General features: G+C 68.4%; 198 protein-coding genes and 5 tRNA genes (2 of these 203 running past the window's edge). 82 read left to right on the top strand and 121 right to left on the bottom strand.

What is annotated here, in order from left to right:
- The 4 genes from AB0P11_RS03205 to AB0P11_RS03190 form a co-directional block, all read right to left on the bottom strand.
- Positions 1-214 carry the 5' portion of a hypothetical protein gene (locus tag AB0P11_RS03205; RefSeq protein WP_056276892.1) on the bottom strand. The gene continues 380 nt to the left of window position 1, outside the view, so only the first 214 of its 594 coding nucleotides appear in the window; the start codon lies at positions 212-214; its stop codon lies beyond the left edge, outside the window.
- A complete protein-coding gene (locus AB0P11_RS03200; protein ID WP_056276889.1) occupies positions 211-1,173 on the bottom strand; it encodes a class C sortase in 963 nt (320 codons plus the stop codon). Before AB0P11_RS03200 ends, AB0P11_RS03205 begins: the two co-directional genes overlap by 4 nt.
- 102 nt (positions 1,174-1,275) lie before the next feature.
- Entirely contained in the window at positions 1,276-2,757 is a 1,482-nt protein-coding gene (locus AB0P11_RS03195; protein ID WP_363519676.1) for a SpaH/EbpB family LPXTG-anchored major pilin, read from the bottom strand.
- 67 nt (positions 2,758-2,824) lie between these two features.
- Positions 2,825-5,350: a prealbumin-like fold domain-containing protein gene (locus tag AB0P11_RS03190; protein WP_363519673.1), complete on the bottom strand. Its 2,526-nt coding sequence runs from the start codon at positions 5,348-5,350 to the stop codon at positions 2,825-2,827.
- 210 nt (positions 5,351-5,560) lie between these two features.
- Here AB0P11_RS03190 and AB0P11_RS03185 point away from each other — a divergent pair, with 210 nt between their 5' ends.
- Entirely contained in the window at positions 5,561-6,208 is a 648-nt protein-coding gene (locus tag AB0P11_RS03185) for a LysE family translocator (protein WP_072590739.1), read from the top strand.
- Between the two features lie 9 nt (positions 6,209-6,217).
- Here the strand turns inward: AB0P11_RS03185 and AB0P11_RS03180 are convergent, their stop codons facing one another.
- The 4 genes from AB0P11_RS03180 to AB0P11_RS03165 form a co-directional block, all read right to left on the bottom strand.
- Positions 6,218-7,015 (bottom strand): DUF1206 domain-containing protein, encoded by a 798-nt coding sequence (locus tag AB0P11_RS03180; RefSeq protein ID WP_363519670.1) that lies wholly within the window; start codon positions 7,013-7,015, stop codon positions 6,218-6,220.
- A 67-nt stretch (positions 7,016-7,082) separates the two neighbouring features.
- Complete coding sequence (locus AB0P11_RS03175) at positions 7,083-7,715, bottom strand: GyrI-like domain-containing protein (RefSeq protein WP_363519667.1); 633 nt, start codon at positions 7,713-7,715, stop codon at positions 7,083-7,085.
- Positions 7,716-7,823: 108 nt separating this feature from the next.
- On the bottom strand, positions 7,824-8,687 hold the full coding sequence (locus tag AB0P11_RS03170; RefSeq protein WP_072590736.1) for an AraC family transcriptional regulator: 864 nt from the start codon (positions 8,685-8,687) through the stop codon (positions 7,824-7,826).
- 89 nt (positions 8,688-8,776) lie between these two features.
- Complete coding sequence (locus AB0P11_RS03165; RefSeq protein ID WP_363519664.1) at positions 8,777-9,946, bottom strand: ROK family transcriptional regulator; 1,170 nt, start codon at positions 9,944-9,946, stop codon at positions 8,777-8,779.
- A gap of 86 nt (positions 9,947-10,032) precedes the next feature.
- On the opposite strand from AB0P11_RS03165, the gene xylA reads away from it, so the two are divergent.
- Entirely contained in the window at positions 10,033-11,220 is a 1,188-nt protein-coding gene (gene xylA / locus AB0P11_RS03160) for a xylose isomerase (RefSeq protein ID WP_056276871.1), read from the top strand.
- A 5-nt stretch (positions 11,221-11,225) separates the two neighbouring features.
- Complete coding sequence (gene xylB / locus AB0P11_RS03155) at positions 11,226-12,512, top strand: xylulokinase (protein WP_056276869.1); 1,287 nt, start codon at positions 11,226-11,228, stop codon at positions 12,510-12,512.
- A 136-nt stretch (positions 12,513-12,648) separates the two neighbouring features.
- Here xylB and AB0P11_RS03150 read toward each other — a convergent pair whose 3' ends face one another.
- From AB0P11_RS03150 to AB0P11_RS03140, 3 genes are read right to left on the bottom strand one after another with little or no spacing between them, the layout of a single operon-like run.
- Positions 12,649-13,710 (bottom strand): Gfo/Idh/MocA family oxidoreductase, encoded by a 1,062-nt coding sequence (locus AB0P11_RS03150; protein ID WP_363519660.1) that lies wholly within the window; start codon positions 13,708-13,710, stop codon positions 12,649-12,651.
- Positions 13,707-14,438 carry a cupin domain-containing protein gene (locus AB0P11_RS03145; protein WP_157538080.1) on the bottom strand — a complete coding sequence of 244 codons (732 nt, stop codon included), beginning with the start codon at positions 14,436-14,438 and terminating at the stop codon, positions 13,707-13,709. The genes AB0P11_RS03150 and AB0P11_RS03145 overlap by 4 nt, the downstream gene beginning before the upstream one ends.
- Positions 14,435-15,565, bottom strand: coding sequence for a Gfo/Idh/MocA family oxidoreductase (locus tag AB0P11_RS03140; RefSeq protein WP_363519655.1), 1,131 nt, complete (start codon positions 15,563-15,565; stop codon positions 14,435-14,437). The genes AB0P11_RS03145 and AB0P11_RS03140 overlap by 4 nt, the downstream gene beginning before the upstream one ends.
- A 99-nt stretch (positions 15,566-15,664) precedes the next feature.
- Between AB0P11_RS03140 and AB0P11_RS03135 the strand changes: the two genes are divergently transcribed.
- From AB0P11_RS03135 to AB0P11_RS03125, 3 genes are read left to right on the top strand one after another with little or no spacing between them, the layout of a single operon-like run.
- A complete protein-coding gene (locus AB0P11_RS03135; protein WP_363519653.1) occupies positions 15,665-16,648 on the top strand; it encodes a LacI family DNA-binding transcriptional regulator in 984 nt (327 codons plus the stop codon).
- Between the two features lie 22 nt (positions 16,649-16,670).
- Positions 16,671-17,606, top strand: a complete 936-nt coding sequence (locus AB0P11_RS03130; protein ID WP_056276856.1) for an NAD(P)-dependent oxidoreductase — start codon at positions 16,671-16,673, stop codon at positions 17,604-17,606.
- Between the two features lie 39 nt (positions 17,607-17,645).
- Positions 17,646-18,041 (top strand): VOC family protein, encoded by a 396-nt coding sequence (locus tag AB0P11_RS03125; protein WP_053098770.1) that lies wholly within the window; start codon positions 17,646-17,648, stop codon positions 18,039-18,041.
- 9 nt (positions 18,042-18,050) lie between these two features.
- On the opposite strand, the gene AB0P11_RS03120 is transcribed toward AB0P11_RS03125, so the two are convergent.
- The 3 genes from AB0P11_RS03120 to AB0P11_RS03110 all read right to left on the bottom strand — a co-directional run bounded on the left by AB0P11_RS03120 (position 18,051) and on the right by AB0P11_RS03110 (position 20,859).
- A complete protein-coding gene (locus AB0P11_RS03120; protein WP_363519649.1) occupies positions 18,051-19,025 on the bottom strand; it encodes an NAD-dependent epimerase/dehydratase family protein in 975 nt (324 codons plus the stop codon).
- 38 nt (positions 19,026-19,063) lie between these two features.
- Positions 19,064-19,720 carry a GntR family transcriptional regulator gene (locus AB0P11_RS03115; RefSeq protein WP_363519646.1) on the bottom strand — a complete coding sequence of 219 codons (657 nt, stop codon included), beginning with the start codon at positions 19,718-19,720 and terminating at the stop codon, positions 19,064-19,066.
- A 98-nt stretch (positions 19,721-19,818) separates the two neighbouring features.
- The gene (locus tag AB0P11_RS03110; protein WP_363519643.1) at positions 19,819-20,859 is read right to left on the bottom strand and encodes an aldo/keto reductase; all 1,041 of its coding nucleotides are present in this window, start codon (positions 20,857-20,859) and stop codon (positions 19,819-19,821) included.
- Between the two features lie 228 nt (positions 20,860-21,087).
- Here AB0P11_RS03110 and AB0P11_RS03105 point away from each other — a divergent pair, with 228 nt between their 5' ends.
- Complete coding sequence (locus AB0P11_RS03105) at positions 21,088-23,712, top strand: excinuclease ABC subunit UvrA (protein WP_200955154.1); 2,625 nt, start codon at positions 21,088-21,090, stop codon at positions 23,710-23,712.
- A 37-nt stretch (positions 23,713-23,749) separates the two neighbouring features.
- On the opposite strand, the gene AB0P11_RS03100 is transcribed toward AB0P11_RS03105, so the two are convergent.
- From AB0P11_RS03100 to AB0P11_RS03060, 9 genes are all read right to left on the bottom strand, one after another.
- A tRNA-Ser gene (locus tag AB0P11_RS03100) sits at positions 23,750-23,838 on the bottom strand.
- 203 nt (positions 23,839-24,041) lie between these two features.
- Complete coding sequence (locus AB0P11_RS03095) at positions 24,042-25,043, bottom strand: LacI family DNA-binding transcriptional regulator (RefSeq protein WP_056276845.1); 1,002 nt, start codon at positions 25,041-25,043, stop codon at positions 24,042-24,044.
- 42 nt (positions 25,044-25,085) lie between these two features.
- Positions 25,086-25,763, bottom strand: coding sequence for a hypothetical protein (locus tag AB0P11_RS03090; RefSeq protein WP_056276843.1), 678 nt, complete (start codon positions 25,761-25,763; stop codon positions 25,086-25,088).
- Between the two features lie 2 nt (positions 25,764-25,765).
- Complete coding sequence (locus AB0P11_RS03085) at positions 25,766-26,707, bottom strand: carbohydrate ABC transporter permease (protein ID WP_053098764.1); 942 nt, start codon at positions 26,705-26,707, stop codon at positions 25,766-25,768.
- Positions 26,704-27,705, bottom strand: coding sequence for a sugar ABC transporter permease (locus tag AB0P11_RS03080; RefSeq protein WP_053098763.1), 1,002 nt, complete (start codon positions 27,703-27,705; stop codon positions 26,704-26,706). Before AB0P11_RS03080 ends, AB0P11_RS03085 begins: the two co-directional genes overlap by 4 nt.
- A 67-nt stretch (positions 27,706-27,772) precedes the next feature.
- Positions 27,773-29,068: an extracellular solute-binding protein gene (locus AB0P11_RS03075; protein WP_363519637.1), complete on the bottom strand. Its 1,296-nt coding sequence runs from the start codon at positions 29,066-29,068 to the stop codon at positions 27,773-27,775.
- A 163-nt stretch (positions 29,069-29,231) separates the two neighbouring features.
- Positions 29,232-30,161 (bottom strand): hypothetical protein, encoded by a 930-nt coding sequence (locus AB0P11_RS03070; RefSeq protein ID WP_363519634.1) that lies wholly within the window; start codon positions 30,159-30,161, stop codon positions 29,232-29,234.
- Positions 30,158-31,249: a Gfo/Idh/MocA family oxidoreductase gene (locus AB0P11_RS03065; RefSeq protein ID WP_363519631.1), complete on the bottom strand. Its 1,092-nt coding sequence runs from the start codon at positions 31,247-31,249 to the stop codon at positions 30,158-30,160. The genes AB0P11_RS03070 and AB0P11_RS03065 overlap by 4 nt, the downstream gene beginning before the upstream one ends.
- 28 nt (positions 31,250-31,277) lie before the next feature.
- A complete protein-coding gene (locus AB0P11_RS03060) occupies positions 31,278-33,053 on the bottom strand; it encodes an ABC transporter ATP-binding protein (protein WP_056276833.1) in 1,776 nt (591 codons plus the stop codon).
- A 65-nt stretch (positions 33,054-33,118) separates the two neighbouring features.
- Here AB0P11_RS03060 and AB0P11_RS03055 point away from each other — a divergent pair, with 65 nt between their 5' ends.
- The 6 genes from AB0P11_RS03055 to AB0P11_RS03030 all read left to right on the top strand — a co-directional run bounded on the left by AB0P11_RS03055 (position 33,119) and on the right by AB0P11_RS03030 (position 40,092).
- A complete protein-coding gene (locus tag AB0P11_RS03055) occupies positions 33,119-34,084 on the top strand; it encodes a serine hydrolase domain-containing protein (protein WP_363519628.1) in 966 nt (321 codons plus the stop codon).
- A 95-nt stretch (positions 34,085-34,179) separates the two neighbouring features.
- Positions 34,180-34,572 carry an L-rhamnose mutarotase gene (locus AB0P11_RS03050; protein WP_053098757.1) on the top strand — a complete coding sequence of 131 codons (393 nt, stop codon included), beginning with the start codon at positions 34,180-34,182 and terminating at the stop codon, positions 34,570-34,572.
- Positions 34,569-35,735: an L-rhamnose isomerase gene (gene rhaI, locus AB0P11_RS03045; RefSeq protein ID WP_363519625.1), complete on the top strand. Its 1,167-nt coding sequence runs from the start codon at positions 34,569-34,571 to the stop codon at positions 35,733-35,735. The genes AB0P11_RS03050 and rhaI overlap by 4 nt, the downstream gene beginning before the upstream one ends.
- Before the next feature lie 75 nt (positions 35,736-35,810).
- Positions 35,811-36,665: an alpha/beta hydrolase gene (locus AB0P11_RS03040; protein WP_363519622.1), complete on the top strand. Its 855-nt coding sequence runs from the start codon at positions 35,811-35,813 to the stop codon at positions 36,663-36,665.
- The gene (locus tag AB0P11_RS03035) at positions 36,662-38,698 is read left to right on the top strand and encodes a bifunctional aldolase/short-chain dehydrogenase (protein WP_187249929.1); all 2,037 of its coding nucleotides are present in this window, start codon (positions 36,662-36,664) and stop codon (positions 38,696-38,698) included. Before AB0P11_RS03040 ends, AB0P11_RS03035 begins: the two co-directional genes overlap by 4 nt.
- Complete coding sequence (locus tag AB0P11_RS03030; RefSeq protein ID WP_363519619.1) at positions 38,695-40,092, top strand: rhamnulokinase family protein; 1,398 nt, start codon at positions 38,695-38,697, stop codon at positions 40,090-40,092. Before AB0P11_RS03035 ends, AB0P11_RS03030 begins: the two co-directional genes overlap by 4 nt.
- Positions 40,093-40,267: 175 nt before the next feature.
- Here the strand turns inward: AB0P11_RS03030 and rhaS are convergent, their stop codons facing one another.
- Genes rhaS through AB0P11_RS03010 form a run of 4 tightly spaced genes read right to left on the bottom strand, consistent with a single transcriptional unit; the run spans position 40,268 to position 44,973 of the window.
- Positions 40,268-41,311 (bottom strand): rhamnose ABC transporter substrate-binding protein, encoded by a 1,044-nt coding sequence (rhaS, locus tag AB0P11_RS03025; protein ID WP_056276817.1) that lies wholly within the window; start codon positions 41,309-41,311, stop codon positions 40,268-40,270.
- Positions 41,312-41,366: 55 nt separating this feature from the next.
- Positions 41,367-42,419: an ABC transporter permease gene (locus AB0P11_RS03020; protein WP_053098751.1), complete on the bottom strand. Its 1,053-nt coding sequence runs from the start codon at positions 42,417-42,419 to the stop codon at positions 41,367-41,369.
- Positions 42,416-43,447, bottom strand: coding sequence for an ABC transporter permease (locus tag AB0P11_RS03015; RefSeq protein WP_053098750.1), 1,032 nt, complete (start codon positions 43,445-43,447; stop codon positions 42,416-42,418). The genes AB0P11_RS03020 and AB0P11_RS03015 overlap by 4 nt, the downstream gene beginning before the upstream one ends.
- Positions 43,444-44,973 (bottom strand): sugar ABC transporter ATP-binding protein, encoded by a 1,530-nt coding sequence (locus tag AB0P11_RS03010; RefSeq protein ID WP_363519614.1) that lies wholly within the window; start codon positions 44,971-44,973, stop codon positions 43,444-43,446. The genes AB0P11_RS03015 and AB0P11_RS03010 overlap by 4 nt, the downstream gene beginning before the upstream one ends.
- A 150-nt stretch (positions 44,974-45,123) precedes the next feature.
- Between AB0P11_RS03010 and AB0P11_RS03005 the strand changes: the two genes are divergently transcribed.
- Positions 45,124-46,131, top strand: a complete 1,008-nt coding sequence (locus tag AB0P11_RS03005) for a LacI family DNA-binding transcriptional regulator (RefSeq protein WP_053098748.1) — start codon at positions 45,124-45,126, stop codon at positions 46,129-46,131.
- A 92-nt stretch (positions 46,132-46,223) separates the two neighbouring features.
- Here AB0P11_RS03005 and AB0P11_RS03000 read toward each other — a convergent pair whose 3' ends face one another.
- The gene (locus AB0P11_RS03000) at positions 46,224-47,267 is read right to left on the bottom strand and encodes a peptidase M24 (protein WP_363519611.1); all 1,044 of its coding nucleotides are present in this window, start codon (positions 47,265-47,267) and stop codon (positions 46,224-46,226) included.
- A 74-nt stretch (positions 47,268-47,341) separates the two neighbouring features.
- Between AB0P11_RS03000 and AB0P11_RS02995 the strand changes: the two genes are divergently transcribed.
- The 4 genes from AB0P11_RS02995 (at position 47,342) to AB0P11_RS02980 (ending at position 51,753) form a co-directional block, all read left to right on the top strand.
- Positions 47,342-48,346 (top strand): LacI family DNA-binding transcriptional regulator, encoded by a 1,005-nt coding sequence (locus AB0P11_RS02995; RefSeq protein ID WP_363519608.1) that lies wholly within the window; start codon positions 47,342-47,344, stop codon positions 48,344-48,346.
- 85 nt (positions 48,347-48,431) lie between these two features.
- Entirely contained in the window at positions 48,432-49,760 is a 1,329-nt protein-coding gene (locus AB0P11_RS02990) for a Gfo/Idh/MocA family oxidoreductase (RefSeq protein ID WP_363519605.1), read from the top strand.
- Positions 49,757-50,653 (top strand): NAD(P)-dependent oxidoreductase, encoded by an 897-nt coding sequence (locus AB0P11_RS02985; protein ID WP_056276808.1) that lies wholly within the window; start codon positions 49,757-49,759, stop codon positions 50,651-50,653. The genes AB0P11_RS02990 and AB0P11_RS02985 overlap by 4 nt, the downstream gene beginning before the upstream one ends.
- Positions 50,650-51,753: a mandelate racemase/muconate lactonizing enzyme family protein gene (locus AB0P11_RS02980; protein ID WP_363519602.1), complete on the top strand. Its 1,104-nt coding sequence runs from the start codon at positions 50,650-50,652 to the stop codon at positions 51,751-51,753. Before AB0P11_RS02985 ends, AB0P11_RS02980 begins: the two co-directional genes overlap by 4 nt.
- Positions 51,754-51,776: 23 nt before the next feature.
- On the opposite strand, the gene AB0P11_RS02975 is transcribed toward AB0P11_RS02980, so the two are convergent.
- A complete protein-coding gene (locus tag AB0P11_RS02975) occupies positions 51,777-54,065 on the bottom strand; it encodes a glycoside hydrolase family 3 C-terminal domain-containing protein (RefSeq protein WP_363519599.1) in 2,289 nt (762 codons plus the stop codon).
- Between the two features lie 93 nt (positions 54,066-54,158).
- Between AB0P11_RS02975 and AB0P11_RS02970 the strand changes: the two genes are divergently transcribed.
- A complete protein-coding gene (locus tag AB0P11_RS02970) occupies positions 54,159-54,755 on the top strand; it encodes a TetR/AcrR family transcriptional regulator (protein WP_056276797.1) in 597 nt (198 codons plus the stop codon).
- 69 nt (positions 54,756-54,824) lie between these two features.
- On the opposite strand, the gene AB0P11_RS02965 is transcribed toward AB0P11_RS02970, so the two are convergent.
- The 4 genes from AB0P11_RS02965 to serS form a co-directional block, all read right to left on the bottom strand.
- On the bottom strand, positions 54,825-56,078 hold the full coding sequence (locus AB0P11_RS02965; RefSeq protein ID WP_053098742.1) for an LCP family protein: 1,254 nt from the start codon (positions 56,076-56,078) through the stop codon (positions 54,825-54,827).
- A gap of 50 nt (positions 56,079-56,128) precedes the next feature.
- Positions 56,129-56,213, bottom strand: a tRNA-Ser gene (locus AB0P11_RS02960).
- Positions 56,214-56,255: 42 nt separating this feature from the next.
- Positions 56,256-57,077, bottom strand: a complete 822-nt coding sequence (locus AB0P11_RS02955) for an HAD family hydrolase (RefSeq protein ID WP_053098741.1) — start codon at positions 57,075-57,077, stop codon at positions 56,256-56,258.
- Positions 57,074-58,357: a serine--tRNA ligase gene (serS, locus tag AB0P11_RS02950; protein WP_053098740.1), complete on the bottom strand. Its 1,284-nt coding sequence runs from the start codon at positions 58,355-58,357 to the stop codon at positions 57,074-57,076. The genes AB0P11_RS02955 and serS overlap by 4 nt, the downstream gene beginning before the upstream one ends.
- A 74-nt stretch (positions 58,358-58,431) precedes the next feature.
- On the opposite strand from serS, the gene AB0P11_RS02945 reads away from it, so the two are divergent.
- On the top strand, positions 58,432-59,430 hold the full coding sequence (locus AB0P11_RS02945) for a diacylglycerol kinase family protein (protein ID WP_363519593.1): 999 nt from the start codon (positions 58,432-58,434) through the stop codon (positions 59,428-59,430).
- 28 nt (positions 59,431-59,458) lie between these two features.
- On the opposite strand, the gene AB0P11_RS02940 is transcribed toward AB0P11_RS02945, so the two are convergent.
- From AB0P11_RS02940 to AB0P11_RS02930, 3 genes are all read right to left on the bottom strand, one after another.
- Positions 59,459-60,199 carry a hypothetical protein gene (locus AB0P11_RS02940; RefSeq protein WP_053098738.1) on the bottom strand — a complete coding sequence of 247 codons (741 nt, stop codon included), beginning with the start codon at positions 60,197-60,199 and terminating at the stop codon, positions 59,459-59,461.
- Positions 60,200-60,251: 52 nt separating this feature from the next.
- Complete coding sequence (gene cls / locus AB0P11_RS02935) at positions 60,252-61,712, bottom strand: cardiolipin synthase (RefSeq protein ID WP_053098737.1); 1,461 nt, start codon at positions 61,710-61,712, stop codon at positions 60,252-60,254.
- Positions 61,713-61,812: 100 nt separating this feature from the next.
- Positions 61,813-61,986, bottom strand: a complete 174-nt coding sequence (locus tag AB0P11_RS02930; protein WP_171821981.1) for a hypothetical protein — start codon at positions 61,984-61,986, stop codon at positions 61,813-61,815.
- A gap of 120 nt (positions 61,987-62,106) precedes the next feature.
- Between AB0P11_RS02930 and AB0P11_RS02925 the strand changes: the two genes are divergently transcribed.
- Positions 62,107-63,225 carry a DUF4192 family protein gene (locus AB0P11_RS02925; RefSeq protein ID WP_363519588.1) on the top strand — a complete coding sequence of 373 codons (1,119 nt, stop codon included), beginning with the start codon at positions 62,107-62,109 and terminating at the stop codon, positions 63,223-63,225.
- Here the strand turns inward: AB0P11_RS02925 and lysS are convergent.
- On the bottom strand, positions 63,218-64,744 hold the full coding sequence (lysS, locus tag AB0P11_RS02920; protein ID WP_053098735.1) for a lysine--tRNA ligase: 1,527 nt from the start codon (positions 64,742-64,744) through the stop codon (positions 63,218-63,220). The genes AB0P11_RS02925 and lysS overlap by 8 nt on opposite strands.
- Positions 64,745-64,824: 80 nt before the next feature.
- Here lysS and AB0P11_RS02915 point away from each other — a divergent pair, with 80 nt between their 5' ends.
- Positions 64,825-66,666 (top strand): DUF2207 domain-containing protein, encoded by a 1,842-nt coding sequence (locus tag AB0P11_RS02915; RefSeq protein WP_363519585.1) that lies wholly within the window; start codon positions 64,825-64,827, stop codon positions 66,664-66,666.
- Positions 66,667-66,668: 2 nt separating this feature from the next.
- Here AB0P11_RS02915 and AB0P11_RS02910 read toward each other — a convergent pair whose 3' ends face one another.
- The 10 genes from AB0P11_RS02910 to hpt form a co-directional block, all read right to left on the bottom strand.
- Positions 66,669-67,373, bottom strand: coding sequence for a DUF2520 domain-containing protein (locus AB0P11_RS02910; protein ID WP_363519582.1), 705 nt, complete (start codon positions 67,371-67,373; stop codon positions 66,669-66,671).
- The gene (locus AB0P11_RS02905) at positions 67,366-69,270 is read right to left on the bottom strand and encodes a PH domain-containing protein (protein ID WP_363519579.1); all 1,905 of its coding nucleotides are present in this window, start codon (positions 69,268-69,270) and stop codon (positions 67,366-67,368) included. The genes AB0P11_RS02910 and AB0P11_RS02905 overlap by 8 nt, the downstream gene beginning before the upstream one ends.
- A complete protein-coding gene (locus AB0P11_RS02900; protein WP_363519576.1) occupies positions 69,267-69,863 on the bottom strand; it encodes a PH domain-containing protein in 597 nt (198 codons plus the stop codon). Before AB0P11_RS02900 ends, AB0P11_RS02905 begins: the two co-directional genes overlap by 4 nt.
- Positions 69,799-70,296 (bottom strand): DUF3180 domain-containing protein, encoded by a 498-nt coding sequence (locus AB0P11_RS02895; RefSeq protein WP_230100982.1) that lies wholly within the window; start codon positions 70,294-70,296, stop codon positions 69,799-69,801. The genes AB0P11_RS02900 and AB0P11_RS02895 overlap by 65 nt, the downstream gene beginning before the upstream one ends.
- Entirely contained in the window at positions 70,293-70,832 is a 540-nt protein-coding gene (gene folK / locus AB0P11_RS02890; RefSeq protein WP_053098730.1) for a 2-amino-4-hydroxy-6-hydroxymethyldihydropteridine diphosphokinase, read from the bottom strand. Before folK ends, AB0P11_RS02895 begins: the two co-directional genes overlap by 4 nt.
- Positions 70,829-71,221 (bottom strand): dihydroneopterin aldolase, encoded by a 393-nt coding sequence (gene folB, locus AB0P11_RS02885; protein ID WP_363519571.1) that lies wholly within the window; start codon positions 71,219-71,221, stop codon positions 70,829-70,831. Before folB ends, folK begins: the two co-directional genes overlap by 4 nt.
- Positions 71,222-71,224: 3 nt before the next feature.
- Positions 71,225-72,025, bottom strand: a complete 801-nt coding sequence (gene folP / locus AB0P11_RS02880; protein ID WP_285365292.1) for a dihydropteroate synthase — start codon at positions 72,023-72,025, stop codon at positions 71,225-71,227.
- Positions 72,022-72,621 (bottom strand): GTP cyclohydrolase I, encoded by a 600-nt coding sequence (gene folE, locus AB0P11_RS02875; RefSeq protein WP_053098727.1) that lies wholly within the window; start codon positions 72,619-72,621, stop codon positions 72,022-72,024. The genes folP and folE overlap by 4 nt, the downstream gene beginning before the upstream one ends.
- 3 nt (positions 72,622-72,624) lie before the next feature.
- Entirely contained in the window at positions 72,625-74,625 is a 2,001-nt protein-coding gene (ftsH, locus tag AB0P11_RS02870) for an ATP-dependent zinc metalloprotease FtsH (protein WP_056276765.1), read from the bottom strand.
- 81 nt (positions 74,626-74,706) lie between these two features.
- Positions 74,707-75,258, bottom strand: a complete 552-nt coding sequence (gene hpt, locus AB0P11_RS02865) for a hypoxanthine phosphoribosyltransferase (protein WP_053098725.1) — start codon at positions 75,256-75,258, stop codon at positions 74,707-74,709.
- 137 nt (positions 75,259-75,395) lie between these two features.
- On the opposite strand from hpt, the gene AB0P11_RS02860 reads away from it, so the two are divergent.
- A complete protein-coding gene (locus AB0P11_RS02860; protein ID WP_230100979.1) occupies positions 75,396-75,986 on the top strand; it encodes a DUF937 domain-containing protein in 591 nt (196 codons plus the stop codon).
- Between the two features lie 93 nt (positions 75,987-76,079).
- On the opposite strand, the gene tilS is transcribed toward AB0P11_RS02860, so the two are convergent.
- Entirely contained in the window at positions 76,080-77,066 is a 987-nt protein-coding gene (tilS, locus tag AB0P11_RS02855; RefSeq protein WP_363519565.1) for a tRNA lysidine(34) synthetase TilS, read from the bottom strand.
- 77 nt (positions 77,067-77,143) lie between these two features.
- Here tilS and AB0P11_RS02850 point away from each other — a divergent pair, with 77 nt between their 5' ends.
- The gene (locus AB0P11_RS02850) at positions 77,144-77,800 is read left to right on the top strand and encodes a TMEM175 family protein (protein WP_295100484.1); all 657 of its coding nucleotides are present in this window, start codon (positions 77,144-77,146) and stop codon (positions 77,798-77,800) included.
- Here AB0P11_RS02850 and AB0P11_RS02845 read toward each other — a convergent pair.
- Both AB0P11_RS02845 and AB0P11_RS02840 read right to left on the bottom strand, forming a co-directional pair.
- Positions 77,767-78,564 (bottom strand): 3-hydroxybutyrate dehydrogenase, encoded by a 798-nt coding sequence (locus tag AB0P11_RS02845; protein WP_363519561.1) that lies wholly within the window; start codon positions 78,562-78,564, stop codon positions 77,767-77,769. The two genes, AB0P11_RS02850 and AB0P11_RS02845, sit on opposite strands and share 34 nt — an antisense overlap.
- Entirely contained in the window at positions 78,561-79,940 is a 1,380-nt protein-coding gene (locus tag AB0P11_RS02840) for an MFS transporter (protein WP_056276751.1), read from the bottom strand. Before AB0P11_RS02840 ends, AB0P11_RS02845 begins: the two co-directional genes overlap by 4 nt.
- Before the next feature lie 111 nt (positions 79,941-80,051).
- On the opposite strand from AB0P11_RS02840, the gene AB0P11_RS02835 reads away from it, so the two are divergent.
- Both AB0P11_RS02835 and AB0P11_RS02830 read left to right on the top strand, forming a co-directional pair.
- Positions 80,052-81,023, top strand: a complete 972-nt coding sequence (locus tag AB0P11_RS02835; RefSeq protein WP_363519557.1) for a LysR family transcriptional regulator — start codon at positions 80,052-80,054, stop codon at positions 81,021-81,023.
- Between the two features lie 68 nt (positions 81,024-81,091).
- Positions 81,092-81,583 carry an inorganic diphosphatase gene (locus tag AB0P11_RS02830; RefSeq protein WP_053098719.1) on the top strand — a complete coding sequence of 164 codons (492 nt, stop codon included), beginning with the start codon at positions 81,092-81,094 and terminating at the stop codon, positions 81,581-81,583.
- 68 nt (positions 81,584-81,651) lie between these two features.
- On the opposite strand, the gene AB0P11_RS02825 is transcribed toward AB0P11_RS02830, so the two are convergent.
- On the bottom strand, positions 81,652-83,019 hold the full coding sequence (locus AB0P11_RS02825) for a M23 family metallopeptidase (protein WP_053098718.1): 1,368 nt from the start codon (positions 83,017-83,019) through the stop codon (positions 81,652-81,654).
- A 211-nt stretch (positions 83,020-83,230) separates the two neighbouring features.
- Here AB0P11_RS02825 and AB0P11_RS02820 point away from each other — a divergent pair.
- From AB0P11_RS02820 to AB0P11_RS02800, 5 genes are all read left to right on the top strand, one after another.
- A tRNA-Glu gene (locus tag AB0P11_RS02820) sits at positions 83,231-83,303 on the top strand.
- Between the two features lie 29 nt (positions 83,304-83,332).
- Positions 83,333-83,406, top strand: a tRNA-Asp gene (locus AB0P11_RS02815).
- A gap of 70 nt (positions 83,407-83,476) precedes the next feature.
- A tRNA-Phe gene (locus tag AB0P11_RS02810) sits at positions 83,477-83,549 on the top strand.
- Positions 83,550-83,810: 261 nt separating this feature from the next.
- Positions 83,811-84,434 (top strand): GntR family transcriptional regulator, encoded by a 624-nt coding sequence (locus tag AB0P11_RS02805; RefSeq protein ID WP_082586498.1) that lies wholly within the window; start codon positions 83,811-83,813, stop codon positions 84,432-84,434.
- A gap of 318 nt (positions 84,435-84,752) precedes the next feature.
- The gene (locus AB0P11_RS02800) at positions 84,753-85,673 is read left to right on the top strand and encodes an AEC family transporter (protein ID WP_056276741.1); all 921 of its coding nucleotides are present in this window, start codon (positions 84,753-84,755) and stop codon (positions 85,671-85,673) included.
- Here AB0P11_RS02800 and AB0P11_RS02795 read toward each other — a convergent pair.
- Entirely contained in the window at positions 85,654-86,388 is a 735-nt protein-coding gene (locus AB0P11_RS02795; protein ID WP_363519552.1) for a DUF2071 domain-containing protein, read from the bottom strand. The genes AB0P11_RS02800 and AB0P11_RS02795 overlap by 20 nt on opposite strands.
- Positions 86,389-86,457: 69 nt before the next feature.
- On the opposite strand from AB0P11_RS02795, the gene AB0P11_RS02790 reads away from it, so the two are divergent.
- The 4 genes from AB0P11_RS02790 (at position 86,458) to AB0P11_RS02775 (ending at position 90,399) form a co-directional block, all read left to right on the top strand.
- Positions 86,458-86,961 carry a hypothetical protein gene (locus tag AB0P11_RS02790; RefSeq protein WP_056276735.1) on the top strand — a complete coding sequence of 168 codons (504 nt, stop codon included), beginning with the start codon at positions 86,458-86,460 and terminating at the stop codon, positions 86,959-86,961.
- A gap of 163 nt (positions 86,962-87,124) precedes the next feature.
- Positions 87,125-88,555 carry a cell division initiation protein gene (locus AB0P11_RS02785; protein ID WP_363519549.1) on the top strand — a complete coding sequence of 477 codons (1,431 nt, stop codon included), beginning with the start codon at positions 87,125-87,127 and terminating at the stop codon, positions 88,553-88,555.
- 111 nt (positions 88,556-88,666) lie between these two features.
- The gene (locus AB0P11_RS02780; RefSeq protein ID WP_056276729.1) at positions 88,667-89,572 is read left to right on the top strand and encodes an ABC transporter ATP-binding protein; all 906 of its coding nucleotides are present in this window, start codon (positions 88,667-88,669) and stop codon (positions 89,570-89,572) included.
- Entirely contained in the window at positions 89,569-90,399 is an 831-nt protein-coding gene (locus AB0P11_RS02775; RefSeq protein ID WP_053098711.1) for an ABC transporter permease, read from the top strand. Before AB0P11_RS02780 ends, AB0P11_RS02775 begins: the two co-directional genes overlap by 4 nt.
- Positions 90,400-90,478: 79 nt before the next feature.
- Here AB0P11_RS02775 and AB0P11_RS02770 read toward each other — a convergent pair whose 3' ends face one another.
- From AB0P11_RS02770 to AB0P11_RS02740, 7 genes are all read right to left on the bottom strand, one after another.
- Positions 90,479-91,597: an acyl-CoA desaturase gene (locus AB0P11_RS02770; RefSeq protein ID WP_053098710.1), complete on the bottom strand. Its 1,119-nt coding sequence runs from the start codon at positions 91,595-91,597 to the stop codon at positions 90,479-90,481.
- A 148-nt stretch (positions 91,598-91,745) separates the two neighbouring features.
- Positions 91,746-92,030: a hypothetical protein gene (locus AB0P11_RS02765; RefSeq protein WP_363519545.1), complete on the bottom strand. Its 285-nt coding sequence runs from the start codon at positions 92,028-92,030 to the stop codon at positions 91,746-91,748.
- Positions 92,031-92,188: 158 nt separating this feature from the next.
- Positions 92,189-92,596, bottom strand: coding sequence for a twin-arginine translocase TatA/TatE family subunit (locus AB0P11_RS02760; RefSeq protein WP_187249905.1), 408 nt, complete (start codon positions 92,594-92,596; stop codon positions 92,189-92,191).
- Positions 92,593-93,387, bottom strand: coding sequence for a twin-arginine translocase subunit TatC (tatC, locus tag AB0P11_RS02755; protein ID WP_363519542.1), 795 nt, complete (start codon positions 93,385-93,387; stop codon positions 92,593-92,595). The genes AB0P11_RS02760 and tatC overlap by 4 nt, the downstream gene beginning before the upstream one ends.
- 3 nt (positions 93,388-93,390) lie before the next feature.
- Positions 93,391-93,633, bottom strand: coding sequence for a twin-arginine translocase TatA/TatE family subunit (locus AB0P11_RS02750; RefSeq protein WP_285365319.1), 243 nt, complete (start codon positions 93,631-93,633; stop codon positions 93,391-93,393).
- A gap of 42 nt (positions 93,634-93,675) precedes the next feature.
- Positions 93,676-94,650 (bottom strand): intradiol ring-cleavage dioxygenase, encoded by a 975-nt coding sequence (locus AB0P11_RS02745; protein ID WP_363519539.1) that lies wholly within the window; start codon positions 94,648-94,650, stop codon positions 93,676-93,678.
- Between the two features lie 89 nt (positions 94,651-94,739).
- Entirely contained in the window at positions 94,740-95,870 is a 1,131-nt protein-coding gene (locus AB0P11_RS02740; RefSeq protein ID WP_363519951.1) for a low temperature requirement protein A, read from the bottom strand.
- A 349-nt stretch (positions 95,871-96,219) separates the two neighbouring features.
- Between AB0P11_RS02740 and AB0P11_RS02735 the strand changes: the two genes are divergently transcribed.
- From AB0P11_RS02735 to AB0P11_RS02725, 3 genes are read left to right on the top strand one after another with little or no spacing between them, the layout of a single operon-like run.
- On the top strand, positions 96,220-97,752 hold the full coding sequence (locus AB0P11_RS02735; RefSeq protein ID WP_363519536.1) for a sugar transferase: 1,533 nt from the start codon (positions 96,220-96,222) through the stop codon (positions 97,750-97,752).
- Between the two features lie 4 nt (positions 97,753-97,756).
- Positions 97,757-98,923, top strand: a complete 1,167-nt coding sequence (locus AB0P11_RS02730) for a DUF1972 domain-containing protein (protein ID WP_363519533.1) — start codon at positions 97,757-97,759, stop codon at positions 98,921-98,923.
- A complete protein-coding gene (locus tag AB0P11_RS02725; protein ID WP_363519530.1) occupies positions 98,920-100,077 on the top strand; it encodes a glycosyltransferase family 4 protein in 1,158 nt (385 codons plus the stop codon). Before AB0P11_RS02730 ends, AB0P11_RS02725 begins: the two co-directional genes overlap by 4 nt.
- Here AB0P11_RS02725 and AB0P11_RS02720 read toward each other — a convergent pair.
- Genes AB0P11_RS02720 through AB0P11_RS02710 form a run of 3 tightly spaced genes read right to left on the bottom strand, consistent with a single transcriptional unit; the run spans position 100,064 to position 103,464 of the window.
- A complete protein-coding gene (locus tag AB0P11_RS02720) occupies positions 100,064-100,708 on the bottom strand; it encodes a hypothetical protein (protein WP_363519527.1) in 645 nt (214 codons plus the stop codon). The genes AB0P11_RS02725 and AB0P11_RS02720 overlap by 14 nt on opposite strands.
- Positions 100,709-100,765: 57 nt before the next feature.
- Positions 100,766-102,085, bottom strand: a complete 1,320-nt coding sequence (locus AB0P11_RS02715; protein ID WP_363519524.1) for a polysaccharide biosynthesis tyrosine autokinase — start codon at positions 102,083-102,085, stop codon at positions 100,766-100,768.
- A 35-nt stretch (positions 102,086-102,120) separates the two neighbouring features.
- A complete protein-coding gene (locus tag AB0P11_RS02710; protein ID WP_363519521.1) occupies positions 102,121-103,464 on the bottom strand; it encodes a hypothetical protein in 1,344 nt (447 codons plus the stop codon).
- 7 nt (positions 103,465-103,471) lie between these two features.
- On the opposite strand from AB0P11_RS02710, the gene AB0P11_RS02705 reads away from it, so the two are divergent.
- From AB0P11_RS02705 to AB0P11_RS02690, 4 genes are all read left to right on the top strand, one after another.
- Positions 103,472-104,440, top strand: a complete 969-nt coding sequence (locus AB0P11_RS02705; RefSeq protein WP_363519518.1) for an acyltransferase family protein — start codon at positions 103,472-103,474, stop codon at positions 104,438-104,440.
- Between the two features lie 66 nt (positions 104,441-104,506).
- Positions 104,507-105,586 carry a polysaccharide pyruvyl transferase family protein gene (locus AB0P11_RS02700; RefSeq protein WP_140038591.1) on the top strand — a complete coding sequence of 360 codons (1,080 nt, stop codon included), beginning with the start codon at positions 104,507-104,509 and terminating at the stop codon, positions 105,584-105,586.
- A complete protein-coding gene (locus AB0P11_RS02695; RefSeq protein WP_363519514.1) occupies positions 105,583-106,785 on the top strand; it encodes a Coenzyme F420 hydrogenase/dehydrogenase, beta subunit C-terminal domain in 1,203 nt (400 codons plus the stop codon). Before AB0P11_RS02700 ends, AB0P11_RS02695 begins: the two co-directional genes overlap by 4 nt.
- Positions 106,782-108,227 (top strand): lipopolysaccharide biosynthesis protein, encoded by a 1,446-nt coding sequence (locus AB0P11_RS02690; RefSeq protein ID WP_363519511.1) that lies wholly within the window; start codon positions 106,782-106,784, stop codon positions 108,225-108,227. The genes AB0P11_RS02695 and AB0P11_RS02690 overlap by 4 nt, the downstream gene beginning before the upstream one ends.
- Positions 108,228-108,289: 62 nt before the next feature.
- Here the strand turns inward: AB0P11_RS02690 and AB0P11_RS02685 are convergent, their stop codons facing one another.
- The 6 genes from AB0P11_RS02685 to AB0P11_RS02660 form a co-directional block, all read right to left on the bottom strand.
- Positions 108,290-112,813, bottom strand: coding sequence for a PKD domain-containing protein (locus AB0P11_RS02685; RefSeq protein WP_363519508.1), 4,524 nt, complete (start codon positions 112,811-112,813; stop codon positions 108,290-108,292).
- 155 nt (positions 112,814-112,968) lie between these two features.
- Positions 112,969-113,310 (bottom strand): DUF4352 domain-containing protein, encoded by a 342-nt coding sequence (locus AB0P11_RS02680; RefSeq protein ID WP_363519505.1) that lies wholly within the window; start codon positions 113,308-113,310, stop codon positions 112,969-112,971.
- A gap of 457 nt (positions 113,311-113,767) precedes the next feature.
- Positions 113,768-114,727, bottom strand: a complete 960-nt coding sequence (locus AB0P11_RS02675; protein WP_363519502.1) for a DUF6492 family protein — start codon at positions 114,725-114,727, stop codon at positions 113,768-113,770.
- Positions 114,724-115,587 (bottom strand): hypothetical protein, encoded by an 864-nt coding sequence (locus AB0P11_RS02670; RefSeq protein ID WP_140036041.1) that lies wholly within the window; start codon positions 115,585-115,587, stop codon positions 114,724-114,726. Before AB0P11_RS02670 ends, AB0P11_RS02675 begins: the two co-directional genes overlap by 4 nt.
- Complete coding sequence (locus AB0P11_RS02665; protein ID WP_363519499.1) at positions 115,580-116,482, bottom strand: glycosyltransferase; 903 nt, start codon at positions 116,480-116,482, stop codon at positions 115,580-115,582. Before AB0P11_RS02665 ends, AB0P11_RS02670 begins: the two co-directional genes overlap by 8 nt.
- Entirely contained in the window at positions 116,479-117,246 is a 768-nt protein-coding gene (locus tag AB0P11_RS02660; RefSeq protein WP_363519496.1) for a CDP-alcohol phosphatidyltransferase family protein, read from the bottom strand. The genes AB0P11_RS02665 and AB0P11_RS02660 overlap by 4 nt, the downstream gene beginning before the upstream one ends.
- 90 nt (positions 117,247-117,336) lie before the next feature.
- On the opposite strand from AB0P11_RS02660, the gene AB0P11_RS02655 reads away from it, so the two are divergent.
- Complete coding sequence (locus AB0P11_RS02655; protein WP_363519493.1) at positions 117,337-118,338, top strand: glycosyltransferase; 1,002 nt, start codon at positions 117,337-117,339, stop codon at positions 118,336-118,338.
- A complete protein-coding gene (locus AB0P11_RS02650) occupies positions 118,335-119,267 on the top strand; it encodes a glycosyltransferase (RefSeq protein WP_363519490.1) in 933 nt (310 codons plus the stop codon). The genes AB0P11_RS02655 and AB0P11_RS02650 overlap by 4 nt, the downstream gene beginning before the upstream one ends.
- A 141-nt stretch (positions 119,268-119,408) precedes the next feature.
- On the opposite strand, the gene AB0P11_RS02645 is transcribed toward AB0P11_RS02650, so the two are convergent.
- Both AB0P11_RS02645 and AB0P11_RS02640 read right to left on the bottom strand, forming a co-directional pair.
- Positions 119,409-120,926, bottom strand: a complete 1,518-nt coding sequence (locus AB0P11_RS02645; protein ID WP_363519487.1) for a hypothetical protein — start codon at positions 120,924-120,926, stop codon at positions 119,409-119,411.
- Positions 120,927-121,164: 238 nt separating this feature from the next.
- Entirely contained in the window at positions 121,165-122,343 is a 1,179-nt protein-coding gene (locus tag AB0P11_RS02640; protein WP_363519484.1) for a glycosyltransferase, read from the bottom strand.
- Between the two features lie 163 nt (positions 122,344-122,506).
- On the opposite strand from AB0P11_RS02640, the gene AB0P11_RS02635 reads away from it, so the two are divergent.
- Positions 122,507-122,968, top strand: a complete 462-nt coding sequence (locus AB0P11_RS02635; RefSeq protein ID WP_053098689.1) for an adenylyltransferase/cytidyltransferase family protein — start codon at positions 122,507-122,509, stop codon at positions 122,966-122,968.
- Between the two features lie 48 nt (positions 122,969-123,016).
- Here the strand turns inward: AB0P11_RS02635 and AB0P11_RS02630 are convergent, their stop codons facing one another.
- Positions 123,017-123,409, bottom strand: a complete 393-nt coding sequence (locus tag AB0P11_RS02630) for an SIP domain-containing protein (protein ID WP_056276678.1) — start codon at positions 123,407-123,409, stop codon at positions 123,017-123,019.
- A gap of 108 nt (positions 123,410-123,517) precedes the next feature.
- On the opposite strand from AB0P11_RS02630, the gene AB0P11_RS02625 reads away from it, so the two are divergent.
- The 3 genes from AB0P11_RS02625 to AB0P11_RS02615 are packed head-to-tail and all read left to right on the top strand — an operon-like array spanning position 123,518 to position 127,000.
- The gene (locus AB0P11_RS02625) at positions 123,518-123,781 is read left to right on the top strand and encodes a glutaredoxin domain-containing protein (protein WP_053098687.1); all 264 of its coding nucleotides are present in this window, start codon (positions 123,518-123,520) and stop codon (positions 123,779-123,781) included.
- A gap of 38 nt (positions 123,782-123,819) precedes the next feature.
- Positions 123,820-125,217, top strand: coding sequence for an MFS transporter (locus AB0P11_RS02620; protein WP_363519480.1), 1,398 nt, complete (start codon positions 123,820-123,822; stop codon positions 125,215-125,217).
- Between the two features lie 28 nt (positions 125,218-125,245).
- A complete protein-coding gene (locus AB0P11_RS02615; protein ID WP_230100961.1) occupies positions 125,246-127,000 on the top strand; it encodes an aldehyde dehydrogenase family protein in 1,755 nt (584 codons plus the stop codon).
- 24 nt (positions 127,001-127,024) lie between these two features.
- On the opposite strand, the gene pip is transcribed toward AB0P11_RS02615, so the two are convergent.
- A complete protein-coding gene (gene pip / locus AB0P11_RS02610; RefSeq protein WP_171821979.1) occupies positions 127,025-127,987 on the bottom strand; it encodes a prolyl aminopeptidase in 963 nt (320 codons plus the stop codon).
- 9 nt (positions 127,988-127,996) lie between these two features.
- Positions 127,997-128,878, bottom strand: coding sequence for a neutral zinc metallopeptidase (locus tag AB0P11_RS02605; protein ID WP_056276671.1), 882 nt, complete (start codon positions 128,876-128,878; stop codon positions 127,997-127,999).
- Positions 128,879-128,928: 50 nt separating this feature from the next.
- On the opposite strand from AB0P11_RS02605, the gene AB0P11_RS02600 reads away from it, so the two are divergent.
- Together AB0P11_RS02600 and AB0P11_RS02595 are read left to right on the top strand one after the other, a co-directional pair.
- On the top strand, positions 128,929-129,918 hold the full coding sequence (locus AB0P11_RS02600; protein WP_072590671.1) for a malate dehydrogenase: 990 nt from the start codon (positions 128,929-128,931) through the stop codon (positions 129,916-129,918).
- A 52-nt stretch (positions 129,919-129,970) separates the two neighbouring features.
- On the top strand, positions 129,971-130,441 hold the full coding sequence (locus AB0P11_RS02595; RefSeq protein WP_363519476.1) for a recombinase family protein: 471 nt from the start codon (positions 129,971-129,973) through the stop codon (positions 130,439-130,441).
- A 25-nt stretch (positions 130,442-130,466) separates the two neighbouring features.
- Here the strand turns inward: AB0P11_RS02595 and AB0P11_RS02590 are convergent, their stop codons facing one another.
- The 12 genes from AB0P11_RS02590 to AB0P11_RS02535 form a co-directional block, all read right to left on the bottom strand.
- The gene (locus AB0P11_RS02590; protein ID WP_363519473.1) at positions 130,467-131,219 is read right to left on the bottom strand and encodes a hypothetical protein; all 753 of its coding nucleotides are present in this window, start codon (positions 131,217-131,219) and stop codon (positions 130,467-130,469) included.
- Positions 131,219-132,430, bottom strand: coding sequence for a hypothetical protein (locus AB0P11_RS02585; protein ID WP_056276658.1), 1,212 nt, complete (start codon positions 132,428-132,430; stop codon positions 131,219-131,221). Before AB0P11_RS02585 ends, AB0P11_RS02590 begins: the two co-directional genes overlap by 1 nt.
- On the bottom strand, positions 132,430-132,726 hold the full coding sequence (locus tag AB0P11_RS02580; protein ID WP_053098679.1) for a hypothetical protein: 297 nt from the start codon (positions 132,724-132,726) through the stop codon (positions 132,430-132,432). Before AB0P11_RS02580 ends, AB0P11_RS02585 begins: the two co-directional genes overlap by 1 nt.
- A complete protein-coding gene (locus AB0P11_RS02575) occupies positions 132,723-133,025 on the bottom strand; it encodes an SAV_915 family protein (RefSeq protein ID WP_053098678.1) in 303 nt (100 codons plus the stop codon). The genes AB0P11_RS02580 and AB0P11_RS02575 overlap by 4 nt, the downstream gene beginning before the upstream one ends.
- 19 nt (positions 133,026-133,044) lie before the next feature.
- A complete protein-coding gene (eccCa, locus tag AB0P11_RS02570) occupies positions 133,045-137,019 on the bottom strand; it encodes a type VII secretion protein EccCa (RefSeq protein WP_230100959.1) in 3,975 nt (1,324 codons plus the stop codon).
- Positions 137,016-138,260 carry an FHA domain-containing protein gene (locus AB0P11_RS02565; protein ID WP_053098676.1) on the bottom strand — a complete coding sequence of 415 codons (1,245 nt, stop codon included), beginning with the start codon at positions 138,258-138,260 and terminating at the stop codon, positions 137,016-137,018. The genes eccCa and AB0P11_RS02565 overlap by 4 nt, the downstream gene beginning before the upstream one ends.
- Positions 138,257-139,621: a hypothetical protein gene (locus AB0P11_RS02560; RefSeq protein ID WP_053098675.1), complete on the bottom strand. Its 1,365-nt coding sequence runs from the start codon at positions 139,619-139,621 to the stop codon at positions 138,257-138,259. Before AB0P11_RS02560 ends, AB0P11_RS02565 begins: the two co-directional genes overlap by 4 nt.
- Before the next feature lie 118 nt (positions 139,622-139,739).
- Positions 139,740-141,176: a hypothetical protein gene (locus AB0P11_RS02555; RefSeq protein WP_363519466.1), complete on the bottom strand. Its 1,437-nt coding sequence runs from the start codon at positions 141,174-141,176 to the stop codon at positions 139,740-139,742.
- Entirely contained in the window at positions 141,166-142,503 is a 1,338-nt protein-coding gene (locus tag AB0P11_RS02550) for a S8 family serine peptidase (RefSeq protein WP_082586491.1), read from the bottom strand. Before AB0P11_RS02550 ends, AB0P11_RS02555 begins: the two co-directional genes overlap by 11 nt.
- Complete coding sequence (locus tag AB0P11_RS02545) at positions 142,503-142,940, bottom strand: hypothetical protein (protein ID WP_053098672.1); 438 nt, start codon at positions 142,938-142,940, stop codon at positions 142,503-142,505. Before AB0P11_RS02545 ends, AB0P11_RS02550 begins: the two co-directional genes overlap by 1 nt.
- Positions 142,941-143,067: 127 nt before the next feature.
- The gene (locus AB0P11_RS02540; RefSeq protein WP_082298072.1) at positions 143,068-143,349 is read right to left on the bottom strand and encodes a WXG100 family type VII secretion target; all 282 of its coding nucleotides are present in this window, start codon (positions 143,347-143,349) and stop codon (positions 143,068-143,070) included.
- A gap of 41 nt (positions 143,350-143,390) precedes the next feature.
- The gene (locus AB0P11_RS02535; protein WP_053098670.1) at positions 143,391-143,705 is read right to left on the bottom strand and encodes a WXG100 family type VII secretion target; all 315 of its coding nucleotides are present in this window, start codon (positions 143,703-143,705) and stop codon (positions 143,391-143,393) included.
- A 289-nt stretch (positions 143,706-143,994) separates the two neighbouring features.
- Here AB0P11_RS02535 and eccD point away from each other — a divergent pair, with 289 nt between their 5' ends.
- The 3 genes from eccD to AB0P11_RS02520 are packed head-to-tail and all read left to right on the top strand — an operon-like array spanning position 143,995 to position 148,025.
- Positions 143,995-145,329 (top strand): type VII secretion integral membrane protein EccD, encoded by a 1,335-nt coding sequence (gene eccD / locus AB0P11_RS02530; RefSeq protein ID WP_056276643.1) that lies wholly within the window; start codon positions 143,995-143,997, stop codon positions 145,327-145,329.
- A 3-nt stretch (positions 145,330-145,332) separates the two neighbouring features.
- Positions 145,333-146,685 (top strand): type VII secretion protein EccB, encoded by a 1,353-nt coding sequence (gene eccB / locus AB0P11_RS02525; RefSeq protein WP_072590665.1) that lies wholly within the window; start codon positions 145,333-145,335, stop codon positions 146,683-146,685.
- A complete protein-coding gene (locus tag AB0P11_RS02520) occupies positions 146,685-148,025 on the top strand; it encodes a S8 family serine peptidase (RefSeq protein WP_187248884.1) in 1,341 nt (446 codons plus the stop codon). Before eccB ends, AB0P11_RS02520 begins: the two co-directional genes overlap by 1 nt.
- A gap of 116 nt (positions 148,026-148,141) precedes the next feature.
- Here the strand turns inward: AB0P11_RS02520 and AB0P11_RS02515 are convergent, their stop codons facing one another.
- From AB0P11_RS02515 to AB0P11_RS02470, 10 genes are all read right to left on the bottom strand, one after another.
- Positions 148,142-148,792 (bottom strand): hypothetical protein, encoded by a 651-nt coding sequence (locus tag AB0P11_RS02515; protein WP_363519459.1) that lies wholly within the window; start codon positions 148,790-148,792, stop codon positions 148,142-148,144.
- Entirely contained in the window at positions 148,789-149,619 is an 831-nt protein-coding gene (locus tag AB0P11_RS02510) for a protein phosphatase 2C domain-containing protein (protein WP_056276631.1), read from the bottom strand. Before AB0P11_RS02510 ends, AB0P11_RS02515 begins: the two co-directional genes overlap by 4 nt.
- Positions 149,616-151,388 (bottom strand): DUF5684 domain-containing protein, encoded by a 1,773-nt coding sequence (locus AB0P11_RS02505; RefSeq protein ID WP_363519456.1) that lies wholly within the window; start codon positions 151,386-151,388, stop codon positions 149,616-149,618. The genes AB0P11_RS02510 and AB0P11_RS02505 overlap by 4 nt, the downstream gene beginning before the upstream one ends.
- On the bottom strand, positions 151,385-153,937 hold the full coding sequence (locus AB0P11_RS02500; RefSeq protein WP_363519453.1) for a transglutaminase domain-containing protein: 2,553 nt from the start codon (positions 153,935-153,937) through the stop codon (positions 151,385-151,387). Before AB0P11_RS02500 ends, AB0P11_RS02505 begins: the two co-directional genes overlap by 4 nt.
- The gene (locus AB0P11_RS02495) at positions 153,934-155,304 is read right to left on the bottom strand and encodes a DUF58 domain-containing protein (protein WP_053098662.1); all 1,371 of its coding nucleotides are present in this window, start codon (positions 155,302-155,304) and stop codon (positions 153,934-153,936) included. The genes AB0P11_RS02500 and AB0P11_RS02495 overlap by 4 nt, the downstream gene beginning before the upstream one ends.
- A complete protein-coding gene (locus AB0P11_RS02490) occupies positions 155,301-156,290 on the bottom strand; it encodes a MoxR family ATPase (protein ID WP_222839064.1) in 990 nt (329 codons plus the stop codon). Before AB0P11_RS02490 ends, AB0P11_RS02495 begins: the two co-directional genes overlap by 4 nt.
- A 75-nt stretch (positions 156,291-156,365) precedes the next feature.
- Positions 156,366-162,356, bottom strand: coding sequence for an Ig-like domain-containing protein (locus AB0P11_RS02485; protein WP_363519449.1), 5,991 nt, complete (start codon positions 162,354-162,356; stop codon positions 156,366-156,368).
- Entirely contained in the window at positions 162,356-163,486 is a 1,131-nt protein-coding gene (locus tag AB0P11_RS02480; RefSeq protein WP_230100873.1) for a serine/threonine-protein kinase, read from the bottom strand. Before AB0P11_RS02480 ends, AB0P11_RS02485 begins: the two co-directional genes overlap by 1 nt.
- Before the next feature lie 169 nt (positions 163,487-163,655).
- On the bottom strand, positions 163,656-164,222 hold the full coding sequence (locus tag AB0P11_RS02475) for a DNA-3-methyladenine glycosylase I (protein ID WP_056276617.1): 567 nt from the start codon (positions 164,220-164,222) through the stop codon (positions 163,656-163,658).
- 58 nt (positions 164,223-164,280) lie between these two features.
- Positions 164,281-164,937, bottom strand: coding sequence for a GntR family transcriptional regulator (locus AB0P11_RS02470; RefSeq protein WP_198032370.1), 657 nt, complete (start codon positions 164,935-164,937; stop codon positions 164,281-164,283).
- Between the two features lie 201 nt (positions 164,938-165,138).
- Here AB0P11_RS02470 and AB0P11_RS02465 point away from each other — a divergent pair, with 201 nt between their 5' ends.
- Entirely contained in the window at positions 165,139-165,858 is a 720-nt protein-coding gene (locus AB0P11_RS02465) for a GntR family transcriptional regulator (protein ID WP_187248890.1), read from the top strand.
- The gene (locus tag AB0P11_RS02460) at positions 165,858-166,532 is read left to right on the top strand and encodes a GntR family transcriptional regulator (RefSeq protein ID WP_363519443.1); all 675 of its coding nucleotides are present in this window, start codon (positions 165,858-165,860) and stop codon (positions 166,530-166,532) included. The genes AB0P11_RS02465 and AB0P11_RS02460 overlap by 1 nt, the downstream gene beginning before the upstream one ends.
- A gap of 149 nt (positions 166,533-166,681) precedes the next feature.
- Here AB0P11_RS02460 and AB0P11_RS02455 read toward each other — a convergent pair whose 3' ends face one another.
- The 7 genes from AB0P11_RS02455 to AB0P11_RS02425 form a co-directional block, all read right to left on the bottom strand.
- Positions 166,682-167,728, bottom strand: coding sequence for an NAD(P)-dependent alcohol dehydrogenase (locus AB0P11_RS02455; RefSeq protein WP_053098655.1), 1,047 nt, complete (start codon positions 167,726-167,728; stop codon positions 166,682-166,684).
- Positions 167,729-167,860: 132 nt separating this feature from the next.
- Positions 167,861-169,930: an acyl-CoA dehydrogenase gene (locus tag AB0P11_RS02450; RefSeq protein WP_363519440.1), complete on the bottom strand. Its 2,070-nt coding sequence runs from the start codon at positions 169,928-169,930 to the stop codon at positions 167,861-167,863.
- 150 nt (positions 169,931-170,080) lie between these two features.
- Positions 170,081-171,325: an HTTM domain-containing protein gene (locus AB0P11_RS02445; RefSeq protein ID WP_363519438.1), complete on the bottom strand. Its 1,245-nt coding sequence runs from the start codon at positions 171,323-171,325 to the stop codon at positions 170,081-170,083.
- On the bottom strand, positions 171,322-172,128 hold the full coding sequence (locus tag AB0P11_RS02440) for a DUF5819 family protein (protein WP_230100871.1): 807 nt from the start codon (positions 172,126-172,128) through the stop codon (positions 171,322-171,324). The genes AB0P11_RS02445 and AB0P11_RS02440 overlap by 4 nt, the downstream gene beginning before the upstream one ends.
- 83 nt (positions 172,129-172,211) lie before the next feature.
- Positions 172,212-177,437 (bottom strand): choice-of-anchor G family protein, encoded by a 5,226-nt coding sequence (locus AB0P11_RS02435; protein ID WP_363519434.1) that lies wholly within the window; start codon positions 177,435-177,437, stop codon positions 172,212-172,214.
- 331 nt (positions 177,438-177,768) lie between these two features.
- Positions 177,769-179,529 carry a glycoside hydrolase family 3 N-terminal domain-containing protein gene (locus AB0P11_RS02430; protein WP_363519431.1) on the bottom strand — a complete coding sequence of 587 codons (1,761 nt, stop codon included), beginning with the start codon at positions 179,527-179,529 and terminating at the stop codon, positions 177,769-177,771.
- Positions 179,530-179,531: 2 nt separating this feature from the next.
- The gene (locus AB0P11_RS02425) at positions 179,532-180,830 is read right to left on the bottom strand and encodes an MFS transporter (protein ID WP_056276597.1); all 1,299 of its coding nucleotides are present in this window, start codon (positions 180,828-180,830) and stop codon (positions 179,532-179,534) included.
- Between the two features lie 137 nt (positions 180,831-180,967).
- Between AB0P11_RS02425 and AB0P11_RS02420 the strand changes: the two genes are divergently transcribed.
- The gene (locus AB0P11_RS02420) at positions 180,968-182,239 is read left to right on the top strand and encodes a TetR/AcrR family transcriptional regulator (protein ID WP_320489722.1); all 1,272 of its coding nucleotides are present in this window, start codon (positions 180,968-180,970) and stop codon (positions 182,237-182,239) included.
- A 13-nt stretch (positions 182,240-182,252) separates the two neighbouring features.
- Here the strand turns inward: AB0P11_RS02420 and recQ are convergent, their stop codons facing one another.
- Positions 182,253-184,313: a DNA helicase RecQ gene (gene recQ / locus AB0P11_RS02415; RefSeq protein WP_363519427.1), complete on the bottom strand. Its 2,061-nt coding sequence runs from the start codon at positions 184,311-184,313 to the stop codon at positions 182,253-182,255.
- A gap of 90 nt (positions 184,314-184,403) precedes the next feature.
- Here recQ and AB0P11_RS02410 point away from each other — a divergent pair, with 90 nt between their 5' ends.
- Both AB0P11_RS02410 and AB0P11_RS02405 read left to right on the top strand, forming a co-directional pair.
- Positions 184,404-184,721 (top strand): GNAT family N-acetyltransferase, encoded by a 318-nt coding sequence (locus tag AB0P11_RS02410; RefSeq protein ID WP_056276588.1) that lies wholly within the window; start codon positions 184,404-184,406, stop codon positions 184,719-184,721.
- Complete coding sequence (locus AB0P11_RS02405; RefSeq protein ID WP_072590653.1) at positions 184,721-185,638, top strand: pirin family protein; 918 nt, start codon at positions 184,721-184,723, stop codon at positions 185,636-185,638. The genes AB0P11_RS02410 and AB0P11_RS02405 overlap by 1 nt, the downstream gene beginning before the upstream one ends.
- Before the next feature lie 126 nt (positions 185,639-185,764).
- On the opposite strand, the gene AB0P11_RS02400 is transcribed toward AB0P11_RS02405, so the two are convergent.
- Positions 185,765-188,821 (bottom strand): S8 family peptidase, encoded by a 3,057-nt coding sequence (locus AB0P11_RS02400; protein ID WP_363519422.1) that lies wholly within the window; start codon positions 188,819-188,821, stop codon positions 185,765-185,767.
- A gap of 145 nt (positions 188,822-188,966) precedes the next feature.
- Here AB0P11_RS02400 and AB0P11_RS02395 point away from each other — a divergent pair, with 145 nt between their 5' ends.
- The 5 genes from AB0P11_RS02395 to AB0P11_RS02375 all read left to right on the top strand — a co-directional run bounded on the left by AB0P11_RS02395 (position 188,967) and on the right by AB0P11_RS02375 (position 193,698).
- Positions 188,967-189,509, top strand: a complete 543-nt coding sequence (locus AB0P11_RS02395; RefSeq protein WP_056276581.1) for an ECF transporter S component — start codon at positions 188,967-188,969, stop codon at positions 189,507-189,509.
- Positions 189,510-189,608: 99 nt separating this feature from the next.
- On the top strand, positions 189,609-191,360 hold the full coding sequence (locus tag AB0P11_RS02390) for an ABC transporter ATP-binding protein (protein ID WP_363519419.1): 1,752 nt from the start codon (positions 189,609-189,611) through the stop codon (positions 191,358-191,360).
- Complete coding sequence (locus tag AB0P11_RS02385; protein ID WP_295103053.1) at positions 191,357-192,175, top strand: energy-coupling factor transporter transmembrane component T; 819 nt, start codon at positions 191,357-191,359, stop codon at positions 192,173-192,175. Before AB0P11_RS02390 ends, AB0P11_RS02385 begins: the two co-directional genes overlap by 4 nt.
- A gap of 12 nt (positions 192,176-192,187) precedes the next feature.
- Positions 192,188-193,063 carry a siderophore-interacting protein gene (locus tag AB0P11_RS02380; protein ID WP_363519415.1) on the top strand — a complete coding sequence of 292 codons (876 nt, stop codon included), beginning with the start codon at positions 192,188-192,190 and terminating at the stop codon, positions 193,061-193,063.
- On the top strand, positions 193,060-193,698 hold the full coding sequence (locus AB0P11_RS02375; RefSeq protein WP_083569260.1) for an ECF transporter S component: 639 nt from the start codon (positions 193,060-193,062) through the stop codon (positions 193,696-193,698). Before AB0P11_RS02380 ends, AB0P11_RS02375 begins: the two co-directional genes overlap by 4 nt.
- Positions 193,699-193,816: 118 nt before the next feature.
- Here AB0P11_RS02375 and AB0P11_RS02370 read toward each other — a convergent pair whose 3' ends face one another.
- Together AB0P11_RS02370 and AB0P11_RS02365 are read right to left on the bottom strand one after the other, a co-directional pair.
- Positions 193,817-194,980: an acyl-CoA dehydrogenase family protein gene (locus AB0P11_RS02370; RefSeq protein WP_053098639.1), complete on the bottom strand. Its 1,164-nt coding sequence runs from the start codon at positions 194,978-194,980 to the stop codon at positions 193,817-193,819.
- A 163-nt stretch (positions 194,981-195,143) separates the two neighbouring features.
- On the bottom strand, positions 195,144-196,076 hold the full coding sequence (locus AB0P11_RS02365) for a M15 family metallopeptidase (protein WP_363519410.1): 933 nt from the start codon (positions 196,074-196,076) through the stop codon (positions 195,144-195,146).
- Between the two features lie 83 nt (positions 196,077-196,159).
- Here AB0P11_RS02365 and AB0P11_RS02360 point away from each other — a divergent pair, with 83 nt between their 5' ends.
- Both AB0P11_RS02360 and AB0P11_RS02355 read left to right on the top strand, forming a co-directional pair.
- Positions 196,160-197,221 (top strand): Rv2578c family radical SAM protein, encoded by a 1,062-nt coding sequence (locus AB0P11_RS02360; RefSeq protein WP_072592194.1) that lies wholly within the window; start codon positions 196,160-196,162, stop codon positions 197,219-197,221.
- Positions 197,222-197,285: 64 nt separating this feature from the next.
- The gene (locus tag AB0P11_RS02355) at positions 197,286-197,825 is read left to right on the top strand and encodes a YaeQ family protein (RefSeq protein WP_363519407.1); all 540 of its coding nucleotides are present in this window, start codon (positions 197,286-197,288) and stop codon (positions 197,823-197,825) included.
- Between the two features lie 190 nt (positions 197,826-198,015).
- Here the strand turns inward: AB0P11_RS02355 and AB0P11_RS02350 are convergent, their stop codons facing one another.
- Positions 198,016-200,361, bottom strand: a complete 2,346-nt coding sequence (locus AB0P11_RS02350; RefSeq protein WP_363519404.1) for a DEAD/DEAH box helicase — start codon at positions 200,359-200,361, stop codon at positions 198,016-198,018.
- Between the two features lie 292 nt (positions 200,362-200,653).
- Between AB0P11_RS02350 and AB0P11_RS02345 the strand changes: the two genes are divergently transcribed.
- Entirely contained in the window at positions 200,654-201,550 is an 897-nt protein-coding gene (locus AB0P11_RS02345) for an aldose 1-epimerase family protein (RefSeq protein ID WP_285363844.1), read from the top strand.
- Positions 201,551-201,662: 112 nt separating this feature from the next.
- Here the strand turns inward: AB0P11_RS02345 and AB0P11_RS02340 are convergent, their stop codons facing one another.
- The 4 genes from AB0P11_RS02340 to AB0P11_RS02325 all read right to left on the bottom strand — a co-directional run bounded on the left by AB0P11_RS02340 (position 201,663) and on the right by AB0P11_RS02325 (position 206,350).
- A complete protein-coding gene (locus tag AB0P11_RS02340) occupies positions 201,663-204,893 on the bottom strand; it encodes an efflux RND transporter permease subunit (protein ID WP_320489699.1) in 3,231 nt (1,076 codons plus the stop codon).
- Positions 204,894-204,914: 21 nt separating this feature from the next.
- The gene (locus AB0P11_RS02335; RefSeq protein WP_285363842.1) at positions 204,915-205,505 is read right to left on the bottom strand and encodes a TetR family transcriptional regulator; all 591 of its coding nucleotides are present in this window, start codon (positions 205,503-205,505) and stop codon (positions 204,915-204,917) included.
- A 99-nt stretch (positions 205,506-205,604) separates the two neighbouring features.
- Positions 205,605-205,964, bottom strand: a complete 360-nt coding sequence (locus tag AB0P11_RS02330; RefSeq protein WP_056276557.1) for a CrcB family protein — start codon at positions 205,962-205,964, stop codon at positions 205,605-205,607.
- The gene (locus AB0P11_RS02325; protein ID WP_072590646.1) at positions 205,961-206,350 is read right to left on the bottom strand and encodes a CrcB family protein; all 390 of its coding nucleotides are present in this window, start codon (positions 206,348-206,350) and stop codon (positions 205,961-205,963) included. Before AB0P11_RS02325 ends, AB0P11_RS02330 begins: the two co-directional genes overlap by 4 nt.
- 86 nt (positions 206,351-206,436) lie before the next feature.
- On the opposite strand from AB0P11_RS02325, the gene AB0P11_RS02320 reads away from it, so the two are divergent.
- On the top strand, positions 206,437-207,966 hold the full coding sequence (locus AB0P11_RS02320; RefSeq protein ID WP_363519397.1) for an FAD-dependent oxidoreductase: 1,530 nt from the start codon (positions 206,437-206,439) through the stop codon (positions 207,964-207,966).
- A 3-nt stretch (positions 207,967-207,969) separates the two neighbouring features.
- Here the strand turns inward: AB0P11_RS02320 and AB0P11_RS02315 are convergent, their stop codons facing one another.
- The 3 genes from AB0P11_RS02315 to AB0P11_RS02305 all read right to left on the bottom strand — a co-directional run bounded on the left by AB0P11_RS02315 (position 207,970) and on the right by AB0P11_RS02305 (position 210,124).
- Entirely contained in the window at positions 207,970-208,794 is an 825-nt protein-coding gene (locus AB0P11_RS02315) for a nitroreductase family protein (protein WP_053098629.1), read from the bottom strand.
- 4 nt (positions 208,795-208,798) lie between these two features.
- A complete protein-coding gene (locus tag AB0P11_RS02310) occupies positions 208,799-209,173 on the bottom strand; it encodes a hypothetical protein (protein WP_053098628.1) in 375 nt (124 codons plus the stop codon).
- 162 nt (positions 209,174-209,335) lie between these two features.
- On the bottom strand, positions 209,336-210,124 hold the full coding sequence (locus AB0P11_RS02305) for a MerR family transcriptional regulator (protein ID WP_056276545.1): 789 nt from the start codon (positions 210,122-210,124) through the stop codon (positions 209,336-209,338).
- Between the two features lie 196 nt (positions 210,125-210,320).
- Between AB0P11_RS02305 and AB0P11_RS02300 the strand changes: the two genes are divergently transcribed.
- The 8 genes from AB0P11_RS02300 to AB0P11_RS02265 all read left to right on the top strand — a co-directional run bounded on the left by AB0P11_RS02300 (position 210,321) and on the right by AB0P11_RS02265 (position 217,841).
- A complete protein-coding gene (locus tag AB0P11_RS02300; protein ID WP_198032368.1) occupies positions 210,321-210,530 on the top strand; it encodes a hypothetical protein in 210 nt (69 codons plus the stop codon).
- Positions 210,521-211,315 (top strand): ABC transporter ATP-binding protein, encoded by a 795-nt coding sequence (locus AB0P11_RS02295; protein ID WP_363519391.1) that lies wholly within the window; start codon positions 210,521-210,523, stop codon positions 211,313-211,315. The genes AB0P11_RS02300 and AB0P11_RS02295 overlap by 10 nt, the downstream gene beginning before the upstream one ends.
- The gene (locus tag AB0P11_RS02290) at positions 211,312-212,733 is read left to right on the top strand and encodes a hypothetical protein (RefSeq protein ID WP_363519388.1); all 1,422 of its coding nucleotides are present in this window, start codon (positions 211,312-211,314) and stop codon (positions 212,731-212,733) included. The genes AB0P11_RS02295 and AB0P11_RS02290 overlap by 4 nt, the downstream gene beginning before the upstream one ends.
- Complete coding sequence (locus tag AB0P11_RS02285) at positions 212,717-213,031, top strand: hypothetical protein (protein WP_285363833.1); 315 nt, start codon at positions 212,717-212,719, stop codon at positions 213,029-213,031. The genes AB0P11_RS02290 and AB0P11_RS02285 overlap by 17 nt, the downstream gene beginning before the upstream one ends.
- A 1-nt stretch (position 213,032) precedes the next feature.
- Positions 213,033-213,554, top strand: a complete 522-nt coding sequence (locus AB0P11_RS02280; protein ID WP_285363831.1) for a hypothetical protein — start codon at positions 213,033-213,035, stop codon at positions 213,552-213,554.
- Between the two features lie 85 nt (positions 213,555-213,639).
- Positions 213,640-216,105 carry a glycogen/starch/alpha-glucan phosphorylase gene (locus AB0P11_RS02275; RefSeq protein WP_363519948.1) on the top strand — a complete coding sequence of 822 codons (2,466 nt, stop codon included), beginning with the start codon at positions 213,640-213,642 and terminating at the stop codon, positions 216,103-216,105.
- Positions 216,106-216,378: 273 nt separating this feature from the next.
- A complete protein-coding gene (locus AB0P11_RS02270) occupies positions 216,379-217,218 on the top strand; it encodes a DUF4097 family beta strand repeat-containing protein (RefSeq protein WP_053098620.1) in 840 nt (279 codons plus the stop codon).
- Positions 217,215-217,841 (top strand): PadR family transcriptional regulator, encoded by a 627-nt coding sequence (locus AB0P11_RS02265; protein ID WP_053098619.1) that lies wholly within the window; start codon positions 217,215-217,217, stop codon positions 217,839-217,841. Before AB0P11_RS02270 ends, AB0P11_RS02265 begins: the two co-directional genes overlap by 4 nt.
- A 106-nt stretch (positions 217,842-217,947) precedes the next feature.
- Here the strand turns inward: AB0P11_RS02265 and AB0P11_RS02260 are convergent, their stop codons facing one another.
- Positions 217,948-218,490, bottom strand: a complete 543-nt coding sequence (locus tag AB0P11_RS02260) for a universal stress protein (RefSeq protein WP_053098618.1) — start codon at positions 218,488-218,490, stop codon at positions 217,948-217,950.
- A gap of 149 nt (positions 218,491-218,639) precedes the next feature.
- Here AB0P11_RS02260 and AB0P11_RS02255 point away from each other — a divergent pair, with 149 nt between their 5' ends.
- Together AB0P11_RS02255 and AB0P11_RS02250 are read left to right on the top strand one after the other, a co-directional pair.
- Positions 218,640-218,828 (top strand): DUF3073 domain-containing protein, encoded by a 189-nt coding sequence (locus AB0P11_RS02255; RefSeq protein WP_042537993.1) that lies wholly within the window; start codon positions 218,640-218,642, stop codon positions 218,826-218,828.
- A 132-nt stretch (positions 218,829-218,960) separates the two neighbouring features.
- Positions 218,961-219,782 carry an MOSC N-terminal beta barrel domain-containing protein gene (locus AB0P11_RS02250; protein WP_363519382.1) on the top strand — a complete coding sequence of 274 codons (822 nt, stop codon included), beginning with the start codon at positions 218,961-218,963 and terminating at the stop codon, positions 219,780-219,782.
- 49 nt (positions 219,783-219,831) lie between these two features.
- Here AB0P11_RS02250 and AB0P11_RS02245 read toward each other — a convergent pair whose 3' ends face one another.
- From AB0P11_RS02245 to purM, 3 genes are read right to left on the bottom strand one after another with little or no spacing between them, the layout of a single operon-like run.
- The gene (locus AB0P11_RS02245) at positions 219,832-221,139 is read right to left on the bottom strand and encodes an MFS transporter (RefSeq protein ID WP_363519379.1); all 1,308 of its coding nucleotides are present in this window, start codon (positions 221,137-221,139) and stop codon (positions 219,832-219,834) included.
- Complete coding sequence (gene purF / locus AB0P11_RS02240; RefSeq protein WP_053098615.1) at positions 221,136-222,608, bottom strand: amidophosphoribosyltransferase; 1,473 nt, start codon at positions 222,606-222,608, stop codon at positions 221,136-221,138. Before purF ends, AB0P11_RS02245 begins: the two co-directional genes overlap by 4 nt.
- Positions 222,609-222,614: 6 nt before the next feature.
- Positions 222,615-223,745 carry a phosphoribosylformylglycinamidine cyclo-ligase gene (gene purM, locus AB0P11_RS02235; protein ID WP_053098614.1) on the bottom strand — a complete coding sequence of 377 codons (1,131 nt, stop codon included), beginning with the start codon at positions 223,743-223,745 and terminating at the stop codon, positions 222,615-222,617.
- Positions 223,746-223,807: 62 nt separating this feature from the next.
- Between purM and AB0P11_RS02230 the strand changes: the two genes are divergently transcribed.
- Positions 223,808-224,440, top strand: coding sequence for a hypothetical protein (locus tag AB0P11_RS02230; protein ID WP_053098613.1), 633 nt, complete (start codon positions 223,808-223,810; stop codon positions 224,438-224,440).
- Positions 224,441-224,455: 15 nt separating this feature from the next.
- Here the strand turns inward: AB0P11_RS02230 and AB0P11_RS02225 are convergent, their stop codons facing one another.
- Both AB0P11_RS02225 and AB0P11_RS02220 read right to left on the bottom strand, forming a co-directional pair.
- Positions 224,456-224,770 carry a hypothetical protein gene (locus tag AB0P11_RS02225; protein ID WP_053098612.1) on the bottom strand — a complete coding sequence of 105 codons (315 nt, stop codon included), beginning with the start codon at positions 224,768-224,770 and terminating at the stop codon, positions 224,456-224,458.
- Positions 224,771-224,834: 64 nt separating this feature from the next.
- Positions 224,835-225,206 (bottom strand): sterol carrier family protein, encoded by a 372-nt coding sequence (locus AB0P11_RS02220; RefSeq protein ID WP_056276513.1) that lies wholly within the window; start codon positions 225,204-225,206, stop codon positions 224,835-224,837.
- A 197-nt stretch (positions 225,207-225,403) separates the two neighbouring features.
- Here AB0P11_RS02220 and AB0P11_RS02215 point away from each other — a divergent pair, with 197 nt between their 5' ends.
- From AB0P11_RS02215 to AB0P11_RS02200, 4 genes are all read left to right on the top strand, one after another.
- Positions 225,404-226,084: a CoA pyrophosphatase gene (locus AB0P11_RS02215; RefSeq protein ID WP_363519373.1), complete on the top strand. Its 681-nt coding sequence runs from the start codon at positions 225,404-225,406 to the stop codon at positions 226,082-226,084.
- 47 nt (positions 226,085-226,131) lie between these two features.
- A complete protein-coding gene (purD, locus tag AB0P11_RS02210; protein WP_363519370.1) occupies positions 226,132-227,409 on the top strand; it encodes a phosphoribosylamine--glycine ligase in 1,278 nt (425 codons plus the stop codon).
- 98 nt (positions 227,410-227,507) lie between these two features.
- A complete protein-coding gene (locus AB0P11_RS02205) occupies positions 227,508-227,972 on the top strand; it encodes a helix-turn-helix domain-containing protein (RefSeq protein WP_363519367.1) in 465 nt (154 codons plus the stop codon).
- Entirely contained in the window at positions 227,969-229,288 is a 1,320-nt protein-coding gene (locus AB0P11_RS02200; RefSeq protein ID WP_072590634.1) for an MFS transporter, read from the top strand. The genes AB0P11_RS02205 and AB0P11_RS02200 overlap by 4 nt, the downstream gene beginning before the upstream one ends.
- A 61-nt stretch (positions 229,289-229,349) precedes the next feature.
- Here the strand turns inward: AB0P11_RS02200 and AB0P11_RS02195 are convergent, their stop codons facing one another.
- On the bottom strand, positions 229,350-229,546 hold the final stretch of the coding sequence (locus tag AB0P11_RS02195) for an amino acid ABC transporter ATP-binding protein (RefSeq protein WP_056276496.1). It continues 532 nt past the right edge of the window; the window shows 197 of its 729 coding nt (coding positions 533-729); its start codon lies off the right edge, out of view; the stop codon is at positions 229,350-229,352.

Below are 229,546 nucleotides of genomic sequence, written 5' to 3'. Positions count from 1 at the left end.
ATGTCTTCAGCACCGAGACTTTGACGTCACCGGTCACTTTGTCGACCGCATCGGGGGCGAGCACGGATGCGGAGAGGAAGGATGCTCCCAGTCCGACGAGCAGGATGCTGGTCGACAGCAGACCGATACGTCGCCGCGGGCGGCGGCGTGTCACGGGCTCGCCGGGTTCGTCGCCGTTCGCGGCGGTGCGGTCCACTGCGACGTCGACCGTCATGAGTCGGAGCCAGCGGACACGTGCGTCGCTCGTCGGCCGCTGCGGTTCTTCCGGGCACGGCGAGGCTTGACGACGATGAACGTGAGTGCCGGCACCCCGACGACGAGCAGTGCCCACCACGGGAAGCCGGCGGGGTCGGTGGTGTCCGCGATGGTCGTCACCGCGGAGTCCTCGGTCGGAGCATCGATGCGCTCTGCGCGCACGAGCAGGCGGTGCGTGTTGACGCCGGTGGGCGTGCACGTGACGAGCGTGAGGTAGTCCTTGCCGGCGACCTGACGCAGGTCTTCCGCGTCGTCGGGAAGAACGGTCTTGGTCTGATCGACCTCGTAGTAGAGGTCTTCGCCCAGTGCGCTGACGATGATGACGTCGCCCTCGACGAGTTCATCGATGTCATCGAAGAGGGTGGCCTGCACGAAGCCGTTGTGGCCGGTGAGCACCGAATGCGTCCCCGGTCCACCGACAGGAAGCGATGAGCCGTAGAGGTGCCCGATACCGCGAGACAGTGTGTCTTCATCGGTGCCGTGGAAGACCGGCAGATCGACGTGGATGCTCGGAATGCGAATCCGCGCCATCGTGTCGGTTCCCTCGGTGGTCAGAGTGTCGAAGTACGCCGAGGCCCCCTCGCCGATCGCCGTCTGCTGTCCGTCTGCTCCGAGGGCATACGGGTCGCGCAGCGGCCCGGTCGGAAGATTCTCGTTGTACTCCTCAGCGGCGGCGAGCATCTCGTCGACCGCCTCATCGGGGATCTGCTCGACGGACTGGATGTACCCGTCGACGTCGGTGTCGTGAGACCAGGCCGAGAACCAGGAGGCCGCGGTCGGGTAGACGAGGACCACGATGCCGATGGTCGCGATGAGCATGACGATCGACTGGCTCCATCCCCACCGCGCCTTCTGGGCGGTGGCACCCGTAGCGGGTCGCGCTGGGGCGTCCGGTGCGGACGCGTCGATGAGGGTCATGCTGCGCTTTCTGATCGGAGCTGGAGAAGAAGTAGGTGGAAACGAATGGGCCGTGCGGGGGAAGGGATCTCTTCACCTCCCCCGCACGGCCGGTCTTTCGGGTTACGCCTGTGCTGCGGCCTTGCGACGGCTGCGGATGGCGAGCAGGACCGCTCCACCGAGCAGCATGACGCCGCCGGCGAGGAACAGGGTCGTGCCGGTGCCACCGGTCAGCGGCAGGGTGAAGCCGGCGTTCGAGGGAACGTTGACGACCTCGAGGTCGACGCCCACAGCCGAGGTGGCGGCGGTGACGGTGAACTCGATCGGAGCTGCGAGCAGCTCGAATCCGTCGGGTGCGACGATCTCAGCGAGCCAGTACGACTGGTAGCCCTCTTCGCCCACGGCGACGGTGGCGTTGTCAGCCCAGTCGGAGTAGCGCAGACCCGAGATGGTCACGGTGCCGTCAGCGGCGACCGCGAACTCGGTCGAACCGGCGAGAGCGATGGCGTTGGTGCCGTCGATCGCGTCCTGCTGGGTCGGGTACACCGAGAACACTGCACCGGTGAGCGGTGCGCCGGCCTTGTCGGTCTTCTCGACCGTGATGTCGCCCCACTTGGTGATGACCTCGGGGGTGACGGTGGGTCCGCCGGGCTCGCCCGGTGCGACCGTGTACGAACCGGCGTTCGGGTAGAGCACTGCCGTGTTGGCGATCTCGCCGACCGTGTTGACCTCGGCGGTGATGACGACCTGAACCTCGGTGGCGGGGTGAGCCGCGAGAACTGCGCGACCCGCGGCGGTGAACTCGACCGTGACCGCGTTGGTGGCGGCGTCGTGGACGACCGTGTAGTCACCCGCAGCGAGCGGGGTTCCGTCAACGAGCGTCACAGCGGCGCTCACGTAGTCGAGCTTGGCGTCGAGCGTGTCGACGATCTTGTAGCCGTCGATGACTGCGACGTTGGGGATGCCTGCCGTGATCGTGAAGTCGATCTCGTCGCCGAGCTTGATGTCGGCCGAGTCCTCGACGGTCTTGGTCGCCTCGGTGAGGGCGTTCTTCGGGTAGACGTGCACGTCGTACAGCCACGTGCTGTCATCGGCCGGGTCCGTCAGCGGGACCGTCACGAGGAACGGGGCCACGCCGGTGGAGCCAGCGAGCGGAGCGGTCTCCACCACGAAGTAGAGGCCGAGGTCGAGGTTCGCCAGGGCGATCTCACCGTTCGCGTCGGTCAGGGTCTGACCGCCGATCGCGCTGGCCGTGTATCCGGCAGCCGTGATGTCAGCGACGCTGTCGGGGTTCAGGTCGGCGAGATCGTTCGCGTCGACCCAGCCCTGGTTGCTCGTCAGGTCGATCGTGTCGACCTTGTAGACCGTGAAGCCCACGCCCGGCAGCGGTGCCAGTGCGACGTTCTGCTCGGTGCCGTCGTTCGGCAGGCCGGTGGGCGTCTCGGGTGCCTCGAACTTGTGGATCGTCAGCGAACCGACGGCGTCCGGGTCGACGAGGTTGGGCGTCGCGGCGCTTGCAGGCGCTGCGAGGGTCAGCGCGGCGACGCCTGCGACGAGCAGACCTGCCGCGACGCGGGATCCGCGTCCGTTGTTGGGAGTGTTCACTGTGTCTCTCTCTAGGTGGCCAGGTCGCCCTGGTGGGTTGCAGATGGTGGATTGTGAGAAGTGCAGATCAGATCTGCGGGTCTGTGGTGTCGGCACGTGTGTTGCGTCGGCGGACCCAGAGGGCCAGCCCGCCCGCGCCGAGCACGGTCAGGGAACCGGCGAGGATGTAGGGCAGTGCGCCCGTCCCTCCGGTGGTCGGAAGGGTCAGCGCCGGCACGTCGCGCACCGTGATGATCTGACCGGTGGAGGTCACCGCCTGATCGCCGCCTGCGGTGATGCTCACCGTGCGGTCCGGGTTGATGACGAACTTCACGGGAGCGGCGAGCAGGCTGAACCCGTCGGGTGCCGTCAGCTCGCTCAACCAGTACGTACCGGCCGGGATGCTGTCGATCTGGAACAGACCGGTCTCGACCCCGTTGATGGTGAAGGGAAGCGCCGTGCCCGGCTGCCCGTTCGCGTCTGCGAGCACCGCGAACGAGGAGCCGTCCATGCGCACCCAGGTGTTCGCTGCGGCTTCGCCGACCTTCTCGATCTTCAGCGGGATGCGGAACGGCTCGACGGGGGTCTCGGTGCTGTCGTTGTTCGAGCGCACCGGACCGCCCTTGGGGTCGGTTCCCGTGGAGTAGGCCGTGTTGATGACCTTCTTCGCGTCGACGTCTGCCTGGCCTATGACGTACGGCGCATTCGCGGCGCACGTCGAGATCTGGGTCGGCGCGATCGTCGTGGGCGTGCAGGTGACGGTGATGTTGCGCTGCGTCAGGCGGTCATCGACCACGGTGATGTTCGCGACCGTGATGTTTCCGGTGTTGGTGACGGTGAACGCGTACATGATGTGGTCGCCGAGCCCGGTCACGCCGTCCTGATCGATGTCGACGACCGAGGCGGTCTTGTCGAGCACGAGAGCGGGCGTCCAGGTGGCGGGGATGATCTCGTCATCGGTGTCCGTGACGTTCGGTCCGACCGCCGGCGTTCCGGTGGCCCGTGCGACGTTCGTCAGCGGAGCGCTGTCGAGGTCCGGCTGCTGCACCACGTAGGTGGCCGTGCAGGTCATCTTGGCGCCACTGGCGAGTGTGGATCCCTGAATCGGTGTGCAGGACAGCGTCGTCATGTCGCCCGCACCCGAGAACGTGTCCTCGGTGATCCGCACGTTCGTGAGGTTCGTGTTGAGCGTCGTGTTCGTCGCGGCCTTGGGAGTCGTGTTGGTCGCCACGAAGCTGTAGGTGATGACGTCGCCGACCTTCGAGTACACCTTGTCGGGATCGGTGTCGCTCGTCACGGCGACGCCGTTCACGGCGGTGATGCTCTTGACGATGTCGATCGACGGCTGGATGACCTCCAGCGACGCGTTGGCCGGCGGGTTCAGGTTCGTCGTGATGTTGGCGGGACCGTTGATGTAGGTGCCGTTCACCGTCGAGGTGACATCGACCGTGATCGTGCACGATGCCTGTCCGAGGGCGAGGTCGCCGCCGGTGACCGACACCGAGGTTCCGCCGGCCGGCGCCGTGACCACGTAAGCCGCACCGGTGCGCTGCGTGCAGGTGCCGCCCACGTTCGGCGCCGCCGCGATCTTGAGGTTCGTCGGCAGCGCGTCGGTGATGGTCCAGTCGCTCTTGGCCATCAGGTCGGTCGTGTTCGTGACGGTCAGCGTCATCTTCGAGGTCGAGCCGTTGGTGATCACGGTCGGGCTGAACGCCTTGTCGAGCTGCGGGGTCACATCGACGATCTGCGGCAGATCGAAGGCGACGTCGTTGCCCGCGCCGGTGGCCGTCGCGTTGTAGAGCATCAGACCGAGGTTCGCCGTGGTTCCGACCGGCACCTGGTACGCCGCGGACTGCAGCTTCGCGATCTGCGTCTCCCAGACCGTGTTGTTCGTGCAGGGGTTGAGTCCCGTGCTGAGCACGATCGGGGTGCCGTTCACGAGGAGGCTGAAGGTCTCCTTGGGCTGGTTCGCTCCGCCGGCTGCGGGACAGTTGACCGCAGCGAAGTATGCGGAGACCGCGTAGTAGTGACCGCCGATGGCCGGGATGGTGTTGACCGTACGGAACTGCGTGCCCGCGGCGATCGCTCCGTTCGTCGCATTCGTGTACGACGTCAGCACCTGGTTGGTCGCGGCCTGCGTCGTCGTCTGGCCCTGCGCGACTCCGAGCGCACGAGCCATCTGCTGCAGCGTCGTCCACGTCGTGCTGACGTTGTTCAGGCAGCCCAGGTCAGTGACGGGCGCCGTCGGAGTCGCACCGCTCATGATCCAGCCGTTGCACTGGTTGCCGGCCGGGGTGTACTGCGTCGAAGCCGTGTACGTCGAGTTCGCGGCTGCCGCACCGCCGACGTAGGTGGTGATCGACCGTGCGGCGAGTGCTGCGCTCTGGTTCGAGAAGTCCTCGGTGTACACCGGAGTACCCGGCTGAGGGGTTCCCGGTGTGCCGGGCACCGTCGCCGCGGCTGTGATTCCACTGTTGGGGGCGAGCGTCGCTCCGGCGACGAGCACGCCGGCGATGGCGAGCACGCCGAGCAGCCGCGTGATCGCCCGTCGGCGAGGCGCGACTGCGGAGCGTAATGGCCGCTCCGTCGTGCGGTGGTGCGAGCGAATGCTCATGAATGTCCCAATCCCGGCATGCCCTCGACCCGCCGGATACGGCGGAGCGCGAGAGGCGGATGCCTGTCCCCGAAAGTCGTGTGTGTCCCCAGTGCGAGACAGGAAGCAGAAGCCGCCCGTCACATACCCAGACCCCGGCGCGGACTTTTTATGACGGGCGCGGGAGAAAACTTTTCGGGGGGCCTCTTCGGGCTGCCCTAAGCTCGCACCATGTTCAGCGCCGAGACCCTCGCGACCTTCGTCGTGGCCGCGTTCGTCATGGTCGTGATCCCCGGACCGACAGTGCTGTTCACGATCGGCCGGGCGATGGCCCTGGGGAGACTGGGCGGGTTCCTCAGCATCCTGGGCACGGCGCTCGGGTCGATCCTGCTCGTCGTCGCCGTCGCCTTGGGCGTCGGCACCGTCGTGGCGCAGTCGATCGTGCTGTTCACGATCGTGAAGGTGCTGGGCGCCGGCTACCTCGTCTTCCTCGGCGTCCAGGCCATCCGGCATCGAAAAGATGCCGCGGCCACGGTGACAGGACCTGTGGCGCGGCGATCAGGCGTGCGTCTGCTCGGTGAGGGGTTCGTCGTCGGGGTCACCAACCCCAAGTCGATCGCCTTCTTCCTGGCGATCCTTCCTCAGTTCGTCGACCTGCACGCAGGGTCGGTGCCGATGCAGCTCTTCGTGCTCGGCACGATCGTCGTCGCGATCGGAGTGGCCTGCGATGCGATCTGGGTGCTGCTGGCGAGCGCCGCGCGCGAATGGTTCGGACGCTCTCCGCGACGCATCGAGGCGATGGGCGCCACCGGCGGCGTGCTCATGATCGGGCTCGGCGCGTTCCTCCTGCTGTGGAACGACAAGCCTGCGAACGCCTGAGGCCGAGACTCACATACGCGCGAAGCGGGCGCGGACCATCGAGAAGACGCCGTAGATCGCGAGTCCGACCCCGACGAGCCAGAGGATCGCTCGGCCCAGCGGCAGGTCGACGAGGCTCCGCAGAGCCGCGTCGAGACCAGCGGCCTTCTGCGGATCCTGCGTCCACGCGGCAACCACGAAGAGCGCTCCGGTGACCGCGATCGCGATTCCCTTGGCGATGTAGCCGGCGACTCCGAGGGCGATGATCCCGGGCCGCGACGGGCCCGTCGGGACATCCATCGTCTTCTCGAAGCCCCGAGTGAATCCGATGACGATGAATCCGATGCCGACACCCGCGACGGTCAGGCCGAGAAGGATGAGCGCCACGATGCCACCCGGCGCCGAGAGCACGACGGCGCTGAGCGCCCGAGAGGTGTCTTCGGATTCGACGTGCCCGCCGAAGGCGAAGATCAGGGCCAAGCCGGCGATCACGAGGTACGCGCCCGCGATGCCGATCAGCTTGATCCTCATCCCCCACTTCCTGGTCTCCTTGCCGCCGGTGAGGAGACCGCTGGCCACCTGCCAGACCGCGAGCGCGATCAGGGCCACCGCGATCACGCCGAGGACCAGCCCGCCGACGGGCGTCGAGCGGATCTGCTCCATCGCGCCGTCCTGATCGGCGTCTCCACCGCCACCGCTGGAGATCGACACGGCGACCGCCCCGATGATGATGTGCACGAGGCCGATCACCACGAATCCCGCCCGCGCCACGCGCCGGAAGGCATCGGAACGCTGCGCCGTGCGCGCGGCACCCTTCGCTGAGGTCATCCGAGCAGGATATCTGTCGGCGCGAAGACGTCGGAGGGGGTTGCGTCGGTGCCGAGAGCCGCCCTCGTCAGGTCGCTCTCTCGACGGGTTGGCGCAGGATCGTCCGGAGCTTCGCCGGTTCGACCCGTCGGACATCGCTGAGGTAGATCTCGTGGTGCAGGCCCGTCATCGACAGGCCGTTCTCGGGGATGAATCGATGGTGCAGCTCGTCGAGCACCGGGGCCTCGTCGTCGTAGGAGCCGATATGGAGCGTCTGCACGCTGAGCCCTTCGTCGAGGGTCTCGAGACGCACGGAGCGGAGGGCGGGTGCAGGCTGCTTCTTCTTCGCCAGCTTCGCCTCGACCGCGTCGACCGCGTGGTCGAACATCTCCGGAGTGACGTGGTCGGGCACCATGATCAGGAGAGTCCACCGCCACGCCGATTTGTCGCGGCGCGATGTGAACGACTCCATGTCGGGCGCGTGCCACTGCCCCTCGAGCGGCATCACAACCGTGTCGATCCCGAGCTGCTCCCTGCTCGCGAACTTGAGCGCGTAGGCGATCGGGAAGAGTGCGGACACTGCGTCCTGGTATGCCTGGGCGGCGTTGGGATCGCCCGCCCCGTCGACCATCAGATACTGCATCGAGGGAACATCGAGGATGCGGAACTCCCCGTGCTTCGCCTGATAGGCGTCGAGGGTCTTCTTCGGGTCGAGCGCCATCGCGGGTCCTCTCACGGCGGAACCGGCATCCGACCGTCGGCACAGTGTCGCACGGGCGACGGACGTCAGGGTGGTCGGCGCGCATCCGCGCCGACCACCCTGACGCGCTCAGGCGGGCTCGACCGCGAGCCACAGCTCGCAGGACGCGTGCGTCCCGGTGAACTCGAGATACCGGACGATCGAGGGCGCGGGCCGCAGCCGCCACGGATTCGACGGGAACCACTCCGTCGCCGTCGCCGCCCACAGTGTCTGCAGGGTCTCAGGGAACGGCCCCGTGGCGGCGAAGACCGCCCAGGCGCCCGCCTCGACCCTCACGACATCGAGATCGTCGGGCACCGAGGTGGTCGGCCGCACGGAGACTCCGTGCAGGTAGGTGAGCTCGGTGCCCTCCGGCGCATCCTGAGCGATGTCCCCCGTGATGGCCAGGATCCCCTCGGGCTGCGCATCGCTCAGCGCCTTGAGGCGAGCATGCTCCTCCGGGGCGATCGAGGAGATGTGCGCCTGGATGTGCGGATTGGTGCCCTCGTGGATGAGCGGCACTCGTGCGGCATGGCCGACGAGGACGAGCTCGGGGGTGGTGGTGATGGTGACGTGCATCGGGGTGCTCCCTTCGACGCTCAGGCGGAACCGAAGCGTGGGTTGTGTGCGGAGAGGACCCCCGTCTCGGCGCGCATCGACCGGGCTGATCCCGTGCACGGCGCGGAACGCGCGGCCGAACGCCTCGATCGAGCCGTACCCGTGTCGCACGGCGACGTCGAGCACGTTCGGGGCGCCGGCGGCGAGTTCTGCGCCGGCCAGCGTCATCCGCCGACGGCGGACGTATTCCGACAGCGGCATCCCCGCCAGAGCCGAGAACATCCGGCGCAGGTGGTACTCCGTCGTGCCGTGCACGCGAGCGAACCCGGCGACGTCGATCTCGTCGCCGGTGCCTGCCTCGACGAGATCGACCAGTGCGTTGAGCGTTCCGATCATGAGGTCCTCCTTTCCCCACCATCGTGCGGCCCGAGGGCGATCTGCGACCCGACTTTCCGTGTCGGATCCGATCGATCGCCTCTCGGAGGTCAGCTCCGCTCGCCCGGATCGGCGAGCAGGTCGGCGAATGCCAGCTCGGCCGCGCCGATCAGCAGCCTGTCAGCGCCGAGAGCGGCCGGGCGGATCTCGAGCGCCTCAGCGCTCTCCGACATCGCGAGCGCCGTCACATCGTCGACGATCTGATCCGCCCGCAGATCGGCGAGGGTGGCGAGGAATCCGCCCAGCACCACGAGAGCAGGATTGAGCACGTTCACGGCATTGGCCAGCGCGCTCGCGAGCACATGCGCCTGACGCGTGATCTCGGCGGCCACCACCGGCGAGTCGGATTCGGAGAGCTCGGCGGCGAGCGTCTCATCGTCGGCGGAGTCGAGGCCGACCGCATCGAGAAGCAGCCGGCGGCTCACCTCGGCCTCGAGCACGCCGTCGCGAGTGCGGCGGTCGGCGTCTGCCGAGATCCGGGGTCTGTTCTGACCGAACTCCCCCGCGTAGCCGCCCGCCCCGGCGACCGGCTTCCCGTGGATGATCAGTCCGCCGCCGATACCCGACGCACCTCCGTTCAGGTAGACCACGTCGTCGATCCCCCGGCCGGCGCCGTAGCGGTGCTCGGCGATGGCTCCGAGCGTGGCGTCGTTGTCGACGAAGGCCGCAGACGCCGTCGCCGAACGGACGAGATCGGCGAGCGGCACATCGGTCCAACCGAGATGAGGCGCATTGCGCACGACACCGTCGGATGTTCGCACGAGGCCGGGGACCGCGACACCGATCGCCGCGATCCGTGCCGCGGCGAGCGCCCCTTCGCGCCAGGCGACGATGCGCTCGGCGATCGTCGACACCACCGCATCCGGCGTCGGAACGGTCTCGTTCGGCAGTCGCTCGCGCAGGACGATGCTGCGGTCGAGGCCGATCGCAGCGATCTCGATCGCGTCGACCTCAGGGTTCACCGCGATGGCGACGACGCGAGCCGACGCCGTCACGACCGGTGAGGGGCGCCCCACACGGCCGGGTACGTCGGGTATGCGCTCGTCGACGAGACCGCGTCTGACGAGCTCTGCGACGAGGTCGGCGATCGTCGAGCGGTTGAGCCCGGTCTGCTCGGTCAGCGCGGCTCTCGACTGCGCGCCGTTCTCGTGCACGAGCCGCAGGAGGAGGGCGAGGTTGTGCGGGCGGGTGCCCAGCGCGGGGCTCGGCTGCGTCGGCATCCCTTCACTGTAGGGGGTGGACGCACCTTCTGTCATGAGATATGTTGTGAATCACAACTTATTCGATGACCTGCACAGGAGCAGCCATGACCACCCCCACCCGTGACGACAAGTTCTCCTTCGGCCTGTGGACCGTCGGCTACAACGGCGCCGACCCGTTCGGCGGCCCCACGCGCCCGGCGCTCGACGTGGTGCACGCCGTCGAGAAGCTCGCCGAGCTCGGCGCGTACGGCCTGACCTTCCACGACGACGACCTGTTCGCCTTCGGCTCGACCGATGCCGAGCGCCAGACTCAGATCGACCGCCTGAAGGGTGCGCTCTCCGACACCGGCCTCGTCGTGCCGATGGTCACCACCAACCTCTTCAGCGCGCCGATCTTCAAGGACGGCGGTTTCACCTCGAACGACCGCGACGTGCGCCGCTATGCACTCCGCAAGGTGTTCCGTCAGCTCGATCTCGGTGCCGAGCTCGGGGCCAAGACCTTCGTCATGTGGGGTGGCCGCGAGGGTGCCGAGTACGACTCCGCCAAGGACATCCGCCAGGCGCTCGAGCGCTACCGCGAGGCCGTCAACCTGCTCGGCGACTACGTCACCGACAAGGGCTACGACATCCGCTTCGCGATCGAGCCGAAGCCCAACGAGCCGCGCGGCGACATCCTGCTGCCGACGCTGGGCCACGCCATCGCCTTCATCGACTCGCTCGAGCGCCCTGAGCTCGTCGGCGTGAACCCCGAGGTCGGGCACGAGCAGATGGCAGGACTCAACTTCACCGCGGGCATCGCTCAGGCGCTGTTCCACGGCAAGCTCTTCCACATCGATCTCAACGGCCAGCGCGGCATCAAGTACGACCAGGACCTCGTCTTCGGACACGGCGACCTGCACAACGCCTTCTCGCTCGTCGATCTGCTCGAGAACGGCGGCCCCGGTGGAGTGCCCGCCTACGACGGCCCCCGTCACTTCGACTACAAGCCGAGCCGCACCGAAGACGAGAAGGGCGTGTGGGAGTCGGCCGCCGCGAACATGCGCACGTACCTGCTGCTCAAGGAGCGGGCGGCCGCATTCCGCGCCGACCCCGAGGTGCAGGAGGCGCTCGCCGCCGCCCGCGTCGACGAGCTCTCGACGCCGACCCTCAACCCCGGAGAGAGCTACGACGACTTCCTCGCCGATCGCTCGGCATACGAGGACTTCGACGCGAACTCGTACTTCGGCGGCAAGGGCTTCGGGTTCGTCCGGCTGCAGCAGCTCGCGACCGAGCACCTGCTCGGCGCTCGCTGATCGTCATGCCACTGGTTCTCGGGGTCGACTCGTCGACCCAGTCGTGCAAGGTCGTCGTCGTCGACACGTCGACCGGGGCGGTCGTCCGCTCCGGTCGCGCGTCGCACCCGGAGGGGACGTCGGTCGACCCCGAAGCCTGGTGGCAGGCGCTGAACGCCGCGATCGCGGAGGCGGGGTCGCTCGGCGACATCGCCGCGTGGTCGATCGGCGGGCAGCAGCACGGCCTCGTCGCGCTCGACGAGTCGGGCGCGGTGATCCGCGACGCGCTGCTGTGGAACGACACACGTTCCGCCGGTGCGGCGCAGGATCTGATCGGCGAGTTCGGTGCGTCGGAACTCGCCGACCGCACCGGCCTCGTGCCCGTCGCCTCGTTCACGATCACCAAGCTGCGCTGGCTGCGCGACCACGAACCGGACAACGCGGCACGGGTCGCCGCCGTCGCTCTGCCGCACGACTGGCTGACGTGGCGTCTACGCGGGTTCGGACCCGACAACCCCGTGCTCGACGAGCTGGTGACCGATCGGTCCGACGCCTCCGGCACCGGATACTGGAACCCGTCGACGGGCGACTATGACCGCGAGCTGCTGGTGGCGGCGCTCGGCCATGACGCGACCCTCCCCCGGGTGCTCGCCCACGACGAGTGGGTGACGGATGCCGACGACCGGCGCGTCGGTGCGGGAGCGGGTGACAACGCGGCCGCCGCGCTCGGACTCGGCGCCGTGCCGGGTGATGTGGTCGTGTCGATCGGCACCTCGGGCACGGTCTGCGCCATCAGCACCACTCCTCTGAGTGACCCGACCGGGACCGTCGCGGGCTTCGCCGATGCCTCGGGCAACTTCCTGCCTCTCGTCGCCACGCTCAACGCCGCGCGGGTGGTCGATGTGACCGCTGCGCTGCTCGGGGTCACGCACAGCGAGTTCAGCGACCTCGCGCTGCGGGCCGCCCCCGGCGCGGGCGGCCTCACTCTGCTCCCCTACTTCGAGGGCGAGCGCACCCCGAATCTGCCGGATGCCACGGCCTCCCTCTCGGGGATGACACTCGCCTCGACGACGAGGGAGAACCTCGCCCGCGCCGCCGTCGAGGGGATGCTCCGAGGACTCGGCGCCGGGCTCGATGCACTGCGCGATCTCGGCATCCCGCTCGAACGCGCCCTGCTGATCGGCGGCGGAGCGCAGTCGGAGGCCGTGCGTCGCATCGCGCCGGAGATCCTCGGCCTGCCGGTCGAGGTGCCCGAGCCCGGCGAGTACGTCGCGCTCGGCGCCGCCCGGCAGGCATCACAGCTCGTCGGCTGATCCCGCCGGAACGCACCCCGCCGGGAGGAGATCTCCTTGTCGGGAGGACGAATTCGCCGCATCCGTCCTCCCGAAGCGCAGTTCTCCTCCCGAGCGGGCGACCGAACGACCGAGCACACGAGCGAGGCGGATGCCGTCAGCCGGCCAGCACCCTGGCGTCCCGCTGGGCGATGATGCTCAGCTCCGCCGCCGTGAAGGCGTGCGCCTGTGTCATCGCGTGCTCGGTGCGGTCGATGCAGTCGCGGATCAGCTGGCCGAAGAAGGGGAACCCCGTCTTCCCTGTCGCGTCGAAGCGGAACTGTCCGTCCTGATCGACGAGCAGCACCTGTCCGCCGCCGTTGTCGGTCGTGATGTCGGTGTACTTGCGCAATTCGATGTATCCGTCGGTGCCGAGCAGCACGGTGCGACCGTCGCCGAAGACGTCGAGCCCCGCCGGGGTGAACCAGTCGACGCGCACGTAGCCGGTGGTGCCGTTGTCGAGCACGACGTGGGCGTCTCCGAAGTCCTGCAGGCCCGGAGTGTCGGGGTGCGCGTAGTTGGCGACGGTCGAGCTCACGATCTCGCCGGTCGTCGCGCCCGTGTAGTACAGCATCTGCTCGAAGTTGTGACTGCCGATGTCGCAGATGATGCCGCCGTACTGCTCGGGGTCGTAGAACCAGTCGGGCCGCCCCGTGCCGATGCGATGGGGGCCGAATGACGCGACCTGCAGCACGGTGCCGATCGCGCCCCGATCGATCAGCTGGCCGGCGAGGATCGCCGCCTCGGAATGCACGCGCTCGCCGTAGTACACGGCGAACTTCCGCCCGGTGCGCTCGACGGCCTCTCGAGCGGCATCGAGGTCGTGCATCGTCGTGATGGCGGGTTTGTCGGCGAAGAAGTCCTTGCCCGCGTCGAGCACGCGCACGCCGAGTGGAGCCCGCCGATTCGCGATCGATGCACTGGCGACGAGCCGCACCTCCGAGTCGTCGAGCACCTCCTGCTCGCTCGCGGCGGCACGCGCCTGCGGGAAGCGTTCGAGGAAGTCGGCGATCTTCACCGGGTCCTCATCGAAGACCAGCGAAAGGGTCGCGCCGGCCTCGATCAGCTGCTCGACCATGCCGACGATGTGACCGTGATCCAGTCCGATCGCGGCGAAGACGAACTCGCCGGGTGCGACGACAGGTTCGGGGAGCGGATCGAAGGTGTAGGTGCGGGTCATCGCCGGGTCTCCTCGTGGTTCATGTCATAGGTGCGCAGGCGTCCGCACATGCCGAATCCGCGGTCTCCCCCCGAGGGTACGGCTTCGTGCACGCGAGCATCGGCCAGGTGCGCCACCGAACCGGATGCCACGGCATCGGCGAGCGCCACCGAGCGCTCGGCCTGAGCCAGCGGACCCTGGCGCACGAGGTCGCCCCACGCCTCGGCGCGGTGGCGTACGAGCACACCGGCGGCGGCATGGAACGCGCGGAGCGCGCCGTGATCACCACCCGAGACGGCATCCCGCAGCGTCTCGAATCCCGTCACGGCGAGATCGCGTCGTCGGGCCGCTCGCTCGGCGCGTTCATCTGCATCGTCTCCGAGCGAGGCCGCCGCCGCATACGCGTCGGGGTCGCCCACGATCTCGGCGGGGAACGTCATCACCGCATCACCCGCCTCGGGGAGTCCGGCGTCGCTCATCAGCACGACGACCCGCAGGTCGCCGCCGTTCACGGCACGGTGGATGGTGCCAGGGGTGAACCAGACGACGGACCCCGACCTCAGCGGGGTCTCATGGAACCCGGCGGCGTCGATCGTCTGCAGGGCTCCCTCACCGGAGATCACGACATAGGCCTCGGTCGAGACGAGGTGCATGTGAGGGCTGCCGCCGCAGATGCCGTCCGGCGCGGCATCCGGGTAGACGTCGAGGTGCGACAGCGATGTGCCGCCGGGGAACGAGGATGCGGTCACGACGCCGCCTCCACGAGCGACGCGGTCTTCTCGAAGAAATGCGGGGCGTTCGCGACCAGCTGTCCCGCCCGATAGTAGGGATCGGATGCCGTGATCGGCAGCGAGACGAACTGGCGCTCGAAGCCGGACTTGTAGATCGCGGTCACCACCTCGACCGCATCGCGGCCGTCCTGTCCGCCGGCGATCGGGACTCTCCCGTCACGGATCGCGCTGAGCAGGTCGCCGATCTGGCCCTCATGCCCGAGGTGGGCGAGCGGGGCGCGGCCGGCGACGAGCTCCTCGATGCGTGCGACGGCCTCGGGGTCTCCGCCGTCAGCGGGAAATCCGTCGCGGCGGGACTGCTCGGCGACGACGGAGAACGGCTGGGACACCCGGGCGTTCGCCCCCTGGATCACGATCGCCTGCTCCTCCCCGTGGTGCACCACGGAGCTGGTCAGCTGCGCGAGCCCCCGTTCGTAGCGGAAGATGGCGACCGAGAGATCCTCGACCTCGGCGTTGTCGTGCTGCGCGTTGGCGAGCATGGCCGTGATCTCGGCCGGGCGTCCGAGCAGCCACAGCAGCAGGTCGATGTGGTGGATGGCGTGGTTCAGTGTGCAGCCGCCCCCCTCTTTCTCCCAAGTGCCGCGCCACCAGAGGTCGTAGTACGGCAGCCCACGCCACCACGCCGAGTCGACCCGGACGTGCGAGATCGATCCGAGCAGACCCGAGTCGACGACCTCCTTCAGCGCGGCGAGATCGTCGCGGAATCGGTTCTGCGCGACGACGGACAGCACACGGCCCGAACGCTCCTGCGCGGCGAGCATCGCATCGCACTCCTCGAGGGACGGAGCCATGGGCTTCTCGACCAGCACGTGGATGCCGGCATCGAGCGCAGCGGTCGCGAGCGAGGCGTGCGTCGACGGCGGGGTCGCGATGCTCACCAGGTCGACGAGACCCGAGGCGATCATCGCGAGCGGATCATCGAACGTCGCCGCCCGCGTGAGCCCGAACGCCTCGGCCTTCTGCGCGGCCCGCCCGGGGATGACGTCGGCGAGCGCGGCGATCTCGCAGTCGCCCGCGAAGGCGAGGTATCCGCTGATGTGCGCGTCGGCGATCCCGCCGGTGCCGATGATGCCGATCCTGAGCATTCGCTGCCTCCCCGATGAGGTGTTACTACGTATTACTAAGACGTAGTAGATACTATCGAGACAGACACCCGCCACGTCAAGCCCGGAAAGGAGGATGCCGTGGAGAAACGCCCGACCAGCCACGACGTCGCCCACCTCGCCGGGGTCTCGCAGTCCACCGTCTCTTTCGTCTTCACCGGGCGGCCGGGGATCTCCGAGGCGACGCGCGAGCGGGTGCTTCGCGCAGCATCCGAGCTGAACTACCGACCCAACCTGGCCGCCCGGTCCATGCGCACCCAGCGCACCGGCCGCCTCGCCGTCGTCGTGCCGATCGCCACGATGAATCCGCTCACTCTGCTCTCCGGCGCGATCTCCGCCGCGCGCGAGGCAGGCTACGTCGTGGAGGTGGTGAGCCTGCCCGAGGAGGCGACCGCGCGCGACGATCGCCTCGCCGATCTCATCGGGTCGGGGCAGTACGAGGGCGTGCTCGCGTTCACGCCGCTGCCCGCCACCGACTCCCCCGCCGACGGCCCCGTCGTGCTCTCGGTCGGCGAGTTCGACGACGCGATGCACATGACCGGCGCTTTCACCGATTCCCGACCCATCACCGAGATGATCGAACGCCTCGCAGCACAGGGACATCGGAGATTCGTGCATCTGGCCGGCCCCGACGACTTCCCGTCGGCACGAGCCCGTCGCGCGGCCTACCTCGAAGCGATCGAGCGTCTCGGACTCGAGTCGCTCGGTGTGTTCGGAGAGGAATGGAGCGGCAGCGCCGGCGAGGCCGCCGTCGACAGGCTGCCCGCAGACGCACCGCCGCTCGCCGTGATCGCCGCCAACGACGTGATCGCGACCGGAGCCATCCGAGCGGCGACACGACGCGGATGGACGCTGCCCGACGACGTCGCCGTCACGGGGTGGGACGATCACCCCCAGAGCGCGTTCCTCGTGCCGTCGCTGACGAGCGTGTCGCAGGACCGCGAGAGACTGGGCGCCTACTCGATGCACCGTCTGATCGCAGCCGTCCGCGGCGGCGATGAGCCGATGAAGCCCGACGGTCTGCTGACCGTCATCTGGCGCGAGTCGACCGATTCTCACCACTGACCGCCGAGACCTGGAGGCGCACATGAAGATCCTGATCCCGAACACCATCGAGCTGCCGGTGACCGCAGACGTCGAGACCGTCGTCTACGACATCGACGCCGAGATTCCCGCCGAGCACCGTGACGCCGAAGCGCTCGTCGTCTGGCACAACTCCTCGTCGTGGCTCCGGGAAGCCGCCCGCGCACTGCCCCGCCTGCGTCTCGTCCAGGCCCTCGCCTCCGGCGCGGATGCGGTTCTCAACGCCGGGTTCGGCGCCGACGTGCGCATCTGCTCCGGTCGCTCGCTGCATGACGGACCCGTCGCCGAGCATGCGCTGACCCTGATCCTGAGCGCCGTTCGACGTCTCGACCGGCTGCGCGACGCTCAGCGCGAGCACGTCTGGGACGAGGCGTTCAACGAGGAGCAGAGCGCCGCGCCCACTCGCGCGCTCTACACGCTGTCCGGCGCCCGCGTGACCATCTGGGGATTCGGTTCGATCGCCTCGACGCTCGCGCCGTTCCTCACCGCACTCGGCGCGGAGGTGCAGGGCATCGCCCGCACCGCCGGAGAGCGATCCGGGTATCGGGTGCACTCGGATGCCGATGCAGCCGCCGTGCTGGCTGACACCGACGTGCTCGTCTCGATCCTGCCCGCCACCGACGAGACCGCCGACCTGTTCGACGCCGAGCTCTTCCTCGCGCTCAAGCCAGGCGCGGTGTTCGTGAACGTCGGTCGCGGTGTGACCGTCGACGAGGCTGCGCTGATCGCGGCGCTGGAGTCGGGACAGCTGCGCGCCGCGGCGATCGATGTCGCGAAGTCCGAGCCGCTTCCGGCATCCGACGTGCTGTGGGACGCACCGAACCTGCTCATCACCCCTCACATCGCCGGCAACCGTCCGGTCGGAGCGGCACGCCTGGTCGACCAGAACGTGACCCGCCTCCTCGCGGGCGATGATCTCCTCAACCAGGTGCACCCCTAGGGTCTGGACACCGCGGGGCGAGCGGCGCATGCTGAGGGCATGACCGCCTTTCAGACCACACACGCGTTCAGCGGGTTCAGCGTCGACGACATCGACGCCGCCCGCTCCTTCTACGGCGACACCCTCGGCATGGACGTCACCACCAATGCCATGGGGTTCCTCGACATCAGCCTGCCCGACGGCGGATCGATCCTCGTCTACGGCAAGCCGAACCATGAGCCCGCGAGCTTCACGATCCTGAACTTCCCGGTGGACGACGTCGAAGCAGCCGTCGACGAGCTCAACGAGCGGGGCGTCGTGACCAAGATCTACGACGACTCGGAGTTCGCCACCGATGAGAAGGGCATCCTGCGAGGCGGTCCCGATCGAGGGCCCGACATCGCCTGGTTCACGGACCCCGCCGGCAACGTCCTCGCCGTGCTCGCCGCCGGCTGAGCGCCGCTCTCAGGCGAGGAGCGAGTCGAAGAGCTTGTTCACGGCCGGGTCGACTCGCTGCAGCTCGGGATGCGCGTCGTGCCAGTCGATGATCTCGCGCGCCGCGGTGTGCAGTGGCACGAGCGGGGCGAAGTCCGGCACGAGGCGGCGGACCTTGGTGTTGTCGAAGACGACGGAGTGCGCCATGTCACCCGTGAGCTGCCCGGCGCGGTCGGGTGCGGCATCCTCGATCGCCGCACTCGTGGCGTACCGGATCTTCGGCTCTGCTCCCGCCGCGCGACCGAGGATCGCGTAGATCTCGTTCCAGGTGTAGACGAAGTCGCTCGTGATCTGGAAGGTGTCGCCGTAGGCGAGCGGGTTGCCGAGCAGCCCCGCGAAGCCGACCGCGAAGTCGCTCGAGTGCGTGAGCGTCCACAGCGACGTGCCGTCGCCGTGGACGATGATCTCCTCACCCCGGCGGATGCGGTCGATCGCCGTCCACCCTCCGAACGCCGGGATCGTCCACTTGTCGTAGGTGTGCGAAGGCCGCAGCACCGTGACCGGGAATCCGCGATCCCGGTACGCCGCGGTCAGCAGGTCCTCGCAGGCGATCTTGTCGCGCGAGTACTGCCAGTACGGATTGCGCAGCGGTGTGGACTCGGTGATCGGAAGACGAGAGACCGGCTTCTGGTAGGCGGATGCCGAACTGATGAAGACGTACTGTCCCGTCCGGCCCTCGAAGCGGTCGATGTCCCGCTGCACCTGATCCGGCGTGAAGGCGATCATGTCGGCGACGACATCGAACTCACGACCGGCGAGGGCGGCGTCGACCGCTGCCGCATCCGACACATCCGCCGTCAGCACCTCGACGCCGTCAGCGGGCTCGCGCTGCGACTGTCCGCGATTCAGCAGAGTGACCTCGATCCCCCGGGACGCCGCGAGCGCACTCGCCGCCGAGGAGATGATTCCGGTTCCACCGATGAACAACACCGTCGTCGCAGTCATGCATCCGACTCTAGCGACGGGTCAGGCGGGGAGGCCGCCTAGGCGAGGTGCTCGAAGAGCGCGCGGACGGCCCCTTCGACGGCATCCGGATCTTCCGCACGGATCGCGTGGGCGACGGCTTCGGCCGCAGCGACCAGCCCGGGTGTCGCGTCGTCTCCGGGTACAGTCTCGGAGAACTGCAGCGCGCATTGAGCGAGGATCGTGGCCTCGACCAGGTGCATCGCCTGTCGCGGATGCCGCACGAGGTCGTCGACGGCGGTGAGGAACGCGATGGCCGCGGCGTCGCGGTCGGCTGCGGCCTGCGCGCGACCGATCTCCTCGGCATACGCCGCGAGATCGGAGCGGACGCCTTCCGCGGCCGTGGGCAGTGCCGTGCGGAGCGCCGTCCCCGCGAGCACGCCGGCGTAGCTGATGGCGGCACGCGACTCGCGTGCGGTGAGGTCCGCGACCTTGGTGTAGCGCGCGGGAGTGACCTCGACCAGTCCGATGTCGCGCAGCCGGATGATCGCTTCGCGGATCGGGTTGAGCGACATGTCGAGCTCTCGGGCGAAGCGCATCGTGTTGAGCGTGTCGCCCGACCGATAGTCCCCCCGCAGGATCGCCCCGAGTATGTGCTGGAAGGCAAGTTCGGGCAGCGGCACGGCACCGCGATGGGTCCAGTGGTGCGTCCGTGGATCCGCGTAGGCGATGGTCATTGGTGCTCCCCAGGTCCGTTGTGTACGCCCCCTGTGACAGGGGCCCCACTAGACAGACTCGCTGCCGCCCGGAATATTACGCAGCGCCAGGGAAAAAGTCAGACGACGCTGGCGCCGGGCGCCGCAGCGAACTCCTCGAGAGCGGTGACGACGTCGTCGGAGAGCTCGACCTGGCTGGCCGCCACCGCGTCGTCGATCTGGCCCGTGCGCGATGCACCGATGATCGCGGTGGTCACCACGGAGTCCCGCAGCACCCACGCGACGGCGAGCTGGGGAATCGAGAGGCCCGCGTCCTTCGCGACGCGATCGATGCCGCGGATGCGCTCGAGGTAGCTGTCGGTGAGCGCGGACCCGTTCAGGAAATGGCTGTTCGCGGCACGCGAGTCGGCCGGGACGTCACCATCGATGTACTTGCCGGTGAGCAGGCCCTGCGCGAGCGGCGAGAACACGGCGCTGCCGATCTCCAGCTCGCGCAGCGCCGGGAACAGCTCGGCCTCGGGAGTGCGGTCGAACAGTGAGTACCGCGGCTGGTGCAACAGCAGCCTCACGCCCTGATCCGCGAGCAGCTGATACGCGCGACGCGCCAGCTCGGCCGGGTAGTTCGAGATGCCCACGTACAGCGCCTTGCCGCTGCGCACGATGTCGGCGAGCGCCGCGACCGTCTCCTCCAGCGGGGTCTCGGGGTCGGGGCGGTGCGAGTAGAACACGTCGACGTAGTCGGTGTTCATGCGCTGCAGACTCTGCTCGAGCGAGCGCATGAGGTACTTGCGCGATCCGCCGTCGCCGAACGGCCCCGGCCACATGTCGTAGCCGGCCTTGGTCGTGACGAACAGCTCGTCTCGGTAGCGGGCGAGCCCGCTGTCGAGAACGGCGCCGAACGTCGACTCGGCGGACCCGTACGGCGGACCGTAGTTGTTCGCGAGGTCGATGTGCACGACACCGCGGTCGAACGCGTGCAGCACGATCTCGCGCTGACTGTCGAAGGTGCGGTCGCGACCGAAGTTCTGCCAGAGTCCGAGCGACACCTTCGGCAGCTTCACCCCGCTGGAGCCTGCGCGCTGGAACGGCACGTCGGTGTAGCGGGTGGCCGCAGCCTCGTAGGCATGCGTCAGGCGGGGGTCATCGGCGGCGATGGGCATGAGGGACGCTCCTGGATCCGAGGCGGGAAGAGCTTCAGGATAGCGCTTTCTCGCACAGCGGGACCAGGACTCCGATGCATGCTGCGCCGGCATACGGGTGTCCGCGCTCGCAGGCCCGACCGACCGCTGTCAACCACACCGACGAAGTCCGACGGTCGGGGTAGCGTGACGGAGAGACGGCGATCATCGCATTCACCCCCGCTCCCCGCGGGAAACGAGAAGAGGTCCATGATGGGCGGGACCCCACCGTCGAAGCTGTCCGGCACGTCGAACGCCATCGTCGTGACCGGAGCACGGGTGCACAATCTTCGCGACGTGAGCGTCGCGATACCCCGCGACGCCCTCGTGGCCTTCACCGGCGTCTCCGGCTCGGGCAAGAGCTCCCTCGCATTCGGCACGTTGTACGCCGAGGCGCAGCGTCGGTACTTCGAGTCGGTGGCGCCCTACGCGAGGCGCCTGATGAGCCAGGTCGACATCCCCGACGTCGACGCCATCGGCGGGCTGCCTCCGGCGGTGGCCCTCCCCCAGCAGCGCACCGCGGGAAGCGCCCGATCGACCGTCGGCAGCGCCACGTCGATCGGCAACGTCATCCGCATGCTGTTCTCGCGAGTGGGCACGTACCCCCGTGGGGCGGAGCCGCTGTTCGCCGAGGACTTCTCCGCGAACACCGTGCAGGGCGCGTGCCCGCGCTGCCACGGGATCGGGCAGGTGTACGACGTGCCGCTGCACCTCATGGTCCCCGACGAGTCGCTGTCGATCCGCGACCGTGCGCTCGACGCCTGGCCGCGCGCCTGGCACGGCAAGCAGCTCATCGACAGCCTGATATCGCTCGGCTACGACATCGACATCCCGTGGCGCGATCTGCCTGAGAAGCAGCGTCAGTGGGTGCTCTACACCGAGGAGTCGCCTCAGGTTCCGGTGTTCACCGACCGCGGCCCGGCGCAGGTGCGCAAAGCCGTCGCGGCCGGCATCGAGCCCTCGTACATGAGCACGTTCGTCGGCGTGAGGCAGTACGTGCTCAACACCTTCGCCAACTCGAAGAGCGCGAAGATGCGCGAGAAGGCGGCGAGCTTCATGGTCAGCGTCCGCTGCCCGATGTGCGACGGACGCCGCCTGAAGCCCGAGGCGCTCGCCGTGACGTTCGCCGGTCTCGACATCACAGAGATGGCCGCGATGCCACTCGCGGACCTCGAGGCACTCCTCGAGACGGCACTCGACTCCTCCGGCAACGGAACGGATGCCCCCGGTGCCGGTGGCGAAGCGCTCCCACCCGAGAAGAAGCTCGCGGCGCACCGGCTGGTCGACGAGCTGCGCGATCGGATCTCCCCCATCATCGAGCTCGGTCTGGGCTACCTCTCGCTGGATCGCTCGACCCCGACGCTCTCGTCGGGTGAGCTGCAGCGTATGCGGCTCGCGACCCAGGTGCTGTCACAGCTGTTCGGGGTCATGTTCGTGCTCGACGAGCCGTCTGCCGGCCTCCACCCCGCCGACGGCGAAGCGCTCGTGCGCATCCTCCGCTCGTTGCGAGACTCCGGAAACACGGTCTTCTTCGTCGAGCACTCCCTCGACGTGATCCGGCATGCGGACTGGATCGTCGACATCGGCCCCGGAGCGGGATCCACCGGCGGTGAGATCGTCTATTCCGGCCCGATCGACGGGCTGCGGGACGCGGAGCGCTCCCAGACGAGACGATATCTGTTCGCCGACGACCTGCGGGCCGAGCAGCCGACGGCACAGCCGCGGGCCCCTCGCGAGCCCGATGCCGAACTCGTGCTCGTCGACGTCTCGCGGAACAATCTCCGCAGCGTCTCGGTGTCGATCCCCCTCGGCTGCCTCACCGCCGTCACGGGCGTCTCCGGTTCGGGCAAGTCGTCTCTCGTCACCCAGGCCCTGCCCGACCTGCTGCAGAGCAGCCTCTCCAGCGAGGTGGACGGCTCGTCGACCGACACGTCGACGAGGGAAGAGCAGGGCAGCGCAGCAGCTGATCCGCTGTTCTCCGCACCGATCGCCCACACGACGGGTCGCGCCTCCGGCCCCGCCGACCGCGTGCGACGCGTGGTGCAGGTCAGTCAGAAGCCGATCGGCCGCACCTCTCGATCGAACGTGGCGACGTACACCGGGCTCTTCGACCGCGTCCGCGCGCTGTTCGCCGCGACACCGGAAGCACGTCGGAGGCGCTACGCCGCGAGCCGCTTCTCGTTCAACCTGGCGAGCGGGCGATGCCCCACCTGCAAGGGCGAGGGCACGGTCGAGGTCGAGCTGCTCTTCCTCCCCACCGTCCACGCCCCCTGCGGCACCTGCGGCGGCACGCGCTACAACCCGGAGACCCTCGAGATCGAGCTCCACGGGCACACCATCGCCGACGTCCTCGCCCTGAGCGTGAACGACGCGCGTGTCCTCTTCGAGGACGATGCCGACGTCGCGCGACACCTCGATGCCCTCCTCGACGTGGGGCTCGGGTATCTGCCGCTGGGCCAGTCGGCGACCGAGCTCTCCGGCGGCGAGGCGCAGCGCGTGAAGCTGGCGTCCGAACTGCGGCGCGCCCAGCACGGCGACACCCTCTACCTGCTCGATGAGCCCACCTCAGGACTGCATCCGTCGGACACCGATCGGCTGCTCGTCCATCTTCAGCATCTCGTCGACGCCGGCAACACGGTCGTGATGGTCGAGCACGACATGCGCGTGGTCGCACAGGCCGACTGGGTGATCGACATGGGACCGGGAGCCGGAGAGCTCGGCGGCACTGTCGTGGCGCAGGGAACTCCGCGTTCCGTCGCCTCCGCGAGCGGAAGCACCACGGCGTCGTACCTCGCGGATGCCATCGCGGCTCAGGAACTCGGAGTCAGCGCCTGAGAACAGAAAATCCCTGCCGAGGCAGGGATTCTTTCTGCGGAGACGAGGGGATTTGAACCCCTGGTCCCCGTGAGGGGACTCCACCTTAGCAGGGTGGTGCACTCGGCCGGACTATGCGACGTCTCCAGGCATCCGAACCGTGAAGAGCGGATGCACCTTGCAATCATAACGGGTTCCCGTGGCTGGAACGAATCGGGGCTCAGGGTCCTCGGCCGGGCCGCCTGCAGGACGAAAGCACATCTGCAGGACGAGAACCGACGGATGCTCCCGCATCCGTGCTCCGGTCATGCACACGGCACGGGTGACGGCGCGTGACTCGAGACGATCCCTCAGCCGGCGCTGGACTCACGCACCACGAGTTCGGGCTGGAACCGCACGCGACGGTCGTGCTCGACCCCGTCGAGCTCCTTCAACAGCAGGTCGACGCCGGTCCAGCCGAGCAGCCTGGCGGGCTGGCGCACCGAACTCAAAGGCACGACGGTCGCCGAGGCGAAGTCGATGTCGTCGTACCCGACCATGGCGATGTCCTGGGGCACACGGATGCCGGAGCCGAAGCTGAACGCCTGCAGCAGCCCGACGGCGAGCAGGTCGTTCGCGGCGAAGACGGCATCCGGGCGCGATTCGGGCCCACGCGCCGCGATGGCCTCGCCCGCAGCCCTGCCCTGGAGCACCGTGAGCGCGGACTGCTCGAAGATCTCGAGAGTGACATCGGGGTGAGCGGCGACCGCCGCCTGCACGCCGCGCAGACGATCGGCGACCTGCTGCACCGACTGCGGTCCTCCGACGAATGCCAGCCGGCGACGTCCCGAAGCCAGCAGGTGATCGGCAGCCAGGCGTCCGCCTTCGACGTCATCGACCGAGACCGACGGCAGCAGCCCCTCCTCCACCTCGCGGTCGACGAGGATCACCGGCATGCCGCCTGCGGCGAATCGATGCACGGCCGAGAGGTCGTCGGTGGCGGGTGTGAGTAGCACGCCGTTGACCCGCTGCTCCTGGAAGAGCTCGAGGTGCGCGACCTGGCGCTCGTCTCGCTCGTCGCTGTTGCCGAGCAGCACCGTCATGCCGGCATCCGCTGCCCGGTCCTCCGCGCCGCGCACGACCTCGGCGAAGAACGGGTTGCCGATGTCGGGCACGACGAGTCCGATGCTGCGGCTGCGACCTGCGCGCAGCTGCCTGGCGGCGTCGTTGCGCACGAAGCCGAGTTCCTGGATCACCCGCTGCACGCGCTCGACCGTCTTGGCGGACACGCGCTCGGGCTGATTGAGCACGTTCGAGACGGTGCCGACCGAGACGCCGGCCGCAGCCGCCACGTCCTTCACCCCTACCGCCATGGCCTGCCTCCGTCCGTCCGCGCGTGCGCCACGACTACCTTCTCATTCCGCGGGGTGAACTCCGCGCCGGCGACGCCCGGGAACCGCGACGACGGCGAGCGCCGCGCAGCCGATGCCCGCGATGAACAGGGGCGCGAGCGCCCAGGTCACGACGCCGGTGAAGACGGCCGCGGCCGCGATGTATGCGGCTCCGGCGGCATCCGCTGTGATCATCCCCGGCACCGCGCGGACCGCGGCGGTCCACCCGGTCGTCGGCGACCAGGCGCCGGCGGCGAGCAGCACGGCGACCGCGAGAGCGAGCAGCCCCGCCCAGCCGATGACCGCGATGAACTCGCCACCGGGCAGTGCGCCCGAGCCCGCGAGCACGACGTCGACCGTGAGCACGGCGGCGATCAGCGCAGCCGGCACCCCGACGCGGAGCGAGGGCAGGATGCCGGTGCGCACGTCGTCCCAGAACAGGGCCGTGCGCGAGTCCTCCGCGGCGACGAAACGACGCAGGTGACGGATGCCGGCAGCCAGGGCGATCGGCAGCGTGACGACGCCGAGGGCGATGATCGTCATCAGCAGCCCGACCGTGAGCACCTCGCCGAACAGACCGAACTTGGCGGTTGCTCCGGGGTTGACCCCGGGCTCGACACCGGCGACCGTCGGGCCGGCGCCCGACCGTGCCTCTCGTTTCGCCGCCCGGTGCGCCCGACGCTCTGCGTTGATGACCGACATGACTAGCCTTTCAGTCCCTGCGTGGCGACTCCGTCGACGAGGAAGCGCTGGAAGACCACGAAGAACAGCAGCACCGGCACGAGCGCCACGAACGACGCCGTGACCGTCGCGCCGTAGTCGGACGACGAGGTCTGGTCGTTGTAGAGGCGCAGCGCGATCGGCAGCGGGTAGTTCTCGGGGCTCGTCAGGTAGAGCAGCGGGCCGAGGAAGTCGTTCCACGCCCAGATGAACGAGAAGATCGCGCAGGTGATCAGGGCGGGCTTGATGAGCGGCAGGATGATCGACCAGAAGATCCGCAGGTGGCCTGCTCCGTCGATGCGCGCCGCTTCATCCATGTCGCGGGGCATCTGGCGGATGAACTGCACGAGAAGGAAGACGAAGAACGCCTCGGTGGCGAGGAACTTCGGCAGGATCAGCGGGATGAAGGTGTCGACCCATCCGAGCTGGTTGAAGATGATGTACTGCGGGATGATCACGACGTGGAAAGGCAGCAGCAGCGTGCCGATCATCGCGGCGAACAGCACGCCGAGTCCCTTGAACTGCACTCGTGCGAAGGCGTAGGCGGCGAGCGCCGACGAGAGCACCGTGCCGACGACGGCCGAGACCGCGAGGATCAGCGAGTTCAGGAAGAAGCGCCACATCGGCACTCCGGCGATGCCCTCCATGACCTTGCCGTAGTTGTCGAGCGTCGGCGCCTGCGGCAGCAGACCGGGGTTCTGACCGAACTCGGAGTTCGGCTTGAACGTCGACAGGAACAGCCACAGCAGCGGGTAGAGCACCACCGCGGTGAGCACGAGGAGACCGATGAACCAGATGACGGTCTGCCAGGTCTTGCGCTTGATGCGGCGACGCGGGGCGGGCGGACCGACGGGCGTCGTCTGCTGCGCGGCGAAGACCGGAGTGGATGCGGCGCCGGACGTGGTCGCCTGATTGGAGGTGCTCATTTGTCGTCTCCCGAGTAGTGCACCCACGACCTCTGAGTGCGGAAGAGGATGAAGGCGATGATCGCGACGACGACGAGCAGGACCCACGCGATCGCGGCCGCGTAGCCCATCTGTCCGTCGGAGAACCCTCGCTTGTACAGGTACACGGTGATGAAGTTCGTCATGCCGGCGGGGCCGCCGGTGCCGTTCGAGATGATGTACGCCGAGGCGAACACCTGGAACGCGCCGATGAGACCGAGCAGCAGGTTGAAGAACATCACCGGGGAGAGCATCGGGATCGTCACCGCGCGGAACCGACGGTAGGCGTTCGCGCCGTCCATCTCTGCGGCCTCGTACAGCTCCTTGGGGATCTGCTTGAGACCCGCGAGGAAGATCACCATCGTGGCTCCGAACTGCCAGACGGCGAGCAGGATCATCATCGGGAGCACGAGGCTCGGGTTGCCGATCCATCCGCCGAGATCCACGCCGAAGATCTGCAGACCGCTGTCGACCGGACCGTCGGAGGAGAACATGGCCCGCCACACGATGGCGACCGAGACCGAGCCGCCGATGAGGGACGGCGCGTAGAAGGCGGAGCGGAAGAAGCCGGCGCCCTTGTCGCGGTAGTTCAGGAGCATCGCGACGCCGAGGGCGGCCGCGAGGGTGATCGGAGTGCCGATGAAGACGTAGACGAGGGTGATCTGCGCCGACTGGATGAAGTTCGGGTCGCTCGTGAAGAGTCGGATGTAGTTGTCCAGCCCGATCCACTTGGGCGGCTGGAAGATGTTGTACTTCGTGAAGGAGAGGTACAGGGAGTAGATCATCGGCACGGCAGTGAGACCGAAGAAGCCGATGAGCCACGGGGTGAGGAACGCATAGCCGGTCGCCGTCTCACGCCGCAGACGTGCGCGCTGGCCCGGCCGCGCGAGTTCGTTCTCGGGGCGGCGGCCGCTGCGCAGCGCCCGCCCTCGCCCGGACTTCTTGCCCGTGACGATCGTCCTGGTCGCCGTCGTGCTCATGACAGCTCCTTCCGAAGTGGATGGGATGCGGTGGGCCGGGCGGATGCCACCCGGCCCACCGACGGGATCACTGGTTGAGGACGACGTCCATCTCGGAGAAGAACTGCGTCACGGCCTCGTCGACCGTCGTGGTGCCGAAGTTCAGCTCGGTGCCCAGCACCCGGAACTTCTCCTCGAGGGTGCCGTAGCCGACGATCGGCACGGGCGGAGCGTCGCCGAGGCGGTCGGCGATCGACTCCTCGTAGTCCTTGACGAGCTGGCTCATGGGATCGAGCTCTGCGGCCTCGAGAGCGGTCGCGGATGCGGGGAGGCCACGGTTGGTGCCGAAGATCTCGCCGGACTCGGGCGAGTTGACCAGGAAGTTGACGAGCGTCGCCGCCGCCTCCGGGTGCTCGGTCTTGGCCGAGATCGTGTGCAGCATCGAGGGCTTCAGGTACAGATCCTTCGCGCCCTCCTTCGTGACCGGCGGGGCGACGAGGCCGAGCTCGGTGTAGCTCTCGCCGAGGTTGGCGAGGTAGCCCGCACCGAAGTTGTCCCACGTCAGCTCGCTGGCGTTCTTCGCGGCGTCGAACGCGGTGAGGGGGTTGAGCTCCTCGACGACCTGCTGCGGAACGACGACTCCGTCGCGGATGTCGTCTCCGGCCTCCCAGAACTCCTTCAGACGGTCTTCGTCGAAGCCGGGCGTGCCGTCTTCGTCGAACAGGTTCTTGCCCTCGCTGCGCAGCTGCAGCTCGAAGTTCTGGATGCGCCCCGTCCAGTCGGACCCGCCCCAGAACTCACCCGCGCCGGCATCGGTGATCTCGCCCATCCACTCGTCGTAGTCCTCCCAGTCGCCCCCGGGGAACTCCTCGACGCCTGCGGTCTCGAGCAGCTGGGGGTTGGTGAAGACGCCCCACGCGTTGGTCGAGGTGGTGATGCCGTAGGTCGTGTCATCGACGACGCCGATGCCGAGGATGTTCTCGGAGAGCGGCTCGGTGTCGATGACCGAGCCGAGGTAGGGCTCGAGGTCGAGCAGCAGGCCGTTCTCCGAGTACTGACGCAGGTACGAGTAGTCGAACTGCATGACGTCGGGGAGTCCGCCGCCGGCGGCCTCGGTCTGGCGCTTCTCCCAGAACTCCGGGAACCCGAGGAACGTCGCGTTCACCGTGATGTTCGGGTACTCCTCGTTGAACGCCTCGATCGCCTGGTTGTAGAGATCGGCGCGGACGTCGTTGCCCCAGAACGCCAGGTCGAGGGTGACCTTCTCGTCGGGGTCGTACGTGGGCTCGCCCTCGGGGCTGCCTCCGCCGGCGCAGCCGGCGAGTACCAGCGCTGCGCTGGTGGCGACGGCCGCTGCGGCCGCCAGACGCTTCTTGCTGAACATCGTTGTCCTCTCTGATGAACGTCCTCGTTCGGCAGGGCCGCGGAACGCCTGTGTCCATGTGGTGCGGGATGCGATCTCCATCGTGCGGGGAAAACGCTTACCTGCACGCTAATCCAGATTGAAACGTTTCGCAACCGGCAATTCGCGGCGGGGATTACATCGATTACCGCGGGGTCTTCGATCCTCTCACGATCAGCTTCCCGCCCTCGACCTCGAGCCCCACGCGATGCACGGCGGATCGCCTCTGCTCGCCCGTCGCAGCGTGGGCCGGAGCCCGCTCCGCGGCGGCGGCGAAGAAGTAGAACCACAGGTCGTCGCCGACGCGCACCTGCGCGCCGTGACTGCCGACCCCTCCGGTCGGCAGATCAGCGAGGATCACGGCATCCGCATCACCCTGACGCGTCCAGCGCGTGCCGTCGTCGGAGCGATAGACGCCCATCCCCCTCCACTCGTCCACGATCAGCCACCAGAGACCGCCGAGCTCGAACACGGTCGGCCCCTCGTGCGGCCGTCCTCCGATCGCGACGCCGTCGAGGGACCAGTCCACGAGGTCGGGCGATGACGCGACCATGGTCACCGAGTCCGCCGCCTCATCCTTGTACCAGAGGCGCCACAGTCCGTCGGGCGTGCGCGCGACGGCCGCATCGATCACACGATCGCTGCTCAGCACGAGCGGGCCGCGTCTCGACCAGTGCCGCAGGTCGTCGGAGACGTACTCGACGATGGCGCGAGCAAACCCCGGCCAGCGGTCGGGGATGCCGTCGATCTCGGTGAGATGCATCCGCCAGCGCGCACCGTCCCAGAAGACCTCCGGGGCCCAGTGCGTGCGGTCGACCTCGGCGGGCGGCGGGCCGGGCTCGAGGACGAGATCGGATGCCGTGGGCTCGAGCGTTCCGTCGTAGCGCCAGTCCAGACCGTCGGTCGATGTCGCGACCCCGATCCGGCTGCCGTGCACCCACGACACCCCCGGTCCCGCATCGGCGAGGCTCGCCCGACGCTGGGTGTAGAACATCCTCCACAGCCCGTCGGCGTCGACCACGACCCGCGGGTCGGTGGCTCCGTCGTAGACGGGGTCGCGGTAGAGCTCTCTCATCTGCGGAGATCGGTGACCGGACTCGCGAAGCCGGCCCGGTGCGTGGGGTGCGAGCCCAGCAGCTCGGGGGTGATCACCGTGCCGTCTGCAGCGGCCGAGGCGTAGATGGCCGCCACGATCTCGAGCGAGCGTGCGGGTGCATCAGCGGTAGGAGGCAGGGGTGCGCCCTCCAGCAGAGCGTCGAACACGTCGCGCAGCAGCGGCTCGTGGTCGCTGCGCTCCTCGGCATCCGGGAACGCCCATCCCTCGGCCTCCGACTCGAAGCCGGGCGCCGGGGTGATCCGCCAGTTCTCATGACCGTGGCCGTAGACGTGGTCGACCGTGACCGTGGCCTTCTGGGTGTCGATGCGGATAGAGCTCGTCTCTCGCGGCGACACGGCACTGGTGACGAGCTGCGCGACCACTCCCTGGCCGAAGACGATGGTCGCGGTCGAGACGTCCTCGGTCTCGGTCTCGCGGTCGAGCCGCCAGAGCCTGCCCTGCACCGACGACCAGTCGCCCAGCAGGTGAGCGAGCAGGTCGATCTGGTGGATGCCGTGGCCCAGGGTCGTTCCGCCGCCCTCCGTCTCCCACTTGCCGCGCCACGGCACCGCGAAGTAGTCGGCGTCACGGAACCAGAGCGTCTGACACACGGCGACGAGCGGGCGGCCGAGGGCTCCGCTCTGCAGCAGCCCGCGCACGTGCGCCGCGGCCGTGCCGGTGCGCTGCTGGAAGACGACCGCCAGCTGCCTGCCCGCGGCCTCGGCCGCCGCGCGCATCTCGTCGAGCTCGTCGAGCGACGGTGCCGGCGGCTTCTCGACGATCACATGCGCGCCGGCTGCGAAGGCTGCGAGCGACTGCGAACGGTGCGGCCCGGGCGGCGTGCAGATGAGCACGACGTCGGGGTGCTCGGCGGCGAGCATCTCGTCGAGGTCGCCGTAGGCGGCATCGATGCCGTATCGGTCGGCGAACTCCTGCGCCTTCTCCCGGCTGAGGTCGGCGACGGCGACGAGCTCGGCGCGCGAGTAGGCGGCGACTGCGCGGGCGTGCGCGTTCGCCACCGCCCCGGTGCCGACCAGGGCCGCGCGAAGGGTCTTCTCGGTTGTCATCGTTCCTCCTCAGGACGCTGAGCCGGGGTCATCTGATGCCGTTCTGCACCAGGTGCAGGCGGGCGTATCGCCCGTCGGCGGCGAGCAGCTCGTCGTGCGAGCCTTGTTCGACGATACGTCCGTGCTCGAGCACGACGATGCGATCGGCCTGCCGGATCGTCGACAGCCGGTGCGCGACCACGAGCGTCGTGCGACCGCGCATGAGCCGTTCGAGGGCCTCTTTGACGAGTCCCTCGGACTCGGGGTCGAGCGCGCTCGTCGCCTCGTCGAGCAGCAGGATCCGCGGATCGCGCACGAGCGCGCGGGCGATCGCCAGACGCTGGCGCTGACCACCCGAGAGGCGCGCTCCGCGCTCGCCGACCACCGTGTCCCACCCCTGCGGCTGCTCGCTCACGAACTCCCACGCGTTGGCGTCTCGCAGCGCCTGTTCGACGCGATCGGGCGTGACGTCGGGCATGCCGTAGGCGATGTTGTCGAAGACCGACCCCTCGAACAGCACCGACTCCTGCGGCACGACCGAGATCGACCGGCGCACTGTGCGCAGGTCGAGCTCCTGCATGTCGGCGCCGTCGAGCACGATGCGGCCGCTCGTCGGACGGACGAATCCGAGCACGAGGTTCAGGAGGGTCGACTTGCCCGATCCCGACGATCCCACGAAGGCGACCGTCTCACCGGGGGCGATCCGCAGATCGATCTCGAACAGGGCGTCGTCGTCGGCATCCGCGTAGCGATGCGTCGCAGAGTCGAGCACGATCTCGCCGGCGACCGCCGAGACGACGCGCTTGCCGGAGTTCTGCTCGACGTCGGGCTCCTGCAGCACCTCGGCGATCGAGCGCACCGACTCGAGCCCGCGGGCGCCGACGGGAATGAGCATGAGCAGCTGGGTGAGCCCGCCGGTCAGCAGCGTGAAGTAGCTCGAGAGCATCACGACCTCGCCCGGCGTGATCGGGAGGAAGCCGGTGAGCGCGCACACGGCGGCGAGCATGAGGCAGGCGACGCCGAGCAGCTGCATCGCGACCCAGGAGATCGAGGCCACCCGGCCGTTCAGCAGGTCGAGGTCGAGTCCGGCGCGGCGCACGCCATCCGCCCCGCCCGCGACGCGGTTGATCGCCGTCTCCTCGAGCCCGTGAGCGCGGGTCACCGGGATCAGCGACGCCATCTCGCCGACGCGGGCCGACAGCGTCTCGATCTCGCGCCGGAAGACCTCGTTGCGACGCTGCGATCGATTGCGCATGCCGTAGCGGATGCCGATCGCGATCGGCACGGCGAGGGCGTACACGGGAAGGAACTGCGGCACGGTGACCGCCGTCATGCTGAGTGCGCCGAGCATCACCATGGTCGACGACAGGAGCGGATGCGTGACCTGCTGCAGCATGAGCTCGACGTTCTCGACGTCGCGCACCACCTTCGTCTGCACGATCGAGGAGCTCATCCTCGTGTGGTACCCGATCGAGAGGCTCTGCAGTCGCGCGGTGAGGGCGTTGCGGAGATCGGCACCGAGGTCTCGCACCACGGTCATGAAGTTGCGGGTGTAGATGATGTGGTTCGGGTAGTTCTGCAGCAGCAGCACGGCGGCCAGCGCGAACCACCACAGCACCTCGGTGACATCGCCGTCGCTCGCCACGACGTCGATGATCGCGGCGGTGATCACCGGCAGGAACCAGAGCGGGATCTCCTTGATCGCGAAGGCCGTGATCGCGAAGGTCAGTCGCCAGGGACGGCGGGCGACGAGGCGCAGCACGGAGCGGGTGGGGTGATCACCGTCGATGAGCGCGGCCGGATGGGAAAGCGCTTTCTGTGCCATGGTCCTATCGTAGAGTCACCGCACCCGTCTGGGAAGCGCGACCATCCGAATCAGCAGGAGCAGCCATGACCTTCGACGCAGCATTCGACTGGGCACGTGGTCACGTGCAGGCGGAGCGCCTGCCGACAGCCGTGCTCGGCATGGCCACCGCCGACGGGATCGTCGACCTCGAGGGCTTCGGGGCCGCGACGGATGCCGTGTATCCGCTGTTCTCGATCACGAAGGTGCTCACCGGCATCACGGCGACGCGCGCCATCGAGAGGGGTCTGCTCACCCCGAACACTCCGCTCGCCGACGCCCTGCCGCAGTTCGGCACCTCTCGTGACGACATCGTGCGGCTGTGGCACCTGGCATCCCACACCTCGGGGATCTCCGAGCCGGTTCTCGACACCGCGCTTCCGCTGCGCGACGAGCTGCTCAGCCAGGGGCGGGACTTCGCCGCCGGCACCGCGTCGCGGTATTCCACCCTGGCCTTCGAGGGGATCGCGGCGCTGATCGAGCACGCGACCGGTTCGACCTGGGATGCCGGCACATTCGACTGGGCGCATCGCATCGGCGCGATCGGCCTGACCCTCGACCCGAGCAAGTCCCTCGGGGTTCCGGATGCCGCGGCCGGCGGACTCGACCTCGACCGGTTCCACGCCACGCGTGCTCCCGGCGCAGGACTCCTGGGCAGAGCCGAGGATCTCCTGCACCTCGGCGCCGAGCTGCTGCGCATCGGCCAGGGCGCGAAAGACGGCATCCTGTCTCCGGCGGGACTGGCCATGATGCTCCGCCCGCTGACCGGCGCGATCCCCCGCCTCGACCCGTACCCCTCTGAGCGCGGTCAGGACTGGGGCTTCACGTTCAACCTGCGCTCACGAGCGCCGGGGCTGGTGGACCGTGACGTCTTCGGCCACGGCGGGTGGGCGGGCACGGAGTTCTGGGTGCACCCGACGGCGGGCGTCTGCTGGGTGCTGCTCACGAACGCGGCCGTGCGCCTGGGCGTGGACGCCGATCAGCTCGACAACGCGGTCATCACCGCCGTGTGACCGCCGACGCTCGCTTGACACGTCGCTCGCCCGTGTCTAGGGTTGAGACATTGAATGAAACGATTCAAAATCCGCTCGATGAAGAGAGAACCATCATGACCCGCGTCGCGTTCCAGTTGCAGGTGCGTCCTGAACTGCTCGACGAATACCTCGCCCGTCACTCGCCGGTCCGGCCCGAGATGCTGGCCGAGATCGCGGCCGCCGGCCGCCGTAACTACTCGCTGTTCCTCGCCGAGGGCGGCACGCTCGTCGGCTACTACGAGACCGACGACGATGCCGCCGCCCAGGCGTATCTCGCCGCCTCCCCCGTCGCCGCGCGCTGGGAGTCCGAGATGAGCCGATTCTTCATCGGTCTCGACGGACGCCCCGACCAGGCCGCCACCGCACTCGCCGAGGTGTTCCACCTCGAAGACCAGCTCGCGGACGCCGGCGACTCCCCCGCATCAGACATCGACAACCGCACCGACACCGAAGGCAGCGCCTCATGAGCATCCTCTCGTCCGACAACCTCGCCGCCCTCGAACAGCAGGGCATCGAACTCCCCAGCTGGGCGTTCGGCAACTCCGGCACGCGCTTCAAGGTGTTCGGCACGCCCGGCACGCCCCGCGACCCGTGGGAGAAGATCGCGGATGCCGCGCAGGTGAACAAGTACACGGCGCTCGCACCCTCGGTCGCCCTGCACATCCCGTGGGACCTGGTCGACTCGTTCTCCGACCTGCGCAAGCACGCCGAGGACCTCGGCGTGACCCTGGGCACCATCAACTCCAACACGTTCCAGGACGACGACTACAAGTTCGGCGCGCTGACCCACGAAGACCCGTCGATCCGCCAGAAGGCGATCGACCACCACCTCGCCTGCATCGACGTGATGGATGCCACGGGCAGCCGCGACCTGAAGATCTGGCTCGCCGAGGGCTCGAACTACCCGGGGCAGGCCGACCTGCGCGGCCGTCAGGACCGCCTGCACGAGTCGCTGCAGCAGATCTACGCACGCCTCGGCGACGACCAGCGCCTCGTGCTCGAGTACAAGTTCTTCGAGCCGGCGTTCTACCACACCGATGTTCCCGACTGGGGCACGTCCTACGCCCAGGTCTCGTCCCTCGGCGACAAGGCCATGGTGTGCCTCGACACGGGCCACCACGCTCCCGGCACCAACATCGAGTTCATCGTCATGCAGCTGCTGCGCCTCGGCAAGCTCGGGTCGTTCGACTTCAACTCGCGCTTCTACGCCGACGACGATCTCATCGTGGGCGCGGCCGATCCCTTCCAACTGTTCCGCATCCTGTTCGAGGTCGTGCGCGGCGGCGGCCTGAACAACCCCGATGTGGCGTTCATGCTCGACCAGTGCCACAACGTCGAGGACAAGATCCCCGGTCAGATCCGCTCGGTGCTCAACGTGCAGGAGATGACGGCGCGTGCGCTGATCGTCGACCGCGACGCCCTGACCGCGGCGCAGAAGTCCGGCGACGTGCTCGCCGCCAACGCCGTCTTCATGGACGCGTTCTACACCGACGTGCGCCCCGCGCTCGCCGAATGGCGAGAGTCGCGCGGCCTCGCAGCCGACCCGATGGCGGCCTACGCCGAGTCGGGCTACCAGCAGAAGATCGCCGCCGACCGCGTCGGTGGCGTGCAGGCCGGCTGGGGCGCCTGAGCCCGCACCCCGACCCGTCGGGATGCGGGAGCCGATCCCCGCATCCCGACGCCCCCCGACAGAACGGATGACACCGTGAACGAGCAGGTGCTCGACGGACCGCACGGACCGCTGCGCGTGCGGGTGTACACCCCGACCTCTCCCGTCGGCCCCGGACTCGTCTGGGTGCACGGCGGAGGGTTCGCCGCCGGTGAGATCGACATGCCGGAGGCCGACTGGGTCGCGCAGAGCTTCGCCGAGCGCGGCATCGCCGTGGTGTCGGTCGACTACGCGCTGGCTCCCTTCCCTCGCACCTGGGCTGCGGCAGCCGGGGCACCCGAGCGAGAGGGCGTGCACTACCCGGTCGCCTCCGAGGAGGTCGAGGCCGCATTCCGTTGGGCGGTCGACTCCGGCCTCACCGAGGGGCCGTGGTCGATCGGCGGAGCGAGCGCCGGCGGCAACCTCGCGACCGGCGCGGCACTGCGCCTCAGTCACGGTCCCGGGCCCTTCCCTGCGCTCGCGGTGCTCGCCTATCCGACGCTCCACGCCGTGCAGGCAGCCCCGGATGCTGCGCTGCGCGCCGCTCTCGACGCGGACCCCGATGCCGACGTGTTCGGCCCCGACCCGGTGCGCGGCATGTACGAGAACTACCTCGGCGGGCCGGTCGACGGTGGCGACGTCTACGCCGTGCCCGGCACCGCGTCCCCCGCCCAGCTCTCGCATTTCCCCGCCACGATCATGATCAACGGCGAGGTCGACGAGCTCCGTGTCTCCGGCGAGGCGTTCGGCGCCCTGCTGCGCGACGCGGGCGTCGAAATCGACATCTCGACCGAGGCGGGCACCCGCCACGGCCACCTCAATCAGCCCGAACTCGCGGCAGCGACAGCATCGATCGACCGCTTCGCCGCCCGCATCCTCGCCACGTCTCCACAGAACAGGGAACAGCCATGACCAACCCCACCGCCGCCGCCCTCATCGAGCGGTCGAACCGCCTGGGCGCCGACCCGAAGAACACCAACTACGCCGGTGGCAACACGTCGGCGAAGGGCACGGAGACCGACCCCGTCACGGGTCAGCCGGTCGAGCTGATGTGGGTCAAGGGATCCGGTGGCGACCTGGGGACGCTCACAGAGCAGGGTCTCGCCGTGCTGCGCCTCGACCGCATGCGCGCACTCGTCGACGTCTACCCGGGCCTCGACCGTGAGGACGAGATGGTCGCCGCGTTCGACTACTGCCTGCACGGCAAGGGCGGTGCAGCTCCGTCGATCGACACCGCGATGCACGGGCTCGTCGACGCCGCGCACGTCGACCACCTGCACCCCGACTCGGGCATCGCGATCGCCACCGCGGCCGACGGCGAAGAGCTGACGGCGAAGATCTTCGGCGACAAGGTCGTGTGGGTTCCGTGGCGTCGCCCCGGATTCCAGCTCGGACTCGACATCGCCGCCATCAAGGCGAAGAACCCGCAGGCCATCGGCACGATCCTCGGCGGCCACGGCATCACCGCCTGGGGCGACACGTCGGAGGAGGCCGAAGCCAACTCCCTCTGGATCATCGACACCGCGGCCGCCTACATCGAGGCCAACGGCAAGGCCGATCCGTTCGGCGGCGTCCGTGCCGGCTTCGAGGCACTCCCCGAGGCCGAGCGGCGTGAGCGCGCAGCGACCCTCGCCGGCACCATTCGCGGGATCGCGTCGACCGACAAGCCGATGGTCGGCCACTTCACCGACTCCGACGTCGTCCTCGACTTCCTCGCCTCCGAGCGCGCCCCTGAACTCGCGGCTCTCGGCACGAGCTGCCCCGACCACTTCCTGCGCACGAAGGTCAAGCCGCTGATCCTCGACCTGCCGGTCACGGCATCCGCCGATGAGCAGATCGCCCGTCTGCATGAACTGCACACCGAGTACCGCGCCGACTACCAGGCCTACTACGACGCGCACGCGACCGCCGAGTCGCCCGCGATCCGCGGCGCCGACCCGCTCATCGTGCTCGTGCCCGGCATCGGAATGTTCTCCTACGGCGCCAACAAGCAGACCGCCCGCGTCGCCGGTGAGTTCTACGTCAACGCGATCAACGTCATGCGCGGCGCCGAGGCACTGTCGACCTACTCGCCCATCTCTGACGCCGAGAAGTTCGACATCGAGTACTGGGCGCTCGAAGAGGCCAAGCTGCAGCGCATGCCGAAGCCGAAGTCGCACCAGGGACGCATCGCCTTCGTCACCGGAGCCGCCAGCGGCATCGGCAAGGCCATCGCCACCCGCCTCGCCGCAGAGGGCGCCTGCGTCGTCATCGCCGACCTCGACCTCGAGAAGGCACAGGCGGCCGCCGCCGAGCTGGGCAGCACCGACGTCGCGATCGGCGTCGCGGCGAACGTCGCCGATGCGGATGCCATCCAAGCGGCGTTGAACGACGCCGTGCTCGCGTTCGGCGGCGTCGACCTCGTCGTCAACAACGCCGGTCTCTCGCTGTCGAAGCCGCTGCTCGAGACCACCGAGAAGGACTGGGATCTGCAGCACGACGTCATGGCGAAGGGCTCGTTCCTCGTGTCGAAGGCCGCGGCCCGCGTGCTGATCGACCAGAAGCTCGGCGGCGACATCATCTACATCTCGTCGAAGAACTCCGTCTTCGCCGGCCCCAACAACATCGCCTACTCGGCGACCAAGGCCGACCAGGCCCACCAGGTGCGGCTGCTGGCCGTCGAGCTCGGCGAGTTCGGCATCCGCGTCAACGGCATCAACCCCGACGGTGTCGTGCGCGGCTCGGGCATCTTCGCCTCCGGCTGGGGCGCGAACCGTGCCGCGACCTACGGTGTCGCCGAAGAGGACCTCGGCCAGTTCTACGCCAACCGCACGATCCTCAAGCGCGAGGTCGTTCCCGAGAACGTGGCGGATGCCGTCTACGTGCTGACGGGTCCCGAGCTGAGCCGCACGACGGGTCTCCACATCCCGGTCGACTCCGGCGTCGCCGCGGCGTTCCTGCGATGACGGTGCTGTCCGTCGCCGCCGTCGACCTCGGGGCGACCAGCGGTCGCGTCATGATCGGCCGGATCGGCGACGGCCGGCTCGACCTCGAACTCGTCTCGCGGTTCCCGAACGGGCCCGTCGAGCGCGAAGACGGTCTGCACTGGGACTTCGGCGCTCTCTACGAGCACGTCGTCGCAGGGCTCGCCGAGGCGGTACGGCGCGAACCGGCGATCGAGAGCGTCGGCATCGACTCGTGGGCCGTCGACTACGGCCTGCTGCGAGACGGCGAACTCCTCGCCGAGCCGTTCCACTACCGCGACGCGCGCACGGCGCGCGGCGTCGACGAGGTGCACACGGTCGCGCCCTTCGCCGAGCTCTACGGCCGCAACGGACTGCAGTTCCTGCCGTTCAACACGCTGTACCAGTACCGCGTCGATGCCCGCCTCGCCGACGCCGACACCGCGTTGCTCATTCCCGACCTCATCGCGTTCCTGCTCACCCGAACAGCGGTGGCCGAGCGGACGAACGCCTCGACCACCGGGCTCCTCGGCGTCGAGTCGGGCGAGTGGGACGCCGAGCTCGCCGAGCGCATCGGCATCCCGACGCACATCCTGCCGACGCTCGTCGATCCGGGCGAGACGATCGGCACACTCCGCGCGGACCTGGTCGAGCGCATCGGCAAGAAGCTGCCGGTGATCGCGGTCGGGTCGCACGACACAGCATCCGCCGTCGTCGCCGCTCCCCTGTCGACCCCGCACTCCGCCTACATCTCGTGCGGCACCTGGGGGCTGGTCGGCGTCGAGCTGACCGAGCCGGTGCTGACGGATGCCGCGCGCGAGGCGAACTTCACGCACGAGCTCGGCGTGGACCGTCGCTACCGCTTCCTGCACAACGTGACGGGGCTCTGGCTGCTGAGCGAGACCGTGCGCGCGTGGGAGGCGGAGGACGGCTCGCGGATCGACCTGCCCGAGCTGCTGGCTGCGGCCGCCGCCGTGACGGACGACGTGCCCCTCTTCGACGCGAACGACGCGTCGCTCAGCGCACCGGGAGACATGCCCGCGCGCATCGCGACACTGCTCGGGCCCGAGGCTCCGACGACGCGACCCGCCTTCGCCCGATCGATCGTCGAGTCGATCGCGACCGCCTTCGCGGATGCCGTGCAGACGGCAGCCGATCTGTCAGGGCGCGAACTCGACAGCATCCACCTCGTAGGAGGCGGCTCGCTGAACCGTCTGCTGTGCCAGGCCACCGCGGATCGCACCGGCCGTCCCGTGCTCGCCGGCCCCGTCGAGGCGACAGCCCTCGGCAACGTGCTCGTGCAGGCACGGGCTCTCGGCGCCGCCCCGGCATCCCTCGAGGAGCTGCGCGCCCTCGTCGCCGCGACGCACGAACCGGAGCGCTTCGACCCGCGCTGACTCCCTCACGCCCGTCGCAGCCCCTCATCCGACCGCCCGAGCCCCCGATGGATGCCGGTGCAGGATCCATCGGGGGTGCGGATGCCAGCCCTGTCAGGCGCCGGAGACGGCACACCGCGGCGCACACGGAAAGGGGCGCCGAGGCCGAAGCCCCGACGCCCCTCACGAACTCGACTCAGAAGTCGAACTCGCCGATGTTGTCTGCGTTGAACTCGAACGGGTCGCCGAGAAGAACGACGCCGTCGGCGCCGACCGTGTACTCGCCGAGGTCTCCGGCCTCGAAGGTGTCGCCCTCTTCGCCGGTGATCTCACCCTCGATCAGCGCCTTGGAGGCGAACGCGGCCAGGTAGCCGAGGTCGGCAGGGTTCCACAGCGCGAACGCGGTGACGGTGCCGTCTTCGACGTACTCGCGCATCTGGTTCGGCGTGCCGAGACCGGTGATGGCGACCTTGCCCTTGTAGTCCGAGGTGGACACGTACCGCGCCGCAGCCGCGATGCCGACCGTGGTGGGCGAGATGATGCCCTTCAGGTTCGGGTGGCTCTGCAGCAGCGCAGCGGTCTTGTCGAACGACGTCTGGTCGTCGTCGTCACCGTAGACGGTCTCGACGATCGTGATGTCGGGGTACTCGCTGGCGACGTACTCCTTCATCAGGTCGATCCAGGCGTTCTGGTTGGTCGCGTTGGCGGATGCCGACAGGATCGCGACCTCGCCGGCTCCGCCGATCTGGTCGGCGATCAGGTCGACCTGCACCTTGGCGATGCCCTCGGAGTCGGCCTGGTTGATGAACAGGTCGCGGCACTCGGGGTTCGTGTCGGAGTCGAAGGTGACGACCTTGACGCCGGCGTCACGGGCCTCGTTCAGCGCGTCGCAGATCGCCTTCGGGTCGTTCGCCGAGACGACGAGCGCGCCCACGGCCTGCTGCGTCGCGGTGTTGATGTAGCTGACCTGGGCGTCGGGGGTGGCTTCGGCCGGGCCGACCTCGGCGAACGTGCCGCCGAACTCGTCGACGGCGGTCTTGCCGCCCTCGCTCGAGGTGTCGAAGTACGGGTTGCCGAGGTTCTTGGGCAGGAACGTGATCGCGAGGTTGTCGGATCCGCCTTCACCCTCTGAACCCGAGCCTCCGGATCCGCCGCTGGTGTCGGCGCAGCCGCTCAGCACGAGCGCTGCGGCCACGGCGACCGCCGCGAACCCCGCGATCTTCTTACGTGCAAACGTCATTGTTCTTCCTTTCGTGATGATCACCGCTGGCGGGTGCCGGCGATGAGAGGCTGCCTCATGGTGCGGGAGAGGCTGCTACGCGCAGTGGCGGACCGGCCTTCGCGCGGACGCGCTGCGCCCAGGCGAGGACGCTCGCTGCGACGACCGAGAAGATCAGCAGCCCGCCGGTGATGATGTTGATGACGTCGGATGTGACTCCGGCGAGGCGCAGGCTGCTGCCCAGCACCCCGATCAGGAGAACGGCGGCGACGACGCCGTGGAGGTGTCCCCGTCCGCCGAACACCGACACTCCGCCGAGCACCACGGCCGCGATCACCTGCAGCTCGAGCCCGGTGGCGTTGTCGCCTCGGGCGCTGCCGAACCGCAGCGTGTAGAAGATGCCTGCGAAGGCGGCGACCACGCCCGAGAGCACGAACAGGATGAACTTCGTCCGTTCGACGTCGACGCCCGAGAACCGCGCGGCGTCCTTCGACAGACCGATCGCGAAGACACCACGGCCGAAGGGCGTGAAGTGCAGCAGCACCGCGAACAGCACCAGCAGGATCAGGAACGGGATGACGATGTACGGGATGGTCGTCCCGGCGATCTTCGCCTTCGCGAGCGCCGTCCATGTCTCGGGGAAGTCCGTGACGGCCGTGGTGCCGAGCAGGCCGACCGCAAGCCCGCGGAAGAGTGCGAGCGTGCCGATCGTGACGGCGAGCGACGGCAGCCCGACGATCGTGACGAGGAACCCGTTGAAGGCTCCGCCGACGACGCCGACGAGGAGGGCCGCAAGGGCGGCGACCTCGAAGGGAGCACCCGACTCGGTGAGGACTCCGGTGACGACGCTGGCGAGCCCCACCATGGATCCCACCGACAGGTCGATCTCGCCCGTGATCATGACGAGCGTCATGGGCAGCGCGATGAGCAGGATCGGTGCGACGTCGAGGAGGAGGTAGTTCGCGGTGATCGGCTGGGCGAAGCCGCGGATCGTGACGGCCGCCACGATCGTCACCAGCACGAGGAGCGCGATGATCGCGAACTCGCGGTTGATGAAGATGCGCCGCCACAGCGGACGGTCGTAGTCGCGGATGACGCGGGTCGACGTCGTCGTCGTTGTCGTGGTCATGATTCGTCCCTCGCCTCGATGAGCTGGCGTCTCTGTCTGACCGCGAGCACCCGGTCGAGCACGATGGCCCCGATGATGAGCACACCGACCACGGCACGCTGCCAGAAGTCCGGGATGCCGAGAATGGGCAGCGCGCGGTTGATGGTCATCAGGAGCATCGCGCCGATGGCCGCGCCCCAGACCGTGCCGACACCGCCGGTGATCGCGATGCCACCGATGACGGCTGCGCCGACGGCATCCAGCTCCCAGCCGCTTCCCGCCTGCGAGCTGATGGATCCGTATCGCGCGGCGTAGAAGACGCCGGCGAGACCTGCGAGTGCACCCGAGAGGACGAACGCGGAGAGCACCCGACGGGTGACCTTGAGGCCGTAGAGCTCGGCCGCCGAGGGGTCGGAGCCGATCGCGTAGTACTCGCGTCCGCCCCGGATGTTGCGCAGATACCAGGCCGCGAGCGCGAGCACGATCACCGCGATGATCGTCAGCACAGGGATGAACAGGATCTGCTGCGTGCCGAGTGCGAGGAAGTCCTTGGGCATGTCGGAGGCGTTGATGCGATCGCTGCCGGTCCACAGCACGTTGATGCCGCGGTAGGCATAGAGCGTGCCGAGCGTGATCACCATGGCCGGCACCTTCGCGAAGGCGACCAATGCGCCGTTGACCAGGCCGAGGAAGGCACCGAGCAGGACGGCCGCGATCACGACGACCACGATCGGGATGCCGGGGACGTCGACGAAGAGGCGTCCGGTCAGGTAGGCCGTGAGGCCCATCACCGAGCCCACCGACAGATCGACGTTGCGCGTGATGATGACGATCGCCTGGCCCACCGCGACGAGCATGAGGATCGACGGCGTGAGCAGCAGATCGCGCCAGCCGTCGGAGCTGAAGAGGAACGCCGGGTTCTTGACGGTCGCGGCGATCACGACGAGCACGAGCGCGGCGAGGATGCCGAACTCGCGTGCACGGCCGATGCCGCCGGGCTTCTTCGCGATCGCCGGAGCGGCGGCCGCGGGTGCGGTGGTGGTGCTCATGAGTGCAGCTCCGATGAGTGGGTGGCGGCGAACATGACGTTCTCGCTGGTGGCGTCGTCGCGGGAGATCTCGGCGGTGATGCGTCCTTCGCGCATCACGAGCACTCGGTCCGCCATGCCGAGCACCTCGGGCAGCTCGGACGAGATCATCAGGATGCCCATGCCCTCGCCGGCGAGCTGCGACAGCAGTCGGTGCACCTCGGACTTGGTGCCCACGTCGATGCCGCGGGTCGGCTCGTCGATGATGAGGACGCGCGGGTCGGTGGCCAGCCACTTGGCCAGCACGACCTTCTGCTGATTGCCGCCCGAGAGCGTGGACGCCACGGTGTCGAGCGCGTGCGTCTTCACCTCGAGGCGCGACGCCCACTCCTTCGCCGCACGGTTCTCGATGCCGCTCGTGATGAGTCCCCACTTCGAGAGGCGCCGGCGGATGGCGAGCGTGATGTTGCCTCCGACGCTCGCGTCGATCACGAGGCCCTGCTTGCGGCGGTCCTCGGGAACGAGCGCGAGTCCGCTGCGCATCGCGGCGGTCGGGTTGCGGCGGGCGACGCCCGCGCCGAGCATCCGCACCTCTCCCTCCTCGTAGGGATCGACGCCGAAGATCGCGCGGGCGACCTCCGAGCGACCGGCACCGACGAGACCTGCCAGTGCGACGATCTCGCCCGCGCGCACCGTGAACGAGATGTCATGGAAGACGCCGGGACGGGTGAGCGCTGTGACCTCGAGCAGCGGCTCGCCGATGGCGGCCTCCTGCTTGGGGAACAGCTCGGTGACGTCGCGGCCGACCATCTGGCGCACCAGTTCGTCGACCGTGGTCTCGGCGATGGGAGTGGTGTCGATGTATGCCCCGTCACGCATGACGGTGACGGTGTCGCACAGGTCGAACACCTCGTCGAAGCGATGCGAGATGAAGAGGATCGCGCGTCCCTCGTCGCGGAGGCTCCGCGCGACCGCGAAGAGTCGGTCGACCTCGACGCCGCTGAGTGCGGCCGTCGGCTCGTCCATGATCAGCACGCTCGCGTCGAGGGAGATGGCCTTGGCGATCTCGATGATCTGCTGGTCGGCGATCGACAGACCCTCGGTGATGCGGTCGGGGTCGAGCGTCACGCCCAGGCGGCGGAAGATCCGGTCGACTTCGGTGCGCATGGCCTTGCGGTCGATGCGGCCGAGGAAGCCGGTGGGCTGACGTCCCATGAAGATGTTCTCGGTGACCGAGAGATCGGGGAACAGCGTCGGCTCCTGGTAGATGACCGCGATGCCCGCGGCCTTCGACTGGGCGGTGCTGGTGAAATCGACATCGTCGCCGTGCAGACGGAAGTCGCCCGAGTCGCGGCGGTACAGACCGGCCATGATCTTCACGAGCGTGGACTTGCCCGCGCCGTTCTCGCCGATGAGGGCGTGGATCGAGCCGGGGCGGAGCGTCAGGCTGCCGGAGCGGAGTGCGACGACGGGGCCGAAGGACTTCACCACCCGATGCAGCTCGAGCGCGGTGGGGGGAGCGCTGCGGGCGGAGGCTGCGTCTACCACTGGCTTTCCTCTCCGTTGAGGGGGATGATGATCGGAATGAACTTTACCTGAATCGATTCAAGCTCGTTTCAGGCTAGTGTATGTGATGCCGGTCTCAGGTCAACCCCCGATGCCGAAGCGTGATCCGCCCGACGACGAGAGGACTGCCGAATGCCGGTCAGCATCCGCGATGTCGCCGTTCGCGCTGGCGTCTCCGTCGGCACCGTCTCGAACGTCCTGAACCGACCGGACGAGGTCTCCAGCGAGTCGGTCGAGCGAGTGACGCAGGCGATAGAAGAGCTCGGCTACGTGCGAAACGACGCCGCCCGCAAGCTCAGAGCCGGCGTGAGCACGACCGTCGGATTCGTCGTGCTCGACGGCCAGAACCCCTTCTACAACGATGTGGTGCGCGGTGCCGAAGACGAGGCGTCCAGCCACGGCATCGCGATCCTGTACGGCAACACCGACGACGACCCATCCCGCGAGAAGGTCTATCTCGACCTGTTTCGCGAGCAGCAGGTGCGCGGCCTGCTCATCGCCCCCTACGGCGACGTCATGACGCAGCTGCGCAAGTTCCGAGCGAGCGGGATCGCGACGGTTCTCGTCGACCGATTCAGCGCCGACAGCGGGTTCTCGTCGGTGTCGGTCGACAGCGTCGCGGGTGGGCGACTGGCGGTCGAGCACCTCATCGAGGGCGGTCGGCGGCGGATCGCCTTCGTCGGGGGCCCCTTCGACATGCGTCAGGTCACCGACCGTCTCGCGGGCGCTCGCGCGGCGGCCGAGAACGCGGCGGTGCACGTCGAGCTCGAGGTCGTGCCGACGGCGGCGATGACGGTCGAAGAGGGCGTCGCCGCCGGAGCGCGCCTGCTCACCCGCCCTCGGCGCGAGTGGCCCGACGCGCTCTTCGCCGCGAACGATCTGCTCGCCCTCGGCCTGCTGCAGTCGCTCGTGTCGGGCGGACGCCTGCTCGTCCCCGACGAGATCGCGCTGATCGGCTTCGACGACAATCCGTTCGCGGCCGCCGCCGCGGTGCCGTTGTCATCCATCCGGCAGCCCAGCCGCATGATCGGTCGCACGGCGCTGCGGATCGTGCTCGAAGAGGCGGCCGACCCCGAGAGCATTCCCCGTCAGACCGTGTTCCCGCCCGAGCTGATCGTACGCAGCTCGACCGGCGGCTGACCCGGGGCGGCCTTCCCCGGACATCGGCGGCTCACGTGCATCCGCAACCTGAGCATGCATTTCGGCCCGGAGCCCCGCCATCGAGCCCCCGATCAGGTCCCGTAGGCCCTCGAGACCGGCCGGTGCAGCCCCTCGTACTCGACCGACGGCCAGCGCTCATCGACCGTGAGCACCTCCCAGTCGTCATCTGTGCGCAGCAGGGTGTCTTCGACTTTGCGGCCCGGTGCGGTCGGGTTCCAGGCGAACGCCTGATCCTCGACGATCAGATCCGCAGTGGATGCCGTGGCGCGGGGATCGCGACCGGCATACCCGGTCGGTCCGCCCTGGTGGTGGCGCTGCCATTCGTCGGCGTCGAACCCATAGCGGGCGTACGCCGCGATGCCCGCCGTGAACGCGTCGTTCAGACGGGCTCCCGGCACTGACGCATCGAGGAGAGCCCGCTCCACGCCCCAGATCGGCTCGTCATCGACGGATGCGCCGACCCAGCGTGTCGCGTTGGCGATGAGCCCGTTCCGACGCCCGCACACGACGATCATGGCCCGCTCTCCGAGCAGCCCGGCGGTCGGAAGCGGATGCCGGAACGCAGTCCGTTCGGAACCGGCGACCAGCACGACGAGCGGATCGATCCCTCGGGCGATGAGCTCGGCGGAGACGATTGCGGCGACCATCCGCTCGCTCTGCTCCGGACCGACGCGGGCGAGCGCATCCGTCAGCGCCTCTGCCGTCTCCCGTCCGAGAAGTCGATATCTGGCACGCTCGGCCGGCAGCAGGCGCGCGCGAGCCGCGCGCAGTTCAGCCGCCACGTGCGATTCGGCGACGCCGGCCTCCTCAGCCGCGGCGGCAGCGGGTGGGATCCACCACGGCACGCGCACCACGCGCGCGACATCCTCCGGCAGCAGCTCCTCGGCGATCAGCCGATCGGCCTCGTTCTCGGCGATGAAGAGCACATCGCCCTGCGCCTCCGCCCGCACCGCGAGCACCGGAGGACCCGCGAGCGACACATGCGTGCGCACGCCCTCGAGGTACCACGACAGCGATTCGTGAGAGACGAGCACCACGGGCGCCCCGTCGACCTCTCGGCGCACGCGCGCCAGCCGATCCTGCTTCTCGGCGCGGTCCTCGGATGCTCCAGCCATGAGACCCTCCCTGAAGAACGTTTTCTCGTAGTATGACGACAGCCGCGACCTCTCGCGGACACGAAGGGATGCCGATGGCACGCGAATCGTCACGCCCCGGCATCACCGACGTCGCGAAACTCGCCGGCGTCTCTCTGTCGACGGTGTCGCGCGCGATGAACGGCAACCCGACGGTCGATCCGGCGCTCGCCGAGCGCGTGCAGGCAGCCGCTGCGCAACTCGGCTACACGGCGAACCCCGTCGCACGGAGCCTGGTGCTCGGCCGCACCCAGACCATCGCCGTCGTGATCCCCGACCTCGAGAACCCGACGTTCCAGGCGATCCTGCGTGGCCTCAGCCGCGCGGCCGCGGCCGACGGATATCACGTGCTGGTCGCCGACTCGCGTGAGGACCTGGATGAAGAGCAGGCGCTCGCCCGAGCGACCAGGCTGCGCACCGACGGCGTGATCCTCTGCGCCCCTCGAATGCCCGAGGAGGACCTCGGCCGACTGCTGCCGACGCTCTCCCCCGCCGTCGTGATCAACCGCGGCCCGCAGACGAGCACTCCCGTGGTCGGCGCCGACTACGGATCCGGCATGCGCGAGATCGTCGACCACCTCACCTCGCTCGGCCACCGCCGGCTCGTCTATCTCGCCGGCGCCACCCGCAGCGTGACGCACAGGGCGCGGCAGGATGCGATCGCGGCGGAGCTCTCCCGGACCGACGGGCTCGAAGTCGAGGAGATCACCGCAGGCGTCGACTTCGACAGCGGCACCGCGGTCGCCGACCAGGTTCTCGCGAGCGGAGCCACCGCAGTGATCGCCTACAACGACCTCGTCGCCATGGGGCTGCTCTCGGCCCTGACCGTGCGCGGTGTCGACGTGCCGGAGCAGCTGTCGATCACGGGTTTCGACGACATCCCCTTCGCCGCCTACACCTCACCCCCGCTCACGACCGTGGCCGTTCCCGCGGTCGAGATCGGCGCAGCCGCATGGGCTGCGATGCACGACCAGCTCACCGGCGGCGATCCCACGGCAGCGCTCACCTTCACGCCGACCCTGATCGTGCGCGGCAGCACCGCCACCGTGCACACGCCCTGAACCGTCGGCGGTCCCGGGGCCTGACACCTCTCCTGTGCTATCGTCGAGAAAACGTTTCCTGACCGGAGATCGAAGAGAGATCACGATGACGAAGACCCGCTACGCCCTCGCCGGTGCCGGAGCCCGCGCGCAGATGTACGTCGAGGGGATCATCGGCACGCACCGTGACCGCGCCGAGCTCGTGGCGATCATCGAGCCGAACCCGGTGCGGGCCGGGCACTACGCCGACCGCATCGCGGAGGTCGGCGCGCCGGCGCCCCGCCTCGCCACCCCCGACGAGCTCGAGCAGGTGATCAGCGACGAGCGGGTCGACCGGGTCATCATCTGCTCCCGCGACGACCTCCACGCCGAGCTGATCGTCCGGTCGCTCGAAGCGGGCGCCGACGTCGTCGTCGAGAAGCCGCTCACGATCGACGCGGCGAGCGCCGCCCGCATCGAAGACGCCGTCGAGCGCACCGGTCGCCAGGTCGTGCTGACGTTCAACTACCGCTACTCGCCCCGCAACAGCGCACTGCGCCAGGTGATCCAGGACGGCACGATCGGCGACGTCACGTCCGTGGACTTCTCGTGGATGCTCGACACGAACCACGGCGCCGACTACTTCCGCCGCTGGCACCGCGAGAAGAAGAACTCGGGTGGACTGCTGGTCCACAAGTCGAGCCACCACTTCGATCTGGTCAACTGGTGGATCCGCTCGCAGCCGACGCGCGTCTTCGCCTCGGGCGGCTTGCGCTTCTACGGAGCCGAGAACGCGGCCGGCCGTGGCCTCGGCGAGCGACCGGCGCGAGGCACCCACGACGGCGGCGACCTGTTCGAACTCGATCTGCGCACCGATGAGCGTCTCACCGCGCTCTACCTCGACGCCGAGGAGCACGACGGGTACCGGCGCGATCTCGACGTGTTCAGCGAGGGCATCACGATCGAGGACAACCTCGCACTCGTCGTCGACTATGCGTCCGGCGCGACGATGTCGTACTCGTTGAACGCGCACTCCCCCTGGGAGGGCTACCGCGTCGCCGTCAACGGCACCCTCGGCCGGGTCGAGCTCGAGGTGGTCGAGCGCGGCGCCGTGCTCGCGGGCGAGGGACTGCACCCGCACATCGACCCCAGCCTCTCCGGCGGCCACGGCACGACCGCACTGCGCCCTGAGAGCGAGCGTCTGATCGTGCAGCGCCACTGGGAAGAGGCCTACGAGGTCCCGATCGACGGCGGCGACGGAGGCCACGGCGGTGGAGACGAGCTGCTGCTGTCCGATGTCTTCGAGGGCCCCGGGGACGACCCCCTCGCGCGTCCGGCCGACTGGACCGACGGCATCCGCTCGATCGCGGTGGGCATCGCGGGCAACCGCTCACTCGAGACGGGCCTTCCGGTGAAGGTCGACGAGCTCGGGATCGCTCTGCTGGCGCGGCCATGAGGATCATCGTCACCGGCGGTTCGGGCAGACTCGGACGCACCCTGGTGACGGGCCTCGCAGATGCCGGGCACGAGATCGTCTCGATCGACCGGGAGCCGAGCGCGGCCCTCGACCGGGACGGGATCACGCAGGCGTCCCTCGACCTGACGGACGCGGATGCCACGGCATCCGCTCTCGCCGCGACGTCGGCGGATGCACTGATCCATCTCGCGGCGATCGCGGTGCCCTTCAGCGCACCCGAGGACGTGATCATCCGCACGAACGCGGCTCTCGCCCAGTCGGTGCTGGGCGGAGCCGTACGGGCCGGCATCCACCGCGTCGTCGCGGCGTCGAGTCCCACCGTGGTCGGCTATGGCGCACCTCGCGGCTGGACCCCTGAGCGCCTCCCCCTCGACGAGACGTCGCCGACCGAGCCCTGGAACGCCTATGCCCTGTCGAAGCTGCTCATCGAGCAGACCGTCGACATGCTGCGGCGTCAGGCCGGCGACGACGTGCGCTTCGCCTCCTTCCGCCCCTGCTACGTGATCGCCCCGGAGGAGTGGGCCGGCGCTCTCACCCAGCAGGGCCACACCGTTCTCGATCGTCTCGACGATCCGGCGCTCTCCGCGCCGGCGCTCTTCAACTATGTCGACGCCCGCGACGTCGCAGCCTTCACCGACACCCTCCTCGCCGCGCTCGACCACATCCCGAACGGCGAGAGATTCTTCGTGGGAGCCGACGATGCCCTCGCCCGCCGCCCGCTGAGCGAGCTGCTGCCCGAGTTCCACCCCGGCACCGAGCACGCGGCCGCGGCGCTGACCGGCACTTCCCCCGCCTTCTCGTCCGACAAGGCCGCCCGACTCCTCGGCTGGCGCCCGTCCCGCACCTGGCGTGCAGAGCTGGCACTGCTGTGACCACGATCCGGCGCCTGTCGACTCGTCTGCAGAGGGTGCCGCTGACTCGTCCGTGGGCTGCCGACGTCACCTCCGTCGGCGTGATCGCGACTCATGTCGTGCGCTCTGACGGTGGCGAGGGATGGGGCTTCTCGTGGAGTCCGCAGATCGGCGCGCCCGCCGTGCAGGCGCTGCTCGAGCATGACATCGCTCCCGCCGCGGTCGGCCGCTCCGCCATGCCCGGCGAGAGCTGGCAGGGGATGTGGGAGCACCTGCACGAAGCCGGAGGCGGGGGGATCACAACGATCGCACTCGCCGGTCTGGACCTGGCGCTGTGGGATGCAGAGGCGCGGTCGACCGGCGTCTCGGTGTCGGAGTCGATCGGCCGCCGCCGCGAACGGGTGCGCGCCTACGGCTCAGGCGTGAACCTGCACTACTCGCTCGACGAACTGCTCGCCCAGGTGCAGCGCTGGATCGATGCGGGGTTCGAGGCGGTCAAGATCAAGGTCGGAAAGCCCGACATCGCCGAGGACGCCGATCGCGTCGCCTCCGTCCGCGAGCTGCTCGGCCCTGATCGGGGGCTGATGATCGACGCGAACCAGCGGTGGGATCTGGCGCGGGCGACCGCATCCGTCGAGGTCCTGTCGCGCTTCGACCTCGCCTGGATCGAAGAGCCCCTGCGCGCCGATGACCTCGACGGACACAAGGAACTCGCACGGCGCATCGACGTGCCTATCGCGCTCGGCGAGAATCTGCACACCGCGCACCGTTTCGGCGACTTCCTGCGCGCGGGTGCGGCGCAGATCCTGCAGCCCAACATCGTGCGGGTCGGCGGGATCACGCCGTTCCTCCGCATCGCCGAGCTGGTCGCCGCGCACGGTGCGACCCTGCACCCGCACCTTCTGCCCGAGCTCTCGGGTCAGCTCGCGCTGACTCTGCCAGACACCCGCCACGAGGTCCTGGTCGAAGACGTCGAAGACGCCGGCTTCGGTGCACTGGGAGCTCTCGCCGACCCCTCGCCGGTGACGATCGCCGACGGCCACCTCACCGAGAACGCGCACCACGGTCTCGGGCTCCGCTTCGCTCCCCTGCTCGACGACGGGGCCCGCCTCGGCGCCTGAGTTCTCGGCGCCGAGGCGTGCGGTCAGGCCTGCGGCAGCGCGCCGGCGTTCGCTCCGGCGAGCAGCTCCTCGACCTGCTCGTGCGTCACGTCCACCCCCGGGAATCCGATGAGGCGGCCGATCGGGAACGACGCCATCATCTTCTCCAAGGCCTCGTCGTTGGGCATCATCGATGCCGCCGACGAATCGGCGCCGCTCAGTTCGCCCAGGAAGCCGCCGAGCGCGCCCATCATGATCGGCCCCGCGACGGGGTGCGCCATCACATCGCCGATCGAGGAGTTCATGGTGAGGGGCAGCGAGACCACATCACCCGCCACCTCGACAGTCGCGGTGGAGCGGATGTCGCGGCTCGATGCCGCGACATCGATGCGGTACTCGCCGGGCTCGACGATCCAGCGGTCGACGCGGACGTCCCAGTAGGCGAGGTCCTCGCGACGGATGACCAGCTCGACCGTCCGGGTCTCGCCCGCGGCGATCGCCACCGAGGCGAAGGCCTTGAGCTCGCGAGGCGCGCGCTGGACGACCGAGGACACCGGAGCGGCGTACACCTGCACGATCTCGCGGCCGTCGCGGGTTCCGGTGTTGGTCACGTCGACGCGCACGGCGATGTCACCGTTCTCGGCCGCTTCGACCGTTGCCTCGCCGTACGAGAAGGCCGTGTACGAGAGCCCGTGGCCGAACGGGAACGTGACATCGAGTCCCTTCGCGTCGTACCAGCGGTAGCCGACCAGCACTCCCTCGCCGTAGCGGACATGACCGAACTCGCCGGGGAAGCTGCCGAATGACGGGTTGTCCTCCACACGCACCGGCACCGTCTCGGTGAGCTTGCCCGACGGGTTCACGGCGCCGTAGAGCACGTCGGCGACCGCTCCGCCGCCCGCCTGTCCGAGCAGCCAGGTCTCGACGATCGCGGGCACCCGGTCGGCGAAGGGCAGCGCGACGACGCCGCCGTTCGAGAGCACGACGACCGTCGCGGGATTCGCCTCGATCACGGCGTCGAGCACCGCCAGCTGAGCCGCCGGAAGGTCGATGTGCTCGCGGTCGAAGCCCTCCGACTCCTCTGCGGCGGGGAGGCCGAGGAACACGACCGCGACATCCGCTGCGGACGCGGCGGCGACCGCCTCCGCGCGCAGGTCGTCAGCGGAGCGACCGGATGCGGCGGTGTCGCCGCCTTCCACGGCGAAGCCCGGCGCATATGCGACGTGGTCCCCACCGATCGCGCGCAGCTCGTCCAGCGCCTTGTCGACCCTGGTCGGGTTGATGAGCGACGATCCTGCTCCCTGGAATCGCGGCTCGGTGGCGAAGGCGCCGATGACCGCGATGCGCTGCTCGGGGGCGAGCGGCAGCAGGTCTCCGTCGTTCTTGAGCAGCACGATCGAGCGACCGGCCGCCTCCCTGGCGAGCGCATGGTGCGCGTCGACGTCGAGCGGGCCGGAGACGGCCGGACGCCGCTGCGCCTTGCGGACCAGATCGATCGCGCGGTCGGCCGCTGTGTCCAGCACGCTCTCGGCGAGCTCGCCGGCGCGCACGGCAGCGACGAGCTGCGCATCCGTCCGACCTCCCGACGACGGCATCTCGAGATCGAGGCCGGCGGCGACGCCCGCCACACGATCGTTCACGGCACCCCAGTCCGACACGACGAGACCGTCGAAGCCCCAGTCGTCGCGGAGCACCTGGGTGAGCAGCCAGGGGTCCTCCGATGCGTAGACGCCGTTGATGCGGTTGTACGAGCACATGACCGTCCATGGCTGAGCGTCCTTGACCACGCGCTCGAAGCCACGCAGGTAGATCTCGTGCAGCGGTCGCGGGTCGACGTCGGAGCTCGCCCGCATCCGGTCGAACTCCTGGTTGTTCGCGGCGAAGTGCTTCAGCGACGTGCCGACGCCCTGCGACTGCACACCGCGCACCGAGGCGGCACCCAGGGTTCCCGAGACGATCGGGTCTTCGGAGAAGTACTCGAAGTTGCGGCCGCACAGCGGCGACCGCTTGATGTTGATGCCGGGGCCCAGCACGATCGCGACGTCTTCGATGGCCGCCTCGACTCCGATGGCGGCGCCGACCCGCTCGATGAGCTCGGGGTCGAACGACGATCCGATGCCGACGGCCGGTGGGAAGCACGTCGCCGGCACGCTGCTCGAGAGGCCGAGGTGGTCGGTTCCCCCCGACTGCTTGCGCAGGCCGTGCGGCCCGTCGGTCATCATGATCGACGGCAGACCGACGCGATCGATGGCCTTCGTGGTCCAGAAGTCCGCGCCGCTCGTGAGCGACGCCTTCTCCTCGAGGGTGAGATCGGATGCCGAGGTGTCGGTCATGGTCTTCCTTTCGCGCGCGACAACGGTGTCTTGTGAAAACTATATGCCAGTAAGTATTGGATCTCAAACGTTGTTCAGGATTACTCTCGAGGAATGGCACGACGAGGTTCATACGCGAAGGGCGTCGCCAGGCGCGAGGAGATCCTCGAGAGCGCTCTCGATGTGATCGGCCGCAAGGGGTATCAGAACGCCTCACTCAAGCAGATAGCCGAACTCGTCGGCGTCACCCCGGCCGCCCTGCTGCACTACTTCGGCAGCAAGGAGGAGTTGTTCACCGAGGTGCTGCGCACGCGCGACGAACACGACGGGATGGCGCCGCAGACCTCGAACCCCGCAGACGCGAAGTCCGCGTTCGTCGACGTCATCCGCCACAACACCGAGGTCCCGGGCGTCGTGGAGCTGTTCTCCCGACTCTCCGTCGATGCCGTCGACCCCGCGCATCCCGCGCATCAGTACTTCCTCGAGCGCAGCGAGCGACTCCGTGAGAGCATCACCGACGCCTTCGCCCACGATGCCGGCCGTCGAGCCACTCTCGATCCGGACACCATGGCGCGCGTGATCCAGGCGGTCGCCGACGGACTCCAACTGCAGTGGATGATCGATCGCTCGGTCGACATGCCCGGCATCATCAGCGCTCTGATGGATGTGCTCTACCCGCCGACCGATCAGCCCGACGCGCAAGAGGGCTGAATGCGGAGAACCGCCCCTCGCGCTGTAGGCGAGGGGCGGTTCTTCGTGACGGAGAGTGCAGTCGGCGCGTCAGCGCACGTTCCCGTTCGAGCAGGTCTGCTGTGCGGCCGAGTTGCCCTTGATCGTGTCGGGCAGCGCCACCACGTTCTCGGGTGCGGCCGAGGGGTCCGGCGTCGCCGCCTCCGCTCCCGGCTCCGCCGGTGCCTGCGTTCCCGGGTCCGTGACGACGACGCCGTCGTTCTCGGTGTTCTGATGCGTGACCTGCAGTTGAGCGTTCTGGTTGATCGCGTCCCACATGGCCTCTGCTGACGTCTTGTCCGGCACGACGCGGTTGGGGTCGTCCGGGTCCGTGAAGGTCGGGTACTGCAGGAAGACGATGTCCTCGAAGGGCACGGACTTCACCGCGAGCGCGATCTGCACGATCTTCATCGGGTCGGCCAGCGACGTGCTCGCCTCGACGTTGTCGAGACCGGTCGTCGCGAGCTTCAGCATCATCGGCACGTTGCCGAGCGTCTCGCCGCTGATGAGCGTGCGCGCGAGGCTCGACATGTACTGCTGCTGGTTGCCGATGCGGCCGAGGTCGCTTCCGTCGCCGACTCCGTGTCGGGTCCGCAGGAACTGCAGCGCGGTGATGCCCTCGATCACATGGTTTCCGGCTGCGAGGTCGAGGCCCGTGTACCGGTCCTTGATCGGGGAGGCGAGGCACACCTCGACGCCGCCGATCGCGTTGGTGATCTCGATCACGCCGCCGAAGGTGACCGAGGCCGCGAACTGGATGTCCTGACCGGAGAGGTCGGAGACCGTCTTCGCGACGCAGTTGAGTCCTCCGTCGGTGTAGGCGACGTTGATCTGCTGCTTGTTCATCGCGGAGTGCACCTCGCCCTCTGCGTCCTCGCACTCGGGGATCGGGACCATCATGTCGCGCGGAAGGCTGACGACGGTGATCCGGCGCGGCTCCTCCGACACATGCATGAGGAGGTTCACGTCGTTGAGGGTGCCTTCGGAGTCCGCGCCCGTGCAGCGGTCGCCGAAGTACTGCGCGTACGCCTCTTCGCACGTGTCGACACCGGTGAGCAGCAGATTGAATCCGCCCTTGTACTCACTGATGTCGGGCGGCAGCTCCTCGGTGCTGTCGAGTTCGACAGCGTTGGCCGAGACGGTGCTCGAGAGGTCGTAGACGATGTAGGAGACGACGCCGAAGCCGCTCACCAGGACGACGGCGAGACCGATCGCGATGAACTTGAGCAGTTGGCTGAGGGGGCCCGGCGTGTGGAGCTGACCGTGGCGCGCGATGGTGCGGCGGCGTCGCGTGGTGGGACTCACTCGGGGCCTTTCGGTTCAGCGTACGGCGCGGAGGCACCGTCCCTGGAATGCGGAGGGTGTGGGATTCGAACCCACGAGACATCTCTGCCCACTGGTTTTCAAGACCAGCTCCATCGGCCACTCGGACAACCCTCCCGACAGACGAATCTGCCGACAAGCCGTGAGTCTAGCCGAGTTCTATTCTCCCGCGCTGACCTGGGCGGCCGCTGGAAGCGTGTTCAGCGCCATCGCGAGACCGCCGTCCTCGACATCGCCGGTCACCTCGCCCGCCGCATCCTTCACCTCTGTCGGCGCCTGCCCCATGGCGACCGCCCGGCCGTCGAGACCCAGCGCCCAGCCGAACATGCCGATGTCGTTGCGCCCGTCGCCGGCCACGAAGACGTGCCCGCGCTCGAAGCCGAGCTCGGTGCGCACGCGCTCCAGCGCCGTGCCCTTGTCCACTCCCTGCGGTGCGATGTCGAGCCAGGCCGTCCAGCCGATCGCGTAGGAGACCTCATTCAGCCCGGCGTCCGCCACGAGGCGGTGGAAGTCCTCCTCGTCGTGCCCGGGAGAGACGACGACGACACGGGACACCGGTTCGGCGACGAGCTCTTCGAAGCCGACCTGCCGTCCGCCGTCGAGCGTCCAGTCGTCCAGGTGCTCGGTGTAGAGCCGCAGCCCTGACCCGAGCTCGACCATGTAGCGGGCTTCCGGGAGCCGCTCGCGCAGCAGAGCGAGCACGGGAGACGGATCGAACGTCTCGATGTGCCACCGCTCCCAGTCGTCTCCCACACGGCGCATGGTCACCGCACCGTTCGAGCACACCACGAAATCGGCGGTCAGCTCGAGCTGCTCGACATAGCGACGCGTCGCCATCCAGCTGCGTCCGGTGGCGATCGTGACCACATGGCCGGCGTCTCGCAGGCGCGCGACCGCCTCGGGAACACCGGGACTCATCGTCTCGTCCTGCAGGATGATCGTGCCGTCGACGTCGAGCCCGACGAGCCAGGGAGCTGTCACGCGGTCGGCTCCAGAACCTCGAGCCCGCCGAGGTACGGGCGCAGCACCTCCGGCACGCGGACCGATCCGTCGGCCTGCTGGTGCGTCTCGAGCAGCGCGACGATCCATCGGGTCGTCGCGAGGGTGCCGTTGAGGGTGGCGACCGGCTGCGTCTTCGCGGTCTGCCCCTCCTGAGCCTCGGGTCGGTGGCGGATGTCGAGACGGCGCGCCTGATACGTCGTGCAGTTCGAGGTGGATGTGAGCTCGCGGAACGCGCCCTGCGTCGGGACCCACGCCTCGATGTCGTACTTGCGCGCGGCGCTGGAGCCCAGGTCGCCGGCGGCGACGTCGATCACGCGGTAGGCGAGACCGAGCGAGGTCAGCATCTCCTCCTGCAGCGCGACGAGGCGCAGGTGCTCGGCCTCGGCGTCCTCCGGGTTGGTGTAGACGAACATCTCGAGCTTGTTGAACTGGTGCACCCGGATGATGCCGCGGGTGTCCTTGCCATGGGAGCCCGCCTCGCGGCGGTAGCAGGTCGACCATCCGGCGTACCGCAGCGCGCCCTTGCCGAGGTCGAGGATCTCGTCCTTGTGGTATCCGGCGAGTGCGACCTCGCTGGTGCCGACGAGGTAGAGGTCGTCGTCCTTGTCCAGGTGGTACACCTCGTCGGCGTGCTCGCCGAGGAATCCGGTGCCCTGCATGATCTCGGGCCGCACCAGGGTCGGCGTGATCAGCGGGATGAAGTCGTTCTGCAGCGCCTTGTCGAGGGCGAGGTTCATGAGCGCGATCTCGAGCCGCGCTCCGATCCCGCGCAGGAAGTAGAAGCGGGCGCCCGACACCTTCGCGCCGCGCTCCATGTCGATCGCGCCGAGGATCTCGCCGAGCTCGAGGTGGTCTCGCGGCTCGAAGTCGAATGCGGGGACCTCGCCCACGCGTCGCAACTCGACGAAGTCCGCCTCGCCGCCCGCGGGGACGCCGTCGACGACGACGTTCTCGATGCGTGCGAGAGCCACCGCCAGGGCGTCTGCCGCCTCGTTCGCGGCCTGCTGCGCCTGCTTGACGCGCTCGGCGAGGTCTTTGACCTGAGCGACGAGCGCCGCCTTCTCCTCCTTGGGAGCCTTCGCCACCAGCTTGCCGAAGGCGTTCTGCTCGGCGCGCAGCTCTTCGAACGCGGCGAGCGCCGCTCGGCGCGATCGGTCAGCCTCGAGCGCGGTGTCGACGGTGCCCTGGTCGTTGCCACGGGCGGCCTGAGAGCGGCGGACGATCTCCGGATTTTCGCGGAGGAGTGCGAGGTCGATCATCCATCAAGTCTATGGTGCGGCCCGGGCGCGTCCGCCGCGTCCGGGCGGGCCGACGCCCGGGCTAGAGTAGCGCCATGACCACGAGCGCCACCGGCCGACGCCAGGCAGCGCTCGTCTACAACCCGATCAAGGTCGACGGGAAGCAGCTGCGGGCGCGAGTCCGCGCTCTCTCGCACGAGGCCGGGTGGGAGCATCCGGCCTTCTATCCGACCACGATCGAGGATCCAGGTCAGGGTGCGACGGCCGAGGCCCTCGCACGCGGCGTGGATGTCGTGCTGGTGGCCGGCGGAGACGGCACGGTACGCGCTGTCTCCGAGGCCATCGCCAACACCGGGGTGCCGCTCGCGATCCTGCCGAGTGGCACGGGCAACCTGCTGGCGCGCAATCTCGGACTCCCGCTGGCCGACCCCGACGAGATGATCCGCGCGGCGCTGGGCGAATTCCGCCACGCGATCGACATCGGCTGGGCGCGTCTGACGAGAGAGAGCGGGGAAGACGAGGAGCACGCCTACGTCGTTCTCGCCGGCGTCGGGCTGGATGCCGACATGATCGCCAACACGCGCCCCGACCTCAAGAAGTCGGTCGGCTGGATCGCGTACGTCGACGGCGCGGCGAGGTCGCTCGTGAGCGCCGAGCCGTTCCGATCCGTGTTCCAGATCGACGACGGCCGCCTGCACTCGACGAAGGTGCACAGCATCCTGTTCGCCAATTGCGGGACCCTGCCTGCGGGAATCGCGCTGATCCCCGACGCCTCCATCACCGACGGCGTCCTCGACGTCGCCGTGATCCAGCCGACCGGCGTCTGGGGCTGGCTCGGCGTGTGGCGCAAGATCTGGTGGGACAACTCGGTGCTGCGACGCTCGCGCGCCGGCCGTCGCGTGCTCGAGCGACGGGGCCGGGACGCATCGGTGCACTACTTCCGCGGAGCCGTCGCCGAAGCCGCGGTGACGTCTCCCACCCCGATCGAGCTCGACGGCGACGAGTTCGGGACAGCGGTGCGCGTCACGTGCCGGGTCGATCCCGGGGCTCTTCTGCTGGCGCTCCCCGCCGATCACCCGGTCGCATCGCTCTGATCCACCGGGGCGCGCACTTCTTACAGCGTCAGCTGCGCACCTCGACCGTGCCGTCGAGGTTCCCGCCGACGAGCGTGAGGGTGAAGGCGTCATCATCGACGGCGTCCTCGCCGAATTCCAGGATCGTCGCGCGCGGTGCCATGTCCATGGTGCACACCTGATCGTCGTCGGTCGTGAAGGTCGCGGTGCCCGATGCACCAGATCCCTCGAGGCTCTCGACCACCGGGGGGCAGCCTGACGAGCCCCACGTGAGCAGCACCAGCGAGCCGTCATCGAACCAGCCGGCACTCGGCGCGTACTCCGTCGATGAGCCGGGGGTGCCGGTGAACGACGGGTCGCCGTCGAGCTCGACGTCGTCGACCATGTCGCCGTACGTCACCTGCAGAGTGATCTCCTTCGTCGGGTCGACTCCCTCGGGCAGTGCGCCGATGCTCGCGCGGGAGGCCAGGTCAGCGGTGCACGCCTTCTCGCCGTCCGTCTCTGACTCCGGCTCGACCAGCGTCACCGATACCGTCTGCCCCTCGGCCGTCACCGCGTCGACCTGGGGAATGCACGTCGAGGAGCCCCACGTCACCACGGCGAACATGCGGCCGTCGTCGAGCAGCGTGCCTTCGACGTCGTCCGAATCGTCGGTGCTCTGCCCGGGCCCGCTCGACGGGTTCGAGGTCGCCTGCGATCCTGTGGCCCCGGGGCCGATCGTGCACCCCGCGATCAGCAGCAGAGCGGCCAGGGACGAGAGAGCGGCGACGACACGCGACGGGGAAGCCATGCACACAGGGTACCGGCCGCGGTCTGCCGAAAGCACCCCCCCTATCGGCGCCCTATTGCAGCGCCGAGGTGAGACGGGCGAGGTTGTCGAGGACTGTCGACCGGAGCGGCTGCTGCATCCACTCCTCGAGAGTGAGCTCCCGGCTGAGCGAGCGGTAGACGTCTTCGACCGCGCGCATCTCGAGGACGAACTCCTCGCCGCGGACGAGCATCGACACCTCGAGGTTCAGACCGAACGAGCGCATGTCCATATTGCTCGAGCCGATCACGGCGACCTGGTCGTCGATGGTCAGACTCTTCGTGTGCAGGATGTACGGCTTGCGATACATCCAGATCCGCACCCCGGCCTTCAGCAGCGCCTCGTAGTAGCTGCGCTGGGCGTGGTAGACCATCGCCTGGTCGCCCTCTTCGGAGACGAACAGCTCGACCGCGACCCCTCGGTCGACCGCTGCGGTGACCGCGAGCAGCAGCGCTTCATCCGGCACGAAGTACGGGCTGACGATCATGATCTTCTCTTTTGCCGCGTAGAGCAGCCCGAGGAACAGACGCAGGTTGTTCTCGACCTCGAACCCCGGTCCCGACGGCACGACCTGGCAGTCCAGGTCGCCCGAGCCCGCCTCGGCGTGCGAGATGTCGATCTCCTGCAGCACCTCGTCGGTCTCGCTGTACCAGTCGCTGAGGAAGATGGCGTTCACGCTCAGCACGACGGGCCCGTCGATGCGGACCATGAGGTCGACCCAGTGCAGACCCCGCTTGATGTTCTTGGGAAGGTTGTAGGTCGAGTCGGTGACGTTCTGGGAGCCGAGGAACGCGACCTTGCCGTCGACCACGAGGAGCTTGCGGTGGTTGCGCAGGTCGGGCCGCTGCATGCGTCCCTTCAGCGGCTGCACCGGCAGCATCAGGTGCCAGTTCGCGCCCATCCGATTGAGCCGGGCGACGGTCTTCCGGTACTTCGGCTTCCACCTGTTCGCCCAGTGGTCCAGCAGCACGCGGACATGCACGCCGCGTTCTGCCACCTCTTCCATCGCGCGGAAGAAGTTGTCCGTCGACGCATCGGACTGGAGGATGTAGAACTCGATGTGGACGTAGTCCTGGGCCTTGCGGATCTCGTCGGCCATCGCGTCGAGCGAGTCCTGATAGTCCGCGATCAGATGCGCGCCGTTGTCGCCGGAGATCGGCAGCGCTCCGAGACGGTGGTTCATCTCGACGAGCGGGGGAAACCAGCTCGGCGCATTCGGGCGCAGGGTGCCGAAGTGCAGGTGCTCGCTCGTCTCGGCGATGTACTCGTTGATCTGATCCTGCTTGCGACGCCGCGCTCGCGGCAGCCGTGGATTTCCGATGAGCAGGAAGAGGAACACGCCGACGAACGGGATGAAGAAGACCGCGAGCAGCCAGGCCATCGCCGCCGTGGGACGCCGGTTGCGCGGGATGATGATGATCGCCGTGATGCGGATGGTCAGGTCGAGGGCGATCAGGAACGCCGCGGTCCACCAAGCCCAGATCTCGGGCGTCATCCCTCGTCCTCTCGGCCGCTCGGCACTTCGACGCCGGGCGCTTCAGTGGGCACCGATGACGGTGCGCTGGCTACACAGTAGCCGATGGTTCCGACGCCGCTCAGGAGCGCGGCGGCAGACCGCGTGCGGCCCGCTCCTCGGCTTCGATCCGTGCGTGCACCTTGCGTTCGGTGCGATCGAACCGCAGGATTCCGCGGAGCACGAAGAAGAACACGACGCTCACCCCGATGGTCGGGATGAGCGACCATGCGGCTGCGAGCCAGAAGTTCTCCATGGCTCCATGGTACGCGACTCACTACCCCACTGCTCCTCCACACTCGGGCGCAGAAGGGGGATAGACCATCGGCGCTGTGGAGACCGACCGCGAGCGTGCTCGTGCGATGAGACTCGCCGGATGACAACACTGCTCCGCGCTTCCGGCTCCGCTGAGTTCCTCAGCATCGTCCCCTCTCTCGCAGGCTTCACCCCGACTGAGAGCCTCGTCCTGCTGCCGTTCCGTGGCACCCGCACGTACGGCGCGATGCGACTCGACCTCCCCCGCAGCCACGACGACCTCGCCGACTACGCGGATGCCGCGGTCGGCCTCGTCTCGCGAGTCGAGCGGACGGATGCGGTCGCCCTCGTGGTCTATACGGATGACACCGTGCAGCGCACACGCGACGGGCTGGTGCTCCCCTTCGCCGTCGAGGTCGATGAAGTGCTGGGTCGGGCGGAGGACGCCGGACTGCGTATCGTCGATGCGCTCTGCGTGACCCCCGACGGGTGGTCGAGCTACCTCGACGGAGATCCGCAGGTCCGCAGTCTCGACCGCCGCGCACCCGAGGTGCCGGGTGTCGGTGACGTCTCCGGGGACCAGCTGTCCGGTGCTGCTCTTCCTGCGGCCGGCTTCGCCGACAAGGAGCGGGTGGGGCGCGCACTGCGTGACGTCAGCGGTCTCCTCGAACGAGGCGGCACACCTGGGGCGACGAGCACGGAGAACCCTCAGGCGATCGCGGCGCTCGTGCTCCTCGAGGACATCCCGGCCTTCTTCGAGTCCGTTCTGGCATCCCCGGACGATCTGCCGCCGTTCGCCACCGCGGCCCTCCTCTGGTGCCTCGATCGCCCGCTCTTCCGAGACGTCGCGCTGACCCAATGGGCGACCGATGCGCGCGGCGGCGAGCGCACGCTCCAGGCGCAGCTCGACTTCGCGGGCGCGACGACCAGGGTGCCCGACGACCTGGGCGATGTCTTCCTCGGCCGGGGACCCACTCCTGATCCGCAGCGACTCGCAGTCGCCCTCTCACTCGTCCGCACGGCTGCCGCTCTCGCCCCGCATGCGGCGAGACCCGCTCCGCTCACCGCTGCGGCATGGCTCTCGTGGGCACTCGGCCGCTCGAGCCATGCCGCGCAGTACCTCGATCTCGTGCGGGCGATCGATCCCGAGTACGGTCTTGCCGCGCTGCTCGCGTCGATGATCGACGCGGCGATGCTGCCGGAGTGGGCGTTCAGACGCGGCGCGACGCCCGTTATTTGACGAGGGGGAAGAGGATGGTCTCGCGGATGCCGAGCCCGGTGATCGCCATCAGCAGGCGATCGATGCCCATGCCCATGCCGCCGGACGGCGGCATGCCGTGCTCGAGCGCCCGCAGGAACTCCTCATCGACCGGCATCGCCTCGACGTCACCGCGGGCGGCGAGCTTCGCCTGCTCGACGAAGCGCTCGCGCTGGATGACGGGGTCGACGAGCTCGGAGTATCCGGTCGCCAGCTCGAACCCGCGGATGTACAGATCCCACTTCTCCACGACGCCCTCGATCGAGCGGTGCTCGCGAACGAGGGGCGAGGTGTCGACGGGGAAGTCCATGACGAAGGTCGGGCGCACGAGGTCGCCCTTCACGAAGTGCTCCCACAGCTCTTCGACGAGCTTGCCGTGCGTGGCCTGAGCGGGCAGGTCCACGCCGTTCGCCTCGGCGAAGGCGATCAGGTCCTCGACCGGATCGCTCGGGGTGATCGTGCGACCGGATGCCGCCGACAGCGACTCGTACATCGAGATGCGATCCCATTCGCCACCGAGGTCGTACTCGGTGCCGTCCGCCCAGGTGACCGTGGTCGAACCGGCGACCGCGATCGCCGCCTGCTGCACCAGCTCCTGCGTCAGCGCGGCCATCTGGTTGTAGTCGCCATAGGCCTGATAGGCCTCGAGCATCGCGAACTCGGGGCTGTGGGTCGAGTCTGCGCCCTCGTTGCGGAAGTTGCGGTTGATCTCGTACACCCGCTCGATGCCACCGACCACGGCACGCTTCAGGTACAGCTCGGGCGCGATCCGCAGGTAGAGCTCCGTGTCGAACGCGTTCGAATGGGTGACGAACGGGCGAGCGGATGCTCCACCGTGCTGCACCTGCAGCATCGGGGTCTCGACCTCGAGGTAGTCGTGGCTGCCGAACGTCGCTCGCAGGCTCGCGTTCACCGCCGCACGAGCGCGGACCGTCGTGCGCGCCTGCTCGCGGACGATCAGGTCGAGGTAGCGGCTGCGGACCCGGCCCTCTTCACTGAGCTCCGAGTACGCATTCGGGAGCGGCAGGATCGCCTTCGAGGCGATCGCCCACCCGTCGGCCATGATCGACAGCTCGCCGCGGCGGCTGGAGATCACCTCGCCGTGCACGAAGACGTGATCCCCGAGGTCGACGTACTCCTTCCAATCGGCGAGCGACTGCTCCCCGACGTTCGCGAGCGAGATCATCGCCTGGATCCGCGAGCCGTCGCCGGCCTGCAGCGTCGCGAAGCACAGCTTGCCCGTATTGCGACTGAACACCACACGACCTGCGACTCCGACGACGACGCCCGTCTCGGCACCCGCCTCGAGCTCGCCGTACTCGGCGCGCAGCGCCGGGATCTGGTGAGTCACCGGCACGCTGACAGGGAACGCTCCCCCGCCGGCATCCGCGCGGTTCGCGACCAGACGCTCGCGCTTCGCCAGGCGCACGGCCTTCTGCTCGTGGACGTCTTCTTCGGTGGCGGCGGTGGTCGTCTCGGGCGCGGCAGACGCGTCAGTCATTCGGGGCTCCTTGAAAGTCGTGTCCAGTTTACCGAGGTCCGACCCCTCACCCTGCGGTCGAGTCTGGGTAGCCTCGAAGCATGGCAGCCACCAGACTCGCCCGCACGCTCGTCACGATCGGTCTCACCGCCGCTGCACTGCTCGTGCCCACGACACCGGCAGCTGCAGCAGCAGCGGGACCCGCACCCGCCGCCGGCGCCTCGACCGCGATCCGCGCCGACGTGGACGACTTCTCCTACGCATCGTGGGATGCACGGTACGAGGTGGGTCTCGACGACGACGGCCGCTCGCACATGCACGTCACCGAGTCCCTCACGGCTCGATTCCCCGAGGTCGATCAGAACAAGGGGATCGTCCGCGGACTTCCGACGAGCTACGAGAACGCGTGGCTCGATGTGCGAGTGCTGTCGGTGACCGACGAGACCGGGGCCGACGTGCCCTACGAGACCGAGCAGGAGGACGGGCTGCTGCTGGTGCTCACCGGCGACGACGACTACGTGCGCGGACTCACGACCTACGTGATCGAATACGAGATGCGCGACGTGATCCTGGCGGCAGACTCCGGAGTCGACGAGTTCTACTGGGACCTCCTTCCTCTCGACAGCACGCAGCCCGTCGAGGACTTCCGTGCGGAGATCGTGTTCGACGAGACGATGACGGATCGGTTGACCGGCAACGCCCGCTGCTATACCGGCTACCAGGGATCGACGAACGAGTGCGACCTCGTCGCGTCGCCCGACGGCGCGCAGTTCGCTGTCGAGGCGAAAGAGCTCTCCCCCGGCGAGGGGATCACGATCGCCGTCGGATTCGACCCTGGCACCGCTGTGCAGCCATCGGCTCGGCAGCCCGATCCCGTGACCGACACCGTTCCCGCGATCGCGGCACTGGGCGGGCTCGGGCTCTCGGTCGGAAGCTGGATCGCCGTGTCGGCGTTCAAGAAGAAGCGACGCACATCCAGCGGCATCATCGTCGCGCAGTACGACGCGCCGGATTCGCTGCCGCCACTGCTGGCCGCCGGGATCGTGCCCGGCGCCAAAGACCCGATCCCCGCAGAGATCATCCACCTCGCGGTACGCGGCCTGCTGCGCATCGAGGAGGGCACCGACGTCGAGCAGCCACGGCTGCGACGCCTTCCGGGTGGGAGGATTCCTGACGAGCTCGACGCCCGGGCACTGGATGCGCTCTTCGTCGGCGCCGACGCCGCAGGAGTCGCCGAGGTTCCGAGTTCGAGCGAGGACTTCGCCGCTCGCATGAAGACGCTGTCGCAGAGCGGCATCGAGGCAGCGGTGTCAGGCGGCCTCACCACCAAGGCGCGCAGCAGGGGCGCGATGATCCTGCAGTGGTGTGCGATCGGCGTCGTGCTCGCAGGCTTCGCCCTCGGCCTCTGGGGGATCATCGGCGGACGTGTCACAGCGATTCCTGCGTTCGTCGCGATCGCGTTCGGTGTCTTCCTCGTTCTCCTGTCCTCCTTCTACGGCTTCTCGAAGCACACCGTCCTCACCGCCGAAGGCGCCCGACAGTACGAATACCTCATGGGCGTCAGAGAGTTCATCCGCGTCGCCGAAGCCGACCGACTCCGGATGCTCCAGTCGTACACGGGCGCCGAGAGGCGACAGGACGGCAGCGCGAACGTGATCGTCGTCTACGAGCGCCTGCTCCCCTACGCGATGCTGTTCGGCATGGAGAACGAATGGGGCGCCATTCTCGAGCAGGTGTACGCCTACGAGCAACGAGGCGCGTCGTGGATCGGGGATCCCAGCGCGCCCTTCGTCCGCGGTCAGCTCGTGGCGTTCGCTGCGACGTCGCACGCGTCCGCGACGTACGCGGCACCGAGTGCGAGCTCGTCGTCGAGCGCAGGCGGATCGTTCGGCGGCGGCTTCTCCGGCGGAGGCGGTGGAGGCGGCTTCTCGGGCGGTCGCTGACGTCAGAGCAGAGGGGGCGGCCCTGACGCATCGCGGAGCGCCCGTTCGACCGTCGACTGCACCAGGGCAGAGAGGTATCCCCCCGGGTTCTCGACGCCGAGTTCACCGAGGCGCGAGGTGGACTGCGCGATGATCGAGCGTGAGAACTCGGTGACGGTCTGGATCGCGTCGGCGTAGGCCTCCCGATCCGCCTCCGAGATCACGACCGGCTCGCATCCCATCTCGACTGCCAGAGCCTGTGCGATGGGAAGCACCGCCGCCGGAGCGGTGACCGCCGCATGGCTCGCCTGCAGCTGACGCAGATCGATCGACGTGCCCGTGAAGGTGATCGCCGGATGCACGGCGAGCGGGATCGCACCGCTCGAGGCCGCCGGTCGCAGCACCTCGATGCCGTGACCGGGGTCCGTGTGCAGCACGAGCTGGCCGAGCTGCCAGCCTCCGACCTCGGCGATGCCCGCGATCAGGCCCGCCAGCTGATCGTGAGGAACGGCCACCACGACCAGCTCGCTGCGACGCACGACCTCCAGCGCATCGAGGATCGGGACGTCCGGCAGCACCGCTGACGCACGGTCGTCGTCAGAGCCGCTCGTGATGCCGATGATCGCGTGTCCTGCTCCGGCGAGAGCCGCGCCGATGACCGGCCCCACTCGTCCCGCGCCGATGATGCCGACTCCGAGGCGCCCATCGCGGCGCGTCGGATCACTCACCGTTCGGAGCCGGCGCTGCGGGCGGGGCCGGAGGTACGGGCGGAGCGACAGGCGGAGCCGGAGGCACGACAGGCGGAGCCGGTGGCGCGACAGGCGGAGCCGGTGGCGCGACAGGCGGAGCCGGAGGAGGCAGCGGGGTCCCGGAGACGCCTGCAGCGGCATCCGCCCCGGCGACCGGGTACCCGGGAACCTGCGCTCCCTCGGCATCCGTCACGTATTCGCCCCACCGGTGGGTGTGATCGCGCGCGGCGGCGGCGACCGCTGCCGAGCTCACCCTGTCGAGCAGGTACAGCGCGTCATCGCGTTCGAGACCCGACAGATAGCCCGTGATGAGCCCCTGCACGGAGTGCACCTGCGCACCGGACACACGCTGCGCACGGTCGATCGGCCCCTGCGAGAGCGACACTCCCTGCAGCCGGGCGAGCGGGAAGATCGCCAGCTTGCGCCAGACGATGCCACGCCGGAGCAGGAGTCCGAACTCGGTCAACGCGAAGCCGTGACGCTTCCACGACACGGGCCTGCGCCACCATGCGCGCCGAGGCATCGTCCGGTACGGGTCGCCCTCGACCGGCCCGAGAATGCCGTGCTCCCACACGAGCGGGATGTCGGCGACCGGAGCATCGGGAAGGATCAGCGCGAGCACGCGTTCGACATCGGCGCGCTTGCCGACCGGCAGCACGACGCTGAACTGCTGCGCCGAACCTGACGACTGCTGAGCGGCGCTCTTGCCGCTCATGCGGTTGATCCTGACGGTCCACCAGCCGAACGGCCGCCACAGCAGCGACTGCGTGACCTCCACGGCGAAGATGCGTCCAGGCGGCAGCGTCTCGGTCACGGTCGTCAGCAGACCGTACGTGATCCGCACGCCGTCGGGCGTCGGGGCGATCGAGTAGCGCAGCGACTTCGAGATCTGCGCCCAGGTGATTCCGACGATCGCGATGATCATGGGGATCGCGATGCCCAGCGTGATCCCGAGACCGAGGAACCCGCCGATGGGGTCTCCGTCGATCAGCGAGCCGATCGCGACGCCGCCGACCGCGACCCCGAAGATGATCCCGAAGAAGATGAGCCAGAGGACGCTCGAGATGAGCTGGGAGCCGACGAGACGCCCCGTCGGGATCTTCACCACACTCTCGGGCTCGACGTCGGCGAGGTCGACGCCGCTGATCAGATCGTTGACGCCGGCGTTCATCGATCCGACGAGCTGTGCCCGTGCCGAACCGGGCGCGACCGTCCCCGAGCCTGCGGCGTCAGAGGAGCGCACGCCGGCCGCGGCGTCCGCAGCTGTGAGTCTGGCTGCGCGCGCACCCGAGGCGAGGCGCAGGATGTCGGTGCGCACCGCCTCTGCGCGCGGAGTCGCGAGGTACTCGAGCTCGACGTTGGAATCGGTGCCGGCACCGACGACCTCGAGCTTCGCGAGTCCGATGATGCGCGCGGGGAACGGACGGGTGAGGTTGACGCCCTGCACCCGGTCGAGCGGAGCGCGACGGTGCGAGCGGAAGACGATGCCCTTGCGGACCTCGACGTGGTCCCCCGTGATCCGGAACTGCTGGAAGCGCCAGATGAACCAGAAGATGAGCACGAGGACGACGACCAGTCCGAGCACGCTGAGCAGCACGATGACGATGAGGTTGTTCTGCAGCACCCAGTCGACGGGGTCGCCGCCGCTGTAGTCGTACTGCGCCTCTTCGGGGGTGAAGAGGTCGACGAACCAGGCGATCAGACGGTCGCGAAGGTTGGCGATCGCGATGCCCGCGATGATGATGAGGGCCAGCCCGCCCTTGAAGAGCGGGGTGAGCGGATGCATCCGATGCCACTCGCCGTCGGCGAGGGTCTCGCGCCCGGTGGCCGCGCTGGGCCGCTCTCCCGTCGGTGCCGGCGGCTGGTGCTCGCTCACAGGCCCGTCCGGCGAGTCTCGGCAACCTCGATCAGGGTGTCCCGCAGCGCTTCTGCCGCCGCCTGGGTGAGCCCGGGGATCTGCACTCCGGTCGTCGCGGCGGCGGTGACCATCTTCAGCTGGGAGATGCCGAACGCGCGATCCAGCGGCCCCTGGGTGATGTCGACGAGCTGCATACGTCCGTAGGGCACGGCGATCATGCGCTGCCAGAGGATGCCCTTGCGGAAGACGATGTCGTCTTCGCGGAGCATGTATCCGATGGCCCTCGCCTGCCTCGGCAGGATGACCATGGTGATCAGCGTGATGAGCACGACGACACCCGCCGGGATCCACGCCCAGGTCTGATGCAGCACGAGCGCGAGAACCGCCGCGACCGCGAGGACGACGGCGATGAAGATCAGGTTCTGCACGTTCTGCGAGACCACGTAGCGAGGTGAGATCTGATGCCAGGTCCCGTCGAGCTCGAGTCTCGCCTCGCTGCGCGCGGTGCGCAGCTGCGGGTACGTGCCCTGGTCGAGGGCCGCGCGGTCAGTGACCTCCGCCGAGTTCAGCGGGGCCGGGATCCCCGGCTCGATCTCTGGGTTCTGAGTCATCAGGATCCTTCGGAAGTATGCAGAACTGTTCGGCGATGAGCGCGGCGACGGCCAGCACGACCGCGCTTCCGATCAGTGCCAGCATCGCCACAGTCGACCCTACCGGGGGATCGATCGGCCGGGAGAGGAGGAACGCCAAGAGGCCCGCTCCGAACCCCGCCATGATCGCCCCGACGAGACTGGACGCGCGGGCCAGCGTCACCGCGCGCGTCGCACGGAACGGATCGATGCGGACGCCGTTGCGAACACTCGCGCGCACGGGCCAGGCGACGCCCAGCGAGGCTGCGCTGATGAGCAGGAGCAGCACGGGCAGCAGCAACGACGGCGTGAAGGTCGTGCGGCCCATCGCCGTCAGCATGTGGTCGAGGACGAAGCCCCCGCCGGCGGCGAGCACGGCGAGGAGCACGAGGAGTCCGATCGAGGTGCGCTTCATCGCTGCTCCCGGCGTCGCAGATCCGCGACGAGGTCGGCGACCCGACCCGCACCGGGAAGCACTGCGTCGCGATCGAGTTCGAGCCACGGCTCGAGGACGAACAACCTCTCGAACGCACGGGGATGCGGCAGCTGCAGTCCGTCACCCTCCGCCGACTCGTCACCGTAGGCGATCAGGTCGAGGTCGAGTGTCCGATCGCCCCATCTCTCCAGGCGCTCGCGGCCGTACTCGTCTTCGATCGCGTGCAGCATGCCGAGCAGGATCGACGGAGCGAGGCGGGTGGTGACCAGGGCGACCGCGTTCACATACCCCGGGGCGTCTGGATCCGGCCCGTCGAGCCGCAGCGCGACGGTTTCGATCAACGAGGACAACCGCACGTCTCTGACCAGCGGCAGTCGCGAGATGCGCTCGGCGGCGGCGCGGATCGTGCCTTCGCGATCACCGAGATTCGCGCCGAAGGCGACGACCGCGACGGCATCCTCGCGCCCGGGTCGTGGGCCCGGGAGACTCGGCGGGTTCGCCAGATTGCGACTCATCGCGACTCCTCGTCGGCGAACTGCTGTCGCGCCCGGTGCACGGTGACGGCGACGTCCGAGAAGGTCAGGGCGATCGGAGCATGCGGCTTGTGCACCGTGACGGTGACGGAGTGCACCCGGGCGTCGGCGAGCGCGACAGCCGCGATGCGATCGGCGAGCGTCTCGATGAGGTTCACCGGCTCGCCCGCGACGACCTCTGCGACTCTCTCGGCGAGCTCTCCGTAGTGCACCGTGTCGGCCACGTCGTCCGACGACGCCGCATCGTCCAGCGGCATCCGAAGGCGCAGATCGATCGTGAACTCCTGACCGTTCTCCCGCTCGTGGTCGTACACGCCGTGCCGACCGAACACGGTCAGTCCGGTGAGGACGATCTCGTCGAGGACATCCATGGTTCATCCCTCCCAGGCATGCACGATGGCCAGCGCATCGCGGGTGGCACCGACATCGTGGACTCTGACGGCCCAGACTCCGGCGCGGGCGGCGAGGGCGCTCGTGACCGCTGTCGCGAGGTCGCGACGCGCCTCGGACACCGCCGCAGGGTCGGCGCCGATGGTCTCCGCGAGGAACCTCTTCCGGGAGGTGCCCACGAGCACGCGTGGCCCCAGCGCGACGATCTCGTCGAGGCCGCGGAGGACGCCCCAGTTCTGGCCGCCCTTCTTCGAGAATCCGATCCCCGGGTCGACGATCAGGCGCGACGGCGCGATTCCCGCAGCCGCGGCCTCGCCCATGCGCTCGCGCAGCTCTCCCGCGACCTCGCGGGCGGCACGACGATACTCGGCGTGCTCGTACATGTCAGCGGAGAAACCACGCCAGTGGCCGATCGCATAGTCCGCGCCGGACTCGGCGACGGCAGCCAGCATGTCGGGGTCGGCGAGCCCGCCGGAGACGTCGTTGACGATCCGAGCGCCCGCTCGGACGGCCGCCGCCGCAGTCGACGCGTTGATGGTGTCGATGCTCACAGGCGCGCCCTCAGCGACGAGTCGCTCGATCACGGGGAGCACGCGCTCCTGCTCGATCTCCGCCCCCACGCGCTCGGCTCCCGGCCTCGTCGACTCGCCGCCGACGTCGAGCACGGTTGCTCCCTCGGTCCGCAGCCGCAGGCCGTGTTCGACGGCCCGATCCACGTCGAGATACCGACCGCCGTCGCTGAACGAGTCGGGCGTGACGTTGACGATCCCCCAGATCCCCGTCATGCGTGCCCCGCGCTCGGGGCGCCGATCAGCGCGATGAGCTCCGCCCTCGCGATCGGGTCCGTGTACTCGCCGCGGGCGGCGATGGTCAGCGTGGACGCCTCCGGCTGCCGTCCTCCGCGCATCGTCACACAGCCGTGGCTGGCATCCAGCACGACGAGCACTCCGCGGGTGTCGAGGTGCTCCGCGATGGTGTCGGCGATCTGCTCGCCGAGTCGTTCCTGCACCTGGGGGCGGGTGGCGAGGATCTCGACGACGCGCACGAGCGCGCCCAGCCCGACCACCTGCTCGCCCGGAAGGTAGGCGATGTGCGCGCGCCCCGCGAACGGCAGCAGGTGGTGCTCGCACACCGACCGGAATCGGATGTCCCGCAGCAGCACGGCCCCCGAGGGGAGCGTGTCGGGTGCGGGACCCCGGGCGACGCTGATCGTGTGCGCGAGAGGCGCTGCGGGGTCTTCGCCGACCCCGGCGAAGAACTCCGCATACAGATCGCCCATCCGCGTCGGCGTCTGCTTCAGCCCGGGACGGTCAGGGTCTTCGCCGATCGCCTCGAGCAGTTCCCTGGTGAGTCGCTCGACACGCGCGCGGTCGACAGACACGGGTCAGGCCGTCGCTGGTCGAGCCTGACCGGCTCCCGCCGATCCTGGCTGTGTGCGCGGAGCCGACGCCGGCGCCTGGATCGAAGCAGCCAGCGAGACGTCCTTCTTCGGGACCTCGATCGGGGGACGCTCCGAGACGGGGCGGTCTTCGCTCGAGAGCCACAGCGGACGTTCGGGGAGCTTCTTCACCTCGGTGAAGATCTCGGCGATCTGATTGTGGTCCAGCGTCTCCTCCTCGAGGAGGGCCAGAGCGAGCCTGTCGAGGATGTCGCGGTTGGCGCTGATGACCTCGTACGCCTCGTTGTGCGCCTGCTCGATGAGTGCGCGCACCTCGGCATCCACCCGCTCCGCGACCTTCTCGGAGTACTCGCGGCCACGGCCCATGTCGCGCGCGACGAACATGTCGCCACCCTCGGAACCGAGCTTGACCGGACCCACCTGGGTGGTCATGCCGTACTCGATGACCATCTTGCGGGCGATCGAGGTCGCCTTCTCGATGTCGTTCGAGGCACCGGTGGTCGGGTCGTGGAAGATGATCTCCTCGGCGACGCGGCCACCCATCGCGTACGTGAGCTGATCCTGCAGCTCGTTGCGCGTGACGGAGTACTTGTCGTCGAGCGGCAGCACCATCGTGTAGCCGAGGGCCTTGCCGCGAGGCAGGATCGTGATCTTCGTCACAGGGTCGGTGTAGTTCATCGCCGCAGCTGCGAGAGCGTGACCGCCCTCGTGATACGCGGTGATGAGCTTCTCCTTGTCCTTCATCACGCGGGTGCGACGCTGAGGGCCGGCGATCACACGGTCGATGGCCTCGTCGAGCGCACGGTTGTCGACCAGCTGCGCATTCGAGCGGGCGGTCAGCAGCGCGGCCTCATTGAGGACATTCGCGAGATCGGCACCCGTGAATCCGGGAGTCTTGCGGGCGACGACCTCGAGGTCGACGCTCTTCGACAGCGGCTTGCCCTTGCTGTGCACCTCGAGGATCTTCTGGCGGCCGCGGAGGTCAGGGGCGTCGACGCCTATCTGGCGGTCGAAGCGGCCCGGACGCAGCAGCGCGGGGTCGAGGATGTCGGGACGGTTCGTCGCGGCGATCACGATGACGTTCGCGTTCGGGTCGAAGCCGTCCATCTCGACGAGCATCTGGTTGAGCGTCTGCTCGCGCTCGTCGTTTCCGCCGCCCATGCCGGCACCGCGGTGACGACCGACGGCGTCGATCTCATCGATGAAGATGATGGCGGGAGAGTTCTCCTTCGCCACGTTGAACAGGTCGCGCACTCGCGATGCGCCGACACCGACGAACATCTCGACGAAGTCGGAACCCGAGATCGAGTAGAACGGGGCTCCCGCCTCGCCGGCGACCGCGCGGGCGAGCAGCGTCTTTCCGGTTCCGGGAGGGCCGTACAGCAGCACGCCCTTCGGGATGCGGGCGCCGATGGCCTGGAACTTGGCCGGGTCCTGCAGGAACTCCTTGATCTCGTGGAGCTCCTCGATCGCCTCATCCGCACCGGCGACGTCGGCGAAGGTGACGGTCGGGGTCTCCTTGTTGACGAGCTTGGCCTTGGACTTGCCGAACTGCATGACCTTGCCGCCGCCGCCCTGCATCGACGACAGGAGCCACCAGAACAGCAGGCCGAGCAGCACGAGAGGAAGAAGAAGGGAGAGGATGCCGTCGAACCAGGTCGCACGCGGAACGGCATCGTTGAAGCCGTCCTTCGGGTCGGCGTCGTTGATCGCCGTGACCACTTCTTCGGCCCGGGCGTCGACGTAGTAGAACTGCACCTTGTCCGCGCCCTCGAAGGCCTTGGACAGGGTCATGTCGACCCGCTGGTCGCCGTCGGTGTTGACGACCTCGGTCACCGTCTTGCCGCCGAGCAGCTCGAGACCCTCCTGGGTCGTGATCTGCTTGGGGGCGCCGAGGTTCGAGATCAGCAGGAAGCCGCCGAACAGCAGCAGTCCGATCAGAGCGACGTAGATCAGCGGGTTCCGCGTGAGCTTCTTGACATCCATGGTCGGATCAGCGTATCGCGCGCGCCCTAGGTGGCCGCTGTGCGTTCACCCACGGCGTAGCGGGTGCGCCGGAGCGTCCGCTCAGCTGTAGACGTGCGGGGCCAGCACGGCCACATCGCGCAGGTTGCGGTAGCGCTCGTCGTAGTCGAGGCCGTAGCCGACCACGAAGTCGGTCGGGATGTCGAAGCCGACGTACTTGCAGTCGATGACCACCTTCGCGGCCTCGGGCTTGCGGAGGAGGGCGAGCACCTCGATGGACTCCGCGCCGCGCGACTCGAAGTTCTCGAGCAGCCAGCTGAGGGTCAGACCCGAGTCGATGATGTCCTCGACGATCAGCACGTGCTTGCCGTTCAGGTCCGTGTCGAGGTCCTTGCGAATCTGCACGACACCACTCGACTTGGTGCTCGCACCGTAGCTCGAGACGGCCATCCAGTCCATCGGAGCGTGGAACGGAAGTGCGCGGGCGAAGTCGGCCATGACCATGACCGCGCCCTTGAGCACGCCGACGAGGATGATCTCCTTGCCCTCGTAATCGATCGCCACCTGGGCCGCGAGCTCATCGAGCTTCGCGATGATCTCCTCCTCTGTGACGAGGATCTGAGCAAGGTCGTCCTGGATCTCCGCGGCGCGCATGGATCGATTTTAGGCGACGCATCACCATGGTCCTGCACAGCATCCGCAGATCGTCGACCAGAATTCCGGATGCGCGCCGGCATCCCCACTACTCTGACGGTGTGACGGGCGGACGCCCCGGACGGAAGGATTCACCCATGGCTCTCGACGACATCCTGAAGCAGGTCCCGATCGACGACATCGCCGCGAAGCTCGGAGTCTCCCCCGACGTCGCCAAGGAGGCGGTCGAACAGGGCGGAGCGGTGCTGCTCGGCGGCCTCGCCAAGAACGCCTCGACCGCTGAGGGCTCCTCCGCGATCGAGAACGCGCTCAAGCGCCACGAGGGACGGACCGGTGCGGCGAAGGTCGACGACATCGATCAGACCGACGGCGGCAAGATCGTCTCGCACATCCTCGGCGACGACGAGCAGAAGGTCACCCAGAAGCTCACCGAGTCGAAGGAGACCGCCGGCATCGACTTCGGCAAGCTCCTTCCGATCCTCGCTCCGATCGTGATGGGCCTGATCGCGAACGCCACCAAGGACAAGTCCGCGAAGTCCGCGCCTGCAGAGTCGCAGTCGGGCGGCGGCGGAATCGGTGACGTCATCGGCGGCATCCTCGGCGGCGGCGGCTCCACGGGCGGCGGCGGAATCGGAGACATCCTCGGCGGCATCCTCGGCGGCGGAAGCTCGTCCGGCGGCGGCGGAATCGGAGACATCCTCGGCGGCCTGCTGGGCGGAAAGAAGTAGCCCCGCCAGCCTGCTGGACGACACCCCTGCGGCCCCCTCCTGAGGAGGAGACCGCGGGGGTTCTCCGTCTCTGCGAGGGTGGGATGCCGCGGCTCAGCGCGCGGTGAACACGATGCGACCGCCCGCTCGAGCCGCCGAGCACCCCGGCAGATCGATGGGCCCCTGACCCGACCAGTCGATCGCCAGACGAGCGACCTCGAGGGTCTGCGATCGGGTCAGGCTCACGCCGAACTCGCTGTCGACCACGAGTCGGATGATGCGGTTGCGGAGAGCGGCGGGGTTCGCGGCGAGTGCGGGGACGCTCACGGAGATCCCCGCCTCGGCGTGCTCGACGATGTCCTCGATCGTCTCGTGGATCATCTCGTCGAACGCCTCGGCGTCTTCGCGCAGCTGCTCGGCGGTGCGCGCGAGCGCCTCGGCGATGCCGGGGCCGAGCTCGGTCTCGAGCACCGGAAGGACCCGGTCGCGCACCCGCACCCGGGCGAACCGATCCTCTGTGTTGTGCGGGTCGTCCCAGACCTCGAGATCGGATTCCGCGCAGAACGCTCGTGTGGTCTCGCGCCGCACCCCGAGCATCGGGCGCACCCAGCGCAGTCCGTCATCGTCCTCTCGCACGGGAGCCATCCCCTGCAGGCTCGCGGCGCCGGATCCGCGTGCGAGACCGAGCAGCACCGTCTCGGCCTGGTCGTCGAGCGTATGCCCGAGGATCACGGCCGCCGCACCGGCATCCGTCGCGGCGTCCTTCAGCACCCGGTACCGCGCGTCTCGCGCCGCTGCCTCAGGGCCTCCGTCAGCGCCGACCTCCACGCGCACGACCAGCGCGTCGAGCCCCAGCGCGGCCGCCGCTCTCGCAGCGCGCGCGGCGACGGCATCCGACCCGTTCTGCAGCCCATGGTCGACGGTGAGCGTGCCCACCCGAAGCCCGAGCTTGGGCGCCTCGAAAGCGGTCGCCGCGGCGAGCGCGAGGGAGTCCGCTCCCCCGGAGAGAGCGACGACGACTGTCGACCCCTCGGGCAGATCGGCGAGCGCGGTGCGCACGGCGAGGCGGATCTCGGCGATGACGGGAGAGAGCGACGGCACAGACCAACGGTAGATCACGGGGACGGATCACCGCACAGCGCTCGCGCTCGACGGGCATCGCGCTCTAGCCTGGCGCCGTGACGGATCACGTGCTGCGGTTCAGGACCGAACGATTCAAGGCGTTCGTCGACGCGGTCGTCGCCATCGCGATGACGCTGCTGATCCTGCCGCTGATGGAGTCCGTGTCCGAGGCCGCCGCCGGAGGTCTGGGCACCGCCGAGTTCTTGCAGGAGCATGCAGGACAGCTGCTGAGCTTCGGGCTGAGTTTCGTCCTCATCGCCAATTTCTGGATGGGGCACCACCGACAGTACGACGAGGTCACGCGGATCACGAGACCGCTTCTCTGGCTCAACGTGGCCTGGATGGCGACGATCGTCTGGCTGCCGGTGCCTACGGCGATGCTCGGTCAGATGGACACCGACCCGCTGCAGGTGGTCCTCTACATCGGCACGCTCATCGCCACGCAGATCACCACGCTCGGCGCGCGCATCTATCTGCTGCGGCACCCTGACCTGACGAAGACGCCGCCCTCACGCATCCGTCACGGTGCCGCCGCCGACATCGCCTCGATCCTGCTCTCGGCGGTGGCGATGCTGCTGGCGATCAGCCTCGGAGGGGTGGGGTACCTCGCCCTGCTGCTGCTCTGGCTCACCGGACCTCTGTCATCGCTCCTGGATCGGCTCTGGACGCGGATCGTTCCTCATCGCGCCGACCAGCCGCCGTCCATCGCATAGCTCGCCCCGGTGACCATCGACGCCTCGTCGCTCGCCAGCCAGGCGACCAGCGATGCCACCTCGTCGGGCTCGATCAGGCGCTTGATCGCGCTTTCGGTCAGCATGATCTTCGCCAGCACCTCGGCTTCAGGGATGCCGTGCACACGCGCCTGGTCGGACAGCTGCTTCTCGACCAGCGCCGTGCGCACGTAGCCGGGGTTGACGCAGTTGCTGGTGAGGCCGTGCTCCCCTCCTTCGAGCGCGGTGGCCTTCGACAGTCCCTCCAGCCCGTGCTTGGCCGCGACGTAGGCGGACTTGTAGGGCGATGCGCGCAGTCCGTGCACCGATGAGACGTTCACGATCCGGCCGAACCCGTTCGCGTACATCTCCGGCAGAGCCGCGCGGATCAGCAGGAACGGAACCTCCAACATGAGGGTCACGATCCGTCGGAAGTCCTCGGGATCGAAATCCTGGATCGGGCTGATGTGCTGGATCCCGGCGTTGTTCACCAGGATGTCGACACCGGCCAGCACGTCGGCCAGCCGGTCGTCGGTGACGGCGGCCGGCTCCAGCAGATCGACCACCCAGCTCGAGCCTCCGACCTCGGCCGCGGCGGCCTCGCACTGCGCGCGATCCTTGTCTGCGACCACGACATGAGCGCCACGCGCGGCCAATGCTCGCACGACCGCCAGGCCGATCCCGCTGGCGCCTCCCGTCACCAGGGCTCGGCGGCCGCTCAGCGACAGACCGGCCGCATCCGGCCGCTCGATGCTTCGCTCGGTCATGCCGCGCTCACCCGGGGAGTGTTCAGCCCGTGCTTGCGTGCATCCGCGTCATCGATGTCGTGCAGGGACACCCCGCGGGTCTCCTTGAGGGTGACCACCGCAACCGCGGTGACGGCGCAAGCTGCCGCGACGTAGATCGCCACCGGCAGCCACGAGCCGAAGTCCTGCAGCAGGGCCGTGGCGATGATCGGCGCGAGCGAGCCCGCGACGATCGAGGTGACCTGGTACCCCAGGGAGACGCCGGAATAGCGCATGCGGGTCGGGAACATCTCGGCCATGATCGCCGGCTGCCCCGCATACATGAGCGCGTGGAAGCACAGACCGATCGTGACCGCCGCGATGATCACGAACGGGTTCTGGGTGTCGAACATCGGGAATGCGAAGAACGCCCAGCTGGCTCCGAGCACCGCGCCGGCGAGGTAGACGGGCTTGCGTCCCCAGGCGTCCGAGAGCCGGCCGACCTGCGGGATCACGACGAAGTGGATGGCGTGCGCGACCAGAAGCGCCAGCAGCAGCTGACTCGTGTCGTAGGCGTGCACCGTCTTCAGGTACACGATCGTGAACGAGACGATGATGTAGTACAGGATGTTCTCCGCGAAGCGCAGGCCCATGGCTCCGAAGATGCCGCGCGGGTACTTGCGCACGACCTCGAGCACTCCGTAGCTCACGGCCTTGTCGGCCTCGACCTGTGCGCGGGCCTCGAGGAAGATGGGCGCCTCGCTGACGTGCCGGCGGATGTAATAGCCGATGACGACGACGATCGCCGAGACCCAGAACGCCACGCGCCATCCCCAGCTCAGGAACTGGTCGGCGGGAAGCGCCCAGGACATGCCGAGCAGCACCAGGGTCGCCAGCAGGTTGCCCACCGGGACGGCGGCCTGGGGCCAGCTCGACCAGAACGCGCGAGACCTGTCGGGGCTCTGCTCGGCGACCAGCAGCACGGCACCGCCCCATTCACCGCCGACGGCGAACCCCTGGATGAATCGCAGGAGCACGAGCAGCGCCGGCGCCCAGTAGCCGATCGAATCGAAGCCGGGCAGGCACCCCATCAGGAACGTCGCGACCCCGACGAGGATGATGGTGATCTGCAGGGTGTGCTTGCGGCCGAGCTTGTCGCCGATCTGGCCGAACACGATGCCGCCGAGCGGACGGGCGATGAATCCGACCGCGTAGGTCAGGAATGCGGCGATGATGCCGTCGAGCTCGGTGCCGGCGTTGGGGAAGAAGAAGGTGCCGAAGACGAGCGATGCGGCGGTGGCGTAGAGGAAGAACTCGTACCACTCCACCACCGTGCCCACCATCGAGGCGGCCACGATCTTCTTCAGCCCGGATGTTCGGGTCTCGACCTGCGAGTCGACCGGTTGCTCGACGCCCATGAATGCACTCCTTCGTGTTCTGCAGCGTCCTCGTCGACGGCTGCCTGGCGGGCCGGTATCCCGTCTGCGGGCGGCCTCCGCCAGTATGTGCATGCCCGGCTCTGTGCGCCAATGACCAGTCGAGCAGAGACGGAGTGCACAATTGCAGATGTGACATCTTCCCCGAGTACCTCCGAGCCGCACGCCGACGATCTCCTCATCCTTCTCGCCGTGTCGCGCACCGGTCGCTACACGACTGCCGGCCAGAGCCTGGGTCTGAATCACACGACAGTCTCGCGACGCATCGCCGCATTGGAGAGAGTCCTGGGCGGGCGGGTCCTCGCCCGCAGCTCGGGAGGGTGGGAGCTGACAGACCTCGGGCGTCGGGCGGTGCGCGCCGCCGAGGACGTGGAGACGGCGGTGGCGACGATCCATGAAGGAGAAGCCGAGTCCGATCAGATAGCCGGGGTCGTGCGGATCTCCGCCACCGACGGGTTCAGTGCGTTCGTCATCGCGCCCGCGGTCGCGCAGCTGCGGCGAAAGTATCCGAGACTCAGCGTCGAGATCGTCAACGTCACCCGGCGGGCTCTGCAGTACCGTTCCGGGCTGGACTTGGAAGTGGTGGTCGGAGAACCGCAGGTGCACCGCGCCGAGGCCATCCGACTCGGCTTCTACACCTTGGGCATGTACGCGTCGCACGGGTACCTGGACGAGCACGGGACGCCCGCCGATTCCCATGAGCTGAGCAGGCATCCGCTGGTCTACTTCGTCGATTCGATGCTCCAGGTCGACGATCTGGATGCTCCTCGACGACTCGTGCCGGGGATGCCGGATTCGCTCAGCTCGACCAACGTCTTCGTCCATGTCGAGGCCACACGCGCCGGCGCGGGGATCGGCTTCCTTCCGTGCTTCCTGGCCGACGGCCACGCCGATCTGGTGCGGCTCCTCCCCGACGACTTCGCCGAGCGCCTGCCCTACTGGATGGTGCTGCGTCCGGACTCGCTGCGCCAGCCCGCGGTCGCCGCGGTGGCTGCCGCCATCCGCGACCGCACGGCGGCCGTCCAGGATGCACTGCTCGGCATCGCCCCGGCCGCCGAACGCTGACAGCACCCGTCGACGGCCCGGCTAGGCTAGTGCGCGGCATCCAACCGTCATTTCTGAGGAGCACACGCATGGGCGCACACGACGCCGTCATCGAGATCCCGCGCGGCAGCCGCGTGAAGTACGAGGTCGACCACGAGACCGGACGAGTGCACCTCGACCGCGTGCTCTACACGACCTTCGGGTACCCCGCCGACTACGGCTACTTCGACAACACCCTCGGCGAGGACGGCGACCCGCTCGACGTTCTCGTGCTCCTCGACCACGCCATCTACCCCGGCGTCGTCGTCGAGGTGCGCCCGGTCGCCGTGCTCAAGATGAGCGACGAGGCCGGCGGAGACGACAAGCTCGTCGCCGTGCTGTCGAAGGACCCCCGTTGGGCCCACATCCAGGACATCGGCGACGTCGCCGAGTACACCAAGAAGGAGATCGAGCACTTCTTCGAGCACTACAAGGACCTCGAGCCCAACAAGTGGGTCAAGGTCGACGCATGGGGCGACGCCGCAGAGGCGCAGCGCATCCTCGACGAGGCGATCGTCCGCTTCGGCGAGCAGGGTCACTGACCCCAGGCTCCGACGAGAAGACCCCCGGTTCCGCTCAGCGGCCGGGGGTCTTCTCGTCGTGGTCGTTCTCAGACCGAGACGCCGCGATCTGCGAGGAACGTGATCGGGTTGGTGTACGCGCCGTTGATGTACACCTCGAAGTGCAGGTGGCAGCCGACGGATGCTCCGGTGTTGCCCGCGTAGGCGATGACCTGACCGGAGTTGACCCATGACCCGCTGCGGACGGCGAAGCCGCCGTCCCTGATGTGGGCATAGCCGGAGGAGACTCCCCCACCGTGCTGGATGCGGATGTAGTTGCCGTAGTTGCCGCGCGGACCGGCGTAGTCGACGGTTCCGGACTGCGCCGCATAGATCGCCGCGCCGCACCCGTTCGCGAGGTCGACGCCGTAGTGGTAGCCGGAGCAGGCTGCGCAGGGCTTGGGCCGGGGGCCGAATCCGGCGCTCCGGTGTCCTCCGTGCGGTCGAACCCAGCCGCCGGAACCCGGCGAGCCGCCGACGCCTCCGCCGCCACCTCCTCCGCCGCCGTTGCCTGCGGCGGCTGCCGCGGCCTCGGCCGCTTCGCGACGCTTGCGCTCCTCCTCCGCGACGCGCACGCCCTCCTTGTACCCGGCCACGGTCGTCGCCGTGGCGTCTTTCAGGGCTGAGAGCTGTGCCTGCATCGTCGCGAGGTTCGCCGACTGCTCGTCGAGCGCAGCCTGAGCGGCGTCCGCAGCGGCCTGAGCCTCGATCATCTTCTGCTCGGCGATCTGCTGCAGGCGATCGCGCTCCGTGCGGGCGACGACAGCCTGATCGGTGAGCTGCTGGGCCGAGTTGCGGGCAGCGACCGCGTTGTCGTGCACCGTCTGGTTGTACTGATAGACCTTGTCCATCGTGCCGAGACGCGAGAGCAGCTGGTCGGCGTTGTCGGCCGAGCCGGCGAAGAACAGCTCGAGGGCGGTGTCGTCGCCGCCGTTGCGATACAGCTGCGCCGCGAGCTGGGCCGCCTTCTTCGTGGCGTCATCGGCGGCGACGGCCTGCTCATCGGCCTTCGACTGGAGCTCCTCCGCGACGGCGATGGCGTCGAAGTAGGCGAGCTGCGCGGCGTTGTACTCCTCGCCCGCGAGCACGGCCTTGGCCTGCGCATCCGCCACCCGCTGCTTGAGCGACTGGATGAGTCCCTCGATGCGCGTGACCTCCGCTGCCTTCGCGGACTCGTTGTTCATGGCGTTCTGCACGTCGTCCCAGCTGGGGTACGAGGCTGCGTACGCGGCGGTCACTCCTGAGGAGACGCCGAAGGCGCTGAGGGCGACGACGCTGAGCGCGCCGAACGTGAGGGCGCTGCGACGGGTGACCGAACGGTCCTTCCAGAACGCGCGGCTCTCCGCAGGGGTCGGCGCGCAGCCGCAGTCGTCGGACGCCGCCGCAGCAGCATCCGACGTGGAGTGATGGTCGTTCACACGGCCCCTTTCGCCGGTTTCACAGATGCCACACTAACAACTTCTTTCACATCCGCACCAGGGGGCGGACAGCGGGAGAGGGCACAGCGATGTGAGTCCATCGTCCTCCTGAACACGCCCGGGAGACAGCAGGCTCGCCCTCGATTCGCGTTTTGCTCAGATCTTCCCTTATGCTTGAGCGTCGGCAAGGAAGTCCTCCGGGACAGACTTCGGCCCCATCGTTTAGCGGCCTAGGACGCCGCCCTTTCACGGCGGTAGCACGGGTTCGAATCCCGTTGGGGTCACTCCTTCCGGTACAATTGAAAACAAGTATGGCCCTGTAGCGCAGTTGGTTAGCGTGCCGCCCTGTCACGGCGGAGGTCGCGGGTTCAAGTCCCGTCAGGGTCGCTCTAAGCGACGGGCCCTTTTCTTCGAGAAGGGCCTTTCGTCTAGATGCGACAGGTCTAGCCGGTCGCATGGCTCTGTAGCTCAGTTGGTAGAGCGCACGACTGAAAATCGTGAGGTCACGGGATCGACGCCCGTCGGAGCCACAGGGTGATCATTACAGTCACCTTAGGAACCCTCGCCTAGCTTCTACATGGCGGGGGTTTCCGCTTTTTCCGGTGAGAGTCGGTGTCTGCTCCGCTCCCCTGGGCTGCTGGTTCTGTGCTTGTCGTCACGCGCACCAGCCACGAGACGACACGTCTCGGGACGACCGTCTCGATGCGTCGAGCAGGTGCACGGGCCGCAGGTCAAACACGCATCTGCTCGGCGGACAGCCGCGCCATACCTATGCGCCGTAATATACCGATATGGGACCTGAACTGCCCGTTGTGCCTGGGGCGCAGCGGAACCTCGGAGCTGAAGAGCTCTTTCGTCGACTCGCGACGTCGATCGCCGACGGCACCTACGCGCCGGGCGCGAAACTGAGCGACAAGGCGATCGCAGACGATCTGGGAGTCACCCGCACCCCCGTCCGAGAGGCCGTGCAGCGACTGGCGCGCGCCGGGCTGATGGAGGTCCACGCGAACCGCTACTCGATGGTCACCGACATCACCGACGAGCGGTCCCGCATCACCCGCGAGTTCGCCGCCTCTCAGGGCGGGGAGATCATCCGTGAGGCCGCGCTTGCGCTGTCCGAGGCGGATCTCGCCATCGCGTGCGAACTGATCGCCGACGCCATCCAGTCCGTCGAGACGGGCGAGGGATGGATCGAAGCCCATGTGGAGCTCTTCGAGTTCCTCACCGACCGCGCGCTCAACGATCTCTATCGACTCATGCTGAGCGACTTCTGGTATCTCGTGTTCCGCGACCTTTACCTCGGCGAGCCCCGGGTGGACACGAAGGAATCGCTCGAGGAGCTCGAGTCCGCGATGCGCGCCCGCAGCGCAAACGCCGGCGTGAAGGCCGTGCAGAGGATGCTCCGCCTGAAGTAGCGGCCACCCCCGAGGGAGTTGGTTCCGGTCCCCCGCGCCCGAACGGGGGGGACCGGAGCAGTCGATGAGAAGGTCCGCAAGCGCACCCACCCCCATGTGGGCGCTCAAGACCGAGAGAACTCGAGGGCACCGTCTGGTTCGACCGACGGAGAGCGGCAGATGCTGCTCGTCGTGTTCTCAGCGTATGGCCGCACCCCGTCTTGACGCTGATCGGAGCTCATCCATTGACGCGGGCCCACTCCGACTGCTACGGCGGACTCCCGCGCGCGGACCGTGCCGGTGGCGACGACGTGCGTCCGGGCTGGATACGCTCGAACCATGCTCGAGACGCTCACCGGATTCGCCGTCGTGGGAGTCGCGATCGCACTCGGCTATCTGCTCGGCCGGATCGACCTGCTCGGACCGCACGCTCGGCACGTGCTCGGGCGTCTGATCTTCTTCGTGCTGTCGCCGTTCCTGCTTTTCACCGTGCTCGCCCACGCCGATGCGAAGATGCTCTTCTCCTCGCTGCTCCCCGTGTCGGCGATAGCGGCCGTCGCGATCATCGGGATCTACACACTCATCGCGCGGCTCTGGTGGAAGCGCCCGGTCGGAGAGACCCTGATCGGAGCGCTGTCGGCGGGGCAGGTCAACTCGAACAACATCGGCATCCCGTTGTCGCTCTACCTTCTCGGCAGCGCCGCGTACCCCGCACCGGTGGTGCTCATGCAGCTGCTGGTGTTCACCCCGATCTCGCTGACGATCCTCGACGCCGTCACGAGCGATCGCGTCTCGCTGCGCAAGACGCTCGTGCGCACGGCGACGAATCCCATCATCATCGCGTCGCTCCTCGGCACGCTCATCTCGGTGCTGGGCCTCACAGTACCGCCCATCATCATGGAGCCGGCTCAGCTGATCGCCGATGCCGCCGTGCCGGTTCTGCTGATCAGCTACGGCATCTCGCTGCACGGCCAGCGCGTACTCGGCGCCCCCGGCCACCGGCGGGACGTCATCCTCGCCACCTCGCTCAAGCTCATCGCGATGCCGCTGATCGCGTGGGTGGTGGCCGAGTTCGTCTTCGGGCTCTCGCCGGCCGAGGTGCTGATCGTCGTGATCCTCGCCGCGCTCCCCACCGCACAGAACGTCTTCAATTACTCGCAGCGCTACGACATCGGCGAGACGATCTCGCGCGACACCGTATTCCTGACCACTCTCGGCTGCCTGCCCGTGCTGATCCTCATCATGTTCCTGCTGGGCTGAGCACCGCGTCGATCCGGGACTCGCGCACGTCCGACAGCGTCAGCGGAAGATCGCGCATCACGACGACACTGTCGAACACCGCTGAGCCGGCGGGAAGAGCGTCGAAGAACGACGAGCTCACGCTGTGCAGGTGTGCGTTCTCGACCCTCCACGCGTCGGTGGTGAGCGCGACCGATTCGACGCTGCGCCCTCCCCGCGCCGCCGACCAGCCGAGCCGACCGGCGCGATAGAAGTCCGAGGCCTCGTCGATCGAGGCGAAGAGAGAGCTCGACCATGCGCCTCCCACCTCGACATCCGCGCAGAGACTGTGCTCGCCGGCATCCATCGTGACCGCGTAGCGATCATCCCCCTCCTCGATCTCGAACCTCGCTCGGCGATGCACCCCCGGGAACAACCGTCCGCCGAAGATGACCGGATGCCACGCCGAGCTGTGCCGACCGACGATGAAGACGCCTTTCTGCACGCCATCCGCGGTGTCCCACTCGACGGCGACCCGGTGGGCGGCGTTCTCGGAGCGCAGACCCCACCGGCCCCGCGCCCAGCTCGGTCGGATCGACTCCAGCCCCAGCACGCACACGCCGGCCACCGCAGACCCGTCGACGATCTGCGGGCGGAATCCCGTGGGCAGCAGGGAGGCGGCGACCTCCGGATCCACCCGATAGGTGATCAGGAGTCGCCGACGGAGCTGAGCACGGACACCGCGGATGATCGTCATGCTCCGAATGTAGCACTGGAGCTAAATTCCTCCAAGGCCTCGGGGACGAGGTGCACGTAGGTTGTATCCGTGGACAATCCGCTCATCTACATCGCCGCGATCGGCGCGATCATCGTGCTCGCGATCCTCCTGCCCCGCTGGGTCCGTCGCTCCACCGGCGCCGCCGGCGGCAGAGCAGGGCAGCGTCACGTGGCCGACCGCCTCACCGGGATACTCGAGGAACTGGGCACGACGCTCGTGCTGCAGACGTCTGAGGCCACGGCGAGGGAGATCGTCGACGGGGTCGTGCGTCAGCAGCCACGCAAGTTCACCCCGCTCGCGAGCGGAGGCTACGGTATCCGATTCGTCGAACCGGATGACGCGATCGTGCGGGTGGTCGACGATGAGAACGGGACCCGTCTGCAGGTGGAGAGGATCCGCGAGCATCTGGGCGTTCCCAACACTTCCGAGTTCTGGTCAGACCTGCGCTCCGCCGTCTCCGCCGCAGCACGCGCTGAGGGCGTCCAGGTCTCGCCCGGGCCGCCCTTGCGGCACCGGCGCGACGATGCGACCGAGTCGTGGATCGCGGAGTAGAGAAGCCCAGTGCGTACCGGAACATCGGGTGCATCTCACAGCCGTCGCAACTAGGCTGTGTTACTGCTGATCACGCACCGGCCAGCCCACAGTCGGCCTCGCGACGGCACCATTTCTCATCACAGCTCTCAGTCCCTGTGACCTGCGCCGGAAAGGCCGACCCATGAGTGAATCCCCCGACAACGACCGGACCCCCGACTTCTTCGACAAGCTGATCGAAGAGACGCCGCGCGAGCAGTCCGGCTTCACGGCCTCGTTCCGCGGCTACGACAAGGCGGAGGTCGACTCGGCCCTCAGCACTCTGCGCAATCAGCTGAAGCAGGCGAAGGCCGACCTCGCCGCCACCGAGGCACGCCACGAGGACGCAGTCGAGGCGCTTCGCGAAGAAGAGCGCATCGCCCGCGAAGAGCTCGAGGCGGAGCTCCTCGCCACCAAGGCGAAGGCTGCCGAGACCGAGCAGCAGGTCGCCACCCTCACCAACGAGCTCGTCGACACCCCGCGCGCGGATGGCCAGGAGGCACCGTCGCGGGAGCAGTTCGAGGCGATCCTCCGGGTGGCCGAGGAGCAGGCCAACGTCCTCATCCAGAACGCCGCCGTGCAGGCCGACCGTCTGATGGCGGCCGCGCGCGAAGAGGTCACCGCACAGCGGGCCGAGGCGGATGCCGACGTCACCCGCATCATCGCGCACGCTCAGCACGACGCCGACCAGGTGCGCCTGAAGATCGACACCGAGTACACCGCCCACCAGGCGACGCTCGAGCGCGAGGCCGCGCACGCCGCAGAGCGGGTGCATCAGGCGACGCAGGAGGCCACGGCCATCCGCACCGAGGCGGAGAAGGGCGCTGCGGCGCTCCGCTCGCTCGTCACCCGCGAGACCACCCAGCTGCGCGCCGAGGCCGAGCGCGAGGTGCGCGAGATGAACGCCCGCGTCCTCGAGTTCGAGGAGACGCTCACCCGTCGGCAGGACGACGCTCAGCAGGAGTTCCTGGTGCTGCACAACCAGGCCGTCGCCCACGCCGAGCGCATCACCACCGATGCCAACGAGCAGGTGGCCGCTTCGCTCGATCACGCGCAGCGCATCTCGGCGAAGGCTGACGACTACGAGCGCCTGATGCGGTCGCAGGCGCAGACCATCGAAGCGGATGCTCAGGTGCGCGCCCGCGACACCCTGGACCGTGCCCGCGTGAAGTCGCAGAAGATCGTCGACTCGGTGACGGGTCACACGTCCGCCGTGCTGCGGGATGCCGAGGACCACGCGCGCCAGCTGCGCTGGCAGCAGCAGCAGCTCGCCAGCTTCATGGCCGAGGTGCGCGAGCTGATCCGCCCGGAGGGCATCTTCAGCGACGAGGCATCATCCGTCGGCTCTGCAGCGGCCGCGTCGCAGGTCGATGACGACACCGACGCCGAGACCGTCGAGGTCGAGGAAGCCGAGCTGATCGACGACTCCGACGACGCGGTCGACGAGGTCACCGGCGACGCGGAGTTCCGCGGTGACGAGGCGCTGGAGGACGAGCTCCTCGACGAGAACGCCGAGACGATCGACGGCAAGATCACCATCGAGGTCGTCGAGTCCGATCAGAAGGCCTCCCGCTGAGCGACTTCTCCTGACTGACCGAGCGGGGGCGTGGGCGGATATCCGTCCACGCCCCCGCTTCGTTCACCCGTCCTGCTATCGCTCGGAGCCGTCAGCGTGCACGCTGTACCTATGACAGACAGCGTGATCGAGGTGCGGGATCTCCGCAAGGAGTACGGGGGTGCCGTCGCAGTCGACGGCATCAGCTTCGACATCCGCCGGGGAGAGACCTTCGCTCTTCTGGGCCCGAACGGCGCGGGCAAGTCGACGACCATCGAGATCCTCGAGGGCTATCGCCACCGCACGTCCGGCGACGTGCGCGTGCTCGGTGTCGACCCCCAGCGCGGCGGTCTGGCGTGGAAGGCGCGACTGGGGATCGTTCTGCAGTCCACCGGAGAGGCCGGCAACTTCACCGTGCGGGAGCTGCTCACCGAGTTCGCCGGTTACTACCCCCACCCACGTTCGGTCGACGAGGTGATCGCCGCCGTGGGGCTCGAGCACAAGCAGCGATCCAGAGCGGGCAAGCTGTCCGGTGGTCAGCAGCGCCGTCTCGATGTCGCCCTCGGGATCATCGGACGCCCCGAACTCCTGTTCCTCGATGAGCCGACGACCGGCTTCGATCCCGAGGCCCGACAGCAGTTCTGGCAGCTCATCCGCACCCTGAAGTCCGAGGGCACCAGCATCCTGCTGACCACTCACTATCTCGATGAGGCCGCCCGGCTGGGCGATCGCGCGGCGGTGATCACAGACGGGCGCATCGTGGCGATCGGGAAGATCGACGAGATCGGCGGGCCCGAGGCGAGGACGCCGATGGTTCGCTGGAGGGATGCCGCCGGCGTGCGCCGCGAGCAGCGCACGACCACTCCCGGTGCGGTCGTCTCCGAGCTGCAGCGCGCGGGCGGCGAGCCGGACGGCCTCGAGGTCGTGCGTCCCACTCTCGAGGACATCTACCTCGGCCTCATCCGTGAGCACGGAGCCGCATCCGATTCCGATCCGACCGCAGAGGCCCTGCGGGCAGATGTGGCGGAGTCCGCATGAGCACCACGACTGCCACGCCGAACTTCGGGCTCGCCCGCACGGTTCGCCTCGGGGTCCGCCGCATCCCGTTCGAACTGCGTCAGTACTTCCGTGCCAGCGACCAGGTCTTCTTCACCTTCCTGTTCCCCACCCTCATGTACCTCATCTTCGCGACGATCTTCACGGGCGACATCGGCGAAGGGCCCGACAAGATCAGCATGGCGACGTACTACCTTCCCGGTCTCGTCGCAGGAGGCATCTTCCTCTCCGGGATGCAGGGCCTGTCGATCGAGATCGCAGTGGAGAAGAGCGACGGAACCCTCAAGCGGCTGGGCAGCACGCCGATCTCACCGGCGACGTACTTCATCGGCAAGATCGGTGAGGTCTTCGTCACCGCGATCCTGCAGATCACTCTGCTGCTGGTCGTCGCGGTCGTCCTCTATCAGGTCGAGCTGCCCTCGGATGCTGAGGCCTGGGGTCGCTTCGCCTGGGTCTTCGTGCTCGGCCTGCTCTCGTGCACGCTTCTCGGCATCGCGCTGTCTGCCGTGCCGCGGTCGGGCAAGACGGCGTCCGCCGTGGTGATCCCGGTCGTGCTGCTGCTGCAGTTCATCTCCGGCGTCTACATAGCCTTCACCGCGCTGCCGGAATGGCTGCAGAACGTCGCTTCCGTCTTTCCCCTCAAGTGGATGGCTCAGGGTATGCGCGCGGCGATCCTGCCCGAGTCGTTCTCGTCGGCGGAGCCGAGCGGATCATGGGATCTCGGGCTCGTGGCGGTCGCCCTCGCCGCATGGCTCGTGGTCGGCTTCATCCTAAGCCGCGCGACGTTCCGCTGGATCAGGCGGAACTGACCGTCTGGCATGCGAACGGCCCCATCCCGAAGGATGGGGCCGTTCGATGTGCGGGTCGGCTGCGATGCCGCGAGAGTGTTTACGCCCGGACGAACTGGGCCGCTGCGGGGCAGTCGAACGGATCAGCACCGGCGGCGAGACCGACGCGGTTGAGGTACTCGATCACGATCGCGTACGACCGGCCGAGGCTGGTCTCGGTGTAGGGCACGTTGTTGGCGGCGCAGTAGTCGCGCACGACCTCGCGAGCCTTCGAGAGGTGCGGGCGGGGCATGTTCGGGAACAGGTGGTGCTCGACCTGGTAGTTGAGTCCGCCCATGAGCCAGGTGGCCCACCATCCGCCGCGGATGTTGCGAGAGGTGCGCACCTGCTTCGAGAAGAAGTCGAGACGGGCGTTGGGATCGATGATCGGCATGCCCTTGTGGTTCGGCGCGAAGGACGCGCCCATGTAGACGCCGAAGACGGCGAGCTGCACACCCATGAAGGCGAATGCCATGCCGAGCGGCAGCATCAGGAACACAGGCACGAGGACGATCGCGAACCGGAGGGCGATGAGGCCCAGCTCGATCCAGCGACCCTTGGCCTTCTTGCTGGTCACCAGGTGCTTCACGCCCAGGTAGTGGAGGTTCAGGCCCTCGAGCGTCAGCAGCGGGAAGAACAGCCACCCCTGCTTGCGCGTGATCAGACGGACGATACCGCGGGACTGCGCGGCGTCGGTCTCGAGGAACGAGATCGTGTCGACCTCGATGTCGGGGTCCTTGCCGACCTGGTTCGGGTTGCCGTGGTGCTTGGTGTGCTTGGAGTCCCACCAGGAATAGCTGATTCCCACCACCCCGGCGGCGAGGATGCGGGCGAGGCGGAAGTTCGCCGGGCCCGTGGAGAGGATCTGACGATGCGCGGCCTCATGGGCGAGGAACGCCACCTGCGTGAGGATGATGCCGAGAGCCCCGGCCATCAGGAGCTGGAGCCAGCTGTCGCCGAGAAGGATGAAGCCGGTGATGACTCCGCCCAGAGCCACGGCGATGCCGGCGGCCACGAAGATGTAGAACCATCCGGCGCGCTGGAGGAGGCCGGTTTCGCGGATGACCTGCGAGACCTGCTTGTACGCGTGGGTCATCGGAGGAATGTCCGCATTGCCCGAATACGTCTGACGTACCGGTCCGAGAACTGCGTCGGTCTTTTCGACCTGTGAAATGGAGATGTTGCTCTCCCGTCGATCGGAGCCCTTGAGCTGATGTGAAGCCCAAGGCAGATCGCCGAACGCTTAACTCAGGCTAACCCTGCCCTCATGCGATTTGGGGAATACATCAGCATCCCTTGACGATTCACAGTTCCCCCGCATGGAACGGTCAGGCGCGTGCGCGACGCGGTCGACTGCGGAGGGCGCGGCGAAAGGGAGAGGTGAGGCTGCGCGGGCGAGATCTCGGCGCATTCGCGCTCTCGAGGGCGTCACGGGCGGCATCCAGCGACTCGAACGAGCCGAGGTCGTCACCGCGCTGGTCGCGGGCGACATGCGCGGTGCCGTCGAATTCGACGAACCCGGCGAACTCGCCGCCGCGGGTCGCGACGTGCACATCTGTGTCGGCCTGTTTCCAGGTCAACGGATCGGAAGGAGGAAGAGTGGTCGTGCTCATGGTGATACTCATTGCTGTGTGACGGGCACGCGTTGTCGCGACCCGCAAGATGTGAGATCGAAGGCGGATGCCGCGCGCATCGATGCGCTTGGTCCGTAATGGCCCTGATCAGTGGCTCCGTGGTGGCCTAGAGGGCGGCCAGAACTCACGTTGCTCCATCAGTCTAGCAGGTCGGCGCCGCGCACGCGGGCCTCCGCCTCAGCGGGCTTCCACACGCGCCGTGGATGACCGGACGATCCAGCCACGATCCAGCGCCCCTCGGGCTCCGGCTGCGGGGCCTCAGCGGCTTTCGAGCCGTCCGACTCCTCCCCCGCATCCCACGCCTCGCGGATGATCTGCCTCGGGTCGTACCGCCGAGGATCCACGGCGGTCCATTCCTGGCGGATGCTCGCCACTCCGGCCTCCTGCTCGGCTCGCCGCGCCGCCTCGCCGACGGTGAGCGTCACCCGGCGGACGAGGGCGCCGAGACGGCCCGCATACTCCGGCAGTCGCCGAGGACCGATGATCACGGCTGCGATCAGCGCGACGAGGAACAGCTTCTCGATCGTGAGTCCGAACATCGTCATGCCTCCGTTGTGCCGACGGCCGACTCCCCGACCCTGCGATCATGCAGCCATGCGAGCAGCAGGGCGATCAGGAACAGCAGCGTCATGGGAATCGCGATCAGGAACATCGACAGCACGTCGGCCGCGGGGGTCACGACCGCACTGAAGAGGACGATCGCGACGACGACGAGACGCCAGCTCCGCGCGATCGCCGCCGCCGACACGACACCGAGCAGGTTGAGCATCACGACGAACACCGGGAGCACGAAGGCGACCCCGGTCGCGAGCACGATCTTGAGGATGAAGTCGACGTAGTACGACGCCTGCAGCAGCGTGCTGTCCTCGGTCGAGGCGAAGCTCGCGAGCAGCTCGACCATGTGGGGGAAGAGAAGGAAGCCCATCAGGCATCCGCCGATGAACAGGGGAACGGATGCCGCCAGGAAGCCGAACGTGTACCTCTTCTCTCTGGTGCTCAGACCCGGAGCGAGGAACGCGAGCAGCTCGTGCATCCAGACGGGACTCGACAGCGCGACACCGGCGAAGAGCGCGATCTTCAGCCGAAGGTCGAAAGCCCCGGTGATGCTGTCGTAGTTGAGGCTCGCATCGCGCGATTCGGCGAGCGCACTGATCGGTGCTCGCACGACCTCGAGGATGTGGTCCGAGAGGAGATACCCGGCGACCACCCCGGTCAGGAGCGCCGCCGTCGCACGGAACGAGCGCGTGCGCGCCTCCCGCAGGTGCGAGGACAGCGGCATCCGGGCCAGGGCGGGCGCGGTGCTCGCCTCGACGGCATCAGCGGCGAGCGAGGACACGGTTTACTCCGCGGGCCGCAGGACGGGCTGCGGGAGGTCTGCGGACTCCCGAGCGTCGACACGGTCCCGGCCGCTCGGCGTCGGCTCGACCCGTGCCTCGTTCGAAGGCTCGGCGACCTCCGATCTGAGGATGCGCATCGACTGGCCGACGCTCTTGGCGAGGGCGGGGAGCTTCGCGGCGCCGAAGACGAGGACGACGATCGCGAGGATGATCAGGGCGTGCCACCCTGTGAGGTTCTGGAGCATGGTCTCTGTTCTTTCGCGTGGAGGGGTTGTCGGGGTTCGGGTTCAGTCGGACGGCGGCTCGCCGCCACCACCGGGGCCGCCCGCGCCGCCCGACGGCGCGGAGCCTGCGCCGGGCGTCGTGGCCGTGTCGACGCCGACCACGAGCGTCGCGGTGTATCCGCTGCCGCCGCCGGTGACAGCGGCCAGCTGAAGGGCGCCGGAGTCGTCGCCGAAGACGTTGTCGCCGGAGAGGCTCGTCTGCGACAGGTTCTGCGTCGAGCCCGGGTAGCGGGAATCGGCGTAGACGGTGGCGCAGACATCTTCGGGCAGTGCCAGCTGGGACGTGGCGATGGCGTTGGCCGAGTCGGTGATCGAGGCGAGGTCGGGGTAGACCTCGAAGTGGATGTGCGGCCAGCGGCCCGAGTAGCAGCCGGGGAAGATCGACGTGAACGAGACCTTCCCCTCGGCATCCGCCACCTGCACTCCTCGGAGGTAGGTGACATCCTCGAGCCCCGACGAGTACATCGAGTACTCCCCCTCAGCCGTGCAGTGCCATGCGTACACCGCGACGCCCTCGAAGGGGACGCTGCCGTTCGCGCGGTCGACCACCTGGAACTCGAAGGTCAGCGGGATGCCGTCGGCTGTCGCCGACCCGTCGATCGACGTCGTGATGTCCTGTCGCACGATGCCCGAATCCTCGAGGACGTCCGGTCCGTTCGATCCGTCTCCGGGGTAGGGGCCTGCGGTCTCGTCGGGGATCTCGCCGGCCGCTGTCGAGGTCGACGATCCGGACGTCGTCCCCGTATCGCTCGTCGATGTCGACTCGCTCGTGCTGCCGCCGCCCGACGGGGCGCACGCGGCGAGCACCATCGCGCCCACCCCGAGTCCGGCGAGTCCGAGAATGCCGCGGCGCGTCACCAGGGTGCGGATGTCGAAGGCGGCGCCCTGATCCACGACCTCCTCATCGGCACGGTCGAGCAGCCGCCCCTCGTAGGTCGGGCCCTCAGGGGTCTGTACGGGTTCGGGGATGCGGCTCATGATCGTGCTCCTCTCGATGTGGATGGGTGTCGATGTACCCATGGTCACGGAGGAGACGATCAGCGAGCTATGCCGCGTCTATGCAGAATCTATGGCTCTCGACGCACCGGCGGATGGAGGACGAGGACGACCACGATCACCACGAGCACGAGGGCGCTGACCGCCACGGGGATAGGCAGCAGGGCGTCGAGGAGGACGACAGCCGCACCGACCGGCACGACGGTGTTCACCACCCTGTCGGCGTTCTCGCGGATCGCGATCCACCAGACGCCGAGCAGGAAGATCGCGATCGGGATGGTCACGGTGAACGACGCCTGGATGGTGGAGAGATGGCTCTCCCCTATCAGGACGTCGAGTTCGACCTCGATGCCCGCCGAGAAGGCGGCGGCCGCGGCGAAGACGAGATAGTGCGTGTACCCGTAGCGGAGCGAGCGGCCGAACGTCGTGATCGCCCTGTGGTGCGGCGCCCAGAAGTAGATCCACCAGAGAGATGCGGTCACGACCAGGGTCAGCACGGAGATCGAGATGAGAGGGACGAAGGAGTCGAGTTCGTTCTTCGCGTCGATGATCGCATTGGCGGAGGCGAGGAGGCTCTCGCCGAGCACGATCAGGGTGAACAGCCCGTAGCGCTCGGTGATGTGATGCGGATGCCAGGGCGTCTGTCTGCGGTGCTCGGCGAACACGGGCACGCTGACCTCGACGAGAGCGAAGACCACGAAGGCCACAAGCTGGAGGGGGCCCGACGGGATGAGCAGGAACAGCACCCAGAGCACCTGCACGCCGGCGATCCCGATGGCGTAGCGACGCGCGGCGCCCTTGAGATCTCCCGCACCGCGGGACGCCCGCAGCCACTGCGCGATCATGGCCACACGCATGACGATGTAGCCGATCACCGGGACGGTGAAGTCCGCCTCCTCGAACGCCGCAGGGATGCCGGCAGCGAGCACGAGCACCCCGCCCATCTGGATGATGGTGGTGACGCGATACAACCAGTCGTCTGTGTCGAAGGAGGTGGCGAACCAGGTGAAGTTCATCCACGCCCACCAGACCGCGAAGAACACCATCGCGTAGGAGGTGATTCCGTGCACGAAGTCGCCGTGGCTCAGCGCGTGGTGCAGCTGGGCCGAGGCGATGCTCACCGCGACGACGAAGACGAGATCGAAGAACAGCTCGAGCGTGCTGGCCGTGCGATGAGGCTGAACCGGATCCCTCGGCAGCATGCGGCTGAGACGGAATCGAGGCGCTGAAGTGGTGGTCACGCGGTCAGAATATCGGGGGCGGGGCTCCGACTTTGGCATACCAAAATCGATTCCTCCAGTCGCCAGATTTACCTATCGCTCGACGCTCCCTTCCGCTAGAGTGATCGAAGTCTGCAGTGCCTGCTGCCAGCACCACCGTGTGGGACGGTGACCGCAACCCGTGATGTGGGATCACGGATGCAGCAGGACCCGAGGGGTCGGGAACGCAGACGATGCCATGGACGTGGGGTCCGTGGTCTGGGGAATATCTGGGGATAACTATGGCGCACTGGGGAATTCTGCGTACATTCACGGCTCAAGGAGCCTCGGCATGACGTCCGTCGAGGATGCTGTGAGCATCACTCGCGCGGGTTCGGTCTTCACGCCGGTCTCTGCTCCGCGAGCCGCGAAGTCGGTCACGCGCACGGTGGTCACACCGCGCGTGTCCGCAACGCTGGAGCGACGTCGCCAGTGGGAGCGGCGTTATCGGATGCGACTGCGGATCACGGATGCTGGGGTCATCCTGTTCGCGGTCGGAATCACAGCAGCGGTCCAGATGATGACCGGTGTCGCAGGGGAAGAGGCCCTGCGCAACGGCATTCTGCTGGCCACGCTCTGGTATCTGATGCTCGGCGCGCTGCACACCCGTGACGCAGCGCTGTTCCGCGCCAGCGCCACCGAGTACCGCGGTGTGGCACACGCGAGTGGATTGGCGTTCGGGATCATCGCCATGCTCAGCGTCGTGCTCGGCTGGCAGACGATGCAGCTCGTGCTGCTCGTCGGCCTGCCGCTCGGTGTCCTCACACTGCTCGTCACGCGCTGGGCGTGGCGGCACTGGCTGACGGCGCAGCGTGCGCGAGGTCGTTTCGCCTCGCGCACGCTCGTCGTCGGCAACCGCGACGACGTCGAGTACGTCATCCGCACCCTGCACCCGATCGGCGCCTCCGGGTACCAGGTGGTGGGCGCGACGCTGCTCGACGGCAACGCGCGAGATGTCGAAGCACGCGGCGAGCAGTTCCCGGTGCTCGGCAACGTCAACTCCGTCTCCACCGTGGCTGCCGAACTGGGCGCCGACACGATCATCGTCGCAAGCCGCCCAGACGGCGAGCCCGACTTCGTGAAGCACCTCAGCTGGCAGCTCGAGGGCACCGCCGCAGAGCTCGTGCTCTCGAGCCGCCTCACCGATGTCGCGGGCCCGCGCATCTCCTTCGCTCCTGTCGAAGGTCTTCCGCTGATCCAGGTGCAGATCCCCTCGTACGAGGGCGGTCAGCACGTGCTGAAGCGCGCACTCGACATCGCCGTCGCGTCCGTCGCTCTCATCCCGATCGCACTCATCACGCCGATCCTCGCGCTCCTCGTCAAGCTGGACTCGCCCGGACCGCTGTTCTTCTCGCAGGAGCGCGTCGGTCGCGACGGTCGCACCTTCAAGATCATGAAGTTCCGCTCGATGAAGACCGACGCCGAGCAGCAGCTCGCGACGCTCAAGGAGCAGAACCAGGGAGCGGGCCTGCTGTTCAAGATGAAGGACGACCCCCGCGTCACGCGGGTGGGCAGGATCCTGCGCAAGCTGTCTCTCGACGAGCTGCCGCAGTTCTGGAACGTCCTCATCGGCGACATGAGCGTCGTGGGTCCGCGCCCGCCGCTGCCCACCGAGGTCACCGCCTACGACGGCACCGTGTTCCGTCGGCTCTACATCAAGCCGGGCATCACAGGCCTGTGGCAGGTCTCCGGGCGCAGCGATCTCTCGTGGGACGAGAGCGTTCGCCTCGACCTGCGCTACGTCGAGAACTGGTCGGTCATGAACGACCTGCAGATCATGTGGCGCACCGCCAAGGTCATGGTCCAGCCCAGCGGAGCATACTGAGTACATGATCAAGGGAAATGCCCTCACCATTGCGATGGTGGGGACACGGGGGGTGCCCGCGGCCTACGGCGGATTCGAGACGGCTGTCGAAGAGGTCGGCCGACGACTCGCAGATCGGGGTCACGATGTCGTCGTCTACACGCGGGGTTCGAAGAGCCGCGAGAAGAAGTACCTCGGGATGCGGGTGGTGCACCTTCCCGCGATCCCCGTCAAGCAGGTCGAGACGCTGAGCCACACCGGATTCTCGGCGCTCCACCTGATCTTCCGACGGCGTTCGCACGCGGCTTTCGTGTTCAACGCCGCGAACTCGCCGTTCGTGCCTCTCTTCCGACTGCGACGGGTGCCCACCGCCCTGCACATGGACGGGCTCGAGTGGCGGCGATCCAAATGGGGCCCGCGCGGCAAGGCCTACTACCGGTGGGCGGAGCAGTTCGGCGTGCGCACGAGTGACGCGCTGATCGCGGACGCGCCCGGCATCGCCGACTACTACACGCATCAGTTCGACGTGCCCACCGAGATGATCCGCTACGGCGCTCCGATCCTCGACGCCGTCGCCGACGCGCGCCTCGACGAACTCGACCTCAGCCCCGGCGGGTATCACCTGATCGTCGCCCGTTTCGAACCCGAGAATCACGTGCTCGAGCTCGTGGAGGGTTTTCGTCGGAGCTCTGCGACCCTGCCTCTCGTCGTCGTGGGCGCCGCCCCGTACAGCAACAAGTACACTGAGCAGATCCAGCAGGCCGCCCGGGGCGACGAACGCATCCGTCTTGTCGGTGGCGTGTACGACCAGGAGCTCCTCGACGCGCTGTACTTCCATGCCCTCACCTACGACCACGGTCATTCCGTCGGCGGCACGAACCCGTCGCTGCTGCGGGCCATGGGTGCCGGAACAGCGACGATCGCCTTCGATGTGCAGTTCAACCGCGAGGTGCTCGACGGCGACGGGTGGTTCTTCACGACACCCGAAGAGGCAGCGGCCGCGTTCGAACGCGCCGAGGCCGACCGTGCCGGGACGCGCGAAAGCGGACGCCGCGCCCAGGAGCGCGCGCAGGCGGTGTTCCGCTGGGACAAGGTGGCAGACGCCTACGAAGATCTCGCTCGACGGCTCTCATCGGGCCAGAGCGTGCACCGGATCGCTCGCCGTGCCCGCCGACGGGCGGAGGACTGGTGACCGGCTCCACTTCCCGGACCATCCTCGTCGCGCACCCGGGTGCCGAGATGTTCGGCTCCGACCGCATGCTGCTCGAGAGCGTCATCGGCTTCGTCGCGAGCGGTGCGCGCGTCGTCGTCGCACTGCCGGGGCGCGGAATGCTGGACATCGAACTCCGCAGGGCCGGGGCAGAAGTCGTCATCATCCCGATGCTCGTCCTGAGAAAGGTCCTGCTCACGCCCCGGGGCCTGCCGACGCTCTTCCGCGATATGTTCCGCGGCCTCGGCGCATCCTGGCGGCTGATCAGTCGGGTGCGCCCTGATGTCGTCTACGTGTCGACCCTCATCATTCCGCAGTGGCCAGTGATCGCTCGGCTGCGTCGCTGCCATACGGTAAGCCACATTCACGAAGCGGAAGCTTCTGGCAACCGCCTGGTGAACGCGCTGCTCTACCTCCCGCACCTGGCGTCGAATCGCACGCTCATCAATAGTCGGTTCAGCCTCGAGACTCTCCGTCGCTCCCTACCTCAGCTCGCCGATCGCGTGGAGGTCGTATACAACGGCGTCGCATCACCTCCTGATCCATCACCGCCGCGGTCGCGATTGGAGAGAACCCTGCGCGTTCTCTACGTCGGGCGCCTTTCTCCGCGAAAAGGGCCGGACGTCGCGATCCGCGCCGCTGGCGAGCTAGCGCGCACCGGGCAAAGGGCGACCGTCACTTTACTCGGGGCCGTTTTCCCGGGGTATGAGTGGTTCGAGGAGGAGCTGCGAGCCCTCGCCGAAGAGCTGGCCATAGACGTCACATTCGCCGGTTTCCACCCGGATATATGGCCGTTCCTCGACCAGTCCGATGTTCTCGTCGTCCCCTCTCGGGTCGATGAACCGTTCGGGAATACGGCCGTTGAGGGCGTGCTTGCCCTCCGTCCAGTCGTGGTTAGCGACAGCAGCGGTCTGCGAGAGGCTGCGAATGGGTACGACACAGCGTTATTGATCGCGCCCGACAGCCCAGAGGCACTCGCTCAGGCGCTCGCCGACGTCGTCGCCCGTTGGCCCGAAATGGTAGCGACGACCCCGCGAAGCCGCGTCGACGCCCAAGAGCGGCACGCCCCCGAGCTGTATCGACGACGAATCGCCCAAGCCCTCGGCCTGGCCACGGGCCCACTCACGACTGGCTGAGCTGCTGAATCTGATGCATTCCTCGAGAGACCTGCGTCGCGAGAGCTGATGTCTCTGCGAGCACCCCTTTCACCCCCTGGACGTGCGCCCTCCGTCGTCCATGATGAAAGTCCGGGATGTCCAGTTGCGCCATCGGCGAAGCCGCCCGTGTGAACAGCCCTCTTCGCGGCTGAAGGTCGAGCGTTCCCCGTCGTGCATCGAGAAGAAAGGCGTACGCAGCAAGGGACTCGGCGCGCAGGGTACCTTGAACCAACTTCAGTTCCGCTGCATCGAACGGTTTTCGTCCCAGTTCGACGGCTTCCCGGAGAGTGAAGAGGCCACCCCTGCTGCTGGGCAGCAGTCGAGCGGTTGCAGCGCGCTCCTCGCGGGATGCAACGACGATCAAGTCATGGCGCGCGAGCTGCCCCGCATTCAGGGCAGTGGAATGATGTCTTTCTGCGTAGGCGATGCCCTCGGGCTCGGCTGCGATCACCGCAGCACCTATCTCGCAGATCCCGAGGCCTGACGAGGTTGCCGTGCCAGCGCTGCTCACCGCCACGTCGACGTTTTTCGCGGAGGATGAGGCGAAGGCAAAGGCCATGACGGGCGAACGGCAGATGTTCGCCTTGCACACGAACAGGATCGCCGTCACCGAAGCCTCCCGCTCTGGAGCGATGTCGCCGGCTGACCCCAGATCAGCCTCACGTCGCTACGGCTCCATCGTATACAGGTACTTCTCTTTCTTCTGCTCGCGCACGTTGTTGAGCACCAGGCCAGCCAGATTCGCCCCAACCCCTCGGAGCGCGGCCAGGCAGCGCTCCAACTGCGCACGTGTCGTCTTTCGCGTATTCACAACAATGATCGTGCTGTCCACATACTGGGAGATGATCGTTGCGTCGGCCACCGAGAGCAGCGGAGCTGTATCGATAACCACGAAGTCGTACCGCGGGCGGAGGCCCTCCACCAGCTCCGTCATCTTCTGGGAGGCAAGCAATTGCGCAGGATTCGGCACGTGCTCACCTGCAGTGAGCACGTCGACTCCTGCGGTGCTGATCACGGCATCGTCGAAGGTGACGGCGTCGACAAGCACCGATGCCAAGCCAACCGCATTCTCGAGACCCAGGACGTTCGCGACGTTAGGCCGCCGAAGATCGGCGTCGACGAGAAGCACTCGATTTCCCATCTCGGCGAACGCGAGGGCTGTGTTGACCGACATGGTCGTCTTGCCCTCCCCTGCGATGGAGGAAGTGACCGCGAGAACGCCGATCTGATGCTCGACCGCCGAGAATCGCAGTGCCGACCGAACCTGCCGGAATGCCTCTGCTGCCGATCCATTGGGGCTGATGAGGAAGGCTGCACCCTGCGCGGGGTTGCGGCGACGGGGAACCAAACCGAGGACCGGCAGGTCGGTGACCCCCTCGAGGGCCGCGACGGAACGCACTCGGCGGTCCAACAGTGCCCAAGCCGATAGTGCGAAGAGAGCACCGAATGCGCCCAGCACGACACCCAGCACCGCATCTTGCGACTTATTGGGTGAGGACTGGAATTGGGCGGGGACGCCCGGGTCGATCACGCGCGCACCCACTGTAGATTCACCGCGATCGTCCTTCGGCGCGATGTCATAGACGACCTCGGTGAGATTGTCAGCGACGGAGTTGGCGATCTCTGCGGCGTCGCGGGGGTCGGCCGACGCGGCGGTTATATCGAGGATCACCGTGTTCTGCGGGATGGTCACAGCGACCGCCCGCCGCAATTGCGGCAGAGAGATGTCGATGCCCGCCTCGGCTAGGTCCTCGACCACGGGCTCGAGCACGGCGCCGGAGGTGGCGAGCGAAGCGAACGAGAGCATCTGGTTCTGCGTATACGCGGAGCCCTGGTTGATGTCGGAGCCACTTGTCGCCGATCGCATGGAGAAATAGATCGAGGCGCTCGAGTGGTAGATGGGCGTACGTGTCGAGCTGTATCCGAATGCGGCGGCACCGCCGACGATCGCTGCGAGGACGACGACCCACCACAGCTGGAGCAGCACACCCGGGAGTCGTGCGGCTGCGTTCTGTGACGGGTTCACGGGACCTCCAAGATAGATCGCTCATCGCCGGACGTGATGAGAGCGGACCGACGACGAGAGGACTCAACACTACAAGCCGCGACGGCCACGCCCGCGACGAACCAGAGGAACTGCGCGTATTGCGTGATGAGCGCGACGGTAGCCAACGCCGGCAGCTGGCTCAGCACCGCCACCGCGGCTGGATTCCCCCTGCCGCTGAACACCACCGCGGCGCAAACGGCCAACATCACCACGAATAGAGCCAAAGGAATGAGCCCGTGCCTCAGTCCAGTGAGGATCAGAGCGCTGTCGATGGATTGGAAGCCGCCGTAGTAGTCGATACCGTCGGCGGACACTTCTCGAGCGGGGGTCACTCCGATGTAGACCATCTGACGCACTAGGGGCAACAGGTCGGCCCGATACTCCGCACTTCCTGCCGCTTCTTCCCCCGCGTCATCGAAGACCGTGGAGATCAGGGGCATCGCGACCGCAGTCGCGATCAAAGTCACGCAGGAGACAGCAATGCGATGCGCGGGCCGGATGTATCTCCCGAGGAAGAGGGCGGCGAAGACGACGACGAGCACAAGTCCGACGAGTCCGATTCGGCTGAAGGTCATGACCACTGCGGTCGTCACGATCGCGAAGGCCGTCGCCTTCACCCACAGTCGCCACGGCGTGGCGAGCAGGAAGGCGCTCGAGACCGCCAGGCTCGAGCCGAGCGAGATTGAATGGCCGAACGCCCCCTCCGCACGGAGCAATCCGCCCCGGTACTGCAGACTCGTCCACATCTCCCCGGCGACGCCGGGAAGGGTGACGTAGAGATTACTGCCGCTCAGGAACTCCGCGATCGCAAGGACGGAGGCACCCACTGCCCCCACACTGATGCAGATCGCGATCCACTCCATGCCCACCTGGGCGAACGCCACTCGCCCCCAGGCATATGGCAGTAGCCATGAGAGCACGGAGTACTGGACGTGCCCAGGGACGCCGCCGAAGAGGAGTCCGAGAAAGATCGACACGAATGCGCCGACCACAAGTGTGTCGATCACGGTCCATCGGAGCTTCGATTGCGGCGCGCAGGCGGCGAGGCTCGCGATGGTCAGGATGTCCAGCACAGTCAGGGTGATCGACTGGATGGAAAAATTGACGTACACGGGCGTGAAGAACAGCGCAGCAGCCCAAAGCGCCACGGCCCATCGGGAGTCGCGGCGATACAGCAACCACAGCGCCAGTCCCGCGTTCGCTGCGATCAACAGCACCGCGACCGTGGTGAGCGGATTTCCAGCCACTGTGCCTCCCCGAGAGTCGATGATAGCGTCGTCCACTGTGAGCCGAGCAGCGACCGACGATTCGACGCGCATAGGGTGGATGGACAGCGTCCGTGGTCTAGCCATCGTGCTGCTGCTGCTGTGGCATGCCAGCGCGGTCCCCGAGCTCTACGACGTTCAGATGCCCGAGTTCATCCGTTCGGCGAATGCCTTCTTCATGCCGTATCGCATGCCGACGCTGATGCTTCTCTCCGGCTTGCTCTTGGCGCGCTCGCTGCAGAAACCGCTACCGACGTATATCGCAGGGAAGCTGGCCATGATCGTGTGGCCGTATGTGGTGTGGGTGCTCATCGCCAAAGCAACATTCTTGGATGTGGAGGGCCTGCCCTGGTGGCACTGGCGCGCGTGGTACGCCACCTCCTACCTCTGGTTCCTCTTCTTCATCGCGGTCTACTATCTCGCCGCGCCCATGTTCTCTCGGCTTCCCGCGTGGATTCCAATAGGTCTGGCTGCCGCAGCGGGGCTCGTGCTCCCTTATGGGAGTGTCGAGCAGCGACTCGCGTACTTCGCTGTCTTCTTCTTCGTCGGCAACTGGCTGGCCCGGCACCCGAGTGCGCTCGAGCAGGCGACTCACGGTCGCGCAATACTTTTGGCCGGCGTGCCCGTGATCGGTTTCGGCATTGCGGCATGCCTGTGGACGGACCAACTGCAGTATTCGGTATGGGGCGCGCCGATCAGCGTCGCCGGAGCCTTGTTGTGCGCTGCCCTGTTCTCCCGACTCGAGCGCCGGGGCCGTGGGCAACCGATGCTGCGGTTCGTCGGACGATCCTCGATCGTGTTCTACGTCAGTCACTTCCCCGTGATGGCACTCGTCACCCTCGCTGCGGGCGACCATCTGCAACCGTTGATACTTGCCTGCGTCAACCTCGCAGCAGCGGTGCTCGTCGGCTGGGCGCTCGCTCTGCGGAAAGAGCGCATCCCCATCAGGTGGCTATTCCAAGCCCCCCGCCCGTTCGCGCGCGGGATGGAGAAGATACTCGGCGGGGCCACTCGGCGCCCTGCAATATAGGAACCCCGAACGACCGCCACGGTATGATGTGACCGGTGGCTACGGTCATCCTGGGGAGGAAAAACAGTGCGAGTACTGGTTGCATGGGCTGGGGACACATCGCCCAACCTTGGAGTGAGAGCACTGGGCCGCGGCTCCGTAGATTTGCTCCGTCGCGTCTGGCCGGACGCCGAATTCACGCTCATCGACTTCGGCAACCGCCCGCAGTCCATCCCGTGGGGCCGTCCGCGATCGCTTGTCAAGGAGCGTGTGCTGGGGCGGGCAGGAATGATGGATTGGCTGTCGCAGTTCGATCTCCTCTGGGACACTCGCTCCGGGGACAGCTTCGCTGACATCTATGGCGCGGAGCGCCATGCGAAGATGTCGCTCGTCCATGAGTTCGCCAGCCAGACCGGCATGACCACCGCCCTTGCTCCGCAGACGATCGGCCCGTTCACGAGCAGGCAGGGCCGCTTGCTCGCACGACGTAATCTGCGGCGGTCCTCCCTCGTGTTCGCGCGAGACCCGATCAGCGCAGCGGCCTCGGCTCGGCTAGGCCGCCCGGTGGACGTCAGCGCCACCGACCTGGTCTTCGGAATCGACCAGCCAGCGACGACCGGAGAATTGTCGGACGTGCTCCTCAACGTGTCCGGATTGCTGTGGCGAGGGAGCGATCACGTGGACAGCGAGCGCTACCGGGAACTCATCCGCTCACTCATTCCCGCCCTGATCGCGGAAGGACGCCGGGTGACCCTGCTCCCCCACGTCCTCGACTCTCACGACCCTGACAACGACGTGCCCGTCTCGCGAGAACTCGAGAAGGAGTTCGACGGCCTCATCGACGTGCGGGTGCCGATCGATCTCGAAGATGCTCGCTCAGTGATCGCCGGCTCCGAGCTCGTCATCGGGGCGCGGATGCACGCGTGCCTGAACGCATTGTCCACCGGAACGCCAGCCGTCGCGATGGCCTACTCTCGCAAATTCCGGCCATTGATGAGCGAGTTGGGCTGGGAGCACGTGGTTCCGCTGGATGACCGGGATCTGGGCCTTCACGCCGTGATGGCCCAGGTCAGGGCGCCGGGTCTCGCGCAGCGCGCCGTCGATGCCCGAGCCACGGGTCGATCCCTCCTCGGTTCCGTCGCACAAAGGCTGGAGCAGCTCGCGTGAGCGGGGTGCGCACTCGGGTAGACGAGGTCGTCAGTCGCGACGCATGCAGTGGCTGTGGGTTGTGCACGCATCTCGACCGAGCGCTGCGGATGGATTACGACGCGGACGGGTACCTGCGGCCTGTCTCGATCGGAGCGCCCGACGAGATCGACGATGCCCAGCGCCTGTTCGACAGGTCGTGTCCAGGTGTGATCGTTCGTGCGCCACGGATCCCCGGGCGTCACCGTCACGATCTGCTCGGCGACTATGTCGAAGCGTGGGAGGCGTGGGCTGTCGACGAGGAGGTGCGGTTCGCTGGCAGCAGCGGAGGAGCGCTCACGGCCCTGCACTCCTGGCTTGTGGCCACCGGGCGCGCAGCCAGCATCATCGGCGGTGCGAAGGACCCGGCGGAACCCAGGCGCTCCGTCGCCGTGAAGATCATGACCAGAGAACAGGCAATCGCCGCAGCCGGCTCACGCTACGCGCCGCTTGCCACCCTGTCTCACCCCGATGCGCTCACCGCCTCGGCGGTCACCGCCAAGCCCTGCGAGGCATCAGCGCTGCGCGCCTTTGCCGGCAGCGGCACCGACGCTCCGCTCATTCTCTCGTTTTTCTGCGCCGGGACGCCCAGCCAGAAGGCTACGGACACTCTCCTGTCGTCTTTGGGCATGCCGCCGGAATCGAAAGTCGATGACCTCTGGTACCGCGGCCAGGGATGGCCGGGTCGGTTCACCGCCGTATCGGGTGAGAATCGCGTGGACGCGGAGTATGAGAGCTCCTGGGGCAGCACTCTCGGACCGACGACTCAATGGCGTTGCAAAGTCTGCGTCGACGGTGTGGGCGAATCTGCCGACATCGTATCGGCCGACTCCTGGGCGACAGACGAACGGGGCTACCCGCAATTCGCCGAGGACGCAGGCATGAGCGCGCTGATCGCAAGAACGCAACGCGGGAGAGACGTCATCCTCGAGGCAGTCTCCGAAGGTGTCATCGCCGTTCGCCCCCTCGGTATGTCGCGGCTAGCGGGTGCGCAGCCGCTGCAGACGACCCGGCGTCGCTATCTCCTGGCTCGTTTGATCGGCTCGCGTCTGGCCGGCCGCGTGCCCCCGAGATATCGTCGGTTTCGGTTCTTCACCGAAGGCCTCCGCGACCCGCGCACATTCGTCAGGGTATTGCGCGGCACGCGCCGCCGCGTCCGCCAGGCAATGCGACAGTCGTGAGTCCGTCACTGGCGCACACCGCCGCACGGGGAGCGTTCTTCACGATCCTGGCTCAGATCGCAAAGATCGTGCTCCAGTTACTCGCAGTGGTGATCCTGTCCCGTCTGCTGTCTCCTCACGACTACGGTCTCTTGGCCATCGTCCTCGTCGTCGTCGGTGTCGGCGAAATTTTCCGGGACTTCGGACTCACCTCTGCCTCCATTCAAGCCCCCGAGCTCACCACCGGGCAGCGCGACAACCTGTTCTGGGTCAACGCCGGCATCGGGGTGTTGCTCACGGTGGCACTGTATTTCCTCTCCTGGCCGATTGAATCAATCACGCGCGAGGCTGAGATCCTGGGAGTCGTGCAGTGGCTCGCGCCGCTGTTCCTCTTGAACGGTCTCGCCACCCAGCACCGCGCGAATCTGTCGCGCGAGCTCAAGTTCCGAGCGCTCGCCATCACGGAGGTGACCGCGACAGCCTTGGCTCTCGCCGCCGGCATCGCTGCAGCGCTGCTCGGAGCCGAGTACTGGGCACTTGTCCTTCAACAACTGGTGCTCGGAACCGCGATGCTCGTGGGCTCCGTGATCGCGGGTCGGTGGCTGCCTAGGCTGCCATCGCGCAAGCACAGCATTCGGAGCATGCTCCATTTCGGGTGGAACATCGTCGCTACCAACATGCTCATCTACGGTGGATCGCAGATCGACACAGTCATCATCGGACTGCGCTTCGGAACGACATCCCTCGGTCTCTACAACCGCGCATTCCAACTGGTGATGACGCCTCTCGGTCAGGTGCGGGCACCGATGAAGGGCGTCGCGCTCCCCGTCCTGTCTCGAGTGCAGGAGGATCGGCCGCGCTTCGACACCTACATCGCCTCTGCGCAGCTCGCCCTCGGCTACGCTCTCGGGATCCCGCTCGCACTGCTGGTGGGCCTTGCAGAACCGGTGGTTTCGGTGATGCTCGGTTCGCAGTGGGGCGACGCCGCCCCTATCGTGAGGTGCTTCGCCATCGCTGGGATGCTGACGACCCTGTCGTACGTGGGGTACTGGGTCTACCTCTCGCGTGGTCTCGGCAAGCAGCTGTTCCGCTACACCATCGTAACCACGCTCATCAAAGCAGCGTGCATCGCGGTGGGGTCGATGTTCGGGCTAGTCGGCGTCGCAGTCGCGTTCGCCATCGCACCCGCCATCGCCTGGCCGCTCTCGATCGCATGGCTCGCGCGGATCACGCCCATGCCGGTACGTCGCCTCTATGCAGGAGCCGCGCGAGTTCTTCTGCTCGCCGGCGGCGTTGCGCTCGCGGCTTATGGCACGAACGCGACCGGCCTGCCCTCCGTCGCATCGATCGGCGTCGGAATCCTGGCAGGCGGAGCAGTTGTCGGTCTGCTCCTCGTCTTCCCGGTGTTCCGGCACGATCTGAAGAGCCTGGTCGAGTTCGTGAAGCTCATGCTGACGCGGTAAAAAAGTGACGCCCGTCCGACCGGGGGCGGACAGGCGTCACCTTCGTGAGTCTCGGAGTGACTCTACTTCACCAGCAAGTCGTCGAACAGTACGGCAACCGGCCCATTCGTCGCGCTACCGGACAGGTACGTGAGCATGCCCACCTGCCCGGCTTGCTGCAGTTCCGCCTGCGAATCGGTCGTCGTGACCGTCCACGCGGCCGGTTCTGTAGTTCCGACCGGCCACACATTCCCGTTGAGGGTGGTGGTCCCGCCAACGCTCAGGAGCTGCAGACGCAGATTCAGCTGCGCGTTGGCCGAATGAGTGTATCCCGACAACGAGCGGTTCGCGATGGTCGTCTCGACACCGCCAACTACCTTGGCGATACTCACCGTGACGACGCCGGACGAGGCGATCCGCAGCTTCAGGCGATACTCTCCGGCCGTCGTCTTGCGCGAAGTCAGGTTGACGTGAGCACCACCACCGTTCGCCACACGGTCGGTAGCGACGACCACGCGCGCGTCGGAGTCGAGCACGCTCAACCCGGCGAGTGCAGCCCACCTCGTCTGGCCTGGCCCGGTCGTGAATCGCGCGGTTCCGCCAGCGACGCTGAGTCCAGCTGTGCCTGTCCAGGCGCCGCCGAACGGTGCAGTGCCGAGTCCCGGATCGATGTTTCGGTCGAAGTCATCCTGCGCGACGGGGTCGCCCGCAACCGGCGGCGCGGTGACCGTGACATTTCCGGCGAACGCCGCGCTCGCCGAGCCCTCACTGTCCGTCACCGTCAAGGTGACGGGGTATGTGCCTGCAGCAGCGTAGGTGTGCGTAGGATTCGCCTCGGCCGATGTCGAACCATCGCCGAACGACCATGCGTAGGCGGCAATGGTCGCTCCGTCCGACGCTGCGGACCCTGAGGAATTGAAAGCCACGGCGAGATCGGTGGCGCTCGCTGTGAAGGTCGCGACAGGATCGGCGTGTGGCGGGTCCACTGCAGGTCCGATCGCCGTCACATTGTCCACGGCCACGACAACCGGCGCGTTCGTCGTGCTCCCCGACAAATACGAGAGCACCCCGATCTGTCCAGCGCCCTGCAGCTCGGCTGTGGTATCAGACGCGGTGACGAACCATTCGGCCGGCTCACTGCCGCCTGCTGGCCAGACCTTGAGCCGCAGCGCGGTCACTCCCGAAACCGTTACGGTCTCCAACCGCATCAGCAGCTCGGCGTTCGCGGTCTGCGTGTAGCCGGTTAGCACCTTGCTGACCAGCTGCGTCTCGGTTGTTCCGAGCTGTCGGGCGAGGCTGACCGTAACCGCACCGGTCGACGAGATACGGAGCTTCGCCCGATAATCACCGGCCGAGCTCTTGTGTGTAAGGAGGTTGAAGTGCACGCCACCTCCGTTCGCGACTTTATTCACCGAAACCTGAGCAGTGACATTCAGGTCTCCCGCGTTCACGCCGCTGAGCATGCTCGAACGAGTCTGCCCCGGATTCATCGTGATCCGCCCCGTTCCCGTCTCGACGCTGAGACCGGCCGCACCGGTCCAGACGCCGCCGACGGGTGCGGTTCCCCAACCAGATCCTGACTGACGCTCGAAATCATCCTGGGCGACGAAGTTCTGAGCCGCGACGCTGATGCTCTTCACGACAGGCTCGCTGATCGCGCCCAGGCTATCGCTGACCGTGAGAGTCACCGAGTAGGTACCAGTCTCTGCGTACGGGTGCGAAGGGCTCACACCTGAACCGGTGCTTCCGTCGCCGAAGTCCCACGCGTAGGTCAGGGCCGCGCCGTCTGCAGCTGTCGACGACGTCGCGTCGAAGGTGGCGGTGAGTCCCGTCGCCGTCGAAGTGAAACCCGCCGTCGGCGCTTGGTGCGTCACTGTGACCTGTGAGGTCGCCGGCGTACTCACCGCTCCTTCGCTGTCCGTCACCGTCAAGGACACCGTGTATTCTCCGGCTGCCGGGAAGGTATGGGTGGGCGCCGCTTCTGTGGACGTCGCTCCGTCCCCGAAAGTCCAGGCGTACGAGGCGAGAGTCGCACCGTCGGTCGTGGTCGACGCGGAGGCATCGAACGCCACCGACAGACCCGCAGGTGCAGAGGTGATGACTGCGGTAGGAGCGAGATGCGGCGCTGTGGCGACGACGGAGATGGACTTCGTCGCTGTCATGTTGGCGCTGTCGCGCACGGTCACCCTTACTTCGTATGTTCCAGCCGCCTGATAGACGTGCGATGCGGTGACCCCTGTCGCGGTCTGCCCGTCACCGAAATCCCAGGAGTACTGAACGATCGACCGCCCTGCCGGCGCGGTGGATCCCGATGCGTCGAGCGTCCACGCGAGGTCGTCACCTGTTGCAACGGCGTCCGCGCTGGGTCGAGCCAGTTCCGCGCCCACTGCGTAGTGAGCGGCGACCTGATCAGCGCTCAGACTTGTGGGATACACAGCGACCTCGTCGATCCGCCCGCTGAACGACGATGAACTCGGCTGATTCGGCCAGCCGCCCAGGTTGTCTCCGCCCACGCGCCAGAACCCGTCATACGCCTGGGCCGTGGTCGTGTTCGGGTCGGAAGCGACGAGCACGCCGTCAACGTAGAGCTTCATGCCGCCGGCGCCCTGAGAAGCCACCACGTGGTGCCAGGCACCATTCCGATATGACGACGGAGAGGTGATGGTTCTGACCGCGCCGGGGTAAGCACCGAAGACCAGGCGCCCGTCATTCTGCATATAGAGATGACGATCGTAGCTTCCCGAGTTGCCCGTCGCAGCATTACCGAAACCGATGAGCTTGCCTCCCGAAGAGGTGGTCGTGTTGAACCACATCTCCACGGAGTACGTCGACGGACCGGCCACGCTCCGAGGCGAAGCGATACCGCTCGAAGCCGAGCCATTGAAATTAGCGGAACCACCGCCTGCGTCCGCCCCGATCGCAGTTCCGGCTGACCAAGTCACGCCCGAACCGACGACGCCGTCGTTGGACCCAGCCCAGTCGACAGCACCATCTCGATTGCCGAGCCTCCAATAGGTGGCCGGGTCGTCGTTCAGCACAGCGTTCGCGTACTCAGAGGGCGGCGTCGAACTTACCGTCACCGATACCGAAGCACTCGATGTAGCATTGCCGTCACCGTCTCGAGCCACCACGCGGTACGTCTGAGCAGAGCCGGAGGGCAGCCCCGTGTCCTCGAGCGTCACCTGCGGCATATTCCAGAAGGTGGAGCTGGCAGTCTTTGAGGAGACAGGTGCCGCTGCGCCGTCGCGCCAGAGCTCGTATGTCAGGTTGAGATCGTCCCGATCCCAGTTCGCGGGAATGGAGACACGCACGGATTCGGCGCGAACGGACTTCGCAACGGGCACCCATGCGGCGCCCGTGAGCCGTGGAGCCTGCTTGGCGCCACCGGCGGGGTGCGTGGAGAAACGTGCGATCCCCTGGTTGCGCTGGGAGTTCACATAGGGGAACTCGCCTCCGACGACGACGTATTCCCCGTTGCCGGTGACGGTCCAACCCGCCTGGCCCGAGCCCGACGCCGTGCCTGTAGTCCAATCCGGGTACCAGTTCACCGCAGCCGGCGCAGGGTAACCGCCCCAGTCGGCATAGATCGAGTTGACTGAGGGCGACGTGGTCAGGGTTCCCTTCTGCGCCGCCGTGTAGATCGTGGCGTGCCTCAGGTTTCCGGGCGCGGGGTACGCCTGCGGAAGGCCGCCGGCGGTCTGGCAATCGTGCTCGTGACCCGTGCTGTAGACGTTCGTGCCGTCCGAGTACACGCCGTAGTGGTCGCCGTGGCAGTCCGCGATCCAGCGCACCGCTCCAGTGCCCGCCTCGGCAGCGAAGAGACCCTCGAGGTTGCCGACCGTCTTGTCGGCGAACACCCACCCTGTGCCGTAGACGGCTGAGCCGTCCGTCGTCAGGGTCGAGATCCCGGCCTTTCCGGCGCTGCTGCCGGTTCCCCACCCGTTCTTGACCGTAGCGGTGACCGCCCAGGGCAGGACCGCACCGTTGTTCACGTCCAGAGCCGCGAGGCCCCTCTGCGAGGCGTCGTTCACCATCGCAAAGCGACCGCCGATGAGGAGCTTCTCCTGAGTCGGATCCATTACCATCGTGTCGACCTGACGATCGGTCGTGGGCGCCCACCCGAGAACCGCGCCGGCGCGGCTCACTGCGGCGAGATTCTTGCGCACCTGCCCGCCGGCGGCGCCGATCAGTCCACCGATGTAGATCGTCGAGTCGGTCGCGACGATTGCGTTCACATACGAACCGCCCATGGCCGGCTTGAACGAGGAGACCAGCTGCCCCGTGGCAGTGTCGAACGCTGCGAAGTTGAAACGGGTCTGACCGTCGACGGAGTTGAAAGAGCCACCGACGTAAAGACGCGTGCCGTCGGGCGACACTGCGAGCGCTCGCACCGTGCCGTTGATCTGCGGCGCAAAGGCCGTCGCGACTCCGGTGTTGATGTCGTAGGCGAGCAGATTGCTACGGGGCATGAGGTTGGCCCCTTGCGCCGCACCCGCCGGGCGGGCATTGGAGAAGGTACCTCCTGCGTAGACGGTGTTGCCGTTGATCACCTGCGCCAGGACGATGCCGGAGTCGATCTGCACCGTAGGCAAGGGGTCGGCCGTCACCGTGCTCTCATTGCGTTGTTCGATGGGCGCGCGCTGATCAGCAGCAGATGCAGGAGCCCCCACTCCGGTCGCGAAGCCCACGCCTATCACTGTCGAGGCCACCAGCATCGCCAAGAGGCGGTGGAGGCGAGAAGGACGGTTCATTCGGGTATCTCCTAGATCTCACCGACGAACAGCGCAACCGGCGCGCCCGCCACATACTCGACTGTGATGGAAAGGTCGTCCCGCTGCTCTGCGGGAATACCGAAGACATAGGTGCCCACTGCATCGCCGCCCGCGGCGATCTCGCCGGAGAAGGGCGCGGCGGGAGCGGAAGTGGTCGGCTGACCGAAGGCGCCGTCAGCGCCGGTCAGCGAGACCATCACCGAGCTGAGATCGACGGTCGAATCGGTGCCGTTCGTGATCTTCAGTCGCACCGCGACGGCCGGACCGGCGATCTCCCCGGGGGTTTCAGCCTTGGTCTCTACACGTTCAGCCTCCGTGACGGCGATGACCATCCCGTCGTCGAGTTCCGCGGGTCGATCCAGCGGAGTCTCTGCCGCGGCGGCAGCTGGAACGGGCTGATCCTCTTCAGCCACGACGACGTCGTCAACCGTCCCCCCGCGCGGCGCAGGCACAGTGGCCGTGGCGACAGGATCAGAGTTCTGCGATCCGTCAGCGATCGGTTCCGAGGTGCATCCAGCGAGCAGCAGCCCAGCTACGAGCACAGCTGACGCGCCGAGCGCGGTTCTCCCGCATCCGAGTACGCTCGAATATTTGTTCCCCATGGTCATCTCCCCAGACGACGGCTGTCACGCGAAGACACGCGACAGATAATTCCCCAGTGAATCTCCCGCCCCACGCGGGAGAGGGCCGCGCGCCCCAATCACGCAGACGGCCCTTCAGCGCCAGAATATCACGGTTCGCGCACAAGGCAAGCAAAAAGTCGCCGACCGGTGCACACGTCGATGAGAACTACGACCCGACGGTCCGTCTCACCCGGGATCGAACGGCATCGAGCACCCGATCCCGCTTGGCGGTACGAAGGAATCGCCGGACCTCCCGCTCATCGGCGAACAGTTCTCGTCCAGTCCAGAAATCCGCGAGCATCGCAGTACCCGAAGCATCCAGCCGTCCCAGCGCCCTGCGATGCACAGCAAACAGGGGAGCCTCCCATCGGGTCACCTCCGCCAGCGCGGCGCCCACGCCCGCGCCGTCAGCGGCTCCGCCCCAGACGGTCGGCGACTGGATCGCTTCTCCGTCGAGCATCTCCGACCAGCCTCCACTGCGTCGCGCAACCCAGCCCGAGTACAGGAAGAACTCCGAGAGATTCTGCTTCACGAACTCCTCCGCGAAAGGGCGGCCCGAACGGTCGGCGACGTCGGCGATGACGGACTGCGCCACTTCTGTGTTCATCACGAACGGCGTCGACGTCGGTGGGAATCGGTCGGCAAGCGACTCGCTCAATCCGAGGTACGCCAGTGTCGTGCGCAGCCGAGGAAGAAGCGGATGCGCTGCGTAGCTGTGGAAGCCGCCACGAGCCCGCCCATCGGGCGTGACGAAGTCGCTGCGTGCGACCGACCTCACGAAGTGATTCTTCGCGTCGAGCAACACATACCACGGCGTCTCGACGGTTGTGGAGACCGAGATCTTCAGCACCTGTTGGAGGGTCCAGCCCGACGCAAACGGCAGATGGGTCAGTTCCTCGGCGCGGCCGATCCGGACTCGCGGCGCAAGCACTCCGTACTCGGAGAGGAGACTTCTGCGAGCACGCGTCCCGAGCCCCGGCGAGCCGTTGTCGATGACGATGATGGTCTCCACCACCGAGGCATCGAGGAACCGCGCCATAGAACGGGCCTGCAGCCGGAGAAGTGCGTCCTCCGCACGGAAGGTGACCGTGACGAACGTCAGGCCCTTCGTCTGCCCGTCGGTCATCGCATCGACCTGTCGAACGGCCGCAGCGGATCAGCGGCGAACTCGAGGACGTCGTCCGCGGTGAGTCTCGAGTCCGCCGTCGACCGGCTGGTCTCGAGACGGAGTCCGGGACCCGCCAGCTGCTGAGCCACCTCAGGAAAGCTGGAGAAGTGCGGACCGATGAGATGCCCGGCTCCGGCGAGAAGGTAGAGGTCGACGACAGACGACTCCAAGGCTCTCCGGGTGTTGTACCCGCCCTTGTCCTCTAGCGCGAAGGTGGAGGGGATGGCGTCCTGGATAGTCTGCTGCGCCTCAGGCGTGTCCGCTGATACGAAGAAGCTCACATCGCGCTCCGCGCGTATCTCCTTCATCCGCTGGACATACCACTCGACGGGAGAGTGCTCCAGTGTCTGAGCGTTCGAGACCGCGTGAGTCCGGACCATCACGCCGACGTAGGGTCGGCCCATCAATCTCTCACCATGCAAGGCGCGCACCCGATCCTCGATGGCGGCAACCGGCTCGAGCCGCTGGAGCAGTCGCCCCCACGGCTCGGAATCCGGCGGCAAAGTGAGGGCGTGCGGAGTGCGAATCTGCCAGACGCTGTCGTCTGCAGCCGATTCCATCCATTCGAGCGAGTGATTCCGGTAGGGATGCCGCAGCGAGAGCAGGCGTGATTCCGCAACCGAGATCCTGCGTTCGTCGAATCGCCAGAGGTCCGTCAGATCGGCGCCGAATCGCCTCCCGGTGGGCCAGGTGTAGGAGAACGAACGCCCTTGCGTCCGCGCCAGCGACAGCGCTCCGAGCGTCACCCGGAGCCGGTTGCCCAGACCGTGGTACGCGCCGATGAATGCGACGACCCGCTTCGACGAACTCTCACCCATGACGCGTCGCTGCCTCTCTTGCAGTGCGCACGAAGCGCCATCCCTCCCATGTTCCCCGAGCCGCGGGCCACAGAGTGCGAAGCGGCCGCACGAACTGGCGCCTCCCACCTCGAAGCAGAATGTCCCACGCCGCTTTCGGCGCGGTACGCACCCAACGTCGCTGTGCGGCCGGCGGCACATGTTTGGCAGCGAACACCAGACGGTTACGGGTGTTGAAACGGTAATAGATCGCTGACTTGGACCGGCCGCCCCCCTGGGTGCCGCCAGGGCTGTGGACAGCGACGATGCTCTCGTCCACCTTGATTCGACCGCCAGCCGCAACCACGCGGACGGAGAGATCCACATCCTCCCAGTACAGGAAGTAGTCGTCATCGAAGCCGCCGACGCGGTTCCACAGCTCAGCCCCCACCGCTAGGCAGGCTCCGCTGACCCAGATGGCTGAGGCGGCATACCGGCGCCCGCCCACCGCCCTGCGAAGGGATCCTGTGGCGAGATCCACTTCCATCGCCGAGGAGAAGTGGCCGCCGTCGGGACGCAACACCATCGGCGCGACGAGGGTGCCGGGCTCGGAGCCCGCCGCCACGAGGCGCGCGAGTCCGTCCTCGGGGATGTATGCGTCAGGGTTGAGCAGCACGAGCACCTCCGCTCCGCGCGCTATCGCCGCGCTGGCCGCGAGGTTCATGCCTCCGCCGAACCCCAGATTCGACGCCGGCGTCAGCAGGTTCCAGCCGGCACGCGCGCTGAGTGCGACAAGCTCCGCACGCTCCTCGGGCGTGCTGAGGTTGTCGACGATGACGACATCCATGTTCTCGGGAACCGCAGTCCTCGCGAGGTTCTCCTCCAGCAGACGGTGCGAACCGTAGTTGACGATTAGGAGCGCCGACCGGATGCTCATCGGGTCCGCTCGCCATCGATCCGCCTCATGTCGCGGAACCATTTGATCGCGGCCGCGATGAGAAAGACCAGGCAGCACACAGCCAGTGCGCCGTAGAGAAGGATGAATCCGGAGGTCCAGCCCCAGAAAACGAAAGCGGCGCAGAGGATGCCGAAGTCGGTCGGCAACAGCAGGAACGAGCGCATGCTCCCACCACCTCCCACGGCCGTGGATGAGGCCACGGACGCTTTGCCCTTCAGGAGGTCGTTGAGGATCATCCCGAAGAAGGTCGTGTTGGCCACCACAGCGAATATCAACGGAAAAGCAAGCATCCCGATGGACAGGATATCGACGCGCGCCAGGCCAACGAGCACCGCGAGGTGGAGACTGCTGATCTTCAAGGCGTCGATGAAGTGGTCGAGCCACTCCCCTGCAAGGGACCCACCCCCGCGCAGACGAGCAACCTGCCCGTCTGCCGAGTCGAGCGCATAGCCGACCGCGAGCAGAAGCCAGATCGCGAGACCGGACAGCAGGGTCACCGGGGCGGCTGCGATCAGGGCGATGCCCGTGAACGTGAACAGCGCGCTGACCAGGGTCACCTGATTGGGGGTCGCACCCAAACGGTATGCGACCGCCGCGAAGAACCGCCCAACCGGTCGATTCACGTAGAGCGAGTACGCGGGCGCGCCTGCAGCACGTCCCTTCTGCGCGGAACGGAGACGCGCGAGCGTCTGCGCGAATGACTCCGACGCGCCGGATTCCCCAACTTCAGCATGCGTGCTCACGAGGATCAGTATGCCCTGCTGCGCCCGCTGGCGGGTTCAGACGGTACATTGTCTCATTGGGAAGGGGGCGTTGTGGGGACTCTCCGTGTCATGCAGACGTTCGGCGTGCCGAGGCCGACGACGAATCCGTACATCGTGCAGCTCGCCGCTGCCCTCGAGGCCGAACCTCGGATCGAGCACTTGCCTTTCCGGTGGCACTCCGCGCTTTTCGGCGGGGTCGATGTGCTGCACGTGCATTGGGCGGACACTCTGCTGGCGGGACGTACGCCGCTCACGCGCTCAGCGAAGCGTGTCGCGATGGCCTTGTTGCTGCTGCGCATCAGAGTGCGTCGCATTCCGGTGGTTCGGACGGTGCACAATCTCAGCCTGCGTGACGCAGGTCGCATGGACGCGACGTTGATGCGGATGCTCGAACGACGGACGAAGCTTCGGATTCATCTGACTCCGACGACCCCGGATGAACCCGGGACGCCCTCGGTTGTGATTCCGCATGGACACTACGTCGAGTGGTTTGCCCAGTTCCGCCAGGAGGACATGGTGCCCGGTCGGATCGGATATGTCGGCTTGCTGAAAGTGTATAAAGGCATCGACCGGCTGCTACAGGCGTTCGGCGAGGCGAAGACCCCCGGAATCTCGCTCAGGCTCGCCGGCAAACCAGCCGACGAAGACACCGCTGCCTTCGTCGCCCAACGGCTACCTGCATTGCCGGACGCTCAAGCCGAGCTCCGGTATGTGAGCGAGGCAGAACTCGTCGCTCTCGTGACCTCGAGCGAGGTCGTGGTGCTGCCATATCGGGAGATGCACAATTCCGGGGCTGCCCTGGCCGCTCTTTCTCTGTCACGGCCTGTAGTCGTCCCCGCCAACCCGACCAATGCCGCGCTCGCTGAAGAGGTTGGGGCCGGGTGGGTGCTGCAGTTCGACGGAGCCCTCGATGGCGCTGCGTTGGACCTTGCGCTCTCTCAGTCGCGTTCCGCGGATCGCCCAGTCGGCCCCGATCTCTCCGGACGAGGCTGGTCCGAGGCCGGGAGACTCCACGCAGACGCTTATCTGCGCGTCGCGGGAGACCAAGCGCGAAGGAAAGAGCGACGGTGAATCGACATGTGATCGCGATACCGACATTTCGTAGGCCGAAGGCGTTGGTGCGCGCACTGCACGCGGTCGAGATGCAGCTCCATGAGGTGCATCCGCCGGACAATGCCATGATCCTCGTGATCGACAACGACCCCGCTGGGTCAGGACGCGCGACTGCTGAGTCCTTCGGCGTGCAGTACGTCGTGGAACCGTCGCCGGGGATTGCTGCCGTGCGGAATCGAGCTCTGACAGAGTGCGCGGATGCCGCGACGGTCATCTTCATCGACGACGACGAGGCACCCGAACCGGGCTGGCTTACCGCGCTCTTGAGCGTCTACCGTCGCTTCTCGCCGACCGCGGTGGCGGGCAAGGTCGTCACCACCTTCCCCAGCGATACTGAAGAATGGGTCCGTGCGAGCGGCGCCTTCATACGGCCACAACGCAGGCATGAGCAGCTGATGACCGAGGCTGCGACGAACAATCTGCTCCTGGACATCGCCGAGATTCAGCGCCTCGGGCTGAGGTTCGACGAGCGATTCGGTCTGACCGGCGGTAGCGACAGCATGTTCACTCGGCTCTTGACCGCGCGAGGGGGAACCATCCGGTGGGCCGAGGATGCCGTCGTGGTGGAACAGGAGGACGCTGGGAGATTCACACGCGCCTGGATACTCATGCGGACGTTCCGTTTCGGTAACACCTCTACTCGGGTGACGATCGCACTCGCCGATACCGCGGTGGCACGCGTCAGTGCTCGCGCGAGAATGGCGGCACGGGGTGCAGTCCGTATCGTCGGCGGTGCTGGTCGATGGGTGCTCGGCGCCGTGTCAGGATCTCTGCCTCATCGTGCCCGCGGGCTACGAACCGCGTACCGCGGGGCGGGGATGGTCGCCGCCGCGACGGGCTATGCGCATGACGAGTACGGCCGTCGGCGCGCAAAGCAGGCCGCCTGACCCGCGCTTCCTTCCCCGGCGAGGATGGCCACACCAGCCCCCCTCGGCCACCGAGCGGCTGGATATCACGACGATGAGGCCCGGCGCTCACGAGCGCCGGGCCTCATCGTCGGTCATGCCGCTGGGCATCGGCGTCCGATGTCAGTCCAGGACAACGAAGGAGTTGGCAACGGCCTTGGTGGCCTCCCAGATGTTTCCACTGAGTGATGGGGCATTGGTCTGAGGAGCGATCACCGCACATGTGCGGTGGAGACGCTCCGGCCCGAAGACATTGCCCACGATCGACGGGCGGATGGGCTGCGGCGTGGCGGCGATGTTGATGCTGCATGCCCCGCCCTGGATGTAGTTATCCCGGATCGTCAGAGTGCCCAGTTGTGCGAGGCTCTTGTTCTGAGTCACCTGGATCGCTGCATTATGCGCATCTTCCAGCCTGTTGCCCTCGATGAGAATGGAACCGCCCGCTTCGATCTGAATCGAATCGTCGTGCGTCGCCGCCCCGTTGCGGAGCGGATCGCTTGCCCAATACGAGCTGTCGTGCAGCCATGAGGCTCGCACCGTGACGTTGTTGCCGATGATGCGGATCGGATCCACCACGTTATAGATCTCGACGCGTTCTGCGACGAAATTCGACCCGAATATGCCGTTCCAGCGCGGATTCTCGTACGCTGCGTAGATCTCGGAATCCCTGATCGTAAAGGGCTGACCGGAGACAACGTTGGACACCAGACCGACGCTGTTGGCGTTTTGCCCGCCCACGATGCGGGAGTTCCGGATGACGACCCCCGGCGCTTTGATGATGATGGAACCGCGCACCTCAACACCGTCGATCACCGTGTTCGCTTTCTCGACGACAAGGTCACCGTTGTGCACGGAGAGAGCAGTTCCCTGCGGTACCCCCGTGTTCGTGGCGTCTGGTAGATCGCCACTGGAGGTCGCCGGCCGCGACGGTTCCGGGGTGGGCTTGGGAGCCGGTGCAGGCGGGGAAGACGGGGTGGGCTTGGGAGCCGGCGTGGGCTTGGGAGCCGGTGCAGGCGGGGAAGACGGCGTGGGCTTGGGAGCCGGCGCGGGCGCCTGCGGTGCAGCGACGGCTTTGAGCTCCAGTACGCGCGCGCTCAACTTGCCGCCTGATTGCTGCGCGTACAGAGTGAGTCGGCTCGACCCGGATTGCAGTCGATTCTTCGACTTGTCAGACGCCTTCACAGAAACGCTGGCGCCCTGACCGATCCGAGTCGTCGTCGTGAGCTTGACCTCGGAAGTTCCCGACACCGTCAGGTTGATCGAGAGTCGTTCTCCGGCACGGAGCTTCACTGGCAGTTGCTTCGCGGAGGAGAGCGAAGTCGACGTGTGCCCGGCGCCTGTCGTGTTGTTGCGTTTGATGGTGACAACCGTGATGCCAGTCGAGTAGACGCGCGCTTGAGCGACGTAGGCACCGCCCTTGCCCGTCCGGGCTTCGACGGATGTGTAGACGCTCGTCCCGGCCTTCGGGAGCGTGCTGAGGCTCAGGGTCGCCCGAGCACTCCCATCGGCGCTCGACGCGGAACTTATCGCAATCGTCCTCGTCGATCCGGGGCGGATGTCGTAGGTCTCCGCCGCCATCGCGGGCTGCGGAGACGCGACGCAGCACACGACGATCGCGGCGATCACGCTGGCGACCAACATAGGTCGCTCGCGGGGACGGTCTCGCTGGCGTCTGGGGAAAATGTCGCGGAGCAAAGTCATATCGAAAGTCGGGCCCTTTTCATGAAGAATCTTGCTTCTTACGCCGAGCCTGAACAGTTCTCCTTAAGCATCGCAGCCGGTCAAGCCGGCAACAGCGCTCGTCGGAACCGACGGAGCTCGGATCCCTCCCCCAGGGAGAACGATACATCATCGTTATCTACGGGATTCTCCGCGCAGCTCAGAGCTCGCCGGGCTTCATCGCCTCGGCGTCGATGGCCCGGATGATGCGCACGGTCGCGGTGTCCGGCTTCGGCTCGCCCGTCGTCGCGTCCGCCTTCACACGCCGTTTCGGCGCATATACGACCAGGGAGTGGAAGAGGAATCGCGCGAAGAAGGCGACGATGAGCGACAGCCCCGTCGCGAGCACGCTGGAGATATGCCAGGTCTCGACCATGAGCGCCATCACGGGGATCCGCAGTGCGGCTTCGACGTTGTTGAAGGTGAACGACGCGGCGAATCGGCCGCCCAGTCCGCGTGCGTCCGTGCGCATGTCTGCGAAGACGAACCGCTCCTGCAGGAGGAAGTTGCCGATGATCGTGACCTCGGCGCCGATGATCGCGGCCCATATATAAGGAACACCTGCGGCGGTGAGCAGCCACATGATCCCCAGGTTCGCGGCCGCGCCGATCACTCCGATGATCGCGAAGAGCGACATCTTGCCGAATCGGAGTCTGGCCAGGTGCGCCACGAAAGTCGCCCCCTGACGCAGGCTCGCCTTGGAGGTCCCGTGACGACGCTCGCCGAACTCCATCGGCACCTCGGCGATGCGGAGGTCCGTGCGAGCGAGGATCTCGAGGAGGATCTTGAATCCCTGCGGCTTGAGGGCGGCCAGGTCCAGACGCGACCGGTCGACGAGGAAGAACCCGGTCATCGGATCGGTGCTGCGGGCGAGACGGATCGGGAACATCGCCCGTGTCAGCCAGGTGGCCGCCCTGGAGACACCGAAGCGGACCGCCGTTCCCAAGCCGCTCGTGTCGCCGCCGCCGATGTATCTCGAGGCGGCGACGAGATCGGCACCGCCTTCGCCGTGCCTTCCCAGGAGAACGGGAAGCAGCTCGGGCGGATGCTGCAGGTCGCCGTCCATGACGATGCAGAGATCGTGCTGTGCGGCCTCCAGCCCGACGACGACCGCTCCCCCGAGCCCACCGGTGTTGTCGGCCCGGTGGATCACGCGCACGGGCAGCGGAGCATCGGCTGCCACCCGCTCGACCTCGGCGGCCGTGCTGTCTGTGCTGTCGTCGACGAACAGGATCTCGGCGTCGTACGCGGCGAGCGCGAGCGCGGTGCGGGCCACCAGTTCAGCGACGTTGTCGCGTTCGTTGAAGGTCGGCACGATGACGGTGACCGCTGTCCCCACTGTCCGCCCCCCTTCGCCTGTGCCGGCATCACTGCGGACTCCATAGTTCCATGTGTTCCTATGCGTCGGGAAACCGCGACCTGCTAGAGTGACGGGATGCGGCTGTGGGAGTCGCTGGGCGGATGGGGATCCGCCTCTGGGGAAATACTGATCTGGGGAGATCATGGGGACGCGCATCGGCTATGCCGTGGGTGCTTTCGACCTGTTTCACGTCGGGCATCTCAACCTTCTTCGTCACGCCAAGCAGCACTGCGACATTCTCGTCGCCGGTGTCGTCAGCGATGAGATGCTGCGGCAGGTGAAGGGTATCGAGCCCGTCATCCCGACCGTTGAGCGGGCGGAGATCGTCCGTCACATCTCGTTCGTCGATGATGTGTACGTCGAGACCACGCCGTCGAAGATGGATTCGTGGCGAGACGTGCAGTTCACGCACTTCTTCAAGGGCGACGACTGGCGGGGCACCGAGAAGGGCCTGCGGCTCGAGAGGGAGTTCGGGGAGGTCGGCGTCGAGGTCGTGTACTTCCCGTACACCGCGCACACGTCGAGCTCGTCGCTGCGTCGTGCGCTCGATGCGATCAGCGCAGGCGCGACCGTCGGCGGCGCTCCTGCGCTCGCGACGCGCTGACTGCCCCTGACTGACGGCGGGCGGGCCCGGGCCGGACCCTGCCGTCAGTCAGTTCGCGACGCCGAGCAGGCTGCGCGCCATCCGTGCGACGTGCGGCGGCGTGTGCGCACCGAGCCAGACCGTCCATTGCAGCGCCGGCTCCGCGCACGTCCACTCGACGCACCAGGAGTGCACCGCGTTCGCGAGGCGCTCGCCTTTCGCATGCTGACGGGCACCGTCACCGCGCAGCAGCCACCGCACGGACACTCCCTCAGGCACGTCGATGTGGCGGAACTGGATGCGAGCGGCCGCCTCGATGAGGATGACCCCCTCGGCATCCCACGGCATGCGAGCGGCGATGGCGGCGATGGCCCCGGCATCTGTCGAATCACCCGCGATCAGCACGACTCCCTCGATGTTCTCCCAGTCCGGATCCTCGAGGTGCTCGCATGCGCTGTTCATACGCCCGAGTATAGGTAAGGGTACCCTTATCTATCAATGGCGGATCAGTCGCATCGCCGCATCCGCCGTCTCGGCGCCTGCCCAGCCGAGCGGCTCTACGCTGGATACATGACTTCTCCTGCAGACTCCGCCATCACGATGTTCGGTGCCGATTGGTGCCGCGACTGCATCCGCACCAAGAAGCAGCTCGACTCCCTCGGCGTGGAGTACACCTATGTCGACCTCGTCGCCGACCCCTCCGCGGCCGACGTCGCGAAGGAGATCTCCGGTCGCACGAACATCCCCGTCGTGGTCTACCCCGACTCCTCGCACCACGTCGAGCCGTCGAACGCGGACGTCGAGTCGAAGCTCCGCGAACTCTCCCTGATCTGACCTGAAGCGGCCTCGTCGCGCACCGATACACTGGCGCGATGAGCACCGCGGCTCGGCCCGAACGGGCGTCCGTCCGCCTGCCCGTTCGCACGGTCGCCCTGTACGCGATCGGCTCGCTCGGCACAGGCGGCTATGCCACGCTGCCCGGGCTCGTGCTGACGTACTTCCTGACCGACAATCTCGGCGTCGCCGCACTCGCGGCCGGTCTCATCGTGACCGCGGCGAAGATCTGGGACGTCATCATCGACCCCCTGATCGGCGCAGCCTCGGACCGCCAGTACGCGAAGACCGGTTCGCGTCGCGGACTCATGGTCGTCGGCGCTCTGACACTCCCCGTGTTCTTCGCGTTGACCTTCGCGGTGCCGCCGTCGTGGGGGCCCCTCGCCGGCGCGGTGTGCGTGCTGCTCGCGTTCCTCGCCACCGCGACGTCATTCAGCCTGTTCCAGGTGCCCTACGTCGCGCTGCCCGCCGAGTTGACGTCGGGTTACGACGAGCGCACCCGCCTGCTCGGGTGGCGCGTGGTCGTGCTCACCGCATCCATCCTGCTCTTCGGCGCCGGTGGACCCGAGTTGAGACGGGCGACCGCCGACCCCGTCACGGGATACCTGCTGATGGGCGTGGTCGCCGGTGTGGTCATCAGCATCGGCATGCTCATCGCATCGCGGACAGCCGATGCGGCCGCGCGGAGCATGGCCGCGGCTGACCGACCGAAGGCCCTCGCCCCCGTGGGCCTGCGTGAGCAGTACGCTGCGGGCCTGCGCACGTTGCGTCGCAGCCAGCCCTTCCGCGCACTGCTCGGCACGTTCCTGCTGCAGGCGCTCGCCACCGGCACGATGCTCGCCGGCGCGCAGTACGTGGCCACTTGGGTGCTGCGCTCGGAGGACGCCGTCACGCTGGTCTTCCTGGCGCTCGTCGGTCCCGCCCTGGTGGCGACGCCCGGCTGGACGATCGTGGCGCGACGCCTGGGCAAGGAGCGGGCGTTCGCGATCGCGAGCGGGGTCTTCCTGACCGCCGCCGCATCGCTCGTCGTCGCGGTCTGGACGCCGGGAGCATGGATGTACGGCTCGATCGCGGTGGCGGGCATCGCCTACGCCGGACTGCAGTCGCTGCCCATGGCGATGCTCCCCGACGTGATCTCGCACGATGAGCGGCACAGCGGGCGCGGGCAGGCGGGCACCTTCACGGGAGTGTGGACGGCGGGAGAGACCATCGGGTTCGCGCTCGGAGCGAGCGCTGTGTCCCTCACCCTCGCCGCGACGGGCTACGTGTCGAGCGTCGCAGGTGCCACAGCCTCACAACCGGATGCCGCGATCACGGGCATCGTGCTCGCGTTCAGCATCCTTCCCTCGTTCCTGATGGCAGCGAGCCTGCTGACGCTCCGCCACTACCGTCTGCGTCGCGCCGACATCGACACCCGACCGGAGTACGCGACATAAGCTGGGATCCCGTCCGAAGGAGACGCCGATGACTTCTGCGACAACGCCCGCCGCTTCGACGGCGAGCCCCGAGCTGGGCGAGGCCGAACGCACTCGCCTCGACACCGCGATCGAGGACCTGCACGCCGGCACCCGAACCTGGGCAGCGCTGACACTGGCTCAGCGGGTCACGCTCCTGCGGGCCGTCCGCTCGAGCGTCGCCGCCGCTGCTGAGGACTGGGCGCACACCGCAGCCGCCTCGAAGGGCCTCGACGCCCGGCATCCGCTGCGTGGCGAGGAATGGCTCAGCGGTCCCTACAGCGTTCTCGGCGCCCTCGACGCCTACATCGAGACCCTCGCGCGCCTCGCGCACGGCACCAACCCGCTCGACGGGATCACGATCGACCGCGCCCCGGGTGGACGCACCCGCGTGCATGCCTTCCCTCTCACGGGCCTCGATCGGTTCCTGCTCTCGGGCTACACGGGCGAGGTCTGGCTCGAACCCGGGGTGACCCCGAACGGCGCACGCGCCGCGGCCGGACTGGCCCAGCGCACGCCCTCGGAATCGGGGGGCGTGGGGCTCGTGCTCGGCGCCGGCAACATCACCTCGATCCCCGTGCTCGACGTGCTCTACGAACTGCTCGCGCACAATCGCACGGCGCTGCTCAAGGTCAATCCGACCCAGGATGCGCTGGTGCCCGTCTACAAGCGGGCGCTCGCACCGCTCATCGGCCCAGGACTGCTGCGCATCACCCGTGGCGGGCCCGAGGTCGGCACCTACCTCACCGGGCATTCCGGCCTCGCGCACGTGCACATCACCGGATCGGCCGCGACCTTCGACACGATCGTGTGGGGTACCGGAGCTGCCGCCACCCGGCGACGCCGTGAGGACCGCCCGCTGCTGAAGAAGCCCATCACCGCCGAGCTCGGCGGAGTATCGCCCATCATCATCGTGCCGGGCGAGTGGACCGACGCCGATCTCACGTACCAGGCCGAGCACGTCGCCACCATGCGCCTGCAGAACAGCGGCCACAACTGCATCGCCGGACAGGTCGTCATCATGTCCTCCGACTGGGCGCAGGCCGATGACTTCCGGGCGGCCCTCCGCCGCGCCTATGCGAACGCTCCGGAACGACCGATCTGGTACCCGGGCTCCCCCTCGCGGATGCACCTCGCGACCGACGCGTACCCCGATGCCCTCGTGCTCGGCGACAGAGTGCTGGTCGAGGTCTCCGACGGCGACGACGCCACGGCGCTGCAGAGCACCGAGTACTTCGCCCCGGTGCTGGGCGTCGTCTCGCTCGCCGGAACCGGTCAGGAGTTCCTCGACTCGGCGGTGGCCTATGCGAATGACCGGCTGCAGGGGACCCTCGGGGCGAACCTGCTCATCGAGCCGTCGACCGAGAAGGCCCTCGGCGCCGGATTCGACCGTGCCATCGCCGCCCTGCGCTACGGGTCTATCGCGATCAACGGCTGGACCGCCTTCGGCTTCATCACCCCGACGATGACCTGGGGAGCATTCCCCGGCAGCACGATCGCCGACGTCGGCAGCGGCATCGGAGTGGTCCACAACGCGCTCCTGCTCGACCGCGTCGAGCGCTCGGTGATCCGCGGACCGTTCCGTCCCTTCCCCCGGTCGCTCCCGGTGGCGAATGGCGGCGGACGCCTCAGCATCCTCCCGAAGCCGCCGTGGTTCGTCTCCGCGCGCACGGGGGCGACGGTCAGCGAAGGGCTCACGCGATTCCGCGCCGACGGCGGTCTGATCCGGCTGGTGAAGACGCTGACTGCGGCTCTGCGCGCCTGACGCACTCCCTGCGGCCGCGAGCCGTCAGGCCGAGAAGCGGTCGGTCGCTGCACGCAGCGCTCGCTGGATGCCGGGCTCCGTCGCCGAGTGACCCGCGTCGTCGACCACGACGAACTCCGCCTCCGGCCAGGCCACGTGCAGATCCCACGCCGTCATCATCGGCGTGCACACGTCGTGGCGTCCCTGCACGATGACCGTCGGGATATGGCGGATGCCGTCGACACCGTCGATCAGCTGACCCTCGCTCCACCATCCGCGATTCACGAAGAAGTGATTCTCGATCCGGGCGAAGGCGATAGCCGTGTCCGGGTCTGACATCGCCTCGATCTGCGCGGCGTCCGGGCGAAGGGTCACGGTCGACGCCTCCCACCGTGACCAGGCCACCGCCGCCGGACCATGCACCGCAGGGTCGGCGTCGAACAGACGCCGGTGGTAGGCCTCGATCATGTGCGAGCGCTCGAGCACCGGAATCGGAGCGATGAACTCCTCCCACAGGTCGGGGAACAGCGCGGCGGCCCCGCCCTCGTAGAACCATTCGAGCTCTGCGCGCCGAAGGGTGAAGATGCCTCGCAGGATCAGCTCGCTGACGGCATCCGGATGAGCCTGCGCATAGGCGAGTGCGAGCGCGCTACCCCACGATCCCCCGAACACCTGCCACTGCTCGACGCCGAGGTTCTTGCGCAGCAGCTCGATGTCGGCGATCAGGTGCGCGGTGGTGACGAAGCGGAGGTCGGCGTCCGGCGCACTCGCGTGCGGGGTGCTGCGCCCGCAGCCCCTCTGGTCGAGCAGCACGATGCGGTAGACCTCCGGGTCGAAGAATCGTCGCTGCCAGGGCGAGGTGCCACTGCCCGGTCCGCCGTGGAGGAAGACCACGGGCTTGCCCTCGGGGTTCCCGCTGACCTCCCAGTACATGCGGTGTCCGTCACCGACGAGCAGCTCGCCCGTCTCATGGGGCTCGATGGGCGGGTACAGCGCGTCCAGGTCCATCGCGCCTGCCTACAGCTCTCCGCCGGACACGGTCAGCGGCTGCTCACAGACGTCCAGACCGTTGGTGTATCCCTGGGCGAACCAGGCCTTGCGCTGCACACTCGTGCCGTGCGTGAAGCTCTCGGGATTGACGGTGCCGGACGACTGCTGCTGGATGTTGTCGTCGCCGACGGTGTTCGCGGCGTTCAGGGCGTCCTCGAGCTCCGCCTCGGTCGGCGGCAGGAGGTAAGGAACCCCGTCGGGGTCCTTCTCCTTCGTCATCTGCCCGATCCACGCACCCGCATAGCAGTCGGCCTGCAGCTCGACGCGCACGCCGTTGCTGTCCGGCCCCGTGCCGTTGTTCGGGTACCTGTCCATGACGCCGGTGATGTACTGGATGTGGTGTCCCCACTCGTGCCCGACGATGTACAGCTGGGCGAGGTTGCCGGCGGATGCTCCGAACTGCTGCTCCATCAGATCGAAGAACGTGGGGTCGATGTAGACCGTCTCATCCGGCGGGCAGTAGAAGGGACCGACCGCGTTCGACGCGGTGCCGCAGGCGGTCGAGGTCGCTCCATCGACCACGATCAGCTGCGGCGGCCGATACGGATCGATGTAGTCCTCCCAGTAGCCGTCGAGCGCGAGCTGGGATGCGGCGACACGGCAGTCGACGTTCTCGTTGGCATCCTCGCCGGTCTGGCAGTTCTCGATCACACTGCCCCCCTGCGGCTCCGTCCCGCCACCGGTCGTGCCGCCGCCCAGGAGGCCGGTCAGATCGATGCCGAGCAGGGGTCCGGCGATCAGGGCGATGATGCCGAGCAGGCCGACGCCGCCCGCTCCGGCGACGACGGCACCACGGCCACGTCGGCGGGCCGTGTTGCCGGAGACGTCTGCGTCAGGGTTGAAGGTCATGCCACGAGGGTACTCTGCACCACGGGCTCGCACCGTCGTAGGCTCGAGGCATGACGACCACCATCACGCTCACGGGTGCGGGCGGACAGATCGGCTACGCACTGCTCTTCAGGATCGCCGCGGGAGACCTGCTGGGCCCCGACGAGAAGGTACGGCTGCGGCTGCTGGAGATCCCTCAGGGGCTCGGCGCCGCCGAGGGTGCGGCCCTCGAACTGCAGGACGGCGCCTTCGGACTGCTCGAGCACGTCGAGGTCACGGACGACCCGGCCGTCGGCTTCGACGGGTGCGATCTCGCTCTGCTCGTCGGCGCGAGACCGCGCGGGCCGGGCATGGAGCGCGGAGACCTGCTCGCGGCCAACGCCGGCATCTTCGGTCCCCAGGGTGCCGCTATCGCCGCCCATGCCGCGGATGGCGTGCGGGTCACGGTGGTCGGCAACCCGGCGAACACGAACGCGCTGATCGCGTCGGCCTCGGCGGACGGCGTTCCGGCCGAGCGATTCGCGGCGCTCACCCGGCTCGACGAGAATCGCGCCAGAGCCCAGCTGGCACAGACGCTCGCCGTGCCGGTCGACACCGTGCGACGTGTGCCGATCTGGGGCAATCACTCCGCGACGCAGTTCCCCGACGTCTCGCACGCGACCGTCGGCGGCAGGCCCGTCGCGGATGCGCTCGAGGCCATCGTCGGCGATGTGCCCACGTGGCTCGAGCAGACCTTCATCCCCCGGGTCGCGAAGCGAGGTGCCGAGATCATCGAGGTGCGCGGCTCATCGTCCGTCGCCTCCGCCGCGAACGCCACGATCGAGCATGTGCGCGACTGGGTGCGCGGCACCGACGACTGGACCTCGGCCGGCGTGGTCTCGCATGGCGAGTACGGCGTGCCCGCCGGCCTGATCTCGTCGTTCCCCGTGCGGTCGGTCGACGGAGAATGGCAGATCGTCGAGGGGCTCGAGGTCAGCGAGTGGGCCCGCACGCGCATCGATGCCTCGGTGGCCGAGCTCGTCGAGGAACGGGACGCGGTCACAGCCCTCGGGATGCTCTGAAAGGTCACCGCTCCGGCTCCGCGCAGGGCAGAATGGATGCCGGAGGTGCGCGATGAGCGAGACGATCGATCCCATGAAGGCGACGGCATCCGTCGACGAGGCCCTGACGAGCCCGCTGCATCTGCCGCACGCGGCTGCGGAGTGCCCCAAGTGCTTCACAGAACTGCAGCAGAATCGCGACTTCTGGCTCGCACGCCCTGACGGTTCACGTCTGGTCGGGCTCGTGGTCTCCCGCGAGGGCATGCCCTCGGTGGTCGAGCAGCGCGACGATCTCACGCGTTTCGGGGTGCCGATCGAAGGATTCCGGCACCCCGCTCCCGACATCCTCGAGAGCTGGAGCGATCGGCTGTCGCGATTGATCAGCACACTGAAGCCCGGTGACGTCCTGGTCGTGGCGAACATCAACGCTCTCGGCCGCGACTCCGAAGAGGGCGCGCGTGCCGCCAAGGAGCTGCGTCGCCACGGCATCATCGTCAAGGTGCTGAGTCACGACGCGCGTCATCTGGCCGACGCCACGCGCTGAGCTCGCGGGTTCACATGTCTCGCGCTCAGAAGTCTCCCGAGCGAAGTCGAGCGAGAGTTCCCGCTCCGATCTCGGCGCGGGCCTCGGGGCGTTTCCCGTAGAAGGAGACGAGTTCCGCGAGGATCACCGGATCACTCGCGAGATCGCGCGTCGCCCACGAGGATGGACGCGTCGTCGTCGTCCGGACGACCACGCGATCGCCCTCCAACGATGCAGCCGAGATCTCATCCCAGGCCGCATTCACGCGGTTGCGTGGAATCCGCAGCTCGATCCCGTCACGACGCAGGGTGAGGCGGTGGCCGTCGAGAGAACGGAACCACGAGCGCACGCCGACGGTGAGCAGGATCAGCCCGATCACCGGCACGCCCAGCAGAGTCAGTATCGTCATCCGTTCGGCAGGAACGGTGAAGATGCTCCACGCCCATCCGGCGAGGAGCAGCGCTCCGGCTGCGACGAACGCGCGCAGCGGCCAGACGACCTCCGCCGCACCGCCGAACACGACCGTCGATCCGTCGACCGCAACCCGTACGACCCTCACTCGTTCGATCCGGAGATGAGCGGTCAACAGCCACGCCGCGACGCCGACCGCCAGCACGACCCCCGATCCGAGGAGCTTCATGGCCGGGGCGGGGTCGGCCAGCAGTGTCACCGCATAGAAGACGACTGCTGCCGTGAGCACGACGCCGAGCACCACCAGCCCCGTCGTCGACCCCTTCTGGCCCTGCCATCCGGCATGGCCGGGAACCCAGACGGTCTCCGCGGTCTTCTCCTGCCCCATCACCCGAACAGACCCTTCCACGCCTTCCCGACGCCGTCACCGACGTCGCCGACGAAATCGGTGGTGTTCTCCCACGCGTCCTCGGCGAAGTCCGTGGTCGCGTCCCATGCGTTCTCCATCCCTGCATCGATGGACTCCCGCACGTCCTGCGGCACCCAGCTCTCGTACGCCCAGACAGCGCCGGCGCCCACTGCCACCGCAGCCCCGCCGACGACGACCGCAGTGCCCCAGACCGGCAGAGTGATCACACCCGCCGCGGCGAGAGCCGCGACGCCGGCGGTGGCAGCGATGCCGCCGATGACACCGCCGCCGATCTCCACAGCAGTGGAGGAGGGGTCGTCACCTGTGGACATGTCGGAACCCAGGTTCCAGATGTCGATGCCCCAGCCCACGACCGGCAGCGCCTTGCCCGCTCGGGAGAGTCGCCGAGCGAGGTCTTCCGCCTCGTCCGCCGCCCAGCGCATTCCGCCGGGGTTGGCCGCCTCCGCAGCCGCCTTCACAGCCGGGTTCCCGGACCGCAGCTCGCGCACGAAGTCGGAGGCCCCGAGGCGGAGATCCTCCGCATGGGAGACAAGGTCGGTCGCCGTCGTCTTCCACGCGAGCGCCTGCCCTTCGAGGTAGATCTTCGGAGCCTCACCGCCCGCCTCGTGGAGCCCGGCGAGGATCTTCTGTGCGGTGGACTGCGTCGGGAGCCCATCGAGGAAGCCGTCGAGATTCTCGCTGATCCAGACTTCGAGCTCGCCCCACCACGAACCGACGTCCTCGGCGATCTTGTTGTACAGGTCGATGCGGTCGAGGTGCTGCTGCCACTCATCCCAGTACGGATCGTCGCGCGTCGCAGGACACACGGGAATCAGGGAGACCGGCCGACCGATCACCATTCCGTTCACGGGGAGCCCCTCGCCGCGGGCCTTCTCCCGATGCGCGGCGAAGTCCTCCTTCATCCGCTCCAGCTGGCCGGCGTACGAGCGCAGCTTCTCCGCCGCGTCGCGCGCCAACCCTGCGATCTCGTCCGCCGCGTCCGTGGTCCGCGACAGGATGGTGACGTAGTCGTCAGCCGATTCGCCGTACCAGTGCGATCGGACGCCCGTGGGGATGAAGCTCGTCGTGCGGGACGACCCGTCGGCCGCGTCTTTCAGACCGGGATCGAGCCACTCCGCAGCCGCCCGCACCTGCGCGGCGTCACCATGGGTGGTCGTGTCGATCGTCATCAGAGGTCCTCGACGATCGTCGCGACCGGGGTGAGCTGATCGATCACGTCCTGCTCGTTCGTCGCGGAATCCTGTGCGATGGCACGGACGATCTCTCCGAGCGTGCCGTTGATCCGGTACAGCGCGTCGACGCCGTCACCGACCCGCATCATGATCGCCGCCACCGCATCGGAAGCGAGGCCACCGTCGACGGCGGTCGGAATGGCGGCGAGCTTGCCTTCGATCGCCTCCACGGCCTCCTCGTGCATGCTCGCGTGGACGGCCATGACCTCCGGGTCCATCGCGATGCGAGTCATGCGATCGCCCCGTCCCGTCGATACGACGCGGGCACATCGAGATCGAAGATCACGACGTCGTACGGCTGCGCGCGCTTGATCTCCGCGAGGTCCTCGGTGCGCACCAGGATCCACGGCTGCCGTTCGCCCGCAAGCGTCAGCAGCCGGTCGAGCGCCGTGTATGCGAGGAGAGCGAGCCGCCCGTCCTTCAACTCCCTGATCTCGACGAGCTGCGCCTCCGGAGTCGACGTCACGCTCAACGGCAGATACAGCACGGGCGGCACCATCGGCTGAGACGGCGTTAGGGGTTCGAAGGTCATGACGGCCTCTCTCTCGGTCCTACTGGTAGCTCGGCGGCACCCACAGCAGCTGGGCGGCGACCAGCCCGCGGTCTCGGCTGACGATCTGGGCACGCCCCGGAATGGCCGGGATCGCCTTGACCTTGCCGATCAGCTGACCCTCCTCGGGGTTTCCCGAGAGCAGGATGCCGGTGGCACCCAGGTCGGTCATCCGCTGGATGATCGGATCGTAGGCCGCGCGGCTGGCTCCGCCGGTGCGACGCGTGAGGATCACGTGGAGCCCGAGGTCGGCGGCCTGCGCGAGCAGAGGTGCGAGCACAGCGACCGGATTGCCCTGCGACGTCGCCACGAGGTCGTAGTCGTCGATCAGCACGAAACCTTCGGCGCCCTTCCACCACGACCGGGAGCGCAGCTGGTCGGGCGTGACATCGGCGCCGGGGATGCGGCTCTGGAAGAACTGCGCGAGCTCGCTCATCCCGCCCTCGGTCATCTCGTGCGACGTGAGGTAGGCGCCGAGATACTCCTGCGGTATCTCACCCAGCAGCGCTCGGCGATAGTCGACGACGAAGATCTTCGCCTCCGTCGGGCCGTAGAGACGCGTGATCTCATGCACGACACCACGGAGCATCGACGACTTGCCCGAGTCGGCGTCGCCGTAGAGGTAGAGCAGAGGCTCTTCGAGCGGATCGATCGAGAACGGGGCCAGGTTGGCCTCGTCGATTCCCAGCAGGATCTCGCGGGGTTCCGAGCCGTCGGTCGAAGCGGCGGCGGCGACCGCTCGCAGATCGGCGTGGCTGATGCGCGACGGCAGCAGACGAAGCTTCGGACCCGCGGGGCCGTGCCACGCTGATGCCACCCGGGTGACCAGGTCGTCGATGCCGTCGGCCAGCGAGGAGGCGTCATCGACACCGTCGATGCGCGGCAGTGCGGTCAGCATCTGCAGGCCGTTCTCGTTGAGTCCGCGGCCCGGGATCGACGTGACGTTCTCGGCGGCCTTGCGGTTGACCTCGGAGTCGGTCGGATCGCCGAGGCGCAGCTCGATGCGGGTGCCGATGAGGTCCTTGATGTTGGCTCGGACCTCCATCCAGCGCGACGCCGTGATGACGATGTGCACACCGTAGGTGAGACCGCGCGCGGCGATCGCCTGGATCTGCGGTTCGAGCATCTCGAACTCGGCACGCAGGGTTCCCCAGCCGTCGACCAGGAGGAAGATGTCGCCGTAGCCGTCGTCGGCGAGTCCCTGGGCGCGGCGCTGGCGGTAGGTGTCGATCGAGTCGATGCCGTTCTGACGGAAGTACACCTCGCGGGCGTTGAGCAGGCCCGTGACCTCGGCCACCGTGCGACGCACGATGTCGGGTTCCGAACGCGTGGCCACCCCGCTGATGTGCGTGAACCGCTGCAGGCCGGTGAAGCTGCCGCCGCCGAAGTCGATGACGAAGAACTGCACCTCCTGCGGAGTGTGCGTGAGCGCCAGCGCGACCAACGTGGTGCGGGCGAGGGTGCTCTTGCCGCTGAGCGGAGCGCCCACGATCGCCATGTGACCGGCCGCCCCTCCGAGCGAGATCGCGAGGTTCTCGCGTCGCTGTTCGAGCGGCACGTCGACGATTCCCAGCGGCACGGTGAGTGCGCCGGCGCCCCGCCAGCGCGGGGAGATGAGACCGAGGGCGGGGTCTTCGACGAGGTCGCCGAACAGCTGGTCGAGCGTCGCGGGCGTCTCGAGCGGCGGGAGCCACACCTGATGGGCGGCCGGTCCTCGGCCACTCATCGTCTCGACGGCGATCTCGAACGTGTTGCGCTTCTCTTCGGGCTCGGCGTCGACGACGACCTCAGGCTCGTCGACGGGCGTCTCGGCCCGCCACACGGGTGCTGCGGTGAAGAGCTCGACCGCTGTCGACCCGGTGCTCTGCGCAGAGCCCGATGTCGCGCGGCGCCGACGGCGGGGCGGGGGCCCGGACACATAGGCGGCGCGGAACTGCGTCATCGTCTCGGTGTCGGACTTCAGGATTCCGGCACCGGGCTGAGTGGGCAGGTGGTACGCGTCAGGAACTCCGAGCACGGTGCGCGACTCGGCGGCTGAGAACGTGCGGAGGCCGATCCGGTACGACAGGTGCGTGTCGAGACCGCGCAGCTTGCCCTCCTCCAGGCGCTGCGAGGAGAGCAGCAGGTGCACCTGGAGCGAACGTCCGAGGCGACCGATGTTGACGAACGTGTCGACGAACTCCGGCTTCGCCGACAGCAGCTCCGAGAACTCGTCGGCGACGATGAGCAGAGCGGGAAGCGGAGCGAGGTCCGTGCGTCCGCCACGGCGGGCCTTCTCGTAGTCTGCGACGTTGGCGAAGGGCCCCGTCGCCCGCAGCAGCTCCTGACGGCGGACCATCTCGCCCTGCAGCGCATCCTGCATACGATCGACGAGCGAGATCTCCTCGCCGAGGTTAGTGATGATCGCCGAGACGTGGGGCATGTCCGCCATACCGGCGAAGGTGGCACCACCCTTGAAGTCGACCAGCACGAAGTTGAGCTGCTCGGGAGAATGCGTCATCGCCAGCGCGAGCACGAGCGTGCGGAGGACCTCGGACTTGCCCGAACCCGTCGCACCGATGATGAGGCCGTGCGGGCCCATGCCCTGCTGGGCCGATTCCTTGATGTCGAGGATCAGAGGGCTGCCGTCTTCGGTCTGCCCGATGGGCACCCGGAGACGGTCGCGCTCGAGACGCGGGGCCCACGCGGCATCGAGATCGAGATCGCGGACGTCGGGAAGGCCGAGCAGCTCGACGAGCTCCGCCTGATCGGTCGCGCTCTTCTTCTTCGCGATGGTCGTGCCACCCGCGTAGAGGGCGATGAGTCGACGCGCTGTCGCCTCGGCCTCGACGATGCTGATCGAGTCTGCTTCGAACGGACGCGCGGGAACCTGCAGGCTGACCAGCTCGGCTCGGCGACCCTTGTCCCCCGGCTCGAACGCGATGCGCAGGGCGTTCGGATCGTCGAGATCGCCCCACCGTGAGGGGAGGTCGATCACGGTCACACCCTGCACGCCGTCGCCGCTGACGAGCGCGTCGTTGAAGGAGGTGCTGACCCCATCGGTCAGGATGACGATGTGCGGCACCTTGGCACCGGATCCGTCACGCGCGAAACGCGACCGCTCCCTGACCTCGGCCGGAAGCATCTCCTCGAGCTCCGACAGCTGAGATCCGATCATGCGCGCAGCGCCGAGCCCGTCCCTGACCGTGCGCGAGTGCGTGTGCGGCATCCACTTCGCCCACTCCCACTGCGGGAGCACCGCCGCGTCCGCCGCGATGACGACCTGCACCGTGTCGGGATCGTGCATCGTCGCGAGGTGCAGCAGGATGGCGCGCGCGAGGCCGCGGGACTCGGTCTCGTCTCCCGTGATCTCGACACGGGCGTAGTCGCGCAGCGTGATGCCGAGCGAGAGGTTCTTCTGGATCTCGTGCGTCAGCATGAAGCGGTGCGCGGCAGAGGCGGCGACCGGGTCGAGCTGGGCGAGCGGCGGCAGCTCCGGTGCCTCGAGCGAGATGCACAGCGGCTGGTCGCTCGTGCCGACACGCACCGTGAGGAAGTCGGGGTCGTTCATCCCGCGTTCCCATACCCTGGTGCGCTCTTCGGCGATGTACGGCAGCGCCGACGGTGCGGGGAGGTGCCAGTTCGCTGCACGGCGCTGCTGGCGAGCCGCGACCCGCACGGTCTGACGCAGCTCGGTCAGGTAGGCGAGATACTCACGGCGCGAGCCGAGCGTCGCGGCCTGCCGCTGGGATCGCTGACGCCATCCGTTCACCGCCACGAAGCCGAGCGACGACAGCAGGAACATCCCGCCGGTGAGCAGTCCGGTCACCGACTGGTTCGACATCGTGACCATGACGATCGCGCCCACGCTGCCCAGCATCGGCAGGAGGGATCCGAGGATTCCCATACCGCCGTCATTGGGCTGCAGCTCGGGCGGCGCCTGGACGGGGAGCTTTCCGGAGGGGACTCGGGGCGGCGCGAGACGGGGTCCTGTCATGCTCTCTCTCCGGCGCTGCTGTCGGTGGCCAGCAGGAGGCTGATGGTGAAGCTCCGATTGCCGATGCGCACCCGGTCGGCATCGTCGAGCAGAACGCGCTCGCCGGCGACGAGCTCGGTCGTCTGCCCGTCGTCGGATCGGATGTCGGACCCGTTGGTGGAGCCGAAATCGGTCACCCAGGTTCTGCCGCGCGAGTGCTCGAGCCGGAGGTGCGTCTTCGACACCGAGGAGTCGGGGTCGGTCACGGTCACCAGCCGATCGTCGTGCACACTCGCCACCGGCGCGCGACCGATGTTCGCCGCCAGAGGGAGCCCCAGCTGCACGCGCTGGCCGGTGTCGAAGATCAGGAGCAACGCCCCGGACTCGGATGCCGGAGTCGGAGCATCGGAATGCTGCGCAGCCGCCGGGGCGACCGTGAAGAGCGGCTTGTCGTCACCCTGGGCCGCGGGGGCGGGCTTCTCGGTGCGGTGCGAGGCCGCGCGGGCGTCGGTGGGCTCGGAGTCCTCGTCGACGACGGACGGATGGGCACCGAGAGGCACGACCTGCGGAGGAGCGAGCGGAGTGGCGACCTCGGCGACCGTCGCCTCCTGCGGCGCATCGGCGGGCGCCCGCGGCGGGACGGCGACGACGACCGTGCCGGCCACGCGATCGGCCCACGATTGACGACGTCCGCCACGGTCCCATGCGCTCGAGGCGACGACGACCCAGCTGCCGACCGCGACGAGGAAGCCGGCGCCGGTGATGATCCCCCGCACGAACTGGCGCCCCACGCCGGGCGAGTACGGCCGGTCGCCGCGAGACGCGCGCAGACGCAGCACGGCGTTGCCCAGGGTGAGTCCTGTGCGCGCTTCGAGCACGCACAGGAAGATGGCGAGCTCGGCGACCGTGAGGCCGGCCAGCAGCATGCTGCGAGTGGTGATGAGGACGATGGACGCGGCGAGGATGACGGCGGCGCTGTCGAGCGTGAAGGCGGCGATCCGCGCCCCGGTCCCCGCGGGCGAGCCGACGAAAGCCGGACCGAGCCCGTCTTCGGGTCGTCTCGTCCTGGCGCGTGTCGAGACGATCGGAGTGGGGCTGGGAGGCGCGGATGCGGACCGGAGGGGCGCGCCGTCGACACCGGGGGCCGCGGCGATCAGCGCCGGCGGGAGCGCCGGGACCTCCCCGAGCTGGCCGGGTCCGGGCTGGACGGGTGGGATCGCTCCACCGCCCGGCCAGGACTGTGGTTCACCGTTCCCGCTCATCCGGCCATCATTCCACGAACGAGGGACAGCACATTCGCGTAGAGCAGCGCGGCGGGAAGGGCGAGGGCGACGGCGAGCCATTCGAAGGCGTCACCGAAGCGCGACCAGATGAGCGAGCTCGCACCGCGAGAGACGGGGATGATCACGGCGACCGCCGCGAGGCCCACCGCGAACAGCACGGCGGCGCCGAGCACCTGGAAGCCGGAGCCCAGCGCTGCGGCCGCCTGCAACCCGGCGACCACGGACACGACCGCCGCCGCCGCACGCGGGAGCCAGCGGAGGATGCGCGACGTCGTGTGCCGAGGGGTCAGGAGGAGTGCGAGCGCGACGCAGACGAGGAGTGCGATGCCACCCGAGATCACGAAGGGGTCGTCCGGCCACGGGCGCAGGAAGGCGAGAGGAGCCATGAGCGCGGCGACGACGCTGAGCACTGCTGTTCCGGCGATGAGCCGGGCCGAGGAGTCATCGACGACGGCGATGATGCGCTCGGGCCGCAGCAGCCCGACCGACTCCGGGATCGCTCCTCGAACCGTCCACCGGCTGGTCATGAAGTGCTTGTAGTCGATGAAGTACCCCTCCGGGAGGTTCACCAGGCTGCTGGGCAGTGCGCGCAGCCCGAGCGGCACGAGTCCGAGAGAGATGGCTGCGGCCTCGGCGGGGCCCCATCGCAGCAGCAGCGAGAGCCCCCAGACCGCCGCGAGACCCACGAGGAGCACCGTCGCCGTTCCGGCGGCCGCGCGCATCGGACGGGCTCGGGCAGAGACGGCGATGACCGAAGTGGTGATGCCCGCGGCGAGGAACCCGGATGCGGCGGAGAGGTGCGCACTCGCGTCGAGCTGAGCCGGGATCAGGAGCGCTCCGGCCGAGAACGACAGGAGGACAGGCGCGAGGACGCCGAGGATGCCGCGCACCCCCGCTGCGGAGTCCCGGCGCGACCATGCGACGGCACCGCTCACGGCGCCGACCACGAGGAGGAGACCGATCAGGAGCCTGAGCAGCGGATCTCCGGCCCCCTGGGCGAAGACCGCGACGAGCAGCAGTCCGCTGACGCCGAGCATCCACCATCGGGCGCCGTGGTCCGCGCGCGAAGGCCGCTCCGGCGCGCCCGTGGCTCGCGCCTGCGGCGCGAGTGCCGTGCGGTCGATCAGCGCGTAGAGGCCTCCGTCGATGAGGTCCTCGCATTCGGTGTCGCCGGGGATCTCGAATCCGCCGGGACCGATCGTCGCGAAGCGATCGGCCGTCGACAGTCCGCTGAGGACGAGCGCGTCATCGAGGGTCTCGTCGAAGGGAAGCGAGAGGTCGAAACGACGGTCCTCGCTCTGAAGAACGATCCGACGCCGTTCTACCGTTTCGACTGACATACCTGAACCCTATCGACCGTGTGCGGCTGCTCACTCCGCGGCGTGACCGACCACCGACCATGCACGCGTGCGGGTCGTGGACGGCATCCGCCGTCCACGCCCGCCGCGGTGATCCTGATCAGTCCGCGTGCTCGTCGCGGGAGCCCGCCTGGGCGCCCTTGGCACGCGGACCGCGCTCCTCGTCGTCTTCGAGCTTGGGAGCGATCGGACCACCGAGACCGGAGCGCTTGGCCTTCTCCTCCTCGTCGGCGCCTCCCGCGCCGCCCATCATTCCCATACCCGGACGCATGCCGGAGCCTGCTGCGCCGGACGAGCCCGCCGCACCGCCTGCTCCGCCGACACCGCCAACACCGCCAGCGCCACCGACGCCGCCAGCGCCACCGACACCTGAGCCGAATCCACCCGCGCCGCGCGCACCCACTCCGCCGACGGCGGACTTGCCCAGCAGGCCGCCAGTGCCTCTCTGGCCGGCGCCGGACGAGCCTCCGAGTGCGGATCCGCCGAGGGTGCCCATGCTGCCGATACCGGCGATCTTGGATCCCGCAGCGATGGCAGCGGCTCCTGCGCCGCCGCCCACGATGCCGCCGATGCCGCTGCCCCCACCGATGACTCCGCCGGGGAGCGTCGAACCGGGGTGCAGCGGATACCCGCCTCCATTTCCTGAACCGCCGCCGCCGGTGCCTCCCGGCAGCACGCCGCCGCCGGGGAAGTCGACCGTCGGGTCATCGCCGCCGGTATCACCGGGGCCTCCCGGTCCGTCGGGGTCGTACTCCCAGTCTCCGGGACCATCGGGAATCGTCGGATAGGTGGGGTCAGGCAGGTACTCGGGGACCGTCGGGTCCGTCGGCGTCGGCGGGACATACTCGCCGACCCCTCCTCCACCGCCACCGGTCTGGTATCCACCGCCACCGGGCGTGTACCCGGACGGGCCGCCGCCGATCCCCGGGGATCCGATCCTCGGGGCGTCGATCTCCGCGCCCGGGATCGGCTCGTCAGAACCGGACGGGGCCTTCGACGACCGGTAGTCGACCTCGTTCATCGCGCGGGCCGCCTGAGCCAGCTTGTTCGTCGGCTCCGTCAGCGACGCCTCGACCTTCTGAACGACCTCGCGCGCGGCATCCTCCCGCTGGTTGCCGAGGAAGTCGCCGATGGCGTCCAGAGCCTTGTCCGCCGCGAGCGGACCGAGGACCGGGTGCACCACCAAGGACGCGCCCTTGGCAGCGTTCGCCCAGAAGGGGTCGATCGATGCCGACGGGAGTTCGGCGGCCGCGATCTCGCGTCGAGCCGAGTTGCCTTCGACGACCGCGGAGTCCACGGCCTCGACGAGTCTGAGAATGGCCGACACCTTCGACCGGATCTCGTCGATGTCAGCGGTCGCCCCCTTGGCGGACTCGCCCTCCCAGAACTCGGAGAGGCGCACGGCCGAGAGCGCTCGCTCCAGTGAGGTGAACGCATTCGTCACGGCCGAGAGCCGCGGGATGATCGAGTCGTCGAGCTGCCGGATGCGGTTCAGTTCCGCCTCGTACCCGCCCGGGCCCATCTGCTTACCGGCCATGGTTTCCCCCTTGTTCGGTGGTGTCTCGTCGTGAGGAGCGTGTCAGTACGATCGCGAGGATGATCCCGCCGATCACCAGCAGCAGGAGGACGATCCCTCCGCCGATGAGCCAGGGAGTGATCGGCGATGCCTGCTGATCGGGTTGCTCGGCGACCGGCGCGTCCGTCGGGACGGGTGTCTGCGCGCCGCCTCCGAGCGCCGCCTTCGCCTCGTTCACGTCGCCGAGAGACGGCTGCGCGTACGTGTCCTCGGTGTCGAAGAGCGGATTCACGTCAGGATATTTCGACGGGTCGACCGCGAGCATCCCGGTGAGGGAGGCCGCTCCATACCCGGTGCTGTCGTTCCACTCCGGCTCGTGCTCGCCCTTGGTGCCCGTGTTGTGGATCAGGCTCTGGATCAGCTGCCCTGCTGTCGCATCCGGGTACTTCTGCTTGACCATCGCGAGGAAGCCCGCGACGATAGGCGTCGAGAACGACGTTCCCGACCCGATCTGCTGGGCGTCCCAGGAATCCGGGGTCCCCTGCAGGAGGAGCCCGACCCCGGGTGCGGCGACGACGACGTCCTCCGCCAGGTTCGGCTTGCCGTTCGTTCCGGTCTGGATCTTGCCGTCCTCACCGAAGGCCTGCACCGCGACGACTCCGTTGAGCCCCGCGGGCCACAGGCTGATCCCGTCCTCGTTCGACATGCCGGCGACGACGACCGCGTCGGAGGCATAGGCGTCGGCGAGACCCTGCCGCATGTTGATGCTGCTTCCGGAGGAGATCGAGATGATGTCGGCGCCATCTGCCGCGGCGTCCGAGATCGCGCGGTCGAGAGCGAAACGACCGTCGTCGCCCAGCTCCTCGCCGTTCTCCTGGAGGCACTCCGCATCGCCGCCGTCTTCGCCGATGACGCCGTCGAGGACGCCGGTGCTGTAGAAGACCACCTCTGCCCCCGGCGCCACACCCTTGACCGGGGCGCCCCCGGCCGGAGCCTCGCCGGTTCCGGCGATCATCGAGACCACCTGGGTGCCGTGAGAGGACTTGCCGTACTCGGCAGAGACCGCCGGATACGGCTGGCCGGTCGCGTCGAAGCAGTACGAGGAGTCATCGACGGTGACGTTCGCCCCGCGGAGCCCGACCACGTCGGGGTTGATCTGACTGTCGATCACGGCGATCTTGATTCCCGCCCCGTCGAAGCCCGCATCGTGCGCCTCTTGGACCTTGCCGCGATCGAACCACCACAGACCCGACGCGGCGGCCGCTGTCGCGCTCGAGGGCACGGCGATCGCGGCGGCCAGCGCCATAGCGCCGACCGCCGCGATCACTCCGCGGCGAGTGCGTCTCATCAGTAGTCGGCCTCTTCGGGCTCATCGGCACCCGTAGACGTCGGTGCAGATGCCTGGACTCCGGCTGAGCCCCCACCCGTCGCGCCGGTCCCAGCGCCTGTCGATGTCGCGGTGTCGCCGTCGCCCTGGGCGACGGCCGAGTCCAGCAGCGACACGATCAGCTTCGTCTCGTCGGCGAGCGACGCGTCCTGCTCGGCGATCTGCATCACGGCGGCGCGAATCACGTCGTGAGTGTCCTGGATCTTGGCGATGGTCCGCGCCGTGGCGTCTCCCATCGACTGCGCGGCATCGGCCACGGCCCGCCGGAAGTCGACGGTGGCCTTCGACGACCCTCCCTCGGAGACCGCCACCTCAGACGGGCTGGGGAACTCCTGCAGCTCACGCAGGATCCGCTTCAGCTCAGCAAACACTCCATCGAAGTCGATTGCGATGCTCATCGACGACCCTCCCCTTCACAACGGCAGATGATTCCGAAACATCTGCTGCGCCCTCCGACTCGATCGCCGAACAGCACAGCAGACGGCGCGGGCCCGGCGCATCGCTGCGTCGGGCCCGCGCCACGGATCAGGCCCCGAAACGCCCAGCGGCCGACTTGTCGGTCTGGACGTACTGGCCCGAGATCTCCTCGGTCTTGCCCGCGATCTGCGTGAGAAGCTGCTGCATCTCGCTCAGCGAACGGTTCCACTTGGCCTGAGCCTGGTCATATGCCTGCTGCGCGGAACCATCCCACGCCGCACGGAGTTTGCTGACCTCGGACTCGAGACGGTCCAGCTCGGAACGAATACCCTGCGACCCGCTGCGGATCTGCGCTGCCAGAGCGTTGACCTGCTCCGGGCGAACTGACATCGACTGCATCATGTTCTCCTTGAAATCTCTGTGGTCTACGCTCAGGCGCCCATCATCGAGCCGAGGCCCGAGATGGTCTGCTGGTGAGCTTCTTCGGTCGCAGCCTGGTCACGCTCGGTGCCCGCAAGAGCATCCTCGAGCGTCACGAGGACCTCGTTCAGCTGACGCGCCTGCTCGTCCCAGCGCGACATCAGCGTCGTGAACGACACAGCAGCCGCACCGGTCCAGAAACCACGCAGCTGCTCGATCTCACCGCGGACCTTCTTGGTCTGCTGGTCGATCCCGGACTTGGTCTCCCGCACCGCCTGGGCTCCGCGACGCAGAGCCCCTTCTTCTGCGGAGATGACATCAGCCATAACTCACTCCCTCCGGTCCACATGGGACACACGTGCGGGGGAGCGCATCCCAGTCTTGGGACGACAACGAAACAACCCCCCACGAATCTGTTTCACGACACAGGCTAGAACACATCGGAACGAATCGCCAGATTTCATGATGCATCCGAGCGGAGATCCTGCAGTCGATGGAGAAACGTCGCATCCTGCGACTGTGCGTTGTCGCACGCCTCAACTAGGGTGAAAGGCGGAATGCGCAGCCACGGGTCTCCTCCCGCCCGGCTGCACACCATGGAGGGGGCATCGTTCCATGACTCAGAGCAGCGCAACGGCAGGCACCGTGCTGCGGCTTTCCGTCGTCAGCGACGACCGTCGGCTCGACGTCGGCGTGCCGTCGCAGGTCCCGCTGGTCGAGATCATCCCCGGGTTCGCCCGGAGTCTCGGCGTGCTCGACCCGACCCTCACCCACGGCGGCTACTCGTTGCAGCGAGCCGATGGCACACCCCTGGACCCGGCACGCGGCGCGGCTGCGCAGGGGGTGCACGACGGAGAGCTGCTCACTCTCGTCCGCGGCGGCCTCATGCAGGAGCCGCGCGTCTACGACGACGTCGTCGAAGCGGTGATCGACGCGACGGCAGAGCAGCACGGCTCCTGGACGCCCGCGGACAGCTCGCGCACAGCGCTCTTCGTCAGCCTCACCTTCCTCGCCCTCTGCGCGCTGCTGCTCGTCGCCACACCGCCGACGTCCCTCCTGCCCGCGATCATCGCGGGCTCGGGAGCCATCGTCCTCAGCGTCGCGGCCGCCGTGCTCATGCGTCTCCGTCAGCCGGAAGCCGGACACGCCCTGGGACTCACCGCCGCAGCCTACGGAGGGCTCGCGGGTTTCCTCGCCGTTCCCGTGCAGAGCATCTGGGGCTGGCCGCTCGCGGCCATGGGACTGGGTCTCGTCATCGTCGGCGGCCTCGGCCTCGCCGTCACCCAGGAGAAGCCCGAGATCCATCTCGTGCCGATCGCGCTCGGCGCTTCGATCGGCATCACCGCGACGACCGCCGCGATCTTCGGCGATGCGCTCGCTCCCTACGCGATCATGCTCGCCACGACCGCACTGCTCGCGAACGGCATCCCGTGGCTCGCTCTCAGCTCGACGCGCATCAGAGTCATCTCCCCTCAGAGCGACGCCGACATGTTCGCCGCACCCGAGCCCATCGATGCCGACGAGGTCAAGCGCCGCGCCGCCGCGGGGACACGCACTCTCATCGCACTGCGCGCTGCGCTGGGCCTCGCGGCGCTGATCGCGACCCCTCTGGTCGCCGGAAGCGGCGTCTTCGGCGCTCTGCTCTGCGTGCTCGCGTTCGTGGGCATGATGTTCCAGTCGCGTCAGATCCACGCGCGCCTCGGCGTGCTCGTCCTCATGGCCATCGGCGCGATCGGGCTCGCCGTCACCGGTGTGACGGTGGCACTCGCTCTGCCCGACGTCCGCACCTGGATGCTTCTCATCCTGGTCGTGGCCACCGTGATCCTGGTCGGTCTCACGCTGCTCACGCCGAAAGCGCGTCTGCGGCTCACGAGGCTGGGCGACACGGTCGAGGTCATCGCACTCGCTCTGCTGCTGCCGCTCGGCGTCACGACGGCCGGACTCATCTGACCCATGGCGACCAAGAAGGATCTGATCGAGGCCCAGGGCTTCAGCAGGCGCCGCCTGCTCTCGGCGTTCACCGGCGGAGCCCCCGGGGGCAAAGAGCTCGACCCCGCGAAGCCCCTGCGCGCGGTCGTCGCCGGAGTCGCACTCACGGTCGGCGTGATCCTCGTCGGGGTGTTCTGGGGAATCATGCAGCCCGGGCTCCCCGGCGACTGGCAGAACAACCGCCTGATCGTCGCCACCGACACCGGAGCCCGCTACGTCTCCGTCGAGGGCACGCTGTACCCGGTGATCAACACGGCCAGCGCGCGGCTTCTGATCCCCGCCGGAGAGTTCAAGGTGGTGCGCACGGATCAGGCGGCGCTCGACGGGATCCCGGTCGGCCCCTCGATCGGCATCCTCGGTGCGCCCGATGATCTGCCCGCGCCCGCGGCACTGATCAACTCCTCCTGGACGGCGTGCATCGATGACACGGCCGGCGCCGCCGTGTCACTGTCGAGCGCGCCGATCGCCGAGGTGTCGACGGGAACCGGTGCCGTCGTCCAGCGCGGCGACGAGCTGTTCGTGATCGCAGACGGCAAACGCCACGCAGTGCCCGCCGACGATGCCAACGCCGTGCTCCGCGCCGTCGGACTCGGCACCAGCGACGTCCTCGAGGTCGACGGACGATGGCTCAACCTCTTCGAGTCCGGTGACGAGCTCGAGCCGATCCGCATCAACGGCGTCGGCGCATCGGTGCCCGGAACGGATCTGAGAGCCGGCACGATCGTGCACACCCAGGGCAGCCCTGCCGACGAGCGCTACGTGGCGCTCGGCACCGGCGAGCTCGCCAGGCTCAGTCCCCTCGCATATCAGCTCTACCTCCTCGGCAGCGGCCAGGAGGTCGGTGCTCAGCAGGAGGTCTCCCCCGCCGAGGTCGCCGACGTGGAGACCCGCCCGTACATCGGGGGCGAGGACTGGCCGACGCTGCCGTTGACCACGCTCGCCGCCGGCGAGACGCCCTGCGCGATGCTCACCGATGACGCGCACACGGTGCTCGCGGCGACGACCACCGAGTTGCCCGAGCAGCGCTCCGGCGTCGATGTGAAGGTCGGTGGCGGCGCCCTCGTCGAGGTCACGGGTGGGTCCGAGGACGCGGCGGGTCTGGCCGTGCTCATCGACGAATCCGGCACCGCGTTCGCGATCCCCGGTGCTGCAGCAGCGCAGAACGCCGAGGAGTCCGCAAGCGGCCCCATCGCTCAGCTCGGGTACTCCCCCGATGACGTCGGACAGGTGTCGGACGCGTGGATCGAGTTCTTCGCCGCCGGCCCCGCGCTGACCTCCGATGCTGCGAGAGAGTCGCCCGGCTCGGGGACCGACTGATGCGCGGCCGCACAGCCGCTCTCACGGCCGTCGTCCTCGGCGCCACGCTGCTGGGCGCACCGGCATCCGCTCTGGCATCGCCTGCCGTCCCGACGTCGATCGCATCGATGGCGACGTCCGGCGACGCCTGCACACCCGGCAACGTGGTGTTCACGCCCGAGGTCCCACCCGCCCTCGCACTGCTCGGTGCTGACGAGGCCCACCGCGTCGCCACGGGCCGAGGGGTCGTCGTCGCCGTCGTCGACTCGGGCATCGATGCCGGCAATCCGCATCTCGCCGGAGCCGTGATCGGCGGTGTCGATCTCGTCGGAGACGGCGAGCGGGCTGACGGTCTGACCGACACGACCGGGCATGGCACGGCGATCGCCGGGCAGATCGCCGCACAGCCGGTCGCGGACTCCGGCGTCGTCGGACTCGCGCCCGACGCCCGGCTGCTCTCCGTGCGAGTGTTCCGCAGCGAGCAGCAGCAGGACAAGGACAAGGGGTACGGGCCCACCTCGCAGCGCATCGCGGACGGCATCCACTGGGCGGCCGACAACGGCGCGGACATCATCAACGTCTCGATCTCGCAGACAGCCGACTCCCCCGATCTCCGGGCGGCGGTCGAACACGCGTCCGCCGTCGGCGCCCTGGTCGTGGCGAGCGCCGGGAACAGGGCGTCAGATCCGGACGCGGAAGACGGCGCTCGCTACCCCGCGGCCTATGAGCAGGTTCTCGGGGTCAGCGCGGCCGACGCCACCGGACGCGCGACCGATGACTCGATCCACGGACCCCAGGTCGGCGTGACAGCCCCCGGAAGCACGGTGCTGAGCGCAGCGGTGGGCGGGGGCGACTGCGTCTTCGCCGCCGATGCCCCTGCCTCGAGCTTCGCGACCGGATACGCGAGCGCGGCTGCCGCACTGGTGGCGCAAGCGCACCCCGAGGATCCGCCCGCCGGCTGGGCGTATCGGCTCACCGCCACCGCGCTGCGAACCGACGCCGACAATCGGGACGACATCGACGGCTGGGGCTTCATCCAGCCGCTCGCCGCCATCGAGCTGCTCCCGGATGAGACGACGCGCGGGCCCGTGAGCCCATACTTCGACACCTCGGAGAGCGCCGTGCGACCGCCCGCAGCCACCGCCGACCCCGACCATGGAGCGTCGCCGTTCCTGCTCACACGGGAGGCCGCGCTGTTCACCGCGATCGGCGGAGCGACTCTGCTCGGTGTGCTCGGCATCCTCATCGTGCTGCGTCGCCGCAGAGAGCAGCCGGTCGTGGATCCGGTCGAGGTCGAACGCGAAGGCGGACTGCTCAACATCCCCGGTCCGGCATCGGGTGACCCGAGCACGTTTCACTGAGACGCGCGGCGCGATGGTCCGCAGCGGCACGGCGCGGCCGCTTCAGGGCACCCAGGCGGCCCGACGGCCGGTGGGAGTGCGCGGACGCTGAGCACGGCTCCGTCAGGGTGAGGGCGTCACCCGAAGACGAAGAAGCCCAGACCCACCAGACCCGCGACGGAGACGACGCAGGCTGCTGCGAACGTGATGAGGGCCGCCCGGCTCCAGCGCAGTCCCTGCTTCGCGACCGACGGGAGATCCGGGTCCACCGTGCGCGTGGGCGCCGCGGCGCCGATCACGACGGGCGGGGCAGAAGGGCCGAGCGGGGCCGGACGGGGCCGGTAGATCTCCGGTGCCGGCGCATCCGTCGGCGCCTCGAACGAGGCGGGCACGTCAGCCTCTGCGCGGTCGGCAGAGTCGTCGCTGTCGGCGGGCTGTTCCGATCTCTTGCGTCGCACACGACGCGGCGTCCGGGAGACGAGCACCGTCGACTCGTCGACAGGGTCGTCCTCCCGATCGGCACCTGGCTCCTCAGCCTCCGCGGGTCTCCGGTCGACGACGACCGTCGCCTCGTCCACGTCATCCGCTGGCTCAGCGGGTTCGGCGACTTCGGCGGGCTCGGCAGGCTCGACGGGCTCAGCGGGCTCGGCAGGCTCAGCGGACTCGGCAGGCTCGACGGGCTCAGCAGACTCGGCGACTTCGCCGGACTCGGCGACCGATCTCCCCCGGCGCCGATCGCGTCTGGTCAGCATGACGGTCTCTTCGACCTCGGTCTCGTCGTCCGTCATCTGGCTCGAACCGGGATCGTCGTGCCCTCGAGCATCGAATCGGTCAGCGAGGCGGATGCGGCATCGCGGCCCGCAGTGAGGTCGTCCGAGTGCCCGTTCGCGCCTCCCGAGATCACGTCGATCACGACGACCGACACGTTGTCGCGACCACCCGCTTTGAGCGCCCGGCTCACGAGAGCCGCTGCCGCGGTCTCCGGACGCCCGTTCATCGTCAGGGTCGCTCGGATCGCCTCGTCGCTCACCTCGCCGCTCAGGCCGTCGGAGCAGATCAGCAGTCGCTCGCCGTCGACCACGGGCAGCAGCCAGCTGTCTGCGGTGCTGTCGGGAGCACCGATCGCCCTCGTGATGACGTTGCGCTGCGAGAACGTCGAGAGATCCTCGGCGCGGAGCTCACCGGCATCCACCAGTTCCTGCCCCAGCGAATGATCGATCGTCAGCTGTGTCAGCTCGTTGCCGTGGTGCCGGTAGACACGGGAGTCGCCGACATTGAAGACGAGCCAGTGCGGCACGCCGTCGTGATCGACGAGAGCGACACCGGTCACGGTGCTTCCTGCCCCGCGCTTGTGCTCGGCGGAGATGTCATCGACCACAGCCGAAGCGCGACTCAATGCCTGTCCGATGTCGGCGACGTCGACCGTCGCCCCGCGAAGCGGCTCGAACGCCTCCACCACCGCAGCGCTCGCACGATCCCCCGCCTCATGCCCGCCCATGCCGTCCGCGACGAGGAAGACCGGGGACGCCACCAGCACCGAGTCCTCATTCGCCGAGCGCGTGAGACCGGTGTCGGTGAGTGACGCGACGCTGAGGACGACCGAGGAGAGCGTCATGAATCGCGCTCCGCGATCACATGCATCCCCACTTCACCGAGGATGAAGCGGCCGTTGCCGGTGACGCTCTCTCCGGGATCGAGCAGGGTCTCGGTGCCGTTCTCCTCGACCACGACGACGCCGTTCGTGGCGTGCAGATCGGTGAGACGCCACTCGTCGTCGTGCACGACGAGACGAGCGTGCGTCTTCGACAGCGTGCGGGTCGTATCGGAGATGGCGAGTCGCTGCTCGCCCGGCTCGCCGATCGGATTGCGGCCGATCACGACGCTGGCGCCGGACAGCGAGAACTTCCGTCCGTCATCGAGCACGAGCGATCGGCGGACTCCGCGCTTGCGGGCGACGACGACGGTGGCGTCGAGGTCCTCGTCGACATCGTGCGTCGGACGCGGTGTGACGACCGTCTTGTCGACGTCGGCCGCGAGGCCTCCGAACGGCATCGCGAGGGGCGCCGGGACGGGTTCCTCGACCGCGGGTGCGGGCGCTGCATCGGCCGGGGGCACCACGGCGGCCGCAGGCACATCCGCGGTGGTCCCCGCAGCCGCGGGGGACGACGGGACAGGACGGATCACCGGCGCCTGCGGCTGTTCATCCGAGAGGCCACCATCTCGGAACGAGGGCGGAGCGGGCCGCAACATCCGCTGCGCCTCTTCGGCGGGAGCCGCGGCAGGCGGGTTCTCCGCCGGCCGCTCGAACTCGGGCACGGGAGCGGATGCCGGGGCCGCCGCCGGCGTCTGTGCCGATTGCTGAGGCACGACGTCGTCGGATACCGGCACCGGCGGCGCGGGTGGCTGCGGCGCCGCCGGAGCCACAGGCGCGCCACCCATTGCGGCCATGATGCCGGTGGTCGGGTGCGCCTCGGTCGGAGCCGGCGGGTTCACGGCGGGTGGCTGCTCCACCGCAGGGGGCTCAGGTGCGCGCACCGGCGCGGGCGGCGCAGGAGGCTGCAAAGCCGGCGCCTGAGGAGCCGCAGGCTGAGGAGCAGGAGGCTGAGGAGCCGCAGGCTGAGGAGCAGGAGGCTGAGGAGCAGGAGGCTGCTGCGCGAAGGACGAGGCGGGCGGCTGCGGCGGAGCGAATGATGCCGCCGGCGCACCCTGCACAGCGGGCTGTCCGGCGACGGGAACCGGCGGGGCGCCCGGGACGGGAGGCGCGCCCCACCCTGAACCCGCGGGACCACCGCTCGCCGCGGCTGCGGTCGCAGTCCGGTCGGGCTGCACGGCCGGACGGCTCGGTGCGGCGTAGTCGGGGAACACGGGCGCGGGGGCGTCAGGCTGGCTCTGGGTATGCGGAGCCAGGGACGGGATCGTGTATCCCGATGCGTCCCTCGCCGGGGTGGCCGTGGGCTGCGAGCTTCGGCGCGGGCCGGGCTGCAGAGCGGCCAGCCGTTCGCCCTCGGGATACGGCGGGGCGCCCCAGGCGAGAACCGTCGCCCAGACCGGGGGCAGAAGGATCGCGAGCACCGTCATTCCCGCACCGCGACCGAACCTCCGATTGATGCGGTGGGTCGCGACGACCTTGAGGTAGATGCCGTACAGCTGCACGATCGGGATGAAGTAGAACACCACCGACCACGCCGGCACTCCGCCGCGCGCCAGGATCTCCGCCTCGTTGAGGATGGGGACCCAGCCCTTCCACCCCTCTCCGTCGATGCGCGGGAAGAGGCGCGACAGCGCCAGCGCGTACCAGACGTAGACGGCGAGGCCGATGAGCACGCCGACGCCGCCAACGATGGCGAGCATCGTGACGTAGCCGGTATCCACGGGCGCGATCATGAGTTCCCCTTCTTCCGGTCGCCGGGCGACCAGGTCAATCCGAGCGTAGCGAGCACAGGCACGGCGGCCGTGAATCCACGACCGTTCGCGCCCCGTATGCGACCGACGAACGACGTCGGTCGCACGCGCATGACGATGCGATGCCACCATCTGCCTGCCGCTGCGAGCTCCGTCCGCTCGGCGTCGACGATCTCCCAGGCGGCGCGCGCATCCTCGTCCGTCGGAGGATGCTCGGCGAACACGGCGCGATCGACGATCTCTGCCAGGCGGTCCGCTGCCTCTCGGTCGGTCGAGAGTGCGCGCTGGATGCGGGTGCCTTCGGCATCCATCGGCACATCGTGGTCGGCGTACACGTCGACCAGCTCCTCCCACGCCCCGGCGAGACGCACCTCGGGATCTTCGGCGGTTCGGCGGGCCCTGGCTCGCTGCCGTTTGGCCAGCAGCAGCACGAGGAAGGGCAGCGCGAGCAATGCCAGCGCGAGCATGCCGAGCCCCACAGCGCGGAGGATCGGCAGCAGGACGGCGAGCACCTCTGACTGCGGCGACTCGAGTGGAGGCGCGTCATTGTTGGAATCGCTCTGCGCCTGAGGCGGATCCAACGCCTCCGACCGGGGCTGCTCGGGCACCGTGGGATGCTCGGGCAGCTGCTCGCCCTCGGTGATGGAACTCGGAAGCATCGCGTACTGCGGTGTGGTGTCGACCGGCATCCACTCGCCGCCCGAGCCTCTCACCTCGACCCAGGCGCTCATGTTCGCGCCCGTGCAGGTCTCCGTGCAGGCGGGAATGCCGGGCACCTCTTCTGCGGCCGCAAGGCGCGCACCGATCACGACTCGGGACTCGAGCCCCCAGTGCTCGGCGAGAAGCGCCGCTGCCACTGAGAACTGCTCATCGTCGCCGACCGCCGACACGAGCAGCTCCGGCGCGGCATCCGAGCCTGCCCTGCGCTCCTGTTCGAGCAGGTCGGTGAACAGCTCCTCGATGCGGGCCGCGGAGTGTCCCGCATAGCTGGGTGCGAACGCGTACCCCTCGGACTCCTTCAACGAGGCGATCCATCCCGCCGCCGCCTCATCGTCGATCAGCGCGTGGCTGAGGTAACCGCGAGAGCGCAGGCGGTCGATGATCTCGAGATACCCGGCCCCGGTGCGGGGCTGCTCCTGCATCTCGGCCCACTCGGTGAGCGCGGGATACAGGTCGGTGTCGAGGTTCGAGGCACCGCCCTGCACGGCGGTGATGTCGCCGGGGCTCGCCGGGGCGTCCACGAGCACTCTGTAGCGATCGCCCGGAACGAGCCCTTCTCCCCCGCCGGGCGCCTCTGCCACGGTGATCGCCGTGTCGCCGCCCGAGTTGACGTGGAACCCGTCGGCGAGCGCTTCGGCGCGCGCACCCGAGAAGTCCGGCGCCTCGGCGAGACCGGCCGGCGAGGGGACCCAGATGCCTCGATAGGCGTCGCCGATCGTGATCCCGAGCGACACGCGGCCCTCGCCGGGCATCGCACTGCGGGGCAGCCGGCTGAACCGGTCGTCCGGCGCGATGTGGAAGTCCTCGCCGTCGTACGAGTCGAGGGTGACGAGCCGGAGGCGCTCCAGCGCTCCAGGATCACCCTCCACCTGCACGACCGTGTCATCGAGAGTGCTGCCGGCGAACCACGACCGGTAGGCGCTGAGGGGGCTCGCCTGCTGCTGCACGACGATCATCGGCTCGACCTCGTCGCGCAGAACGGAGCGGTCGCTCCAGCCGGCCGCGGCGGGCGCCACCGCGAAACCGGCGACGAGGGCGATCACCGCGAGACCGGCCGACAGGAGATGCCGACGGATCGTCAGCCACACCGGGGTCGCCCGGCGCGAGATGTTCGCCGCCGCGACGGTGCGCAGCGCCTGTGCCCGCTGAAGCCGCGAGCGTCCGACCAACCAGACGAGAGAGACCACGAAGAGCGCGACGCCGATCAGCCATTCCCGAGGAGCGGGAAGCGCGACGCCGAGCACCGAGACCGGAGCCGTCGTGCCGCTCACACCGAAGGCGATGCCGAAGACGCTCATCGCGGTCACGACGGGAACCGCTATGGTCGCCCGGCGTCCGCCTTCGAGCACGAGCAGAGTGGCGATGAAGGAACCGAACAGCATGACCACGAGGAGCGGGATGAGCACCGCCTGGTACTCACCGAGGGGCGGGTTCAGCGTCAGCATCTGCTTCCAGCCGAGCACCACCCCCAGCACCGCGTCGCGGATTCCGCCCAGGAACGCGGGAAGCGACGAGAGCGCCGATGGGATGGCGAGCGGAACCGAGACGACCAGATAGACGCCGGTCACCGCGAGCGCACCGATCAGCAGCCCCCACCGCAGCAGCCGGGTCAGCACGGCGACGACCATGCCCAGCAGGCCGCCGATCAGGCCGACCGCCAGCGCCCGGGGGGACTCGTACACCGGCCATGCAGCCGCCGTGGCGAGACCGATGCCGACCAGCACATATCCGAGAGACCAGAGGGTCAGAGCCGAGAGCGCGAACGTCCGGCGCGACCTCACGACGCCGCGCCGCGGACCCGCGGCGCTCATCGCAGTGCTCCGCGGGCGAGCATCTGCGGAAGGTCGCCGAGTGCGCCCAGCGTCATCACGGCCAGTTCGCGCGCCGTGCGCAGGGTGGGCTGCTCGCCGAGTTCGCTGCGCACCGCGACCGCCTCGACCGCCGCCGGCAGAGTGATGGCGGCGTGGCGCAGACGCTCGAGCGGCATGCGCGAGCCCGTCATCAGGAATCCGATCGACAGGTCGGGGTAGGACTGGGCGGTGAGCGCGGCGACCGCCTCGAGCCGCATCACGCGGTCGGCCGGATCGATGGTCGAGGTGGCATCGAGGAGGGCCTTGGGAGTCACCGTGGGAAGAGTGCGTATCGACAGCAACTCGGCACGGCTGTGCTCGGGGATCTCGTTGCTCACCGAGAAGAGCACGTCACGACCGTCGCGCACACCCTGCAGGGCGAGGGATGCGGCGGCGCTGACCGTGTTCTCGAACTCGTCGTCGCTCTCGTACGACTCGCTGTCGAGGTCGAGGATGATGGCGATGCGAGCGTGCCGCGACTCCTCGTACTGACGCACCATGAGCTTGCCGGTCTTGGCGGTCGACTTCCAGTGCACGTGCCGCTGCGAATCGCCCACGACGTACTCGCGCACCGCGTGGAACGAGAGGTCGGCATCGACGAGGGTCGAACTCGGCGTGCCCTCGAGATCGCGGATGAGACCGGCGCTGGTGCTGGGCAGGCGTACCGTGACCGGATGCACGTGGATGCGCTGGACATCGGGCCAGCGCAGCTCACGGCGGAGGATGCCGATCGGATCACCGCGGGTGATGGTCATGGGGCCGACGTCGATGACACCGCGGCGGTGGGCGGCGATCGTCAGCTGCTCGCGATGGTGGGCGGCGGGGCGCAACAGGGGGACGTGCGCTTCGACGAGCCCCTCCCCCACGGGAACGTCGACGATGCCGGGCAGCGACAGACGCTCGCTGTTGTTGCGCACGTCGAGCGTCGCACCGATCTCGGCACCGGCGACCACGCGGTCTCGGTCGAGGGTCAGCTCGATGCGATAGTCGTGGGTGCCGAGAATGAAGGGGATGCAGGCGATCAGCAGCACGAGCGCGATCGCCGCCACCGCCCACGCCTCGACCCAGCCGAACAGCAGCCCGGCGGTGACGCACAGGACCAGCGCCGCGACGACCAGCATCCCGGCGGATGTGACCGTCTCACGGACCCACGCGACAGCCGCTCGGGTTGCGCGCTCCGTGCTGCGAGCGGCCCGACGCACGCCGAAGACGGCGCCGCGGACGGGGCCGCGGCGCGTGCGGTCGTAGCGCGTGACCGTCGACGTGCGCGTCGACGTGCTGGTGCCCGCCGTGGTGCGCGTCAGACGGGACTCGGTGCTGAAGCTCACGCAGTGCCGTTCTCGCGCGGCGGCTCGACGTCGAGCAGGATCTGCCCCACCACGGCGACCGCGGTGACGCCGTCGAACTCGGCCTCCGGCTCGAGCACCAGGCGGTGCGCGAGGGCGACGACGGCGAGCTCTCGGACGTCGTCGGGGGTGACGAAGGTGCGACCGTTCTTGGCAGCCCACGTCATCACGAGACGTGACAGGGCGAGGGCTCCTCGCACACTGGCACCGAGGCGGACCTCGGACGCTCGACGCGTCGCATCGACGATGCGCATGATGTAGTCGGAGACCAGCGGGTTCACGTACACGCCGCGGGTCATCTCGGCCATCGTGAGGATGGTGTCGACGCCGACGATGCCGTCGAGCACGTGCTTCGGCTGGGCTGCTCCCTGGAGGATGCGCATGGTCGCGGCTTCGTCGGGGTATCCGATCGACGTCTTGATCATGAAGCGGTCGAGCTGCGCCTCGGGCAGACGGTAGGTGCCGCCCTGCTCGATCGGGTTCTGCGTCGCCATCACGAGGAACGGCGATCCGACCGGCCGCGTGACGCCGTCGACCGTGACCGTGCCCTCTTCCATGACCTCCAGCAGCGCCGACTGCGTCTTCGGGCTCGCCCGGTTGATCTCGTCGGCGAGCACGATGTTCGCGAAGACGGGACCGGCGTGGAACTCGAAGGCGCCCTCCTTCTGGTCGTAGACGGTGATGCCCGTGACATCGCCGGGGAGCAGGTCGGGCGTGAACTGGATCCGGGTACTCGTTCCCGTCACGGTCTGCGCGATCGCCCGCGCGAGAGCCGTCTTGCCTGTGCCGGGGAAGTCCTCGAGCAGCACGTGGCCGCCGCTGACCGCCGCGGCGAGCACGAGCTCGATCACGTGCCGCTTGCCGAGGATCGCCTGTTCGACGTTGGCGGTGAGGATCGAGAACGTCTCGGCGAACCAGGCGGCCTGTTCGGCGGCGATGGTCACGGGAGCAGCGGAGGGAGCAGGCATAGGGCAACCGTATTCGTCTCTGGCACCTGCGGTGTGCAGGGCGGTGGGGAGGAGGGAGTCGTCATCGCGGCGGGTTCATCCGGCAGGATCGGCGGGGTCGGCGGGCTTGTCGGGGTCCTTCGGATCCTCCGGCTCCGGCTCCGGTTGGGTGCACAGCGTCACGCGGTGCGTGATCGGCTTGAGCGAACTGAAAGCGCCCGTCCACGTGATCTTCAAGTCGACCATGGAGATGCCGTCGACGATCCTCGGAGTCACGGCGAGGGAGTACGACCCGCGGGCGGCAGGGCTGACGACGAACGCGTCATCCGGGTTGGCGGGCACGCACTCGCGGAACTGCACGGCCACCGTCGTCGGTGCTGTCCTCGGCACGATCTGCACCGCGTCGGAGCAGTACATAGTGAGCACCGCGTGGCAGGAGCGCGCGCTCACGGGAAGCGGTGACGCGTCGGCGCTGAGAACGAAGTCTGAACGGGTGGTCCCGTACATCTCATACTGCGGCACGAAGCCGTCCTTCGCGGCGATGTTCGGCGCCGACTCCAGGCCGTACACATATCGGGTGTTCTGCACGGTCGGCTGGGTCGCCACCGTGTAGCTCGTGTTGCCCTTCGGGCCTTCCACGAAGGTGAACGTGAAGACCTGGGTGGTCGCCGACTCGGCGACGCCGAAGCCGTTCGATGCGCACGCCTTCACGTTGTAGGTCGAGTACTCGGCGAGCTTGGTGAGGGTGGGTGACGACGACTGCGCCTCCGCACCCGAGACCTGCAGACGACCGTCGCCGTCAGCGGTGCAGCTCGCGTTGCCCGATCGCCAGGCGAGGTACACGACGTCGATGCCGAGGGCGCTGCCGTTCGGCTGCGCTGCCACTCCCGAGACGTCGATCGAGGTGTTCGACGTCGCGGTCGCGCGTGCTCCCGAGGGGTCGAAGTAGACGGTTCCCGCAGCGGTGACGGACGTGCGGAAGGCTCCGCCCTCGTTTCCACCATCGCCCGTCGGCGGCTGGAACTGGCTGATCGGGACGATCGTGATGTTCTGCGGGCCCGGCGCCAGCGCGATGTCGGCCGTCGTCGTCGCGCCGGTGCGGTTGATGACCTGCCCGGTCTCCTCGATGCGGAACGCGAGGGAGTCGTCCGACGCATCGACCGCGAGAGCGACGATGCCGCGCCCGCGCTCCGTGCTGCCGGGGCGATAGACGGGTGTGGCGTTCGCCTTCGACACCACAGGGGCGGCATACGCCCAGCTGGTGTGCGGTGACGTCGCCGCCGATGTGCCGACCGCGTTGACGGCCGCCGCGGTGAAGACGTGCGGCGCTCCGTTGACGAGTCCGTTCACCGTGCACCGGTAGGCACCTGCCGCCGGGCTGCACGACGCGTTCGCCGGCGCTCCGTCCTGCAGGATCTCGACCCCCGTGACGCCGGGGTGCGCGCGACCGGCCTCCCCGAGGGGCACGTCGAGCACCACGGTCGAGCGGGTGAATCCGACCGTCGTGACGCTGGCGGGTGCCTGCGGGAAGCCCTGCAGATCGAGGGTCAGGGTTCCGGTGCCGGTGCGCCCCTGCGCATCCTGCACGACGAAGGGGATGATGCACTGTCCACCCGGTGCCTGCCCTCCGCCGGGCCAGCTCGCCGTGATCGCCTTGCTTCCCGAGGTCGAAATCGACGCGACATCGCATCGTGTGCCCCCGCCGAGGGACATCAGTCGGAGGCCCGATCCGGGCTTCCCGGCGAACGGGTCGTACTCCCCGGCGACGTCGACGACGTCGATGGTGCAGCTGGGGTTCGTCACGATGCACTGCTTCGTGAAGGTCGCGCCGCGCGGCGCATCCGGCGGTGCTGCTCCGACGACGAGGCGGACGGATGCCGACGGCTCGCCGTACTGGGGCACCGTGACGCTGACGTTCTCGGCGTTGCCGGGTCGCGCGTCTGCGCGTGCCTCGATGGTCAGCTGAGGCCCGTTTCGGGTGACGATGAAGGCCGAGCCCGAATAGACGATCCGGTACTCGAGGGATCCCGCGTCACCCTCACGTCCGCCCTCCCACGCGGCCATGTTCGCGTACATGTCGACCGTCTCGGTGGTTCCGGGGGCGATCGTGTGCGAGATCGACGACAGCAGCAGCTGCGGCTCGGCAGGACGGATGCTGATCGGCACGTCGATGAACGACCAGCGCTCCTGCCCCTGCAACCGCACCTGGACCAGGCAGGTGTCCGACCATGGCGCTTCACGGCCGGCGCGATACGTCACGCTGCCTGAGCCCTCGGCGGAGCACGATGCGGCCGCCCGCTGCGCGGTGAACTGCCCGGATCCCACTTCGAGGGCATCTGAGGAGGTCAGGTCGACGTAGTCGGCCGCATCGAACGAGACCGAGGCGTCCTCGTCGACCACGACAGGAGTCGAGCCAGGCTTGAGCTGGACCTGCATGTCGTCGAAGGCGGGTATGCGCAGGAACCCGTAGGCGACCACTGCTCTGCCGCCCGATCCCTCGCCCTTCAGCTGGAACGGAACGAGCGCGCCGTCTTCAGGGGCGGCGCCCACGATGCGGTTCCCCTGAACAGTGAACCCGGGCTGGTCGCCCCACAGGCTCAAGGTGAGGGAGGAGGCGTCACCCGAGGGCCAGCTGACACGATCGGTCACGACGTCGATGCCGCGATCCGGGAGCTCCTCCCGATCGCGCGCAGTGAGCACCGTGTCGGCGACGCTCGGCTGGTCGGCGACCGCACCGTCGGTCACGGTCACGACGATGAGACCCTGCGACGTGCTGGATGTGCGAGTGGACCTGACCGTATAGAAGTAGGAGTTCGTGCCGGCGGTGTCCCCCGCGCGCAGCACGACACGGCCGTCTTCGAGAGAGGTGTCGGGATCGATCAGCGCGTTCAGGCGGTCGTAGAGCGGATTCCCCTTGACCGGTGGCGCGTTCGGCACGAGTTCGGTGATCTCGAGCTCGCTCTGCGCCGGGTCGAGGTCGTTGAGACGCGGGTCGAGGACGATCGGTGTCGTCGACCCGGCCTCGACGCGCACGTAATCGCTGAAGGTCACGGGCGCCGCGTCATCGATGTCCGCGTCGAGCACGCCGACGCGGACGGTGCCCGTCCCCTGCTCGCCCTGCGGGTCGCGCACCGTGTAACCGAAGCTCACCTGACCGCCGTCGACACCGCCCGCGGGCGCCCGGTAGACGATCGCGTCGCCGTCGGCCGAGATCGTCGCCGTGCCCGCACCCTTCTGGGGCTGGTCGACGCCCGCGAGCACGACTCGATCGCCATCGCTGTCCATGCCGGTCGAAGGCACGGGCAGCGACACGGTCTGACCGCTGAGGACTCGGCCGGTCAGGGTCGACGGCGTCGGGGCACGGTTGGTGCCCGGAGGCACGACCGTGACCGTCACGACACCGTTGTCGGCGAGGGCGGGGTTGCGCTCGAGTGACACCGAGTACGACAGACGGTAGGTGCCGGGCGTCGTGGGTGCGAGGTAGCGCAGCGCGTTGCGGTCGGCGAAGACGAGCTCACCCGATTCGCCCGAGCCGGTCACCTCGGGGAGAACGACCAGGGGCTCCCCTCGCGGCGCCACGTCGTTGGCCGTGACAGCGATACGCGTGAGCGAACCTGCGCGCACGGTGATCGCATCGGGGAAGACGATCGGACGCGTCACCGTCGACGGCGGCGTGAGGAAGACCGTGACGGTTCCCTGCACTGCGGCGCCGGTGCCGTCGGCGATCGTCACGGTGGCCTTGCCGATCACCCCGGGCTCGCCGTCCTCCGTGGTGCCGTTCACCCGGATGCTCTCGTTGCCGACCACACGCACGCCGAGCTGCGGCGTCGAGCTCACCGCATCGGCCAGCATCAGCACCCGACCACTGGTGTTCTGCACGGCGCGGATGACGTCGACCGTCGTGTCCTCGCCCTCGCGGACGAACGCGGTCAGCGGTGCCATCGCGAGGCCCGCGGATCCGTCGACCGCGGTGATGCGGATGACGGCCGACTGCTCGGCCTGGGTGGTGACATCCTGAGCCGTGTAGGTGACGACGTACTGCCCCGGTTCGGCCACCGTCATCTCGACGGTGCCGGATGCCGCGTTCGGGTTGACCTCGAGTCCCTGCGCGGTCGCCGCAGTCTGCACGGCGTCGACGAGACGATACGAACCGGAGCCGCCGGACAGATGATCTGAGATGCGCACCGATTGGAGCTCCCCGACACGCGCCGTCAGCGCGACCGGCGAGGCGACGAGAGCCGGGCTCCCTGTGACCTGCACATCGAGGGTCTTCTCGGCGGTCGCGCCGTGCACGTCCTCGACCACCACGGTGACCGAGATCACGGCATCTGCGGCGTTCGGGTCGGTGTGGCGGATGGCCACCCGCCCGTCGGCCATCGGCACGACCATGACGGGCGACGAGGAATCGGTCTCGTAGGCATCGCTGAGCACGAACGGATCGCCCTCGGGATCGACCCAGCCCGACAACGCCGAGACGACCGTGCTGCCGCCCGGAAGGAGCTGGGGCGTCGGCCACTCCTGCTGGCAGGCGTCGACTCCGCACCACACGGGCGCGGAGTTCGCTCCCGGATCGACGACGGTCAGGGTCACGGTCGCCGGAGCCGACACCGCGGCGCCGTCGGTGACCGCATATGTGAAGCTCGCCTGCCCCGAGCCCGCCTTGACGTCGACCACCAGCGACTGCCCGTTCGCGACGAGAGTCAGGTCACCGAACGCCGGGTCGCCGAGCCCGCCCGAGACCGATTCGGGATCGATCGACAGCACGTCCTTCTTGTTCGGATCGTGGTCGTTGAGGAGCACCGGCAGGATCACCTGCTCGCCCGCACGGACACCGAATGCGTCGTCGACGGCGACGGGCGGCATCTGCTCGGCCACGTCCTCGACGATGATCGTGCCCTCCTGCTGCTCGGTGTCGTCTTCGATCGCCCACTGCTCGAGCGGGATGAGCACGCCGTCGGGGGCCGTCCAGATGAGTCCGGTGCCGATCTCGCTCAGCACCGCTCGATCGCCGTTCTCCTGGAAGACCGGTTCGATCGTCGAAGAGTCGAGGGCCTCGTCCGGAACACGCAGCGGAACGGTCTCGCCACCTGCCCACAGAGTGCCCGCACCCGTGTCGAGCCAGGCGGCATAGACCTCGCCGTCGACGACGACCGGCGTCGCCGGCACGCCCGACGCGTCAGCGACCCGCTCCGACTCTCCGGAATCCAGATCGACCGACACGAGTCCGTCGGAGTCGGCGATCGACACGTTCTCGCCCGACTCAGCGCCCTCCTGGAGACGCGCGTCCTCAGCGACGTCCAGCTCCACGGGTTCGTCGCGCCCCTGCAGCCACAGCTCGCCGGTGCCCGCCTGGAGCATCGCCCAGCGGTCGCCCACGACCGTGACGAGGAGGCCCTCTGCGGCATCCGGAGCCTGCGAGACGGACTCGGGATCGCCGAGGAAGCGGTGCTCGTCGATGTCGAACCGGCGGATCGCGCCCTCGTCTGCGGAGAAGAGCACCAGCAGGCCCGCGGGCGACAGCCCGATCGCATCCGCCGTGTACGTCGGAGGGTCCTCGCCCTCCTCGACCTCGACGCCCGCGAACGGGTCGACGAGAGCAGTGGCGGCACCCGCCTCGAGAGTGGTGACCGATACCTGGCCGGTGTCGGTGCGATACGCCACATAGGCACCGGCCGACAGGATCTCCCGCGTGCCCGCCGGCGTCGGCTCGGAAGCGATCGGCGTGCCTTCATCCGACGCGTCGGAGAGCAGGTCGGCGGGATTCGCGGGGTCGAGATCCCACCGCTGCCTGTTGCCCTGGGCGTAGATGACGGCCGCCGAGCCGCTCTGCCAGACGGCCTCGGGATCGTCGACGTTGCGCACGGTGTCGATCTCGGCGAGCTCGGTGTTCACGCGGGCGTACTGGCCGCTGTCGCGCATGACCCAGACGGACGACTCGAGGCGGGGCACCTCCTGCGACTGGTATCCCTGGGCCGTGATGGCGAGCGTGAGCACCACCGCCAGGGCGGCGACACCCGAGATGGCCGCGATCAGGCGTCCGCGCGATCGGGGGTTCGCCTCCGCGCGAGCGCGGTCGCCGATGGCCATCACAGGACCCCGGTCAGGTAGAGCACGCCGACGCCGACGCCACCGAGGACCGCTGCTCCGATCAACGCGCCGATCACGCCGGCGACGAGGGGCGAGCGGGTCTTCGCACGCGCGGCGGGCAGTTCGTCGCGGTCGCGCGGCATCGCCTGCTGCTTCGCGGCGCGCACTGCACGTCGCGAGTCGGGGGCGACGGTGGTGATCACCGGGCCGCGGGCGCTGGAGTCGGAGAAGCTGACGGGCGCTGCTGCGGCCCATTCAGCGGACGCCGCCTCGAAGGCCGTCGGGTGCAGACCCAGCTCGAACTGCGCCCAGCGCAGGCGTTCCGCGAAGTCGGCCATGCTTGCGAACCGTCTGGCCGGATCACGGTGCATCGCGGTCGCGAAGATCTCGTCGATGATCGGCGGGATGCCGGGTATCGGCACCGCGGTATAGCGCGCCTTGATGATGCGCTCGGTGAGCTGGTCGCGGGAGTTGGAGCCTCGGTCGGCGCGTTCGAACGGGCTTCTTCCCGCGAGGAGCGTGTACAGGGTGGCTCCGAGGCTCCAGATCTCGCTCGGGACGGATCCGGAGACGCGCTCCTGCAGCACCTCCGGCGAGCTCCACGGCACCGACATCGCGATGGTCTCTCCGTCGCCCTCGTCGATCACGGCGGCCGCGATGCCGAAGTCGGCCAGCACGGGGGCGCCGAGGGAGTTGATGAGCACGTTGGACGGCTTGATGTCGCGATGCAGGAGTCCGGCCCTGTGCACGGTCTCGAGGGCGCCTGCCATGCGCACGCCCGTGTCGAGCACCTCGGCGAGCGCCAGCGGCGCCTTCTTGTACCGGGCGCTCATGGTGTCGGGGCAGTACTCCATCGCGAAGTACGGCCGACCGTCTGCAGAGATGGACGCCTGATAGATGGTGACGATCGAGGGGTGGGCGCTGAGCCGCGCGGAGATGTCGGCCTCGACGTTGAAGGTGCGGAGAACCTCGCGGTTCACGGCATCCGCCAGCAGCACCTTCACAGCGGCGACGCGTCGCGGCATGTCCTGTTCGTAGAGGAAGACATCTGCGAACCCGCCGGATCCGAGCGGACGCACATAGCTGTACCCCGCCAGCGTCGGCGGTGTCGATGCCATGCGCGTGGCCACCCATGCTCCTCACGGTCGGTCGGGAGACCGCGCTCTGCATGATCCCTGCGCGCCGCGCTGGGCGATCCCCCCGACCACGAGTATATCGAGGGTGTGGACGATCCCGAAGGCGGGCGATCGCCCCGGCACTCGCCCCGACACGGCGGGCGCGCCCAGCACGCCTCGGTGGTCAGGCGCGCCAGCACCCGACGACATGATCGTCGACCATGCCCGCGGACTGCATGAGCGCGTACATCGTCGTCGGACCCACGAATCGGAAGCCGCGACGACGCAGTTCCTTGCTCATCGCCGTCGACTCCGGCGTCACCGCCGGAACATCCGCGAACGATGCGGGCCGCGGTCCCGATGCCGGCGCGAACGACCACATCAGCTCATCCAGCTCGCCGTCTGCCATCGAGCGCACGATTCGGGCGTTGCCGATGGTGGCCTCGATCTTCGCCCGGTTGCGGATGATCCCCGCGTCCGCCATGAGCCGCTCGACGTCGGATCGGTCGAACTCGGCGACCCGCTCGGGCTCGAAGCCGACGAAGACCTCGCGGAACCGGGGGCGCTTGCGCAGGATGGTGATCCACGAGAGCCCCGCCTGAAACCCCTCGAGGGCCATCTTCTCGAACAGCGCCCGGTCGCCGTGGAGCGGGGTGCCCCATTCCTCGTCGTGATACCGGCGGTATTCGGCGTCGTCGCCCACCCACCCGCATCGGTCGCGGAGGTCGGGGCCGGCGATCAGAGACGTCATGAGCCCACGCTAGCCGCCGCCACCGACACGGCGGGTGATCCCGGCTCTCCTGCCGGGACTACGCAGCGGCCTCTGCGGGGCCGGATCCGAGCGCGTCGATGAACGACGTCGAGAACCCGTCGAGGGCTTCGCGCGCCGCGGCAGCATCCTGTCGTTCGATGGCGGCGAGGGCGGCGGAGAGGAGACGGCGGCGGGAGGCCCGATCCGTGTCGAGATCGATGCCGTGGTGGCGGGCCGTCTGCGGATCCACGAACAGCCGCAGCGGGTCGATGTGGTCGCGGGCGAGGCGGGGGCCCAGACGGCCGAGCTCCCGCGAGATGAGGATCTCGGAGAGCTCGAGGTAGCCGAGCAGCTCGCAGGTCTCGTCCGCCAGTCGCGTCGACTGCTGGTGCGTGCGCACGGGCGGGCCGATGCAGCTCTTCTCGACGATCAGGCGACCGACGACGTGGGCGCGCTCGATCATGTCAGCGCGCGACCACTCCGCCACACGAGTTCCGGCGCTCGGAGACACCTGGACGAACCGCATCTCGACAAGCCGTTGCAGCGCCTCGCGCACCGGCGTCCGGGAGACGGCCCACGCGTGGGCGAGCAGATCGAGCCGCAGTCGCTGGCCGGGCGGGATGCGGCCGCTCACGATCTCGGCGAGCAGGCGCTCGTATGCGAGACCGCTGAGAAGCTGCGGGCGCAGTTGGTCCTCGAGGGAGCCCATGGGCATGATCACATCGCTCTCATCAACTAACATATTGGATGATTAGAGGATGACATAAGTTAGCCGCGGACACAAATCATCTGATATTTCAATGCTCGGGCACCCTGCCTGAAGTCGTCGCCTCATCCACCGAGAGACAGGGCATGGGTATATATTGCGGGCGATTGATATATCAGGTACCCAGATGATTCCGACTAGCATTGACCCATGCCTGTGCCCAAGACCCCGGCGCAAATGCCCCGAAAGCTGCTGCGCGACCAGATCTTCGACACGCTTCTGGATGCCATCGTCGCCGGCGACCTGGCCGCAGGGGAGCCGATCTCCGACAAGCAGCTCGAGAGCTGGTTGGGCGCCTCGCGCACGCCGATCCGGGAGGCGGTGAACCGGCTCGCCGGCATGGGGCTGATCGAAGTGCTTCCGCAGCGGGGCACCCGCATCGCACCTCTCGATCCCACGAGGTTCGCAGAGGAGATGGAGATGCTCGGCGTCGTGTACTCGGCGACGGTGCGCGAGGCTGTCCCGCTCCTCACCGACGCGGACCGGACGCAGATCGCCGACCTGCACACGACGGTGAGCCGGACCTCGAACGCCCTCGAACGCGCACGGATCGTGAACAACCTGATGAACGTGTTCGTCGACCGCTACCGCAACACCCTCGTTCAGCGCATCCGCGAGAAGTCGGTGCCGCACGTCACCCGGATGATCACCGCTCGACCCGGCGCACTCGACGCGACCGACACATCGGCCGCGCTCGACGCGCTTGCCTCCGCCGCCGCCACAGGGAACGCGGATGCCGCAGCCCTGGCCGCACAGGCGTACTTCACTGCAGGGGCCGCAAGCGTGCAGGCACGAGATGCGGCCGAATCGAGCCCGCAGGTCGCTGCCGGCGCCGATACAGCTGAGCGGCGCGGAAGCGAGGACGCGTGATGCCCACGAGGGACACACCTCCGCCGCGGCGGCTGCTTCGCGACGAGGTCTACGACACGATCCTCGGGGCGATCCTCGACGGGACGTTGGAACCCGGGGAAGTTCTCCACGACGAGGAGCTCATGACGTGGCTCGGGTCGTCCAGAACCCCGATCCGCGAGGCGCTCAATCGACTCGCCGAGGAGGACGTCGTCGAGTTGGTGCCGCACCGTCACACCCGGGTGGCCCCGGTGAACGTCGCGGCGATCAACGAGAGCCTGTTCGTGATCGGAGTGATCCACGAGCACCTTGCCCGCACCACCACCGCCGACCTCGCGGATGCGCATATCGCCGACCTGCGTCGCGAGCTGGCGCATGTCGAGGATGCGGTGGATGCAGATGACGCGGCCGCTCTCGGACGAGCGATCCGCCGGTATTTCCTCGTCGTCGTCCGCGCCGCGACGAACTCCGTGCTGCGAGCGAAGGCCGAGACCCTGTCGCTGCAGCTGGTGCGCTTCCTCACGCCTCGCGAGAACCTCGTCACGCCTCTCCAGGCGCGCGATTTCATCCGCGCGATCACTGCAGCGGCCGAAGCCCGTGACGGCGAACGAGCCGGAGATCTGATCCACGAGCTGCACGCCGCGACGCGCGTCAACTTCCTCGAGTACTACCGCGAGCCGGATCCCGCGAAGTGAGCGCGGCTACGGCTACGGCTACGGCGCCGCCCTGCCGCACAGGCCCAGCACCACCCCGACCCACACCGCCGCACCCACTGCGCGAACGGTCCCAGGGGAGCAACCGACGGGGGTCCCCTGGGGCGTACCCCGAGGACCCCCTCCGGAACTCAGTCGGCGATGGTCGCGGCGTCGATCACGAAGCGATAGCGCACGTCAGAGGCGAGCACGCGCTCGTACGCCTCGTTGATCTGCGATGCGCTGATGATCTCGATCTCGGCTGCGATGCCGTGTTCGGCGCAGAAATCGAGCATCTCCTGGGTCTCCTGGATGCCGCCGATGTTGGACCCCGCGAGCGATCGACGCCCGCCGATCAGAGACGAGACGTTCACTGAGAGCGGTTCTGCGGGGGCTCCCACGCAGACCATCGACCCGCCCACGTCGAGCAGACCGAGGTAGGCGCGGAGGTCGACGACCGCGCTGACCGTGTTGAGGATGACGTCGAACGACCCGCGCAGCGAGCGGAACGTCTCGGGATCGCTCGTCGCATAGTAGTGATCGGCACCGAGACGGAGGCCGTCATCCTTCTTGCTGAGCGTCTGCGACAGCACGGTGACCTCTGCTCCGAGAGCGTGCGCGATCTGCACGCCCATGTGGCCGAGTCCGCCGAGGCCGACGACCGCCACGCGCGTGCCGGGTCCGACGTTCCAGTGCCGCAGCGGGGAGTACGTGGTGATTCCTGCGCAGAGCAGGGGTGCCGCGACGTCGAGCCCGAGCGCGTCGGGGATGCGCACGGCGAAGGACTCGGTCACCACGACCTGCTCGGAGTATCCGCCCTGAGTGACGCTGCCGTCACGGTCGGTGCTGCCGTAGGTGAAGATCGCACCGTTGGAGCAGAACTGCTCGTCGCCGCGCAGGCAGTTGCGGCATTCTCCGCACGAGTTCACGAGACAGCCGACGCCGACCCGATCGCCGACGGCGTGCTTGGTGACATCCGAACCGATAGCCGCGACGGTTCCGGCGATCTCGTGTCCGGGTGCGAGCGGGTACTGCTGCGGCCCCCAGTCTCCGCGCACCGTGTGGATGTCGGAGTGGCAGATGCCGGCGAACGCGATGTCGATCAGGATGTCGTTCGGGCCGAGCTCGCGGCGCTCGATGACGGTCTTCTCGAGCGGTGCGGCCTCGCTGGGTGCGGCATAGGCGGTGACACGGGTCATCTCGGACTCCTCTGATCGGTGCGGATGGGCCAGATCGACACTACTCGCGCCCTCCTCTGAGGCACCTGACCGCCCACGACGAAGGCCGGGACCACTGATCCCGGCATTCGTCAGCGGAGCGAGGAGGAAACCTCAGCGCTTCGCGTTCTTCTTGAGCGCCTTCTCCAGCACAGGGGCGTCACCGGATGCCGCGAGCGCCGCGTAGTACTCCCGAGCCTCGTCCTGCCGCACGCGCTCGGCGCCGGAGGCGATGGGCGCCCGGACGTGCTCCGGCTCGTAGCCGAACGCGTCGACCAGGTCGAGTGCGTACGGACGGAGCCTGGCGCACAGACGGTCGATGTATCGCGAGACCGCGGCGGCGCGCTGCGTCGAGAGACGCCCGTGGATGAGGTGCCAGGCGAGGTGCTTCTCGATGAGCTGCAGACCGAAGAGGTCGCGCAGCCACGTGAGCACCTTCTTGGTGTCGGCGTCGTCGACGCGGTGGACGGCATCCGTGAACGCCTCCCACTGCAGCAGCTCACCGTGCGCACGGGCCGCCTCGATCAGCTCGGCCTGATTCTCGTTGAACAGCTTCGCGCCGAGGGCCTTGTCCTTGCCCGCCGGACGCAGCCGGCCGGCGATGTCGGCGACCATCTGCTGCACGCGCTCGGCGAGCAGCTGGTGCTGCTGCTCCTCGCGCAGACCGTTCTCGACCGAACGCGAGACCTGACCGAGGTCGACGACCGACTGGCCGAACTGACGAAGGCCTGCGCCGTGGAACAGCTTGCCGGCGGTCATGCCTACGGCGAACTTGGCCAGGGCCGCAGCATCCTTGCCGGTGAACTGCTTGGCGTAGTCGGTGAGCAGCCGCTTGCCGACCAGCTGGAGGAGCACATTGTTGTCGCCCTCGAAAGTGACATAGATGTCGAGGTCGGCGCGAAGTCCCACGAGACGGTTCTCGAACATGAAGCCCGCTCCACCGCAGGCCTCGCGAGCCTCCTGGAGGGTGTCGAGCGCGTGCCAGGTCGACAGCGGCTTGAGGGCTGCCGCCAGGGTCTCGAGGTCCTCACGGTCATCAGGGGTGTCGATGCGGCCGGAGAACACGCCGTCGAACTTCTGCAGGAACTCGTCGTGCGCGAAGATCTGCGCGTAGGTCGTCGCCAGGCGCGGCAGCAGGCGGCGCTGGTGCTTGCCGTAGTCCATGAGCACGACCTCCTGGCCGTCTGCTCCGTCGAACTGGCGGCGCTGCGTCGCGTAGGTGATCGCGATCTTCAGCCCGAGAGCCGAAGCCCACGACGCGGCGCCGTCGAGCGAGACCCGTCCCTGCACCAGCGTGCCGAGCATCGTGAAGAAGCGGCGACCGGGGCTGTCGATCGCGCTCGAGTACGTGCCGTCGGCCGCCACATCGCCGTACTTGTTCAGCAGGTTCGTGCGGGGGATGCGGATGTAGTCGAAGCTGAGGCGGCCGTTGTCGATGCCGTTGAGTCCGCCCTTGAGTCCGTCATCCTCACGACCGATGCCGGGAAGATCGACGCCGTCTTCGCCGCGCAGCGGCACGTAGAAGCAGTGCACCCCGTGGTTCACGCCGTTCGTGATCAGCTGAGCGAACACCGTCGCCGCCACGCCGTGCAGCGCCGCGTTGCCGAGGTACTCCTTCGTCGCGCCGCGGAACGGCGTGTTGATCACGAACTCCTCGGTGCTCGGGTCGTACGTGGCGGTGGTGCCGACCGCTGCCACGTCGGAGCCGTGCCCGATCTCGGTCATCGCGAAGGCGCCGGGGATCGAGAGATCCATGACACCGGGCAGCCACTTCTCGTGGTGCTCGGCGGTGCCGAGCTGCAGGATGGCGGAGCCGAACAGCCCCCACTGCACTCCCGACTTGATCTGCAGACTCGGATCGGCGACGACGAGCTCCTCGAAGCCGGCGATGTTGCCGCCGTTGTTGTCTTCTCCGCCGAGTGCGGTCGGGAACGCCCGGTGCACTGCCTTGTTCTCGACGAGCAGGTGCAGCTGGCTGAGCACACGCTCGCGGTGCTCGTCCTTGCTCAGCGCGTCATCGCGCCAGAACGCCGAATCCTTGATCAGCTCGCGCGCCTCGCGGCGCGTGTCGGCCCAGGTGCCCATCAGCAGATCGGTGACCCGGGCGACATCGAACCTCAGGTTCGCATCTGCGCTGTCGGTGTGCGGGCGAGTCGTCTTCGGACGGACGGCGGCGTCGACCATGAGCGTTCCTCTCAGAGGGAAGTAGGGATACTCCCATGGTAGGTCTGCCACAACCAGGAGCGAACTGCTGTGTGCGCATCCTCCAACAAGCTCCCGGGACGGCGCCCGGTCGGATTGTCGTCAGACCACAGTCTCAGCCCAGCCGCAGTCTCAGGCCTCGACGCGTGCGGGCGTGGGAGGCGCGGTCTGCGCCTGCTCCCACCGCCGTCTCGTCCCTTCGCTCAACCGCGCCCACGTCCGATCGCGGATGAAGATCGAGTCGATCGCGATCATCGTCAGCGAGAACCACGGCAGCCCCATCAGCACGCCGATGCCGATGTGGAAGGAGAGGATGCCGATGAGGCCGATCAGCCGAGTGGGCCGTGTGAGCAGCATCAGCGGGAACGCCACCTGCAGGATGATCGAACCCCAGGTCGCCGCGACCACCATCGGGCCCCAGGTCGTGACCAGGTCACTCAGCACCGGCCATGTGCCGAACCGAGCGGTCTGCAGCGGGTTGTACACCGCGTAACCCTCTTCCCAGGGCGCGCCTCCCGCCTTGTAGAGAGCACCCGATGCGTACACGAAGCACACCTGCGCGGTCAGCGCCACGAGTGCCAGATTGTGGAAGACCGTTCCCAGGAGGGCGGGCTGGCTTCCCGGAGCGAACCACTCCCCCTTCTTGGCGCGACGTCTGGCATCGATCGACCAGCGAGCGGCCGGGTCGGCGAAGAACAGCAGGAGCAGCGCGATGCGGAACATGTTGTCGCCCTGATCGCCCACCATGTCGTTCGCCTCGATGAACCCGACCCAGAGGCAGAAGAACACCGGGAGGACGATCCGGAAACGCCAGCCGAGGACGAACAGCACCGCCAGCACGCCGAGCAGCAGATAGAGGGCGGTGTAGAGCGCGTCATTGCCCATCGCGGCATGGAACGCGCTGAAGATCCAGATCTTCGGGAACTCGCTGACGGGTTCGGCGAGTTCGCCGTTCCACGCCGACCCCGAGCCGAACGTATAGAGACGAGTGCTGAAGTTCGACGCGAGCAGGCCGATCGCTGTGACGCCGAAGAGGATGCGGGTGACCGCGAGACCGTAGAGGGCCTTCTTGCCGTTGAAGAGCCAGTCCCCCACGAACGCGGAGATCCGGTCGATCGCCGAGAGGACCATCGACCACAGTCCGCCGATCATCGACGAGGCGAAGCTCAGCAGGCGGGTCACGAAAGACCGGGGAGGCGGGGCGGCAGGCGCACCCGAAGGCGCGGGCATGCGCGGCGGCGAAGGCTCGGGGGCAGAGGCGGGTGGAGCGGATGCCGGAGCGGGCGCCGTCACGGTCGACCGCCCGGCAGCATCCTTCTTCCGGTCCCGGTTCGCGGCGCCGTTCGTCTGGGGCGCGGTCTTGGTGGGCGCGCTCACGGCTGGATCCTCTCGAACTGGGCGCGGAAGGTGTTCGCGAAGTTCTCGCGACTCTGCCCTTCCTCTTCTATAGGCAGGCGCCACCCGGTGGTCGAGAACGTGGGGTCGGGGCGCTGCGCGCTCGGATCGTTGCGATCCGCATAGGGCACCACGTTCTGGCGGCTCACGCGGTACTGGACCTTGATGACGGAGTCGGCGCCCCAGATCGCATAGGCCACCTGGGTGGCGTAGGCGGTGGAGAGGTGCTCTTCCGCCATGTACGCGTCGGTCGACGGGTTGTCGCCCTCGAGTTCGTCGAAGGAGCGCACCATCCACTCCTCCCAGCCATCCTCGGCGAAGTCGAGCCCGACGACGGCCTTCTGGTCGTCGTCCAGCTTGTTGTAGGCGTTCATCTGGCCGCTCGCGACCTCGCTCGACTGGATCCCCGCTCGGGGCGGGAAGAGGTTGTAGCGGATCATCGAGAGCTCGACGTCGGTGGCGCTCACCCACCCGGTCTCGATCTCCTCACCGTCCTTCTCGATGACGGCACGCACGTTGAAGTGGTAGTCGCCGTTGATGGGCTCGGGCGCGAAGACGCTCCACGACTGACCGAACATCGGCAGCATGTACCCGGCGAGGACTTCTTGCGTGGGGATCTCGCGGAGCGCCGAGTACGGAGCGATCCACAGGAACGACGCCCCCACGTGCCACAGGGTGAGCAGACACGCGGCGAACGCGATGAGCTTCACCCACCAGGTCGGGCGCGGTCGAGGGGCGGTCGCGGCGACCGCCGCATCCTGCACTTCGGGTGAGGTCTCAGTCATCGTGCCCATCCACATCCTTCTCACCGCTGAAGGTCGGGGCCGCCGCAGCGACGGCCCCGACCTCTCAGCGTTCCTGCACTGCGTTACTCCGTCTGGACGAGCGGCCGTCTGGAACGCGCGACCCTCGTCATCCCGAGTCCGAGCATCAGCAGCAGAGCCGCCAGCGCGATCCACCCGCCCTGGATCTCACCACCGGTGGTGGCGAGGCCCGTGGCCACGACCTGGAACGAGGCCGACACGCTGCCGGAGGTCGCTCCGGTCAGTGTCACGGCGTGGGTTCCGAGGTCGGTGCCGGAGGGGATCGTCCAGGTGAAGGTGACCGTGCCCTGCGCATCGGCGACCTGGGTGCCCAGTGCGATCGGCTCGGACGTCATCACACCGGTGACGGACTCGCCGGGCTGGAACCCGGTGCCGACCGCCGTCTGCTTCTCACCGCGCTCCAGAACCGGGACCTTGATCGTGATGGCGATCGGTCCGGTCGGGTCGGCTGCCGCGTCTGCAGACGCCGAGGCCTCAGCAGTCGCCGAGGCGGATGCCTCGGCAGCAGCCTCAGCGGAGGCATCAGCCGCCGCCGACGCGGACGCCGTGGCCGACGACGAGGCGTTGGCCGCCGCGGCCGCCGACGCGGTCGGATCAGCGTCAGCCGAAGCCGATGCGTCAGCCGCACTCGTCGAGGTCGCGTCGTTCTGCGCCGACGCCTGCGCCGCTGCCGCGGAGGCGGCCGACGCGTTCGCATCCGTCGTGGCCGTGGCCGAGGCATCCGTGGATGCGTCGTCCGTCGCCGCCGCAGACGCGGCCGCATCAGCCGTCACGTCAGCCGCCGCCGAAGCGGAACTCGTCGCATCGGCCAGAGCCGCAGCGACAGCCGCCGCCTGAGCCGCCGCGTTGCTGTCGTCATCAGCCTGAGCCGACGCCGCAGCGGATGCCGAGGCGTTGGTGTCGACCTCAGCCGACGGGTCGGCCGCAGCCGAGGCATCGGCCGTGGCGACTGCATCGGAAGATGCGTCGGTCGATGCACTGGCGATCGCCGCCGCGCTCGAGTTCGATGCTGCGCTCGTCGAGGCGTCCGATGTCGCCGAGGCCTCAGCCGCGGTATCCGTCGTCGCGTCGGCCAGCGCCGCAGCCTGAGCCGCTACCGCCGCACCGGCGTTCGCCTCCGAGGTGGCGTCCGCCGTGGCTGCCGTGGACGATGTCGCCGTCGCCGCCGACTCCGCCGCAGCCTCAGCCGTCGGGTCAGCCGCAGCCGATCCCTCTGCCGTGGCGTCCGCGAACGCCGCCGCCTGCGCGGCCGCTTCAGCGATCGCGTCGGTCGATGCATCGGCGTTCGCCGACGCGGATGCCGACGCCGCCGCGTTCGTGTTGGCCGCAGCCTCGGACGAGGCATCCGTCGACGAGTCGGCGATGGCCGCCGACTCCGACGACGACGCCGAGTTCGACTCCGCCGCCGTCGATGCATCCGCGTTCACGTCATCCGACGCGTCGGCCTGAGCCGCCGCCTGCGCAGCAACTGCCGCCGAGGCGTTGGCCGTCGAGGTGGCATCGGTCGTCGCGGCCGACGAGGCATCCGGCGTCGCCGCCGCATCCGCCGCCGAGGTGGCGTCCGAGGTCGCCGCCGCTGAGGCCGCCGACGTCGCGTCTGCGAGGGCCGCGGCCTCAGCCGCCGCCTGCGCCGACGGGTCGCCGTCTGCGGTCGCGTCAGCCGAAGCGGATGCCGATGCAGCCGCGTTGGTGTTGACGTCACCCGGGTCGCCCGCGGTCACCTCGGTGGTGTCCGAGTCGCTGGACGCGCCGGATGTCGCGGTGAGCAGGTAGCCCGCGCCGGGCTCGACATCAGCCGGAACCGGGTAGTTCTCCGTGAACGCACCGAACTCGTCAGTGGTCGCGATGACCGGGCCTCCGATGTCCGCTCCCCCGCCTGGCGCGGTGAGCTGCAGCGACACGGTGGAGTTCACCGGCCAACCCGTGCCGGTGACGGCGAGGTTGGTGCCTGCCGGAACCGACGAGGCCGCGTCGACGACGACCGGAGCAGCCGTCACCTCGGTCGTGTCGGTGGCTGTCTGCGTGCCCGCGCTCGCGGTGACCGTGTATCCCGTGCCCGCGGGAGTTCCCGCCGGCACCGGATAGTCGATCGCGAAGCCGCCGAGAGCACCGGTCGTCACCGTCTGGGGCGTGCCGATGACCGCACCACCGGGGGCTGTCAGCTGCACGGTGACCTCGGTGTCGGCCGGCCACTCAGCACCGGTGATCGCCAGGTCCGTCCCGGCCTCGACGGTCGCGGCCGCGTCGACGGTCGCCGCTGCGGTCACCTCCGTCGTGTCGGTCGCCGTCTGGGTGCCGACGGTCGCGGTGATCGTGTAGCCCGTGCCCGGCGTCGCCGAGGCGGGAACCGGGTAGTCGAGCGTGAACCCGCCGTCGCCATCGGTCGTGACCGTCTCAGGACCGCCGACGGTCGCTCCGCCCGGAGCGGTCAGCTGCACCGAGACCTCAGTGTTCGCCGGCCAGCCGGTGCCGGTGACGGGAAGGCTCGTGCCCGCCTGCACCGTGTCCGCGGCATCCACCGCTGCCGCGGCGGTCACCTCGGTCGTGTCCTCAGCCGTCTGGCCGCCGACCGTCGCGGTCACGGTGTACCCCGTGCCCGGGGTCGCCGACGCGGGAACCGGGTAGTTCAGCGTGAACCCGCCGTCGCCATCGGTCGTGACCGTCTCGGGACCCCCGACGTCAGCGCCGTCCGGGTCCGTCAGCTGCACCTCGACGACGGTGTTGGCCGGCCAGTTCGCACCGGTGATGGGGAGAGAGGTTCCCGCCTGCACCGTGTCGGCCGCATCCACCGCAGCGGCGGCCGTCACCTCGGTGGTGTCGATCGCCGTCTCGGCGCCAGCGGTCGCGGTGACCGTGTAGGCCGTGCCGGGCGACGCCGATGCGGGCACCGGGTAGGAGAGCGTGAACTCACCGTCGCCGTTCGTCGTGACCGTCTCGGGGCCACCGACGTCCGCGCCTCCGCCCGGAGCCGTCAGCTGCACCGAGATCTCGGTGTTCGCCGGCCAGTTGGAGCCGGAGACCGCGAGATCGGTGCCTGCCTGAACGGTCGGCGCCGCATCGATCGAGGCGACCGGAGCGTTCGTCACCTCGGTGGTGTCCGTCGCCGTCTGCGCGCCCAGCGTCGCGGTGACGGTGTAGCCGGTTCCCGCAGGAGTTCCGGCCGGAACGGGGTAGCCGAGCACGAAGGCACCCGACCCGTCCGTCGTGACGAGCTCGGGGCCGCCGATGTTCGCGCCGCCGCCGGGAGCGGTCAGCTGCACCGAGATCTGTGTGTTCGCGGGCCAGTTGGTGCCCGAGACGCCGAGGTCGGTTCCGTCCTGCACGGCAGGTGCCGCATCGATCGCTGCCGCGGCGGTCACCTCGGTGGTGTCCGTCGCCGTGCTGGTGCCGTCGGTCGCCGTGACGATGTAGCCGGTGCCGGGCACGGTCGAGGCCGGGATGAAGACCGTGCCGGTGAAGTTGCCCGACGCGTCGGTGGTCACCGGCGCTGATTCGTTGACCGGAGTTCCGTCCGGTGCTGCCACCTGGATCGTCACTTGGGTGTTGGCCGGCCAGCCGGAGCCGGTGACCGGAAGATCGGTTCCGGCCTGCACGGTGGTTGCGGCGTCGATAGCCGCGACTGCCGCCGCCGCTGCCTTGACGGTCGACGACGCGAGATCGAGTTCGACCCCTCCGCCCACGGCCGGGAGCAGATCGATGGCGAGCGCCCGCACGGTGAAGCTGTCACCGGGGATGTCTCCCGGCTCGGACTGCTCGTTGATCGTGATGGTCGCGATGCCGGACAGCACGCCCTGCAGCACGGGGTCCAGCGTCGAGAGCACGGGGCCGGTGACCGCTGCGAGGGCCGGCTGGACGAGCGGGATGACGCTGGTCAGCGCGGTGTTCACCAGAGGGCCGGTGGTCGTGGTGACCGCCGTGGTCACCGCGCTCACCACCGGGTTGAGCAGCGCACCGATGTTGAGCCCGGCGAGCGAGATGTCGGTCGTCACCGTCGGAACCGGCGTGGCCGTGCCCGCGAACTGAGCGAGCGAGCCGGCGATCGTGACATCGCCGGAGACCAGGTCGATCCCGGTGAGCGGGTTGGTGAGATCCACCCCGACGGTGAGCGTGACCGCCAGCGAGTCGAGGGTGGAGTCGAGGATGGTCGCGACCTTGCCGTTGAGGCTGTTCGGGTGCGTTCCCGTCAGAGCAGAGGTGATCCCCTGCTGGATGGCGGCGATCGTCGTCGCAGACAGCGCAGGGGTGTTCGCGGGAAGCGAGTTGAGGTCGGCTCCTGCGCCCGTCTCCACGAGGATCTGAGCGAGGTCGACCGAGATCGTCCCGTCGCTCAGGTCGACGAGCACCGAGCCAGTGGTGTTCTCGAGCGGCTCCGTCAGGAGCTCCGTGACGACCGTCGCCCCGACTGTGTCGAGGCCGGCGATAGCGACCGTTCCGCCCGTCGCCTCGAAGGCGGCGACGAGCGGCACATCCGGAATCGCGTTGATCGTGTTGACCACGGTCGTGACGAGCCCGGTGAGCGCTCCGCCGGGACCGGCGAGGTCGCTGACCGGGGTCACCGTGCCCTGGATGGCCGTGCCCAGAGTGGTCGCGAGCCCCGCGACGAGGTTGCTGTGCAGGTCGAGGTCCAGGCCCGCGATGCGGTATTCGGAGCCGGCGACGCCGGCGTTCGACTCCGCCCGCGATGCGAGGGCTCCGATGCCGACCGACGCTTCGTCGAGGACGGCGTCGGTGAGACCGGCGACGCTGAGCTGGTCGAAGAGATCGGTGAGTTCGAGGGTGGCGGGGTTGACGCTTCCGTCGATCGCCCCCGCATCGATCGCACCACCGGAGGTGATCGCGCCGGAGGACGCGATCGACTGGGTCTGCGTGGGTGAGGAGCTGAAGCTCTGCGCGCCCCCCAGATCGCCCAGCTGCAGCAGACCGGGCGACGTGCCGTCGGTCAGCAGCGGCACGTTGAGCGTGCCCACGTCGATGCTGAGCGCCTCGAGCACGTCGAGGTCGAGACCGCCGAGCTCAGGGCCGGCCGCGGCTGGGTTGCTCGTCAGCGTGTGCCCGAGTGCGGCGACGTCCAATCCACCGAGCAGGTCGGCCGGCAACTGGATGATCTGTCCCTGCGCGACCGACGGATCGTTCGGATTCGCGTCATCGAGCGCATTCGCCGCCGTCGGTACCAGTGCACCCGCAAGGATCATCGCGCCGACGGTCACGCCGGCGATGCCTCCCCCGATGGCTCTGCGTCGCCGCAGAGTCTTCCCCTCCAAGAATTCCATTCGCCTCTCCCGTGATGCAGATGTTCCGCGTCACAAGGCCCTCCCCAGGCGTCAACAGGTGCCGACCGAGCGCATGTCCAGACAGTATTGCCGGATCGAGAATGTTAAGTCCAGCGATTGTCCAGTGATCTTTCAGGAAACGTCATCAGGTGAGACATTTCGTCATCGGTCATTGAGACCTGCCCACAGGTCTATTGGCGAGGACGCTTTTGCCAGGACGAATATGAGGGGTCCAGCGCACTCCGCGCAGGCGCGACACGCACTCCGGCCACACGACGAAACCGCCCCGCAGACCGAGGTCTGCGGGGCGGTTCAGGGCGTGAAGCGAGGGCTACAGAGCGAGCCCGTCGCCGAATCGGAAGAGCGGATCAGCGGTGTCGAACGGCACATCGGGTCGCGAGGCGACGACCGCGGCCATCGACCTCGGCAGGTCGAACGGGAGCCTGCCCTGCGCGCTCGCGACGCCGCTCAGCACATCGAGCAGCGCCGCCCCTGAGACACCCCAGTTGGCGGTGACGGCCGCCGCACCGGCCACGATCGGTTCGAGAATGGGCGGTCGATCGGCGAGCACATCGACCACGGTCGGCACGGCTCCGGCGATGGCGGCGACATGCGCGAGCACCTCGTCGGAGAACTCGAGCGACCCCGCATGGAAGAAGTTCTCGAAGGTCGTGTCGCGCTGCTCGAACGGCGCCTGGAGACGGAGGATCGCCAGGTCGGCCTCGTCGACGGTCGCCACGACGTCGCCGTACGCGGCTGCGACGGATGGTTCGATCCCCTCGACGTAGAGCTTGATCCCGGGGGCGAAGGGCAGCGAGCCATCGTTCGTCAGCACGGTCACGGAGGCGCGCTGGGCCGCCTCTCCCGCGGCGCGGAACTCCGCGCTGCCGACGATCTCGTCCGCCGCGTCCTCGTCGACGAACGGGTTCTCGAAGAGCCCGAGCTCGAACTTCTCCCGCAGGATCCGTCGCGCGGAGAGGTCGAGCCTCTCCTCCGAGACCGAGCCCTCGGCGACCAGCCCGAGCAGCAGTTCGGGGCAGTCCTCGCCACCGAACTGATCGACACCCGCATCGAGCACCTTGAGCATCCGCTCTCGCGGCGTCAGATGCTCCACGCCCCAGGCGCGGGCAGGGAACGGCTGGCCGAAGATCTCCGCATCGTTGATCAGACCCCAATCGGTGCACACCAGGCCGTCGAACCCGAATCGCTCGCGCAGCAGCCCGGTGATCACCGACCTGTTGAAGCCGAACCCGACCTCCTCGTACTCGGTGCCGACGGGCATGCCGTAGTACGGCATCATCTGACGCGTGCCGGCGGCCAGTGCATCCTCGAAGGGCTTGAGGTGCAGGTCGAACGCACCCCCGGGATACACCTGCTCCCGCCCGTACGGGAAGTGCGGGTCCTCGCCGTCGAGCTGCGGCCCGCCGCCGGGGAAGTGCTTGGTCATGGTCGAGACCGATCCGGGACCGAACGAGTCGCCCTGGAACCCGCGGATATATGCCGCTCCCAGAATGCCCGTCAATTCGGGGTCCTCTCCGAACGTCGCCGTCTGCCGCGCCCACCTCGGTTCGGTGGCGAGGTCGACCTGCGGGTGAAGGGCGACCCGCAGGCCGACAGCCGTATATTCCTGACGAGCGATATCTGCGAACCGTTCGACCAGCTCGGGGTCACGGGTGGCTGCGAGACCCAGGGTCTCCGGCCACTGCGAGAACGGTCCGGCGAGGATCGACGCCCCGGGATTCTCGCTGAACGAATGCCGCGGGTCGGTCGACAGCGTGACCGGGATGCCGAGCCGGGTCGAGGCCGCCAGCCGCTGCAGCTCGTTCTGCCAGGCGGCTATCTCTCGCCCGGTGGGCGCCGCCCCCAGCAGGTTGAAGTGCGTCATGTTCTTGAGGTCGATGAACTCGCGGGCGCTCGGTGTGCCGAAGATCGGGTTCGCCTCATCGAGGTCTCCGATCGCGATCATCGTGTGGAAGAACAGTCCGGCCTTCTCCTCGACGGTCATCTCGTCGAGGAGGAGCTGCACTCTCTCATCGACCGGCAGGGCCGCGTCGAGCCACGGTCGGGCAGTGGTCACGTCGGTGTCGGTCATGGTCACTTGACTCCCTTGATGCGGTAAACGAGAACGGCGCCGGCGAGTGCGACGAGCGCTCCGAAGAGGTACCAGGTCGTGTAGCCGCCCAGCGGCGTCGCGGCGCCGAGAGCGATGATGCTCGGCGCGATGGCCGGGGCGATCGACTGGGGAAGGGCGTTGGCGATGTTGAGCACGCCGAGGTCCTTCGCCACGTCGTCGGGGTTGGGCAGCACTTCGGTCGCCAGCGCGAGATCGACCGACAGGAACGACCCGGCACCGAGTCCGATGATGGCCTGAGCGACGATGACGACGGCGATCGACGGAGCGATCGCGAGGATCACGAGGCCCACGACCATGATGACGCCGGCGATCGCGACGAACGGCCGGCGCTTGCCGATCTTGTCGGAGAGGAATCCGCCGAGCGGCGCGGAGATAGCCATCGCGGCCATGGAGGCGAGGTTGGCGATCAGGATCGTGCCGACTGCGCCCTGCTCGTCGAGCTGGAACTTGGTCACCAGGTAGAGCGGCAGGAAGGTGGCGATGCCCGCGTAGCCGAACATCACGAAGAACTTCGTGAGCCAGGTCCATCCGAAGTCGGGGTGCTTGCGGGGGTTGAACACGAACGAGCCGAAGAACGTGCCGACCGTGAAGCGCGTGGCGGGCTTCTCGGTGAGACGACGGTCCTTGAGGGTGAGCACGAACACGATGACGAGGATCAGCGCGATGGCACCGGGGACGAAGAAGCGCTCGAAGTCGCCGGGGAGGAAGTTGACGATGAAGCTGCCGGCGAGGATGCCGATGGGGGTCGTGATGCCGATGATGCCCGACACCTTGCCACGGCTCGAGACCGGCACCTGATCGGGCAGGGTCGCGTTGGCCGCCGCGAGCACGGCGTTCATGGATGCCTGCACGAGGCACCACGCGAGAAGAACGACGAGCACCGAGGTCGCGGCGCCGATGATCGCGAAGCCGCCGAGACCGACGATCGCACCGCCGAGGATCCAGGGGCGACGCATGCCCCACCGCGAGGTCGTGCGGTCGGAGAGGCGACCGACGAGGGGATTCGCGACGAGCGCGAAGGCCGCACCGACACCCATCACCAGTCCGAGGCTCGCCTCGGTGTTGGTGGGGTCGAGCCGCTGGATCTTGAAGGCCATCGACACCATCACCGGGGTGAGCAGGGCGAGGTAGACGCCGAAGTTCACGGCGGCGAGTCCGGGGGTGTAGCCACGGGGCGTCTTCAGCGGGGTGGTGCCGGGAACTTTGAAACCGGTCGTTCCTACGGCGGCCGCGGTGGCGGCCGATGACAGCTCTGTCACGGGTGGATCCTTTCGGGCAAGGTGCGCCGGTCATCTGCGACACGACGTGACGATGACAATACCGGAATATCGACCGATTGGTAAGTGAATGTCTACCGATTGGTAATGAGAGAGAATGAGAGGGAAGGGTGGACGGGATGACGACAGCAGCCACGACGGGCTCGCGCCAGGCGCGCGCCGCGGCCACGCGTCAGCGGATCGTGGACGCGGCCCGAGAGCTCTTCGTCTCGAACGGATACCGTTCGACGTCCCTGCGCGACATCGCCGCCGCGGCATCCGTGAGCCATCCGGGGCTGCTCGGACATTTCGCGTCGAAGGACGACCTGCTCGCCGAGGTCGTCGCCGGTTTCGAGGACGACAACGAACGGGCATTCGACCTGCTCGCTGCGGCATCCGATTCCGGTGAACTGATCTTCGCGGACGTGGCTCGACGCAACGCGCGCACCCCCGGCTACCTCGAGCTCTTCGCCGCGCTCACCGGGGAAGCATCCGCCTCCGGACACCCGGCGCACGAGCGGATGCGCCAGCGGTATGCACGCCTGCACCGCCTCAGCACGGATGTCCTCGAAGATGCGGCGCTGCATGGGACGATCGGCGCCGACCGCGACGTCGCGGACGAGTCCGTGCGTCACAGCGCGGGCTGGGACGGGCTGCAGCTGATCTCTCAGTATCTGCCCGAGCGGGTCGACGTCGTGCAGATGCTCGAGGAGCGCGAAGCCCTGTGGGCACTGCCCTACGGGTGGCGGGATGCCGACAGCCCCGACCCTTCTCCGACCGCTGCCGGCCCCCTGCCGCCGGTGTTCGGAGAGCCCGCCGTCGACGACTCCCCGGGATACGAGGTGGGACGGCGCCGCCGCGCGCAGATCCTCGCCGACGCCTCACGCCTGTTCTCCCAGGACGGCTACGGGGACACCAGTCTTCGGGACATCGCTCAGGCTGTCGGCGTCTCGAAGTCCACTCTGCTCCACCACTACCCGTCGAAGGAACTGCTGCTCAGCGCGGTGCTCTCCGAGCGCGACAGCGCGATCCGTGTGCGCAGCGAGTCCACCCATGCCGAGCGAGCCGCCGACGCGCTGCGCGCGATCCCGCTCGGAGCACGGGTGAGCGCCCTCGACGAGCCCGGCCTCATCGAGGTCTACGCGGTGCTCTCCTGCGAAGCGGTGCCGGCCATGCACCCTGCGCACGACTACTTCGCCACGCGGTTCTCCCAGGCGATCGACTACTTCACCGAGCTGTTCCGTCTCGCCCGCATCGACGGCGATCTGCCCGAGCACCGCGACCCCGAGCACGAGGCGATCTGGCTGATCGCCCTGTGGGACGGCCTGCAGTACCAGTGGCTCTACGACCGCGGGGCCGTCGACGTCGGCGCCCACCTGCGCGCGCATCTCGAAGACGTGCTGCCGAGCTGAACGGCGCCCTGCGTCAGCCGGCCGCGATGACGGTGAGCACTCCCTCGCCGTAGGCATCCCGCTTCTTGGCGCCGATCCCCGTGATCCCGTCGAGGTCGGCCAGCGAAGCCGGACGATGCTCGGCGAGCGCACGCAGCGTCGCATCGCCGAAGACGATGTACGCCGGAACGCCCTGCTCGCGCGCCGTCTCGGCGCGCCACGCCCGCAGCGCCTCGAAGAGCGGGCGGTCGGACTGATCGAGCGCGTCCGCCGCACTCGCCTTGCGTGCCCGCGGCGACGAAGCGGGGCGTCCGATCGTGTCCTTGCGCAACGGCACCGGGGTCTCGCCCTTCAGCACGCCGGCCGACTGCTCGCCCGGAGCGAGCGTGCCGTAGTCGCCCTGCGCCACGATGATCCCCCGTGCGAGCAGCTGGCGGACGACGCTGCGCCAGTCCTGGTCGGAGAGGTCGGCGCCGATTCCATAGGTCGCGAGCTTCTCGTGCCCCTGCTGACGGATGCGCTCGGTCGAGGCTCCGCGGAGGATGTCGATCAGATGCCCGGCTCCGAAGGCCTGATTGCGCTCGCGCTTGAGCCGCACGATCGTCGAGAGCAGCTTCTGTGCCGGGATCAGGCCGTCGAAGGTCTCGGTCTCGTCGAGGCACGTGTCGCAGTTGCCGCACGGCTGCGAGTCCTGCCCGAAGTAGCCGAGAAGGTTCTGGCGGCGGCACTCGACCGTCTCGCACAGCGCGAGCATCGCGTCGAGGTGCTGCCCCAGGCGCATCTTGAACGTGCGATCGCCCGGGCTCTGGTCGATCATGCGGCGCTGCTGCACCACGTCGCCCAGGCCGTACGCCATCCAGGCGATCGACGGCTCGCCGTCACGGCCCGCGCGACCGGTCTCCTGGTAGTAGCCCTCGACGGACTTCGGCAGGTCGATGTGAGCGACGAAGCGCACATCGGGCTTGTCGATTCCCATGCCGAAGGCGATCGTCGCGACCATCACGACGCCGTCCTCGCGCAGGAACCGGGACTGGTTCTTCGCGCGCACCTCGGCCGGAAGACCGGCGTGATACGGCAGCGCGTCGAAGCCCTGAGCGGCGAGATAGGTCGCGGTCTGCTCGACGGACTTCCGGCTCAGCGCGTAGACGATGCCGACCGAGCCCTCCGGCTGCGCGCGGATGAACGAGACGAGCTGCTTGCGCGGATCGACCTTGGGCACGATCCGATACTGGATGTTGGGCCGGTCGAAGCTGGCCACGTAGTGCTGGGCGGCGTCGAGACGCAGTCGCTCGGTGAGCTCCTTGTGCGTCGCCCGGGTGGCGGTGGCCGTGAGCGCCATGCGCGGAACACCGGGGAACCGCTCGCCCAGATCGCCGAGTGCGAGGTAGTCGGGGCGGAAGTCATGACCCCACTGCGACACGCAGTGCGCCTCGTCGATCGCGATGACGCTGAGCGTGCCGCGCTGCAGCAGGGCGGTCGTCTGCGGCGAGGACAGCCGCTCGGGGGCGACGTAGATGAGGTCGAGTTCGCCGGCGACGTACGCCCGTTCGACCTCGCGCCGCTCTTCGATCGCCTGGGTCGAGTTGAGATAGGCGGCGTTGACGCCGTTGGCCCGGAGCGCGTCGACCTGGTCGTGCATGAGAGCGATGAGCGGGCTGATCACGAGGCCGGTGCCCTCGCGCACGAGTGCGGGCACCTGATAGGTGACGCTCTTGCCGCCGCCGGTGGGCATGAGCACGACAGCGTCACCGCCCGAGATGACCTGATCGACGATCGCGGCCTGATCGCCGCGGAACTCGTCGTAGCCGAAGACCGTGTGCAGCGCCTCGGCCGCAGTCGCGTATCGGCTGGGGGCCGCCTGTCGCGCGGCCGTCGCCTTCACCCCGGGAGCAGACGAGCGTGCGGATGACCGCGCGGACGCCGATCCGACCGGTGTCACGGGGCCCTGGCCCCAGTCGAGCGGCGGCTCGTACCCGGCGCCCTGCGGCTCCCAGTCCATCGGCTCGGGCGGCTCGGAGGGCTCCCACCCTGCGCCGTCCCACGGCTCGTCGGCGTAGGGCAGATCCTCGTACGGGTCACGGGGAGTCTGCGGCATCCCTCCAGCGTAACGACCCCCGCCGACGTCGGCCGCGCCTGTGGACGCTCAGCGGGCGTAGGTTTGTCGCAGACGCCCGAAGGAGCCCCGATGACCGACATCACCGTCACCCGCAACGACGACGCCTCCCGCTACGAGATCCACTCGGATGAGACGCTCGCCGGCTTCGCCGAGTTCGAGCTGCGTCCGAGCGCGATCCGCTTCATCCACACCGAGATCGACCCCGCGTTCCAGGGTCAGGGACTCGCGGGGATCCTCGCTGAGCGCGCCCTGACGGATGCCGCGGCATCCGGCGACGCGATCGTGCCGCTCTGCCCGTACATCGCGAAGTACCTGACGACGCATGAGATCCCGGGCGCCGAGATCCGCTGGCCGAAGCGGCCCGGCGCTGCTCCGACGGAGGCGTGATGATCGGCGAACGACGCATCGTCCTCGAGCCACGCGAGGTGCCGCTCGGCGGGGTGCGCGGGATGAACGTGCTGCGCGTGCTGCCGCATCGCAACCTCCCGACCATCGGGGCGTGGTGCTTCCTCGACCGGTTCGGCCCCGCCGACACCAGGATGCGGGTCGAACCGCATCCGCACATCGGGCTGCAGACCGTGACCTGGCCGCTGGTCGGAGAGATCCGTCACCGGGACTCGGTCGGCAGCGACGCCGACCTCCGCAGGGGCCAGCTGAACCTCATGACCGCCGGCAACGGCATCTCGCATTCGGAGTACTCGATCGGCGATGATCCGATCCCCCTCGACGCCCTGCAGTTCTGGGTGGTGCTGCCCGAGAGCGCACGGCACGGTGCTGCCGGTTTCGAACGGCACACCGAGCTGCCACAGCTGCCGCTCCCTGCCGACGAGGGTCAGGACGCCACCGCCACCGTCGTCCTCGGCGAGTTCGCCGGCACCTCATCGCCGGCCACCGTGCACACTCCGATCGTCGGCGCGGAGATCCGGATCCCCGCGGGCGCTCGTCTGCACCTGCCCCTGCGTTCAGGATGGGAGCACGGCCTCATGCTCGTCGAGGGTGATGCCGTCGTCGCCACGCACGGGATGTCGTCGAACGACATGCTGTACCTCGGCGACTCGAGGGACTCGGTCGAGGTGTCCAGCACACAGGGAGCGCTGCTGTTCCTCATCGGCGGCGAGCCCTTCGAGGACGAGATCGTCATGTGGTGGAACTTCGCCGGACGCACGCACGAGGAGATCGTCGAGGCTCGCACCGAATGGGAGGCGGCCTCCGCTCGGTTCGGTGTCGTCGAAGGGCACGACGTCCGCATCCCCGCTCCGCCTCTTCCCGACGTGCGGCTGATGCCGCGCGGCCGCAAGATCTGACGGCTCTGACTGCGACACCGCGCCCCGCGCGCGACGCGACGCGGCCTCGACGCGGCCTCGACGATGCGGCGACCGCACGCGCCGGCGCCTCGCGCTCCGAAGAGCACGGGGCGCCGGCGCTGATCGCTACTGCGCGTCGACCGTCACGATCGTGCGCACGGCGGACTCGCCGTACTGCACGAGGCCGAGGTACCGGGTGCCGGCGGTGAGGCCGGTCCAGCTCAGCTCGTAGCTCGTCGCCTGGCCGCGGACGGCCTCGATCGGGTTCGGGGTCGCGGTGAACGCCCCTTCGCCCTCGGGCTGCACGTTGGCGTAGGTCATGTCCCACGTCATCGGGGCCGAGGTCGAGTAGACGTTCGCGACCACCAGGTAGGTGCCCGCCGTCGGAGCCGGGAGTGTGACCTGCTCATCCGCCGAACCGGTCGCCGACTGCCAGCGCTCGTAGTAGCGCAGGTCGTCGGCGCTCACGACCCGGTAGACGGTCAGGTCGAGGTCGCTGCCCGCGTCATCCGACGAGTCGAGGTCGAAGCGCGAGAGCGTCGTGCCCTCCGGCACGTCGACGATCCACGACACGTCCTTGTTCTCATCGCCCGACGCCTCATCGCCCGAGTGTCCGACGACACGGCCGTCGGGGTCCTCCAGCAGGCTGAACGGCGTGAGTCCCGAGAGCCCGAGCGCCAGAGCGCCGTCGACGCCAGGGGTGATCTCGACCGTGGTCGCCCCCTCGACTCCGGTGCCCTCGACCTCGGCCGGCGCGTCGGCCGTCACGGGGAAGACCGCGATCGGCGAGCGCACCGAGTTGCTCTTGCTCGTCCAGGTGAGCGACCCGGTCGCCCACTGCTCGACGGGAGCGCTCTGGTTGTCGAACGTGACCGTGTAGGTCGCGGTCTGGCCGGGCTTGGTGAACTTCAGCGTCGAGGGCTCGACGGTCACGTCGACGCCGGGCAGATCGACGGATGCCGTGAACGTGCCCTTCTCGGTCGCCGTCACCGTGCGGGTGACGCTCTGCGCGCTCGCGAGCGATCCGATCGAGAACGATGCGATGTTCAGGTCGCTGCCGTCGATCGGCTCGACGCCGTCGAACTCCGCCAGACCCTTGCCCTCGAGGAACGCGGCCCAGTCGGGCACGTCGTTCAGGTAGAGCAGGCCCGGGTTGAAGTAGCGCTTCGGGTCGACCTGGCCCGCACCCTGCTGGAACGGGTCCTTGTTGGGCGAGCCGTCGGGGTTCACCGTGTCGTAGGCGGTCGTCATCATGGCCGACTTGACCTCAGCCGGCTTCGCGTTGGGACGCTCGCCGAGATACAGCGCCGCGAGACCGGCGATGTGCGGTGACGCCATCGACGTGCCCGACAGGATGCCGAAGGTCGGCGCCTCTCCGGGCCCGTTCTGCGTGGCCGCGAGGATCGCGACGCCGGGGGCTGCGATGTCGGGCTTCATGATGTCGCTGCCGTCGGCGAGCATCGGGCCACGGCTCGAGAAGCCGGCGATCTGGGGCACCGGGGTCACGACACCGGTCGTGTTCTCGCCGACGAGCGTGATCGGGCGATCGGTGCCGCCCTGCACATAGGCGAGCACGGCTGCGCGATGCACGGACGAGAGGTGCACGGTGGGCACCGCGTGGAAGTCGTTGTCGAGCGAGTCCGCACCACCGGGCACGTTCACGAGCACGACGCCCATGCCGCCGGCATCCTTCACGACCTGCGACTTCTCGGCGCGGGCGTTGCCCCCGCGGTCGCAGACCACGATGTGACCCGTGACCTTCGCCGCATCCAGCGTGCCCGGAAGGCACAACGCGGCATCGGCGGCAGCCTGTCCGGCAGCCGGCGCGTCACCCGCGTAGATCGACGGCCCGGTGACAGTCGTGCCGAACGGCACGCTCACCGATGCGCCGGCCTGGGCGAAGCCGTCGAACTGCACGGTGCCCTCCCACGTCGGGATCGTCGATGCCGCGACCGTGGTGTACCAGGGGGAGGCGTGGTCGGCGGTGACGGAGTCGGGACCGTCGTTGCCGGCGCTCGTGGCGACGAAGACGCCGGCTGCCGCCGCGTTGAAGAACGCGATGTCCTCGGGGGCGAGCACGGTGGATGCCGCTCCGCCGCCGATCGAGTAGTTGATCACGTCGACGCCGTCGGCGACCGCCTGGTCGATGGCGGCGATCAGGTCGCTGCCCGCGCAGATGTCATCGGTGGTGACGGCCTCATCGGGCCCGACGTAGCAGGCCTTGTAGGCGGCGACCTTGGCTCCGGGGGCGACCCCCGAGATCTTGCCGAAGTCGACGTCCTCGATCGAGGCCTTCACGCCGAAGTTGCCGGCCGCCGTGCTCGCGGTGTGCGAACCGTGGCCGTCACCGTCGCGCGGCGAGAGGTAGTCGTACTGGAAGTCGAATCCGGCCGCCTCAGCACCGGTGTAGAAGTACTGGGCTCCGATGAGCTTCGACGAGTAGTCGCCCTTGTCCCACTCCTGAGCCTCGACCATCGTGCTCTGGAACTGGCCGCCGTCGGACTTGTCGAAGTAGACGAAGGTGCCGTCGGTGTACGGCTGACCGCCCTTGTGGCGCTTGTCGTTCTTCGGCTGCTTCTTGAGCTTCTTGCCCTCGAAGGAGGGGTGCTCGGGAGCGATGCCCGTGTCGATGACACCCACGACCACGCCCTCGCCGGCCTTGTCGACGCCGCCGGTCTGCTGCCAGACGCCGCCACGCCCCTTCTTGTCATCGCCGAGACCGAGGAAGTCCGTCGAGGTCTGCGCGTCGGGGTGACGGATGAAGTCGGGGTAGACGTCGTACACGTCCTTCGACGCCCGCAGCTTGTCGACCTGCGCGCCCGTGAGCTCGGCGCTGAAGCCGTTGAGCACGACCTGGTAGCTGATCCCGGGAGTGACTCCCGCCTCCTGCGCGACCGTCTGCTGCTCGGCCTCGAGGTGCTGCACGTAACGCTGCGAATCCTGCGACTGCGTCTCGAGCTGCTCGCCTTCGGCGGGCTTGGTGGCCTTGAGCCCGTTGACGTCGCCGGTGTAGCTCGCGAGCGGATCGGACTTCAGCACGACGATGTAGTGACCGGGCGTGCCGTCGACCGGAGTGGGGTTTGTCACCTCCTCCGTGCCTGCGTAGCCTGCGGTTGCCGTCGATGCGATGAACAGCGTTGCCAGGGTGGTGGCCGCTGCCATCCGGAGGGGTGTTCGACCCATGTGCTTCTCCCGATGATCACGGTGCGACTGCGGTGCCGCACCGCCGTTCAAGCTACGCCCGGCTTCCGTCCACACACCAGGGTCGGGGATTATTCCTGGACGAACGGCCAGCCGTGTCGACAATGGTCGACAGTAGGCTGGAGGGGTGGCCCCCTCCCCCGTTCTGACGACCCGCGTGCTGCTGGTCTGCGCCGCGATCGGCGTCGCCACGGGCATCCTCGGGGGGATCGCGGGGCTCATCACGCCGGTCGTCATCGTGGGCGCTCCGTATCTCTACGGACTCGTGCTCGGCTCGCACGTGCTGCCGGGGATCATCGCTCAGGAGGTGCTGCGCCGCCCCTTCGTGGCCCTCGTCACGCACGTGTTCGCCGCCCTCATCTCGAGCGCGTTCAATCCCGCCTGGACGCTGCGCTTCATCGGCACCGCACTGCTGTTCGGGGCGATCCAGGAGGGCATCGCCGCGCTCACCCGCTACCGCTCCTGGGGCCCTTGGCGCTTCTTCATCTCCGCAGCGATCATCGGGGTCATCGTGGCCGTCGTGGTGTTCTTCGCCGTCGACCTCGCGACCTTCCCGCTGTGGGCGGAGATCTCCTACCTCGTGATCGCGGTGCTCGGTCCGATCGCGTGGACCGCAGCAGGACTCGCGATCGGATCGTCTCTCAGCCGCGCAGGCGTCGCTCGGCGCTGATCACGGCGTCCGACCTTTCCGAGCCGTCCGGCCTGTGCAGATCAGGTAAGGCTCAGCTAAGTTAGAACGGTACCGATCCGCTGAAACCGGGGTTATGCCGTGCGCTCATCTGCGCCTCTCCTCCGCGTGCGTGACCTCTCGATCACCCACGCCGATGCTGTGCACCCCTCGCCGCGGGGCGTCACCTTCGACATCGATGCCGGCGAGGTGGTGCTGCTGCTCGGCCCTTCGGGTTCGGGCAAGTCGACGCTCACGCTCGCGCTCAACGGGCTGATCCCGCACGCCGTGCCCGCGACCATGACGGGATCGGTCGAGGCCGGCGGAGTCAGCACGGCGGATGCCGACACCGCATCGCTGAGCACCCACGTCGCGATGGTCTTCCAGGACCCGGACGCCCAGATCGTCACCGGCACGGTCTACGACGAGGTCGCCTTCGGCCCCGAGAACCTGCTGCTGTCGCTCGACGAGGTGCGCACGAGAACCGAAGACGCACTGCGCCGTGTCGGCCTGTGGGAGCGGCGCGATGAGAACCCCGATCGCCTGTCCGGCGGCGGGCGTCAGCGTCTCGCGATCGCGTGCGCGCTGGCGATGGGGTCGCCCCTGATCGTGCTCGACGAGCCGACCGCGAACCTCGATCCGCAGGGCATCGACGACGTCTACGCCGCACTGACCGACGTGATCGCAGCGGGCGACCGCGGCATCCTGCTCGTCGAGCACAATCTCGACGCCGCGATGGGGTTCCTGACCCGCACGATCGTGCTCGACCGCGCAGGGCGGGTCGTCTTCGACGGACCGCCGGCCCGGATCATCCGGGAGCACGCGGCGGAGCTCGTCGAGATGGGTGTCTGGCTGCCTGCGGCGACACTCGCGGCGCTGCGGATGCGGGATGCCGGAACACTGCATCTCGACGACCTTCCATTGACACCCGAGGAGCTCGCCGCGGCACTGGCGGCGGCATCCGACACTCCTGACCCGTCCGGTGTGCAGGACCACGGCACGGATGCAGGACCGGATACCGCTGTCTCCTCCGGCATCCGTGCGTCGGTCCTGCAGACGCACGGAGGAATGACGGATGCGGCAGACCGTGCAGCCACTCCGATCGTCCGCGCCCGCGGGCTGACGGTTCGTCGTCACCGCACGGAGATCCTGCACGGCATCGACCTCGACATCGAGGCGGGAACCCTGACGGCGATCGTCGGGACCAACGGCGCCGGAAAGACCACCCTTCTGCAGGCGCTCGCCGGTGTCGTCCCGCCGCCCCGGCGGCAGGTCACGGTCGACGGCATGGACCCCGGGTCGGCCTCGCCGCGCGAGCTCTCGAGCCGCATCGGGTTCGTGTTCCAGAACCCGGAGCACCAGTTCATCGCGCACACCGTGTTCGACGAGCTCGCGCACGGACTTCGGCTGCGGCACACCCCGGATGCCGAGACGCGCGAGCGCGTCGACGCCATGCTGATGCGCTTCGGCCTCGAGGCGAAGGCCGATGTGCATCCGTTCCTGCTCTCGGGCGGCGAGAAGCGCCGCCTCTCGGTCGGCACGGCCCTGATCACCCGCCCGCGGGTGCTCGCCCTCGACGAACCGACCTTCGGCCAGGATCGTGCACGGGCGTCCGAGCTCCTCACTCTGCTGCACGACCTGCGTGACGAGGGGACGACGATCGTCATCGTGACCCATGACCTGCAGCTCGTCGCCGAGCACACGTCGCACACGGTGATCCTGAAAGACGGTCACGTGCACGCCGCCGATCGCACCGACGCGCTCTTCGCCGACGAGACGCCGTTCGTCGAGGCAGGGCTCCGCCTTCCGGCGCTGCAGCGCGTGCTCGCCGCAGCGGGACGGGCGATCGCATGACCGCCCACGCCTTCGACCCGTATGCCGCGATGTCGGCATCGTCTCGGCGCCAGTTCCTGTATGCGCTCAATCCGCTGGCGAAGGTCGCGGGAGTCGCCCCGGCCATGGTGCTGCTGATCTTCGTGCGCGATCTCGCCACGCCCGCCGCCTTCCTGGCACTGTCCCTCGCGGTGATCGTCCTCGGATCGCGGGTGACCTGGCGCATCGCCGCGGTGCTGTTCCTCGCACTCCCGATCGGCATGATCGCCATCGGGCTCGGGTTCTCGCTGTGGGTCGACGCCGAGATCGTGCGCGACACCGCTGCCGTGGTGCAGCTCGGCGACTGGACGCTGCGCGAGGGCGCCCTCGCGATCGGCTTCGCCACGGCTCTGCGGCTCGGCGCGATCGTCTCCCTCGCACTCATCGGCGGCCTGACCACGACCGGCCCCGACCTCGTGCGCGCCAGCGTGCAGCAGCTGCGGGTGCCCTACCGCATCGGCTACACGGCCCTGGCCGCGTTCCGCTTCGTGCCGCGCTTCGGGCATGAGCTCGCGGTGATCAGAGCCGCGCATCGCGTGCGAGGGCACCACGGGGGCAGCAGTCCCTTCGCGCGCATCGCTCGCGGCTGGGGATACATCGTTCCGCTGCTCGCGGGTGCGATCCGCCACGCCGAGCGCGTGGCCCTGGCCATGGACTCGCGGGCCTTCGGCGCGCACTCGACGCGCACCGAGAGGCACCTCGTGCCGTTCCGCATCCGAGACACCGTCTTCATCGTCGCCTCGATCGCCGCATCCGCCGCGATCTTCATGCTCTTCTTCCCCTGGCAGCTGCCCTGAAAGGCGCCCCGCATGGCATACAGCAGACTGGTCAAGCCCGAGACCGCCGAACTCCTCCATCTCAGCGTGCTGCGCACCGAGCGCCTCTCCGAGCACTGGATGAGGGTCACGCTCGGAGGCGGTGAGATCGAGAAGTTCCTCCCGATGGGCTTCGACCAGTGGTTCCGCCTGTTCCTGCCGATCGGCGGCGATGCGGGGCTCGACCGCGTTCCCGCGAAGGCGAACAAGATGTTCGGATACCTCAGGTTCCTGCGGATCCCCGACGGCGAGCGCCCGGTCATGCGCAACTACAGCGTGCGCGCGTACCGGGCGGCCACCGCCGAGTCGGGCGCCGAGATCGACGTCGACTTCGTGCTGCACGGGTCTGCGGCCGACGGCACGGCCGGCCCCGCGTCACGCTGGGCGGAGACCTGCGAACCCGGCGAGCACGTGCTCATCATCGACGAGGGCCTCACGTTCAACCCGCAGCGCGGAACGGATCGCGTGGTGCTGGTCGGCGATGAGACGGCGCTCCCCGCGATCGCCTCGATCTGCGCGTCACTGCCTGCGGACGCGACGGGAACGGCGATCATCGAGGTGCCGTCCGAGGCCGACGCTCTGGAGTTCCCGCACCCCGCCGGCGTCGAGATCATCTGGCTCGCGCGGCCGCACGAGTTCGACCCCGGGTCGTTCGCCCTCGCCCGGCTGCGCGAGCTGACACTGCCGGCAGCGCCGTTCCACGCGTACGCCGCGGGCGAGCAGTCGCTGGCCTCGGGTGCACGCAAGCATCTCGTCGGCGAGCGCGGTGTCGACAAGAACGACGTGAGCTTCTGCGGCTACTGGAAGATCGGCGCGGCCTCGCCCACCTCGAAGGCGGCCCGCGAGGCTGCGGCGGAGCCCCTCGCATGAGCGGCGCGGATGCTGTGAACGGTGCGGGGTCGGAAACGCACCGCGAATCGGGCTCCGAGGTGCAGAATCGACCCCGCACCGGCGGCGGACGCTCGCGATTCCGCATCCCGACGGCGATCCTGCTGACGTGCGCGGCACTCGGAGTCGCCGGTGGCGCGCTCCTCGCCCCGGCGAACTGGATCTCGACGATCCTCTTCCCCGGCCTGCCCTTCGTGAGCGTGGCGCTGGCCGGCCTCTGGCTGCTCCCCTCGGTGATCGCCCTCCGCCTGCTGCGGCGCCCACTCGTCGGCCTGCTGGTGGGCCTGCTGGCCGGGCTCGTGATCGTGCCGTTCTCGGGCTACGGCTTCAGCAGCGTGGCCACCAACCTCTGGTGGGCGGCGTTCACCGAGCTGCCGTTCCTGTTCGTCCTCTGGCGCTACTGGGGAACCTGGCTGCACTACCTCGGGGCACTGATCGTCGGCATCGTCTACCCGATCCTCGCCTGGGCCTCGTTCGATCTCGGCAGCTTCGGGCTTCCCCTCCAGATCACCTTCTTCGCCGTGACCCTCGGCAGCTGCCTCGGCGCCACCGCACTCGGCATCCTCATCGCCGATCGGCTGCGCAAGGCCGGCGTCGGTGGCCGGCTGCCCCGCTGACCCGCGCTGGCTCGTGTCCGCCTGCGCGCCTGCAGGCCCGTTTCATGCGGTCAGCCGTGCCATCGACAGGAGAAGGGCCCCGGATGCCGGCATCCGGGGCCCTTCTCTGAGAGGTTCGTCAGCGCTTGCCGACGATCTGGCGGCCGACGAGGTCGCGCATGATCTCGTTCGTGCCGCCGTAGATGCGGTGCACGCGGGCGTCGGTGAAGGCGCGGGCGATCGGGTACTCCATGATGTAGCCGTAGCCGCCGTGCAGCTGCACACCCGTGTCGAGCACCTCCCACTCGCGCTCGGTCGCCCAGAACTTGACCTTCGCAGCGTCCTCGGCGGTGAGGGTGCTGTTCTTGTAGGCGAGCAGCGCACGGTCGATGTACGCCCACATCGCGTCGGTGGTCGCCGCCATGTCGGCGAGCCGGAAGCGGGTGTTCTGGAAGTCGGCGATGCGCTCACCGAACGCCTCACGGTCCTTCGTGTAGGCGACGGTCCAGTCGAGGGCGGCCTGGGCGGCAGCGGCCGCGGCCACGCCGATCGACAGCCGCTCGAGCGGCAGGTTCAGCATCAGTTGGATGAAGCCCTGCCCCTCCTTGCCGCTGATGAGGTTCTCGTCGGGGATGAACACGTCGGTGAAGCTGAGCTCGGCCGTGTCCCAGCCGTGGAAGCCCATCTTGCTGAGCTTCTTGCCCTGATCGAAGCCCTCCATGCCCTTCTCGACGAGCAGCAGGCTGAACGCGTCGGGACGGTTGCCCTCACCGGTCTTGACGAAGGTCACCACGACGTCGGCCGTCGAGCCCGACGAGATGAACGTCTTGGCGCCGTTGAGGATGTAGCCCCCGTCGACCTTCTTCGCGTTGGTCTTGATGCCGCGCAGGTCAGAGCCCGCGCCGGGGTCGGTCATGGCGAGCGCACCGAGCACCTCGCCCGTGGCCATGCGGGGCAGCCACTTCTCCTTCTGCTCCTGCGTGCCCATGTGCACGAGGTAGGGCACGGCGAGGTCGTCCTGGATGCCGAACGCACCGGCGAGCGACCCTGCTCCGGAAGCGATGACCTCCTCCATGACGATGGTGCGGAAGCGGTAGTCCTGCAGCATGCCGGCACCGCCGAACTCCTCGGGGACGGACAGTCCGATCAGACCGGCCTCGCCCGCGGCCAGCATCGTCGCCCGGTCGATCTCACCCGCGGCATCCCACCGCTCGATGGCCTCGTTGTTCACGTGGCGCTTGACGAAGTCCTTGACGAGGTCGCGGAAGGCCTCGTGATCCTCTTCGTAGATGTCGCGTTCCATTGCGTCCTCCCGAACGTTCGTGCGTCATTGCTCCGGCGATTCTATGCCGGGTCGCCGACACCGCGACAGCTCGTTGTGAGAATGCATCCCACAATCCGTGAGACTCGGTACCGCGATTGTCGGATGCCGCAATGCGGTCGCACACGCGCCGCTGCCACTGCGCTCAGTGGGCGTAATCAGGGGCCGCGGGGAGCCCGAAGAACTCCTCCAGCGTGTGATACCCGCCGTGGTGATACGCCGCCGCGAGCTCGCGTCCGAGATATCGCAGGTGCCAGGGCTCGGGCTTGTATCCGGTGATGCCGGAGCCGACCTGCTCGTAGCGCACGATGAAGCCGTACTCCCAGGCGTTCGCCGCGATCCACTCCCCCTGCACCGTCGCGCCGAACGACTCGATGGCTCCGCACGACGAATCGCACGCCACGAGATCGAGCGCCAGCCCCGTCTGATGCTCGCTGTGACCGGCACGCGCCGACGAGGCGTCCGCTCCCGCCTGCCCGCTGTTGCGCACATGCGAGGCGTGGGTCACGACCTGCAGCTCATACGATCGGTAGCCGTTGTTCGCTCCGATGCGCCCCGCGCCCTCGGCGGCCGCCGCATCCGCCATCTCTCCGACCGCCGCGGCGACGTCCGTCCGCGCCTGACCGGAGCGGGTGGTCATCTGCAGCGGAAGGTCGGCGAGCGCCGACGGCGCGAAGGAGACCGGAGCGAGCGGACGCGCCTTGTTGACGACGACCCAGACGTGAGCCGGGTCGTCGAGCGCGATGCAGGGTGCGTTGCCCGCCACGACAGCGGAACGGAAGCTCTCGCCACCCCCGAAGCCGGCGATGATCGCCGCATCGTCGGCGACGGCTATCGCCTCGAGCACGCTCGGCTCCGAACACGGATCGGCAGCGGTGGTCGCACCGACCTCGACCGCCGGCACCTCCTGCACGACGGACGGCTGCGGCATCGCCAGCTCGTCGGTCGTCTCGGCCACCGGCGCACCGGCCAGCGACAGCAGGACGCCGATCGCCGTCGCCGCGAGACCGATGGGCAGTGCGGGTCCGCGGATCGGGGAGCGCGGCGCCGCATGCTGAGGCTGCGGCGGGAAGAACATGCTTCCATTGTCCCTCATGTCCATTCGAACAGAATTCACACGCTCGGTTGACGGAGTATCGTCTTTATGTTCGAATGGATGACATGCGGTGGCAAGGACAGAAACTCGGTGACGTCGACGCCGCTGCGCTGCCCGGCCTCGAAGATCGCTCCAGCGTGCTCCGCACGGTGACCACGCCGGAGTTCGCAGGCATGACGTTCCATGAGGTGCTGTCGAAGTCGGCCCTCAACCATGTACCCGGCGCATCGCGCATGCCGTTCGCCTGGACCATCAACCCGTACCGCGGGTGCAGCCATGCCTGCGTCTACTGCTTCGCCCGAGGAACGCACGAGTATCTCGATCTCGACGGCGGATCGGACTTCGATTCGCAGATCGTCGTGAAGGTCAACGTCGTCGAGGTGCTGCAGAAGGAGCTGCGTCGCGGCAGCTGGGAGCACGAGACGGTCGCTCTGGGCACGAACACCGATCCGTATCAGCGCGCCGAGGGTCGGTACAAGCTGATGCCGGGGATCATCGATGCCCTCGCGACGTCGGGCACACCGATGTCGATCCTCACCAAAGGCACCCTGATCAGGCGCGACATCCCGCTGCTGGTGCGGGCGGCGCAGCGTGTTCCCGTCGACATCCAGATGTCCATCGCGATGTACGACGACGATCTGCAGAAGGCGATCGAACCCGGGACTCCGACGACCCAGGCACGGCTCGACACGGTACGCGCACTGCGGGATGCCGGCTTCCGCGTCACCGTCTTCCTGATGCCGATCATGCCCCACATGACCGACTCGGTCGAGGCGATCGACACCGCCCTGCGGCGCATCAAGGAGGCCGGAGCGAGCCGCGTGATCTACGGCGCCCTGCACCTGCGCGCCGGAGTGAAGCCCTGGTTCATGCAGTGGCTCGAGGGTTTCCGCCCCGACCTCGTGTCGTCGTATCGCGGGTTGTACCCCGGAGTCTCCGCCGAGGCGCCGAAGGGCTACCGCCAATGGCTCGCGAAGCGCGCACGGCCGCTGATCAGACTGCACGGACTCGATGGGCAGCACGAGGACGACTACCCCGTGCGCGGCATCCGGGCTTCTGCACCGCACGGGAGGCCGGCGCCCGCATTCACGCCAGCGCCCGCCCCCGCACAGCCGATGCTGTTCTGAACGCCGGTCCGGTGGAGCGTCGGAGGTCGGGAAGCCACCCCCGGGGCGCGTAGGCTCGAGCGTTATGGCTACCGGCTCCACGATGCACACGTTCGACGTCCAGTTGGCCGACATGGATCGCGGTGTCTACGACGACTACTCGCTGCGCGTGGCGCGGCATCCGTCCGAGACCGACGCCTACATGGTGACCCGCGTGCTCGCCTATGGACTCGAGTTCACCGAGGGCATCGCATTCGGCGGCGGCATCTCGCAGACCGATGAGCCCGCCGTGCTGGTGCGCGACCTCACCGGGAAGACGACGGCGTGGATCGAAGTCGGCGCCCCCGATGCAGAGCGCCTCCACTACGGCAGCCGCCTCGCCGAGCGCACCGTCGTCTATACGCACCGCGACCCCGCGAAGGTCATGGCGCCGTGGGCCGACAAGCGCATCCACCGCTCCGAGGACCTCCGGGTCTACAGCTTCGACCCCGGCTTCATCGACTCCGCGGCACCGCTCATCGCACGCCGCAACACGATGACGCTCACCGTGACCGAGCAGGTGCTCTACCTCGACCTCAACGGCACGACACTGACCACGGCCATCCACGAGCACCAGCTCGGCTGAGCCGCACGCTCGGAAGGAGATCACGCGCTCCGTAGGAGCGATCCGACGCGTCAGCCCTTCGGAGTGAGAGATCTCCTTCGCAGGACGCGCACCCGACCGCACCGCGCATCCCTGTGCCGCAGATCGGCCGAGCAAACGACGAAGGCCCCGCCGCCGCGAATGCGGGAGCGAGGCCTTCGAACGTGACGGATCAGGCCGTGAGGTCGGCGGCGGTCGGCACGCGACCGGCGATCTCCTCGATCAGGTCGTCGTCGATGCGCGCGTTCTCGAATGGCGCGTCGATCTCCGCACGCTCCAGCAGCTCGGTCATGCGACGCTGGCGCTGACGCGTGATGAGCGTGACGACGCGTCCCGAGCGACCGGCGCGGCCGGTGCGGCCTGAACGGTGCAGGTACGTCTTGTACTCGTCAGGAGCGTCGGCCTGCACGACCAGGTCGATGTCGTCGACGTGGATTCCGCGGGCGGCGACGTCGGTGGCGACGAGCACGTTCACGCGACCCGACGTCAGGCGCTCCAGGTTGCGCGTGCGCTTGGCCTGGTTGAGGTCACCGTGCAGCGAGACCGCGGGGATGCCGGCGTCGTCGAACTGCTCGGCGAGCATGTCGGCGTAGGCGCGGGTGCGGGCGAAGACCAGGGTCTTGCCGTCGCGGTCGACGAGCGAGGTGAGGATCTCGGCCTTGTCGCGGTGCTCGATCACGAGCACACGGTGCTCGATGGTGCTCGAGTCCTGATCTTCACCGGCGACCTCGTAGACGGCCGGGTCGACGAGGAACTCGTCGACGAGTGCCGCGACCTCACGGTCGAGCGTGGCCGAGAAGAGGAGCTTCTGGCTGCCGTCGGCCGTGTGACGCAGGATGCGCTGCACGGGCTCGACGAATCCGAGCTCGCACATGTGGTCGGCCTCGTCGAGCACCGCGATGCGGCAGTCGGAGAGGTCGAGCTTGCCCTGGTTGATGAGGTCCTCGACACGACCGGGGGTGCCGATGACGATGTCGACGCCCTTCTTCAGCGCACCCACCTGACGGCCCTGCGGGACGCCACCGTAGATCTGCGTGGTGAACAGGCCGACGCTGCGGGCGATCGGCTGGATGGTCCGGTCGATCTGCAGTGCGAGCTCGCGCGTGGGAGCGAGGATGATCGCGCGCGGCGAGCGGCCGAACTCACGGCGCTTGCCCGCCTGCGACTGCAGCACGCGCTCGACGAGCGGTGCGCCGAAGGCGATGGTCTTGCCTGAGCCGGTGCGGCCACGGGCGAGGACGTCGCGCCCCTCGAGCACGGCCGGGATGCTGGCCGCCTGGATGGGGAACGGAGTCGCCGCGCCCATGCCGACGAGGGTCTCGACGATGTTGGATCCGAGACCCAGGTCGCCGAAGGTCACACCGTCGACCTCGACCGCCGCGACGGACTTGGCCTCGAGGCGCTCGTGCACGACGTCGTCCGTCGGCTCGAACTTCTTGGCGGGTGCCGCGCTCGATGTGGCGTTCCAGTCGTTACGGCTGGGTCGCTCATTGCGCGACGGCCGCCCGCGGGTGTCTGACGTCAGCGGGCGGGGACGATCGGTGCGGTACGCGCCACCGGTCGAGGGACGCGAACGCTCGTCACGCCCACCCTCGATCGACCGCTGCGTGCGGTCGCGGTCGAAGGCACGGCGTGCGCGGTCGGCGTCGTAGGAACGCTCGGCGCCGCGGTCATCGCGACGCGGGCCCGCGCCACGGTCGTCACGACGCGGGCGGTCGTCACGGTCGAAGCGGGGACGCTCGGATGCCGCGCGGTCGAAGCGCGGACGCTCGTTGCGGTCGCCCGAACGCGGCGAGCGGTCGTCGCGGTTGAAGCGCGGACGCTCGGATGCGCCGCGGTCGTCGCGCTGCGGGCGCTCGTCACGGGAGAAGCGCTGACCACCGCGATCGTCGCGGAAGCCGCCGGAGCGCTGGTCTCGGCCCGGACGTCCGCCATCGCGGTGATCGTTGTCGCGGAAGCCCTGGCGCTGCGTGCCCGCACCGCGGTCGTCGCGGCGCGGACGCTCGTCGCGCTGGCCGCCGCGCTCATCGCGGTACGTACCGGGACCGGTCGGACGCTGGCCGCCGCGGTCATCGCGACGCGGACGGTCGAAGCCCGTGGAGGAACGGTCGTTGTAGCGGGGGCGCTCGGCACGATCGTCGAAGCGCGGACGCTCGGAACCGCCGCGGTGCGGTGCCTCGCGGCGACCCGACTCCGCACGGTTGCGGATGCCACGGGCCTCATCGCGACCCGCGCGCTCCTGCGAGGACCAGCGCTGCTTGGGTGCGCCCTCTTCTGCGGGACGGTAGCCGCGGTGGCTGGCGCTGCGGCTGCCGGGACGACGGTCGACGCCGGCCGCCGGGGTGCGCCGCTCGCCGGCATCCGCTCGTCCGCCCCGCACGTCGCGGGAATCGCGGGTGTCGCGAGCGCTGTCGCGCCCACCGGCGTGGCGGTCGTGGAACGAGGTCTTGTTCGCGCCGTAGCGCGGCTCGAAGTTGGCGGAGGGGCGTCCGCCGCGGGGCTTCTTGTTCTTGGGCATGGGTGTGTCCTTCTGAGTTCTCGCACGAGAACAGCGCCGCGCACACGCGCGAGCACCCAGCGCCGGATCGGATGCGATCGGACGGGGTTCCGGACTGTCAGCGGCCGGGGCCATTCATGTGATGGTTGATTAGCGTCGAGCGACGCTCACCATCGGCCCCTGGACTCACACTTCTTACACAAAAACGTCCGCGCCATGCGCGGGTGTCCGAAGCCGACCCATCAAGTGTAGCGGTCGCACCTGAAAAACCGCCCAGCCCCATCGCGGATGCTGCTCGCCATACGATTGCGGAGTGAACTCCGCATCCCCCACCGGCACACAGGTGCACCTCCAGCTCGGCGACGTCAGCGCTCAGATCGCGCAGGTCGGCGCATCCCTCCGCTCGCTCCGCATCGGATCCGTCGATCTGATCGCCCCGTATCCGCTCGACTCGCCGACCCCCTCCTGCTCGGGCGTCGTGCTCACGCCCTGGCCGAATCGCGTCAGGGATGGAGCCTGGAACGACGAGGGCACCGAGCGGCAGCTCGCGATCACCGAGCCGAAGTTCATGAACGCCAGCCACGGGCTGCTGCGATTCACGGCCTACGCGATCGAGGAGACGGCGTCGGCGACGACGCTGAGCGCCACGATCGTGCCGCAGACGGGCTACCCCTATCTCGTCGAGACCAGTGTCACCTACGTGCTGCGTGCCGACGGGATCGACGTCACGCACGCGCTGACCAACCGTTCCGCCACTGCGGCACCGGTGGCACTCGGCACGCATCCGTTCGTGACGATCGGCGACGTCGACCCGCACGAGCTCGTGCTGCGGGTGCCGGCGCAGACCGCGTTCGACACCGACGAGCGCATGCTCCCCACGGGCACGCACCCGGCGGATGCCGCGCTGCGCGACGGAGTGCGCATCGGCGATGTGAGCCTCGACACCGGATTCACCGACCTCGACCGTGATGCCGACGGGCTGGTCCGGCACTCGCTGACCGCCCCCGACGGTCGGCGACTCACCCTCTGGCAGGGCGCCGGGTTCGACTTCGTGCAGGTCTACACGACCGACAAGTACCCGGGCCAGTCCCTCGCGGTGGCGATCGAGCCCATGACCGCGCCCGCCGACGCGCTGAACAGCGGTGTCGGCCTGCGCCGCCTCGCCCCCGGTGAGACCTGGACCCTCGACTGGGGCATCACGCTCGACTGAGCTCGGCGGCGCCCGCTCCACAACTCCGCCGGAAACGGCTGACGCCCGCCCGGAATGAAGTTCCGGGCGGGCGTCAGACTCCGTCGTGCGGAGGACGGGACGGCGAGGGCGGCTACTCGCCGCGCTCGCGCAGCTCCCGGCGCGTCAGCTGATTCGCGTGCGGCAGCGACGAACCCGATTCCGCCGAGCCCGATTCCGACGTGCCCGCGCCGGCCAGCGCCAGATCGCCCGAAGGACGAGGGCCGTCCGAGGGGTCCGAGTCGCCGTTCGGTGCAGAGCCGTCGTCGCCCGACCCCGCCTTGCGGGCGCGTCGACGCTCCTTCGCACCCTCGACCAGGTTGTAGAGCGTCGGCAGAACGATCAGCGTCAGAACGGTCGATGAGATGAGTCCACCGATCACGACGATGGCGAGCGGCTGCGAGATGAACCCGCCGTGCCCGGTGATGCCGAGTGCCATCGGGGTGAGCGCGAAGATCGTCGCCAGCGCCGTCATGAGGATCGGACGCAGACGCTTCTCGCCACCGGCCTTCACCGCATCGATCGTCGACAGCCCCTTCTCGCGATACTGGTTGACGAGGTCGATGAGCACGATCGCGTTGGTCACCACGATGCCGATGAGCATCAGCACACCGATCAGCGAGGCGACGCCGAGCGGCACACCCGTGACGATCTGCAGCAGGATCGCGCCCGTGGCCGCGAACGGCACAGAGACGAGCAGCAGCAGCGGCTGACGCAGCGACTTGAACGTCGCGACCATCACGACGTAGACGATCAGGATCGCCGCGAGCATGGCGAGCCCGAGCTGCGAGAACGAGTCGGCCTGCTGCGAGGCGACACCGCCCACCTCGGCTGACGCACCGTCAGGCAGGTCGACCGCGGCCAGCGCCTCGGTGACCGACTGGGTCGCCACGGCGAGGTTGTCGGATGCCGGGGGCACCGTGATCGTGGCGGTGCGGCGTCCCTGCTCGGTGGTGATGGAGGTCGGGCCGTTGCGCTCCTCGACGGTCGCGATGTCCTGCAGCTGCACCACACCGGTGGCACTCGGGATGGTGAGCTCACGAAGCGCCTGCGCGGTGGCGGGCGGCTCGGATGCGGCGAGGTAGATCGTCAGCGCGGTGTCGTCGATCTCGACCGTGCCCACCTGCTGGGGGCGCATCGTGTTCGAGACGATGGATCCGACGGCGACCTCCGACAGTCCACGCTGCGCGGCGGCGTCGCGGTCGACGACCACGGCCAGGTACGGCAGAGCCGCAGCGAGGTTGTCGGTGACCTGTCCGATGCCGTCCCGACCGTCGAGCTCGTCCACCACGGCGGTGGTGGCGGTCTGCAGGTCTTCGGAGTCGGATGCCGAGACGGTGATCTCGATGTCGCTCGAGCCGAGTCCGGCGGAGGCGGCGACCGACACCTCACCGACGTCGGTGAGGCCCTCGATCGCGTCCTGGACGTCGGCTCGGAGCTTCTCCTGGTCGGCATCCGCGTCGGTGAGCACCGAGTAGGTCACGCCCGCTCCGCCCGAGAACGCGTCACGCAGGGCGGATCCGCTCGAGCCGATCGAGGCCTGCACGTGGGTGATGCCGTCGATGTCGAGCAGTGCGTCCTCGACGGCGATCGCCGCCTCCGACTTGGTCTCCAGGCTCGCGGTCGGGCCGAGGTCCTGCGTCACCGTCATGGTGTTCTGACCGGAGTCGCTGAGGAAGTTGATCTTCATGAGCGGTGCGGCGGCGAGCGTCGCACCGAGCACCACGACGGCGAGCACGACGGTCAGGCCGGAGTGCTTCAGCGTCCAGCCGAGGATCGGACGGTAGCCCTTCTGCAGTCGCGTCGGCGGAGCGTCCGGGTCCTCCGGGTCGATCTGCACGCCGTTCTCATCGAGCAGCGGCTTTCCCGGGCGGAGGAACCAGTACGCGAGCACCGGCACGATGGTCAGCGAGACCAGCAGCGACGCCACCATCGCGATCGACACGGTCATGGCGAACGGCCGGAACAGCTCGCCGACCATGTCGCCGACGAACACGATGGGCAGGAAGACGGCGACCGTCGTGATGGTCGAGGATGTGACTGCCATCGCCACCTCGCGCACCGCCAGACGGATGGCGTCTCCCTTATCGGCATCCCCCACATAGTGCCGTTTGATGTTCTCGATCACGACGATCGAGTCGTCGACCACACGGCCGATCGCGATCGTGAGCGCGCCGAGGGTGAGGATGTTCAGCGAGTAGCCGAACGCCTGCAGCCCGATGAAGGTGATGAGCACGCTGGTGGGGATCGAGATCGCCGTGACGAGCGTCGAGCGGATCGAGAGCAGGAACACGAGGATGACGATCACGGCGAAGACGAGTCCGAGCAGACCTTCGGTGGCGAGCGTCTCGATGGACTGCTGGATGAACGGAGCCTGGTCGAAGATGATCGTGAACTCGGCGTCGGGGAAGGCCTCGCCGATCGTGTCGAGCGCGGCGATGACACCCTGCGACACCTCGACGGTGTTCGCGGCCGGCAGCTTGGTGATCGAGATCGAGAGGGCGTCCTTGCCGTCGACGCGCGAGATCGACGAGATGGGGTCGCTCTCCTGCACCACCGTGGCGACGTCGCCGATGCTCTCGGTGGTGCCGACGAGCGGCAGCGCCGCGAGTTCATCGACCGAGGTGATCTTCGCACCGGTCTGGACGGTGAGCGTCTGGCCGTTCTCGGTGATGTCTCCGCCGGGGAACAGCGTGCCGTTCTGCTGCAGCGCCGTGGTGATGGCCTGCGTGCTCTGACCGATCGCCGCCAGCTTCGCGACGTCGGGTGTGATCGTGATGCGCTGGCCGACGCCGCCGATGATCTCCGCGGCGTTGACCCCGTCGACGTCTTCGAGTTCGGGGATCGCGACGCTCTGCAGTTCGGCCTGCGCGTTCTCGGCGTCCTCGAAGCCGGTCACGGCGACCTGGATCACCGGGAAGTCATCGATCGACACCGTCAGCACCTGTGGGCTCACGTCTTCCGGCAGCTGCCCCGAGATGCGGTTGATCGCCTGCTGGATCTTCTGCTCGGCGGTCGCGAGGTTGGTGCCGTAGGCGAAGGTGGCCTGCACGATCGAGGCGTTCGTCGTGCTCGTGGCGGTCGTGCCCTCGAGGCCGGGGACACCCTGGATCGCCGACTCGATGGGGGTCGAGACGTCGTTCTCGACGACCTCGGGCGAGGCGCCGGGGTAGGTCGTCATGACCATCAGGTTGGGCAGCTCGAGCGACGGGATGAGCTCCTGCTTGAGGTTCGTCAGAGCGAGCCCGCCGAACACGGCGGCGACGATCGTGATCAACGCGATCAGTGCGCGGTTCTTCAGACTCAGGACGGCGAGGTTCGACAAGGCGGATTCTCTCTCTGCGGGTCAGGCGGATGCTGCGGCGGTGGGTGCGGAGGTGGACGCCTGAGGAGTGAGGATCCCGGCGAGGGCGTCGCGGATGAGCTCTTCGTCGAGCGGCTCGTCGTGGATCTGAGAGTGCCAGAGTACGCCGTCGATGAAGACGGCTGCGGCCCTCGCTCTGTCGACCCCGTGAACGGGCGCGATGAAGCCGACGATCTCGTCGGACCACAGTCGCGCGAACTGCCGGACGCGCGGGTCATGCACCGCGGCGGTCACGACGGCGCGGTCGGCCTGGACTGCGCGCGCGTCCTCGAGCCCGCGGCGCACGAGGCGCGCGAGCCCCTCTGGCGTCACTCCCTCGATCACGACGGCCCGTCGTGTCGCGTCGATGCGCGCCTCGATCTCGGCGGCCAGCGCTCCGATCGCCGCTTCACGCAGATCGTCGAGCGTGGCGAAGTACTGCGTCGTCGAGCCCAGCGGCACTCCGGCCCGGGCTGCGACCTTGCGGTGGGTGAGTGCGTCGACGCCGATCTCGACGATCAGCTCGGCTGCCGCGGTGATGATCTCGCGACGGCGCGCTTCAGGATCGCGGCGGCGGCGCGTGCCATCGCTCATCCTGACCCCCAGCGCGATCATTCCTGTACGGGCGTACATGTACGTTTGTACATTCTGCATCGCGAAGCTGAGGGTTCGCCCGGATCCCGGCGTCCACGGTCAGAGCGTCGAACCGAGCGCCAGCCCGAGACCAGCGGCGATCAGCCCGAGCAGCAGCATCCCGATGGCGTTGACAGCGGATGCTCTGCGCTGACCGTCTCGCCACAGCACGACGGTGTCGAGCATGGCGGTGCTGAACGTCGTGTACCCGCCGAGAAGACCGGCCCCGACCACGAACGACTCGGACGGCAGTGCCGTGGTCAGCAGGCCCAACGCGAACGATCCGGTGAGATTGACGACGAGGATGCCCCAAGGGAGGCGGCGTCCGACGACCTTCGAGACACCGAGGTCGATGACGTACCGGAGGAGGGCTCCCACCCCTCCGGCGAGCGCGGCCGCGACGAACAGCAGCGGAGTCATGCCCTCCCTCCCGCAGGGAGCGTCGGTCGACGCGGGCGTCCGAGTCGCAGGCCCGCCGCGGCGGCGGCGAGTCCCAGGACCAGACTGGCGGCCGCATACGCGAATGCGAGCACCGGGGCGTCGCCCCAGAGCGCGACCGTTCCGGTCATGAACGCGCTGTAGGTCGTGAAGCCGCCGAGCACGCCCGTGCCGAGCAGCAGTCTGAGCTCCGTGGCGCCGGGCAGGCGCGCGGCGAGAACGCCGATCAGGAGCGATCCGAGCACGTTCACGACGATGGTCGCGAGAGGCACGCCCCCGACATCCGGCATCAGCAGACCGATCGCGAGCCGAGCGGCGGTGCCGATGCTCCCGCCGACGAAGACGAGGAGCAGGCGGCGAAAGGTCACGCGGCAACTCTATCCGCGCCATTGCAACGCATCCCTCGAATGTCAACCCGTTGGGCGAAGCCGGTCGGCAGGCGAAGACTGAGGCCATGAAGCCACTGTGGAAGCTCGACCGGACCCCGCCCATCGGCACACCGTTCGACCCCGGCGCACGACACGACGTGATCATCGTGGGTGCAGGCCTCACCGGCCTCAGCACGGCGGTCATGCTCACGCGCGCCGGTCTCGACGTCGCGGTGATCGAGGCGGGATCCGTCGCCGAGCTCGCGACCGGCGGCAACACCGGCAAGCTCAGCCTGCTGCAGGGGAAGCGTCTCGCCGAGATCCGCAAGCACCACTCCGCGGCGCTCGTGCAGGCCTACGTCGAGGGAAATCGCGAGGGCATGGACTGGCTGGTCGGCTTCGCCGATCACGCGGGAGTCAGCTACGAGCGGCGGATAGACCACTCGTACGCGCAGGACGCCGGCGGCATCGACTCGGTGCGCGAGGTGCACGAGGCGGCGCGGGAGGCGGGCCTCGAGACCAGGATGCTCACGCGACGAGAGCTGGCCGGTGCGGCCTTCCCTGCGGCGGGAGCCGTGGCGCTCGACGACCAGGTGACCATCGATCCGGCACTCGTCACCCACGCGCTCGCGGACGAGCTTCTCTCCGCCGGAGGAACCCTGCACACCGGCGTCCGGGTCACGGCGACGCATGCGCTGCCCGACCCGCGAGTCGAGACGCCGCTCGGCCCGATGTTCGCCGATCACATCGTGATCGCGACCGGGTACCCGATCCTCGACCGGGGACTCTACTTCGCGAAGATGCGCGCCTTCCGCTCGTACTGCGTCTCGTTCCGCCTCCCCGGCGGCGTGCCGGACAGCACGTTCATCTCGGTCGACAGCCCCACGCGCTCGATCCGCCCGGTGTCGGATGCGGACGGCCCCGGCGGTCCTGCGCGACTGGTGGTCGGCGGAAACGGCCATTCCGTCGGCCGCTCGGACGGCGAGACCGCCGCGATCGACGATCTGGTCGAGTGGACGAGGCGGTACTTCCCGGATGCCGAGGAGACCCACCGCTGGTCCGCCCAGGACTATCAGTCGAACAACCAGATCCCGTTCGTCGGCGCCATGCCCCGGGGTCTCGGCCGCATCCGCTTCGCGACCGGGTACGCCAAGTGGGGCCTGTCGAACGCCCCCGCCGCCGCCCTGCGTCTCACCGCGGAGATCCTCGGTGCGAACTGGCACGACCGACCGTCGTGGATGGTCAAGATCGGCACGAGGCTCACCGTGCCGGCCGATCTGGCCCGCGGGGCCATCGAGGGCGCCAAGGTCGCCGCCGCCGCGACGACCGGGTGGGTCGACGCCGAGCGTCGCCCCGTGCCGGCCCCGAAGCCGGCAGAGGGCGAGGGCGTGGTCGCGAACCGCAGCGGCCGACCCGTGGGCATCTCGACGGTCGACGGCGTCACTCGGGCCGTCTCGGCCGTGTGCCCGCACCTCGGAGGCGTGCTCGACTGGAACGACGCCGAGTGCACGTGGGACTGCCCGCTGCACGCCTCGCGCTTCACGGCGGACGGCACGCGCATCGAGGGGCCGGCGCTGCAGGACCTCAAGCCCCTGCCCCGCAAGGTCGGCGGCTGAGGCTCAGCCCGCCGTCGGCGCTCCAGCGCCCGGCGGCGGCGCGTCCCATCCCTGCTGCGGCTGGTCGCAGTTCTCGCGGAACACATACTGCGAAGCGAGCTTGCGCTGATGGCTCGACCAGTCGATGGCCGGGCGGCGCTGCTCGGGCGGCAGATAGCCGAGGCGGTACACCGCCATGAGCTCGAGGTCGTCCGGCACGCGCAGCAGCTTCACGATCTCGTCCCACTGCCCAGGGACCTCCATCGGGAACGAGATGAACTGGATGCCCATGCCGAGCTCGACCGTGGTGAGCCAGACGTTCTCCATCGCCGCGCCCATGCTGAACACCGAGTAGAACGACGACAGCTGGCCCGGTCGGTACTCGCTGCGATCGAGCATCACGCCGAGCAGCAGCGGCGATCCCGCGACGAGCTTGTGATTCTCCTCCCCGAGGGTCTTCGGCACCCCGAACGTGTTCATCAGCTTCTGGCCGCGCTTGGTGAACACCTGACTCGTGAACGGGCGAAGGGCCGCGGGGAGCTTGTCGAACAGCATCCCGCTGCGCTTCTCCTCCATCTCGGCCTGGCTGAAACGGAAGTACGGCTTGTAGCGTTCGAAGAACGTGCCGTTCGACATCGCCTCGGTCATGCTGTCGCCCGAGATGCGTGCGATCTTGTCGATCGTGTCGCGGTTCTCGACGACCACGAACCGCCACGGCTGGCTGTTCAGCTGCGACGGCGCCCGACCTGCCGCCTCCAGCAGGATGCGCTGATGCTCCTCCGATACCGGGTCGGGCAGGAAGGGCCCGTTCGTGGTCTTGCGGCGGCGGATGGCGTCGAGCAGTTCCATGCGTTCACTTCCGGTCGGTGGCGAGGCGCGAGCAGACGAGGCCCGCGACGATGAAGGGGGCTGCGGCGAGCGCGACGAGCGGATGCCGTCGGCTGTGCGTGCCGAGATACGGGATGGCGGCGAGCGGTGCGGCGGCGGGCGCGAGCGCCAGGGCCGCGCGACGGCTCGCGCGCTTCGGCCGGCCCCAGAGGATCGCCGAGAACGCGGCGGCCGAAGTGGCGCACGTCGCGATGTAGATCGCATGGTGCAGCCAGCGGAAGCTGCTCGTGTCGATGAGTCTCGCGGCGACGGCCGAACCGAGGGCGACGTTCGCGGTGTAGGCGACGGCCGCCGCCGCGAACAGCGGCGCGGCATCCGTGCGTCTGCGTCGGTGACCCATGCCTTGACCCTACGCCCACCTCCGGCATCCGCTCCCGGCCTTGATCCGGTGTCCGCACCTGTGCAATGCCGTGACTCCCGTGCGGGGTCGAGAACGCATCGGAATCGGGTGATTCGGATGCGCTCTCGACCCCGCGGCGACCGACGAAGGCGGTGCAGCGGGTCACAGGTTGCCGTCCGCGTAGATGCGGAGCGCGTCGCGGACGAACTCGGCGCCCTGCGTTCCGCCGGCGGACGTGGCGTAGTTCGCGCCGAAGCGCGGGTCCGCGACGTACATCTCGCCGAGGCCGATGACGTACGCCTTGACGTCGCCGCCGGGCACGGCCGCGGGAGTGCCCGGGATGCCGGTCAGCCACTCGACGTGACGGCGGGCGATGTCCTGAGCCTCGGCGGACGCCGGATCGATGCCGCTCTCGGCGGCAGCTGTCCAGTCCCGGCCGAGGTCGGAGACGCGCTGCTGCCAGTCGGCGCGATCGGCGTCGGTCATCCCGCGCCACCAGCGGTCGCTGTCGGCGTAGGTCTTCCGACCCCAGCGCTGCTCGACCTCCTCCTTGTAACGGGTGTGGTCGAAACCGTCGAACATGTTCTCTGCCATGAGTTCTTCACCTCCTCTCAATGCGTTGATGGTGTTCTCGACCGACGCGATCTGCCGCGCCAGTCGGTTCTGTTCCTCGCGCAGCAGCTCGAGGTGCGTCTCCAGCGCGGATTCCTCGCTCTGCCGTGCGTTCACCGGGTCGAGCACCTCGGCGATCTGCGGCAGACCGAGTCCGAGCTCGCGCAGCAGCAGAATGCGCTGCAGGCGCACGAGCGCCGCCTCGTCGTAGTGCCGGTAGCCGTTGTGCGCGATGCGCGAGGGCGGCAGCAGGCCCACGTCGTCGTAGTGACGCAGGGTTCTGCTCGTGGTGCCCGCGAGACGGGCGATGTCCTGGATCGACCATTCGCGACCGGCCATCTCGTCCTCCTTCCCTGGAACTGATGATGACTCCACGGTAGAAGTTGACGCTGCGTCAATGTCAAGTGAATCCACGCATGTCAGCATTCTGCACTCGAATGACTAGCTTTCGTGACGCAGCGATGACAGCCTCCGTGTGTAACGACAAAACGGAGGTGGACAGATGTCCCTAATGGCGGCAATGGAGCCGATGCTGATGAAGCGCCGCGCACAGGACGCACTGGATGAGGCGATCCTGCGTCTCGATGCCTGGTGGCTGGTGGTGATCGCGGCGATTCTCGTGTTCGGCGTCGCGTTCCTGGCAGCGCTGGCGCTGTGGTGCTTCTTCAAGGCGGGTGGCAGGCGCTTCACCGGCAACTGGCAGTGGGGCAAGAGCGGCGTCTCAGTGTGGATCGAATGCGTCTAACCCCTCGTCGCTTCCGGACATCGACCCCGATGTCCGGAAGCGGCGGCTTCGCACCGGACCCGCGCGTCCTCCTCGACGTCTCATCGGTCTCGTTCGCCTACTCGAAGCGCGCTCCGGCGCTCCGTGATGTGTCGTTCGCGATCGAGCGCGGCGAGAAAGTGGGTCTCGTCGGACCCAACGGATCAGGCAAGTCGACGCTCATCCGCCTCACCGCCGATCTGCTGCAGCTCGGCCAGGGGAGCATCCGCATCACCGGGCGCCCTCATCAGGACCGCGCATCGCGCGAGCAGCTGGCTTTCATCGCGAGCAACGACTATCTGCCGCAGTTCCTGACCGGGCGCGAGTACCTCGATCTGATGCTCCGCCTCTATCGCCACCGTGCCGACCCGACCAGGGCCGACGAACTCCTCAGCCGCTATCAGATGGAGGCGCGTCAGTTCGACCTCATCGAGGACTACTCGCACGGCATGCGCAAGAAGATCCAGCTCATCTCGACGCTTCTGCTCGAGCGCCCGCTCACGATCATCGACGAGACGCTCAACGGCGTCGACGTCGATGCGCTCTTCGAATTCGAGACGGATGCATCCCGGATCGGAGGGGCGAAGGGGCTGCTGCTGTGCAGCCATGACTTCCGTCTTCTCGAGGCCGTGTGCGACCGCATCATCGTGCTGCGTCGCGGAGAGATCGCCTTCGACCTCCCACTCCCCCGCATCCTGCGCGAATTCGGCTCGGTCGACTCCCTCGTCAAGACCGCGATCGCGCAGCCGTCGAGGGCGGTGGAATGACTCCCGCCCTGCAGCTCGCCGGCTTCCTCTCGGTGTTCCTCGTGAGGCGCATCGCTCGTCGGGGCGTGCTGCGCCTGCCGTCCGTGCGCTGGACGATCGCTCTCGCCGGTCTCGCCGCTTTCGTCGGCTTCTGCGCGTTCGGGGTGGTGATCCTCCGCCAACTGATCAGCGAGCCCGAGCAGCTCTCCCCGCTTCTGCGCGTCGTCGGCGTGTCCACCCCGCTGTGGATCCTGACGGTCTTCACGGTCGTGCGCGTGCTCTTCATGAAGGCGAGCGATCTGGTCGAGCTCACGTTCTCGTTCCCCCTCACCAATCGGGCGCGAACGCTGGGATTCATGCTCTTCGAGTCGCTGGTCGTGGGCCTCGGCGTGATGCTCATGCTCGGCGCATTGGTCACCGGCACGATCTCGATCGGCGGATTCGGGATCCTCGATCAGGTCATCACCTGCCTGGTCATGCCCTCGACCGTCGCCTATCTCGTCGCGAGCGTCTACTACCTGGGCCTCGAGCGACTGCTGCTGCGTCTGCGGCTGGCGAGGCTCCGGGCGTTCCTCGTGCCGGTGGTGCTGGCGGCGACCCTCGTCGCCCTCTACCTCGGCGTGTCGACGCAGTCGGAATCCGTGCTCTTCGCGGCGGTCGGCCAGGGCGACGACTACTTCGCGGTGCAGCTGCTCTTCGCCGACATCGCCGCGAGTCACGGGACCATGGCGGCCACGGGCATCTGGCTGGCCATGCTGGCGCTGCTGGTCTGCGCCGTCTTCGCGATCGCGCCTCGGCAGTTCGATCCGACCCGTCGCTTCGCGATCGTGCCCCGCCTGTTCGGCCCCACGGAGTTCGGCGCGTACTTCGCCGCCCACATCAGGGGAATCGAGACGGTGACGGTCTGCGGCATCTCCCTCGCAGGCTCCTACGCGCTCTTCCTCGCCGACATCCGACTCCCGCCGATCCTGCTGCTGGCCGTCACCGTGCAGTCCGTGTACGCCTACGTCTCGACGGAGCCCCTGCGGGCGTGCGGTCCGCGCCGTCATGGTCCAGGCATGCGGTACGTGCTCGTGATCGGACCCCAGCTGGCGACCCTCGCGATCATCGCACCTCCGATCAGCATCCTGTCCGCTCTCACCGGGGCGAGGCTCGACGAGATCCTCTCCGTCGTCGGCTTCGCGGTGTCGAACGTCATCGTGCTCACCCTCGCCGGCATCGCCTTCCCGCCCGAGAAGGGCAACCCCTTCTCGGTCATCGCGGGAGCCGCCGTCGCCGGCCTCGTGACGGGCACGATCATGCTCGGCACCAACCTCCTGGGTCTTCCCCCACAGTTCACGGTCGGAGTGATGCTCGCGCTCACCCTGATCGCCGCCGCACTCTCCATCGCAGGGATGGACAGGATAGAAAGGACCTCTCGTCATGAAGTGGTTGTTTAGGGCCGCCATCAGCGTCGTCGGAGCGCTCGTCGTCATCGCGGGATCCGCCGTCACGGCCGCGATCTGGCTGATGTTCAGCGGAGGATCCGCCGAGGGCCGACGCCTGGGATTCTTCGACTCGGTCTTCGTCGACGTCCGGCAGAGCGCCGAGGGCGCGGTACAGCTCGGCACCGGCATCAACGATCCCCTTCCACTGATTCTCGGAATGATCGTGGTCGCCGTATTCATCCTCGCCGTGTTCGTCGTGCACGACGGCCTTCTCGAACGGAAGAGGCAGCTCCTCGCCGAGGCCGACTGACATGTGGTCGGTCAGTGCGTCGCGCATCGATGGGGTTCTGGTCTGCCGATGGCTGCTGCTCGCCGCCTGGCCGATGAACACCGTGTTCGCGGTTCTGCTGACCGCGACCGTCGCTCTGGGCGCGATCACCGGGCAGCCCGCGATCGTCGAGGCCGCACTGATGATCGCAGTCCACTACGCCGCCGGCCTCGGCGGGTCGTTCGCGCTGCATGAACTCGGGCACCTCGCCGTGCTGTCCCGGGCGACCGGCGTCACGGCGATCACGCTCGAGCGCTCGCTGTGGAGGACGTCGATCAGTCCGCACGGCCGAGTCGGCGACCGGGACGCCGTGCTCGCCGCCCTCGCGGGTCCTGGCGCGTGCGTCGTCGTCGGAGCCGCCCTGTGGCTGCTCGCGCCGGGACTCCAGCTGCACGGGTGGTACCTGGCGCATGCCGTGTTCCTCATTCCGGTCTTCAACGACGGCCGGATCCTGTGGTCCGTCAGTCGGGCTCGCCGCACCGCCTCCTCGCGGGCGGTCGAGTGACGCCAACCGATATTCTTCATCCGCTCGTCACACGTTGTGGCCCCACCATCGCTACGGTCGACACGTGCCCGAATCACACTCCGCCATGCATCCGCTCGCCCTCGCTCCGGTGATCGCTCCCCCGAGCACCGTCGACGAATTCGTGAAGCGATTTCTGCACAACCTCAATCTCGAGCGCGGCGTCGCACTGTCGGCATCGAGCGCGAACGACCGCTATCTCGCGCTCGCGCACACGGTGCGCGACTACCTGATGGCTCGCTGGCTCGAGGATCTGCGTCACCAGAAGGAGACGCAGGCGAAGGGCGTCTGCTATCTCTCGGCGGAGTACCTGCTCGGTCGCCAGCTCGACAACAATCTGCTCGCGGCCGGCCTCACCGACATCGCCGACGAGGCCCTCGCCGCGTGCGGCGTCTCGCTCGACGACCTGCGCGCGCACGAGGTCGAGCCCGGTCTCGGCAACGGTGGGCTCGGGCGCCTCGCGGCCTGCTTCGTCGACTCGCTCGCCACGATGGGCGTGCCCAGCATCGGATACGGCATCCGTTACGAGTACGGGATCTTCCGACAGACGTTCGTCGACGGCCAGCAGGTCGAACAGCCCGACTCCTGGCTCACGCTCGGTTCGCCGTGGGAGTTCGCCCGTCCCGAAGACGCACAGACCATCGCGTTCGGCGGCCACACCGAGAAGTACGACGACGACGGCATCACGCGCAGCCGCTGGGTGCCGGCGTGGAACGTGCAGGCGGTGCCGTACAACTACATGGTCCCTGGGTTCCGCAACGGGTGGGTCAACACCCTGCGCCTGTGGAGCGCCGTCGCCACCAGCGCGTTCGACCTGCGCATCTTCAACTCCGGCGACTACGAAGAGGCGGTGCGCGCGCAGACCTACGCCGAGACCATCTCGAAGGTGCTCTACCCCGAGGACTCCACGCCGCAGGGCAAGGAACTGCGTCTGCAGCAGCAGTACTTCTTCGTCGCCGCGTCGATCCACGACTTCCTCGACAACATGCTCGCCGACGGCTTCGAGCTCGCGAACCTCCCCGACCGCGTGATCTTCCAGCTCAACGACACGCACCCGGTGATCGCTGTGCCCGAGTTCATGCGGGTGCTCGTCGACGAGAGGCATCTCGAGTGGGATGCCGCGTGGGCCATCACGCAGCAGTGCTTCGCCTACACGTGCCACACACTGCTTCCGGAGGCGCTGGAGGTGTGGCCGGTCGAGCTGCTCGGACGCCTGCTGCCCCGCCACCTCGAGATCATCTATCGCATCAACGACGAATTCCTCGTCGCGGTGCGCGAGCGGTTCGGCGATGACGAGATGCTCGTGCGCAACATGTCGATCATCGCGGAGCACCCGGTCCGCTCGGTGCGCATGGCATACCTGGCGACCGTCGCGGGCGCCAAGGTCAACGGCGTCGCCGAACTGCACTCGCAGCTGCTGCGCGACAAGGTGCTGAGCGACTTCGACGCGTTCTTCCCCGACAAGTTCACGAACGTGACCAACGGCGTGACGCCGCGGCGCTTCCTCCGCCTCGCCAATCCCGAGCTCTCGTCGCTCATCACCGCGGCGATCGGCGAGGGCTGGACCACCGATCTGGAACGCCTGCGCGAACTCGAGCCCTTCGCCGATGATGCCGAGTTCCGCGCCGCGTTCGCCTCGGTGAAGGCCGCCAACAAGCGCCGCCTGAGCGACGTGCTGCGCGAACGCGACGGTGTCGAGATCAGCGAAGGCCACATGCTGGATGTGATGGTCAAGCGCCTGCACGAGTACAAACGTCAGCTGCTCAAGGTGCTGCACATCGTCACCACCTACGAGGGGGTGATCTCCGGACGCCTCGCAGTGTCGGATGTCGTACCGCGCACCGCGATCTTCGGGGCGAAGGCGGCTCCCGGCTACGCGATGGCGAAGCGCATCATCCACCTCATCAACGCGGTCGGCGAGGTCGTGAACACCGATCCTCGGCTGGAAGGCCGCCTCACGGTCGTCTTCCCTCCGAACTACAACGTGACGCTGGCCGAGCGGGTCATCCCCGCCGCTGACCTGTCGGAGCAGATCTCGCTCGCCGGCAAGGAGGCGTCGGGCACCGGCAACATGAAGTTCGCGCTGAACGGCGCGCTCACGATCGGGACGGACGACGGGGCGAACGTCGAGATCCGCGAGCTCGTCGGAGACGACCATTTCTATCTGTTCGGCATGAGCGAGCCCGAGGTCGAGGCGCTCAGCATCCGCGGTTACCGGCCGCAGGAGTTCTACCAGCACGACGAGGGACTCCGCCGGGCGATCGACCTGATCGCATCCGGGGCCTTCTCCCGCGGCGACCGCTCGGTGTTCGAGCCGGTCGTCTCGAATCTCCTCTACGAAGACCGCTTCATGGTGCTCGCCGACTATGCGTCGTACATCGAGGCACAGAGCAGAGTGGATGCCGCGTACGCCGACCAAGACGCGTGGAACCGCTCAGCGATCCTCAACGTCGCCCGCACCGGCTTCTTCTCGTCCGACCGTTCGATCCGCGATTACATCGACCGGGTCTGGCACACCCCGCCTCTCGTCTGAGGCGTCCTCCCGGGCTGTCTCCTGTGTTTCAGGCCCGGTCGTCCAGACCGTGTGCAGGACCGAATCGTCCAGACCGTGTGCAGGACCGAATCGTCCAGACTGTGTGCAGGACCGAAGCACGTCTGCAGGAACATCCCACACGGATTCTCCTGCAGACGTGCCGCGATCCTGCAGACGGGATGCTCGGAACACCCCCTTGACAGAGTCGAGATATATCGTGTTACTCTGTGCAGACACGATATATCGTGATCCCTCGAACCAGGAGAAGCAGACATGACCGAGAAGTGGCTCATCGCCCCCGGCGAAGAACGCGTCATCGATATCGAGAACGTCACCCGACTGAAGATCGGCCTGGTCGGCGGTCAGGTCGATGTCATCGCACACGACGAACCCGGCATCCGCATCGAGGTGCACGGCGTCACGACCAAGGACCTCCGCATCGAGGCGAACAACGGCGAGGTCGAGATCGACCACCCGCAGCTCGGCTGGGACAACTTCCTCGAGGTGTTCCGCAACTTCGGATCGGGCGGCCCCAAGGCCGAGGTGAGCGTCGCCGTCCCCCGCTCGATCGCCCTCAACCTCGGCGTCGTGAGCGCCGGAGCGCTCGTCTCGGGCATCCGCAACGACGCCCGCCTCAACACCGTCTCGGGCGACCTCATCGTCGATACCCTCATCGGCGACCTGACCGTCAACTCGGTCTCCGGCGACGTGCAGGTGCGCGGACTCACGGGATCGATCAGCGCGAACAGCGTCTCGGGCGATGTCGCAGTCACGGGCACCATCCGTCGCGCGACCGTCGACATCGTCTCGGGCTCGACACTGGTCGACGCCGCAGGCGACGTGAACACGATCAACGTCAACTCGGTCTCGGGCGGCACCACGGTGCGCCTCGACGAGTCGCTCGCTGCGAACTACGTCATCCGCTCGCTGAGCGGGCGACTGCTGATCGACGGCGTCGAACGCGGCTCCTCCGGCATCAACAACTACACCGGCTCGACGGGCGAGCTCGCAGGACGCTTCGTCGATCTGCGCGCCAACTCGGTCTCCGGCGGCGTGACCGTGCTGCGGCGCACGCCCGAGTCGATCACCGACGATGCGGAGTGGGAAGCATGAGCCCCGCAGTCTTCTCGCACGGCGACCTCAGGCTCTACCTGCTCTCGCTGCTCGCCGAGGCACCGCAGCACGGCTACGGGATCATCCAGGCACTGACCGATCGCACGGGCGGCACCTACACGCCGAGCGCCGGCACCATCTACCCTCGGCTCGCCAAGCTCGAGGAAGAGGGGCTGGTCACCAAGACGGTCGACGGTCGCACCACGATCTACGCGATCACGGATGCGGGACGCGCCGAGCTGGCATCTCGCGAGGGCGACCTCGCCGGAATCGAGGCCGGCCTGACCGACTCGGTGCGACTGATCGCCAACGAGGTGCGGCAGAGCGTCAAGGAGGCCATGAAGAGCCTCCGGGCCGACCTCGCCACGGCGGAGAAGGACGACCGCGCCGCATCCAAGTCCCGTCCGCGGACGGCAGGCGACGACGAGCGCATCGTCACCCGTGAGGAGCTGCACCGAGCGGATGCCGTCATCAATGCCTTCCGCGCACGCGTGCGCACCGACCTCCGCACGCATGTGGCGAAGGGCGGCACGCTGCCGGCATCCGTCGTCTCGCAGCTGGAGGACGGCCTAGACGCCGCGGCGCGAGGCATCACCACCGCGCTGGCGTCACTCGGCCGCTGAGCTCAGCGGCTGACGCCTGCCGAGACGCTCGAAGCCCCTCCCGTCACACGACGAGAGGGGCTTCGGCCGTTCGCATCCCCAGGAACTCAGCGAGGGATGCCGAGACCTACTCGGTCCAGATCTCGGGCTGCTCGTCGGGCACGGGCTCCTGCAGCGGCACGACGAGCACCGACCGGTGCTGGCGGTGCGCGAGGCGGGCAGCGACGGACCCCGTGAAGAACTCGCGGATCGACTCTCCGATGCCGCGCTTGCGTGTGCCGACCACGATCAGCTGGGCGTCGAGCTTGTTCGCCAGCTGTTTGATGGCGAGGGCCGGATCGCCCACGAGCTGCCGGGCCGTCCATGTCAGGCCCGTTCCGTCGAGGGCCGCAGCCGCCTCCGCCTGCACGGCCTCGAACTCGGCCGTGCCGGCATCGAAGTTGATGTCGATGGGCGCCGAGTGCACGTAGCCGTCGGGGTCCTCATAGGTGACGAAGCGCGTGACGTCGACGTGTGCGACCACCAGCGGCACGCGGAGGAGCCGCGCGAATCGCGCCGCCTCTTCGATCACCCGTTTCGGCTGACCCGGCTGCATCCCGACGATCACGGCCTTCTGCAGTGTCGCGTTCTGCGCGGCCTCGTCGGAGGGCGTCGAGGTGTTGTCGGTCATGAGGATCGCTCCCTTCACCAGCTGCCAACGGGCCAGTGCGGTCTGGCCGCGTGCTATTCTGAATGCTACTCTTACCGGCCCTCAGCCGGTGTCGTGAATGACTCGGGCCAGTCGTTGCCCGCAGCTTAACTCGTGAGGGGGTCTCAGGCATGGGCCGTGGCCGTCAAAAGGCGAAACACACCAAGATCGCCCGCGAACTGAAGTCGTTCAGTCCGTCGGTGAACTACTCGGCGCTCGAGCGCGAACTCGCGCACCCGAGCGACGCTGAAGACGCATACGTCGACAAGTGGGCCGACGAGTATGCAGACGAAGACGAGGACGAACTCGAAAAGGCCTGACCGCCTCTTCGCTCGTCATCGATTCCCCCGTGCACCGCACGGGGGTTTCGTCGTGTCCGAAATCCCGGAACTCTCGGCATCCACGCCGGGCTCGTGACGGACGGACACCGCGTGCCCTGAGAGGATCGACCCATGGCCCGCGTCGTCTCCCTCTTCCGTCATCCGATCAAGGGCTTCACGCCCGAGTCGGTCGAGTCCCTCACCGTGCAGCCTGATGGGCGCATCGCCGGCGATCGGGTGCTGGCGTTCCGCTTCGCCGACGCGATCGCGCCGGAGTCTCGTGACGGACTCGACCACTGGCCGAAGGCGAAGGGACTCTCCCTGCAGGACTTCCCGGGCCTCGCGGCGTTGCGCACCGACTACGACGACGATCGGCAGCGCGTGCGGATAGAGCACGAGGGTTCGGTGCTCGTCGAGGCGGGACTCGATGACTCCGGTCGTGGCGAGCTCGCGGACGCGGTGACCGAGTTCGTGCTCGCGAGCCCGGAAGGCCGGCGGATCCGGCGCCCCGGACGACTGCCGCTCGTACTCGTCGGCGACGGTGTGACGTCGAGGTTCCAGGATCGTGCCCGCGGCTACGTCTCCGTGCACAGTCGTGGCAGTGTCGACGCACTGAGCGACTCTCTCGGCTTCGGCATCGATGACCGCCGGTTCCGCTCCAACGTCGTCATCGACGACGTCGCCCCCTGGTCGGAGCTCGACTGGGCCGGCGAGCTGAGCATCGGCGAGGTGACGTTCCGCACCGCGGGGCCGATCGTGCGCTGCCTCGCGACACACGCCAACCCCGACACCGGCGTTCGCGACGCGAAGGTGCTCACGACCCTCACGAGCGCCCACGGTCAGGACGAGCCGACTCTCGGCCGACTCCTTCTGCCGCCGCAGGACCCGGCCGATGCGTCAGCGCCGTGGGTCGGCGGCACGATCAGCGTCGGCGACGAGGTGCGAGCGCACTGACGGACCTCGGGCCCACGCCGATCCACCGGCGCCCCTTCACCGCCGCGAGTCACCAGCGACCGTGGCGACGCTCCCAGTCCTCTTCGATGGTGCGACGTCGACCGGCGATCCATCCGGCGGGGATCACCGCGATCAGAACCCCCGCGAGCACCCACAGGGGAATCTCCCAGCTGTCGGTCATGTCGTGCAGCAGGCCGATCAGCAGCGGGAACACCGCGGCGACCGCGTAGCCGATGCTCTGCACGAAACCGCTGAGCGCCACCGCGCTCTCGGGCGTGCGGGCCCGGATGCTGAGCAGCACGAGGGCGAGCGGGAAGAGCCCGGGTGCGAGGCCGTAGAAGACCACCCACAGCGGCAGCGCCACCGTGGGCAGGAACAGGAATCCGAACAGCCCGATGAGCCCGCACGCGATCGAGATGAAGAACACAGGACGGGTCGCCTGGAACCGGACGATGAGAATGGGCACGAGCAGAGAGCACGGCAGGCCCATCAGTCCGAACAGCGAGAGCAGCAGCCCCGCGTTCGCCGGCGAGACCCCGCCCACGTCGATCATGATCGACGGCAGCCATGCGAAGGAGACGTAGGCCAGCGTCGACGACGACGCGAACACCAGCGCGATCGACCAGGCCATGGGCAGCCGCCACAGCCGACCGAAGACCCGCGGGTTGGCGGGCGTCGTCGCGATCGGTCCGGTCGCCACGGATGCTGCGTCGTAGCCGTCGCGCTCGATCTCGGTCGCGGCGGACTCCGTACGCGCGGGAGCCGAGGCGACGGCATCCGCCCGGCTCGTGACGAGCATCGCCACCCAGGGCACGAGCGCGATCGCGGCGAACACGCCCCACAGCCCCAGCGACACCCGCCACCCGGCCGAGTCGGCGAGCGGCACTGCGACCAGCGGCGGCACGAACGTCGACACCGCCATCGTGGTCGAGTAGACCGTCATCATCAGGCCGAGGCGATCGGGGAAGTACTTCTTCACCAGCGGCGGCAGCAGCACGTTCCCCGAGCCGACGCCCGCGAACACCACTGCCGTCGCGGCGAGCAGCGATGTCGAGTCGACGGCGAGGCTGCGCAGCAGCAGCCCGGCGGCGATCAGGGCGATCGCCACGACGGCCACGCGCTCGAGTCCGAATCTCCGCTCGAACAGCGGCGTCAGCAGCCCGAACACCGCGAAGCACACCGGCGGCGCGGCTCCGATCAGGCCGACGACGACCGACGAGACCGGGAAGTCGTCGGCGACGTGGTCGAGCACGGGCGACAGCGACGCCACGGCCGAGCGCAGCGAGAACGCGACCAGCACGATGCCGACCAGCGCGAGCGCACGGCCACGCCAGAGCGGCTGCGCACCCGAGGTCACGAGGTCTGCGACCCCTCCACCCAGGCCAGGTACTCGTCGGAGACCGTGCCGGTGACGTACCGGCCGTCGAAGCAGCTCATGTCGAGGTCGCTCAGCACGGATCCCTCGGTGATCGCAGCCTTGAGGTCCTCGACCTCCTGATACACCAGGTGATCACAGCCCAGCTCGGCGGCGATCTCGGGGATCGTCCGGCCGTGGGCGATGAGCTCGTGACGCGACGGCATGTTGATGCCGTAGACATGCGGGTGACGCACCGGCGGAGCCGCGGAGGCGAACGTCACAGAGGTGGCACCGGCATCCCGGGCCATCTGGATGATCTCCTTCGACGTGGTCCCGCGCACGATCGAGTCGTCGATCAGCAGCACGTTCTTGCCCTGGAACTCGGTCGACATCGCGTTCAGCTTCTGACGCACGCTCTTCTTGCGCACGGCCTGCCCGGGCATGATGAAGGTGCGGCCGACGTAGCGGTTCTTGTAGAAGCCCTCGCGGTACTCGATGCCCAGCTTGCGGGCGACCTCCATGGCGGCGGGCCGGGACGAGTCGGGGATCGGCATGACGACGTCGATCTTGTCCATCGGCACGTGCTTCGCGATCGTGTCGGCCAGACGGTCGCCCATGCGCAGGCGCGACTCGTAGACCGAGACGCCGTTCATGACCGAGTCGGGTCGGGCGAGGTAGACGTACTCGAACGCGCAGGGCGCGAGAGTGGTCTCCTTCGCACACTGCCGGCTGTGCAGCTCGCCCTCGTTGGTGATGAAGATCGCCTCACCGGGCTCGACCTCGCGCACGACCTCGTAGTCGGCGTTCTCGAGCACCAGCGACTCGCTCGCCACCACCCATTCGTCGCGGCCCTCTGCGCCGGGGACGGTCGAAGGACGACGACCGAGGATCAGGGGACGGATGCCGAACGGGTCGCGGAACGCGAGCAGACCGTAGCCCGCGATCACCGCGATCACGGCGTACGCGCCCTCGATGCGCTCGTGCGTGCGCTCGACGGCCTCGAAGACGCGCTCGGCGTCGAGGTCGACCGTCGACGTCGTGTTCTGCAGCTCGCCGGCGAGGACGTTGAGCAGCAGCTCGGTGTCGCTCGACGAGTTGAGGTGACGGCGGTCGCGCTTGGCCATGTCGGCCGTGAGCTCGCGCGTGTTCGTCAGGTTGCCGTTGTGGATGAGGATGATGCCGTAGGGCGCGTTCACGTAGAACGGCTGCATCTCCTCTTCGTTCGACGCGGTGCCCTTGGTCGCGTAGCGCACATGACCGAGGCCGACGTTGCCGAGGAGTCCGCGCATGTCACGAGTGCGGAACGCCTCGCGGACCATGCCCTGCGCCTTGGCGTTGTGCATCACGCCGTTCGCCTCGGCGGTCGCGATTCCCGTTGCATCCTGACCGCGGTGCTGCAACAGCAGGAGTGCGTCGTAGATGTCCTGATTGACCGGGGCAGAGCCCACCATTCCGACGATGCCGCACATGGACTCTTACTTCGCTCCGTCCGCGTAGGCGCCGATCAGGCGCACCGCTCCACCGTCGACGCCCTTGGCGCCCTGTTCGAACTCTCCTGCCGGCCGCGCGCCGAAGCCCACGGTTCCGACCTGCCACGCGGGCATGCCGTCGGCCGCGAGCGCTGCGATCGCGGCATCCTTCTTGTCGGCTGCGACGATCGCGAGGAACCCGATTCCGAGGTTCCAGGTGCCCTCGGCGGACTCCAGCGTGGACCCGGCGATGTCACTGAGCACGCGGAAGACCGGGCTCGGCGACCAGGTGCTGCGGTCGACCTCGGCCCAGCTGCCCTGCGGGAGCACGCGCGCGAGGTTCGCCGCGATGCCGCCGCCGGTGACGTGGCTGAGCGAGTGGACCCCGCCCGAGCCTGTGCCGCCGCCGAGCTGCTCGATGAGGCGCAGCAGCGGGAGCGTGTAGAGACGAGTCGGCTCGAGCAGCGCCTCGCCCCACGTCTTGCCGAAGTCGGCGGCGTTGTCGCCGTAGCCGATGCCCGCGTTCGTGACGATGTGGCGCACGAGCGAATAGCCGTTGGAGTGCAGTCCGCTGGACTCGACGGCGATGACGACGTCGCCGTCCTGCACGCGGTCGGCCCCGAGGATGCCGTCGGCCTCGACGACTCCGGTCGCGGCTCCTGCGACGTCGTAGTCGCGCGGGCCGAGAAGACCGGGGTGCTCGGCGGTCTCGCCGCCGATGAGCGCGGTGCCCGTCGCGGTGCACGCCTCGGCGATGCCGCGCACGATGTCGGCGATGCGCTGCGGGAAGACCTTGCCGCACGCGATGTAGTCGGTCATGAAGAGCGGCTTGGCGCCCACCACGACGATGTCGTCGACGACCATGCCGACCAGGTCCTGGCCGATCGTGTCGTGCTTGTCGATGGCCTGCGCGATGGCGACCTTCGTGCCGACGCCGTCTGTGCTCGTGGCGAGCAGCGGACGACGGAAGTCGCGCAGCGCACTCGCGTCGAACAGTCCGGCGAATCCGCCGACACCGCCGAGCACTTCAGGGCCGTGCGTCGCGCGCACGGAAGACTTCATCAGCTCGACGGCGAGATCGCCTGCAGCGGTATCGACGCCGGCTTCGGAATAGGGATTGGTGGGGGAGGCAGCCACACCTCCAGCCTACCGCCCGCGGAGACCTCCTCTCCCCTCCCTCCATCTCCTACGATGGGGCCATGGCCGACAAGCCGCAGTGGTTGATCCGCGAGGACGCGAGCGTTCCGGTGCTCGTCGCGCTCGCGCTGCGGCAATCGCTCGGCATCCGCGCACCGGAAGATCTTCCGAGCCTGCGCGATCTGCCCGTCCGGGCACCGGATGCCGCCGAGGTGACGCCCGAGCTCGAGAAGCAGTGGCGCGACTACTGGGACATGACCGTCGAGCCCCGAGCGCATCCGTCCGGCGTGCCGCTCGAGCTCGTCGACGGGTTCGACACGCTGGTGGCGCTGCCGGCGACCGGTGCCGAACAGCTCGCCGAGGCGATCGCGCCGCATGCCGCATCGGCGATGCACTACGCCCGCGTCGCACACGATCGCTACGTGTCGTCGATCCACAGCTCGATCGCCAACCGGTCGGGCGGCGGGACGATCGGGGGCGAGTCGTATCGCGCCTATGCCAGCGCGATCGCCGAGTTCGAGCGCGAGATCGGTCGCCGTGCGCACTCGTTCGAACTCAACGTGCAGGTGCTGCCGTTCTCGCAGCGGGGGATCTGGTGGATCGGCGCGCTCACCGTCGCGGTGACCGACGGCCTGCGCCGCGACGTGGTCTCGTTCGACGCGGCGATCCGGCCCATCATCGCCGAACTGGCGTGACACCCCGGGGCGTGATCAGTCGTTCGCGATGATCGTCTCGTGCTCGACCCTGACGACGTGGTCGTGGCGACGCGCGACGCGTTCGAGGATCAGCGCGACGACGCTCGCGAGGGCGAAGCCGATCGGCACCGTCCACAGCAGCAGGAATCCGAACACCTGTCCTGGCGGGTAGACGACGTTGACCGCTTCGGACGGCTCGTAGCTGCCCATCATCGTCAGGATGCCGGCGGCGATGATGCCGAGCACGACGCCGATGCCCATGAACACGCCGAAGCGCGGCACGCGGCGGACGGTCGCCTCGACCGTCTGGGAGGAATCGTGGGAGGACATGCATCCATTGTCCCACCGTTGGCTGCGGGTCGCTCCCCCTCCTGCGGTCGACCCGTGCGACGGGTCAGGGGCGCAGTGGCAGGACGTCCGAGAGATCTGCGCGGGTTCCGGAAGCGCTCACGCGCCCCGAGCCCGCCGCATCCGACCAGTGCTCCACGCCCGTCGCGACCGCGATCCAGGTCGCCGGGTCCATCTCGACGACATTCGGAGGGGTGCCGCGGGTGTGACGGGGGCCCTGGATCACCTGCACGGCGCCGAACGGGGGCACCCGCACTTCGACGCTGTTGCCCGGGGCCTTCTCGTCGAGCAGCTGCAGCAGGTAGCGCACGGCGGTCGCGAGGGGAGCGCGTTGCGGCTTCTCACCTGCGGCATCCGCGCGCCTGACCTCGTCGAGGGCGGCGCGTCCGTCGATGATGTCGATCTTCCTGGAGGGCATGGGGAAAGGGTACGCCGAGGCTTGTGCGGCGCAGGCGGGGGTGCCTCGTAGGCGCGGGCGCCTCGGACGGAGATCTGCGCCTCCGAAGGACAGATCACCCGAATCCCTCCTTCGCACGCGGAGATCTCCTTCGCCGGCGACCTGGATCGGACCGATAGTCGCCCGCCGCCCGCGCGCACAGGCATAGGCTCGAGGCGATGAGCCAGAATCCCGATACCCTGCGTGGCGCGCGAGCCGAGCTGATCGCGGCGACGCGGCGCGGTGATGCGTGGGCGAAGCCGTTCCCGACGGTCGGCGGCGGTGCGCATCCGGCATCCGTACTCGTGCTGTTCGGGCGGCTGGACAGTATCGCGGCCGGGACCGACGAGGCGACTGTCGCCGCCGACCTCGATGTACTGCTGCAGCGTCGGGCCGCGACCCTCTCGTCGCACCCCGGCCAGGTGTCCTTCCCGGGCGGCCGGGCCGAGGACACGGATGCGGATGCCGTCGCCACCGCCCTGCGCGAAGCCGAGGAGGAGACCGGACTCGACCCGGACGGCGTCGAGGTCCTCGCGACCCTGCCCGAGCTTCCTCTCGCCGCCAGCAACCACGTCGTCACCCCCGTGCTCGGGTGGTGGCGCACTCCGTCGCGCGTCGCCGCCGTCGATCACGCCGAGACGGTCGAGGTCTTCCGCGTTCCCGTGGCGCAGCTGCTCGACCCCGCCAATCGGCACACGTCGACCATCCACCGCATGGGACGCACGTGGAAGGGGCCCGCGTTCGACATCGACGGCACGATCGTGTGGGGCTTCACGGCGATGGTTCTCGATGCGCTGTTCGATGCAGCCGGGTGGACTCTGCCGTGGGACCCGTCGATCGAGCGGGCGATCGACGTCTGACCGGGAACCCGCCGAAACCCGCGCCCTCGCCTCGGTAGTCTGGACGGGTGAAGATTCTCGTCCTCGGTTCCGGTGCCCGTGAGCACGCGATCATCCTCGCTCTGCGAGCAGAGACCGCGGAGCACGAGATCTTCGTCGCCCCCGGCAACGCCGGCATCGCCCAGGATGCGACCCCCGTCACCCTCGACATGCTCGACGGCGCCGCGGTGACCTCCTTCGCCAACGAGCATGCGGTCGATCTCGTGGTCGTCGGCCCCGAGGCTCCTCTGGTCGCCGGAGTCGCCGATGTCCTCCGGGCCCATGGCATTCCCGTGTTCGGCCCGGGCAAGGCCGCGGCCCAGCTCGAGGGGTCCAAGTCGTTCGCGAAGCGCATCATGGATGCCGCCGGTGTCCCCACCGGTCGCGCAGTGCGCGCCACCACCACCGCAGAGGTCGAGGCCGCGTTCGACGACCTCGGCGCCCCGCACGTCGTGAAGGCCGACGGCCTCGCTGCCGGCAAGGGTGTCATCGTGACATCCGATCGTGCCGAGGCTCTCGCTCATGCCGAGCACTACCTGCCGTCCGGTCCCGTGCTGATCGAGGAGTTCCTCTCGGGCCCCGAGGTCTCGCTGTTCTTCCTGAGCGACGGCGACACCGTCCGAGCGCTCAGCCCGGCCCAGGACTTCAAGCGCGCGCTCGACGGCGACGAAGGCCCCAACACCGGCGGCATGGGCGCCTACTCGCCGCTGCCCTGGCTCGCCGACCAGTTCGGCAGCGAGCAGGCCTTCGTCGAGGAGGTCACCCGCGACGTCGCCCTGCCGGTGATTCGTCAGCTCGATGAAGAGGGCACGCCGTTCATCGGCCTGCTGTACGCCGGCCTCATCCTCACTCCCGCAGGCGTGCGCGTCATCGAGTTCAACGCCCGCTTCGGCGACCCCGAGACCCAGATCGTGCTGCCGCGTCTCGTGACCCCGCTGTCGGAGCTGCTGCTCGCCGCGGCATCGGGCACACTCGAGGATCAGCCCGAGCCCGTGTTCAGCGACGACGTCGCGATCACCGTGGTGCTCGCGAGCGAGGGCTACCCCGAGGCTCCGCAGACCGGCCGTCCGATCGAGGGCCTCTCCGATGCGGCGGCGGTCGAGGGCGTGCGTCTCGTGCACGCGGCGACCGCGAGCCCCGACGCACCCGGCGGGTCGCTGATCGCCACCGGCGGCCGCGTGCTCAACGTCGTCGCCGTGGGATCGGACTTCCGCACCGCGCGTGACCGGGCATACGAGGCCATCGGTCTCATCACCCTCGAGGGCTCGCAGTTCCGCACGGACATCGCTGCCCGCGTCGCGGAGTAGTCCGACCCGTCGTCGCTTTCCTGCCGATTCGCGCAGGTACTCCGCCAACTCGGCCGAGAACTGTTGACACCACCAGCTTTCTTCAAGAAAGTTGGCGGATGCCGCTCCGCTCCGACTGGTCGACAGCCACCTGCCCGATCGCCCGCTCCGCCGATGTGCTCGCCGACCCGTGGGTCCTCCTGATCCTGCGGGAGCTCTTCTCCGGCCGCTCGCGCTTCGACGAGCTGCGCGAGGCGACCGGCGCCGCCGACTCCGTACTCGCCCGGCGCCTCGCCTCGATGGGCGAGGCGGGTCTCGTCGCGCACGGTGACCCCGGCTACCGGCTCACGGACGCCGGACGCGAGACCCTCCCGATCCTGCACGCCTACGCGCGCTTCACGAGCACGACCGATCCTGACGGGTCCTGGGGCCTGACCGTCAGCTGCGGTCGCTGCGGCGAGGCGACGGCATCCGCCGACTGGTGCGCGACCTGCGCCGCCCCACTCGACGCCGACAGCACGCGATGGACCCGCCGCAGCATGGGCGGCGAGCCGTTCGCCCTCACGTCAGGCGACGCAGCGTGACCGCAGACTCGGTCGAGGAGCCGACCGGCACCCCGACACCCGCACTCCGGCAGCGCCGCATCCATCCCGCCTGGATCGTCGCACTCGTGGCCCTGATCGCACTGATCGGAGCCGCCGGATTCCGCGCCGCGCCCGGAGTGCTGATGCTGCCCCTGCAGGACGAGTTCGGCTGGACCACCGCAGAGCTCTCCCTCGCCGTCACGGTCAACCTGCTGCTGTTCGGCCTCACCGCTCCCTTCGCCGCCGCGCTGATGCAGCGCTTCGGCATCCGCGCGGTGACCGTGACCGCTCTGTTCGTGATCGGCGCCGGCGCCGCGCTGAGCGTCTTCGTCGCCACCCCGGCGCAGCTCATACTCACGTGGGGTGTGCTGATCGGACTCGGCACCGGGTCCATGGCGCTGGTCTTCGCTGCGACGATCACCGACACCTGGTTCGCGACCAGACGCGGGCTGGTCTCGGGTGTGCTCACCGCCGGCAGCGCGACCGGACAGCTCATCTTCCTGCCCGTGATCGCCGCGGCGGCCGAGGACATCGGATGGCGCGGAGCATCTCTCATCATCGCCGGCGGCGCTCTCGCGGTCGTCCCCCTGGTCTGGATCTTCGTGCGCAACCGACCGAGCGACCTCGGCGTCACCCGCTACGGCGACACCGGCCCCGTCACCGTGGCCGCGCGGCCGAAGGGCAACGCGTGGGGCGCCGCTCGCCTCGCCCTCACCACGTTGCGCGACGCCGCCCGCACCAAGACGTTCTGGGCCCTCGCGATCGGGTTCGCGATCTGCGGCGCCACGACCAACGGCCTGATCGGCACCCACTTCATCCCCAGCGCGCACGACCACGGGATGCCGACGACGACCGCGGCCGGACTGCTCGCCGTCGTCGGGATCTTCGACATCGCCGGCACCGTGTTCTCGGGGTGGCTGACCGACCGGGTCAACCCCCGCATCCTGCTGGCCGCTTACTACGCGCTGCGCGGCGTGAGCCTGCTCTTCCTGCCGAGCCTGCTGTCGGCCGAGGTGCAGCCGAGCATCATCGTCTTCATCGTGATCTACGGCCTCGACTGGGTGGCGACTGTTCCGCCGACCATCGCGCTGTGCCGCGAGGTCTTCGGAGACCGAGGGCCTCTGGTGTTCGGCTGGGTGTTCGCCGCGCATCAGATCGGCGCCGGCATCGCCTCGTTCCTCGCGGGCATGGTGCGCGACCACACCGGCCAGTACACGTTCGCCTGGTTCGCCGCCGCCGGGCTCTGCGCGGTCGCGGCGCTGGTCAGCGCGACGATCCGCCGGCATCCGGCGCCGACGCCGACTCCGACGCCCTGACCCGACACGAACGAAGGCCCCCGTCCGGAACCGGATGGGGGCCATCGTCACGGAGTCCAGCTCAGAGGACCTTCGAGAGGAAGTCCTTCAGCCGCTCGTTCTTCGGCGCGCCGAACAGCTCGGCGGGCGGCGCCTCCTCGACGACGACTCCGGCGTCCATGAACACCGTGCGGCCCGAGACCTCGCGGGCGAAGCCCATCTCGTGCGTCACGAGCACCATCGTCATGCCGCCGGACGCCAGGTCGCGGATGACCTGCA

This window comes from Microbacterium sp. NPDC079176, from assembly GCF_040686675.1.
Taxonomy (GTDB): Bacteria; Actinomycetota; Actinomycetes; order Actinomycetales; family Microbacteriaceae; genus Microbacterium.
This window is presented reverse-complemented; position numbering and strand designations above follow the sequence as displayed.

Excerpts from the sequence above, each read along its gene's own strand:
- AB0P11_RS03200 (WP_056276889.1), bottom strand. The coding sequence starts at position 1,173 with ATGACCCTCATCGACGCGTCCGCACCGGACGCCCCAGCGCGACCCGCT.
- AB0P11_RS03190 (WP_363519673.1), bottom strand. The coding sequence starts at position 5,350 with ATGAGCATTCGCTCGCACCACCGCACGACGGAGCGGCCATTACGCTCC.
- AB0P11_RS03185 (WP_072590739.1), top strand. The coding sequence starts at position 5,561 with ATGTTCAGCGCCGAGACCCTCGCGACCTTCGTCGTGGCCGCGTTCGTC.
- AB0P11_RS03180 (WP_363519670.1), bottom strand. The coding sequence starts at position 7,015 with ATGACCTCAGCGAAGGGTGCCGCGCGCACGGCGCAGCGTTCCGATGCC.
- AB0P11_RS03175 (WP_363519667.1), bottom strand. The coding sequence starts at position 7,715 with ATGGCGCTCGACCCGAAGAAGACCCTCGACGCCTATCAGGCGAAGCAC.
- AB0P11_RS03170 (WP_072590736.1), bottom strand. The coding sequence starts at position 8,687 with ATGATCGGAACGCTCAACGCACTGGTCGATCTCGTCGAGGCAGGCACC.
- AB0P11_RS03165 (WP_363519664.1), bottom strand. The coding sequence starts at position 9,946 with ATGCCGACGCAGCCGAGCCCCGCGCTGGGCACCCGCCCGCACAACCTC.
- xylA (WP_056276871.1), top strand. The coding sequence starts at position 10,033 with ATGACCACCCCCACCCGTGACGACAAGTTCTCCTTCGGCCTGTGGACC.
- xylB (WP_056276869.1), top strand. The coding sequence starts at position 11,226 with ATGCCACTGGTTCTCGGGGTCGACTCGTCGACCCAGTCGTGCAAGGTC.
- AB0P11_RS03150 (WP_363519660.1), bottom strand. The coding sequence starts at position 13,710 with ATGACCCGCACCTACACCTTCGATCCGCTCCCCGAACCTGTCGTCGCA.
- AB0P11_RS03140 (WP_363519655.1), bottom strand. The coding sequence starts at position 15,565 with ATGCTCAGGATCGGCATCATCGGCACCGGCGGGATCGCCGACGCGCAC.
- AB0P11_RS03130 (WP_056276856.1), top strand. The coding sequence starts at position 16,671 with ATGAAGATCCTGATCCCGAACACCATCGAGCTGCCGGTGACCGCAGAC.
- AB0P11_RS03125 (WP_053098770.1), top strand. The coding sequence starts at position 17,646 with ATGACCGCCTTTCAGACCACACACGCGTTCAGCGGGTTCAGCGTCGAC.
- AB0P11_RS03120 (WP_363519649.1), bottom strand. The coding sequence starts at position 19,025 with ATGACTGCGACGACGGTGTTGTTCATCGGTGGAACCGGAATCATCTCC.
- AB0P11_RS03115 (WP_363519646.1), bottom strand. The coding sequence starts at position 19,720 with ATGACCATCGCCTACGCGGATCCACGGACGCACCACTGGACCCATCGC.
- AB0P11_RS03110 (WP_363519643.1), bottom strand. The coding sequence starts at position 20,859 with ATGCCCATCGCCGCCGATGACCCCCGCCTGACGCATGCCTACGAGGCT.
- AB0P11_RS03105 (WP_200955154.1), top strand. The coding sequence starts at position 21,088 with ATGATGGGCGGGACCCCACCGTCGAAGCTGTCCGGCACGTCGAACGCC.
- AB0P11_RS03095 (WP_056276845.1), bottom strand. The coding sequence starts at position 25,043 with ATGGCGGTAGGGGTGAAGGACGTGGCGGCTGCGGCCGGCGTCTCGGTC.
- AB0P11_RS03090 (WP_056276843.1), bottom strand. The coding sequence starts at position 25,763 with ATGTCGGTCATCAACGCAGAGCGTCGGGCGCACCGGGCGGCGAAACGA.
- AB0P11_RS03085 (WP_053098764.1), bottom strand. The coding sequence starts at position 26,707 with ATGAGCACCTCCAATCAGGCGACCACGTCCGGCGCCGCATCCACTCCG.
- AB0P11_RS03080 (WP_053098763.1), bottom strand. The coding sequence starts at position 27,705 with ATGAGCACGACGGCGACCAGGACGATCGTCACGGGCAAGAAGTCCGGG.
- AB0P11_RS03075 (WP_363519637.1), bottom strand. The coding sequence starts at position 29,068 with ATGTTCAGCAAGAAGCGTCTGGCGGCCGCAGCGGCCGTCGCCACCAGC.
- AB0P11_RS03070 (WP_363519634.1), bottom strand. The coding sequence starts at position 30,161 with ATGAGAGAGCTCTACCGCGACCCCGTCTACGACGGAGCCACCGACCCG.
- AB0P11_RS03065 (WP_363519631.1), bottom strand. The coding sequence starts at position 31,249 with ATGACAACCGAGAAGACCCTTCGCGCGGCCCTGGTCGGCACCGGGGCG.
- AB0P11_RS03060 (WP_056276833.1), bottom strand. The coding sequence starts at position 33,053 with ATGGCACAGAAAGCGCTTTCCCATCCGGCCGCGCTCATCGACGGTGAT.
- AB0P11_RS03055 (WP_363519628.1), top strand. The coding sequence starts at position 33,119 with ATGACCTTCGACGCAGCATTCGACTGGGCACGTGGTCACGTGCAGGCG.
- AB0P11_RS03050 (WP_053098757.1), top strand. The coding sequence starts at position 34,180 with ATGACCCGCGTCGCGTTCCAGTTGCAGGTGCGTCCTGAACTGCTCGAC.
- rhaI (WP_363519625.1), top strand. The coding sequence starts at position 34,569 with ATGAGCATCCTCTCGTCCGACAACCTCGCCGCCCTCGAACAGCAGGGC.
- AB0P11_RS03035 (WP_187249929.1), top strand. The coding sequence starts at position 36,662 with ATGACCAACCCCACCGCCGCCGCCCTCATCGAGCGGTCGAACCGCCTG.
- AB0P11_RS03030 (WP_363519619.1), top strand. The coding sequence starts at position 38,695 with ATGACGGTGCTGTCCGTCGCCGCCGTCGACCTCGGGGCGACCAGCGGT.
- rhaS (WP_056276817.1), bottom strand. The coding sequence starts at position 41,311 with ATGACGTTTGCACGTAAGAAGATCGCGGGGTTCGCGGCGGTCGCCGTG.
- AB0P11_RS03020 (WP_053098751.1), bottom strand. The coding sequence starts at position 42,419 with ATGACCACGACAACGACGACGACGTCGACCCGCGTCATCCGCGACTAC.
- AB0P11_RS03015 (WP_053098750.1), bottom strand. The coding sequence starts at position 43,447 with ATGAGCACCACCACCGCACCCGCGGCCGCCGCTCCGGCGATCGCGAAG.
- AB0P11_RS03005 (WP_053098748.1), top strand. The coding sequence starts at position 45,124 with ATGCCGGTCAGCATCCGCGATGTCGCCGTTCGCGCTGGCGTCTCCGTC.
- AB0P11_RS03000 (WP_363519611.1), bottom strand. The coding sequence starts at position 47,267 with ATGGCTGGAGCATCCGAGGACCGCGCCGAGAAGCAGGATCGGCTGGCG.
- AB0P11_RS02995 (WP_363519608.1), top strand. The coding sequence starts at position 47,342 with ATGGCACGCGAATCGTCACGCCCCGGCATCACCGACGTCGCGAAACTC.
- AB0P11_RS02990 (WP_363519605.1), top strand. The coding sequence starts at position 48,432 with ATGACGAAGACCCGCTACGCCCTCGCCGGTGCCGGAGCCCGCGCGCAG.
- AB0P11_RS02985 (WP_056276808.1), top strand. The coding sequence starts at position 49,757 with ATGAGGATCATCGTCACCGGCGGTTCGGGCAGACTCGGACGCACCCTG.
- AB0P11_RS02975 (WP_363519599.1), bottom strand. The coding sequence starts at position 54,065 with ATGACCGACACCTCGGCATCCGATCTCACCCTCGAGGAGAAGGCGTCG.
- AB0P11_RS02970 (WP_056276797.1), top strand. The coding sequence starts at position 54,159 with ATGGCACGACGAGGTTCATACGCGAAGGGCGTCGCCAGGCGCGAGGAG.
- serS (WP_053098740.1), bottom strand. The coding sequence starts at position 58,357 with ATGATCGACCTCGCACTCCTCCGCGAAAATCCGGAGATCGTCCGCCGC.
- AB0P11_RS02945 (WP_363519593.1), top strand. The coding sequence starts at position 58,432 with ATGACCACGAGCGCCACCGGCCGACGCCAGGCAGCGCTCGTCTACAAC.
- AB0P11_RS02940 (WP_053098738.1), bottom strand. The coding sequence starts at position 60,199 with ATGGCTTCCCCGTCGCGTGTCGTCGCCGCTCTCTCGTCCCTGGCCGCT.
- cls (WP_053098737.1), bottom strand. The coding sequence starts at position 61,712 with ATGACGCCCGAGATCTGGGCTTGGTGGACCGCGGCGTTCCTGATCGCC.
- AB0P11_RS02930 (WP_171821981.1), bottom strand. The coding sequence starts at position 61,986 with ATGGAGAACTTCTGGCTCGCAGCCGCATGGTCGCTCATCCCGACCATC.
- AB0P11_RS02925 (WP_363519588.1), top strand. The coding sequence starts at position 62,107 with ATGACAACACTGCTCCGCGCTTCCGGCTCCGCTGAGTTCCTCAGCATC.
- lysS (WP_053098735.1), bottom strand. The coding sequence starts at position 64,744 with ATGACTGACGCGTCTGCCGCGCCCGAGACGACCACCGCCGCCACCGAA.
- AB0P11_RS02915 (WP_363519585.1), top strand. The coding sequence starts at position 64,825 with ATGGCAGCCACCAGACTCGCCCGCACGCTCGTCACGATCGGTCTCACC.
- AB0P11_RS02900 (WP_363519576.1), bottom strand. The coding sequence starts at position 69,863 with ATGACTCAGAACCCAGAGATCGAGCCGGGGATCCCGGCCCCGCTGAAC.
- AB0P11_RS02895 (WP_230100982.1), bottom strand. The coding sequence starts at position 70,296 with ATGAAGCGCACCTCGATCGGACTCCTCGTGCTCCTCGCCGTGCTCGCC.
- folK (WP_053098730.1), bottom strand. The coding sequence starts at position 70,832 with ATGAGTCGCAATCTGGCGAACCCGCCGAGTCTCCCGGGCCCACGACCC.
- folB (WP_363519571.1), bottom strand. The coding sequence starts at position 71,221 with ATGGATGTCCTCGACGAGATCGTCCTCACCGGACTGACCGTGTTCGGT.
- folP (WP_285365292.1), bottom strand. The coding sequence starts at position 72,025 with ATGACGGGGATCTGGGGGATCGTCAACGTCACGCCCGACTCGTTCAGC.
- ftsH (WP_056276765.1), bottom strand. The coding sequence starts at position 74,625 with ATGGATGTCAAGAAGCTCACGCGGAACCCGCTGATCTACGTCGCTCTG.
- hpt (WP_053098725.1), bottom strand. The coding sequence starts at position 75,258 with ATGCGCGCCGCGGAGATCCAGGACGACCTTGCTCAGATCCTCGTCACA.
- AB0P11_RS02860 (WP_230100979.1), top strand. The coding sequence starts at position 75,396 with ATGGCTCTCGACGACATCCTGAAGCAGGTCCCGATCGACGACATCGCC.
- AB0P11_RS02845 (WP_363519561.1), bottom strand. The coding sequence starts at position 78,564 with ATGACCGAGCGAAGCATCGAGCGGCCGGATGCGGCCGGTCTGTCGCTG.
- AB0P11_RS02840 (WP_056276751.1), bottom strand. The coding sequence starts at position 79,940 with ATGGGCGTCGAGCAACCGGTCGACTCGCAGGTCGAGACCCGAACATCC.
- AB0P11_RS02835 (WP_363519557.1), top strand. The coding sequence starts at position 80,052 with ATGACCAGTCGAGCAGAGACGGAGTGCACAATTGCAGATGTGACATCT.
- AB0P11_RS02830 (WP_053098719.1), top strand. The coding sequence starts at position 81,092 with ATGGGCGCACACGACGCCGTCATCGAGATCCCGCGCGGCAGCCGCGTG.
- AB0P11_RS02805 (WP_082586498.1), top strand. The coding sequence starts at position 83,811 with ATGGGACCTGAACTGCCCGTTGTGCCTGGGGCGCAGCGGAACCTCGGA.
- AB0P11_RS02800 (WP_056276741.1), top strand. The coding sequence starts at position 84,753 with ATGCTCGAGACGCTCACCGGATTCGCCGTCGTGGGAGTCGCGATCGCA.
- AB0P11_RS02795 (WP_363519552.1), bottom strand. The coding sequence starts at position 86,388 with ATGACGATCATCCGCGGTGTCCGTGCTCAGCTCCGTCGGCGACTCCTG.
- AB0P11_RS02785 (WP_363519549.1), top strand. The coding sequence starts at position 87,125 with ATGAGTGAATCCCCCGACAACGACCGGACCCCCGACTTCTTCGACAAG.
- AB0P11_RS02780 (WP_056276729.1), top strand. The coding sequence starts at position 88,667 with ATGACAGACAGCGTGATCGAGGTGCGGGATCTCCGCAAGGAGTACGGG.
- AB0P11_RS02775 (WP_053098711.1), top strand. The coding sequence starts at position 89,569 with ATGAGCACCACGACTGCCACGCCGAACTTCGGGCTCGCCCGCACGGTT.
- AB0P11_RS02765 (WP_363519545.1), bottom strand. The coding sequence starts at position 92,030 with ATGAGCACGACCACTCTTCCTCCTTCCGATCCGTTGACCTGGAAACAG.
- AB0P11_RS02760 (WP_187249905.1), bottom strand. The coding sequence starts at position 92,596 with ATGACGATGTTCGGACTCACGATCGAGAAGCTGTTCCTCGTCGCGCTG.
- AB0P11_RS02750 (WP_285365319.1), bottom strand. The coding sequence starts at position 93,633 with ATGCTCCAGAACCTCACAGGGTGGCACGCCCTGATCATCCTCGCGATC.
- AB0P11_RS02745 (WP_363519539.1), bottom strand. The coding sequence starts at position 94,650 with ATGAGCCGCATCCCCGAACCCGTACAGACCCCTGAGGGCCCGACCTAC.
- AB0P11_RS02740 (WP_363519951.1), bottom strand. The coding sequence starts at position 95,870 with ATGCTGCCGAGGGATCCGGTTCAGCCTCATCGCACGGCCAGCACGCTC.
- AB0P11_RS02735 (WP_363519536.1), top strand. The coding sequence starts at position 96,220 with ATGACGTCCGTCGAGGATGCTGTGAGCATCACTCGCGCGGGTTCGGTC.
- AB0P11_RS02730 (WP_363519533.1), top strand. The coding sequence starts at position 97,757 with ATGATCAAGGGAAATGCCCTCACCATTGCGATGGTGGGGACACGGGGG.
- AB0P11_RS02710 (WP_363519521.1), bottom strand. The coding sequence starts at position 103,464 with ATGCGCGTCGAATCGTCGGTCGCTGCTCGGCTCACAGTGGACGACGCT.
- AB0P11_RS02705 (WP_363519518.1), top strand. The coding sequence starts at position 103,472 with ATGGACAGCGTCCGTGGTCTAGCCATCGTGCTGCTGCTGCTGTGGCAT.
- AB0P11_RS02680 (WP_363519505.1), bottom strand. The coding sequence starts at position 113,310 with ATGGTCATCGCCGTCACGGAGGCTGAACGTGTAGAGACCAAGGCTGAA.
- AB0P11_RS02675 (WP_363519502.1), bottom strand. The coding sequence starts at position 114,727 with ATGACCGACGGGCAGACGAAGGGCCTGACGTTCGTCACGGTCACCTTC.
- AB0P11_RS02670 (WP_140036041.1), bottom strand. The coding sequence starts at position 115,587 with ATGGGTGAGAGTTCGTCGAAGCGGGTCGTCGCATTCATCGGCGCGTAC.
- AB0P11_RS02665 (WP_363519499.1), bottom strand. The coding sequence starts at position 116,482 with ATGAGCATCCGGTCGGCGCTCCTAATCGTCAACTACGGTTCGCACCGT.
- AB0P11_RS02655 (WP_363519493.1), top strand. The coding sequence starts at position 117,337 with ATGCAGACGTTCGGCGTGCCGAGGCCGACGACGAATCCGTACATCGTG.
- AB0P11_RS02645 (WP_363519487.1), bottom strand. The coding sequence starts at position 120,926 with ATGTTGGTCGCCAGCGTGATCGCCGCGATCGTCGTGTGCTGCGTCGCG.
- AB0P11_RS02635 (WP_053098689.1), top strand. The coding sequence starts at position 122,507 with ATGGGGACGCGCATCGGCTATGCCGTGGGTGCTTTCGACCTGTTTCAC.
- AB0P11_RS02630 (WP_056276678.1), bottom strand. The coding sequence starts at position 123,409 with ATGAACAGCGCATGCGAGCACCTCGAGGATCCGGACTGGGAGAACATC.
- AB0P11_RS02625 (WP_053098687.1), top strand. The coding sequence starts at position 123,518 with ATGACTTCTCCTGCAGACTCCGCCATCACGATGTTCGGTGCCGATTGG.
- AB0P11_RS02620 (WP_363519480.1), top strand. The coding sequence starts at position 123,820 with ATGAGCACCGCGGCTCGGCCCGAACGGGCGTCCGTCCGCCTGCCCGTT.
- AB0P11_RS02615 (WP_230100961.1), top strand. The coding sequence starts at position 125,246 with ATGACTTCTGCGACAACGCCCGCCGCTTCGACGGCGAGCCCCGAGCTG.
- pip (WP_171821979.1), bottom strand. The coding sequence starts at position 127,987 with ATGGACCTGGACGCGCTGTACCCGCCCATCGAGCCCCATGAGACGGGC.
- AB0P11_RS02605 (WP_056276671.1), bottom strand. The coding sequence starts at position 128,878 with ATGACCTTCAACCCTGACGCAGACGTCTCCGGCAACACGGCCCGCCGA.
- AB0P11_RS02600 (WP_072590671.1), top strand. The coding sequence starts at position 128,929 with ATGACGACCACCATCACGCTCACGGGTGCGGGCGGACAGATCGGCTAC.
- AB0P11_RS02595 (WP_363519476.1), top strand. The coding sequence starts at position 129,971 with ATGAGCGAGACGATCGATCCCATGAAGGCGACGGCATCCGTCGACGAG.
- AB0P11_RS02590 (WP_363519473.1), bottom strand. The coding sequence starts at position 131,219 with ATGGGGCAGGAGAAGACCGCGGAGACCGTCTGGGTTCCCGGCCATGCC.
- AB0P11_RS02585 (WP_056276658.1), bottom strand. The coding sequence starts at position 132,430 with ATGACGATCGACACGACCACCCATGGTGACGCCGCGCAGGTGCGGGCG.
- AB0P11_RS02580 (WP_053098679.1), bottom strand. The coding sequence starts at position 132,726 with ATGACTCGCATCGCGATGGACCCGGAGGTCATGGCCGTCCACGCGAGC.
- AB0P11_RS02575 (WP_053098678.1), bottom strand. The coding sequence starts at position 133,025 with ATGACCTTCGAACCCCTAACGCCGTCTCAGCCGATGGTGCCGCCCGTG.
- eccCa (WP_230100959.1), bottom strand. The coding sequence starts at position 137,019 with ATGACAGGACCCCGTCTCGCGCCGCCCCGAGTCCCCTCCGGAAAGCTC.
- AB0P11_RS02565 (WP_053098676.1), bottom strand. The coding sequence starts at position 138,260 with ATGAGCGGGAACGGTGAACCACAGTCCTGGCCGGGCGGTGGAGCGATC.
- AB0P11_RS02560 (WP_053098675.1), bottom strand. The coding sequence starts at position 139,621 with ATGTCAGTCGAAACGGTAGAACGGCGTCGGATCGTTCTTCAGAGCGAG.
- AB0P11_RS02555 (WP_363519466.1), bottom strand. The coding sequence starts at position 141,176 with ATGGCCGGTAAGCAGATGGGCCCGGGCGGGTACGAGGCGGAACTGAAC.
- AB0P11_RS02550 (WP_082586491.1), bottom strand. The coding sequence starts at position 142,503 with ATGAGACGCACTCGCCGCGGAGTGATCGCGGCGGTCGGCGCTATGGCG.
- AB0P11_RS02545 (WP_053098672.1), bottom strand. The coding sequence starts at position 142,940 with ATGAGCATCGCAATCGACTTCGATGGAGTGTTTGCTGAGCTGAAGCGG.
- AB0P11_RS02540 (WP_082298072.1), bottom strand. The coding sequence starts at position 143,349 with ATGTCAGTTCGCCCGGAGCAGGTCAACGCTCTGGCAGCGCAGATCCGC.
- AB0P11_RS02535 (WP_053098670.1), bottom strand. The coding sequence starts at position 143,705 with ATGGCTGATGTCATCTCCGCAGAAGAAGGGGCTCTGCGTCGCGGAGCC.
- eccD (WP_056276643.1), top strand. The coding sequence starts at position 143,995 with ATGACTCAGAGCAGCGCAACGGCAGGCACCGTGCTGCGGCTTTCCGTC.
- eccB (WP_072590665.1), top strand. The coding sequence starts at position 145,333 with ATGGCGACCAAGAAGGATCTGATCGAGGCCCAGGGCTTCAGCAGGCGC.
- AB0P11_RS02520 (WP_187248884.1), top strand. The coding sequence starts at position 146,685 with ATGCGCGGCCGCACAGCCGCTCTCACGGCCGTCGTCCTCGGCGCCACG.
- AB0P11_RS02515 (WP_363519459.1), bottom strand. The coding sequence starts at position 148,792 with ATGACGGACGACGAGACCGAGGTCGAAGAGACCGTCATGCTGACCAGA.
- AB0P11_RS02510 (WP_056276631.1), bottom strand. The coding sequence starts at position 149,619 with ATGACGCTCTCCTCGGTCGTCCTCAGCGTCGCGTCACTCACCGACACC.
- AB0P11_RS02505 (WP_363519456.1), bottom strand. The coding sequence starts at position 151,388 with ATGATCGCGCCCGTGGATACCGGCTACGTCACGATGCTCGCCATCGTT.
- AB0P11_RS02500 (WP_363519453.1), bottom strand. The coding sequence starts at position 153,937 with ATGAGCGCCGCGGGTCCGCGGCGCGGCGTCGTGAGGTCGCGCCGGACG.
- AB0P11_RS02490 (WP_222839064.1), bottom strand. The coding sequence starts at position 156,290 with ATGCCTGCTCCCTCCGCTGCTCCCGTGACCATCGCCGCCGAACAGGCC.
- AB0P11_RS02485 (WP_363519449.1), bottom strand. The coding sequence starts at position 162,356 with ATGGCCATCGGCGACCGCGCTCGCGCGGAGGCGAACCCCCGATCGCGC.
- AB0P11_RS02475 (WP_056276617.1), bottom strand. The coding sequence starts at position 164,222 with ATGACGTCTCTGATCGCCGGCCCCGACCTCCGCGACCGATGCGGGTGG.
- AB0P11_RS02470 (WP_198032370.1), bottom strand. The coding sequence starts at position 164,937 with ATGCCCATGGGCTCCCTCGAGGACCAACTGCGCCCGCAGCTTCTCAGC.
- AB0P11_RS02465 (WP_187248890.1), top strand. The coding sequence starts at position 165,139 with ATGCCTGTGCCCAAGACCCCGGCGCAAATGCCCCGAAAGCTGCTGCGC.
- AB0P11_RS02460 (WP_363519443.1), top strand. The coding sequence starts at position 165,858 with ATGCCCACGAGGGACACACCTCCGCCGCGGCGGCTGCTTCGCGACGAG.
- AB0P11_RS02455 (WP_053098655.1), bottom strand. The coding sequence starts at position 167,728 with ATGACCCGTGTCACCGCCTATGCCGCACCCAGCGAGGCCGCACCGCTC.
- AB0P11_RS02450 (WP_363519440.1), bottom strand. The coding sequence starts at position 169,930 with ATGGTCGACGCCGCCGTCCGTCCGAAGACGACTCGCCCGCACACCGAC.
- AB0P11_RS02440 (WP_230100871.1), bottom strand. The coding sequence starts at position 172,128 with ATGACTGAGACCTCACCCGAAGTGCAGGATGCGGCGGTCGCCGCGACC.
- AB0P11_RS02435 (WP_363519434.1), bottom strand. The coding sequence starts at position 177,437 with ATGGAATTCTTGGAGGGGAAGACTCTGCGGCGACGCAGAGCCATCGGG.
- AB0P11_RS02430 (WP_363519431.1), bottom strand. The coding sequence starts at position 179,529 with ATGACCGACACCGACGTGACCACTGCCCGACCGTGGCTCGACGCGGCC.
- AB0P11_RS02420 (WP_320489722.1), top strand. The coding sequence starts at position 180,968 with ATGACGACAGCAGCCACGACGGGCTCGCGCCAGGCGCGCGCCGCGGCC.
- recQ (WP_363519427.1), bottom strand. The coding sequence starts at position 184,313 with ATGCCGCAGACTCCCCGTGACCCGTACGAGGATCTGCCCTACGCCGAC.
- AB0P11_RS02410 (WP_056276588.1), top strand. The coding sequence starts at position 184,404 with ATGACCGACATCACCGTCACCCGCAACGACGACGCCTCCCGCTACGAG.
- AB0P11_RS02405 (WP_072590653.1), top strand. The coding sequence starts at position 184,721 with ATGATCGGCGAACGACGCATCGTCCTCGAGCCACGCGAGGTGCCGCTC.
- AB0P11_RS02400 (WP_363519422.1), bottom strand. The coding sequence starts at position 188,821 with ATGGGTCGAACACCCCTCCGGATGGCAGCGGCCACCACCCTGGCAACG.
- AB0P11_RS02385 (WP_295103053.1), top strand. The coding sequence starts at position 191,357 with ATGACCGCCCACGCCTTCGACCCGTATGCCGCGATGTCGGCATCGTCT.
- AB0P11_RS02380 (WP_363519415.1), top strand. The coding sequence starts at position 192,188 with ATGGCATACAGCAGACTGGTCAAGCCCGAGACCGCCGAACTCCTCCAT.
- AB0P11_RS02375 (WP_083569260.1), top strand. The coding sequence starts at position 193,060 with ATGAGCGGCGCGGATGCTGTGAACGGTGCGGGGTCGGAAACGCACCGC.
- AB0P11_RS02370 (WP_053098639.1), bottom strand. The coding sequence starts at position 194,980 with ATGGAACGCGACATCTACGAAGAGGATCACGAGGCCTTCCGCGACCTC.
- AB0P11_RS02365 (WP_363519410.1), bottom strand. The coding sequence starts at position 196,076 with ATGTTCTTCCCGCCGCAGCCTCAGCATGCGGCGCCGCGCTCCCCGATC.
- AB0P11_RS02360 (WP_072592194.1), top strand. The coding sequence starts at position 196,160 with ATGCGGTGGCAAGGACAGAAACTCGGTGACGTCGACGCCGCTGCGCTG.
- AB0P11_RS02355 (WP_363519407.1), top strand. The coding sequence starts at position 197,286 with ATGGCTACCGGCTCCACGATGCACACGTTCGACGTCCAGTTGGCCGAC.
- AB0P11_RS02350 (WP_363519404.1), bottom strand. The coding sequence starts at position 200,361 with ATGCCCAAGAACAAGAAGCCCCGCGGCGGACGCCCCTCCGCCAACTTC.
- AB0P11_RS02335 (WP_285363842.1), bottom strand. The coding sequence starts at position 205,505 with ATGAGCGATGGCACGCGCCGCCGCCGCGATCCTGAAGCGCGCCGTCGC.
- AB0P11_RS02330 (WP_056276557.1), bottom strand. The coding sequence starts at position 205,964 with ATGACTCCGCTGCTGTTCGTCGCGGCCGCGCTCGCCGGAGGGGTGGGA.
- AB0P11_RS02320 (WP_363519397.1), top strand. The coding sequence starts at position 206,437 with ATGAAGCCACTGTGGAAGCTCGACCGGACCCCGCCCATCGGCACACCG.
- AB0P11_RS02315 (WP_053098629.1), bottom strand. The coding sequence starts at position 208,794 with ATGGAACTGCTCGACGCCATCCGCCGCCGCAAGACCACGAACGGGCCC.
- AB0P11_RS02310 (WP_053098628.1), bottom strand. The coding sequence starts at position 209,173 with ATGGGTCACCGACGCAGACGCACGGATGCCGCGCCGCTGTTCGCGGCG.
- AB0P11_RS02305 (WP_056276545.1), bottom strand. The coding sequence starts at position 210,124 with ATGGCCGGTCGCGAATGGTCGATCCAGGACATCGCCCGTCTCGCGGGC.
- AB0P11_RS02300 (WP_198032368.1), top strand. The coding sequence starts at position 210,321 with ATGAAGCGCCGCGCACAGGACGCACTGGATGAGGCGATCCTGCGTCTC.
- AB0P11_RS02295 (WP_363519391.1), top strand. The coding sequence starts at position 210,521 with ATGCGTCTAACCCCTCGTCGCTTCCGGACATCGACCCCGATGTCCGGA.
- AB0P11_RS02290 (WP_363519388.1), top strand. The coding sequence starts at position 211,312 with ATGACTCCCGCCCTGCAGCTCGCCGGCTTCCTCTCGGTGTTCCTCGTG.
- AB0P11_RS02285 (WP_285363833.1), top strand. The coding sequence starts at position 212,717 with ATGAAGTGGTTGTTTAGGGCCGCCATCAGCGTCGTCGGAGCGCTCGTC.
- AB0P11_RS02280 (WP_285363831.1), top strand. The coding sequence starts at position 213,033 with ATGTGGTCGGTCAGTGCGTCGCGCATCGATGGGGTTCTGGTCTGCCGA.
- AB0P11_RS02275 (WP_363519948.1), top strand. The coding sequence starts at position 213,640 with ATGCATCCGCTCGCCCTCGCTCCGGTGATCGCTCCCCCGAGCACCGTC.
- AB0P11_RS02270 (WP_053098620.1), top strand. The coding sequence starts at position 216,379 with ATGACCGAGAAGTGGCTCATCGCCCCCGGCGAAGAACGCGTCATCGAT.
- AB0P11_RS02265 (WP_053098619.1), top strand. The coding sequence starts at position 217,215 with ATGAGCCCCGCAGTCTTCTCGCACGGCGACCTCAGGCTCTACCTGCTC.
- AB0P11_RS02260 (WP_053098618.1), bottom strand. The coding sequence starts at position 218,490 with ATGACCGACAACACCTCGACGCCCTCCGACGAGGCCGCGCAGAACGCG.
- AB0P11_RS02255 (WP_042537993.1), top strand. The coding sequence starts at position 218,640 with ATGGGCCGTGGCCGTCAAAAGGCGAAACACACCAAGATCGCCCGCGAA.
- AB0P11_RS02250 (WP_363519382.1), top strand. The coding sequence starts at position 218,961 with ATGGCCCGCGTCGTCTCCCTCTTCCGTCATCCGATCAAGGGCTTCACG.
- purF (WP_053098615.1), bottom strand. The coding sequence starts at position 222,608 with ATGTGCGGCATCGTCGGAATGGTGGGCTCTGCCCCGGTCAATCAGGAC.
- AB0P11_RS02230 (WP_053098613.1), top strand. The coding sequence starts at position 223,808 with ATGGCCGACAAGCCGCAGTGGTTGATCCGCGAGGACGCGAGCGTTCCG.
- AB0P11_RS02225 (WP_053098612.1), bottom strand. The coding sequence starts at position 224,770 with ATGTCCTCCCACGATTCCTCCCAGACGGTCGAGGCGACCGTCCGCCGC.
- AB0P11_RS02220 (WP_056276513.1), bottom strand. The coding sequence starts at position 225,206 with ATGCCCTCCAGGAAGATCGACATCATCGACGGACGCGCCGCCCTCGAC.
- AB0P11_RS02215 (WP_363519373.1), top strand. The coding sequence starts at position 225,404 with ATGAGCCAGAATCCCGATACCCTGCGTGGCGCGCGAGCCGAGCTGATC.
- AB0P11_RS02205 (WP_363519367.1), top strand. The coding sequence starts at position 227,508 with ATGCCGCTCCGCTCCGACTGGTCGACAGCCACCTGCCCGATCGCCCGC.